General features: G+C 34.0%; 207 protein-coding genes, 2 tRNA genes, 6 rRNA genes, 2 other RNA genes and 3 pseudogenes (2 of these 220 cut by a window edge). 154 read left to right on the top strand and 66 right to left on the bottom strand.

The features are described from left to right. Positions 1 to 854: the 5' portion of a Na/Pi cotransporter family protein gene (locus CAV_RS07775; protein WP_094325954.1), read on the bottom strand. Its footprint begins 928 nt before the window's first position; 854 of the gene's 1,782 nt are visible here — the first part of the coding sequence; it begins with the start codon at positions 852 to 854; its stop codon lies off the left edge, out of view. 56 nt (positions 855 to 910) lie between these two features. Between CAV_RS07775 and ffs the strand changes: the two genes are divergently transcribed. Beyond that, positions 911 to 1,008, top strand: an RNA gene (gene ffs, locus CAV_RS07770) — signal recognition particle sRNA small type. 106 nt (positions 1,009 to 1,114) lie between these two features. Here the strand turns inward: ffs and CAV_RS07765 are convergent. From CAV_RS07765 to CAV_RS07755, 3 genes are all read right to left on the bottom strand, one after another. Beyond that, positions 1,115 to 1,324, bottom strand: coding sequence for a hypothetical protein (locus CAV_RS07765; protein WP_094325953.1), 210 nt, complete (start codon positions 1,322 to 1,324; stop codon positions 1,115 to 1,117). Between the two features lie 200 nt (positions 1,325 to 1,524). Continuing rightward, positions 1,525 to 2,121: a C39 family peptidase gene (locus CAV_RS07760; RefSeq protein WP_094325952.1), complete on the bottom strand. Its 597-nt coding sequence runs from the start codon at positions 2,119 to 2,121 to the stop codon at positions 1,525 to 1,527. Next, complete coding sequence (locus tag CAV_RS07755) at positions 2,106 to 2,963, bottom strand: hypothetical protein (RefSeq protein ID WP_094325951.1); 858 nt, start codon at positions 2,961 to 2,963, stop codon at positions 2,106 to 2,108. Before CAV_RS07755 ends, CAV_RS07760 begins: the two co-directional genes overlap by 16 nt. A gap of 115 nt (positions 2,964 to 3,078) precedes the next feature. Between CAV_RS07755 and CAV_RS07750 the strand changes: the two genes are divergently transcribed. The 7 genes from CAV_RS07750 (at position 3,079) to CAV_RS07720 (ending at position 10,552) form a co-directional block, all read left to right on the top strand. Next, a complete protein-coding gene (locus tag CAV_RS07750; protein WP_094325950.1) occupies positions 3,079 to 3,669 on the top strand; it encodes a hypothetical protein in 591 nt (196 codons plus the stop codon). A 1-nt stretch (position 3,670) separates the two neighbouring features. Beyond that, positions 3,671 to 4,657, top strand: coding sequence for a Cj0814 family flagellar-dependent secreted protein (locus CAV_RS07745; protein ID WP_094325949.1), 987 nt, complete (start codon positions 3,671 to 3,673; stop codon positions 4,655 to 4,657). A gap of 98 nt (positions 4,658 to 4,755) precedes the next feature. Continuing rightward, positions 4,756 to 5,859 carry a Cj0814 family flagellar-dependent secreted protein gene (locus tag CAV_RS07740; RefSeq protein ID WP_094325948.1) on the top strand — a complete coding sequence of 368 codons (1,104 nt, stop codon included), beginning with the start codon at positions 4,756 to 4,758 and terminating at the stop codon, positions 5,857 to 5,859. Between the two features lie 49 nt (positions 5,860 to 5,908). After that, on the top strand, positions 5,909 to 6,901 hold the full coding sequence (locus CAV_RS07735) for a Cj0814 family flagellar-dependent secreted protein (protein WP_094325947.1): 993 nt from the start codon (positions 5,909 to 5,911) through the stop codon (positions 6,899 to 6,901). A 99-nt stretch (positions 6,902 to 7,000) separates the two neighbouring features. After that, complete coding sequence (locus CAV_RS07730) at positions 7,001 to 8,227, top strand: Cj0814 family flagellar-dependent secreted protein (protein WP_094325946.1); 1,227 nt, start codon at positions 7,001 to 7,003, stop codon at positions 8,225 to 8,227. Positions 8,228 to 8,489: 262 nt separating this feature from the next. After that, the gene (locus CAV_RS07725) at positions 8,490 to 9,182 is read left to right on the top strand and encodes a hypothetical protein (RefSeq protein WP_094324812.1); all 693 of its coding nucleotides are present in this window, start codon (positions 8,490 to 8,492) and stop codon (positions 9,180 to 9,182) included. 71 nt (positions 9,183 to 9,253) lie between these two features. After that, positions 9,254 to 10,552: a Cj0814 family flagellar-dependent secreted protein gene (locus tag CAV_RS07720; protein ID WP_094752852.1), complete on the top strand. Its 1,299-nt coding sequence runs from the start codon at positions 9,254 to 9,256 to the stop codon at positions 10,550 to 10,552. 180 nt (positions 10,553 to 10,732) lie between these two features. Here CAV_RS07720 and CAV_RS07715 read toward each other — a convergent pair whose 3' ends face one another. From CAV_RS07715 to ruvB, 5 genes are read right to left on the bottom strand one after another with little or no spacing between them, the layout of a single operon-like run. Beyond that, positions 10,733 to 11,932, bottom strand: coding sequence for a serine/threonine protein phosphatase (locus CAV_RS07715; RefSeq protein WP_094325988.1), 1,200 nt, complete (start codon positions 11,930 to 11,932; stop codon positions 10,733 to 10,735). A gap of 17 nt (positions 11,933 to 11,949) precedes the next feature. Beyond that, positions 11,950 to 13,179, bottom strand: coding sequence for a glucose-6-phosphate isomerase (locus CAV_RS07710; RefSeq protein WP_094325943.1), 1,230 nt, complete (start codon positions 13,177 to 13,179; stop codon positions 11,950 to 11,952). Next, on the bottom strand, positions 13,173 to 13,997 hold the full coding sequence (gene galU / locus CAV_RS07705; protein WP_094325942.1) for a UTP--glucose-1-phosphate uridylyltransferase GalU: 825 nt from the start codon (positions 13,995 to 13,997) through the stop codon (positions 13,173 to 13,175). Before galU ends, CAV_RS07710 begins: the two co-directional genes overlap by 7 nt. Before the next feature lie 45 nt (positions 13,998 to 14,042). Further along, complete coding sequence (locus CAV_RS07700) at positions 14,043 to 14,945, bottom strand: DMT family transporter (protein WP_094325941.1); 903 nt, start codon at positions 14,943 to 14,945, stop codon at positions 14,043 to 14,045. An 8-nt stretch (positions 14,946 to 14,953) separates the two neighbouring features. After that, positions 14,954 to 15,958: a Holliday junction branch migration DNA helicase RuvB gene (gene ruvB, locus CAV_RS07695; RefSeq protein ID WP_094325940.1), complete on the bottom strand. Its 1,005-nt coding sequence runs from the start codon at positions 15,956 to 15,958 to the stop codon at positions 14,954 to 14,956. Positions 15,959 to 16,110: 152 nt separating this feature from the next. Here ruvB and CAV_RS07690 point away from each other — a divergent pair, with 152 nt between their 5' ends. The 6 genes from CAV_RS07690 to CAV_RS07665 all read left to right on the top strand — a co-directional run bounded on the left by CAV_RS07690 (position 16,111) and on the right by CAV_RS07665 (position 20,211). Continuing rightward, on the top strand, positions 16,111 to 16,515 hold the full coding sequence (locus CAV_RS07690; protein WP_094325939.1) for a histidine phosphotransferase: 405 nt from the start codon (positions 16,111 to 16,113) through the stop codon (positions 16,513 to 16,515). Between the two features lies 1 nt (position 16,516). After that, positions 16,517 to 16,875: a transfer-messenger RNA gene (gene ssrA, locus CAV_RS07685) on the top strand. After that, positions 16,831 to 18,273 carry a S6 family peptidase gene (locus CAV_RS07680; protein WP_157676358.1) on the top strand — a complete coding sequence of 481 codons (1,443 nt, stop codon included), beginning with the start codon at positions 16,831 to 16,833 and terminating at the stop codon, positions 18,271 to 18,273. The genes ssrA and CAV_RS07680 overlap by 45 nt, the downstream gene beginning before the upstream one ends. 65 nt (positions 18,274 to 18,338) lie before the next feature. Further along, complete coding sequence (locus CAV_RS07675) at positions 18,339 to 18,887, top strand: hypothetical protein (protein WP_094325938.1); 549 nt, start codon at positions 18,339 to 18,341, stop codon at positions 18,885 to 18,887. Between the two features lie 9 nt (positions 18,888 to 18,896). Next, positions 18,897 to 19,937 (top strand): autotransporter outer membrane beta-barrel domain-containing protein, encoded by a 1,041-nt coding sequence (locus CAV_RS07670; protein WP_094325937.1) that lies wholly within the window; start codon positions 18,897 to 18,899, stop codon positions 19,935 to 19,937. A gap of 67 nt (positions 19,938 to 20,004) precedes the next feature. Continuing rightward, a complete protein-coding gene (locus tag CAV_RS07665) occupies positions 20,005 to 20,211 on the top strand; it encodes an autotransporter outer membrane beta-barrel domain-containing protein (protein ID WP_094325936.1) in 207 nt (68 codons plus the stop codon). Here the strand turns inward: CAV_RS07665 and CAV_RS07660 are convergent. Next, on the bottom strand, positions 20,194 to 20,748 hold the full coding sequence (locus CAV_RS07660; RefSeq protein WP_094325935.1) for a cytochrome b family protein: 555 nt from the start codon (positions 20,746 to 20,748) through the stop codon (positions 20,194 to 20,196). The genes CAV_RS07665 and CAV_RS07660 overlap by 18 nt on opposite strands. Next, on the bottom strand, positions 20,745 to 21,638 hold the full coding sequence (msrP, locus tag CAV_RS07655) for a protein-methionine-sulfoxide reductase catalytic subunit MsrP (protein ID WP_094325934.1): 894 nt from the start codon (positions 21,636 to 21,638) through the stop codon (positions 20,745 to 20,747). The genes CAV_RS07660 and msrP overlap by 4 nt, the downstream gene beginning before the upstream one ends. A gap of 106 nt (positions 21,639 to 21,744) precedes the next feature. Here msrP and topA point away from each other — a divergent pair, with 106 nt between their 5' ends. The 6 genes from topA (at position 21,745) to pyrF (ending at position 27,171) form a co-directional block, all read left to right on the top strand. Beyond that, positions 21,745 to 23,829 carry a type I DNA topoisomerase gene (topA, locus tag CAV_RS07650; protein ID WP_094325933.1) on the top strand — a complete coding sequence of 695 codons (2,085 nt, stop codon included), beginning with the start codon at positions 21,745 to 21,747 and terminating at the stop codon, positions 23,827 to 23,829. A gap of 3 nt (positions 23,830 to 23,832) precedes the next feature. Next, a complete protein-coding gene (locus tag CAV_RS07645; RefSeq protein WP_094325932.1) occupies positions 23,833 to 24,747 on the top strand; it encodes a DMT family transporter in 915 nt (304 codons plus the stop codon). Beyond that, on the top strand, positions 24,744 to 25,556 hold the full coding sequence (gene kdsA / locus CAV_RS07640) for a 3-deoxy-8-phosphooctulonate synthase (RefSeq protein WP_094325931.1): 813 nt from the start codon (positions 24,744 to 24,746) through the stop codon (positions 25,554 to 25,556). The genes CAV_RS07645 and kdsA overlap by 4 nt, the downstream gene beginning before the upstream one ends. A 3-nt stretch (positions 25,557 to 25,559) precedes the next feature. Beyond that, on the top strand, positions 25,560 to 26,024 hold the full coding sequence (gene ribH, locus CAV_RS07635; protein WP_094325930.1) for a 6,7-dimethyl-8-ribityllumazine synthase: 465 nt from the start codon (positions 25,560 to 25,562) through the stop codon (positions 26,022 to 26,024). After that, positions 26,024 to 26,410: a transcription antitermination factor NusB gene (gene nusB, locus CAV_RS07630; RefSeq protein WP_094325929.1), complete on the top strand. Its 387-nt coding sequence runs from the start codon at positions 26,024 to 26,026 to the stop codon at positions 26,408 to 26,410. The genes ribH and nusB overlap by 1 nt, the downstream gene beginning before the upstream one ends. Positions 26,411 to 26,481: 71 nt before the next feature. Further along, complete coding sequence (gene pyrF, locus CAV_RS07625; protein ID WP_094325928.1) at positions 26,482 to 27,171, top strand: orotidine-5'-phosphate decarboxylase; 690 nt, start codon at positions 26,482 to 26,484, stop codon at positions 27,169 to 27,171. On the opposite strand, the gene CAV_RS07620 is transcribed toward pyrF, so the two are convergent. Next, on the bottom strand, positions 27,159 to 28,052 hold the full coding sequence (locus CAV_RS07620) for a hypothetical protein (RefSeq protein WP_094325927.1): 894 nt from the start codon (positions 28,050 to 28,052) through the stop codon (positions 27,159 to 27,161). The genes pyrF and CAV_RS07620 overlap by 13 nt on opposite strands. 153 nt (positions 28,053 to 28,205) lie before the next feature. Between CAV_RS07620 and CAV_RS07615 the strand changes: the two genes are divergently transcribed. From CAV_RS07615 to CAV_RS07560, 12 genes are all read left to right on the top strand, one after another. Continuing rightward, on the top strand, positions 28,206 to 29,405 hold the full coding sequence (locus CAV_RS07615; RefSeq protein ID WP_094325926.1) for a hypothetical protein: 1,200 nt from the start codon (positions 28,206 to 28,208) through the stop codon (positions 29,403 to 29,405). After that, positions 29,405 to 30,151 (top strand): pilus assembly FimT family protein, encoded by a 747-nt coding sequence (locus CAV_RS07610; RefSeq protein ID WP_094325925.1) that lies wholly within the window; start codon positions 29,405 to 29,407, stop codon positions 30,149 to 30,151. Before CAV_RS07615 ends, CAV_RS07610 begins: the two co-directional genes overlap by 1 nt. 98 nt (positions 30,152 to 30,249) lie before the next feature. Next, positions 30,250 to 31,716, top strand: coding sequence for a cytochrome-c oxidase, cbb3-type subunit I (ccoN, locus tag CAV_RS07605; RefSeq protein ID WP_094325924.1), 1,467 nt, complete (start codon positions 30,250 to 30,252; stop codon positions 31,714 to 31,716). 9 nt (positions 31,717 to 31,725) lie between these two features. Next, positions 31,726 to 32,391: a cytochrome-c oxidase, cbb3-type subunit II gene (gene ccoO / locus CAV_RS07600; protein WP_094325923.1), complete on the top strand. Its 666-nt coding sequence runs from the start codon at positions 31,726 to 31,728 to the stop codon at positions 32,389 to 32,391. Between the two features lie 4 nt (positions 32,392 to 32,395). After that, entirely contained in the window at positions 32,396 to 32,617 is a 222-nt protein-coding gene (locus tag CAV_RS07595; RefSeq protein ID WP_094325922.1) for a cytochrome c oxidase, cbb3-type, CcoQ subunit, read from the top strand. Between the two features lie 10 nt (positions 32,618 to 32,627). Then, positions 32,628 to 33,506 (top strand): cbb3-type cytochrome c oxidase N-terminal domain-containing protein, encoded by an 879-nt coding sequence (locus CAV_RS07590; protein ID WP_094325921.1) that lies wholly within the window; start codon positions 32,628 to 32,630, stop codon positions 33,504 to 33,506. Continuing rightward, positions 33,506 to 33,724, top strand: a complete 219-nt coding sequence (locus CAV_RS07585; protein ID WP_094325920.1) for a DUF4006 family protein — start codon at positions 33,506 to 33,508, stop codon at positions 33,722 to 33,724. The genes CAV_RS07590 and CAV_RS07585 overlap by 1 nt, the downstream gene beginning before the upstream one ends. Beyond that, complete coding sequence (locus tag CAV_RS09135; RefSeq protein WP_094325919.1) at positions 33,721 to 33,822, top strand: hypothetical protein; 102 nt, start codon at positions 33,721 to 33,723, stop codon at positions 33,820 to 33,822. The genes CAV_RS07585 and CAV_RS09135 overlap by 4 nt, the downstream gene beginning before the upstream one ends. Further along, positions 33,819 to 34,415, top strand: coding sequence for a hypothetical protein (locus CAV_RS07575; protein ID WP_094325918.1), 597 nt, complete (start codon positions 33,819 to 33,821; stop codon positions 34,413 to 34,415). Before CAV_RS09135 ends, CAV_RS07575 begins: the two co-directional genes overlap by 4 nt. Next, complete coding sequence (locus tag CAV_RS07570) at positions 34,408 to 34,941, top strand: FixH family protein (protein ID WP_094325917.1); 534 nt, start codon at positions 34,408 to 34,410, stop codon at positions 34,939 to 34,941. The genes CAV_RS07575 and CAV_RS07570 overlap by 8 nt, the downstream gene beginning before the upstream one ends. Further along, positions 34,938 to 37,364 (top strand): PD-(D/E)XK nuclease family protein, encoded by a 2,427-nt coding sequence (locus CAV_RS07565; protein WP_094325916.1) that lies wholly within the window; start codon positions 34,938 to 34,940, stop codon positions 37,362 to 37,364. The genes CAV_RS07570 and CAV_RS07565 overlap by 4 nt, the downstream gene beginning before the upstream one ends. Then, the gene (locus CAV_RS07560; RefSeq protein WP_094325915.1) at positions 37,361 to 40,099 is read left to right on the top strand and encodes a RecB-like helicase; all 2,739 of its coding nucleotides are present in this window, start codon (positions 37,361 to 37,363) and stop codon (positions 40,097 to 40,099) included. Before CAV_RS07565 ends, CAV_RS07560 begins: the two co-directional genes overlap by 4 nt. Positions 40,100 to 40,117: 18 nt before the next feature. Here CAV_RS07560 and rpsI read toward each other — a convergent pair whose 3' ends face one another. Further along, positions 40,118 to 40,516 (bottom strand): 30S ribosomal protein S9, encoded by a 399-nt coding sequence (rpsI, locus tag CAV_RS07555; protein ID WP_094325914.1) that lies wholly within the window; start codon positions 40,514 to 40,516, stop codon positions 40,118 to 40,120. A 2-nt stretch (positions 40,517 to 40,518) separates the two neighbouring features. Further along, complete coding sequence (gene rplM / locus CAV_RS07550; protein ID WP_094325913.1) at positions 40,519 to 40,941, bottom strand: 50S ribosomal protein L13; 423 nt, start codon at positions 40,939 to 40,941, stop codon at positions 40,519 to 40,521. Between the two features lie 289 nt (positions 40,942 to 41,230). Here rplM and glmM point away from each other — a divergent pair, with 289 nt between their 5' ends. The 6 genes from glmM to CAV_RS07520 all read left to right on the top strand — a co-directional run bounded on the left by glmM (position 41,231) and on the right by CAV_RS07520 (position 45,623). Beyond that, entirely contained in the window at positions 41,231 to 42,568 is a 1,338-nt protein-coding gene (glmM, locus tag CAV_RS07545) for a phosphoglucosamine mutase (RefSeq protein ID WP_094325912.1), read from the top strand. After that, entirely contained in the window at positions 42,561 to 43,040 is a 480-nt protein-coding gene (gene lspA / locus CAV_RS07540; protein WP_094325911.1) for a signal peptidase II, read from the top strand. The genes glmM and lspA overlap by 8 nt, the downstream gene beginning before the upstream one ends. Further along, positions 43,024 to 43,470 (top strand): protoporphyrinogen oxidase HemJ, encoded by a 447-nt coding sequence (hemJ, locus tag CAV_RS07535; RefSeq protein WP_094325910.1) that lies wholly within the window; start codon positions 43,024 to 43,026, stop codon positions 43,468 to 43,470. Before lspA ends, hemJ begins: the two co-directional genes overlap by 17 nt. Positions 43,471 to 43,631: 161 nt before the next feature. Next, positions 43,632 to 44,177, top strand: coding sequence for an intracellular survival protein CiaI (ciaI, locus tag CAV_RS07530; protein ID WP_094325909.1), 546 nt, complete (start codon positions 43,632 to 43,634; stop codon positions 44,175 to 44,177). Between the two features lie 46 nt (positions 44,178 to 44,223). Continuing rightward, complete coding sequence (gene dut, locus CAV_RS07525; RefSeq protein WP_094325908.1) at positions 44,224 to 44,910, top strand: dUTPase; 687 nt, start codon at positions 44,224 to 44,226, stop codon at positions 44,908 to 44,910. Then, complete coding sequence (locus CAV_RS07520; protein WP_094325907.1) at positions 44,907 to 45,623, top strand: EI24 domain-containing protein; 717 nt, start codon at positions 44,907 to 44,909, stop codon at positions 45,621 to 45,623. The genes dut and CAV_RS07520 overlap by 4 nt, the downstream gene beginning before the upstream one ends. Here CAV_RS07520 and tilS read toward each other — a convergent pair. Beyond that, entirely contained in the window at positions 45,603 to 46,571 is a 969-nt protein-coding gene (tilS, locus tag CAV_RS07515) for a tRNA lysidine(34) synthetase TilS (protein ID WP_094325906.1), read from the bottom strand. The two genes, CAV_RS07520 and tilS, sit on opposite strands and share 21 nt — an antisense overlap. Further along, positions 46,568 to 47,881, bottom strand: a complete 1,314-nt coding sequence (rimO, locus tag CAV_RS07510; RefSeq protein WP_094325905.1) for a 30S ribosomal protein S12 methylthiotransferase RimO — start codon at positions 47,879 to 47,881, stop codon at positions 46,568 to 46,570. The genes tilS and rimO overlap by 4 nt, the downstream gene beginning before the upstream one ends. 119 nt (positions 47,882 to 48,000) lie before the next feature. Between rimO and CAV_RS09040 the strand changes: the two genes are divergently transcribed. From CAV_RS09040 to kcuS, 8 genes are all read left to right on the top strand, one after another. Next, a complete protein-coding gene (locus CAV_RS09040; RefSeq protein ID WP_186821783.1) occupies positions 48,001 to 49,695 on the top strand; it encodes a hypothetical protein in 1,695 nt (564 codons plus the stop codon). Beyond that, the gene (gene cysD, locus CAV_RS07500) at positions 49,695 to 50,600 is read left to right on the top strand and encodes a sulfate adenylyltransferase subunit CysD (RefSeq protein WP_094325904.1); all 906 of its coding nucleotides are present in this window, start codon (positions 49,695 to 49,697) and stop codon (positions 50,598 to 50,600) included. The genes CAV_RS09040 and cysD overlap by 1 nt, the downstream gene beginning before the upstream one ends. After that, complete coding sequence (gene cysN, locus CAV_RS07495) at positions 50,600 to 52,021, top strand: sulfate adenylyltransferase subunit CysN (RefSeq protein ID WP_094325903.1); 1,422 nt, start codon at positions 50,600 to 50,602, stop codon at positions 52,019 to 52,021. Before cysD ends, cysN begins: the two co-directional genes overlap by 1 nt. Beyond that, entirely contained in the window at positions 52,000 to 53,739 is a 1,740-nt protein-coding gene (locus CAV_RS07490; RefSeq protein ID WP_245807405.1) for an SLC13 family permease, read from the top strand. The genes cysN and CAV_RS07490 overlap by 22 nt, the downstream gene beginning before the upstream one ends. A gap of 8 nt (positions 53,740 to 53,747) precedes the next feature. Next, positions 53,748 to 54,335 (top strand): adenylyl-sulfate kinase, encoded by a 588-nt coding sequence (gene cysC / locus CAV_RS07485; protein WP_094325902.1) that lies wholly within the window; start codon positions 53,748 to 53,750, stop codon positions 54,333 to 54,335. Next, positions 54,328 to 55,071, top strand: a complete 744-nt coding sequence (gene cysQ / locus CAV_RS07480) for a 3'(2'),5'-bisphosphate nucleotidase CysQ (RefSeq protein ID WP_094325901.1) — start codon at positions 54,328 to 54,330, stop codon at positions 55,069 to 55,071. The genes cysC and cysQ overlap by 8 nt, the downstream gene beginning before the upstream one ends. Before the next feature lie 154 nt (positions 55,072 to 55,225). Then, a complete protein-coding gene (locus CAV_RS07475; RefSeq protein WP_094325900.1) occupies positions 55,226 to 57,385 on the top strand; it encodes a carbon starvation CstA family protein in 2,160 nt (719 codons plus the stop codon). Between the two features lie 12 nt (positions 57,386 to 57,397). Further along, a complete protein-coding gene (kcuS, locus tag CAV_RS07470; RefSeq protein ID WP_094325899.1) occupies positions 57,398 to 57,658 on the top strand; it encodes a KCU-star family selenoprotein in 261 nt (86 codons plus the stop codon). Here kcuS and truD read toward each other — a convergent pair. Both truD and CAV_RS07460 read right to left on the bottom strand, forming a co-directional pair. Continuing rightward, positions 57,642 to 58,760 (bottom strand): tRNA pseudouridine(13) synthase TruD, encoded by a 1,119-nt coding sequence (truD, locus tag CAV_RS07465; RefSeq protein WP_094325985.1) that lies wholly within the window; start codon positions 58,758 to 58,760, stop codon positions 57,642 to 57,644. The two genes, kcuS and truD, sit on opposite strands and share 17 nt — an antisense overlap. Then, positions 58,729 to 59,550, bottom strand: a complete 822-nt coding sequence (locus tag CAV_RS07460; RefSeq protein ID WP_094325898.1) for a thiamine-phosphate kinase — start codon at positions 59,548 to 59,550, stop codon at positions 58,729 to 58,731. The genes truD and CAV_RS07460 overlap by 32 nt, the downstream gene beginning before the upstream one ends. A gap of 134 nt (positions 59,551 to 59,684) precedes the next feature. Between CAV_RS07460 and CAV_RS07455 the strand changes: the two genes are divergently transcribed. The 3 genes from CAV_RS07455 (at position 59,685) to CAV_RS07445 (ending at position 63,883) form a co-directional block, all read left to right on the top strand. Then, complete coding sequence (locus tag CAV_RS07455; protein ID WP_094325897.1) at positions 59,685 to 61,793, top strand: methyl-accepting chemotaxis protein; 2,109 nt, start codon at positions 59,685 to 59,687, stop codon at positions 61,791 to 61,793. A 329-nt stretch (positions 61,794 to 62,122) separates the two neighbouring features. Further along, entirely contained in the window at positions 62,123 to 63,115 is a 993-nt protein-coding gene (locus tag CAV_RS07450) for an isopenicillin N synthase family dioxygenase (RefSeq protein ID WP_094325896.1), read from the top strand. Between the two features lie 9 nt (positions 63,116 to 63,124). Further along, entirely contained in the window at positions 63,125 to 63,883 is a 759-nt protein-coding gene (locus tag CAV_RS07445) for a MetQ/NlpA family ABC transporter substrate-binding protein (protein ID WP_094325895.1), read from the top strand. Positions 63,884 to 64,024: 141 nt separating this feature from the next. Here CAV_RS07445 and CAV_RS07440 read toward each other — a convergent pair whose 3' ends face one another. The 5 genes from CAV_RS07440 to CAV_RS07420 form a co-directional block, all read right to left on the bottom strand. Continuing rightward, the gene (locus CAV_RS07440) at positions 64,025 to 66,394 is read right to left on the bottom strand and encodes an autotransporter outer membrane beta-barrel domain-containing protein (protein ID WP_157676356.1); all 2,370 of its coding nucleotides are present in this window, start codon (positions 66,392 to 66,394) and stop codon (positions 64,025 to 64,027) included. 786 nt (positions 66,395 to 67,180) lie between these two features. Continuing rightward, entirely contained in the window at positions 67,181 to 68,176 is a 996-nt protein-coding gene (gene pyrC, locus CAV_RS07435) for a dihydroorotase (protein WP_094325893.1), read from the bottom strand. Beyond that, positions 68,166 to 68,420 (bottom strand): helix-turn-helix domain-containing protein, encoded by a 255-nt coding sequence (locus CAV_RS07430; protein ID WP_094325892.1) that lies wholly within the window; start codon positions 68,418 to 68,420, stop codon positions 68,166 to 68,168. The genes pyrC and CAV_RS07430 overlap by 11 nt, the downstream gene beginning before the upstream one ends. Further along, a complete protein-coding gene (locus CAV_RS07425) occupies positions 68,417 to 68,770 on the bottom strand; it encodes a diacylglycerol kinase (protein WP_094325891.1) in 354 nt (117 codons plus the stop codon). The genes CAV_RS07430 and CAV_RS07425 overlap by 4 nt, the downstream gene beginning before the upstream one ends. Beyond that, complete coding sequence (locus tag CAV_RS07420) at positions 68,767 to 70,311, bottom strand: phosphoethanolamine transferase (RefSeq protein WP_094325890.1); 1,545 nt, start codon at positions 70,309 to 70,311, stop codon at positions 68,767 to 68,769. Before CAV_RS07420 ends, CAV_RS07425 begins: the two co-directional genes overlap by 4 nt. A 96-nt stretch (positions 70,312 to 70,407) precedes the next feature. On the opposite strand from CAV_RS07420, the gene CAV_RS07415 reads away from it, so the two are divergent. The 4 genes from CAV_RS07415 to CAV_RS07400 all read left to right on the top strand — a co-directional run bounded on the left by CAV_RS07415 (position 70,408) and on the right by CAV_RS07400 (position 74,207). Then, positions 70,408 to 71,166, top strand: coding sequence for an exodeoxyribonuclease III (locus CAV_RS07415; protein ID WP_094325889.1), 759 nt, complete (start codon positions 70,408 to 70,410; stop codon positions 71,164 to 71,166). Between the two features lie 108 nt (positions 71,167 to 71,274). Beyond that, positions 71,275 to 71,442, top strand: a complete 168-nt coding sequence (dba, locus tag CAV_RS07410; RefSeq protein ID WP_094325888.1) for a disulfide bond formation protein Dba — start codon at positions 71,275 to 71,277, stop codon at positions 71,440 to 71,442. A 10-nt stretch (positions 71,443 to 71,452) separates the two neighbouring features. Further along, the gene (gene dsbI, locus CAV_RS07405) at positions 71,453 to 72,970 is read left to right on the top strand and encodes a disulfide bond formation protein DsbI (RefSeq protein ID WP_094325887.1); all 1,518 of its coding nucleotides are present in this window, start codon (positions 71,453 to 71,455) and stop codon (positions 72,968 to 72,970) included. A 67-nt stretch (positions 72,971 to 73,037) separates the two neighbouring features. Further along, positions 73,038 to 74,207, top strand: coding sequence for a putative transporter (locus CAV_RS07400; protein ID WP_094325886.1), 1,170 nt, complete (start codon positions 73,038 to 73,040; stop codon positions 74,205 to 74,207). On the opposite strand, the gene pbpC is transcribed toward CAV_RS07400, so the two are convergent. Further along, positions 74,208 to 76,430 carry a penicillin-binding protein 1C gene (pbpC, locus tag CAV_RS07395; protein ID WP_094325885.1) on the bottom strand — a complete coding sequence of 741 codons (2,223 nt, stop codon included), beginning with the start codon at positions 76,428 to 76,430 and terminating at the stop codon, positions 74,208 to 74,210. Next, positions 76,420 to 81,795, bottom strand: coding sequence for an alpha-2-macroglobulin family protein (locus CAV_RS07390; RefSeq protein ID WP_094325884.1), 5,376 nt, complete (start codon positions 81,793 to 81,795; stop codon positions 76,420 to 76,422). The genes pbpC and CAV_RS07390 overlap by 11 nt, the downstream gene beginning before the upstream one ends. A 116-nt stretch (positions 81,796 to 81,911) precedes the next feature. Between CAV_RS07390 and CAV_RS07385 the strand changes: the two genes are divergently transcribed. Then, a complete protein-coding gene (locus tag CAV_RS07385) occupies positions 81,912 to 82,265 on the top strand; it encodes a hypothetical protein (RefSeq protein WP_094325883.1) in 354 nt (117 codons plus the stop codon). 24 nt (positions 82,266 to 82,289) lie between these two features. On the opposite strand, the gene CAV_RS07380 is transcribed toward CAV_RS07385, so the two are convergent. Both CAV_RS07380 and CAV_RS07375 read right to left on the bottom strand, forming a co-directional pair. Further along, entirely contained in the window at positions 82,290 to 84,059 is a 1,770-nt protein-coding gene (locus CAV_RS07380; RefSeq protein WP_094325882.1) for a mechanosensitive ion channel family protein, read from the bottom strand. Positions 84,060 to 84,070: 11 nt separating this feature from the next. Then, positions 84,071 to 84,694, bottom strand: a complete 624-nt coding sequence (locus CAV_RS07375) for a carbonic anhydrase (protein WP_094325881.1) — start codon at positions 84,692 to 84,694, stop codon at positions 84,071 to 84,073. A gap of 114 nt (positions 84,695 to 84,808) precedes the next feature. Between CAV_RS07375 and CAV_RS07370 the strand changes: the two genes are divergently transcribed. The 14 genes and pseudogenes from CAV_RS07370 to CAV_RS09350 form a co-directional block, all read left to right on the top strand. Then, the gene (locus CAV_RS07370; RefSeq protein WP_094325880.1) at positions 84,809 to 85,498 is read left to right on the top strand and encodes a Bax inhibitor-1/YccA family protein; all 690 of its coding nucleotides are present in this window, start codon (positions 84,809 to 84,811) and stop codon (positions 85,496 to 85,498) included. A gap of 117 nt (positions 85,499 to 85,615) precedes the next feature. Continuing rightward, positions 85,616 to 85,984, top strand: a complete 369-nt coding sequence (gene secG / locus CAV_RS07365) for a preprotein translocase subunit SecG (protein WP_094325879.1) — start codon at positions 85,616 to 85,618, stop codon at positions 85,982 to 85,984. 9 nt (positions 85,985 to 85,993) lie between these two features. Then, complete coding sequence (gene frr, locus CAV_RS07360; protein ID WP_094325878.1) at positions 85,994 to 86,551, top strand: ribosome recycling factor; 558 nt, start codon at positions 85,994 to 85,996, stop codon at positions 86,549 to 86,551. Next, entirely contained in the window at positions 86,548 to 87,156 is a 609-nt protein-coding gene (gene pyrE, locus CAV_RS07355) for an orotate phosphoribosyltransferase (RefSeq protein ID WP_094325877.1), read from the top strand. The genes frr and pyrE overlap by 4 nt, the downstream gene beginning before the upstream one ends. After that, positions 87,156 to 87,575 carry an RDD family protein gene (locus CAV_RS07350; RefSeq protein WP_094325876.1) on the top strand — a complete coding sequence of 140 codons (420 nt, stop codon included), beginning with the start codon at positions 87,156 to 87,158 and terminating at the stop codon, positions 87,573 to 87,575. Before pyrE ends, CAV_RS07350 begins: the two co-directional genes overlap by 1 nt. 11 nt (positions 87,576 to 87,586) lie before the next feature. Further along, positions 87,587 to 88,609 (top strand): ribonucleotide-diphosphate reductase subunit beta, encoded by a 1,023-nt coding sequence (locus tag CAV_RS07345; protein WP_094325875.1) that lies wholly within the window; start codon positions 87,587 to 87,589, stop codon positions 88,607 to 88,609. Next, positions 88,599 to 89,984 (top strand): nicotinate phosphoribosyltransferase, encoded by a 1,386-nt coding sequence (locus tag CAV_RS07340; RefSeq protein ID WP_094325874.1) that lies wholly within the window; start codon positions 88,599 to 88,601, stop codon positions 89,982 to 89,984. Before CAV_RS07345 ends, CAV_RS07340 begins: the two co-directional genes overlap by 11 nt. Then, complete coding sequence (locus tag CAV_RS07335) at positions 89,981 to 90,610, top strand: protein-L-isoaspartate(D-aspartate) O-methyltransferase (RefSeq protein ID WP_094325873.1); 630 nt, start codon at positions 89,981 to 89,983, stop codon at positions 90,608 to 90,610. Before CAV_RS07340 ends, CAV_RS07335 begins: the two co-directional genes overlap by 4 nt. Positions 90,611 to 91,409: 799 nt before the next feature. Continuing rightward, positions 91,410 to 92,922: ribosomal RNA gene (locus tag CAV_RS07330) — 16S ribosomal RNA — on the top strand. 126 nt (positions 92,923 to 93,048) lie between these two features. Beyond that, positions 93,049 to 93,124 (top strand) — tRNA-Ala (locus CAV_RS07325). A 4-nt stretch (positions 93,125 to 93,128) separates the two neighbouring features. Next, a tRNA-Ile gene (locus CAV_RS07320) sits at positions 93,129 to 93,205 on the top strand. 1,023 nt (positions 93,206 to 94,228) lie between these two features. Continuing rightward, positions 94,229 to 97,276 (top strand): 23S ribosomal RNA (locus CAV_RS07315). Between the two features lie 349 nt (positions 97,277 to 97,625). Then, positions 97,626 to 97,742, top strand: a 5S ribosomal RNA gene (rrf, locus tag CAV_RS07310). Together the 16S, 23S and 5S rRNA genes with 2 tRNA genes alongside form the textbook arrangement of a ribosomal RNA operon. Positions 97,743 to 98,980: 1,238 nt before the next feature. Beyond that, positions 98,981 to 100,201 (top strand): annotated as a pseudogene (locus tag CAV_RS09350) (hypothetical protein); the annotation flags it as partial. On the opposite strand, the gene CAV_RS07300 reads toward CAV_RS09350, so the two are convergent. From CAV_RS07300 to CAV_RS07290, 3 genes are read right to left on the bottom strand one after another with little or no spacing between them, the layout of a single operon-like run. Beyond that, positions 100,198 to 100,896, bottom strand: coding sequence for a hypothetical protein (locus tag CAV_RS07300; protein ID WP_094325871.1), 699 nt, complete (start codon positions 100,894 to 100,896; stop codon positions 100,198 to 100,200). The pseudogene CAV_RS09350 and the gene CAV_RS07300 sit on opposite strands and share 4 nt — an antisense overlap. After that, on the bottom strand, positions 100,893 to 101,282 hold the full coding sequence (locus CAV_RS07295) for a hypothetical protein (protein ID WP_094325870.1): 390 nt from the start codon (positions 101,280 to 101,282) through the stop codon (positions 100,893 to 100,895). Before CAV_RS07295 ends, CAV_RS07300 begins: the two co-directional genes overlap by 4 nt. A 43-nt stretch (positions 101,283 to 101,325) precedes the next feature. Continuing rightward, positions 101,326 to 101,964 (bottom strand): ATP-grasp domain-containing protein, encoded by a 639-nt coding sequence (locus CAV_RS07290; RefSeq protein ID WP_169711644.1) that lies wholly within the window; start codon positions 101,962 to 101,964, stop codon positions 101,326 to 101,328. A gap of 365 nt (positions 101,965 to 102,329) precedes the next feature. Here CAV_RS07290 and CAV_RS07285 point away from each other — a divergent pair, with 365 nt between their 5' ends. The 29 genes and pseudogenes from CAV_RS07285 (at position 102,330) to CAV_RS07145 (ending at position 138,998) form a co-directional block, all read left to right on the top strand. Further along, complete coding sequence (locus tag CAV_RS07285; protein ID WP_094325869.1) at positions 102,330 to 102,686, top strand: hypothetical protein; 357 nt, start codon at positions 102,330 to 102,332, stop codon at positions 102,684 to 102,686. A 71-nt stretch (positions 102,687 to 102,757) separates the two neighbouring features. Further along, complete coding sequence (locus tag CAV_RS07280) at positions 102,758 to 104,239, top strand: saccharopine dehydrogenase family protein (protein ID WP_094325868.1); 1,482 nt, start codon at positions 102,758 to 102,760, stop codon at positions 104,237 to 104,239. Between the two features lie 30 nt (positions 104,240 to 104,269). Next, complete coding sequence (locus tag CAV_RS07275) at positions 104,270 to 105,883, top strand: GmrSD restriction endonuclease domain-containing protein (protein ID WP_094325867.1); 1,614 nt, start codon at positions 104,270 to 104,272, stop codon at positions 105,881 to 105,883. Between the two features lie 547 nt (positions 105,884 to 106,430). Further along, positions 106,431 to 109,067 (top strand): site-specific DNA-methyltransferase, encoded by a 2,637-nt coding sequence (locus CAV_RS07265; protein ID WP_094325866.1) that lies wholly within the window; start codon positions 106,431 to 106,433, stop codon positions 109,065 to 109,067. 1 nt (position 109,068) lies between these two features. Continuing rightward, complete coding sequence (locus CAV_RS07260) at positions 109,069 to 110,475, top strand: AAA family ATPase (RefSeq protein WP_094325865.1); 1,407 nt, start codon at positions 109,069 to 109,071, stop codon at positions 110,473 to 110,475. Further along, complete coding sequence (locus tag CAV_RS07255) at positions 110,465 to 111,040, top strand: hypothetical protein (protein WP_094325864.1); 576 nt, start codon at positions 110,465 to 110,467, stop codon at positions 111,038 to 111,040. Before CAV_RS07260 ends, CAV_RS07255 begins: the two co-directional genes overlap by 11 nt. After that, a complete protein-coding gene (locus CAV_RS07250; protein WP_094325863.1) occupies positions 111,040 to 112,035 on the top strand; it encodes a virulence RhuM family protein in 996 nt (331 codons plus the stop codon). The genes CAV_RS07255 and CAV_RS07250 overlap by 1 nt, the downstream gene beginning before the upstream one ends. Next, positions 112,035 to 114,923 carry a DEAD/DEAH box helicase family protein gene (locus CAV_RS07245; RefSeq protein WP_094325862.1) on the top strand — a complete coding sequence of 963 codons (2,889 nt, stop codon included), beginning with the start codon at positions 112,035 to 112,037 and terminating at the stop codon, positions 114,921 to 114,923. The genes CAV_RS07250 and CAV_RS07245 overlap by 1 nt, the downstream gene beginning before the upstream one ends. A 331-nt stretch (positions 114,924 to 115,254) precedes the next feature. Continuing rightward, positions 115,255 to 117,168: an N-6 DNA methylase gene (locus CAV_RS07240; protein WP_094325861.1), complete on the top strand. Its 1,914-nt coding sequence runs from the start codon at positions 115,255 to 115,257 to the stop codon at positions 117,166 to 117,168. After that, entirely contained in the window at positions 117,165 to 118,457 is a 1,293-nt protein-coding gene (locus CAV_RS07235; RefSeq protein WP_094325860.1) for a restriction endonuclease subunit S, read from the top strand. Before CAV_RS07240 ends, CAV_RS07235 begins: the two co-directional genes overlap by 4 nt. Before the next feature lie 11 nt (positions 118,458 to 118,468). After that, positions 118,469 to 119,518, top strand: a complete 1,050-nt coding sequence (locus tag CAV_RS07230) for a DUF4917 family protein (protein WP_094325859.1) — start codon at positions 118,469 to 118,471, stop codon at positions 119,516 to 119,518. Then, entirely contained in the window at positions 119,515 to 122,445 is a 2,931-nt protein-coding gene (locus tag CAV_RS07225) for a type I restriction endonuclease subunit R (protein WP_094325858.1), read from the top strand. Before CAV_RS07230 ends, CAV_RS07225 begins: the two co-directional genes overlap by 4 nt. Positions 122,446 to 123,574: 1,129 nt before the next feature. Next, on the top strand, positions 123,575 to 123,793 hold the full coding sequence (locus CAV_RS07215) for a hypothetical protein (protein WP_148131232.1): 219 nt from the start codon (positions 123,575 to 123,577) through the stop codon (positions 123,791 to 123,793). Positions 123,794 to 124,214: 421 nt separating this feature from the next. Further along, positions 124,215 to 124,550, top strand: coding sequence for a restriction endonuclease (locus CAV_RS09130; RefSeq protein WP_245807404.1), 336 nt, complete (start codon positions 124,215 to 124,217; stop codon positions 124,548 to 124,550). A 39-nt stretch (positions 124,551 to 124,589) separates the two neighbouring features. Then, complete coding sequence (locus CAV_RS09125; protein WP_245807403.1) at positions 124,590 to 124,757, top strand: hypothetical protein; 168 nt, start codon at positions 124,590 to 124,592, stop codon at positions 124,755 to 124,757. An 83-nt stretch (positions 124,758 to 124,840) separates the two neighbouring features. Continuing rightward, positions 124,841 to 125,587 carry a hypothetical protein gene (locus tag CAV_RS07200; protein ID WP_094325854.1) on the top strand — a complete coding sequence of 249 codons (747 nt, stop codon included), beginning with the start codon at positions 124,841 to 124,843 and terminating at the stop codon, positions 125,585 to 125,587. 37 nt (positions 125,588 to 125,624) lie between these two features. Then, complete coding sequence (locus tag CAV_RS07195; protein WP_094325853.1) at positions 125,625 to 129,602, top strand: Eco57I restriction-modification methylase domain-containing protein; 3,978 nt, start codon at positions 125,625 to 125,627, stop codon at positions 129,600 to 129,602. A 453-nt stretch (positions 129,603 to 130,055) separates the two neighbouring features. After that, on the top strand, positions 130,056 to 130,814 hold the full coding sequence (locus CAV_RS07190; RefSeq protein ID WP_094325852.1) for an RICIN domain-containing protein: 759 nt from the start codon (positions 130,056 to 130,058) through the stop codon (positions 130,812 to 130,814). A 9-nt stretch (positions 130,815 to 130,823) separates the two neighbouring features. Beyond that, on the top strand, positions 130,824 to 131,684 hold the full coding sequence (locus CAV_RS07185) for a cytolethal distending toxin subunit B family protein (RefSeq protein ID WP_094325851.1): 861 nt from the start codon (positions 130,824 to 130,826) through the stop codon (positions 131,682 to 131,684). Between the two features lie 13 nt (positions 131,685 to 131,697). Continuing rightward, the gene (locus tag CAV_RS07180; protein WP_157676354.1) at positions 131,698 to 132,273 is read left to right on the top strand and encodes an RICIN domain-containing protein; all 576 of its coding nucleotides are present in this window, start codon (positions 131,698 to 131,700) and stop codon (positions 132,271 to 132,273) included. 23 nt (positions 132,274 to 132,296) lie between these two features. Beyond that, positions 132,297 to 132,479, top strand: a complete 183-nt coding sequence (locus tag CAV_RS09120; protein ID WP_245807402.1) for a hypothetical protein — start codon at positions 132,297 to 132,299, stop codon at positions 132,477 to 132,479. Positions 132,480 to 132,485: 6 nt separating this feature from the next. Further along, positions 132,486 to 132,720: pseudogene (locus CAV_RS09345) on the top strand (type I restriction enzyme HsdR N-terminal domain-containing protein); the annotation flags it as partial. After that, entirely contained in the window at positions 132,697 to 134,388 is a 1,692-nt protein-coding gene (locus tag CAV_RS07175; protein WP_425426153.1) for an HsdM family class I SAM-dependent methyltransferase, read from the top strand. The pseudogene CAV_RS09345 and the gene CAV_RS07175, both read left to right, overlap by 24 nt. Before the next feature lie 186 nt (positions 134,389 to 134,574). Next, positions 134,575 to 134,820, top strand: coding sequence for a hypothetical protein (locus CAV_RS07170; protein WP_094752850.1), 246 nt, complete (start codon positions 134,575 to 134,577; stop codon positions 134,818 to 134,820). A 15-nt stretch (positions 134,821 to 134,835) separates the two neighbouring features. Beyond that, a complete protein-coding gene (locus tag CAV_RS07165; protein WP_094752849.1) occupies positions 134,836 to 135,351 on the top strand; it encodes a hypothetical protein in 516 nt (171 codons plus the stop codon). A 286-nt stretch (positions 135,352 to 135,637) separates the two neighbouring features. After that, the gene (locus CAV_RS07160; RefSeq protein WP_094325848.1) at positions 135,638 to 135,943 is read left to right on the top strand and encodes a hypothetical protein; all 306 of its coding nucleotides are present in this window, start codon (positions 135,638 to 135,640) and stop codon (positions 135,941 to 135,943) included. Further along, a complete protein-coding gene (locus CAV_RS07155) occupies positions 135,933 to 136,985 on the top strand; it encodes a restriction endonuclease subunit S domain-containing protein (protein WP_094325847.1) in 1,053 nt (350 codons plus the stop codon). Before CAV_RS07160 ends, CAV_RS07155 begins: the two co-directional genes overlap by 11 nt. A 29-nt stretch (positions 136,986 to 137,014) precedes the next feature. Further along, complete coding sequence (locus CAV_RS07150) at positions 137,015 to 137,227, top strand: restriction endonuclease subunit S domain-containing protein (protein ID WP_094325846.1); 213 nt, start codon at positions 137,015 to 137,017, stop codon at positions 137,225 to 137,227. 526 nt (positions 137,228 to 137,753) lie between these two features. Then, positions 137,754 to 138,998 carry a glycosyltransferase family 2 protein gene (locus CAV_RS07145; RefSeq protein WP_094325845.1) on the top strand — a complete coding sequence of 415 codons (1,245 nt, stop codon included), beginning with the start codon at positions 137,754 to 137,756 and terminating at the stop codon, positions 138,996 to 138,998. A 224-nt stretch (positions 138,999 to 139,222) separates the two neighbouring features. On the opposite strand, the gene CAV_RS07140 is transcribed toward CAV_RS07145, so the two are convergent. The 3 genes from CAV_RS07140 to moaC are packed head-to-tail and all read right to left on the bottom strand — an operon-like array spanning position 139,223 to position 141,065. After that, positions 139,223 to 140,341 (bottom strand): hypothetical protein, encoded by a 1,119-nt coding sequence (locus tag CAV_RS07140; protein WP_094325844.1) that lies wholly within the window; start codon positions 140,339 to 140,341, stop codon positions 139,223 to 139,225. A 9-nt stretch (positions 140,342 to 140,350) separates the two neighbouring features. Next, positions 140,351 to 140,623 (bottom strand): HP0495 family protein, encoded by a 273-nt coding sequence (locus CAV_RS07135; RefSeq protein ID WP_245807400.1) that lies wholly within the window; start codon positions 140,621 to 140,623, stop codon positions 140,351 to 140,353. Further along, complete coding sequence (gene moaC, locus CAV_RS07130) at positions 140,592 to 141,065, bottom strand: cyclic pyranopterin monophosphate synthase MoaC (RefSeq protein ID WP_094325842.1); 474 nt, start codon at positions 141,063 to 141,065, stop codon at positions 140,592 to 140,594. Before moaC ends, CAV_RS07135 begins: the two co-directional genes overlap by 32 nt. Positions 141,066 to 141,148: 83 nt before the next feature. Between moaC and CAV_RS08915 the strand changes: the two genes are divergently transcribed. Both CAV_RS08915 and CAV_RS07125 read left to right on the top strand, forming a co-directional pair. Further along, positions 141,149 to 141,304, top strand: coding sequence for a highly acidic protein (locus CAV_RS08915; protein WP_148131231.1), 156 nt, complete (start codon positions 141,149 to 141,151; stop codon positions 141,302 to 141,304). 3 nt (positions 141,305 to 141,307) lie between these two features. Beyond that, the gene (locus CAV_RS07125; protein WP_094325841.1) at positions 141,308 to 142,606 is read left to right on the top strand and encodes an MFS transporter; all 1,299 of its coding nucleotides are present in this window, start codon (positions 141,308 to 141,310) and stop codon (positions 142,604 to 142,606) included. Here the strand turns inward: CAV_RS07125 and CAV_RS07120 are convergent. Genes CAV_RS07120 through CAV_RS07100 form a run of 5 tightly spaced genes read right to left on the bottom strand, consistent with a single transcriptional unit; the run spans position 142,568 to position 145,856 of the window. Beyond that, positions 142,568 to 143,395 carry a metal ABC transporter permease gene (locus CAV_RS07120; RefSeq protein ID WP_094325840.1) on the bottom strand — a complete coding sequence of 276 codons (828 nt, stop codon included), beginning with the start codon at positions 143,393 to 143,395 and terminating at the stop codon, positions 142,568 to 142,570. The genes CAV_RS07125 and CAV_RS07120 overlap by 39 nt on opposite strands. Further along, positions 143,388 to 144,137, bottom strand: a complete 750-nt coding sequence (locus tag CAV_RS07115) for a metal ABC transporter ATP-binding protein (protein ID WP_094325839.1) — start codon at positions 144,135 to 144,137, stop codon at positions 143,388 to 143,390. Before CAV_RS07115 ends, CAV_RS07120 begins: the two co-directional genes overlap by 8 nt. 2 nt (positions 144,138 to 144,139) lie before the next feature. Beyond that, positions 144,140 to 144,988 (bottom strand): metal ABC transporter solute-binding protein, Zn/Mn family, encoded by an 849-nt coding sequence (locus tag CAV_RS07110; RefSeq protein ID WP_094325838.1) that lies wholly within the window; start codon positions 144,986 to 144,988, stop codon positions 144,140 to 144,142. Further along, positions 144,985 to 145,239 carry a CopG family transcriptional regulator gene (locus tag CAV_RS07105; RefSeq protein ID WP_094325837.1) on the bottom strand — a complete coding sequence of 85 codons (255 nt, stop codon included), beginning with the start codon at positions 145,237 to 145,239 and terminating at the stop codon, positions 144,985 to 144,987. The genes CAV_RS07110 and CAV_RS07105 overlap by 4 nt, the downstream gene beginning before the upstream one ends. Positions 145,240 to 145,256: 17 nt before the next feature. Then, the gene (locus CAV_RS07100; RefSeq protein ID WP_094325836.1) at positions 145,257 to 145,856 is read right to left on the bottom strand and encodes a bacteriohemerythrin; all 600 of its coding nucleotides are present in this window, start codon (positions 145,854 to 145,856) and stop codon (positions 145,257 to 145,259) included. A 130-nt stretch (positions 145,857 to 145,986) separates the two neighbouring features. On the opposite strand from CAV_RS07100, the gene dccR reads away from it, so the two are divergent. Both dccR and CAV_RS07090 read left to right on the top strand, forming a co-directional pair. Next, complete coding sequence (dccR, locus tag CAV_RS07095; protein ID WP_094325835.1) at positions 145,987 to 146,658, top strand: two-component system response regulator DccR; 672 nt, start codon at positions 145,987 to 145,989, stop codon at positions 146,656 to 146,658. Beyond that, the gene (locus CAV_RS07090; protein WP_094325834.1) at positions 146,645 to 147,859 is read left to right on the top strand and encodes a sensor histidine kinase; all 1,215 of its coding nucleotides are present in this window, start codon (positions 146,645 to 146,647) and stop codon (positions 147,857 to 147,859) included. Before dccR ends, CAV_RS07090 begins: the two co-directional genes overlap by 14 nt. A 3-nt stretch (positions 147,860 to 147,862) precedes the next feature. Here CAV_RS07090 and CAV_RS07085 read toward each other — a convergent pair whose 3' ends face one another. The 4 genes from CAV_RS07085 to CAV_RS07070 all read right to left on the bottom strand — a co-directional run bounded on the left by CAV_RS07085 (position 147,863) and on the right by CAV_RS07070 (position 154,312). Further along, positions 147,863 to 149,359: an efflux transporter outer membrane subunit gene (locus CAV_RS07085; RefSeq protein WP_094325833.1), complete on the bottom strand. Its 1,497-nt coding sequence runs from the start codon at positions 149,357 to 149,359 to the stop codon at positions 147,863 to 147,865. Continuing rightward, complete coding sequence (locus CAV_RS07080; protein ID WP_094325832.1) at positions 149,343 to 152,474, bottom strand: efflux RND transporter permease subunit; 3,132 nt, start codon at positions 152,472 to 152,474, stop codon at positions 149,343 to 149,345. The genes CAV_RS07085 and CAV_RS07080 overlap by 17 nt, the downstream gene beginning before the upstream one ends. Then, positions 152,474 to 153,580 (bottom strand): efflux RND transporter periplasmic adaptor subunit, encoded by a 1,107-nt coding sequence (locus CAV_RS07075; RefSeq protein ID WP_094325831.1) that lies wholly within the window; start codon positions 153,578 to 153,580, stop codon positions 152,474 to 152,476. The genes CAV_RS07080 and CAV_RS07075 overlap by 1 nt, the downstream gene beginning before the upstream one ends. Before the next feature lie 90 nt (positions 153,581 to 153,670). Continuing rightward, positions 153,671 to 154,312: a TetR/AcrR family transcriptional regulator gene (locus tag CAV_RS07070; RefSeq protein ID WP_094752848.1), complete on the bottom strand. Its 642-nt coding sequence runs from the start codon at positions 154,310 to 154,312 to the stop codon at positions 153,671 to 153,673. Between the two features lie 64 nt (positions 154,313 to 154,376). On the opposite strand from CAV_RS07070, the gene CAV_RS07065 reads away from it, so the two are divergent. The 3 genes and pseudogenes from CAV_RS07065 (at position 154,377) to CAV_RS09335 (ending at position 157,232) form a co-directional block, all read left to right on the top strand. Beyond that, positions 154,377 to 155,072, top strand: coding sequence for a winged helix-turn-helix domain-containing protein (locus tag CAV_RS07065; protein WP_169711643.1), 696 nt, complete (start codon positions 154,377 to 154,379; stop codon positions 155,070 to 155,072). A 165-nt stretch (positions 155,073 to 155,237) separates the two neighbouring features. Next, positions 155,238 to 156,005, top strand: a pseudogene (locus tag CAV_RS09340) (cache domain-containing protein); the annotation flags it as partial. Between the two features lie 93 nt (positions 156,006 to 156,098). Further along, positions 156,099 to 157,232, top strand: coding sequence for a methyl-accepting chemotaxis protein (locus tag CAV_RS09335; RefSeq protein ID WP_390089122.1), 1,134 nt, complete (start codon positions 156,099 to 156,101; stop codon positions 157,230 to 157,232). A gap of 22 nt (positions 157,233 to 157,254) precedes the next feature. On the opposite strand, the gene CAV_RS07055 is transcribed toward CAV_RS09335, so the two are convergent. From CAV_RS07055 to ccoG, 10 genes are all read right to left on the bottom strand, one after another. Then, complete coding sequence (locus CAV_RS07055; RefSeq protein ID WP_157676350.1) at positions 157,255 to 157,854, bottom strand: outer membrane beta-barrel protein; 600 nt, start codon at positions 157,852 to 157,854, stop codon at positions 157,255 to 157,257. A gap of 88 nt (positions 157,855 to 157,942) precedes the next feature. Continuing rightward, positions 157,943 to 158,290 carry a hypothetical protein gene (locus tag CAV_RS07050; RefSeq protein ID WP_094325827.1) on the bottom strand — a complete coding sequence of 116 codons (348 nt, stop codon included), beginning with the start codon at positions 158,288 to 158,290 and terminating at the stop codon, positions 157,943 to 157,945. A 3-nt stretch (positions 158,291 to 158,293) separates the two neighbouring features. Beyond that, positions 158,294 to 159,652, bottom strand: a complete 1,359-nt coding sequence (locus tag CAV_RS07045; RefSeq protein ID WP_094325826.1) for a cytochrome P450 — start codon at positions 159,650 to 159,652, stop codon at positions 158,294 to 158,296. A 9-nt stretch (positions 159,653 to 159,661) separates the two neighbouring features. Further along, positions 159,662 to 160,750 (bottom strand): hypothetical protein, encoded by a 1,089-nt coding sequence (locus CAV_RS07040; RefSeq protein WP_094325825.1) that lies wholly within the window; start codon positions 160,748 to 160,750, stop codon positions 159,662 to 159,664. A 53-nt stretch (positions 160,751 to 160,803) separates the two neighbouring features. After that, a complete protein-coding gene (kpsS, locus tag CAV_RS07035; protein WP_094325824.1) occupies positions 160,804 to 161,985 on the bottom strand; it encodes a capsule polysaccharide modification protein KpsS in 1,182 nt (393 codons plus the stop codon). Beyond that, entirely contained in the window at positions 161,976 to 164,027 is a 2,052-nt protein-coding gene (locus CAV_RS07030; protein ID WP_094325823.1) for a capsular polysaccharide biosynthesis protein, read from the bottom strand. The genes kpsS and CAV_RS07030 overlap by 10 nt, the downstream gene beginning before the upstream one ends. A gap of 27 nt (positions 164,028 to 164,054) precedes the next feature. Further along, positions 164,055 to 164,585, bottom strand: coding sequence for a MotE family protein (locus tag CAV_RS07025; RefSeq protein ID WP_094325822.1), 531 nt, complete (start codon positions 164,583 to 164,585; stop codon positions 164,055 to 164,057). Beyond that, positions 164,578 to 165,006: a flagellar export protein FliJ gene (locus CAV_RS07020; protein WP_094325821.1), complete on the bottom strand. Its 429-nt coding sequence runs from the start codon at positions 165,004 to 165,006 to the stop codon at positions 164,578 to 164,580. Before CAV_RS07020 ends, CAV_RS07025 begins: the two co-directional genes overlap by 8 nt. Continuing rightward, positions 165,003 to 166,250 carry an adenylosuccinate synthase gene (locus tag CAV_RS07015; RefSeq protein WP_094325820.1) on the bottom strand — a complete coding sequence of 416 codons (1,248 nt, stop codon included), beginning with the start codon at positions 166,248 to 166,250 and terminating at the stop codon, positions 165,003 to 165,005. Before CAV_RS07015 ends, CAV_RS07020 begins: the two co-directional genes overlap by 4 nt. 8 nt (positions 166,251 to 166,258) lie before the next feature. Continuing rightward, positions 166,259 to 167,635, bottom strand: coding sequence for a cytochrome c oxidase accessory protein CcoG (gene ccoG / locus CAV_RS07010; protein WP_094325819.1), 1,377 nt, complete (start codon positions 167,633 to 167,635; stop codon positions 166,259 to 166,261). Positions 167,636 to 167,749: 114 nt separating this feature from the next. Between ccoG and rpsU the strand changes: the two genes are divergently transcribed. From rpsU to CAV_RS06980, 6 genes are all read left to right on the top strand, one after another. After that, positions 167,750 to 167,962 (top strand): 30S ribosomal protein S21, encoded by a 213-nt coding sequence (gene rpsU / locus CAV_RS07005; RefSeq protein ID WP_094325983.1) that lies wholly within the window; start codon positions 167,750 to 167,752, stop codon positions 167,960 to 167,962. A 255-nt stretch (positions 167,963 to 168,217) separates the two neighbouring features. Then, complete coding sequence (locus tag CAV_RS07000) at positions 168,218 to 168,481, top strand: hypothetical protein (protein ID WP_094325818.1); 264 nt, start codon at positions 168,218 to 168,220, stop codon at positions 168,479 to 168,481. Next, positions 168,456 to 168,848 (top strand): hypothetical protein, encoded by a 393-nt coding sequence (locus tag CAV_RS06995; RefSeq protein WP_094752847.1) that lies wholly within the window; start codon positions 168,456 to 168,458, stop codon positions 168,846 to 168,848. Before CAV_RS07000 ends, CAV_RS06995 begins: the two co-directional genes overlap by 26 nt. Before the next feature lie 119 nt (positions 168,849 to 168,967). Then, positions 168,968 to 169,597 (top strand): hypothetical protein, encoded by a 630-nt coding sequence (locus CAV_RS06990; protein ID WP_094752846.1) that lies wholly within the window; start codon positions 168,968 to 168,970, stop codon positions 169,595 to 169,597. Beyond that, complete coding sequence (locus CAV_RS06985; protein WP_157676346.1) at positions 169,563 to 170,468, top strand: autotransporter outer membrane beta-barrel domain-containing protein; 906 nt, start codon at positions 169,563 to 169,565, stop codon at positions 170,466 to 170,468. The genes CAV_RS06990 and CAV_RS06985 overlap by 35 nt, the downstream gene beginning before the upstream one ends. Positions 170,469 to 171,231: 763 nt before the next feature. Continuing rightward, entirely contained in the window at positions 171,232 to 171,549 is a 318-nt protein-coding gene (locus CAV_RS06980) for a TRL-like family protein (RefSeq protein ID WP_094325796.1), read from the top strand. Between the two features lie 77 nt (positions 171,550 to 171,626). Here the strand turns inward: CAV_RS06980 and CAV_RS06975 are convergent, their stop codons facing one another. The 6 genes from CAV_RS06975 to CAV_RS06950 form a co-directional block, all read right to left on the bottom strand. Then, positions 171,627 to 172,772 carry a Cj0814 family flagellar-dependent secreted protein gene (locus CAV_RS06975; RefSeq protein ID WP_094325795.1) on the bottom strand — a complete coding sequence of 382 codons (1,146 nt, stop codon included), beginning with the start codon at positions 172,770 to 172,772 and terminating at the stop codon, positions 171,627 to 171,629. Positions 172,773 to 172,823: 51 nt separating this feature from the next. Beyond that, complete coding sequence (ilvC, locus tag CAV_RS06970; protein WP_094325794.1) at positions 172,824 to 173,819, bottom strand: ketol-acid reductoisomerase; 996 nt, start codon at positions 173,817 to 173,819, stop codon at positions 172,824 to 172,826. Between the two features lie 50 nt (positions 173,820 to 173,869). Continuing rightward, complete coding sequence (gene ilvN, locus CAV_RS06965) at positions 173,870 to 174,370, bottom strand: acetolactate synthase small subunit (protein ID WP_094325793.1); 501 nt, start codon at positions 174,368 to 174,370, stop codon at positions 173,870 to 173,872. 9 nt (positions 174,371 to 174,379) lie between these two features. Continuing rightward, complete coding sequence (gene ilvB, locus CAV_RS06960) at positions 174,380 to 176,053, bottom strand: biosynthetic-type acetolactate synthase large subunit (RefSeq protein ID WP_094325792.1); 1,674 nt, start codon at positions 176,051 to 176,053, stop codon at positions 174,380 to 174,382. A gap of 255 nt (positions 176,054 to 176,308) precedes the next feature. Then, positions 176,309 to 177,490 (bottom strand): replication-associated recombination protein A, encoded by a 1,182-nt coding sequence (locus CAV_RS06955; protein WP_094325791.1) that lies wholly within the window; start codon positions 177,488 to 177,490, stop codon positions 176,309 to 176,311. Between the two features lie 4 nt (positions 177,491 to 177,494). Next, the gene (locus CAV_RS06950) at positions 177,495 to 178,931 is read right to left on the bottom strand and encodes a DUF945 family protein (RefSeq protein WP_094325790.1); all 1,437 of its coding nucleotides are present in this window, start codon (positions 178,929 to 178,931) and stop codon (positions 177,495 to 177,497) included. 69 nt (positions 178,932 to 179,000) lie between these two features. On the opposite strand from CAV_RS06950, the gene CAV_RS06945 reads away from it, so the two are divergent. Further along, entirely contained in the window at positions 179,001 to 179,558 is a 558-nt protein-coding gene (locus tag CAV_RS06945; RefSeq protein ID WP_094325789.1) for a ribonuclease HII, read from the top strand. Here the strand turns inward: CAV_RS06945 and murI are convergent. The 5 genes from murI to CAV_RS08910 all read right to left on the bottom strand — a co-directional run bounded on the left by murI (position 179,555) and on the right by CAV_RS08910 (position 183,399). Beyond that, a complete protein-coding gene (gene murI, locus CAV_RS06940) occupies positions 179,555 to 180,298 on the bottom strand; it encodes a glutamate racemase (RefSeq protein ID WP_094325788.1) in 744 nt (247 codons plus the stop codon). The genes CAV_RS06945 and murI overlap by 4 nt on opposite strands. Then, positions 180,295 to 180,768 (bottom strand): C40 family peptidase, encoded by a 474-nt coding sequence (locus tag CAV_RS06935; RefSeq protein WP_390089019.1) that lies wholly within the window; start codon positions 180,766 to 180,768, stop codon positions 180,295 to 180,297. The genes murI and CAV_RS06935 overlap by 4 nt, the downstream gene beginning before the upstream one ends. Beyond that, positions 180,768 to 181,922, bottom strand: a complete 1,155-nt coding sequence (gene nhaA / locus CAV_RS06930) for a Na+/H+ antiporter NhaA (RefSeq protein ID WP_094325786.1) — start codon at positions 181,920 to 181,922, stop codon at positions 180,768 to 180,770. Before nhaA (CAV_RS06930) ends, CAV_RS06935 begins: the two co-directional genes overlap by 1 nt. Next, positions 181,919 to 183,097: a Na+/H+ antiporter NhaA gene (gene nhaA, locus CAV_RS06925; RefSeq protein WP_094325817.1), complete on the bottom strand. Its 1,179-nt coding sequence runs from the start codon at positions 183,095 to 183,097 to the stop codon at positions 181,919 to 181,921. Before nhaA (CAV_RS06925) ends, nhaA (CAV_RS06930) begins: the two co-directional genes overlap by 4 nt. A gap of 125 nt (positions 183,098 to 183,222) precedes the next feature. Then, positions 183,223 to 183,399 carry a putative motility protein gene (locus CAV_RS08910; protein WP_148131229.1) on the bottom strand — a complete coding sequence of 59 codons (177 nt, stop codon included), beginning with the start codon at positions 183,397 to 183,399 and terminating at the stop codon, positions 183,223 to 183,225. Positions 183,400 to 183,673: 274 nt separating this feature from the next. On the opposite strand from CAV_RS08910, the gene CAV_RS06920 reads away from it, so the two are divergent. The 40 genes from CAV_RS06920 to CAV_RS06730 all read left to right on the top strand — a co-directional run bounded on the left by CAV_RS06920 (position 183,674) and on the right by CAV_RS06730 (position 225,032). Continuing rightward, positions 183,674 to 184,807: an MFS transporter gene (locus tag CAV_RS06920; protein ID WP_094325785.1), complete on the top strand. Its 1,134-nt coding sequence runs from the start codon at positions 183,674 to 183,676 to the stop codon at positions 184,805 to 184,807. A 68-nt stretch (positions 184,808 to 184,875) separates the two neighbouring features. After that, complete coding sequence (locus tag CAV_RS06915; RefSeq protein ID WP_094325784.1) at positions 184,876 to 185,712, top strand: HpcH/HpaI aldolase/citrate lyase family protein; 837 nt, start codon at positions 184,876 to 184,878, stop codon at positions 185,710 to 185,712. A gap of 112 nt (positions 185,713 to 185,824) precedes the next feature. Next, positions 185,825 to 187,444, top strand: a complete 1,620-nt coding sequence (locus CAV_RS06910) for a phytoene desaturase family protein (protein WP_157676344.1) — start codon at positions 185,825 to 185,827, stop codon at positions 187,442 to 187,444. 84 nt (positions 187,445 to 187,528) lie between these two features. Further along, on the top strand, positions 187,529 to 187,651 hold the full coding sequence (locus tag CAV_RS09210) for a hypothetical protein (RefSeq protein WP_261787039.1): 123 nt from the start codon (positions 187,529 to 187,531) through the stop codon (positions 187,649 to 187,651). A 252-nt stretch (positions 187,652 to 187,903) separates the two neighbouring features. Continuing rightward, positions 187,904 to 188,509, top strand: coding sequence for a hypothetical protein (locus CAV_RS06905; protein ID WP_169711642.1), 606 nt, complete (start codon positions 187,904 to 187,906; stop codon positions 188,507 to 188,509). Between the two features lie 549 nt (positions 188,510 to 189,058). Next, positions 189,059 to 190,105: an extracellular solute-binding protein gene (locus CAV_RS06900; protein ID WP_094325782.1), complete on the top strand. Its 1,047-nt coding sequence runs from the start codon at positions 189,059 to 189,061 to the stop codon at positions 190,103 to 190,105. A gap of 107 nt (positions 190,106 to 190,212) precedes the next feature. Beyond that, entirely contained in the window at positions 190,213 to 191,070 is an 858-nt protein-coding gene (locus CAV_RS06895; protein ID WP_094325781.1) for an ABC transporter permease, read from the top strand. After that, positions 191,051 to 191,827: an ABC transporter permease gene (locus CAV_RS06890; protein WP_094325780.1), complete on the top strand. Its 777-nt coding sequence runs from the start codon at positions 191,051 to 191,053 to the stop codon at positions 191,825 to 191,827. The genes CAV_RS06895 and CAV_RS06890 overlap by 20 nt, the downstream gene beginning before the upstream one ends. Next, positions 191,827 to 192,819: an ABC transporter ATP-binding protein gene (locus CAV_RS06885; protein ID WP_094325779.1), complete on the top strand. Its 993-nt coding sequence runs from the start codon at positions 191,827 to 191,829 to the stop codon at positions 192,817 to 192,819. The genes CAV_RS06890 and CAV_RS06885 overlap by 1 nt, the downstream gene beginning before the upstream one ends. Next, complete coding sequence (locus CAV_RS06880) at positions 192,813 to 193,454, top strand: HAD family hydrolase (protein WP_094325778.1); 642 nt, start codon at positions 192,813 to 192,815, stop codon at positions 193,452 to 193,454. The genes CAV_RS06885 and CAV_RS06880 overlap by 7 nt, the downstream gene beginning before the upstream one ends. A 964-nt stretch (positions 193,455 to 194,418) precedes the next feature. Next, positions 194,419 to 195,931, top strand: a 16S ribosomal RNA gene (locus CAV_RS06875). Between the two features lie 1,018 nt (positions 195,932 to 196,949). Continuing rightward, positions 196,950 to 199,997: ribosomal RNA gene (locus CAV_RS06870) — 23S ribosomal RNA — on the top strand. A gap of 349 nt (positions 199,998 to 200,346) precedes the next feature. After that, positions 200,347 to 200,463: ribosomal RNA gene (rrf, locus tag CAV_RS06865) — 5S ribosomal RNA — on the top strand. A gap of 594 nt (positions 200,464 to 201,057) precedes the next feature. After that, positions 201,058 to 202,149 carry a Cj0814 family flagellar-dependent secreted protein gene (locus CAV_RS06860; protein ID WP_094325777.1) on the top strand — a complete coding sequence of 364 codons (1,092 nt, stop codon included), beginning with the start codon at positions 201,058 to 201,060 and terminating at the stop codon, positions 202,147 to 202,149. 233 nt (positions 202,150 to 202,382) lie between these two features. Continuing rightward, positions 202,383 to 203,351: a Cj0814 family flagellar-dependent secreted protein gene (locus CAV_RS06855; protein WP_094325776.1), complete on the top strand. Its 969-nt coding sequence runs from the start codon at positions 202,383 to 202,385 to the stop codon at positions 203,349 to 203,351. 296 nt (positions 203,352 to 203,647) lie between these two features. Next, entirely contained in the window at positions 203,648 to 204,226 is a 579-nt protein-coding gene (locus tag CAV_RS06850) for a cytochrome c3 family protein (protein ID WP_169711641.1), read from the top strand. Position 204,227: 1 nt separating this feature from the next. Further along, a complete protein-coding gene (locus tag CAV_RS06845; protein WP_094325775.1) occupies positions 204,228 to 206,750 on the top strand; it encodes a molybdopterin guanine dinucleotide-containing S/N-oxide reductase in 2,523 nt (840 codons plus the stop codon). Positions 206,751 to 206,846: 96 nt separating this feature from the next. After that, positions 206,847 to 207,770: a methionyl-tRNA formyltransferase gene (gene fmt, locus CAV_RS06840; protein ID WP_245807399.1), complete on the top strand. Its 924-nt coding sequence runs from the start codon at positions 206,847 to 206,849 to the stop codon at positions 207,768 to 207,770. Next, positions 207,724 to 208,377 (top strand): biotin--[acetyl-CoA-carboxylase] ligase, encoded by a 654-nt coding sequence (locus CAV_RS06835; RefSeq protein WP_094325774.1) that lies wholly within the window; start codon positions 207,724 to 207,726, stop codon positions 208,375 to 208,377. Before fmt ends, CAV_RS06835 begins: the two co-directional genes overlap by 47 nt. Next, positions 208,374 to 209,156: a ParA family protein gene (locus tag CAV_RS06830; protein ID WP_094325773.1), complete on the top strand. Its 783-nt coding sequence runs from the start codon at positions 208,374 to 208,376 to the stop codon at positions 209,154 to 209,156. Before CAV_RS06835 ends, CAV_RS06830 begins: the two co-directional genes overlap by 4 nt. Positions 209,157 to 209,164: 8 nt before the next feature. Beyond that, positions 209,165 to 210,028 carry a ParB/RepB/Spo0J family partition protein gene (locus tag CAV_RS06825; protein WP_390088993.1) on the top strand — a complete coding sequence of 288 codons (864 nt, stop codon included), beginning with the start codon at positions 209,165 to 209,167 and terminating at the stop codon, positions 210,026 to 210,028. Positions 210,029 to 210,096: 68 nt separating this feature from the next. Continuing rightward, positions 210,097 to 210,522 (top strand): F0F1 ATP synthase subunit B family protein, encoded by a 426-nt coding sequence (locus CAV_RS06820; RefSeq protein WP_094325772.1) that lies wholly within the window; start codon positions 210,097 to 210,099, stop codon positions 210,520 to 210,522. 9 nt (positions 210,523 to 210,531) lie between these two features. Continuing rightward, positions 210,532 to 211,035 (top strand): F0F1 ATP synthase subunit B, encoded by a 504-nt coding sequence (locus tag CAV_RS06815; protein ID WP_094325771.1) that lies wholly within the window; start codon positions 210,532 to 210,534, stop codon positions 211,033 to 211,035. Continuing rightward, complete coding sequence (locus CAV_RS06810; protein WP_094325770.1) at positions 211,035 to 211,556, top strand: F0F1 ATP synthase subunit delta; 522 nt, start codon at positions 211,035 to 211,037, stop codon at positions 211,554 to 211,556. The genes CAV_RS06815 and CAV_RS06810 overlap by 1 nt, the downstream gene beginning before the upstream one ends. A gap of 11 nt (positions 211,557 to 211,567) precedes the next feature. Beyond that, entirely contained in the window at positions 211,568 to 213,073 is a 1,506-nt protein-coding gene (atpA, locus tag CAV_RS06805) for a F0F1 ATP synthase subunit alpha (RefSeq protein ID WP_094325769.1), read from the top strand. A gap of 9 nt (positions 213,074 to 213,082) precedes the next feature. After that, complete coding sequence (gene atpG, locus CAV_RS06800; protein ID WP_094325768.1) at positions 213,083 to 213,964, top strand: ATP synthase F1 subunit gamma; 882 nt, start codon at positions 213,083 to 213,085, stop codon at positions 213,962 to 213,964. A gap of 15 nt (positions 213,965 to 213,979) precedes the next feature. Beyond that, positions 213,980 to 215,377 (top strand): F0F1 ATP synthase subunit beta, encoded by a 1,398-nt coding sequence (gene atpD / locus CAV_RS06795; RefSeq protein ID WP_094325767.1) that lies wholly within the window; start codon positions 213,980 to 213,982, stop codon positions 215,375 to 215,377. Between the two features lie 3 nt (positions 215,378 to 215,380). Continuing rightward, complete coding sequence (atpC, locus tag CAV_RS06790) at positions 215,381 to 215,773, top strand: ATP synthase F1 subunit epsilon (protein WP_094325766.1); 393 nt, start codon at positions 215,381 to 215,383, stop codon at positions 215,771 to 215,773. Positions 215,774 to 215,775: 2 nt separating this feature from the next. Further along, positions 215,776 to 216,327 (top strand): MotA/TolQ/ExbB proton channel family protein, encoded by a 552-nt coding sequence (locus CAV_RS06785; protein WP_094325813.1) that lies wholly within the window; start codon positions 215,776 to 215,778, stop codon positions 216,325 to 216,327. Between the two features lie 3 nt (positions 216,328 to 216,330). Continuing rightward, positions 216,331 to 216,717 carry an ExbD/TolR family protein gene (locus CAV_RS06780; protein ID WP_094325765.1) on the top strand — a complete coding sequence of 129 codons (387 nt, stop codon included), beginning with the start codon at positions 216,331 to 216,333 and terminating at the stop codon, positions 216,715 to 216,717. Positions 216,718 to 216,719: 2 nt separating this feature from the next. After that, on the top strand, positions 216,720 to 217,490 hold the full coding sequence (locus tag CAV_RS06775) for a TonB C-terminal domain-containing protein (RefSeq protein WP_094325764.1): 771 nt from the start codon (positions 216,720 to 216,722) through the stop codon (positions 217,488 to 217,490). Further along, a complete protein-coding gene (gene tolB / locus CAV_RS06770) occupies positions 217,491 to 218,696 on the top strand; it encodes a Tol-Pal system protein TolB (RefSeq protein WP_094325763.1) in 1,206 nt (401 codons plus the stop codon). A gap of 69 nt (positions 218,697 to 218,765) precedes the next feature. Continuing rightward, on the top strand, positions 218,766 to 219,251 hold the full coding sequence (locus tag CAV_RS06765; RefSeq protein WP_094325762.1) for an OmpA family protein: 486 nt from the start codon (positions 218,766 to 218,768) through the stop codon (positions 219,249 to 219,251). Between the two features lie 8 nt (positions 219,252 to 219,259). Then, complete coding sequence (locus CAV_RS06760) at positions 219,260 to 220,132, top strand: tetratricopeptide repeat protein (protein WP_094325761.1); 873 nt, start codon at positions 219,260 to 219,262, stop codon at positions 220,130 to 220,132. Positions 220,133 to 220,145: 13 nt separating this feature from the next. Beyond that, complete coding sequence (locus tag CAV_RS06755; protein ID WP_094325760.1) at positions 220,146 to 220,700, top strand: FKBP-type peptidyl-prolyl cis-trans isomerase; 555 nt, start codon at positions 220,146 to 220,148, stop codon at positions 220,698 to 220,700. Continuing rightward, positions 220,700 to 221,623: an ACP S-malonyltransferase gene (gene fabD / locus CAV_RS06750; RefSeq protein ID WP_094325759.1), complete on the top strand. Its 924-nt coding sequence runs from the start codon at positions 220,700 to 220,702 to the stop codon at positions 221,621 to 221,623. The genes CAV_RS06755 and fabD overlap by 1 nt, the downstream gene beginning before the upstream one ends. After that, positions 221,620 to 222,306, top strand: coding sequence for a 5'-methylthioadenosine/adenosylhomocysteine nucleosidase (locus CAV_RS06745; protein ID WP_094325758.1), 687 nt, complete (start codon positions 221,620 to 221,622; stop codon positions 222,304 to 222,306). The genes fabD and CAV_RS06745 overlap by 4 nt, the downstream gene beginning before the upstream one ends. Then, complete coding sequence (locus tag CAV_RS06740; RefSeq protein WP_094325757.1) at positions 222,303 to 223,055, top strand: PP-loop family protein; 753 nt, start codon at positions 222,303 to 222,305, stop codon at positions 223,053 to 223,055. Before CAV_RS06745 ends, CAV_RS06740 begins: the two co-directional genes overlap by 4 nt. Continuing rightward, the gene (locus CAV_RS06735) at positions 223,055 to 223,594 is read left to right on the top strand and encodes a cysteine hydrolase family protein (RefSeq protein ID WP_094325756.1); all 540 of its coding nucleotides are present in this window, start codon (positions 223,055 to 223,057) and stop codon (positions 223,592 to 223,594) included. The genes CAV_RS06740 and CAV_RS06735 overlap by 1 nt, the downstream gene beginning before the upstream one ends. 82 nt (positions 223,595 to 223,676) lie before the next feature. Further along, a complete protein-coding gene (locus CAV_RS06730) occupies positions 223,677 to 225,032 on the top strand; it encodes a hemolysin family protein (protein ID WP_390088979.1) in 1,356 nt (451 codons plus the stop codon). Here CAV_RS06730 and CAV_RS06725 read toward each other — a convergent pair whose 3' ends face one another. Both CAV_RS06725 and CAV_RS06720 read right to left on the bottom strand, forming a co-directional pair. Beyond that, the gene (locus CAV_RS06725; protein WP_094325755.1) at positions 225,033 to 225,239 is read right to left on the bottom strand and encodes a cbb3-type cytochrome oxidase assembly protein; all 207 of its coding nucleotides are present in this window, start codon (positions 225,237 to 225,239) and stop codon (positions 225,033 to 225,035) included. Positions 225,240 to 225,278: 39 nt separating this feature from the next. Next, positions 225,279 to 227,636, bottom strand: a complete 2,358-nt coding sequence (locus CAV_RS06720) for a heavy metal translocating P-type ATPase (protein WP_094325754.1) — start codon at positions 227,634 to 227,636, stop codon at positions 225,279 to 225,281. Between the two features lie 110 nt (positions 227,637 to 227,746). Here CAV_RS06720 and CAV_RS06715 point away from each other — a divergent pair, with 110 nt between their 5' ends. The 3 genes from CAV_RS06715 to rfaE1 are packed head-to-tail and all read left to right on the top strand — an operon-like array spanning position 227,747 to position 230,584. Next, complete coding sequence (locus CAV_RS06715) at positions 227,747 to 228,265, top strand: D-glycero-alpha-D-manno-heptose-1,7-bisphosphate 7-phosphatase (protein ID WP_094325753.1); 519 nt, start codon at positions 227,747 to 227,749, stop codon at positions 228,263 to 228,265. After that, positions 228,262 to 229,212, top strand: coding sequence for an ADP-glyceromanno-heptose 6-epimerase (gene rfaD / locus CAV_RS06710; protein ID WP_094325752.1), 951 nt, complete (start codon positions 228,262 to 228,264; stop codon positions 229,210 to 229,212). The genes CAV_RS06715 and rfaD overlap by 4 nt, the downstream gene beginning before the upstream one ends. Continuing rightward, positions 229,205 to 230,584: a D-glycero-beta-D-manno-heptose-7-phosphate kinase gene (gene rfaE1, locus CAV_RS06705; RefSeq protein ID WP_094325751.1), complete on the top strand. Its 1,380-nt coding sequence runs from the start codon at positions 229,205 to 229,207 to the stop codon at positions 230,582 to 230,584. Before rfaD ends, rfaE1 begins: the two co-directional genes overlap by 8 nt. A gap of 4 nt (positions 230,585 to 230,588) precedes the next feature. Here rfaE1 and CAV_RS06700 read toward each other — a convergent pair whose 3' ends face one another. Continuing rightward, positions 230,589 to 230,686, bottom strand: the 3' portion of a protein-coding gene (locus CAV_RS06700; protein ID WP_094325750.1) for a capsular polysaccharide synthesis protein. Its footprint extends 877 nt past the window's final position; the window shows 98 of its 975 coding nt (coding positions 878–975); its start codon lies beyond the right edge, outside the window — the gene reads right to left on this strand; it ends in the stop codon at positions 230,589 to 230,591.

Here is a 230,686-nt window from a genome sequence, read left to right as displayed (position 1 = left end):
GAAAGCAAGGCCGCTATTACATTAAAAAGCACATGTGTAACGGTTATTTTTTTACCCTCTGCGTTTGAGCCGATAGAACCAATCACAGTCATAATAGTACTACCCACATTTGCACCTATTGCCAAAGCAACAGCGTTTTCATAAGAGACCTGCCCCACGCTTAAAGCAGTTATAGCCAAGGTTAGCGTAGCGTGAGAAGACTGCGTAAGAGCCGTTATGCCCATGCCTATAAAGACATAAACAATAAGCCCTAAAAAGCCCTGCATTTGGTATTTGCTTATATCTACGCTATCTTTGAAATTTTCAAAACCCTCTTTCATGTAAGAAATTCCAAGAAACAAAAAGCCAAGCGAAAGCACGAAAAGCCCTATATGCTTTTTGGTTTTATCCTTGTTGAAATAAAGTATCACTCCAAAGATGATAAGAGGCATGGCATAAAGTGAAATTTCGCTTTTAAGCCCGAAATACCCCACTATCCAAGCAGAAAAAGCAGTGGATAAATTCACGCCGTATATCATAGCAACGCCTGCAGAAAGGCTTATTAAAGAAGCGCTTAAAAAAGATATGGCTATGACTGATACTAGTCCGCTTGATTGCACTATGGTGCTTAAGGTAAAGCCAAATAAAAACGCCTTGTAGTTTTTGTTTGCAACCTTGTTTAAAATTTTGTCTAAAATTCCGCCAGAAAGCACCTTAAAGGCATCTTGAAGCAAAATCATTGCAAATAAAAATATACAAATACCCGCACAAAGCGTTAAAAAGCTATGATAAGTTAGCAAGATAAGCATTAAAAACATAAAGATTGCTAAGGATGAGAGCGTTTTTGCACTGCGAAGGATTTTATTTTTTTGCATTTTTTTCCCTTGATTTAATGAAACATTAGAAAAATTTGTTATTATTACTTCGCCCTTTTTCAGACCTGTGCAATGGTTTTTTAAGACATCGCTTCAGGGTGGGAACACAGCAGAGCACCTTAACTTTCCGTGTGCCACAGCAAATCTGAGAGAGGGTTTAACTCCTTTTAGTATAACCAAAATACATTAAATTTAAGTTTGTTTGAGTTGAAATGATAGTGATTTGTGGGGTAAATTTAAGTGGGACTAAGCCCACTTTTTTAGTTAAGAAGCTTGTTTAGCCCTTCAGCAGCTTTTTGTTTAGCAGCATCTTTGGCTTGTTTTTCAGCATCTTTAGCTATTTCTTTTGAGCTTTTGCCAGATAAAGCACCAGCAGCAGCGTTAGCGCCTATTTTTTTTGCAGAATCAACTGCTAGAGCAAAAGAAGAGCTTAAAGCTACAAATAAAGCAACGCTTAAAAATTTTTTCATTGTGTCTCCTTTGATTGAAATGTAAAAATAATTTTAACAGTAATTTATAAATAATATGCAAAAAAAAAAAAAAACGAATTTTCATTTTAAAAAATTTGCCTTTGAGACTAAATTTTCAAGTGATATCAAAGTTTGTAAAAAAGCTATTTTTATACACATCATTTTTGATTTCTTTGTGCTAAAAAGTTTTTATTGTAGATTTAATAAATCTTAAAAGTCTTAAATTCAAAGCTTAAATTCTTGCTCAAATTTAACCTATAATCCTTTTTCTCTTTCTTAGGCTTTATTAAAAGAGCGAAGCCTCCTTTATTATCTTTATCCCAAAGTCTTAAAAATTCTCTTTTAGAGCTTATATACTCTCCATGGCTAGGGTCTAAAACCTCTAAAAAATCCCCCTTATAATTTATAATAAGCACAAAATGAGGAAATCTAGGATCGTCTTCTATCTTTACAATCATTGGTATATTTATAAGCTTATCTAAATTTTCTTTGTTGATTTTGTAAGACTTATTTTCATATCCTAGTTTTGAAAGCACGGTTTCTAAATCAGCAAAACTTACCATATCAGTCTGAAGCTCTTGTTCGCTCATAAGCTTTAAGACATCAAATTCGCTTAAATTTTCATCATCTATTAAATTTATCATAGTAGCTAAAGATGAAGCCCCACAAGATTGCTCGTAGTTTTGTCTTATCACCCTTTCATTTTTAAGCTCCTGATAAGATTTTACTACAAATTCAGCCTTTAAGCACAATGGTGCAAAAATAAAAAGTAAAAATATTCTTAGAATTTTTTCCATATACTAAGTCCAAAGATACTATCAGGAGCAGCTGAACTTCCTCCAAAATTTGCATTTAAAGCTATGGCTGTATCACTATCTATACTATAAGTAGAGCCTAAACTAAGCGTTGGTATGGATCTTAGCTCTGAATTTTGGTAGCCATTTATCTTTTGCATAGTTTGAAACCTCTGTTCAGCTCCTAAATCAAGGCTTATCTTTGGACTTAATATGATAGATAAATCCCCGCCAAAATATATACTATGCCCGTATTCTACCTCTAGCAAATCAAATTTTCTAGGTGCATTGTAGCCAAAGCCGGTGTATAAGCTAAATACTACCGGATCGCTATATGATCTTACACTTAGCTGAATGCTTTGAGATTTTATGTAAAAATTCTTTGTTTGATTTATCACCTTTTCTCTTTGCACCACAGCACTTTGAAAACTTATTTGTGGCACAAAATCATAAAAGCTATCTCCTGTATATATAAAACCAAGCCATAAAGAATCAAAGCCTATCCTTTCTTTAGCTTCAAATTCATTTGTGAAAAAATTTGTGTATTCGCGTCTAGCATAACTTCCACTTGCTGATATTAAAATATCAAATTTAGGGTGTAAGGTGTATATAAAGCTTTGACTTAAAAAACCTTGCTTAGTATCATTCCATATAGTAGGATCACCTCCTACTGTGATATTTGGGTAAAGATAGTATGAGTTTTCATTTCCTGTGCTAAGTAAAGAAAAACTTGTGATACTTCTAAGCCCAATTTGCTTTTTAAAAAGACTATCTATACTTAGCTCATCGCTTGCAAAAAGCTTTAAACTTAGAAAAAGAAAGAAAAAGAGTGAAATTTTTTTCAAAAAATTTTTCCTTTTTTACACAAGATGTAAATTTAACTTACAAATTCTATCAAAAAATTTTTAAATACTATGTTATAATTCATATATAAATTAAATTTCTCAAAAGGAGTTAAAAATGTTTAAAAAATTGTTTGTTGCCTTTGGTGCATTAGTTTGTATTAGCACTTTATCCTTTGCTACTGATTTGCTAGCAGAACTTACTAATGGTAAGCTAAGCGATAATTCACCCGGTGTAAAGGTATTAAGTTTAGATGAGAAAAAACAAGTTAAAGGTGGGTATGTGGTTCAGGCTGTAAGCTTTCAAAATTATTCAAATTCTTATTTATCAGTAAAAGAATACGCTGTTGTAGCTTTATTTGGAGCTGGTGAACTTGATGGTGGCATATGTGCCTTGGGAAAAACAAGCTGCTATATAGACAATGCAACAAAAACACACTCTATAGTAAGCAAAGATAGATTTAAAGAATTTTCAAGAGAGGCCAAATGGCAACAAAATGAAACCTTGAGTTTTTCTGTAACTAGGACTATAAGTTTTGCAAATCCTTTTGCTATACCACAAATAAGCTATAAAACATCGGCTTATGTCGTAGGCATAAACTCGCTAGGACAAGTTTATAAATTAAGAAATGCTAACGCTTATAGCTCTATGATAAGAGATATGAAAGGAGCTTATGAAAAAGATTTAAAAAATTTGATGGGTTTTTAGTTTGATAGATACAGTTAAACTACATTTTAACAGCTCACAAAAATCTTATGAAGCTTCTTTAAGAGAGGAAAATTTATCCTACAAAAACAAGGCTGTAAAAAGCCTTGAAAGCTTTTCTGTGGATAAAGACGGCTTTTTGGGCGAGGATTTTAATAAACTTGCAAATATACCAAAAGATATAAAAATTCATTATAACACCGCTCTAAGTGTAGCTGAAGCTGGGCTTAAAAGGTTTAATATAATAGCACCTGTTTTTAGCTCGATCGATGTGGCTAAAAGCTTTGGAAATGCTTATAATGTTTTATCTCAAGTGCTTGATAAGCTGGGTATGAGTGAGCTTAGAAGTTTTAGCGAAGAAGAAATTGCTAAATTTCCAGAAGCTATAAGCTTTAATGAAAATTCTTTAGAGCTCGATTCTTTGTATGATTTTAAAGAATATTCATCTAAGCAAGTAAATGTTAAGCAAAATTTTATAATAGCTTCTATGTTTATAAGTCCAAATTCATCAGCAGAACAAATAAGACCTTATGATAGAAATATCTTAAATTCTAAGCTAGAGCAGATGAATTTTAACTTTGATAGAGGCTATAGCATATATCAAAAAGATGGAAATATAAATATAGCCGGTGTTTTAACAGCCTTTTTGCACTCTCATTCACAGAGCTTTTTAGAGGGCGAAACGACTATATGGGGAAAGATTATGGGTTTTGGTGATGAAAGCTTAGAGCAAAGAGAAAGTCTGTATAAAACAGCCTCACAGCCCTTTTTAAACCCTGCCATTTTAAAGCCAAACATAATGAGCTTAAGCGATGAAAAAGAATTTTTAAATGAAATTTCAAGGCTGAAACAAGAAAACTCAAAAGATGATATAAGAGATAATAAAAAACTTAAATCCATACAAGAATTTTTCGATGAGGAATTTAAAAAGATGAGAAAGCAGATAGAAGAAAATGCAAAAAGGTGGCATGAGCTTGATTTAAGAGTTTAGAATTTATTTTTTACAACACAAAACACAATTTAAAAAAAGCAAATTCTTTAAAGTTTTATCTAAATTTGGCGATTTACAAGGGGTAAAAAGGATAAATTATGATTAAGAACTTAAGTATTGCTTCTTTATCTCATAATCAAACATTACAACACCTAAATGAGCTTGGAAAAACGCTTCAAAAATTAAGCTCATCTAACGAAAGCTTAGATGAGCTAGTTAAAGACAAAAGCCAAGCTGTAAGTGAAATTCTAGGATATGGTGTAGATAGTGAAGGCTTTTTTACAAGTGATTTTAATGAAGCGGCAGGACTTCCTAAGGATTATAGGATAGAGTATAAATCTGTTGAAAGTATAATAAAAACTTACGAGCAGAGCGGGCTGTTTCTAAGTATAGACATAGCAAAGAGTATGCAAAATGCTTATAAGGTTTTTTCTGCTTTAGTAGATGATAAAAATGTTAATTATTTTACAAAAAACGATATTGCTAATCTTCCTTTGGCTTTTACTTACGACAAAACTACTTTTAATATAAACAAATTGCATTATAATCAAAATGAGTATGATGAAGCATTGAATCTTGAAACTAATCTTAAAATTTATCAAAATCCTACTTACACGTCCTTGTTGTTTTCATCGCCTGAAACAAATTTAAACTACAAGAACAATATCGTTTCAAAAGCTGAAGTTTTTATGGCTTTTCTTGAAGATAAATCTTTCTTGATAGAAGGAGAAGTTAGCATATTAGGAAAACTTAATGGCTATGATAAAAATATGAACTTAGATGATATAGAAAATTTAAATAACTTTGTTTTTAAAGAAAACTCTGGCTTTATATTAAAAGGTGGTGGGGATAGTATAGACGATTTGTTAAAAAAGAGTCTGGAATTTTATGATTTATTAAAAAAACACACAAATATAGATGAGTTTAAAAAAGCAACTGAAATTTGGTTAAAAGAAAATACTTTGGAGCAAAACCATACACAACCTAAAAAAACACAAAATACCGACTCAACCTCCAAAAAACCAAACCCCTTCACCCCCATACAAGCTGAAAGCAAAAGTGAAACTTTTACTTACGATGATATAGCTAAGAATTTCTTTTTAACTTTTTTAGAAAATGAAAGAAAAAAGGGGACTGATGTATTAGAATTATTACAGAATTTATTTAAGGTAGATAAGAGTAAGATAGATTTTAAAGTGTGAAAAGATTGTAAAATATGCTCTAAAGGTATAAGAAAGTTAAGGATATTTTATGTATATAAAAAATGTAGCAAATCAACATAATAATTATTATATATCTAATAAAATAAATACAAAAAGTTATGCTATAAACAATACAAACGAAGTATTAGGTTATAAGGTTGATAAAGAAGGATATTTTACAGCTGAATTTAACAAGGCTGCAAATATTCCTACTGATATAAAAATTCACTCAAATAGTCTTAAAAACTTTGTTTCGGAATTAACACATCCATTCCCATTTAAAAGCTATGAAAGTATAGATATAGCAAAGACAGTTGGTAATGCCTACAAGGTATTTTCACAAATTTTAAATTCAAGTGAGCTTTTATCTAGTAAGGAAACTTTTAGCAAGGATGATTTAAAGCATTTGCCAAGCCATTTTATCTTAAATTCTCAGGGCAAACTTACAAAAACATTTAGCTATGAAGAAGCCTTGCAAAGAGTAGAAGAAAAAGTTGGATTTAAAGATGATCTAAGTGCTACAGATATGATATATCCTACTTTTTATGAGGCTTTAGATGATGAGATTTTGCCCATTGATAAGTCTTTGCTAAGCACGAATAATTGGCTATGGCATAAAGATAAGGGTATAGATTTTGATAAATATATAAACGATGACGGCTCCGTATCAAAGGCGGGATTACTTATGTCTTTTTTAGCTAGAAATTATGCTTATAATGACTTAGTTGTTGGCGAAACCACCATTTATGGTAAAATTAGAGGACTTGATAAAGATGTCAATCCTGATGACTTGCAAAAACTTTCAAATAAAATTTTAGGTTTAGAGGGCTTTCCTTTTGATGATGAGATTATGAATAAAACGAGTCTAAAGGAGTTTTCTAATGATTTGCTTAAATGGAGAAAAGAAAACTTAGACGATATAGATGAAGCATTTAAATATTCTAAAGAAATTACCGAGCTTTTATTTAAAAGCGTAGATGAAGTCTTAGAAAAAAGCAAACAAAATGCAAAAAGGTGGCATGAGCTTGATTTAATGGTTTAGAATTTATTTTTTTACAACACAAAACACAATTTAAAAAAAGCAAATTCTTTAAAGTTTTATCTAAATTTGGCGATTTACAAGGGGTAAGAAGGATAAACTATGATTAAGAACTTAAGTATTGCTTCTTTATCTCATAATCAAACATTACAGCACCTAAATGAGCTTGGAAAAACGCTTCAAAAATTAAGCTCATCTAACGAAAGCTTAGATGAGCTAGTCAAAGACAAAAGCCAAGCTGTAAGTGAAATTCTAGGATATGGTGTAGATAGTGAGGGCTTTTTTACAGCTGATTTTAATGAGGCGGCAGCAATTCCAAAAGACTTTAAAATTTATGCAAAGGATATAGAAAATTTGCTAGATAGTTTTTCTAGCTCTGATTTAAAGGCTTTTAGCTCTGTTGATATAACAAAAAGCCTTAAAAATATCTATAATCTTTTCACTCAAATAGCTCCTAAAAATAATTTTACTTTTTATACAAAAGATGACTTAGCCTCCTTTCCAGCAGCTTTTATATACGATGAAACAAATTTAAATTTCATAAAGGGCTACGATTTTAAAGAATGGCAGGGTATGGGGGATTATATAGCAGAAAAAGGCACAAAACTTGTTATCCTAAATGAAACAAGCAAAAATGATATATTATTTAGCCATACAACTTTAGATCTTAGTGCTTACACAAACAAAAAGGGCGATATATCAAAGGCAGGAGTATTTATAGCTCTTGCTTATAAACTTATAAATTCTCCTTTTGTAGAGGGTGAAACTACCACGCTTGGCAAAATTAACGGACTTGACAAAGATATAAGCAAAAAAGACTTAGAGGGTTTTTCTAACTTTATGAATGCAAACAAGATAAATTTCAACTCTAGCACAAGCTCTTACAGCAGCGGCATAGATATAATAGGCTTAAGCCTAAATTTAGCCCTAAGCAAAGAGCATAATCTAAGCTCACAAAAAGACGCAGCTAAGTTCTTGCAAAGATATAAAGAGCTTTTAAACTCAAATCTTAGCTTAGATGAATTTAAAGATGAGTATGTGAAATTTAAAAAAGAGTATGAAGACTTTTTACAAAACTTTTCAAAAGAGCTTAAAGAAAAAGAACTGTCTAAAATTCCTAATGATGATGTAAATGAAAACAAAAACGATAAACCCTCCTTCTCCCCCATACAAGCTGAAAGTAAAAATGAAACTTATACTTATGATGATATAGCTAAGAATTTCTTTTTATCTTTTTTAGAAAATGAAAGAAAAAAAGGAAATGATGTATTAGAATTATTGCAGAATTTATTTAGGGTGGATAAAGGCAAAGTTGATTTAAAGGCTTAGTGAATATAAGTAAAAAAATAAATTTAAAGGTTTGAAATTTAAAATTCTTTTTTTACACAAGAAAGCAACTTTTTCTTTATAAAATAATGCTTATATTAATTTTTATTAAACTTTATGTTAGAATTTATCTTTTTAGAAGTTAAAACAGGTGCATGCGTAAACCCTTTAGCTACAAAAATTTTCAATACAGCTAAAGATTTTGTTTCAAATCAGGTTTACAATGGCAGATATAATCAAATAAGATAAGTTCAGGGAATTAAAAATGTTTATAAACACTTCGCTAAATTCTAGTACATATACCCAAACAAATAAAAGCTCAAATTCCAGCGTTGACAACAACGAATTGTTTATGGAGCTTGTAGAACTTAATAAAAATAACAATATAGAGGCTGATTTTGACTTTATGAGTTTAGGCAAGGTTAGCGAAGATGAGCTTTTCAAGGCCATTGATACTATAAAATCAAAAATGGATGAAGTGATAAGAAATGTAAAAAAAGAGGGCAAAGGTGAGTTAGCTGCCAAACTCACCCATATAAGAGTAGAGTGGTATCAAGTAGGTTTAAATGCTTTTAATGATACTTTAAAAGAGCTTGAGCACTCTAGCGAAAGCTTAAATTCAAAGGATAAAAATATTATAGCAAAATCTGCTGATGATATATCCAACAATCTTTCATTGTCAAGTATGCTTTTAAATGGCTTAGTGGGTATAACACGAAATTTTTTTCAAATTGCCGGAATTTCTGACGAAAGTATAAAAAGCGAAATAGATAAGATTAAAAAATACGCCTTTGATTCTGAAGTAACACTTGATAATGGCAAGACTGTAAAATTCGAAAACGGCAACAATATAAAAATCGAAAATGAACAAATCAATCTATACAACAGCTCAAGATATATGGATATATTTAAGGAGCGAAAAAATTCTTTGCTAGAGGATTTACTAAAGCTTAGATAATAAAGGCTAAATTTCCTAAATCTTTTTTAAATTTTGACGATTTTTGTCATAAATTTAAACAAAGGCAAACTGTGCTTAATGCTATCTCTAATAACTTAAATTCATACAATACAAATTTAGATAACAAAAACATTCGAAATTTAAATTTAGATACAACTTTACCTTTGAACGCAAATTTAGACCAAACTTTAGTCAAAGATAAAAGCGAAGCAGTGAGTGAAATTTTAGGATATGGTGTAGATAGTGAAGGCTTTTTTACAAGTGATTTTAATGAAGCGGCTGGACTTCCAAAAGACTTTAAAATTTATGCAGAGGATGCTTTGGCATTTAAAAAGGAAGAGGAGCTAAATAAGGCTGATTATTTACTTTCTTTTTATAAGGAACTGGACTTTGCAAAAAGTATAGGCAATGCTTATAAGGTCTTTTCACAACTTATGCAAGATAAAACAAGTTTTTCAAATGAATACTTAAAAAATTTCACTTATGCTTATAGTGTTGATAAAAATTTAAACATTACAAAAAGATATAGCAAAGATGAATATATATCTCTAGTTGATAAAAACTCAACAGATGGTGTTTATCTTAGCTTTTCAACCGTAGAGATGAACCCACTAAAATTTAATGATATAAACGAAGATAGTATATTTAATAAACTTATGGCAAAGTTAGATAAAAATGTATATAAAGATAAGGAGGGTAATATAAGCAAAGGAGGACTTTTAACAGCTTTTATGAACTCAAATTCTTTTTATCTTTACGCAGAGGGTAAAAGTAATATACAGGGCAAATTTTTTGGATATGATGAAAATATAAGCAAAAAAGAAATAAAAGATTTTGCAAATTTTATGCAAGCAAATAAATTACAAAGCATTTCATCTATAAACGAAGCTTGGGATGGGCATTTTATGGTAGATGATTTTAGCTTAGCCCTTTACATCAAATCCTCCCAAACTCACAACCTAGGCTCTGATATAACAAAGCTAGCTCAAAGTCTAAGAGATGAATACAAAGACTTAGTAAATTCAAATATAAGCTTAGATGAATTTAAAGAAAAATATCTTGATTTTAAACAAAGACACGATGCTTTTGTAGCTCTTTACAAAGAAGCTATGAATGGAGCTAAGATAAATATAGATAAAGATAGTAATGGAAATTTAAATATAAAAATTCAAAAAAATTTAAATGATGAGAAAAAACCATTTACCCCCATACAAGCTGAAAGTAAAAGTGAAACTTTTACTTATGATGATATAGCTAAAAACTTCTTTTTAACTTTTTTAGAGAATGAAAGAAAAAAAGGAAATGATGTATTAGAATTATTGCAGAATTTATTTAGGGTGGATAAAGGCAAAGTTGATTTAAAGGCTTGAAAAAGTTATAAAATTTAAGAAAATAAAAGATAGTGCAATATTTTTGAAATTTTATATTTAAAGATTTCTTTTTTACGCACAATGCAAAATCTTTTGTAAGGCAATTTTATGCGACCTAAGTTTATTAGGACATCTTAGACTTTTTAGCTACTAGGAAATTTAAGTTTAAATTTCTTTATTTTACTTTCTATAAACCTCATTTTTGAATTCCTTGCACTCAAAGCCTTTTTTGCTAAGGCTTACTACGCGTAAAAATTGACCCGCATCAACCTTTCCTTCGCACAAAAAAGCCCTAGAGGCAATTTGTGTAGGCAGTTTTTGTCTATTTCTATGCCCAAAAATTTGATAAACATAGGGTGGGGTATTAGCACAAAACATATCGGCAATTTCTTTGCTATCATCATAAGTTCCAACCCCGTTTATCATTTCGTATGAGGGTATGAAGCTTACATGACTTAAATCCCTAGGCAAGGAATTTATGCCGCCGTGAGAGCAAAAGACTATTTTGCCATTATACTCATATAAAAAACACTCCTTAAAGTATGGATATAGCTGTTTTGCGTCCTTTTGAGTGATATTTTCTTTTTTAAAGTCTTTAACTGTGTTTTCGTTGAATTCTTTAGAGCTAGCTTGCTCTTTATTCGCCCATTTTATAAGATGTCTTTCGTGGTTTCCCTCAAGCAAGATTACATTTTTAAATTCCTTTATCTTTAAAAGCCATTTTATAACCTTGCCATTTTCTATGCCCCTGTCTATATAATCTCCTAAAAAGATGTAAAATTCATCATTTTTGATTTTATTAATGGCCTTTTTAAGCACGGAAAAACAACCTTGTATATCTCCTATGTGATGTATCTTTTTATAGGCATTTAAGTCCTTTACCTTGTAAAGACAGCTTTGAAAATCTTGAGGCTTTATAAGCTTGTATTTTTTAGAAATTTTTTCCTTATTTAAGGCGTAATTTATAGCCTCAAGTATGTGTTCTGGTATGAAAATTCCGCTTTTTTGAGCCTCATTTAAATTAGCTTGCTTGCACTCTTGCAAACTTAAATTATTAAAATCTACAATGAAAAGCTCGTATCGGTATTTTTGTGCTAAATCTTTGTATTCTTTAAGCAAGGAATTATTTGCATTTGGGGCGTTTACCACTATAAAATGCCCCTTAGTCATTCTTAGTTCTATAAATTTAAATAAGCTTTCTAAAATTTCACTAGCATTGCTATAATCAAGGCTTTTAAAGCCATTTATTAAGCTCTTATAACCACCAGCTAAAAATCTTAGCTCCTCAAGGTCTATGGTGTATTTTAAAAGATTATTTTGCTTTAGCCATTCTTTTTGTTGATTAAAATAATTTCCTCTTAATACACATAAAATTCTCAAAGCAAGACCCTGAGCCACTATATAGAAAGAAGCTTTTTAAGCATAAGTTTTCCTGTCTCAACGCCCGGTTGATTGTAAGCATTTATTCCAAGCATTATGCCACAAGCTGAGGTTAAAAGCTCGTAATAATACATCAAATACCCGCAGTGCCAAGCGTCAAAGCTATCAAGCTCTATCAAATCAACGCTTAAATTTTCAGAGATTAAAGCTTGCATTGTGGCGTCGCACTGAGTATTTAAGAGCTTTTGTAATTCTATATTATTTGCAAAATCGCATTCTTTAAGTTGAGAAAAGCTAATGTTTGGGATAAGTGGCGAATTTTTGGCTTTTAAAACTTTTAAAAATGTTACAGTCTTATCCTTAGGTCCGTCCATTATGAGCTGTAAGAAGCTGTGCTGGTCTCTTGCGCCTATTAATGCTATAGGTGTTAAGCCTATCCTTTTATAGCCTTGTTTTTTGCCCAAACTTTCGGCAATTAGCTGCACATACCATTCGTTAAAACCCCTAAATTCATTAGCATAAGAAAAAAGAACATTAATATTAGCGTTTTTGTGGGTGCAGTAGTGATAGGCCTTTTGTAAAATTTCATCTTTTTTGTGCGTGAAAAAGTCCTCATAACAAGCTTTCGCACCCTCTAGCAGTGCTTTTGTATCGTAACCACAAAAAGACAGCGGAACTATGCCAACAGCTGATAAGATAGAAAAGCGACCGCCGACATTTGCGGGGATGTAAAACCTGCTTATATTAAGCTCTTGGCCGAGTTTATCAAGCTTTGAATTTTCATCTGTTATAAAAATGAAATATTTATGTAAATTTGAGTTGTCAATCCCAAAATACGCAATAACTAGCTTAAAAAGCGATACAACCTCTATTGTCGTGCCGCTTTTGCTAGTTACTATGAACATACTCTCCTCTAAATTTAGAGTTTTAATTATTTTATTAAAAGTGTGCGAAGAGGTGTTATCTATAATGAAAAGCCTTTTATCCTCATCCTTGTCCTCATCTACTAAAAAGTCCTTTAAGGCCTTTACGCCACAGCTAGAACCACCCATGCCAAGTAAGACAAAATTTTTGATATGCTTTTTATCTTTTATAAATTCTTTGCTTTGTGAAATAAGCTCAAAGCTGCTATCCATGACATTGTAGTATCCAATTTCCCCGCTTGTTTTCTCGTCACTTATACGGTTTGCGTAAGACTGTATTGTGCTTAGCTCAGTTTTTTTGAAAAATAAGGTATTTTTTAGCATAGTTCTTTCTTGTAAAAATAATTTGTAGCTTCAACAAAACCCTCAACAGAACCACAGTCAAATCTTTTTCCCTTAAATTTATAAGCTAAAACCATGTTATTTGTAGCTTGCGAAAGTAGGGCGTCAGTTAGCTGAACCTCTCCGTTCTTTCCACTTTGCGTATTTTCTAAAATTCCAAAAATATCAGGCGTGAGTATGTAGCGACCTATTATGGCCAAATTGCTTGGTGCTTCATCAGGATTTGGTTTTTCTATCATTGAATTTACCATTACTAAATCATCTTCAACAAAATTTCCAGCTATAACGCCGTAATTTGATATGTGTTCTTTATCAACCTCCATTACGGCCACGACTGTGCAGCGGTATTTTTCATAAATTTTTACCATTTGAGACATTATACCTATACCTTCTTCGTTTACGCACAAATCATCAGCTAAGATAACTCCAAAACTCTCATCCCCAACCAAGGGTTTAGCCTTTAAAACAGCGTCTCCTAGGCCTTTCATCTCATTTTGTCTTGTATATGTAAAGATACATCTTTGCATGAGTTTTCTTATATCATTTAGCAAATATTCCTTTTTACTACCCGAAATTTGATGTTCTAGCTCGTAAGATATGTCGAAATAATCCTCTAAAGCTCTTTTTCCGCGTCCTGTTATAAAGCCCATATTTTGCATGCCAGCTTCTAAGGCCTCATCAACGCCATAGTGTATCAAGGGTTTTGTTAGTATTGGTAGCATTTCCTTTGGCAAGGCTTTTGTTGCGGGTAAAAATCTCGTGCCATAACCAGCAGCGGGAAATATACAAGTTTGAAGCATTAGCAATCCTTAAAATTTTTGCTAGAGATTATAGCAAAATATGTATTATTTTTCTTTTTTCTTATAGATATTTATAAAATAAATCGCAAACAATGCAAGTGCTGTGCCAAAAACCGTGCTAAAAGATGGACGTTCATTTAACATAAAAAAGCTCATCAGTAAAGCACAAGGAGGCACTAAAAGCTGAAAGGCATTTGTCTTTACAACTCCTAGAATTTTGATGCCATAGTAATAAATTCCAGTGCCTATGCCAGTTGATAAAAAGGCTACTAAAAACATAAAGGCAAAAAATTTAAAATCAGCCTCAAGTATGAAAAATACCCCGTCAAAAAAGATTAAAGGCAAAGCAAAGATAAAGCTAAATAAAGACACATAAAAATTTAGCAAAAGTGGGTGGGATTTTATATTTTTACTAAACATGGAAAGAAAAACCCAGGTAAGTGCAGCTAGCAAGAAAAAGATATTTGCCTTGCTAAAAAGCTCAGTAAAATTTGCTAAATTTAGCAAAAAAGCACCAGATAAAATCCCCAGAAAAAGTCCAAAAATTTGGTTTTTAGGAGGCTTTTTTATTATGATTTTTCTTTTTCTAGCTTCTTTATATCTTAAAAACTGCATTAGTATAAAAGAAAGTATTGGTATGCTAGTGGTTACTAAAACCCCTCCTAAGCCAGCAAGTCCAAATTCAAGTCCTGCAAAGTGAAATAATGAATAAATGGCATTACAAAGCCCGGTAAGCATAACAAAAAAAATTGATTTTTTGTCGATTTTAAAACTAAGTCTTAGCACAAGCACTATAAACAAGGCACTTATTGATACAAAAAATAATCTCCAAAAAGAAATTATATAAGGCGGAGCGTATTCTACTAAAATTTTAGAACTAGGCCAAGATGTGCCCCACAAAAACATGGCAAAAAACATCAGAGGTAGTAAAATTTTTTTATTGCTCATTTTTTATTTCAATCAAAAAGCCCCTTATCATAGGCTTTATTTAGTGCCTTATAGCTTTTAAAACTCGCTACGCGTCCTTTTGCTGTACGTTCTATGTAACCATTTGCTAATAAATAAGGCTCTATCACATCCTCAACCGTATTTTCATCCTCGCTTAAAGCCGCTGCTATATTTGCAAGTCCGAGGGGTCGATTTTTCGCTGAGGTTAAAAGCTCAAGGTATTTTATGTCCATATTATCAAAGCCAAGTTCATTTACTCCTAGTGAATTTAGGGCTTCATTCGCTCTAGCCTTGCTTATAAAATCCTCATTATTTACATCGGCAAAATCCCTTACTCGTCTAAGCAGCCTTAGAGCTATTCTTGGCGTGCTTCTGCTGCGTTTGGCTATTTCTAAAGAGGCTTCTTTGTCGCAGTTTTTTTGAAGCTTTTTGGCTGCTTCTTGTATGATTAGAGCTAATTCATCATTGCTGTAAAATTCAAGGCGAAATTGCATGCCAAATCTATCGCGTAAAGGATTGCTAAGCATGCCTGAGCGGGTTGTGGCTCCTATTAAGGTAAATTTTGGTAAGTCAATTTTAACAGTTTGTGCGCCTGCTCCACTTCCTATAATGATGTCAAGTCTAAAATCCTCCATAGCAGGATAAAGCACTTCCTCTATGGCAGGACTTAGCCTATGAATTTCATCGATAAAAAGCACATCACCTTCGTTTAAATTTGTTAAAATCGCCGCTAAATCCCCGCTTTTTTCTATCATAGGTGCGGCCGTTGTTTTTATATTTGCACCCATTTCGTAAGAGATTATATTTGCAAGTGTTGTTTTGCCAAGCCCAGCAGGCCCGCTAAAAAGTATATGGTCTAGGCATTCTTTTCTTTTTTGTGCCGCGGCTATAAAAACCTTTAAATTCTTTTTTATGTTTTCTTGCCCTATGTAGCCGTCGAAATTTGAGGGTCTTAAGGAAAGTTCATATTTGTCTTCAAAGGAGTATTTTTCTATCTCTACTATTCTATCCATTATCTAAATTGCTCCAAATAAAAGCAAATTCTAGCTAAGTTTAGCTAAAAATAAGATTTATTATTTCTTTTGCTAAGGCCTTTGGCTTTATTTTTGTATTTTAAGAAAAATTTGTTAAAATTTAGGTTTTTTATATCAAAGAAAGTGAATAAATGGGACTTTTAGCACAGTTAGAACTTGAATACGAAAGTGATGATGTAGAAAAATTTTTGCATTTTTTTAGGATTATGGCTGATTCTCTTGAGCCTCTTATTATAAAGCTTGAAAGCAAGGCTTATAAAACAGCTTTAAAAGAGATACAAAGCTTAGCACACAACACAGCTTGGGCGGCTAGGAGATTAAAACTTGATGAGATAACTGATTTTTGCGTATTTTGCGAGGATATTATGCAGCAAGCCTTAAGATTTGATGGTCCTGCTAGTGCTGAGTTTATAGATTGGCTCTTGCTTTTAAGTGAGCAATGCGAAAATTACTGCAAGTCTTACGAGCAAGACGCTGAAAATTTAGCTTTTTTTAATCCTTTACTTGTTAAACTACCTAGCAAACTTTCAAATTAATGGGAGCGACTTGGCTTCGACAGGAGTAGGGAGTTTTAGGTTGCATATCGCTTTAGACATAGCGTTAAAAGTCTGTTTAAAATTAAACGCAAACAATACAAAATTCGCTCCTGCTTACGCTAAAGCTGCGTGAGTTCAGTTGAGCCCTGCCTTAAGCCATACTATCTAGCTTAAGAAGCGGGTAATCTTGATAGTGTAGTCTTAAAAGCTGACGATTTTTAAGATGAAGCTTTAGTCTTAGCTAGGGCAAAAGTTTTGGAAGATGAGCTTGTCTTAGTGAAATTTTCATCTTTGCTAAGTATGTAGACGCCTTTAATGCTTTATTTTTGGACAGGGGTTCGATCCCCCTCGCTTCCACCATTATTTTTTATTTTAGCTACTTTTTATCTTTATGCTTCTGCTGTAGATCCAAAATTTTCTTATCAATACTATCTTGATTTTGCCCTAAACAGAGGAAGTTTTAGCCCAAATGCTACAAATTTAAGTATAAAGGCTAAGGATGTAAGCTATGATATAAGCTTTAATGCTCCTATGATAGATTTTTCAGCTACAAATTTAACAGGATATTCAACAACAGCCACTTGGAAAGGCGAATTTACTAATATTGGCTTAGGGTATGCCCTAAGTGCTGCTCATATGTTTTCAGCCACTGATACTAATCTAGCAAAAAATGGCTCTGCACTTGAATTTGGCGGGATTGTAAGTATAATAGTAGATTATAAAGATCCCTACACTACAAGTGTGCCCGGTGATTTCGCCGTTTTAAAGATGGATAAATTTAATCTTAATATAGAGGCTAAGCTAAGCCCAAATTTAAATTTTGTTTCTATTAACAATCTTAATGGCTTAAATCTTTACGATAAATACACCTTTAACGAAGCTGAGGCTAGAAAGCTTAGCGATTCTTCTCGTTATACCTTTTTTGTGCATGAGGGAGCTGGAGTGCAAATGCTAGGACATCTCACGCAAGGAGCTGATAAGATAGCTAGTAATGATCTTTATCATACCGGCGGTTTAGTGTATTTTAGTGACTTTGATAACAATCCCTTTGCCTTGAGATTTGAAAACTATGATTGGCAGGATAATTTTAATAGATTTGCTTTTAGCTCCTCTGCTGCACCCGGCGATTCGGGCTCTGCTCTTTATGTCTATGATAACTTAGATAAAGAGTGGTATATGATAGGAGTGCTTAGCTCTAGCGACTGTGCTGGTAATGATAATAATCTTTGCTCCATAGATGTTTATAGTGTTGTTAATAATGCTCTTGTAAATGAATTTAAAGATGATAAAACTATAAAACTTGGCGCTGGAAGCTATGTTTTTAACACAAAGCTTTTAAACTCAAATATGCAAGATATGGGTGCGATTACTATAAATGATAATCTGGCCGGTTCTTTGTATTGGGAAAGTGTTTTTAATAAAGCTAAATTTAATGATAGACTTGCTGCTATGAAAGATAGCAAGGATATATATTTTAGCCAGCTTGGTGAATTAAGCTTAGAGAAAAATATAGACTTAGGAGCAGGAGGACTTATCTTTGCTGATAATGTAAATTGGCACATTGAGAGCAATGATTTTTGGCTTGTTCACGCTGGTATTTATACGGGCTTAAATTCTCTTGTTGTTTATGATGTTAAGACCTTGGATAATGATTTTTTGCACAAAGTTGGTGAGGGTAGATTGATAATCACTAGTTCAAGTCCTAATTCTGGGCTAAGAGTGGGTGCTGGGGCTGTGGATTTAGAAAGCGATTTTTAAGCTTTAAAGACAGGCTTCTTAGCTTTCAAGGACATCCGGTATTACACGCTTATGTCGATGAAAACATGAAGCTAAAATTAGACTCTATGGGCATAGGAGAGGGTGTTTTTACAAGTCCTACGACTTTTACTCAAGCAGATTGGGAAGATAGAGTTTTTAAGCTAAAAGAACTAAGCTTAGAAAATGCTTCTTTTATGGGGCAATTAAGCTCTATAAATTCTAGTATAGTCTTAGGTAGCAAAGAGCTTTATATAGATAAAAAAGACGGAGAAAATGTTAGCACAAAAATTTCAAGTGGCAATAACTCAGCACTTGGAAATCCAAGCTACACGGCAGGTAATACTATGCGTTTTGAGCAAGACTTACTTAAGGGGCAAAGTCTTAATACAGGAGTAAAATTCATAGGAAAGCTAGAACTTTATAATTCAAAGGCTAGTATTGATAATGTAGATATGCAAGCAGATATAAAAGCACATAGTGGCACAAATGATATTAGCGTTTTAAATTCTAATATTAAAGGAAATATTGAAAATCTTTCTAGCCTAAATTTAAGGCTTTCTAATACAACTTTTTACGGAGATATTAAAAACACAAACGAGCTAGAGCTAAGCTAAAACACTTATATAAATGGCTCTATACTCACAAAGACACTAAAAGCTACAGATAGTATATTTACGCTAGATATAGACATAGCACAGCAAAGCACTCAAAGTATAAGTTCTACTCAAAACAGCGAGGGTAAAAATAACACTCTTAGATTAAATTTCACAAGCTTTGCAAATGAAAACTTGCAAAGCTTAGTCTTAGCCTCCTTAAAAGATCCTAGTATGCAAATAAATGAGGATTTTTTTAAGGTAGAAAAGATAAGTGCTGGTTTTAGCCAGTATCTGCCAAATTTAATCTTTGAAAGAAAGGATGATGAGGCGCAGTGGAGTTTAGAAAAGACAAATAATTCGCAGTCTTATTTTAATCAAGCTCCAAATACTGAGACTATAAACAAAAGCAATGCCCTTTTTAATCAGGTGCTTTTATCTTATGTGATAGAGTGGAATAATCTGCAAAAACGTATGGGAGAGTTAAGAGAAAATCCAAATTCAGTAGGAGCTTGGATGAGAAGCTTTGGAGGAGGAAACAGCGATAGCATTTACAAGGGTAATTTTTTTGAACTTCAGCTAGGCAGTGATTACCGCTTTGAATTTGCTTATGGGGATTTGTATCTAGGCACTATGCTTAATTATACGCAAAATGATATAAAGGGAGATGGGCTTAAGGCTAATAGCAAGGGTTATGGGCTGGGTGCTTATGCGTCTTTATTATTTGCTAATGAGGCTTACTTAGATACCGTGCTTCGTTATGTGTATAAAAAACATAGTGTAAATGCGAGTTTTATTCCAAGCATTGCTTTTCAAAATAGCCTTTTAAATGATAGCAGCGGTGCCAATACCTTTATTCTTAGCATAGAAGCTGGGCACAGACTTTATTTGCAAAGCTTTTTTAACTATGACTTTTTAAAAGATTTTTATGTAGAACCTCAGCTTGAGCTTATAGCTGGACATTTACAAGGTATGCAGTGGCAAAATGAGACAGTTTCTTTAGAGCTTTTAAGCTCAAATACCTTAAGCATAAAACCTGCCTTATTTTTCGGAAAAAAGATTTTTCCTTAAAGATAGAACAACACATAGCCTAAATGATAGCCTCTCCTTAAGACTTGGTTTTGCACAAAATTTTGACTTGCTTAGATATGGAGATAGAATTTTAAGTGATCAAAGCTCATCTACAAGATACAAAGGACTTAGAGATAAAAGACTTTCTGTAAGTCTTGGCACAGATTATATCTTAAATGATAATTTCCGCCTTGCGCTAGAATTTGAAAGAAGCTTTTTTGGGTATTTAAATATAGACTACAAGGCAAATGCTAATCTAAGATTTTCTTTTTAAAACTCTTGCATATCTTAAAATGATAAATAAAAGTGCTAAAAATATGAAAAAATAATGAGAAAGCTCAGGCACTTTCGGGCTTAAAAAATAATGCAAAGAAACTAAAAAAAGCAAGACATAGCCAAATTTAAGGCTAAATTTTAGCCTTTTAAAAAAGGAAAATGAAGCTAAAAACATAAAAAACATCAAAACAAAGCTTAAAAAGCCTGAAAATTCTATACCGTAAGAAAAAATAGAGGAAAAAAGCTTTTCAAAGCTTAGGTGTTTAGAAAAGATAAAATAAGCTAAAAAATGAAGCAAAGCCCATATAAAGGCAAAAATTCCAAACAATCTTGGCAGTTTTTTGCATTTTTTAAACTTAAAAAGTGCAAAAAATAAGGACAAAAAACAAAAGCCTAAGGCAAAAATGCCGGTATAAAAATAAAGTTCAGCCAAGACATCAAAATAATAATTCTTATAAAGCATAAAAGCACTATAAACAAAGCTTAAGAGCAAGAGCATATAAGCTAAAAAAACAAGCCTTTTGCTACTTATCAAAAATACTTCCTTAAATCCATACCCTCATAAAGATGTGCAACCTCTTTTTCATATCCATTAAAAAGCTCAGTTTTGCGGGTGAAAAACTCTCCTATCACTCTTTCTTCTGCTTGAGACCATCTAGGATGGCTTACCTGTGGATTTACATTTGAGTAAAAGCCGTATTCTTTAGGATTATAAAGCTCCCAAGTAGTTTTTGGTTGCTCTTTTGTAAATTCTATCTTAACTATAGACTTTATACTCTTAAAGCCGTATTTCCAAGGCACTACCAACCTTATAGGAGCACCATTTGTTGCACCTAAGGGCTTTTTATACATACCCACAGCTAGTATAGTGAGTGGATGCATAGCCTCATCAAGCCTTAAAGCCTCAACATAAGGATAGTCTAGCACAGGAAAATTTGAAGCTTGATCAGCAAATCTACTCTTATCAAAAAGTGTGGTAAATTTTATATATTTAGCCTCAGGTAAAACATCTAAGCTTTCTATCAAAGCCCTTAACTCAAAGCCTATCCAAGGTATAACCATAGACCAAGCCTCAACGCAGCGAAGCCTATAAATTCTTTCCTCAAGCTTAAATTTTAAAAAATCATCCATATTAAGAGTTTTTTCCTCTTTTACAAGTCCTTTTATTTCAACCTTCCAATCCCTTGTGTGAAAGCTCTTTGCAAGCTCAACCGCAGCCCTTTTATTCGTAGAAAATTCATAAAAATTTATATAAGTTGTGGCTGCTTCTTCTGGGCTTATTTTTAGCTCATTTTTATTATCATCTGCTATGAAATTTAAAGCTTCTAGCTTAGTATTTATAAGGCTTGTTGCTAGTAAAGAACCAGCACCTAATTTTATAAATTCCCTTCTTTTTTCAAAAAGTTTTTCAGGCGTTATTTTCATCCTCTCATCCTTTCTTTTTATAATTTTACATAATTATAGTAATTTATTAATGTTATATTAATCTTTTATATATAAGAATTCATCTTTAAATAATAAAGAGGCCTTTATGAAAAATTTAATAATAGTAGAATCTCCAGCAAAAGCAAGAACTATAGCCACTTTTTTGGGTAAAGATTATGAGGTAATAGCCTCAAAAGGACATATTAGAGATTTACCAAAGTCTAGTTTTGGCATAAAGATAGAAGATGATAATTTTGTTCCACAATACACAGTCTCAAAAGAACATAAAGATATAGTAAAAACCATAAAAGAAAAGGCAAAAAAAGCAGATAAGATTTACCTAGCAACAGATGAAGATAGAGAGGGAGAAGCCATAGCTTATCACATAGCAAAAGCTATAGATAAAGATGAAAAAACATTGCCTAGGATAGTATTTCACGAGATTACAAAAGAGGCTATTTTAAACGCTCTTAACAATCCTAGAAAACTAGACATAAATTCAGTAAATGCTCAACAAACAAGGAGATTGTTAGATAGGATAGTGGGCTATAAATTAAGCCCTTTGTTGTCTTTAAAAATTCGTAAAGGGCTTAGTGCAGGTAGGGTGCAAAGTGCTGCTTTAAAGATAATCGTTGATAGAGAAAGAGAAATAAAAGCTTTTGTTCCTTTTGAATATTTTAGTATAGATATGGTTTTTAAGAAAGATTTAGAAGCTGAACTTGTTGAGTATGAGGGCAAAAAGATAGAAAAAATGAGTATTACAAATAAAGATAGAGCAAAAGTAATAGAAAAAAATTGTAAGAATTCCTCGTATAAAGTTGATAAAATAGAAGAAAAAGAAAAAAACAACCCTCCTCCTCCGCCTTTTATGACTTCTACCTTACAACAAAGTGCAAGCACAAATTTTGGCTTTTCACCTAAGAAAACTATGATGATAGCACAAAGATTATATGAGGGAGTAAAGACAAATAAAGGTATAATGGGCGTTATAACTTATATGAGAACAGACAGTTTAAATTTAGCAAAAGAAGCAGTGCTTAAAGCTAGAAAATTTATAGAAAAAGAATTTGGCAAAGAATACTTACCAAGCAAAGCAAATGTATATACCAGCAAATCAAAAGGAGCACAAGAGGCACACGAGGCTATAAGAGTTAGTGATTTGTCCTTTACTCCTGAATTAGCACAAAAATTTTTAGATAAAGATGAATTAAAACTTTACACACTTATATACAACCGTTTTTTAGCTTGTCAAATGAATCCTGCAAAAACTTCTACGCAAAATGTATTTGTTAAAAGCAAAGACGCTGTTTTTAAGCTAAGTGGCAAAAGAGTTGTTTTTGACGGGTATTATAAGGTTTATGGCGATAAAGATAAGGATAAAATTTTACCAAAATTAGAAAAGAATCAAAGTTTAGAAATTCAAAAGCTAGAGCTAAATTCTCATTTTACAGAGCCACCTCCTAGGTATTCAGAAGCAGCACTTGTAAAAAAACTTGAAAGTTTGGGTATAGGCAGACCCAGCACCTATGCACCTACTATATCTATACTCACAGCAAGAGATTATGTAAAACTAGAAAAAAAACAGCTTGTGCCTACGGAGATAGCTTTTACAGTAACTCAAATGCTAGAGCAAAATTTTAGCGATATAGTAGATAGTGATTTTACTTCAAAGCTTGAAAATACCCTTGATGAGATAGCTGAAGACAAGGCTTCTTGGCAAGATGTTTTAAAGGACTTTTACTACCCTTTCACAAGAAAGATAGATGAGGGTAAGCAAAAGATAAAAAGCTTAAAAACCTTTACAAAGCTAGATGAAAAATGCCCTCAGTGTGGAGGCGAACTTGCTATAAGAACTGGTAGATACGGAGAATTTATAGCTTGTCTTTCCTTTCCAAAATGCAGATACATAAGAAATATAGAAAAAAAAGATGAAAACAAAGAAAGCAAAAAGACAAATGGCATAGGACTAACTTGTCCTAAATGCAAAAAAGGCGAAGTGGTGGAGAGATTTTCAAAAAGGGGTAAATTTTATGCTTGCTCTACTTATCCTAACTGCGATTTCATAAGCTCTTATAAGCCAAGCGATGAAAACTGCCCTGAATGCGGACATTTTTTGCACATAAAAGAGCTTAAAAAAGGCACTTTTTTAGAGTGTGCTTCTTGCAAATTTAAAAAAGAGCTTGATACTTAGCTTATGTTAAAGCTTATAAAACATAATCTTGGCATTTATTTTATGCTAATAGCCTGTGTTTATTTTGCCTTAACGGGTGCTTGTGCTAAGCTTTTAAGTCAGGATTTGCCATCTATAGAGATTGTTTTTTTTAGAAATTTAGTTGGAACGGTATTTGTCTTATATCTTATATCAAAACTCAAGGTAAAAAAAGAAGGCGGACACTTAGGTTTGCTTATTTTTAGAGGTGTTGCAGGGACTATCTCTCTTTATGCTTTTTTTTACAATGTTTCTAATATAGAATTAGGAACAGCTTTTGCCTTTCAAAAAACAGCTCCTATTTTTGTAGCCTTAATAGCCTTTTTTCTCTTTAAAGAAAGTATAGGTTTTTTTGGAAGCCTTGGAATTTTACTTGCCTTTTGCGGTGTGCTTTTAATATCTCATCCTTGGGTTGATGATGATTTTCATACCGGTGTAGATATGACAAATACCTTAATAGGAGTTTTCTCAGGCCTCACAGCAGCCATGGCCCTAACTTCAGTTAGACAACTTAGAAGGTATTATGCAACAGAGATAATAGCCTCTTCTTTCATAATCATAGGAGCTATTTTGCCTTTGTTTTCTATGCTGATAGGCTCTTTTTATTCTGTAAAATATCTTGATTTTATGATAGCGCCCTTTGTTATGCCAAGTGGCTTTAAAACTTGGGCTTTGATACTTCTTATGGGTATTTTTGGAATTTTATACCAAATTTATGTTACAAAAGCTTACGGTATAGCTAAAAAGGCAGGGATAGTGGCTGGGATAAGTTATTTTGATGTTTTATTTTCCTTGGCTTTAGGTTTATTGCTTGGCGATGATTTACCGAGTGCTATGGTTTTTATGGGTATAATAGGGGTTATATTTGGAGGACTTATTTTGATAAAGGCTAAGAAATGAAAAAGATGATTTTGATTGCTGGACCTTGCGTTATAGAAAGCAAAGAATTAGTGTTTAAAGTTGCAAATGAGCTTAAAGAATTTAATGAAGATGAGAGGATAGATTTTTATTTTAAGTCTAGTTTTGATAAAGCAAATCGCACAAGCATAGACAGTTTTAGGGGACCTGGACTTGAAAAGGGTCTTGAAATTTTAGAAGCTGTTAAAAAAGAATTTTCTATGAAAATTTTAACAGATATACACGAAAGCTATCAAGCTGATCCTGTAGCAAAAGTGGCTGATGTCTTACAAATTCCAGCTTTTTTGTGTAGGCAAACTGATTTACTTGTAGCGGCTGCAAAAACTAAAGCTAAGGTAAATATCAAAAAAGGGCAGTTTTTAAATCCAGCTGATATAAAATATAGTGTAAAAAAAGTTTTACAAACAAGAGGAGAAGAAAAAGAGGGCTTTGAAGTAGCACAAAAAAATGGAGTTTTTGTGGCAGAAAGAGGTTCTAGTTTTGGATACGGAAATTTAGTCGTTGATATGAGGTCTTTGCTTATAATGCGTGAATTTGCCCCTGTTATATTTGATGCTACTCATAGTGTGCAAATGCCCGGAGCTATGGGGGGCAAAAGTGGAGGCAAAAGCGAATTTATAGAGCCTTTGGCAAGGGCAGCAGCAGCAGTTGGCGTAGATGGTTTTTTCTTTGAAACGCATACAAATCCTTGTGAAGCTCTTTGCGATGGTGCTAATATGCTAAATACTTCTAAGCTTAAAAACTGTGTTGAAACACTTTTAAAGCTTAGTGAAATTTCAAATAAAGGATAGTATATGAAGTTAATAGAAGCAAAATTACAGTTAAAAGGCGATGAGAAGGTAGCCATAATAAATGCTAGATTTAATCATTTTATAACACAAAATTTAGTGGAAGGTGCAAAAGACGCTTTCATTAGACACGGGGGAAATGATGATAATTTAAGTCTTATAATGGTCCCAGGTGCTTTTGAGATACCTTTTGCTTTGAAAAAGGCTATTTTAAGTAAAAAATTTGATGCCATTTGTTGTCTTGGTGCTGTTATCAGAGGTGCTACTCCACATTTTGACTTTGTGAGTGCTGAAACTACAAAAGGTATAGCTTCTGTGTCTTTAAACAATGAAGTGCCTGTTAGTTTTGGTATTTTAACCACAGATAGCATAGAACAAGCCATAGAAAGAGCTGGCTCAAAGTCTGGCAACAAGGGCTTTGAAGCTATGATGACACTTATAGAAATGCTAAATTTATCAAAAGAGCTTTAATGGCAACGCGTCATCAGGTAAGACAAGCTGTAGTGTCCTTGCTTTACGCTAAGGAATTTAGCGGAGAAAATAAGGACTTTTTAAAGGATTTTTTAAAAGAAAAAAAGATAAAAAATGAGCAAGAGAGATTTACCATAAGTCTTTATGAGGGAATTTTATCAAATTTAAAAAACCTTGATGAAAATGTGGCTAAATTCTTAAAAGAAGATAGTCTTTGTGAGATAGATAAGGCTATACTTAGACTTGGAGCTTATGAGCTTTTATACACTGATACGCAAAGTGCTGTTGTAATAAATGAGGCGGTGGAGCTTGCAAAAGAGCTATCTTACGAAAATTCAGCTAAATTTATAAATGCTATACTAGATAGTCTTAGTAAAAGTGAGTGATGTTGTGAGAAATATAAATGAATTTTTTGTGTCACTTCACAAAGTAAGAGCTCTTGATTTAAAGGTTTAAAATGAAACTTTGCGTGGCTTTTGATTTGGCGTCTAAGGATGAGTGCATAAGATTAGTAAAAGAGCTAAAAGGGCTTGATTTGTGGGTGAAAATAGGGCTTCGTTCTTATCTTAGGGACGGCTTTTTGCTTATAGAGGAGCTAAAAAAGATAGCTGAGTTTAAAATTTTTCTTGATTTAAAGCTTTATGATATACCAAATACCATGGCCGATGCTTGTGAGGAATTAGCAAAACTTGATGTTGATATGATAAATATACACGCAAGTGCTGGGGCTTTAGCTATGCAAAGTATTATGAAAAGATTGCAAGGCTTTAAAAAAAGACCACTTATTTTAGCTGTTTCTGCCCTAACTAGCTTTGATGAAAAGGGCTTTTACGAGCTTTATAAACAAAGCTTAAGGGAGGCGGTTTTAAATTTCGCCAAGCTTTCTTACGAAAATTCACTTGATGGCATGGTTTGCTCTGTCTTTGAAAGCTTGCTTATCAAAGAGCATACAAGCTATGATTTTTTAACTCTGTGTCCGGGCATTCGTGGCTTAAATGATGATAAGAACGATCAAGCAAGAACTGCGACAGTAAGAGAAGCCAAAGAGGCAAGGGCTGATTTTATAGTTGTTGGAAGACCTATATATAAGAGTCTTAATCCCAGACTTAGCTGCGAGCAAATTTTAGAACAAATTCACTCTAAGTAGCTGTATTCTTTAATTAAACTATCTTTAAATATTTCTATGTTGAAAACAACTCCTTTTTGCTCTAATTCTTGCATAAGAGCTATAACCTTTTGCATATTTTCATTACTTACTATACCGTTGTAGTCAAAAAGCACATCCACTATATGAAATATATAAGCATTTTTTATAGTAGTTTGTGGTGCTTTGTGTGGGGTTTTTAGGTATTTTATACCGTCTAGCAAGATAGGGTCTGATTCGTATTTTTGTAAGATAAATTCTAAAAATTCTATATGGTCGCAACCTAAAAATTCCTTTTCAACCAAGCCTATGTCTTTGAAATTCCTTTCCTCAATCTTGGCAAAAAATTTATCTTGTAAATTATTTAAAATGATAATTTGTGAAAGTATTATAAGTCCCAATCTAAGAGACATCAAAGGAGGTATTAGGGTATGATTTCTTTTATCTTCTTTAAGAAGCCAAGACGAGACGAAATTTAATTGTCTTTGTAAAGATTCCATAAATAACTCTCCATTTAAACCATAAGGAGAAACATCACAAACACATTTGATTCCATTTTGCTTTCTATTTCCCCACTCATCTCTTAATAAAATATCAAATTTAAAGTGATTGCTTATAAAATCAGATATGAGGATATTTTTCACATTTATTGAGCCCACGAGGGCTAAAATTCTATCCAAGGAACTTTGTCTGTCCATATTGTAAAGAGGAGAGCTGATAACATCAAGCAACACTTGTTTGTCTTTTTCATTCTTTTCTAAAAGCTCTTTCATCTCCTGATTTGTCATATACACGCCATTTTGTTTATAGTGTTCATTGAATTTTATAACAGTGTCTGGCATGGGAGGCAGTGTTTCAATAGCTTGTAAAACAAAATCTTTCATATAATAAAACCTTTTTAAGAATAATTTTTATGAAATAATATTATAAAAAAAAAAAAAAACGAATTTTAACAAAGATAAAAAAGATAAAAAAATTCATTTTCTACACATTATTATACATTATGATATTTAAGTTTGCAACTGTTAGAATAACTTATGAAAAATACTTTGAATTTAAACATAGCTCCAGCTGTCTTTGTGCTACTGTTGGTTGATTTAGCCGCCCTTTCTTACGGTGCTAGCACCTTGAGCATAAGTGCAAATGAGGCTAGGGTGTATTTTTTTGATAAAAATTTGCTTCATTACACCTTGCAAGCCTCTGCTTATCTTTTTGGCGAGAATGATTTTGCTATAAGAATTCCATTTTTATTTTTTCACTTTTGCTCTTGTTTGCTTCTTTTTGCCTTGGCTTTAAAGCTTACCAAAACAGCTTTTGATGCTTTTTTATCTTTGCTTTTATTTATCTTGCTGCCAGGCACAGTTGCTTCTGCTTTATTAGCAAATGAAGCTTCTTATGTGATTTTTTTATCCTTGTGTATTTTGTGCGCGTATGAGTATGATAAGAAGCTTTTATTTTATGTTTTGTTACTTTTGTCTGTTTTTGTGGATAAATCTTTTTATATCTTATTTTTAGCCTTGTTTTTTTACTCTTTGTATAAAAAAGACGCCTTGCTTTTGTGTGTAACTTTCATACTGATTGTAAGCTCTTTATACATGTACGGTTTTATAGATACAAGCGGCAGACCGCAGGGGTATTTTTTGGATACTTTGGGGATTTTTGCGGCCTGTTTTTCGCCCTTAGTTTTTGTGTATTTTTTTTATGTGATCTATCGTCTAAGTCTTAAAGGCAACAAGCCTTTGCTTTGGTTTATTATGTCTGTTACCTTTATCTTTTGCTCTTTGTTGTCTATAAGGCAAAAGATTTATTTGGATGATTTTTTACCTTTTTGTGTTATTTGTACTCCTTTGCTAATAAGCACCTTGATGAGTTCTTACAGGGTTAGGCTTCCTAAATTTAGACTAAAATACGATATACTTATACAGTGTTCTTTGATTTTTCTTGTTTTGTTTTATCTTTTAATCATCTTTAACACTTCCTTGTATATGTATATCAAAAATCCTAGCAAACACTTTGCCAATGATTATCATATAGCTAAGGAATTAGCAAGCGAGCTTAAAAAACACAAAATTTATGCCATAAATACAAAGGATTCTTCTATGCAACTAAGGCTTAGATTTTACGGCATTTCAAATAGCTCCACCTTGTATCTACAAAAAAGCAAGGCTAAAAATTCAGATATAGAGCTTTCGTTAGGAGCTTTAAAGCAGTATTACAAGATACAAAGAAAAACTTGATGAAAAGGGCTTTTTCTTTATTAGAACTTATCTTTGTGCTTTTGATACTGTCTTTAATCTTTGCTATAGCTAAATTTTACCCTCAAGATGATACTAGAATTTTCCTAGCCGCAGAGCAAATTTTAAACGACTTAAGCTATACTAGGCACCTAGCTCTTATGCAAGATTCTTTTAGAGGTGCAAATTTAGCACTAGCAACTAAAGATGAGTGGTTTAAGTCTAGGTGGCAGCTGTATTTTATCCGTTCAAAATCAGCTACAAACAACGAGCAAACTTACACAATTTTTCTTGATAAAAACGGAGACGGTAACGCAAATATAGGCAAGATTAATGTAGACTTAGATAGAGAAATCGCAATCGATGTGCTAAATCCCAAAAAGCTTATGAATTCAGGTCAAAGTGGAGTGATAAGCTCAAGCGATGAAAGAGCAAGCAAAAGATTTAATATCCAAAGCACCTACGGCGTTGAAAACATCAAATTTCTAGGTGCTTGTTCCTCTTATACTAGGGTGATATTTGATGAATACTCAAGGCTTTATTCTCCTTTAAGAACGGCCAAATCAAGGTTTGATAAGCTTTTATTTCATAAAAACGAACCTTGTGTTATAAAGCTTTCAAATTCAAGGCAAAGTGTTTGCATACTTGTAGATACGCTAAGTGGATATGCTTATATGCCCGAATTTAGCGACAAAGTTACGCAGCTTATAAATTTTGGCTCAAGAAGCTCAAATTGCTCTGAACTGTAAGCTATTAACTATGTATTTACAAAGTTCGTAAATTTAAGAAAAAATAAAAGAAATTAATCTTAAAATAGTACATTTATTTTCAAAAATAAGGAGAAGCAATGCACCCATATAATGCATTAAACTATGATTATACGGTTGCTAGGTATTTTATGTTTTCTACCATTATCTTTGGTATAGTGGGTATGGCAATAGGCACATTGATAGCCTTTCAAATGGCATATCCTGATTTAAACTACTTAGCTGGTGAGTATGGCACATTTTCTAGGCTTAGACCGCTTCACACCTCTGGCGTGATTTTTGGTTTTATGCTCTCTGGTATTTGGGCTACTTGGTATTACATAGGACAAAGAGTTCTTAAGGTAAGTATGGCCGAGTCTCGTTTTTTGATGTTTGTTGGAAAACTTCACTTCTGGCTTTATATGATACTTATGGTAATAGCCGTTATAACACTTTTTGCTGGTGTTTCAACCTCCAAAGAATATGCAGAGCTTGAGTGGCCTCTTGATATTTTGGTGGTTTTAGTTTGGGTATTATGGGGTGTTAGTATCTTTGGTCTTATAGGCATTAGACGCGAAAAAACTCTATATATTTCTATGTGGTATTTTATAGCTACATTTTTGGGCGTTGCTATGCTATATCTGTTTAATAATATGGCTGTTCCTACCAGGTTTGTTACCGGTATGGGTGATTGGTGGCACAGCGTTTCTATGTATGCTGGCACAAATGACGCCTTAGTTCAATGGTGGTACGGACACAACGCTGTTGCCTTCGTATTTACTGTTGCAATCATTGCTCAAATTTATTATTTCTTACCAAAAGAAAGCGGTCAGCCTATCTTTTCTTACAAGCTTTCTTTGTTTTCGTTTTGGGGTTTAATGTTTGTTTATCTTTGGGCTGGCGGACACCACCTTATTTACTCGACTGTGCCTGATTGGATGCAAACTATGGGTTCTGTCTTTTCCGTGGTTCTTATCTTGCCTTCTTGGGGTTCTGCTATAAATATACTTCTTACTATGAAAGGTGAGTGGGAACAAGTAAGAGAAAGTCCGTTAATCAAATTTATGATACTTGCTTCAACTTTTTATATGTTTTCAACCTTAGAAGGTCCAATTCTTTCTATTAAATCAGTAAATGCTCTAGCTCACTTTACAGACTGGATACCAGGACACGTTCATGATGGTACTCTTGGTTGGGTTGGCTTTATGACTATGGCTGCACTTTATCATATGACACCTAGAGTGTTTAAAAGAGAGCTTTATAGTAAGTCTTTGATGGAAGCGCAGTTTTGGATACAAACTACAGGTATAGTTCTTTACTTCTCATCTATGTGGATAGCTGGTATAACTCAAGGTATGATGTGGAGAGCTACAGATGAGTACGGTAACTTACTATACAGCTTTATAGATACTGTTGATGCTATTATTCCTTATTATTGGATAAGAGCCATTGGTGGTTTATTGTATCTAATAGGCTTTTTCATGTTTACTTACAACATCTATAAATCAATCGTTGCTGGTAAAAAGCTTGATAAAGAGCCTAGCAATGCTTCGCCTATGGCAGTTTAAGGAGAGAAAATGTTTACTTGGTTAGAAAAAAATCCATTCTTTTTTGCTGTAGTAGTATTTGTAGTGATTGCATACGCTGGTGTGATAGAGGTTTTACCTGATTTTGCTAACAACGCAAGACCTATTGAGAGTAAAAAACCTTACACAGTATTGCAACTTGCTGGACGTCATGTGTACATACAAGAAAGCTGTAATGCCTGTCATTCACAGCTTATCCGTCCTTTTAAGTCTGAAACTGACAGATATGGTATGTATTCTGTAAATGGCGAATTTGCTTACGATAGACCATTTCTTTGGGGTTCAAAAAGAACAGGCCCTGATTTAGCTAGGGTAGGAAACTATAAAACAGCTGATTGGCACGAAAATCATATGTGGGACCCAACCTCAGTTGTTCCTACTTCCATAATGCCTGCATACAAGCATATGTTTAGCAAAAATGCTGATATAGAAACAGCTTATGCAGAAGCTTTAACTGTGAAAAAAGTTTTCAATGTGCCTTATGATGTTGAGGGACAAACTAAGCTTGGTTCTTGGGAAGAAGCTCAAGCTAGCGTAAAAGCTGAGGCTGAAGCAATTATTTCTAAAATGAAAAATGAGGAAGTAAAAGCTGCTTTTGAAAGAGGCGAGATCAAAGAAATAGTTGCTTTGATAGCTTATTTAGAAAGTTTGAAGTAGCAAAATGGAAGGTATCGCTAAATTCTTAGGCTCTATAAGCAAGGAGGAGTGGGCTGTATTTCAAGGATACGGCTTTTTTTTCCTTGTGCTTTTTTTAGTGATAGTTCTTTATGCTTATTGGTTTCATCTTTATAGACGTGAAAAAAGAGGCGAGAGAAATTATGAAAAATACGCTGATTTGGCCCTAAAAGATGATATTAATGACACAGTGTTAGAAAAGAAATAAGGAGAAGCTAATGCAATGGCTAAATTTGGAAGATAATGTAAATCTTTTATCTCTAATTGGTGCTATTCTAATCATACTTATTACCTTGGTTGTGGTAGGTAGAATGTTTAAGCAAATGAAAGAGAAAAAGATGCAAGCTGAGCTTGCGGATCATGATTGGGACGGAATTAAAGAGTATAAAAATCCTCTACCGGTAGCTTGGGCTGTTATATTTTTTATATTAATAATTTGGGCGATTTGGTATTTCTTGTGGGGATATCCTTTGAATTCTTATTCTCAAATAGGAGAATATAACAAAGAAGTTACAACTCACAATATGAAATTCCAAGAGAAATTTCAAAATTTATCACAAGAAGATAAAGTTAAAATGGGACAAAATTTGTTCTTGGTTCAGTGCTCAACTTGTCACGGCATAACAGCTGATGGTATAAACAATAAAGCCCAAAATTTAAATGTTTGGGGCAGCGAAGAGGCATTGATTGATGTTATTACAAATGGTTCAAAAGGTATGAATTATCTTATGGGCGAAATGCTAGGTGCTGCTGATAACGGCATAGCACAAGAGGATATCCCAGCTATAGCTGCTTATGTAGCAAAGGAGCTTTCAGCTATTAAGAAAACTAAAAATGAACATTTAGTAGCTAGAGGCAAAGAAGCTTTCGCTGTTTGTGTGACTTGTCATGGAGAAGATGGCACAGGTAAGATAGATGGACAGGTTGTTGCACCGGATTTAACTACTTATGGTTCATCTAGTTTTGTTGTTGAAGTTTTAAATAGAGGTAAGTCAGGTAGCATAGGCATTATGCCGGCCTTTAACAATGGCTTATTAAATGATATTCAAAAACAAGCTGTTGGAGAATATGTAATATCTCTTTCAAGGGGTGAGTAATGGAAAATACAAATAGATGTGTATTCTCCTTATCAGGAGTTACAGGTATGCTTATAGCCACTGTTTTGCTTTTGGCTATATTAGTAGGTCTTACTATTTGGGGGCTTAAGGCTCAGCAAGATGTTATGCAAAAGCCATACACCTTAGAAAATGCTCAAGGTATAAAAGAATTTGGTTCTTCAAGAAATGAGCATGTGATTATAAAGGATGCAAAATGAGCAAGGCTTTAGAATATCTTATATTAGCAGGTTTGATTGTTTCAGCCTTAGTTTGTGCTTGGTCTGTTCTTACAGTAAATCACTTAACCATAGGATGAGTTTAAGTACTGCAAAAGGTGGTTTTCTAGCCACCTTTATTTTTTTATCTTTTTTTACCTTCTCTAAGGCTGCCGTTATTTTTAACGAAAATGAAATTTTAAACCCTATGGTAGTATCTAAGATAAATGATATGGGTAAAGAACTTTATGATAAGAGCGGAATTTATGTGGCTTTGGCTGTAGGCGATTCTAGCAGTTTTGAGGATTTGTTAAAATTTGAAAACAACTTAACAAAGCCTTATGTTTTATTGCTTTTATCAAAAAGTTCTCACAAGGTTGATATACTTGCGAGCAAGGAAAGTTTGGCTTTTTTTAATAAAGATAAGGTCTTAAGTCCTTATTCTGCCGAGGGTTCTATATTGCCTATTTTAGCCTCTAACAAAGGCAAGGATATATATAATGCCTCGATGCTAAATGGATACTCTGATATAGTTGAGCAAATTGCTGATTATTTTAATATAAAACTTGAAAGCTCCATAGGCAATGCGAATCGCAACACCTTAAATTTGCTTAGAATTTTAATATACGGTTTCATTTGTTTTGCTATATTTTTCTATTTTCAAAGAAAAATAAGAAGGAAGAAAAATGTCTAAGAAAAAAACATTTTGGCCGTATGGAATTGTACTTTCAATCTTTGCTATAGTTTGTGCCTGTGTGGCTACTATAATTTTTTCTAGTTTTTATCCTGTTTATGAGGATGAGTTTTATTTTGATAAGTATCAAAATGTAAAGTATGATTATGAGGGTATAGAAAAAAAACAAGCAAATTTTAACAAAAATTTCGAGGTTAGCCTTGATAGTATAAAAGATACTAAAAAAGACGAAAGAGGCAGAATTTTTTATATCTTAGATAAGAATTTGCTTTTCACTATAAAGCCTAAATTATGCGATGAGTGCGAGTTTGCAAAAGATTTTTCTTTGGCAAATTTTTCAAGCTCTTTATTGCTTACTAGACCTCACACCAGCAAGGATAATCAACACTTGGAACTAGAGCTTATAGATAACAACAAACTAGGTGCTACTCTTGGAAATTTAAGCCAGGGTAGGTGGCAGCTCAAGCTTAAACTTCAAGCAGATGATGAGAATATAGGTTTTTTCACATTTGATTTTGTTATATGAGAAAACTTTTAGTCTTTCCTAGCACTAGAAAATTAAGGCAATATTATTCAGCCTCAACAGATACTATTTTCACTGATAAGGCCATTTCGGTTGAGGACTTTTTTGAGCTTGTGCTTGTATCTAGCATGCAAAGAAAGGCAAGTGCTTACGAAAGCTTGATTTTAATGCACAAGGCCTGCCAGCAAACACACAAAAGTAAAGATTTGCACATAGCTGAAAATTTCTTTGCCTTTTTAAAAAATAAAGAATACCTTTTTTCTTTTTTCAAAGAATTAAGCCTTGAAAAAAAGCAAATTTCTGATATTGCGTGCAGGGATTATTATGCTTTGTATGATGAGCATTTGCAAATTTTAGATGAGCTTTTAAAGAATTATTTAGAGCTTTTAAAAGAAAACAACTTGTATGATGATATATCCTTGGCGCTTACTTATGAGATAAATTATGATTATTTTAAGGACTATGATGAGCTTCATTTTGAGCTAGCAGGCTTTTTATCAGCTTTTGAACTTGATGTTTTGCTTGAACTGTCAAAGCACATCGAGCTTGTTCTCATCTTTCACACTAGCAAATTTAATATCTCATACATGAAATCTCTTCCATGTTTTCAAAATTTAGACATAAAAAAAGATAAAAAATACAAATTTAGCCTTAGCAAAAAAGAAATTTTGCAAGAAGAGGATTTTGTAAAATCAAGCAGTGTAATATCTTACAAGAGCTTTGAGCTTAGAAGCTTGCAAGCAGCCTTTGTCTTTGATGAACTAAGTAAATTTATAAAAGAGGGCATAGAACCTAAAGATATAGTTATTATCACTCCTGATGAAAGTTTTTGCGATATTTTAATGCTTTATGATTACAACAAGATGTTAAATTATGCAAACGGAACAAGCATAAAACACAGTTTATTTTATAAAAAACTTAAGGCCATTTTTGAGGCCGCTAGTAGCGATTTTAACTTTGTAAAAAAAGAGGATTTTTTAACTCAAAATTTGTCTGATGTGTGCGAACACGAGGCGTATTTTGAGGCTAAAGATATGGTCTTTGACCTTCAAAATTCTACTTTAAGATACCTAAAAATAGATGATTTTTTAGAATTTAAACAGAAATTAGAACTTAGCTTTGATTATGATTATTTTGAAAAGCTGATACAAAGCTTTCTTAAAGAGCAAAGCAGCGAGCTTATTTCTTTAGTGGAGCTTGAGCTGAAATTTGTGTATTTGTTACGAAATCAAGGCTTAAGCTTAAGAGAGCTTATGGAGCTTTTTTTGGCAAACATATCTTCTTTGAAGCTTTCTTTGCCAGATTTTTCTCAAGTTACTGTTATGGGTTTGCTAGAAAGCAGAACGCTTGATTTTGAAGCTGTGATAGTTGTTGATTTTAACGATGATTTAATACCAAAAAGAACTGTAAATGAACTGTTTTTAAATAACGAAATAAGAAGCAAATCGGGTCTAATATCTTATGATAGACGGGAGAATTTGCAAAGATTTTATTATGAAAGCTTATTTAAAAAAGCTAAGAAAATTTCTATATCGTTTTTGGAAAATGAAGAAAAGATAAGAAGTAGATTTTTAGATGAGCTTGATTTTAATTTACAAAGCCTAGATGATAAATACCACATACAAGCGTATTTTGGCGCCCTAAAAATAAAAGATTATAAAGAAACAAAGATAAATTTAGAACCTATCAAAGCGCCTAAATTAAAGCATAATATCTTTGAAAAGGAGCTATCTTTTAGCAGGCTCGCCTCGTTTTTAGAATGCAAAAGAACTTATTATTATGAATATATATTAAAAATTCCAAAGCCTAGAGCTTTGTTTTTTAGCGAGGATAAAAGCATATATGGAACTTTCATACACGAGTGCTTTAAGCAATATTACAGTGAGCATAAAAACACCTTTAATGAGCTAGAATTTATACAGCTTTTAGAAAGCAATCAAGATAAAAGCTTTTTATGTCCGCTTGAGCTAGAGCTTTTTAAAAACAAGCTTCACAAATTCGCACAAAACGAACAAAGGCATTTTAACGAAGGTTTTAACGTAAAATACATAGAAAAAGAGCTTAAAAAAGAACTTGTTTTAAGGCATAAAGATAAGGATTTTAAGATCAAGCTTACAGGACGCATTGATAGGATAGATGAGGCTAGTGATTGTGAGCTTATACTTGATTATAAAAGCGGGGATATTCCTAAAGATTCTTATCAATTGGCCTTTTATCAAGCTTTGTATAAGGAGGATGCTAAGGCTTGTTATTATGATTTAAAAGATAGTATGAGCTTTGTAAGAGAGGCAAAAACAAAGTCCGTGGATGATTTGCGTGAGCTATTTAAAGGATTAGTGGATGAAATGCAAGATGAAATTGTGTTTGAAAACTCACGCAACGGATGCTGCCCTTACAAAAGCATATATGAAAAGAATTTAAAATGAAATTTGAGCCTTTTTTAGCATTAGAAGCTAGTGCTGGTTCTGGTAAGACTTTCGCCTTGTCCTTGCGTTTTGTGGCTTTGATTTTAATGGGTGCAAAAATAGATGAAATTTTAGCCATTACCTTTACTAAAAAAGCTGCAAATGAGATGAAAAAAAGGATTATAGAAAATTTTTTAAATTTCGATAAAACAGGCTATGAAGCACAAAAACAAGAGCTTTGCACCTTGCTCGCTAAAGATGAAAAAGAGCTTGTGAGCGTAAGAGATAATTTAAAAGAGGAGTTTTTAAGAAAGTCCTTAAGGATACAAACCTTTGATAGCTTTTTTTCTCAGCTCATTCGTTCCTTTGCTTTAAATTTGGGCTTTATGAGTGATTTTGAAATACTTGAACGAGACAGCGACATTGTTGCTTTATTTATCAAATCTTTAAGCAAGAAAGAGTTAAAAGAATTAGCTAACTTCATAATAAGCACAAACGAGAGCAAAAGATCTTTTTTTGATAATCTAAATTTTTTGTATGAAAATTCCTGCAAGATAGAAGTAGATGAAAATTTAAGCGTTAAAAATAAGCTTGACATACAAAAGGCATACGAGGAGTTCAAAGCCTACGCTTTAAGCCTTAGCACTAACGCAAACTACAAGAAAAATTTTGACTATGAAAGCATAGAGGATAATTTAAAGGAATTTTGTAAAAAGCCTGTAATTTGTGATTTGTCTAAGAAATATTTTGAAAATATCAAGGAGGATGAAAATTTTATAAGATTAAGAGCTAATCTTATAAAAGAAATCAACAACTACGCGCTGCATCTTTACAAGCTAAAAATGAAAAGCTTAAATTCTTTCTTAAAGCTTTATGAGGAGCTTTCAACCAAGCTAAGCAAGAAAAATAACTCTCTTAGCTTTAATCAAATCAACAAAAAAACCTATGAGCTGATACAAGGGAACGATAAAGATTTGGTTTATTTTAGGCTTGATGGGCGAATTTCTCATCTTTTAATCGATGAATTTCAAGATACAAATGTCTTGCAATACAAAATTTTAAAGCCTTTGATTGCCGAGCTTGTCTCGGGTAAGGGTGTGAAAGAATTTAGAAGCTTTTTTTATGTTGGCGATAAAAAGCAAAGCATTTATAAATTTAGAAATACCCAAAAAGAGCTTTTTGATGTCTTGCAAAGCGATTTTAAGCAGATAAAAAGACAAATTCTAGATACAAATTATAGGAGCAAAGAAGAGCTTGTAAGCTTTGTTAATGAGGTCTTTAAGCCGCAGTACGAAGCCTTATCTCAGCTTTATCATCCTCAAAAGGCGATTTTGCAAGGACAAGCTTTTGTAAGAATTTTAGACATCGATGAGGATAAAGAGAATTTAAAAGAAAATGTTTTTAATAGCTTGTATGAGCAAATTTTATTTTTAAAAGAGCATAAAGCAAAACTAAGCGATATATGTATCTTATGTTGGAAAAATAGCGACGCAGATGATATCGTGGCCTTTTTAAAAGACAAAAAGATAGAAGCCTTTACGCAAAGTAGTATAGAACTTGTTAATAAAGCGCAAGTTTTTGCCTTGCTAGCCTTTGCTAAATACTGTATCTTTGGAGATGAGTTTTATGCGCAGCAGCTAAGGGCGCTAAATTTCAGCAACTTCACTCGCTTAAAGCTTGATTTTTCTAAAAGCACTATGCAAACGGCGCTTTATTTGGCTAAGGAATTAAGGCTTGATTTAAGCGATACGGCCTTAATACAGTTCATAGAATACGCCTTTACAAAGGAAAATTTCTTAGAGCTGATTTTTAAACCCTGCAATCTTACTATAAAAACAGAGCAAAATTACGGCATAAATGTTATGACTGTTCATAAATCAAAGGGGCTTGAATTTAAGCACCTCATCGTGCTTGATGGCCTAAGCAAGACGCAAAGAGAAAATGTCTTTTTAGAATACGATGTTAAAAACGGCTTTGAGCTTGAATTTGCCTCGGATTTAAGGTCTTATACAAAAGAGGAAAGATACATGAGTTTCATGCAAAGGCACAACGAGCTTGTAAGATACGATGAGCTAAATAAACTTTATGTGGCCTTTACTAGAGCTTGCGATTCCCTTATAATCATACAAAGAAAAAATGCCCCAAAAGAAGCTTCCAAATTTGCCATGCTAAATTTAAGTGCTTGCGATAGAGGCAAGATGGAGTTAGGCTTAGAAAACGAAAGCAACCTTAAGTTTAATGATAAGCTAAAAACGCAGCTAGATGACTTTGTAAGCATACAAAGGCAAGAATACAACAAAATCAATATACAAAATACCGATGAAACTTATTTTGGCACGGCCTTGCATTATGCGCTTGAGCATATGAGTTTTTGTGAGGATAATTTTGCCACCGTTTATAAAAGATTAAAAAACAAATTTTTTCATATTTTAGATGAGGAAGCTTTGGAAGAAATTAAGGCTAGGTGCCTAGCTTTAAGGGCTGATGAGAATTTTAAAAAGCTTATAGCTTCAAAAAGACTTCTTAGGGAGCAAAAATTTGTCTTTAATCAAGCTTTAAAACAAATCGATCTTTTAGCTTTAGGTGATGACGAGGCTTTTATCTTTGATTATAAAAGTTCCAAAAATAACGAGGACTTGCACATCAAGCAGGTTGCAGAATACAAAGAGGCAATCTCATCCTTGCTTAAGGGTAAAAAAATAAGGGCTTTTATAGTGTATTGCTTTAAAGATAGGCCTCTCATACAAGAATTGTAATCTTGTATGAGAAATATATTAACGTTTAGAGAATTGCGGGCTTCTTCTAGCTTTTCTTTTTCCGTATTTTTTACGCTCTACAACTCTGCTATCTCTTGTTAGCAAGCCTTGAGGTTTTAACACAGCCCTAAATTCGCTATCCATAGAAGCTAAAGCCTTTGAAATTCCGTGTCTTAAAGCTTCAGCCTGAGCGCTATATCCGCCTCCCAAGGTTTTTGCTTTAATATCCATAAGTCTTTCTTGCTTTGTTACAAGTAAGGGCTGAACCACCTTTAGCTTTATGGCTTCATGACCGCCAAGCCAAGTATTTAAGTCCATATCATTTACTGTGATTTTTCCAGAACCAGCTTTTAGCCACACCTTTGCTACGGCTGTCTTTCTTTTTCCTGTTGCGTAAATTGTTGTTACCTTAGCCATATTTATCCTTTTCTAGCTATTTGAGCTGTATGAGGGTGTTCGCTACCCGCATAAACTTTTAATTTTTTTAACATAGCTTTGCCAAGAGTGGTTTTAGGAAGCATACCTCTTAGGGCTAGTTTGTATAGTTTTGTTGGATTTTTGCTTAATAAATCGCCAAATTTCTCGCTTTTGGTGCTGCCAAAATATCCAGAATGCCTGTGATAAAGCTTATCCTCAGCCTTGTTAGCTCCGGTAAAAGTTGCCTTTGAAGCGTTTATTATGATTACATAATCACCGCAGTCCACATTTGGAGTATAGTAAGCTTTGTTCTTGCCTCTTAGGATAATGGCTGCTTGGGTTAATAGTCTACCAAAGCACTTTCCTTCGGCGTCTAAAACCACCCATTCCCTTTTTATCTCACTTGGCTTCATTACCTTTGTCATGTTTATTCCTTAGTGCCAATTTTTCAAAAGGGATATTATATGTATAATTTATTAATTATAGCTTAATTTAAGTGATTATTAAGCAAAATAAGAAAAATTTTGTCAGGTTTTTAGCCTCTTATTTTAGACACTGTTCATAAAAGCAAACTTAAATTTAGCAAGAAAAGCTAAAAATTTAAGGATGATTAAAGCATAATTTTAAGTCTAAGAGCTAGAAATTTATAATCCTCATAAATTATTTGTTTTTCTTACTTTGTTAAAATCGCTCTAAAATTATTAAGGATTTTTTATGAAGCTATTTGGAACTGATGGTGTTAGAGGCAAGGCTGGAGAGTTTTTGGACTCGTTTTTAGCTATGCGTCTTGCTATGGCTGCTGGAATTTACTTTAAAGATAAAGCTATAACAAATAATATCTTAGTTGGAAAAGACACAAGAAGAAGTGGCTATATGATAGAAAATGCCATAGTTTCAGGGCTAACCTCCATAGGTTATAATGTAGTGCAAATAGGTCCTATGCCAACTCCTGCCATAGCTTTTTTGACTGAGGATATGCGTTGCGATGCTGGTATAATGATTTCAGCCTCTCATAATCCCTACTATGATAATGGCATAAAATTCTTTGATATGCACGGAAACAAGCTAAATGAGGACATAGAAAGAAAGATAGAAGAAATTTATTACAATGATAAACTCATAGAAAGCTCTAAGCTAAATTCAGCACAAATAGGACAGGCAAAAAGAATTGACGATGTTATAGGCAGATACATAGTCTCTATAAAAAACTCCTTTCCAAAGGACTTAACACTAAAGTCTTTAAGAGTGGTTTTGGATGTGGCAAATGGTGCGGCTTATAAGGTGGCTCCAACCGTGTTTAAAGAACTTGGTGCAGAGGTAATTGTGCTAAATGACAAGCCAAACGGACTTAATATAAATGATAATTGCGGTGCCTTACACCCCTTAAATTTAGCGGCTGAGGTTAAGAAATTTAGGGCTGATGTTGGCTTTGCTCTTGATGGAGATGCTGATAGGCTTGTTGTTGTTGATGAAAAGGGCGAGGTAGCAAATGGAGACTCTTTACTTGGAGTTTTAGCCCTATATCTAAAAGAACAAGGTAGGCTAAATTCAGCTGTGGTGGCTACTGTGATGAGTAACGGTGCTTTAAGAGAATTTTTAGAAAAAAATGGTATTTCGCTTCAAACTTGCGGTGTTGGAGATAAATATGTGCTTGAAAAGCTAAAAGAAGTAGGCGGAAATTTTGGAGGAGAGCAAAGCGGACACATCATCTTTTCAGATTACGCAAAAACAGGAGATGGGCTAATAGCTGCACTTCAGTTTTCAGCCCTAATGCTTACAAAGAAAAAATCAGCTTCTAGCATACTTTCACAAATAAGGCCTTATCCGCAAATTTTAAAAAACCTAAAGATTACTCAAAAAAAGGACTTAAGCAAGATAAAGGGCTTAAAAGAGCTTGAAGAAGCACTTAAGCAAAAAGGCATTGGCTTTTTATTTAGGTATTCTGGCACTGAAAATTTGATAAGATTATTGCTTGAAGCAAAGGATAAAAAGCTCATAGAAAAAGAGATGAAAGCGGTTGTAGAGTTTTTTGAGAAAAATTTAAATGTTTAAAATTTTAAGTAAAAAACAAACTATAGTATTTTTTATAGCCTTTGTGGCCGTTTTTACCTTGGATCAATTTGTCAAGTATCTAAGCTTAAGTGGTATGAGGTATAATGGCTCTTTTATGTCCTTGGTGCTTGTATATAACGACGGCGTGGCTTTTTCTATGTTTGCCTTTTTAAAAGAGTATCTAAAATACATACATCTAGCACTTTTGTTAGCCTTGATTGCTTATCTTTTGTGGCAAAAAAGCTTTTTTAAAGAACATTTTTTAGCCTTTGCTATGCTGATTTCAGCGGGTTTTTCAAATTTGCTTGATAGGTTTTTGCATATCGGGGTCGTGGATATGTTTTTTTGGCACAAATGGTTTGAATTTGCTGTCTTTAATGTAGCTGATGTGATGATAAATATCAGCGTGGCTCTCATTTTGATAAAAGAATTTTTTTTTAAGAAAAAGGATAAAAATGCAAATCTTACTTGAAAACTACATTTGGCTTAAATGGCTTCATTATTTAGCTTTTATCTCTTGGATGGCTGGGCTTTTTTACCTGCCTCGCCTCTTTGTTTATCATAGTGAGAATTTAGAAAATAAAGGCTTTGTTGAAGTTGTAAAGGTGCAAGAAAGAAAGCTTTTTTACTATATACAAAATCCTGCCATGATAGTTACTGTGCTAACAGGCCTTTTAATGCTTCTTGCAAATAGTGCATTATTAAGCACTGGAGGTTATATGCACGCAAAGCTTTCTTTTGCTTTTTTACTGCTTGTTTTTCATTTTAGCACACTTAGCTTTGTAAAAGCCTTTCAAAATGATACTTGTAAAAGAGGCTCTAAATTCTTTAGAATTTATAATGAAATTCCAACCCTGCTTTTAATAGCTATCATTACTATGATGATACTTAAGCCTTTTTAAGCCCTTTTGTCAAGGGTCTTTGAAGTTTTTGCAAATTTTTGCTTTAAATTCTTGTATAAATTTTGGCATTTTAACAAGTTAAGATTTTGTAAATTCAAGCTAGCAAAGTATAAAATTTTTGTGCTTTTTGCCGATATGCTTTTAAAATTTAAAGGATTTAAATGCAAGTTGATGTTTCTAAAAATCAAGGTTTTGCCTTTTCATACACTACAAGTAGCGGGAAAAATCTTTCCTTTGCCATGTTTGACAAGCAAGAAGCCTCCCTTTCAAAGAACGATAATAGCACCTCTTTAAGCCTAACAAGAGAGTACGGCTACTCCTTTTCTTACAGCGGTTCAAAGCTAACACAAGAGGATTTGGCCGAGATTAAAAACGCTATGCAGGATGTAAGCCCTATCATAGATGAGTTTTTGCAAAATTCTAAGGTTGGGGATATGAACCCTAAAGAGATGATAAGCTCTGCTATGAAAATTGCAAATTTATTGCCTAACTCAAGCAGCGAAGATGTAAATAACGCCACTCTTGATTCTTTAGCAAACAAATTTAATGAACTCTTAAATAAAAACAAAAGCGATATCCCAGAGCAAAATGCTAACATGTTAAAAGATTCTAAAGACCTGTTCGATGAGGTTATTAAGAATATGAAAGAAAAATTGCAAGAATTGCAAAATAAACAAAATTCAAATTCTTTAGGATTTTACGCTTAATATTTTACAAAGCTTTTGCTATAATCTTTGAAAAAAAGGTTGTGCGATGGATAATGTAGAAATGATAAGCAAAATGCTGTCTTTACAGCAAAGCTTAAATGACGAAACAAACGGCATTGGCTGGGAGGGCGGCTACACTAAAGAAGGAAAATTGATAAGCTTTAGAAGGTGCATTTACATGGAGTGTGCCGAGCTTATTGATTCTTTTGCTTGGAAGCATTGGAAAAATATCTCAAGCCCTACAAATTGGGATAATGTTCGCATAGAGCTTGTGGACATTTGGCATTTTATACTGTCTTTGATCTTGGAAGAATACAAAGAAAAGCAAGAAAGTAAGGAACAAATCGCTGTTGAAATTTGCTCGGCTAGTGTTTTTAAGGATTTTTGCAAGGAAAGAAATACCCCAAACGAAAGTGATATTTACGCTATTTTAAACGACATAGAGCTCATCATACACAAGTGCAGCGGCTTTAGCTTTAACATGGGCGAGCTGCTTGCTGCGTATTTTACGCTTTCTATCAAGTGTGCCCTAAATTTAGAAAGCTTGTATAAAACCTACATAGGCAAGAATGTGCTTAATAAATTTAGACAAGACCATGGCTACAAGGAAGGAACTTATAAGAAAATTTGGAACGGCGTAGAAGACAATGAAGTTTTAAACGAACTTTTAGGCCAAGAGCTTGATTTTGACAAGCTTTACGAGCTTTTAGAACAAAGGTATGCAAAACTATGAGTATATTAAGACTTTCCTTGGGAGATTTTTTTTCAAAACAGTGCTTAAAGCTTAATCTCATCCCTTTTGCCGTAAGCTTTATAGCCTTTGTTTTGATGTCCGTTTTTTTGTATGAGTTTTTGTTTGATTATTTTATATCCTTTGTATCTACTTCGAGCTTTTCTTTTATATCTTGGCTTTATTCTTTTGCCTTCATACAAATTTTAAGCGATATTTTAAGTTTTTTTCTAGCTCTTTTTGTGATAACAATACTATCGCTTTTCTTAGCCCTCTTGCTCACGGCCTTTTTAAGTCCTTTTATAGTCTCTTTTGTAAATTCAAAGCATTATCAATACGAGTCAAAAGAAGCTGTGTCAAATTTCAAGGTCATAGGCATTTTTCTTTTTGTGTTTTTAAAATTTTTTCTAGCCTTAATACTTTGCTTGTTCTTTATCTTTGTGCCATTTTTAAATATGCTTTTGCTGCACATAGCCTTTTACTATCTTTTTCACAAAAGCTTGATTTTAGATGTATCAAGCATAGTTTTAGACAAGCAGAATTTCCTTGCTTTTTATTCACAAACTAAGCCTTTGGAGTTTAAATTTAGTACTTTGTGTTTTTATATACTCTCTTTGGTGCCATTTTTTGGGCTTTTTTTGCAAAGTTTTTTTGTGATTTTTCTAGCTCATCTTTTGTATCAAAGAATTTTAGGCCTAGAGTGTAAAAAGGGCTAAAAACTCGTCTATTTTGATTTGTTTGTTATAAAGATAAGCCCTTAAGAGAGGCGGAATTTTAGCCTTTCTAAATTCCTCCCTTGCAGTTTTTGGCATTTTCTCACTTTTTTCATACTTAAATAATAAGGCTTTGTTTTTAAAATAGCAAAGCCCCAAATCTTTGCTTATAACGCAGTCCCCCTTTAAAGCTTCCTTTCTTTGCTTAGTGCTTAAGACAAAGCCAAGTTTTTTCGCGCATTTTGCTATGAAATTTTCTCTTATATCGCAGATATAAATTCCGCAAAACTCCTTTTCATCCGCCTTGAAAAACTCCAAATCCTTTTCTATGTATGAAAAGCTTTTTTTTACTCCGCTTTCAAATTCTTGCACAAAGGAATTCGAGTATTTTTTTCTTATATAGTTTCTAAAATACCTCTCATCATCATTGCTTTCATCGTGAAAAAATTTAAGCTCATTTTCCTTTAAAAAGCCTAAAATTTCGCGTTTTGAAGTAAAAAGCAAGGGTCTTAAAATTTTATATCCTTGCATTTGCTTACAGTCTTTAAAATCATACAGCTCAAGCACTCCAGCACCCCTTGAAAACTGCATCAAAAACCATTCTAATCTATCATTTAAATTATGTGCTAGTAATAAATTATCATACTTATGCTTTTTGCAAAGCTCATCAAAGAATTTGTAGCGAAAATCTCTCGCATTTTTTTCGAAATTCGAGGTAAAAATCGGTGCCTTTGTGCTATAAAATTTTTTATTAAACTTAAGTGCTAATTTCCTAGCACAGTCCTCTTCCTCGTCGCTACTAGCCCTGACGCCGTAGTTTATCAAGGCTAAATCAAAATTTATCTCATGTTTTAGCAAGATGAAAAATAAAGCGCAAGAATCGCTACCATAAGAAAAGGCCAATAAATTCTTTTCTTTTTTTAAGCTTAATATCAGCTTTTCATTTATCATAGCTTCCTAATGGCCTTTGCAAGTAGCTTTTTGTCTAAAACTTGAGTGATTTGAAGCTCATATAAATCACCCATTTTAAGGGCTCCGCAAAGACTTTCATTTATGAGAATTTCACCGTCAATGTCTCTATCCCACCTTATATCTTTTGCCCCGTAAAAAAACTCGCCCTCGCTAGAACTGCCCAGGCAGTAAGCTTGAAGCACTTTGCCAAGCTCCTTTTCAAAGCTTTTGTTTATGCTTTCATCTACTAATTTTTCTATGATTTTCATTCTTTTGTTTATGAGTTTAAACGGCACTTGCTTCATGGAAAATGCGGCCGTGTCTTCTTCTTTTGAGTATGCAAAAATGCTAATTCTGTCAAATTCAAAGCTTTTTATAAAGTCGCAAAGCTCAGCAAAGTCCTCATCGCTTTCCTCAGGATGTCCAACTATAAAAGCAGTTCTTAAAAAGCAGTTTTTGGCATTTTTCATCAAAGTTAGCTTTTCTAAAAGGCTCTTTTTAGGGGTGTTTCGCCTCATTATTTTAAGCATTTTATCGCTTATATGTTGCAAAGGCATATCAAAATAATTTACAAAAACCCTTGAGCTTATAATTTTTTCTATTAGCCTAGTGCTAAGCGAGCTTGGATACAGGTACAAAATTCTAGCACTTTTAACGCCCTCTATCTTTTCTATCTCATCTATTAAAAGGCAAAGCCCGTCTTTAACCCCCATGTCAAGCATATACGAGCTGCTATCTTGCGCTATGAAAGAAAAGTCCTTAAAGCCTTGTTTAACAAGGTTTTGTACCTCTGTGCTTATGCTTTGTAGGCTTCGTGATTTTAATTTGCCCTTAAATGAAGGTATGGCACAAAAGGCACAGCTTTGATTACAGCCTTCTGAAATTTTTATAAAGGCGTGGAAATTTGAGCCTGTTATCACTCTTTTTGAGTTCTCACCTTGAAGATAGGTTGAGCTTGAGAAAAGTGAGGATTTTTTAAGTATCATTTCATCTATCTTTTCGTAATCCGCCACACCTGTGAAGATATCGACCTCAGGCAGTTCTTTCATAAGCTCGTCTTTATACCTTTGCATCAAGCAACCGCTTACAACCAAAAGCGAGTTTTGCTTTCTTAAAGAATGAAGCTCTAGTATGGAGCTTATGCTTTCTTCTTTAGCGCTATTTATGAAGCCACAGGTATTTACGATTAAAACATCTGCTTGCTCTGCCTCATCGCAAAGTTCATACTCGCTTAATCTTCCTAGCATTATTTCACTATCTACTAGATTTTTATTACAACCAAGTGATTTTAAGTAAAGTTTTTTAGACATTTTTATCCTAATTCAATTTGTTTTTTTTTTTTTTGATATACTTAATTTTTTATTGTAGCAAAAAGGATTAAATTGCTTTTAAATACTTACCATTTCAAAATTCTAAATAAAGGAAGATGATGACAGCCTATGTACACCTTGGCACAGGAAAAACTGGCACTACTAGCTTACAATGGTTTATGGCTAAGAATTATGAAGTTTTAAAAAACAAAGGTTTTGTTTATAGTAGGGTTAGCTTATCACTGGCTAGGCATGGTTATCTCAATCGCATAGTTAGATTGTATTTAGAAGGTAAAACAGAGGATAAATTTGTAAAAGATACTATTAAAAATTTAAAAGAAGAGCTTAAGCAAAATACTAACAAAGACTTTATTTTTTCTTCTGAGGATATTCTTTGGTGGCATAAGGATGTGGATAAAGCAGCTCTTGCTTTGAAAGACTTTTTCACTGAAGTGGGATTTGATGATATAAGGATAATTCTTTATATACGCTCTCAAGAGGATTTGCTTCTTTCTTTGTGTTCTCAGGAGACTAAAAATGCTGACCCAACTTACAATGCGAAGGAAAGCAAACCAGAAAATAGTCCTAGATTTCAAATGTATGAATATAAGGCTTTAGCTAAAGCTTTTATGAATACCTTTGGCAAGGAAAATCTCATACTAAGGCTTTTTGATAAAAATGAATTTTATCAAGGTGATTTAATAAAAGATTTTTTACATATATTTAACTTAGACTTGGATGAAAGTTTTGTGCTTATCCCAAACAAAAATGAGAGTCTTGATTTGATAGGTTTTGAGCTCTTAGAAAGTATAAATACACATTTCAAATGCTTTACTTGGGAGCATAATGGTAGGAATAGTTTTATACCTAATTATTTAGCGATGGAGACATTTCTATCCAAAGACCCCTCCCTTAAATTTATGCCTAAAAAAGAAATATATGAAAGCTATATAACATACTTTGAAGAAAGTAATGAATGGGTGAGGAAGGAATTCTTTCCTCATAAAGATAGACTCTTTCCTAAAAAAGACCTATCAAAATATAAAGAAAACTATGAATTAAAAGAAATGAAGCCTGAGTATTGGGATATGATAGCATCTTTCATAGTTGATTTTGCCAAGGATAGAAAAAATATCATAGATAATAAAGATAAAAAGATACAAGAGCTAAATACTCAAGTTTCAAATTTAAATTTAAATGTCTCAAACTTACAAAACGAAAATTCCTCTTTAAAACAAATTCTATCCTCTCAAGAACACAAAGCAAAAACACTAAAACTTTCTTTCTTAGAAGAAAAGGTAAAAAGAAAAGTTCTTAAAAATACACTTTTGGAAAAAAATTTAGGCTTTACTCATGAGGATATATTGCAAAGTAAAATTCTAAATCAAAAAGTAAAAGATTTAGAAAATCTTTTATCAAACATTCAAAGCCCTCAAGCAAATATCTACACAAGTGCAAAACTTAGAGTGCAAAATCATCTAGCCTACAAACTTGGACAAGCCCTAATCTTAAATTCAAAATCTCTAAAAGGCTATATAAGAATGCCTTATGTTTTATCTTATATAAAAGAAAAGCATAAACTTGAACAAAAAGCTTATAATGAAAAAATTTTAAAAAATCCTTCTTTAAAATTACCTTCTTTGGATACTTACCCAGACTATGCAGCTGCCTTAAAAGAAAAGGAATGCCTTACATATAAACTTGGCGAAGCCTTGATAGAGGCTAATAAACGGGGGGGGGGGGTTGCATACCTAGCCTTTTTCAAAAAGGCACGCAAGCTTAAAAAAGACTTCCTAGCAAACAAGGCTAAGTGATGATTTCTAAGCTTAGCCATCTTCAAAGACTTGAAAGCGAATCGATATTTATCATAAGAGAGGTTTTGGCCGAATTTGAAAAACCAGCCTTGCTTTACAGCATAGGCAAGGATTCTTCAGTTTTACTTCATCTTTTACAAAAAGCCTTTTACCCAGCCAAGCCACCGCTACCTTTGGTTCATGTTGATACAAAGTGGAAATTCAAAGAAATGATAGAATTCAGAGACAAAAGAGCCAAAGAACTCGGCATGCAGCTTATAATATACTCTAATCCTCTCATAGAGCAAGAAAACATTTCCCCTTTCACGCACGGTTCTTCCATGCATACTGATATAGCAAAAACTAAGGCTTTAAAGCAAATGCTTGATTTGTATAAATTTGACGCCGTGTTCGGCGGTGCTAGAAGGGATGAGGAAAAGTCTAGGGCAAAGGAGAGGATTTTTTCATTTAGAGATGAATTTCATACTTGGCAGCCTAAAAATCAGCGTCCAGAATTGTGGAATATCTATAACGCCAGACACAAAAAAGGAGAATCTATAAGGGTTTTTCCGCTTAGCAATTGGACAGAGCTTGATATATGGCAGTACATATACTTAGAAAACATCCCAATTCCTAGCCTTTATTTTGCAAAGAAACGCCCGGTAGTAGAGTATATGGGGGCTAAAATTTTAGTAGATGATGAAAGAATGCCAAAGGATTTGGCCAAAAATGCAAAAGAAGAGCTTGTGAGGTTTAGAACCCTGGGTTGTTATCCTTTAACAGGGGCTATAAACTCAGATGCAAAAGATGTGCTAGACATTATAAAAGAATTAGTGCTTTCAAAGACAAGCGAAAGACAAGGCAGACTAATAGATAGCGACGAAAAAGATAGCATGGAAAAGAAAAAGCAAGAGGGGTATTTTTAATGCAAGATATAAAGGCGTATTTATCCTCGCATATGCAAAAAGAACTTTGCAGGTTTATAACTTGCGGTAGTGTTGATGACGGCAAATCAACCCTTATGGGAAGGCTTTTGTATGATAGCAAGGTTGTTTTTAGTGATATGTTAAGCACCTTGGAGCAAGAAAGCAAGAAATTTGGCACAAGAGGCGAGGAGCTTGATTTTGCACTTTTAGTAGATGGGCTTTCTAGCGAGAGAGAGCAAGGCATAACTATAGATGTTGCTTATAGATTTTTTACCAGCGAAAAAAGAAAATTCATAATGGCAGACACCCCAGGCCACGAGCAATACACTAGAAATATGGCAACAGGAGCTAGCACAGCTGACATAGCCATCATCTTAATAGACGCTAGAAAGGGAGTTTTGCCTCAAACTAAAAGGCATTCTTATATAGTTTCCTTGCTAGGAATTAAGCATTTTATAATAGCTGTGAATAAAATGGATTTAATTGCTTACGATGAGCTTAAGTTTAAGCAAATTCAAAATTCTTACGAGCAATTTTTGCCAAGCCTTAAAAAAGACATCAATACTTATTTCTTGCCTCTTTGTGCTTTAAGTGGCGAAAATGTACTTCAAAGAAGTTCTAATATGCTTTGGTATAGCGGCAAAACCTTGCTTGAGCTTTTAGACAGTATAGAGCTTGATTATGATAAAGAGCCTAAATTTAGCCTTGCAGTGCAGTATATAAACCGCCCACACCTAAATTTCCGTGCCTTTTGCGGAGAAGTTGCTAGCGGAGTGGTAAAGCTTGGCGATGATGTGCGTATCTTGCCTCAAAACAAAAGTTCTAAGATAAGCAAAATCATCACAAGCGATATAAAAGAGCTTAAAACCTTAAGTTTTGATGAGAAGCCTGAAGGTATGCAAGAAGCTTGTGTTAAATCCCAAGTTTCTTTGTGCTTAGAAGATGAGATAGATATTTCAAGAGGCGATGTGATATGCCATAAAGATTACGATATTAAGATTAGCAATAGTTTTAAGGCCATGTTGATTTATATGAGTGAGCAAAGATTTTGCGTAAATGATAAGCATGAGTATATTATAAAAAGGGCGAATTTAAGCACCAATGCTTGCATAGAAAATATAGAATATAAAAAGGATATTAATAAGTTTGAAGATGTAAAAAGCGAGTTTTTAGAGCTAAATGACATAGCACTTTGCAGCATAAAGGTTCAAAAAATTCTGCCACTTTTAACTTACGAGGAGAATAAAACCTTAGGTTCTTTTATACTCATAGATAGATACAGCAATGAAACTGTAGCTGCTGGCATGATATGTGAAATTTCAGCACAAAGTAAGGAGACAAGAACTTATAGTGAGGCAGAAAAAGAACTTAACGCCTTCATAAGAAAGCATTATCCAGAATGGGAGGCAAAAAAGATATGAGCATGATGAAACTTGTCGTGGCCGCAAGCTTAATATTGCTGCTTGTCTTGCTTATACAAAATAAGATTAGAGCGGGGGTTTTGTTTGCTTCCTTGGCTGTTTTTTACTATCTTTTAGGGTATTTGGACTATACAAGTTTTGTTAGTTCCTATACGAATGATTCTTTGATTTCCTTGGTGCTTTTGCTGCTTGTTTCCATAGCTGTTGAAAGAACTATTTTTATACAAGCAGTATCTAAATTTATCATAGGCAAAAATTATCTTTTTTCGCTTTTAAGATTAGGCATTTTAAGCTCTTTTATTTCAGCCTTTTTAAACAACACAGCCGTTGTGGCTTCTTTCATGGGCGTGGTTAAGAACAACAAATTCCAAGCCCCTTCAAAGCTGCTTATACCGCTATCTTATTTTGCCGTGGTTGGAGGCACTCTTACTTTGATTGGAACTTCTACAAATTTGATAGTAAATTCCTTTGTCATACAAAATTCCTTGCCGCCTTTAAAGATGTTTGATTTCTTGCCTGTTGGGCTTTTACTAACTATCTCTATGATAATTACTTTGATGCTTTTTCATAAACTTTTACCGCAATACAAAGAGCAAAAGCAAGATATAAAAGAGCATTTAATCGTTTTAAAGGTTTTAAATACAAGCTATTTAATAGGCAAAACAGTTCTACAAAGCAAGCTTAGAAATTTGGAATTTTTGTTTTTGGTGCAGATTAACAGGGCGGGTTCTAGCATAGTTCCCGTTTCGCATAATGAAATCATACAAGCTAATGACGAGCTTGTGTTTAGCGGCGATATTTCTCATATAAATAGCTTAAAGCAATTTGACGGCCTAGAAGTCTTTAAGGATTACAAACAAAGTCTTACAAGCTTGGTGGATGTTGTTATAACTCCAACTTCAAGTCTCATAGGCAAAAAGGTAAAAGAGGCAAATTTTAGGGCTAAATTTGATGCGGCCATACTTTCTTTGCAAAGGGGCGATAGTTTTATAAAAAAGATAGGGGAGGAGCACTTGCAAGCTGGAGATAGGCTTGTTTTGGCAACGGGTAAAGATTTTGTTAGCAGAGAAAATTTAGCTAAGAATTTTTACTTGCTTTCAAATATCAAGCAAAGCAATAAGTTAGATAACAAACAAAGTTTTATAGTAATATCAGCCTTTTTGCTAAGCATAATTTCATCTGCATTAAATTTGATATCTTTCACTAAGGTGTTGCTGCTATGTCTTGGCTTTTTCTTGCTTTTTAACTTTGTTAAATTAGATGAGATAAAAAGACGTTTTCCATTTGAAATTTTCATAGTGGTTGGCTCATCTTTGGCTATAACAAAGGTTTTGGTTGATAGTTCCTTGGCTAAGGATTTAGCAGATTTGATTATAGGGGTGTTTGGAACTTATGGGGTTTATGGAAGCTTTGTTGGGGTGTATTTGCTTACTTTGATTTTAACGGAATTTATCACAAATAACGCAGCCGCAGCTCTTGCCTTTCCTATAGCCTTTGCTACTTCACAAGCCTTAGGAGTAAGCCCCTTGCCATTTATCTTTGCTGTAGCTTATGCAGCTAGTGCTGGCTTTATGATACCGCATTCTTATCAGACGCACTTAATGGTAAATTCACTTTGTCCTTATAAGATTAGCGATTTTTTAAAGATAGGCTTTTTCGTATCTATAGTTTATAGCGCCGTTGTGTTGCTAGCACTTCCTGTATTTTTCAAATTTTAAGGCAATCAATGAATCTTACTTGGCATAACACAGCTTTAACTAAGCAAAAACGAGCTAGCATAAAGGGGCAAAAAGCCTGTGTGCTGTGGTTTACAGGACTTAGCGCAAGCGGCAAATCAACCTTAGCAAATGCTGTGGAATTAAGGCTTTTTGAGCTAAACCGTCATACATATTTGCTAGATGGTGATAATTTGCGTCATGGTTTGAATAAGGACTTATCCTTTGATGAGCACTCAAGAACTGAAAACATCAGGCGTCTTGCAGAACTTTGCAAGCTTTTTGTAGATAGCGGTTTGATAGTCTTAAGTGCTTTTATATCGCCTTTTAAAAAAGATAGAGATATGGCCAGGGCTTTATTTGATGAGGGTGAGTTTATAGAAATTTTTGTGGATACTCCCTTAGAGCTTTGCGAACAAAGAGATCCAAAAGGACTTTATAAAAAGGCTAGAAATAAAGAAATAGACAATTTCACAGGCATAAGTAGCCCTTATGAAAGACCGCAAAATCCGCAAATTCACATCGCAGATAGCGATATTAACAAAAATGTTGAAAAAATCATAACTTATCTTAAGAAAGGCGCTTTTATAAATGCTTAAAAATATTGATATAAACGAGATAAAAAACATAGCTTTAAAGGCTGGTAAGGCCATAATGCAAGTTTATGAGAGGGATTTTGAAATTTATGAAAAAGAGGATAAGTCTCCTTTAAGTGAGGCTGATATATTGTCAAATACTATAATATGCGATTCTTTGGCTAAATTTAATCTTCCCATACTTTCTGAAGAAAATAGCATAATAAGCTTTGAAGAGCGTAAAAATTGGGAATATTTTTTCTTAGTTGATCCTCTTGATGGCACAAAGGAATTTATCAAAAGGAACGGAGAATTCACAGTCAATATAGCCTTGATACACAAGCAAAGCCCTGTTTTAGGAGTTGTTTATGCGCCTGCTTTAAATTTGATGTATAGTGCTAAAAAAGGAGAGGGTGCTTTTAAAAATGATGAGTTGTTGCCACTTGCCCTAAACAAAGATACATACAAAATAGTGGCTAGCAAATCCCACATGAGTGATGAGACTAAGGACTTTATCGATAAACTTGAGGTGGACAAGAAAAAAGAGCTTATATCCATGGGTTCATCCTTAAAACTTTGCCTAGTAGCAAGCGCTGAAGCCGATATTTACCCTCGTCTTGCGCCAACTATGGAGTGGGATACAGCAGCAGCTGATGCTATAGTAAGGGAGGCTAAAAAGATGAGCTATGATTTTTACAGCAAAAAACCCCTACTTTATAATAAAGAGAATTTAAAAAACCCTTATTTTGTAGTTTATTGATAATATTTTTCTATTTTGCAATTTTTGTCTTAAAAGCTCTTAAAAAATGCAAAATAGAAACAAAATTTTATGTTTTTTTGAATTTGTTTTTCTTTTTCTTTTAATCTTAAATATAAATTTATTACAATAAAGCAATTAGCTTCAAGGAGTTTGTATGAATAAAATTTTAGCTCAGGTTTTTTGGGTGCTAGTGGCGATTTTAGCTGCTTGGTATTTTGGTGTTTTAGCCTTAAATCAAGGAGAAAGCATAAATGCCACTTGGATAGTCATAGCCTCCGTGTGTATTTATATGATAGGCTATAGATTTTATAGTAAATTTATAGCCCAAAAAGTTTTTGAACTAGATGATAGCAGGGCTACTCCAGCTGTGGTAAATAATGACGGCAAGGACTTCGTGCCTACAAATAAGATAGTATTATTTGGACACCATTTTGCAGCAATTGCTGGAGCGGGACCTTTGGTTGGGCCTATTTTAGCTGCTCAAATGGGTTATTTACCTAGTATGATTTGGCTTTTGGTTGGTGTTGTTTTAGCCGGAGCTGTGCATGATTTTACCGTGCTTTTTATCTCTGTTAGAAGAAATGGAAAATCCTTAGGCGAGATGATAAAGGATGAAATGGGTAAGATCACAGGTGGCTTTGCTATGATAGGCATTTTGTTTATTATGTTTATCATAGTTGCCATTTTGGCTATGGTTGTCGTAAATGCCTTGGCTGAATCAGCTTGGGGACTTTTTACCATAGCTATGACCATACCTATAGCCATTTTTATGGGAATTTATATGAGGTTTTTAAGACCGGGCAGGGTAGGCGAGGCTAGCATTATAGGCTTTATCCTGCTTTTACTAGCCCTTTGGTACGGACACGCCATAGCAGATCCGGCTCATCCTTGGCATAATGTCTTTTTGTTAGATAGAAAAACTCTAGCTCTAATAGTCATAGCTTATGGTTTTATAGCCTCGGTTTTACCGGTGTGGTTTTTGCTTGCTCCAAGGGATTATCTAAGCACTTTTCTTAAAATCGGCGTTATAGTTATAATGGCTGCTGGGATTTTATGGATAAATCCAGAGCTTTATATGCCAAAGGTTACTTCTTTAATTGACGGCACAGGACCTGTTTTTGCGGGTTCTATCTTTCCATTTTTATTTATAACTATAGCTTGCGGTGCTGTTTCTGGCTTTCACGCCTTAATATCATCAGGAACAAGTCCAAAAATGCTTGAAAGAGAAAGCCATGCAAGGGCTGTTGGATACGGCTCTATGCTTATGGAAAGCTTGGTTGGTATAATGGCCTTAATCGCTGCTTGCATCTTAGAGCCGGGGCTTTATTTTGCTATAAATTCTCCACTTGCTACACTTGATCCAGCTGCAGCTAGTGCGAGCACAGCAAATTTAGCCACTATCGAGGCAAATTTAAAGCAAATTTTACAAACTGCTGGTTTTGCTCTTGATTCCACTGCCTTAAATACAGATTACGCAGCCTTGATACCAAAGGTAGCTAGTGATATAGGCGAAAGCACTATCATATCAAGAACCGGTGGTGCGCCTACCTTTGCACTTGGTTTAACCTATATCTTACATCAAATAGCTGGCGGTCCTGAGGCTATGGCTTTTTGGTATCATTTTGCCATACTTTTTGAGGCTTTATTTATCTTAACTGCTGTTGATGCAGGAACTAGAACGGGTAGATTTATGATACAAGACATATTAGGCAATGTCTTTAAGCCTATGGCTGATACTAAAAATTATTTTTACGGCATAGTTGCTTCCTTTATCTGCGTTTGTGGTTGGGGATACTTGCTTTATCAAGGAGTTATAGATCCAGCCGGTGGAATTTACACTCTTTGGCCTTTATTTGGTGCTGCAAATCAAATGTTAGCAGGGATTGCTCTTTTACTTGGCACGGTTGTATTATTTAAAATGGGCAAGATGAAATACGCTTGGGTGACCATACTTCCAGCATTTTGGATACTTTTAACCACGCTTTATGCTTCTTTTCAAAAACTCTTACCTGCAAATGGCGAAAGGGTACATGATGCGGTAAGCCACGTTGCAACAGCTCAAATTTGGTTGCAAAAAAAAGAAGAAGCTATACTAGCAAATAATGAAGCTTTGATTAATAAGGCAAACACCATCATACATAACAACATCCTTGATGCTGTGCTTTGCGGCTTTTTTATGATAGTTGTTTTTGTGGTGCTTTTTGAGACCATTAAAATTTGCTATCTAACAGCTGTTGGTAAAAATGAAAGCTTTCCTTTAAAAGAAGAGCCTAGAAAAGAGATGAAAGACTATGAGGGTGCTTTAAGCCAGTAGAAAGGACAAGCGATGTCAAAAGCTTTGGTAAAAAGGGCAAATACCCTGCCCGTTTTAGTGCAAAGAAAAGAAGAAAGCCTTTTTGATAAGTTAAAAAGGCTTTATCAAAGAAGTGATAGATTTTTACATCTTTTAGTTGGTATGCCAAGCTATGATAAGTATGTAGAACATATGAAGACAAAGCATCCTGAAAGAGAAATTCTAAGCCAAAAGGACTTTTTCAAAGAAGCCCTTGAGGCTAGGTATAATGGCGGTGTTAATCGCTGTTGCTAGTGTGTAAAAGCTCCTCTAAGATGGTGGTTGCATAAGAGCCCTTTTGTAGGAAAAACTCTAGACTTACTTGAGCTTTTTCCTCGTCATATTTGAATTTAGCCTCTTCTAAATAAGACCATAAAAATCTCCTTGAGCCATTTAAAGCAGGATTAAAAAGATAAAAATTTTTAAAAATTTCATCTTCTAAGCATAGGGCAAAATCTTTTGCTTTCATAGCTCTTTCTCCAAGTAAAAGTCCTGTTACGCTTATATCTTTTTGCTCAAATCTTTCACTTTCTTTAGCCACATCCTCGCAAAAGAAGTTTTTGCCAAAGGGATAATGACAAAGCACATCGCCTCTTAAAAGCTTAAAAAAATGCTCTTGTGCATAAATTTCATCAATATCTTTTTTGTCTAGCGTGTATATACTAGCAAATTCTTTTTTGCTAAATTTTTTTGCAAAATGCGACAACTCAAGCCTTTTGCTAAGATAGGCATTAAAAAGTATGCTTTGAAAGGATGAAAGCAAAAAATCCCTCATTTTTTTATCTCTTAGCTTTTTTTTGCCTTGCAAAATTTCAAGCCCTTGTTTGTAATTATCATTAAATTTGCCAAATCTTTGATAAGCAAAATAATTCGCAAAACCTTGCTTACAAAGCAAAGCAAAGGCTTGTTCTAGCTTAAGAGCATTGATTTTATTTACTTTTTTTAGCCTTATAAAAAAGGAATTTCCTTTTAAATGTCCTATTTTTAGCTTATTATCGTGATAGAAGATGTCTAAAATTTTAAGTTTTTCGTGAGAAAAATTTTTTAATTTTTCCTCGAATTTTCTCGCTAAAGAAAGGTATTGAAAAGTAAGTCCTTGCTTGTCTTTAAGTCCTGCATAACCAAAATCCTTTATTTTTGCTCCGCTAAACTCACTTAAAATTTTAAGTGCTTCTTTCGTGCTTAAGTCTTTTTTACAGATGTGAAGTATTAAGTGCTCTCCCTTGCCGCTAAACTCATACAAGGCTCTTTCTCTTACCACGAAATCAGAGCTGTTTTTACTAAAATGAGCCTCTATTTTTTCGTGGCTTAGGCTTAAAATTTTTTTAAAAGTGATGTTCTCGTCCATAGAATTTATACCTACCTCGTATTGTTTTTGCAAAGATATTTATCTTTATTCTGTGTTTTTTTGCTAAATTTTGAATTCTTTTTTTGTTTTTGCCTGAAAAAGCAAATAAAATTTCATACTCCTCCCCGCTTATAAGCTCGTTTTTACTCATCTTTTTAAGCCATTTTATATTTAGCTTGTTTAAATTTAGCATTCTTGCTAAGTCTTTATTAAGCCCGTCTGATATATCCATAGCTACGCAAATTTCTTTGCTAGCTTCGTAAAAAAAATTAGCTCTTAAAATAGGCCTTACAAAGCGATGATTTTTATGAAGCTTAAAGCCATTTTGTAAGGATTTTAAGCCCTTTAAGCTATCTCCTAACTTGCCTGTAAAGGCTAAAAACATATCTTTTTTCAAGCCTTTTCTAAAGATAGCCCTGCCATTTAGCTTTGAAAGTAAAGTTATGCTAATAGCTATTTTATCAGAGCTTATTGTGTCTCCGCCTATGATTTGTATCTTAAATTCTTTTGCTGTTTTTAAAAGAGCATTTTGTAAAGATTTTATCTCATCAAGGCTTAAATTTTTAGGTAAAGAAAGTCCTATGAGTGCAAATTTAGGCCTTGCATTCATCACAATAGCATCTGAAATATTTACTAACATTGCCTTTGTGGCGATTTGTTCCAAGCTTAGCCATTTTCTTTTAAAATGCACATCCTCAAAAAACAAATCCTTTGAAAAACACCAATCATTTATGATGGCACCGTCATCGCCGTTAAAGTTATTATTAAAAGCAGAGATTATAAAAGCTTCTTTATCCATATCTTTTTCTTAGAATTTAAATATTTTTTAAACAATAATATTTCTATAAGTATTATTTTAATACAATCTACCAATTTTTTTCACAAAAATTTGTTTATTTAGATTTCCACATTATTAACAAAGAAAGGTGAGGTATGTTTTCGAGATTAAGTATTGGCACAAAGCTGATGTTTTCTGTTGGTTTGACTGTTGTCATAGGTCTTTGTATCTTGGTGGTGGTAATTACTACTAATCTAAGTTCTAGCATGGTTAAAAAGGCCGAGATGATAATTGAGGAGCAAACTTTTGCTTATGCTAACTACGCTAAGGGCTTTTTTGATGAGCTAATATCTGTTGTAAATAATAGTGCAAATGTTTTAGAGAGTGTGTTCGCTTCAAGCAATATAAACGACATATCACTTCAAAGGCTTTCTAATGTGATTTCCTCGGTGGCTGACTCTGGTTATCATATTTCTTATTCTTTTTTCTATATTTTAAATCCTCCTTCGCATTTTAAGCAAAATCCTTTATTTCAGACAAGCAATGGTAAAACCATAATTTTGTTTGAAAATCAAAGCATTAACACAAAAGGAGGCATAGCAGCCGTAAAAAGCACAGATGAAATTTCATCTCTTGATTCTGTTGTAAAAGTGATAGAAAATGCCAGCAAAGCAAATTCTAGTCAAATCTCAATATCTAAGCCTATGCGAATGACTATGAACAACAAAACCTTCGTGGGCAGCTCCGTTGCCTCTGCTGTTTATGGAGAAAATAATGAGCTAATAGGCGTTATCGGCGCTATTTTGGACTTTGCCATTATAGATGAGGTGTTATCAGATCCCAGTACCTTTAATTTTGAAAACGAAGCGAGAGCTTTCTTGTATCAAGATGGAACAGTAGGACTTCACCTAAACAAAGACTTGCAGCTAAGCAAGCTACAAGATAGGATAGATAAAGATAAAAACAAAGAAGCACTTTTGGCTATGGCTGAGAATGAAACAGGGGTGCATGATTATACAACCTCAGGCGGCATTGATTCTTACCTAAGCATACATAGCTTTGGGCTTGAAAATAACAGCTCTAGGTGGATGATGCTAGTCTCAGCTCCTAAGAGCGCCGTTTTAGCCGAGCTTCATTCTTTGCAAAAGATAATCATAGCACTTTCGCTTGTTGTTTTACTTGCTATCTTGCTCATAGTTTATTTCTTTGTTAGAAAAACTGTCTCAGGGCGTCTCCCAACCATAGTGTTAGCCCTCGAAAGATTATTCAAATACATAAACCACGAAGTAAATAACATAGAACCTATAAAGATAAGAGCTAAAGATGAGTTGGGTAAAATTGGCTTAATGATAAATGAGAATGCTAAAAACACTCAAAGAGCCTTAGAAAAAGATTCAAATTTAGTAAAAGAAGCCCTTGATGTAATTAATCACACAAGAGGAGGACACGCAACTAGAAGAATTACCTTACAAGGATCAAATCCTCAACTAAATTCATTAAAGGATTCAGTAAATCAACTCTTAGATTTATTATCAACAGCAATAGGAAATGACTTACCAGAATTAAACAGAGTGTTTGATAGCTTTGTAAAGCTTGATTTCTCAACTGAGGTAAAAGAAGCTAAGGGTAGAGTTGAAATAGTAACAAATACCTTAGGTGAAGAAATAAGAAAAATGCTAAAAACCTCAGCCTCCTATGCAAACAAACTCTCAACCAGAGCAGATGAATTAAAAGAATCTATGCAAAAACTAACAGATGGTTCAAAAGCTCAAGCAAACTCACTTGAACAAAGTGCAGCTGCAGTAGAAGAAATAAGCTCATCCATGCAAAACATCTCAGGTAAAACAGAAGATGTTGCAAGACAAGCTGATGATATAAAATCAATAGTAGAAGTTATAAAAGATATAGCAGATCAAACAAATCTACTTGCCCTTAATGCAGCCATAGAAGCTGCACGTGCAGGAGAACATGGACGTGGCTTTGCTGTTGTTGCTGATGAAGTAAGACAACTTGCAGAAAGAACAGGTAAATCCTTAAGTGAAATAGAAGCTAATATAAATTTATTAGTGCAATCAGTAAATGAAGTAAGTGAATCTATAAGAGAACAAACAGCAGGTGTTACTCAAATAAATGAAAGCATAGCTGAACTTGAAAGTGTAACTAGAGAAAATGTATCTGTAGCTAATGATACAAACTCAATAACAGAAGAAGTTAATACCATAGCCTCTGATATATTAACTGATGTTAATAAGAAGAGGTTTTGAAAATATAAAGGAGGGTGAAGGCCTTCCTTTTAGCTACTTTTCGTAACACAAAATAATATTTTTAACAAATTCACAACGATTTTAAGTTTAAATTTAAAAGATACTCTCTAAATTTACAAGAAATAAAAAAGAAAGGACAAATATGAAGCTGATGTGCCAGATGTGTAGTATCTAGTGCGTCCTTTGGCTTAAGACATTACTTTCCAAAGGTCCAAAAGAGGTGGATAAGGAAGTGTGATGTTAAAAGCAAATTTTCTTATACAAAGTCTTTCTTAACAAAATTCAAAAACTTTCTTATCCTTAAAATTTATAATTTTTAAGGAGAAACGATGACTTTACCTATACTTTACTTGGATGATTTTGAAAAAAATCAAGAACAATTTTTAAAGGACTTAAGAAACATAGTCTCTACTATCGGCTTTTTTTATCTTAAAAACCACGGCATAGATGAAAAACTTAGTAAAAAGCTTTTCACCCTAAGCAAAGACTTTTTCGCCCTTTCAAGCAAGCAAAAAGAAGAAATTTCTATGATACATTCGCCACAATTTAGGGGCTATTCTAGCGAGGGAGGAGAATACACCGCCGGAGCCAAAGACTACAGGGAACAAATCGACATAGGCACGGAAAGAGAAGCTTTAAAATGGGATTTAAGCTCGCCTTTGTGGCAAAGACTTGAGGGGCCAAATTTATGGCCTAAACAGGTGCCAGAGCTAAAAGACACCTTTTTAAAATGGCATGAGCAAACGCAAAATGCTTGTCTAAAACTTTTAAGAGCCTTTGCAAAAGCCTTAAATTTAGATGATGCCGACGCTTTTTCAAAGCTTTATGGCAGGAATTCTTACGAGCATTGTAAATTACTTCGCTACCCAGCACAAAGTGGTGAGAGTAATCAAGGCGTAGGCTCTCACAAAGACGGAGGACTTATAACCTTTGTCTTGCAAGAAGAACAATCGGGACTACAAGCCTTGATAAATGGTAAATGGCTTGATGTGCCGCCGTTAAAGGGCAGCGTGGTGGTAAATATCGGCGAGTTTTTGGAGCTTGCCACAAATGGCTACTTAAAAGCCACCATTCACAGGGTAAATTTAAGTCCAAAAGAAAGATTTTCTATAGCTTATTTTTTAGGAGTGCAGCTTGATAAGGATATACCTATCTTTGATATAGGAGAACTAGCAAAAGAAAGCAGTGGCGTTGATACTGACCCTAAAAACCCTCTGCTAAGAAATGTGGCACAAAATTATTTTAAAAGAATGATTCGCTCGCACCCTGATGTGGCCAAAGCTCATCATAGTGATTTGATAGAAAAATTTAGTTTTGCTTAAGGAGAAAAAATGAGAAAAATATTATTGCTAAGTACGCTTTTACTATCTTTTAGTTTTGCAAACACTCTAAAAGTGGGAGCTTCTATAACTCCTCATGCTGAAATTTTGCATTTTGTGAAAGACAAGCTTAAAAGCGAGGGCATTGATTTGCAAATTTTTGAGATAAGCGATGATGTGATAAATAACGCAAAAGTTGATAGTGGCGAACTTGACGCGAACTATTTTCAGCACGAGCCTTTTTTGCTTGAATTTAACAAGGCAAAAGGCACCAAGCTAGTAAAGGTAGCTTCCATACATATAGAACCTATGGGGGTTTATTCAAGCAAGCACAAGAGCTTCGAGCCTAATGACAGGGCTATCATCTCTATACCAAACGATCCTACAAATGAAAGCAGAGCCCTAAGAATAGTAGAAAGTGCAGGGCTTATAAAGCTGAATGATAAGGAGTTTGTAACTCCGCTTGACATAGTGCAAAATCCTAAAAATCTCAAATTTATAGAGCTTAAGGACGCACAACTGCCAAGGAGTTTGAGCGATGTGGATTACTCGCTTATAAATAGCAATTTCGCCTTACAGGCAGGGCTTTCGCCGGCTACAAATTCGCTTTATACTGAAAATAAATACAGCAATTACGCAAACATAGTAGCGGTAAAAAAAGGCAAGGAAAATGATACTAAAGTATTAGCCCTTATAAAAGCTTTGCAAAGTGATGATGTAAAAGAATTTTTAAAGGAAAAATACAAAGGCGCGGTGATACCGGCATTTTAAAATAAATCAGCCTAGTCCTAAATTTAGAACTAGGCTATCAAAAAACCAAAAAGCCCAACCAAAAGCTAGACCAAACAAAGAATTTATCAAAGACCTTTAGTCTTTGATTTATATTAAGCCCTTAAAACTAAAGTAGAAGTGTTAAAACTCCCACCTAATCCCAACTTGTCCACTTATAAAAGAATCAGCATTATCATATACTCTTTTTGATATAAGACTTTTAGCAGCTAAGGACAAGTTTAAAGCTAAACCATCATTATTAAGATCAACCTTACCTCCTGCTAGTATTTGAGCATAGGTTCTATTCTTATTAACTTCTTTAGTATCTATAGTAATGACATTATTAGACCCAGCCACAACTACATTATAAAAAGAAGCATCATTACTTGCAAAATGTTCTATCTTAGGTCCTATGAAAAAGAAAGAATTTTCATTAAAATATTGTTTTAAACCTATACCTAGATCAAATGATATTGCAGAAGCTGCATAAGATTTATGCTCTAAAGAAAAATCAGACCTTGTATTATAAGCTGGAGTATAAGTATTATAATAATTAACTCCTATAAAATGCTTTATAGATGTTCCTCCATTATCAGCTAAATCAACTACCTTACCTACAGAAGCTGATATTGTATAATAGTTTCTTGTAAAAGATGAAGAAGTATCATATGAACCTAGCATATAATTTTGCTTAGCAGGATTAAAACCAAAATTTGCTTTTAAATCAAGTTCCATATTATTAGCAAAGTTTTTATTATAATATAGTCCTAATTGATATGATTTTCCCTCTTCATTTATAATACTATCTTTTAAATTTACATCTGCATATGTTAGATAAAGTCCTAGTAAGCTATCATCAGATATTCTTTTATCAAATCCTAAACTTCCTCCTAATACAGAAGCAGAATTACTATTAAGTATATTCTTACCACCAAAGAAATTTGCCCATAAACCATTATCTGTATTATTTATAAAAGTAGCATATGTTCTTCCTGCTTCATCATATGCCATATTACCCATCTTTTCTTCATCACTTTTATAAGGATTTTTAAGATAAACCATTCTTGCATTTATAGCTGCTTCATTGGTTAGATTTATTATTTGTTGTTGAGATGAGATTGCTGAGTTTGAATTTGCTATGCTTTTTGCTGATTTATTAATACTACTTGCTACTTCTGCTTTGTGGGATGGGGAGTTTAGCATTTCAAAGATTACATAGTTTTTTAGTCCTGAATTTGCTATGTTTTTATCTATAAGATTAGTGCTTAGCTCAAGTATTTGTTCATCTTTTATAAAAAGGGAGTTGTATTCTTTTAGGGCTTGTTGTTTGGCTTCACTCATAGTGCTTGAGGAATTTGAATTTAAAACACTGTCTGTAGTTGAATTCAAACTTGAATTTGTATTACTCGCATTGCCACTTAAAGAACTTGAATTCACTTGTGAATTTGAGTTTGTATTGGCTTGGCTATCTTGGGTATCTGTTGCATCAGCATTTAAAAACTTATCCAAAGCTTCTATTTGGGTGTTTATGTCGGCTATTGCCTTTTCATACTCAGATTTTATGTTGGCATCATTACTTATATTGTTTAAATTCTCTAATTCTGCTAATAAAGAATTTTGCAAGTAATTTCTCTTAGAGCTTAAAAACTCATCCATATTCCTAGCTTTCTCACTTAAATCACCATTTATAAAGACATAAGAAGGAGAATTTTCATTTCTTTCATAGCTTACTGTGTAGTCTAACAAGGGCTTTAAATTTATAGTGCTTTGAAAGCTTTCCAAATTTATATCCTTATTACTTAAAATTTGTTGATAAGGAAGATGTAAAAAAGCAGTTGCTTCATTGTTTAAACTCATAAAGTCATCAGAAAAGCCTTTATTTGCCTGTAAAGCTATGAAATTATTTAATTTTACATTTTTTATATCAGTAATGCTATTAGAAAAAAATATACGAAAATTACCCGGTGTTGTTTGGTTAAGATACTTATTAACTCTTGCAATCTCTCCATTTACTATAAAATTTGAATGAGTTCTTGAGCCATCATTTTCAAAATTTACAATAATGGGTATAGAATTTGGATTATTGCCATTAAGTATCAAATCCCCACTTATATAAACAGAGCCTTCTTTGCCTAAGGAAAATCTTGCAAGATGATTATTTTCTAAGAAATCATCAGCTATGCTTGATTCTTGGTATCCAGGCTCTTGGTGCAGAAAATCCACATACTTCGCATCCAAAATACTTTGTGTTCTTATTTGAAAGTCTATGTTGCCTATTCTAAGGTAATCTGATGTATAAAGACGAGGATTGTAAACTGTTCTTTTATACCCGCTGTAAGAGGAGATGCCTTCATAAATGGCTATGGCTTCATTTCTTATCTTTTTTAAATCAACTAGAAAAATAGTCTTTTCGTTTGCAGGGATATTAAAATAAAAAGGCAGAGAAAAATCCATATCCAGACCTTCAGCTATAATCACATCTAAACGAGGACTAGGATATTCAGGTATCATTTCTAAGACGTTTTTTCCTGATCATATATTAAATTATCCGGTAATGAGTAATCACCTGGTCTTACTGTTATGTAATCTGCATAAATATTAGAATACAAAATAGCACAAGCTACAAATGAAAATGTAGTGTTTTTAACAATATTTTTTATAAACATAAATATCTCCTTAAAATTTATCTAAAATAAAAATAAAATTTGATTTAAAAATACAAGACTAGATAAAAACCAAAGGCAACTATATACAAAAAAAACGAAAAATGCCTTTAAAATACCAAGATAAAGGACTTTAAAAGCATTTTAAGCCAAATTTTTGGTAAATCAATGGCAAATGAAGCCAAAAATTCTTTAAAATTCTTTGGAATTTTTTCAAAATTTTAAAAGAGACTGTATAGAAAAGTAACAAAATTTCTAGATAAATTTTTATCTTTCTAAGAAAATTTGATTTAAGCTACTTGTAACAAGATTTTAATTATGATTATTTTAATGTTTAAGGCGACTAACTTGAGGCTTTAGCCGAAAGGAGGTTGTGATGGTAGAGATTATCGCGTTTACGATAGTTTTGACCGCATTAGTCTTAGCTCTTAAAAGCTAAACTAATGCTAATATTTTAAACAATCTGTTTTAATTATAGATTCGTCCTGCTTAGTCCTTGCTTAAACAGATAAATAAATTTTTTAAAGCCTCAATTGTGTAGGACGGATTGAGGCTTGGTATCTTTTTAAGTGCTTTAGTTGTGTATTTGCTTATAGATATAAGAGATGCTCTTGTAGATAATAAAAACTAGCATTTAAAGGCTAGTTTTAAACTCTAAAATTTCATTAGCCTTAAAGGGCACTACATCGCCATACTTGCTAGGAATTTGCCATTTTTCTTTTTTAAGACTTATAATCTTGTCTTTTTCAAAGCTTAGCTTGTGAATTTTAACAGCATTATCACTTATGAATTTTTGCAAATTTTCTTCGTTTGAGTGCTTAGTAAAAAGCTCACAAAGCAAAGGCAGGGCAAGTGGTGCTGAAAATACCCCTGCCGCACAGCCGCAGCACTCTTTCTCGCTTAGAGGATGGGGCGCACTATCGCTTCCAAACATTACCTTTTCGTGTCCTGCAAAGGCTAATTCGCACAAGGCTTCCTTATCTTCGTATCTTTTTGCTATGGGTTTGCAAAAAAGATGTGGATTTAACTTCCCTCCTAAAACATCATCAAGAGTTAAGATTAAGTGATGAAGCGTTATGGTGGCGTATAAATTCTCATACTCTTTTAAAAGCTGACATAATCTTTTTGTGGTGATATGCTCCATAACTATCTTTAAATTTGGAAAATTCTTAGCCAAATTCTCATAAATTTTTGCAAAATTTGCTTCTCTATCCATAACGAAATCATTTGTTTCACCGTGTATTAAAAGCGGAATTTCAAGCTCACTCATCGCTTGTAAAGTGCCTTTTAAGCTACTTATATCAAAATTTGCTATGCCAGAGCTTGAATTTGTAGTAACTCCAGCAGGATAAAGCTTTATAGCAAAGATATGCTCTTTTGCCTCTTTTAAAAAATCATACTCATAATTTTGATAAAAAAGCGTCATTAAAGGACTAAAGTCCTCTGTACCACAAGCACTGATAATTCTTTGCTTATACTCTTTTAAGGACTTTATGTCACAAAGTGGGGGGATTAAATTTGGCATTATAACAGCTGCCTTAAAATCCTTAGCAGAAAAGGGTGCAACAAGTTTAAGCATAGCATTATCTCTTAAGTGTAAGTGCATATCCAAAGGGTTTTTAAGCCTCATTTTTATCTCCTAGCAAAAGTTCGTAAAAGCCATTTTTATGCTTTTTTAAAATTTTATTTTCTTCTAAGAATTTAAAAGCGTTTATTACGGTTGGTTTGCTTAAATTTAAGTCCTCGCAAAGGCTGTCTATCTTAGCGAAAATGAAATTATTCTCATCGGCTATTTTACATAAAAACTTAAAAAGTTTAAACCTTTTCTTGCCAAAAATTTTTTCACAAAGCCTTTCTACTTTCTCATCTTTCATAACAATCCTAAAAGCACAAAAAACCAAGAAAAAAGCGCAAGTAAGACAGAAAAAAACACAGCCGCACTAGCGCAGTCCTTAGCTATCTTAGCCTTTGTTTTAAACTCCTCAGTTACTAAATCCACACAGCTTTCTATGGCTGAATTTAAGGCTTCTACTATGAGGATTAAAAACAAAACAAAGGCTAAAAATAAATGCTCAAGCAAACTTAGGGGCAAAAAGAAATTTAGAATTAAAGCAGGTATGATGACTAAAAGCTCAAGCCTAAAAGCCATCTCGTATCTAAGCATAGCTAAAATGCCCTCAAGTGCGTATCTAGCGTTGTTAAAAAATGAGTATTTTGGCTTCAAGGTTTATCCTTTCTTAAAAAATCATACTCTTTTTCATAAAGTGCAGAGCTTATGGAAAAATATCCCAAAAGAGTGCTAAAGATATTATCGTGCGAAAGCTCTAAAAATTCGCTTTTTTTAGCAGTTTGTAGCAAGGTTTCATTAGAGCTATAAAAAAGCATAGGAACCTTAGTTTGCGTATCCGGCGCCATAAAATACGGCATAGAATGCAAGTAAATTCCATTTTCACCTAAACTTTCTCCATGGTCTGACACATAAAGCAAGGATACTTCATAGTCTTTTTGACTTTTTAAACGCTCAATAAGTTCTTTTAGTATGAAATCCGTGTAAAGTATGGTGTTATCGTAAGTGTTTATAAGCTCATCACTAGTGCATTTAGAAAGCTCGTTTGTATCACAAGTTGGCTTAAATTTCTTAAATTCATCAGGATATCTTTTGTAGTAAGCAGGTCCGTGCGAGCCCTGCAGGTGCAAAATGATGATATTTTGCTTATCTAAATTCTTTAAAGCGGTGTTAAAATCATCCAACAAAGCTTCATCATAATCAAAACTCCTCATAAAGACATTTTGTTTATCCAGCCTATCGCAAACGCCCTGACAGCCGCCAGAGTTATTAGAAATCCAAGTGATTTTAAGCCCTGTTTTTTCAAAAATGTCTAAAAGATTTTCAGCATACTCAAAGCTTTGATAATCTTTTCTTTTTGACTTAGAAAACATGCAAGGTAAGGATATGGCAGTTGCGGTGCCGCAAGATGAAACAGAGTTAAAATACACCAAGCCATTTATCTGCTTTGTGTAAAAATTTGTATCATTTTTTTTATATCCGCTAAGAGAGAAATTCGCTGCTCTAGCGGTTTCGCCCAAGACTAGAACGAGTATTTTTTTACTTGTATTATCCTCTTTAAAGGCGTCATTAGATATGATTTCAAGCTCTTTTTTGGTACGAAGTTCAAGTTGATAGCATCTCATAAGAGCGTAAATTTGATAAAAAGGCGCGTTATACATCTTTAGATAGCTATGCACCCTAAAAAATGGCACATAGGTTTTGCTAAAAGGCATGAAAAAGCATAAAAATAACACAAAGGCAAGCCCTATGCTAGAAAGCCTGATGAAAATATGTTTTTTAAAACTAGGATAGACAATTTCTAGCTTAAAGATGAGATAAGATAAAAACAAGGCCAAAAGTATAAACAAAAAAGCCTTTAAGCTTAAAAGGTCTAGCACCTCTTTTTTGTCTGTATTCATGGCGTTTTTTATCATGGTAGGGTCTATTAAAACCCCGTAAAAATGCAAAAAATAAAAAGAAATAAGACTAGTTATAAGAAAAAGTATGAGAAAAAATTTAAGCACATATCTAAAAAACAAGATAGCCAAGATGATGTAAGCTAAGCAAAAATAAGACAAAAATAAAAAAACCGTTAGTAAAAATTTATCTTGCGAAAAATTCTCATAAGCTATAAAAAAAGCCTTGAAATTTATAAGGCTTATCGCAAGGGTGCTAAGAAGTGTCAAGCTTAGCCAAGAAATTTTTAGTTTAAACATAAATTTTCCTTAAAAAAGTTTAAATTATAAAGTTTAAAGATTAATCAAAAATTATGTTAAGATAAGCATTTGACTTAAAGTATAGTAAGGATTTAAATGAAATTTATATCTTGGAATGTAAATGGACTTAGAGCCATTTGCGATAAAAATGCACTTGAGTGGTTAAGGGATGAAAAGGCTGATTTTGTAGGCTTTCAAGAGGTTAAGGCTAGTGAGGATAAATTCCCAAAGGATATTTATAATCTTGGCTTTGAGCATATAAACTACAACTGCGCTAAAAGAGCAGGGTATTCTGGCGTGATGAGCTTGAGTAATTTTAAAAGCGAGGTTTTTAAGTGCGAATTTGCTCCTGATGATGAGGGCAGGGTTTTAGAACATAGATTTAAAAATATAGCTCTTTTTAATATTTATTTTCCAAATGGTCAGCAAAATGAGCAAAGACTGCAATACAAGATGAAATTTTATGAGGATTTTTTACTCTATCTTAAAAAGCTTCAAAAAGAAGGTCTTGAAGTGATAATTTGTGGGGATGTAAATACCGCACATAAAGAAATAGACCTAACACACCCAAAGGCAAATGCAAAGACATCAGGCTTTTTGCCTATAGAAAGAGCTTGGATAGATAGCCTTTTAGAAAATGGCTTTTTAGATACTTTTAGAATGATAAATGGCGATGTGAAAGAAAAATACTCGTGGTGGTCGTATAGGGCTAGAGCTAGGGAAAAGAATGTGGGCTGGAGGATTGATTATTTTTTTATATCAAAGGGGCTTGAGAGTAAGTTAAAAGACGCCTTTATAAGAACTGATATTTTTGGCTCAGACCACGCACCTGTTGGCATAGAGCTTGATATTTAGTTGGCCTTTTAGATGATTTATTTTTAAAAAAAGTTATTATATTTAATTTTTTTGCTTCATTTTTTAAAATTTGCACTATAATTTCTTTTTATTTTTTAAGGAGATTGTATGGAGTTTTTAGAACTTATTTTGGTTTTAATCGCCCTCATCTTAATCATAAAAAAGCCAGAAAAGGAAAATTTGGCCTTTGCTTTGGTTATGATTTCGTGGGCGATGATGGTTTTTTTGTACGTTGGGCACAAAAGCTCAGGACTTTTAAGTGCTATGAATTTATAAAGGTGACGATATGAAAGAACTTTGCAAAGTTAAAAATTTTTATTTTTTACTGTCTTTAGCCGCGTTTTTAATCATACTTTTACCTGTTGGCATAGCTAATATAGTCTTTGGTTATATGATGGGTGATAGCCCTTGCTATCTTTGCTGGGGACAAAGAGAGGCTATGATTTTCATAGGTGTTGTAGCCTTTTTTATAGTGAGGTATGGTTTTAAGGGAAAATACATAGCCGCTTTATTGCTCATTAGTGCTGTTGGCTTGTATCAGTCTTTTTTACACTACGGAGCACACGCACATAGGGATTTAGACCAAGGTTTTTCACTGCAGGTTTTTGGAATTCACACATATTTTTGGGCTGAGGTGGTGTTTTGGTTTGTTATTATATTTTTAGGAATTTTATTTCTTTTAGTGCCTAAATTTAGCGATTTTGACAAGGAAATGAACGGCAAAAAATACAGAGATTTTAGCAAAACTGGCTTTATCTTTGTTATCATAAGCAGCATTATAGTAGCTTCTAACGCCTTTCAAGCCTTTGTTAGCACAGGCGTACCTCCATACATAGGACAAGGAGATCCTGTTAGATTTAGCCTAAACCCTAAATATGTGATTTGGAGCACAAATGGCTGGAAAGGCAATTGGCAAAACATTTCATTCTTAGGCAATAGGGATGTGAAAGCTCCTGATTACGCTTTTGCACCGGCTAGTGAGAAGCTTGGCATTAAATTTGACAATGACTCAAACAACTCGCCTTTTGCTAGCATAGACCAAAAATTAAACATCATAAGCGAGAAAAAGCTAGAATTTGACAAAGCTATCAATACTATTGCTTACATAAATAACGAATTTGTGGCTTCTTCTAAGTGGTCTGTGTATTTTTTAAATGATGATTTTTCTGTGAAAAGCGATTTTGAGCTAGACCCTTATTTTTCGGCCACGATAGACCCTATCATAGGCATAATACCTTACCTACAAGATAAATTTATGCTAATGGGTTCAAACAAGAGCTATCTAAGATTTGCTAAAAATGAAAATGCAGATGAAGTCTTGCAGTATGCTGATTTTATCAAGGGTGCTGATAAATTTGAGGGACAAGGCGATAAGCTTGGTAGAGGAAGACTAGATACTGTTCGTGCTAAACTTAATCACACAGCAAGCATGACAAGCGATGATAAATATTTTTATCTAGCAACCGTGCCAAATAACAAAAATGCTAAGAAATTTGTTATTTCTAAATTTTTACTAAGCGATAGAGTTTTGTCTGCTGAATTTACACCAAAGGCGAATTTAAAAGAAGGCAGCACCTTAGGAGAGCTTTATATAACATCTATGACTTATAAAGACGGCTTAATTTACGCCCTTAGCAAAAATCACAATGTTATAGCTGTAATCGACCCTAACAAAGAAGAAGTTGTAAAAACAATCTCTTATCCTGATAGTATAAAAAATGCTAGAAGTATCTTTTTTAAAGATAATGTCTTGCACATAATGTCTTATCAAGATTCACAAAACATACTTTACACCTTAAAGTAAAAGCCTTCATTACGAAGGCTTTATTTAAAGTTCTTTGTTACAATAAGTCCTTTTATAAAGGACTTAGATGTTTAAATCATTTTATTTAAGTAAAAAATTCGCCCTTTATGCTTATTTAGGTTTAGCTTTTTTGCTCGCCTTGCTTTACATTCAAACAAGTTTAAGTGTTTCTATTAATGAGTGGTATAAAGATTTTTACGATGTTTTGCAAGCTCCCAAAAAAGAAGTTTCCGAGGCTGAATTTAAACAAGCCTTGATAGATAATAACAACACAGCCATAGCGCAAAAAAAGCTAGATGAGGCTAATTTTATAAACAAATTCTCCTTATTTTTTTACCAAAGTTTGCTTGAAGTTTTTTTTGACTCCAGAGATATAAGCTCTCATGGCACGTACGGCATAAGTGTTTTTTATTCTCTTGTGTGGGTATTTTTGGGCATTGCTATACCTTATGTTTTCATTGCTACCGTTGGCATTTACTTTGCTAGTCTTTACACTTTTAAGTGGCGTGAGGCGATGACCTTTGAGTATCTTAGGCTATGGAAGTTAAAGGATGATAACATAGAAGGAAGCTCGCAAAGAATTCAAGAGGATTGTTATAATTTTTCTAAGATAGTTCAAAAATTAGGCCTTGAATTTGTAAAAGCACTCATGATACTAATGGCTTTTATTCCTATACTTTACACTCTTAGCGAGCCTATTTCAAGGGCTTTATTTGAAAAGCTTGGCGATGAGAGCTTTTTTGCCTTTTTAAAGCATGTGGATGGCTTTTTGGTATATGTAGCCTTTTTCATCTCTCTTGGTGGGCTTGCTATATCTTGGTTTGTGGGCATTAAACTGCCAGGCCTTGAGTACAATAATCAAAAGGCGGAGGCTGCTTTTAGAAAAGAGCTTGTTTTTGCTGAAGACGATAGGAAAAATTACGCTAGCAAAGAGAGTATGCTTGAGTTATTTACAGGCCTTAAGCTTAATTACCGTAGGTTGTTTTTACACTATGGTTATTTTAATATCTGGCTTATTTTGTTTGAACAAAGCTTGGTTATAGTGCCATTTTTGATAGTAGCGCCGTCTTTGTTTGCCGGTATTATAGGGCTTGGCATAGTTATACAAATGAATAATGCCTTTGACCAGGTTAGAACCTCTTTTAGTGTTTTTATCACAAATTGGACAACTATCACAGAGCTTAGAAGCATACATAAAAGACTTAAGGAATTTGAGCAAAATATAGCTTATAAGTGATTATCTTGCAACGGTGAAAGTTCTTAAATCACTTTCTCCTTGCTGATTTACAACATAAAGCTTGTAAGTTCCTGGATTTAAATCAAGCTCAAGTTCGTTTTTATAGCCCTCATAAATCAAATTTTCATTTAAATAATAATAAAGCTTGTCATTTTTTACATTGGCTATCTTTACCACAAGACCTTTTTTCTGATTTAAATCCCTTGCTAGGATTAAATTTAAATTATGCGTAGGGTATAAAATTTCAAGTGATTTAAAAGCTTTTACAGACATTCTTTCTTGCTTTAAAAACGACACGGCATTTAGCGGCAAATCAAGCCTTAAAACAGCTTGTGCGTCTTTGAAGTTGCTATGCAAAGAAGTTATTTTTTCTCCCTCATACTCATAAAAGGTCTTTAAAAATGGCGAAGTTCTTAGCACCTTAGCTTGTTTTGGATATAAATCCTTTATGTAAGCTCCCTTGTTGTCGTACCTGTAGCCTGTTAGAAAGTCAAGTTTTATGAGTTTTAAATCATCCGGTTTTTTGAAGGCTAAATTTGTATTATCTAACAAAGACAAAAGCTCAAAAAACAAATCCCCAGCTATGCTCACTCCGTACAAATTCGCATTAGCCTCGCCGCTAAAATTTCCAACCCAAACCCCAAGCGTGTAATTAACACTTGTCCCTATCGCCCAAGCGTCTTTTCTTCCATAGCTTGTCCCTGTTTTCCAAGATATGATTTTGTTGTTTTTGTTGTACTGTTCTAGACCTACTCTTTGAAGATTGTTTAGTGCTTCTAAGGTAAGATAGGCTGAGCCTTGAGAGAAAATTTGCCTTTTTTGCGGGCTTTGTTCTTGTTCTTTGTATGAAATTTCACCAAGCATTCCGTAATTTCCAAGTGCTAAATAAAGCTTAGTAAGCTCTTCTAGGCTAAATTCTTTCGTTCCTAAGATAAAAGACAAGCCGTATTTATCATAATCCTCATCCTCAAAGTTCAAAAAATCTTTCATTTTGAAAAAAAATTTATCGTATCCATAGTCTTTTAGCAAGGCCACAAAAGGCACATTTAAAGAGCGTCTTAAGCTTTCCTTTGCACTTACTAGGCCGTAGTGTTTTTTGTTCGCATTTTGGGGATTGAAATTTGAAAAAAATGTAGGCACATCAAGCAATATCGACTTTGGAGCTATCAAGCCATCATCTATAGCTAAGGCATACAAGAAAGGTTTTAGGGTAGAACCAGCGCTTCTTTTGGCCACAACCCCGTTTATCTGCCCTAAATGCGTATCGTAAAAATCCTGAGAACCAACATAAGCTAAAGCCTTGGAAGTTTTTGTATCAAGCAACAAAATGGCCAAATTTTGTATGCCTAGTTGTTTAAGATAAATAGAATACTCCTTTGCCTTTCTTTCAAATCTTTCTTGCACGGACTTATCTATGCTGGATATGAGTTCTTTTTGCTTAGAATTTAGAAGTTCTTGTGCTAGATGAGGTGCTAAATTTCGTCTTGGCTTAAATTTTGGCAAGGGTTCTAGCAGGGAAAGTTTGTAAATATCCTCTTGCATGTAGCCTTTTAAAAAGAGTTTTTTTAGCAAGGCATTTCTTTTTAAAAGCAATTTATCATCATTTTTTTCTAAGCTTATAAGGCCGGGCGAGTTAGGAAGCACTGCTAAAACAGCGGCCTCGCTCCAAGACAAATCCTTAGGATTTTTATCAAAATAAAATCTAATCGCCGAAGCAAAGCCCACTAAATTCCCGCCATAAGGCGCATTATTTAGATAAAGCTTTAAAATTTCATCCTTTGTGAGCTTTGTTTCAAGGGCAAGGCTTTGTATGATTTCTTTAACTTTATTAAGATAGGTTCTTTGATTATCCGAGCCAAGTTTTACTACTTGCATGGAAATGGTGCTAGCACCGCTTCTTTTATCTGTTAGGATATTGTTTTTCAAAGCTCTTAAAATTGCTAAAAAATCCACCCCAAAATGAGAGTAAAAATTCTTATCCTCATACTCAATAACTGCGGTTTTAAGCCTGCTTGGTATATCATCGCTTCTTATGTGCCACTGCTCATCATCATTTATAAAAGCGCTTAAAATTTCTTTATTTTTATCGTATAAAACCTTGCTATATCTGCTATTAAAGGTTTGTAAGAGTTCTTTTTCATCAAAGCTAAAAAATACAAAAACTAGAAATAAAAAAAGTAAAAGCCCTATAAAAATAGAGCTTTTAAGAATTTTACCTTTCATGAACTGTTATGGTTCTGGCTTTTTCAAAGGCTTGGAAATTATTATCATACATAGCTTCGGCGTAAGTTCCAGGCATAATAAATTTACCCGGCGTAACGACATTTAACCTAGCTCTTAAATACAAGGTTTTGCCCTTTTTTAAGCTCATAAACCACATAATCTTATCATCTCTAGTATCCACAAAATCAAGCTCAGGCGTATTTTGCACCGTGCTTATTAATTTATTATCCTTGTCTAAAAGATTGCTAGATACTTCAAAGCCGCTAGGCAAAAGCTGAGTTAGAGCCACATTTTCTAAATAAGAAACAGGAGCATTATCCTTTAATCTTATAGCCGTTTCCATGTATATGCTATCAGAGCTTTTAAAAGTATCCTCCGTATACAAGGCAGCCTCGTTAAAATGCCCATTGCTTAGCTCTACAGTATTTGCATTATAAAATTTGCTTGAAAGTTCTATGTATTGATTAGCCGTGCCGGAGTTATCCGCAAGGGGTTTTGCTTCCTTTAAAAAGCCCTCTGCGATAAAGTCTACAAAGAGTTCTTTTTTGCTTTCGATAACAGCCTTGCCCTTGTTAAATTCAAAGCTTTGCTCATCATTTTGATTAAGTCTGATATTTTTGCCGTCTAAATTTAAAGTAGCGTCCATAAAATTTTCACTAGCGCTTTCTTTGATGTTTAAAGACTGGGCAAAAGCATATAAAGCATAGCCCATGCTTTGAGTTGAAAGGTAGTTATTTGAGCTTAGCTGCGTTGTTAAGTCTTTTAGCAAATTTGCATCATTTTTACCATAGATTTGATTGTAAGCTACTGCTATTATGGCCTTATCCCTTGTGCTTGAGCCGTAAGTGTAGCTATAAAATGTGCTATTTGGTGTTGTCGAGGTTTGAGAAGCTATTTTTAAAGCACTTTCATCAATTCCGGCTAGTTTGTAAGCAGCCGCTAAAAGCCATTTAGATTCATTACTAAGTTCGCTTAATCTTTCATAAAGCATATTCATAGCACTTATATTTGGCTCTTTTGCAAGGGCTAATAAATAAAGCGAATAAGCCTTTAAATTTAGCGTGTAGGCTGACTGCGTGCCTGAGCTTACGAAGGATTTTTGATACTCTATCCACCTTTTTAGCATAGAATCAGGCACATAATACCCAGCCTCCTTTGCTAAAAGCAAGAACATGCCCGCGTAGTTGCTGCCATAAGCGTTTGATTTGTTTCCGCCAGGCCAATACGAAAAGCCGCCATCTGCTGTTTGAAATTTAGCAAACCTACTCACAGCTGCGTTTATGTTGTTAATAGCCGTTTGCTTGTCGGCTTTTTTGCTAAATCTATCAAGGTAAAGTTGAGGTAAAACCGCCGAGGTTGTTTGTTCTATGCAACCGTAAGGGTATTGCAAGAGGTATTTAAGCCTGTGTTCTATATTTATTATAGGTCTTGGAGATACCTTGATATGAGCTCTTACGCTATTTTTTATAAAGGTGTCAGGGATTATAAATTCTTGCTTAGAATTATTTGCATTAAGCAAAACGCTCTCTCTTTCATATGTGAAAGCACTTAAAGGCTTGATGTCAATTTGCACAGTGTTTTTGTAAGTGTAAGAATTTGCCCTAAGTTCAAATTCTATCTCCTCGACGCCTATTAGCTCATCACTTACCTTTGCGTTAAATACTATATCCTTTGACTTAAAGTGCTCAAAATCAACCTTTATGCTATCTTCTTTAAATTTAATTAGCTTATTTTTACTACGCACTGTCAAGGTAGCACTTTTAACATTATCCTCGGTTTTAAACACCTGGGTTAAGAGCTTAAATTCATCTCCTAATCTCAAGGCTCTTGGCAAGGTTTCAAGCATTACAACAGGCGCGCTAACTGTTATGTTTTTAGAAGCAGAGCCAAGGGACTGTTTAGACGAAGCAATTGCCATAATCCTAACAGAACCCATGTATGATGGCATTGTAAATTTAAGCTGAGCATAGCCCTTATCATCGCTTTTTACAGGTGTTTGAAACAGCACAACAGGCTTAAATCTTTGTGCTTCTTCGTCTCTATTTTTATCCACTCTAAGTTCTTTGTCGCCTCCCGTGCTTAGCACAGTTCTAGCATTTTCATCAAGCTTAGCTATAATTTTGTCGTAAGTATCAAAAATTTTCAGCTTAAAGCCGGTTTTTGCGTAAAAATACCCCCAAATATCCGGGGTTTTAAAATCAGTCAAAGAAAGTAAACCCTCATCCACAATGGCTACAGTGTAAGTAAAGGGCTTTTTATCACTGCTTTGTAGTTCAACTTCAAATTTATCATTTGGTCTTATTTTATCCGGTGCTTTGATGTTTAAGTTTAATTTTGTGCTATCATCTTTTACAGATATAGGCACGACACCAAAAAGTTTTAAGGCTCTATCGTTGTTTAGCGTTTCGTAATTTTGTATCAAATTTACACTTACATAGATATTTGGCACATAGCTTTTGTCTATTTTTACTTCAAGTTTTGTTGAATTATCTGTCGTTTTTACAGCATATCTTTGCAAAATATCCTTGTCATTGCTTATGCTAACTAGGGCTATGGCATCTTTTACGCTTTCAAATTCAACCACGGCAGTATCGCCTATGTTGTATTCTTTCTTATCGCTTTTAATCTTTAAAGAGCTGATTATATCAGCTTTGTTAGGCTCGCCAAATGAGCTTACATAAAAATGCTGCATTGTTCTTACATAAGGTTCGTTTTTATCCTTGATAAGCACATACATATCCCCATAATACCCTGAGGTATCAAAAGAAAAGCTTGTTGGCTTATCTTGCGATTTTAACTTGCCTTTATGCACAAGTTTGGAAGTTGTTGCTCTTTTAGAGGATTTTAAAAAGCTATCAAATCTATCATAATCCCACCACCAAGAGTAATCGACCTGATAAATTTCATATTCTAAATCTTTGTTTTTCACTAAATTTTCGTTTAAATCACTAACCACAACATCAAATCTCAATTTACTTCCGGACTGTGCGTATGAGTTTTCAAGCTTTTTAACACCTATAAAATGCTTTGTTTTATTTATGTCAAGCTTGCTTACAGCCTTTGTGCTTTTTCCTCCGCTTTCAAAAACTTCTGTATTTATCACGGCTTCAACCAACAAACCATTGGCGTTAAGCACTCTAGAAGGCATATTAAAAGAGCCCTTGTATAATCCATTTTCATCTAAGTTAGCATTTTGATTATCATAGTTTGCGTATAAAAGATTTGCAAGGTCTTCAAAGATGTAATTGGTGTATTTTGAATTTACAAAGGGCTTGTGTTCGTATCTTATGTTTGTTTTGACTTTCAAATTCGCACTAGGCGCACCAAATAAATAGCTTGAGTTTATATCGTAAAACACCTTGTTTTCATCTGCTATGGCACTTAAATTCACCTTAAGACGGTTTGGCTCTACTGTTTGAACCAAGATGTCTTCATAAAAGCTATTATTAGCTATTTTTAGCTGTGCTTTGTAAATGCCTGTTAGAGCGTTTGTATCAAGGCTTATTTTATGATAAAACATCCCATCGCTACTAGGATTTAAAAGAGCTTTATCTAAAATTTTACTGCCTTTTGGGTCGTGTATGCTTAGTTCTATCGGGTGCTCTACGAAATTATCATCATTTTTTGCCACGACGGTAAAATGCACATCATCGCCCGGCCTATAAACTCCTCTATCTGTGTATATGAAGGCCTTTGTTGAGCCTGGGTTTTGCACGCCAGCTACATCAAAGCCGTCTAAACTTACGGGATTGCTAAGCTTTAAGATTGTTGCTTGCTTAGTATCGCTTGCTATGAGCAGCATAGCTTCCTCGCTATTTATCTTATCGAAGACAAGCTCGCCGTCGCTGTTTGTTGTGCCGCTTGTAACAACTTTGTTGTATCTATCTATGAGTTCTACTTTGATGTTTGAAAGAGGATTTGAGCTTGTGAAATCCCTAGCATTTACATAAATTTTATCATTTATGTTTTCGGCTATTAAGGCTATGTTAGAAAAGATTAGGTTTTTAGAAATTTTGCCCTTGCCGTATAAAAATCTGTCTTTGTGATATTCCTCATCAAAACTATACTCAATGCCGTCCTCAAGTGCTTGCAAGGTAACTGTAAATACCCCTGTTAAGTCTTTTAAGCCATCAAGTTGTATTTCGCTGCTTACCCATTTATTTTTATCAAGCACCACATCAAATTCTTTGCTCAAAACCTCTTTTGCAACATACTCAAATCCGTCATTGCTGTAATAACTATCCCTTTGTGTCGTAAGAGCCACACTTGAATCCGCGTCAGAATCCATGCCATTTTCGAAATTTTTATATCTTAGATACTCACTTAGGTTGTTCACTTGAATTTGATGTACGGTTAGTTTTATCTTGCTTAAATTTCTAGTTTTAATGCCTATTTTTTTATTTGCGCTAAGCGGTAAAAATACACCTCTTGAGGCAAAAGAAAGCCCAGGTTCAAGGTCTTTAAAATCCACATCAAATACCAGAGTTTTTTCAAGCTTTGCATTATTTTTTGCCTTAAAGCCTTGCATAATTTGCACTTTATAAGTGCTGCTTGTGTCGAAATTTCCATTAAGTTTTAAAGTATTGCCAAACACAGAAGCTGTGTATGAAAGGTTAGGACTTATACTTACAAAGTCTTTTAAATTTTGCTTATCGTCAAGTTCTTGTGAGAATTCTATATTTATCAATCTTTCATCGGTTTTAATAGCAGTGCTTACAAGCTTATCGTCCTCAGCCTTTTTTAGGGCTAAATTGTAAGAAAAAGTTTCATCTTTTTTAAGCCCCATTTTTCTAGCGTCAAGCTCTAAATCAAATTTAAGCATATCTACATCTTTGATATCCTCAGTTTCTATGAAAATTCCACTTGCATATTCTTTCACTGCAAAGTTTGTGCTTTTATCGTTAATTTTTACCTCAATTGCGTCCTCATTTACAGCCACAAACTGCGGGCTTTTTATGAAATACATCCTAACTCTTTTGGAATTTGCATCCTCGCCCTCAACCACTTTTATATAATCTTGCCTAAGGTCTAGATAAGGGGTTTTAAAATTTAGCCTAACATTTTTATTGGCTATTTTTAAATTTGCATTTATATCAGCATTTGCTTTAAAAGGATAAGAAAATAGTAGTTTATTTCCCTCATATGTGACATTTAAATCAACATTTTTACCATCTATATTTGCTTTAATTTGTGGAGTTTTATCCTCTTGCTTTAAGAAATTTTCACTAAATTCAATGAAAACTTTTTCATCGGCTTTGTATATACCACTAGTTTTTGCCCTCACTCCTTGTTCTTGTTCGCTACCGCAAGATAAAAAGAAAAATGTAAGAAAGCTTAGCAAAAGAATTTTGAAGCAGTATTTCATAAGAAAATCCTTTAAATAAAGTAATTTTTTGATTATATCAAAAAAATAAAGACAAATTCACATTTGCTTCACTTCTTTATCCTATAATTTCCCAAACTCAAAAATAAGGAGAAATTATGAAAAAATTAGGCGTTATTTTAGGACTTTGTTCTTTGGTTTCTTTGGCTTCTGCAGACAGCATTTTGCAAGGTTCTATCATAGAGGTAAAGGATGCTAGCAAGAGTATAGTTATAGATACTATCTATCAAGGTCCGGTTGAGGTTAAGGTTTTACCAAGCACTAGAATAGAGCTTGATGACTGCGGTTTTTTTGGCATGGATAATATCTTTGAAGATGGAGATTTTGGAGATTTAAAGATTGGCAGACACGCAGAAGTTGATGGTTATTACCCAACAAATGTTCAAGTTCAAAACACAGGCATGCCAATTGCTAGAAAAATAGAAGTAAAATGCTATAAACAAGCTTATTAATCTTAGGTGAAAACCTAAGATTTTTTAAGCCTTGTTATTTTCAAGATACACGCTAAGACTTGGATAGGCAAAGCTTAGATTATTTTTCTCAACTATACGCATTAAATCAAGCATTATTGTTTGCCTGGCCTCAAAAAAGCCCCTTTTATCTGTATTTTTTATGAAAAAATCAAGCTCTATATCAATAGAACTATCTTTAAATGCGCTCAAAGCCACATAACAAGCGTTTTTATAGCCTTCAAGATCATTTACTGAAACCAAATTTTGCTTGTATTTTAAACGGTAATCCCCGTATTTCACCGCGTCATCATCTGCTTGTGCCACCAAAGGGCTGTTTAACAAATACTCTCTTATATCTTTTACGCAGTGTTCAAGCTGGTCTGCCTTAGCTTCGTAGGTTAGTCCCAAAGACATTTTAAGACGTCTTCCTATTTTTCTTCTGCTCCAATTGCTTATGTTTGAGCTCATAACTGTAGAATTTGGCAAAAATACTAAACAGTTATCAAAGGTTCTAATTGTTGTTTTTCTAAGCCCTGTTTCAACAACAGTTCCTTGTATATTGCCAATTTCTACCCAATCTCCTTGATTAAAACTATCATCAAAAGACAGTAGCAAAGAAGCGAAAAAATTTGCTATCACATCCTTTGCTGCTAGGGCGACTGCAAGCCCTCCTATCCCAAGCGAAGCGATTATGGCTGAGACATTAAAACCAAGCCTTGCTAAGATAAAAAGTGTTGAAATTATAATGATGATAAAATATATTATTTTGATGATGAGATTAACAACTTCTTTTTTTCCGCTTTTTTTGGCCAATTTTGCTAAAAGTATTATCCCATAGCTATCTAACAAGCCTAAGATTAGATAAGTAAATAAAATGGCGTAAAGTATGTAAAAGGCGTTTGTAAGAGAAAGATCAACAGGCGTTGGATAGTAAATCACTGACACGCAAATGCTAAGTGCATAAGCAAAAAGTATCAATCTTATGGCCTTTTTGTTTTTCTTAACAAAAATATCTCTAAGCTCATCTTGTTTTGCTTGTTTGGCTGTGCTTGATAGTAAAATTTCTACCAAAATCTTATAAATCAACATAGGTATGATGTTTTTTAAGAGGTCAAAAAATAGCAGTATCGCTATGCACAAAACTATCTTGCCAACATTTATGTATTTTACTGTGAAAAATGAATTTATATAGTTGATTATATCATCTAGTCTTAGTGTGGAAAAGATGAAATTTCCTTGCAAAGAATAAGCATTTTGCTTTAAAAAATTTAAAATTTCATCATAGGCCTTGATTTTTACATCTATCTTATCTTGCATATCCTTGTTTAAATTTTCATCGATTTTTGTATCAATTTTTAACATATTTTCATCAAGCAAGTTTTTTATATCTTGTGAATTTGCATTGCCTTGAAATAATGTTTTTAACGATAACAAAGAGTCGTAAAATACAAGATCAAGTTCAGCATTCATCATCTTAAAATGCAAATTTGCCTTTTCTCCATCTTTTGCCTCATTTATCCTTTGAGTTAAAATATCTTTTTCGGCTTTGAATACAAGGCTTATGTTGTTTTCTTGTGATGATATTAATCTTGGTAGATTATTTAAAATTTTTTCCTTTAGCTCTGTAAGTTCTTTTTTCTCATTAGCAAAACGAGATGAATTTCCGTCGCTTTTTATGTTTAAATCATTAAGTTTGTTTTCATAGTGTAAGAAATCCTCCACAGTGTTTAAAAGCTCATCTTTGCAAAAAAGCAAGCTTGCAAAAGTAAAAAATAAAAGAAATATTTTTTTCATCCAGCCTTCCTTTAAGTGTTTATCAAGACGAAATTTTTTTCATCAAAATTATACTCATAAATTTCACCCGTTTCTATTATATAGTACCAAGCATGAAGCTCCAAAGTCTTATTTAAAAAGCCTTCCTCAACTCCGGGGTATGAAAGTAAATTTTGCAAGGAATTTAAGACATTCATCTTTTCAGTAAGCCAAGCGCGCATGGCAAAATCATTTTTAGCTATGCTTAGCTCAGAAATTTCACTCTTTATATTATTTAAGATACTCAACCAATTTTTTATATTTGTATTATTTTGTGTTTCATCATAAAGTGCCTCACAGCCACCGCAGTTGCTATGTCCGCACACTATGATGTTTTTTACTTTAAGAGACTGTATGGCGTATTCTATAGCCGAGGTTGTGGCTAGATAATCAGTTCCTACTCTATAAGGCGGTATTATATTGGCTATATTTCTTACCACAAAAAGCTCGCCCGGACCTGTGTTTGTGATTAAATTTGGCAAAACTCTAGAATCAGAACAACCTATAAAAAGTGTATGCGGATTTTGCCTATCTTTAAGAGACTTGAAAAGTTCTTTATGCTCTTTGAAATTTTCTTGCATAAATTTCATCGCACCTTTTTTGATTATACTTTGCATTAAATACCTTTTTTAAATATTTATCTAAGTATATCTAAAAATTTGTTTTTAGGATTTAGTTTGTATTTAACTTTTTAAGATACAGTTTGTAAATTTAAAATAACGGAGGAAAATATGAGTCTTTACAATAGAGATTACGCTAAAGATCAAGAACGTTACGGCTCAAAAAGTGCCATAAGTCTTTTTATAAAACAAACCTATCAACTTTTTGCAGCCTCGCTTTTAGCAGGAACGGCCGGAGCTTATGTTGGTATAAGTGCCCTTGTGCCTTATATAAGAGGTATAGTCCCTGTTTTAGTACTTTTTGGTATAACACTTGTGCTTTTATTTGCCCTTTTGGCCAAAAAGAAAGAAGCCCCATTAAATTTAGTTTTACTTTTTGCCTTTACTTTTTGTACCGGTTTGGCTTTAACCCCACTTTTAAGTTCTGTTTTAGCTATGCCAGCAGGTGCTGAGATAGTAGCTCAAGCCTTTGCATTAACAACTGTTGCTTTTGCTGGCTTAAGTATCTTTGCTATGAACACAAAAAGAGATTTTACAACTATGGGAAAAATGCTTTTCATAGTGCTTATAGTGCTTATCTGTGCTTCGCTTTTTAATCTTTTCTTTCAAAGCCCTATTTTTCAACTAGCTATCGCTAGCGTTGGAGCTATTTTGTTTTCTTTTTACATACTTTATGATACTCAAAATATCATAAGAGGAAACTATGAAACCCCTATCGAAGGTGCGGTAGCTCTTTATTTAGATTTTTATAATCTTTTCACATCCTTACTTCAAATTCTGGGCCTTACAAGCAGAGAATGAAATGAAGGCTCTAAATTTAGAGCCTTTTAAAATAAAATTTTATATTTTTACTTTTTTCAATTTTCTATCAACTTTTTTAAGCTAAAATTGCCCTTTAAATCTCTTTAAGGAAATTTGATGATTACGCTTTTTATAGTATTTCAGTGTATTTTAGTATGTGCGATTTGTGTAGCTGTTTTGCTACAAAAAAGCTCAAGTATAGGTCTTGGTGCTTACAGTGGCAGCAATGAGAGTTTATTTGGCGCAAAGGGGCCTGCTGGATTTTTAGCTAAGGCTACATTTTTCTTAGGTTTATTGTTGATTTGCAACACAGTTACCCTAAGTTATTTATATAATAAAAACCAAAACGCAGATTCTGTCGTAAACAAAGCCTCCTCTTTGATACCAAGTTTAGAACAAAATACCACTAACACATCAGCGCCGCTTGCTCCAGCAGCACCTACACTTCCTACTGTGCCAAGTGCAGAGGAAAATTCCACAAAGTAAAGGATAAAAATGTTAGTTGAAATTTATGATAAGCAAAAAGCACAAAATGAAAAATCCTTACAAAGTCTTAAAAAAGATTTCTCCACTTTAAGAACGGGTAGGGTGAATATTAGCATTTTAGATAACATAACTGTTGATTATTACGGCAACCCAACACCGCTTAATCAAGTAGCAACAATCCTAAATACCGACGCATCCACCATAAGCATAAGTCCTTGGGAAAAAAACATGCTAAAAAACATAGAAACAGCCATAAGTGCCGCAAACATAGGTGTTAATCCAAACAATGATGGCGAGGCTGTGAAGTTGTTTTTCCCTCCTATGACTACAGAGCAAAGACAAGAAAATGTAAAGCAAGCTAAGGCCATGGCGGAAAAAGCTAAGGTTGCCATTAGGAATATAAGAAAAGACGCAAATGATGCGATAAAAAAGTTAGAAAAAGATAAGACTGTTTCAGAGGATGAGGCTAAAAAAGCTTACGATGAGGTGCAAAAAATCACAGATTCTTATATAACCAAAATAGACGATAGTTTGAAAACAAAAGAAAGCGAATTGTTAAAATTATGAATGTAGAAGAAATTTACAAATCCTGCTCAGCCTTCTTACAAGGACATTTTTTATTAAGTTCTAAAAAGCACTCAGGTTTTTACTTGCAAAGTGCTAAGGTCTTAGAAGAGCCTAAAAGAGCCGCTATGCTTTGTGAAAACTTAGCAAAGATAATAAAAGAGCACGGCATTAAGGCTGATAAAATTTGCTCTCCTGCTTTAGGTGGATTGTTAGCTGGATATGAGTTGGCAAGGGCTTTGGAGCTACCTTTTATATTTACAGAAAGAGTTGATTTAAAGATGTGTTTAAGAAGGGGCTTTGAAGTTAAAAAGGGCGAAAAGATAATAATATGCGAAGACATCATTACAACCGGCGGTTCAGCCCTTGAAAGTGCTGAGGTTGTGCGTGCTTTGGATGCTGAAGTGGTCGCTTTTGCAGCGTTGGCAAATCGCGGTTTTTGCGCCATTACAAATTTAAATACCACAGCAAAAGAAAACGCTAAGCTACCTTCAGACATACCTTGTTTTGCCTTAGCAAATTTTGACTTTGAAATTTATGATGAAGCAGAATGTCCATTTTGCAAACAAGGTTCTAAGGCCATAAAGCCCGGTTCGCGTGGAAATTAATGAAACAAAAAGCAAGAATAGCAACTAGAATGCAAAGGTTTAAAGCCTTTGTTATAGATGTTTTTTTGATTTATGTGCCTATTCTTTATATATCTTATTTCGTGCTAGGTTCAAAAGAGGCTTTTTTACAAAATCAATTAGTGATTTTTATTTGTTGTCTTTCTTTTGGAGTTTTACAGGCCGTATTTTTGGCATTAAAGGCACAAAGTCCCGGTTTAAAAGCTTACAATCTTTATTTAATAGACAAAAACACAGGCACTAAGGTAGGTTTTTTTAGGATACTATACAGATATGTTTTATTTATAGTATCTTTAGGAGTTCTTTTTGGGCTCATTAGCACATTTTTTAGAAAAGACGGCTTGATGATACATGATTTGTTAAGTTCATCTTACATAGTTGCTAAAATTACAGATAAATGAGGAGATAAAAGATGAAAAGAAAGAGAATTTATAACCCAAGCTCAGATGAAAGTATAGGCGATAGAAGGGTTTTTAACGGCAATCCGCATGGAATTTTAAATTTCACAAAGGCAAAATACACCTGGGCTTTAAAGCTTTGGGATTTAATGGAAGCAAATACTTGGTTTCCAAAAGAAGTTGATACTACTAAGGATGTTTTGGATTATAAGACAAATTTAACAGCTGCTGAAAAAAGAATGTATGATTTGGTGTGGTCTCAGCTTATTTCAATGGATAGTTTTCAAACAAACAACCTAGCAGACAATATAAACCCCTACATAACAGCCCCAGAAATTAATGCTGTTTTAACAAGGCAGGCTTACGAGGAAGCAAATCATTCAAAATCCTATGCCGTAATGGTTGAAGCCATATGCGACAATACTGATTTAATCTATGAAATGGAAAAGCACGATGAAACCTTAAGAGAAAAGAATGATTTTATATCAGGAATTTATGAGGAATTAGCCGGAGAAGTGGATGATAACAAGCTTTTGCTCGCTATGGTTGCTAATCAAATTCTAGAGGGTATTTATTTTTACAGCGGCTTTACAGCAATTTATGCACTCGCAAGAGCTGGCAAAATGCTTGGCTCAGCTCAAATGATAAGATTTATACAAAGAGATGAGATAACGCATTTATTGCTTTTTCAAAATATGATAAATTCTACCAGAAACGAAAGACCAGATTTGTTTAATGATACCAATGTCAACAAAATTTATGACATGTTTACCAAGGCTGGAGAGCTTGAAATAAAATGGGGCAAATACATCACCCAAAATCAAATCATGGGTTTTACGGATGACATTATAGAAGAATACATACATTACCTGGTTGACCAAAGGCTAGTTGCTATCAATCTAAATCGAATTTACAACGCAAAACACCCTATAAAATGGGTAGATGATTTTTCTAAATTTAACGACCAAAGAAGCAATTTCTTTGAAAGCAAGGTTACAAATTATTCAAAAGGTAGTATAAGTTTTGATGATTTTTAAGAACCTTTCTTTGCTCTGCGACTTTTACGAATTTACCATGAGCAATGGTTATTTGGAAAATGGTTTAGATGAGCAGATATCTTATTTTGATGTTTTTTTCAGAAAGGTTCCAGATGATGGAGGTTTTGTTGTAGCTTCGGGTTTAAACTCCATTATAAACTACATACAAAATTTAAAATTTAGCAAAAGCGATATATCTTATCTTCGAAAAACAAAGCTTTTTGATGAGAACTTTTTAACTTACCTTGCGAATTTTAAATTTCAAGGCGATATATATAGCGTTAGAGAGGGCGAGATAGTATTTGCTAATGAGCCACTTTTAACAGTGAGAGCAAAGGTATCTCAAGCCCAGCTTCTTGAAACATTCATTTCACTAAGTCTTAATCACCAAAGTCTAATAGCTACAAAGGCAAATAGGATAGCTCGTGCAGCACAAGGTAGAGCGGTTTTAGAATTTGGTGCAAGAAGAGCTCAGGGCATTGATGCTGCTTTAAGTGGTGCTAGAGCTGCTTTTATAGGCGGTGCTAGTGCTAGTTCTTGCACTCTTGCTTGCAAGCTTTATAAAATTCCTATCTCAGGCACTATGGCACACTCTTGGGTACAGATGTTTGAGAGTGAAGAAGAGGCCTTTAGAAAATACTGCGAGCTTTATCCACAAAAGGCTATTTTGCTTATAGATACTTACAATGTCTTACAAAGCGGGCTTGTGAATGCTATTAAAATTTTTAAAGAAAAAAGAGATAGTTTAAAAGAATTTGGCGTGAGAATAGACTCGGGAAATTTGTGCGAGCTATCAAAAAAAGTTAGAAAAATTTTGGATGATGAGGGTTTGAAAGATTGCAAAATCATAGCTAGCGGGGCATTAGATGAGTATGAAATTCAAAAGCTTATAAAAAACGGTGCTAAGATTGATGCTTTTGGAGTAGGAGAAAGGCTTATAACAGCTAAAAGCTCACCGGTTTTAGGCTGCGTTTATAAACTTGTTGCAAGCGAGGGTAAAAACGGCATTAAGCCTGCAATCAAAATAAGTGAAAATACCGAGAAAATCAACAATCCGCATTTTAAAAAATTATTTAGAATTTATGATAAAAAAACCAAACAAGCGCTATACGACAAGCTTTATTTAGCAGATGAGCCTATAGAAAAAAGCAATGATTTGCTATATGAGAATTTGCATATACAAGTTTTTAAAGATGGCGAGCTTGTTTATAAATGCCCTAACACGCAACAAAGCAAAGAATACATGCTAAGACAAAGTGCTAAATTTGATAAAGAAATTTTAGCGCTAAACAAGCCAAAAATTTACGAGGTTTTATTATCTGAAAAACTAGAAAAGCTTAAAAATTCTCTACTTAAAACAAAAGGTGTGTTATGAATTTCATAGAAGAGAAAAGATTAAAAATGATGGCAGATGAAATAGCTGCTAATACTCCAATTAATGAAGCTTTGCACAAGGCATTTTGCAGCATTCCTAGAGAAATTTTTTCGCCACTAAAGGCTCATGCTTACAGCCTAAATGCTATGCCCATGCTTTCAAAGCAATGGATAAGCTCGCCATTGACTGTGGCTAAGATGACCATGGCGCTTAAATTTGAAGGTGCTGATTCTGTGCTTGAGATAGGCTGTGGAAGTGGTTATCAAGCAGCCGTTTTAAGCAAGGTTATAAGAAGGGTTTTTAGCATAGAAAGGATAGAAAAACTTGTGGATGAGGCAAGTGAAATTTTCAAGCAGCTAAGTTTGCATAATATTTTCGTAATGCATGCTGATGGGCAGCTTGGTTGGGAAAAATACGCACCTTTTGATAGAATTTTATTTTCAGCTTATCTTGAAAAAGAGCCAAAAGAGCTTTTCTCGCAGCTAAATGACGGTGGAATTTTAGTAGCTCCTATACTAAAAGATAAAAAACAGTTTATAGTGAGGTTTAGCAAGCAAGACAATTTCATCAAAAAAGAAGTGCTTGATGAATGCTTATTTGTCCCTGTGCTTGACGGAAAAGAATAAAATTCTTTTCAAATCTTCATAATGTTTTGTTTGGGTAGGTCTTTCTAATCTCCCAACCTATTCTACCTAAATTCAATACCCCACAACGAAATACATTTTTATACTTTTCCACATATTATTATGTGTTTATTTTTTATCACATTTTTTTAAAATTCTCATGTTGTTGATTATCATATACTATCATATTTTTTCATTTTTTTCACAATTGATTATCATATAACTACATGTTTATTGTACCTCTAATCATGCTATTTCCATATGTTTTGATACATTCTCACATGCTTTTTTTATCACATTATTTCAAAATTCTCACATATCTCACATATTTGATTATATTTGATTATATTTGATTATATTTGATTATATTTGATTATATTTGATTATATTTGATTATATTTGATTATATTTGATTATATTTGATTATATTTTTATCTCCCTTTAAGCTTAGTTATATATAATTTCATTTCCTTTTTTTATTTTTTAAACCCTAAAGCCTTTTATAGTGCTTTCATGAGAGTTCTAAAAAACAAAGAAAGTTTAAAATCAAACAAAGCTTTTATATAGACTTGTTTATAATTTAATTTAAATTCTAGTCTAAATAATCTAGCTCATTGATTTTATTTTTGTTCTTTAATTTATCATTGTTTTATTTATTTATACTTCGTCAATCTTTGAAATCTAAATAAGTGATCGATTGAGCCAGAACAAGCATAAGTGTATTAACTTATGTTTTTATTTAAAACTTTTTCTTTGAAATGAAAAAGATTAAACTTATCCATATTTACTGAAAAGTAAATATCTTATGGAGAGTTTGATCCTGGCTCAGAGTGAACGTTGGCGGCGTGCTTAACACATGCAAGTCGAACGATGAAGCCTTTAGCTTGCTAGAGGTGGATTAGTGGCGCACGGGTGAGTAAGGTATAGTTAATCTGCCTTGCACTGGGGGACAACATTTAGAAATGAGTGCTAATACCCCATACTCCACTATAACACAAGTTATAGTGGGAAAGTTTTTCGGTGCAAGATGAGACTATATAGTATCAGCTAGTTGGTAAGGTAAAGGCTTACCAAGGCTATGACGCTTAACTGGTCTGAGAGGATGATCAGTCACATTGGAACTGAGACACGGTCCAAACTCCTACGGGAGGCAGCAGTGGGGAATATTGCGCAATGGGCGAAAGCCTGACGCAGCAACGCCGCGTGGAGGATGACACTTTTCGGAGCGTAAACTCCTTTTCTTAGGGAAGAATTCTGACGGTACCTAAGGAATAAGCACCGGCTAACTCCGTGCCAGCAGCCGCGGTAATACGGAGGGTGCAAACGTTACTCGGAATCACTGGGCGTAAAGGGCGCGTAGGCGGATTATCAAGTCTCTTGTGAAATCTAATGGCTCAACCATTAAACTGCTTGGGAAACTGATAGTCTAGAGTAAGGGAGAGGCAGATGGAATTGGTGGTGTAGGGGTAAAATCCGTAGATATCACCAAGAATACCCATTGCGAAGGCGATCTGCTGGAACTTAACTGACGCTAAGGCGCGAAAGCGTGGGGAGCAAACAGGATTAGATACCCTGGTAGTCCACGCCCTAAACGATGTATGCTAGTTGTTGGGGTGCTAGTCATCTCAGTAATGCAGCTAACGCATTAAGCATACCGCCTGGGGAGTACGGTCGCAAGATTAAAACTCAAAGGAATAGACGGGGACCCGCACAAGCGGTGGAGCATGTGGTTTAATTCGAGGATACGCGAAGAACCTTACCTGGGCTTGATATCCAACTAATTCTTTAGAGATAAAGAAGTGCTAGCTTGCTAGAAAGTTGAGACAGGTGCTGCACGGCTGTCGTCAGCTCGTGTCGTGAGATGTTGGGTTAAGTCCCGCAACGAGCGCAACCCTCGTCCTTAGTTGCTAACAGCTCGGCTGAGCACTCTAAGGAGACTGCCTTCGTAAGGAGGAGGAAGGTGGGGACGATGTCAAGTCATCATGGCCCTTATGCCCAGGGCGACACACGTGCTACAATGGCATATACAATGAGACGCAATACCGTGAGGTGGAGCAAATCTATAAAATATGTCCCAGTTCGGATTGTTCTCTGCAACTCGAGAGCATGAAGCCGGAATCGCTAGTAATCGCAAATCAGCCATGTTGCGGTGAATACGTTCCCGGGTCTTGTACTCACCGCCCGTCAAACCATGGGAGTTGATTTCACTCGAAGAGGGGATGCTAAACTGGCTACTCTCCACAGTGGAATCAGCGACTGGGGTTAAGTCGTAACAAGGTAACCGTAGGAGAACCTGCGGTTGGATCACCTCCTTTCTAGAGTACATAAGTAATAAGTCTCACAACTATTACTTAAGCTCAATCATCCTTGTTTAGATTTTAAAGCTTGAATGAAGATATAGATAAAACGATGAGAGGTTTTTTGATTGGTCTCGGTTATGAGGGGAATTAGCTCAGCTGGGAGAGCGCCTGCTTTGCACGCAGGAGGTCAGCGGTTCGATCCCGCTATTCTCCACCATTTAGGTCCTATAGCTCAGCTGGTTAGAGTGCACCCCTGATAAGGGTGAGGTCACAAGTTCAAGTCTTGTTAGGACCACCATAAAATTTTAACACTAACAACTTTTTTATGATGTTTCAGATGTTTTATGTTAAATCGATGTCTTAAATATAAATTTTAAATGAAAATTTTCATCATTAAATAAGCGCAATTATTATCTATCCAATTTATTCCAACTTTTTTATCTTTTAAAATTTGAATATATAAAAATTATTTGAAAGCTTACTATCTAAGTATTTTGTAGATTATACTTTTTTCAAACATATGTAATACAATTGGCAATACATATCTTGCAGCTATATTATATTTATATATATTGATAAATTTTTATCCTCATCTAAATAAAAACATATAAAAAATTTGATTTAAAAATAACGAGATTTTTGTCTACCTCTTTCTCGCACCGCCCAAAAAGCCCCCCCCCCAACCCTTCCAACCTCAAACCCCAAACCAAATAAAAAACCAAAAAACCAAAAAACTTAAAAACTTAATTATTAAATTTAACTATTTTTAAGTTTAGTTTCGTATAATTTCAACTTTCACTTTGCATATTCATGTGAGTTTTACTCCTTACTTATGTTTTAGTGTTGTTCTTTTATTTATTATTGTTAAGAGTCACAAGCAAGTTTTATAAAAACAATTTTACTGAACTTGTTAAAGCGAGTTTAAATTTTAATTCTCATACTTTTATTATGACTTTTTTATGTTTTTATATTGCATATATAAACTAATATAGCTAGTAGTAATTTAAGTATATAAATAAATCTAGCATTCACAAGCTAGACTTTCCGTCTTGATTTAAGATTTTACTCATACTATAAACTTTAACAAGGAAGTGATGCGTTTTAGAATAAAGGTAGAAGTTAAATTAAATTTAACTTTTATGCACTAATCTTAAATTAAGAAGTAATACAAGCTTTTATTTTTTAATCTAGTTTATAAATTTAAGCTTTTATATAGTCCTTACCCTTTTATTTAGTCTATTAGCTTAGGCTAGGACGGGCTAGGCCTTTAGTATTGCTTCTTAGTCAAGGCTTTGCCTTGACGTTAAAGAAGATTAGAAATAGGTAAGCTACTAAGAGCGAATGGTGGATGCCTTGGGTAGTAAAGGCGATGAAGGACGTACTAGATTGCGATAAGCTAGGGGGAGCTGTCAAGGAGCTTTGATCCCTAGATTTCCGAATGGGGCAACCCAGTGTATAGAGATATACACTACCATTTATGGAGCGAACGTAGGGAATTGAAACATCTTAGTACCTACAGGAAAAGAAATCAATAGAGATTGCGTTAGTAGTGGCGAGCGAACGCGCAAGAGGGCAAACCCAGTGCTTGCACTGGGGGTTGTAGGACTGCAATATGCACTAAGTAAATCTAGCAGAACATTCTGGAAAGTATAGCCACAGAGGGTGATAGTCCCGTATGCGAAAGATGAACTTTAGCTAGCAGTATCCTGAGTAGGGCGGAACACGTGAAATTCTGTCTGAAGCCGGGTCGACCACGATCCAACCCTAAATACTAATACTACACCGATAGTGCACAAGTACCGTGAGGGAAAGGTGAAAAGAACGGCGGTGAGCCGAGTGAAATAGAACCTGAAACCATTTGCTTACAATCATTCAGAGCCCTATGTAGCAATACAGGGTGATGGACTGCCTTTTGCATAATGAGCCTGCGAGTTGTGGTGTCTGGCAAGGTTAAGCACACGCGAAGCCGTAGCGAAAGCGAGTCTTAATAGGGCTATTAAGTCAGATGCTGCAGACCCGAAACGAAGTGATCTATCCATGAGCAAGTTGAAGCTAGTGTAAGAACTAGTGGAGGACTGAACCCATAGGCGTTGAAAAGCCCCGGGATGACTTGTGGATAGGGGTGAAAGGCCAATCAAACTTCGTGATAGCTGGTTCTCTCCGAAATATATTTAGGTATAGCGTTGTGAAGTAACTAAAGGGGGTAGAGCACTGAATGGGCTAGGGCATACACCAATGTACCAAACCCTATCAAACTCCGAATACCTTTAGTGGTATCACAGCAGTCAGGCGGCGAGTGATAAAATCCGTCGTCAAGAGGGAAACAACCCAGACTACCAGCTAAGGTCCCTAAATCTTACTTAAGTGGAAAACGATGTGAACTTACTCAAACAACCAGGAGGTTGGCTTAGAAGCAGCCATCCTTTAAAGAAAGCGTAATAGCTCACTGGTCTAGTGAGTTTGCGCGGAAAATATAACGGGGCTAAAGTAAGTACCGAAGCTGTAGGCTTGCACACAACTTAGATTATTTAAGTTTAGAATATTAAAAACTAAGTTATATTTTTACTGATTTTTATGAAGTCAAAGATATGAGTAAAACTTAGTAAAATCAGTAAAAATATTCTTAGGATAAACTTATAGATAGTTTAAGTTGTGTGTAAGCGGTAGGAGAGCGTTCTATTTGCGTCGAAGGTATACCGGTAAGGAGTGCTGGAGTAAATAGAAGTGAGCATGCAGGCATGAGTAGCGATAATTAATGTGAGAATCATTAACGCCGTAAACCCAAGGTTTCCTACGCGATGCTCGTCATCGTAGGGTTAGTCGGGACCTAAGACAAGTCAGAAATGGGTAGTTGATGGAAAGCTGGTTAATATTCCAGCACCAACAGCAGTGTGCGATGGAAGGACGCTTAGAGCTAAAGGGAGCTAGCGGATGGAAGTGCTAGTTCAAAGATGTGGGAGGTCATATAGGCAAATCCGTATGGCAATACTCTGAGGTCGATGAGAATTTTGAAGTCTTCGGATGGATAGAAATTCCCTTGATGCTGTCGAGCCAAGAAAAGTTTCTAAGTTTAGCTGCTGTTGCCCGTACCGTAAACCGACACAGGTGGGTGGGATGAGTATTCTAAGGCGCGTGGAAGAACTCTCTTTAAGGAACTCTGCAAAATAGCACCGTATCTTCGGTATAAGGTGTGGTTCGCCTTGTATTAGGATTTACTCCGAAAGCAAGGAAACTTACAACAAAGAGTCCCTCCCGACTGTTTACCAAAAACACAGCACTCTGCTAACTCGCAAGAGGATGTATAGGGTGTGACGCCTGCCCGGTGCTCGAAGGTTAATTGATGGGGTTAGCATTAGCGAAGCTCTTGATCGAAGCCCGAGTAAACGGCGGCCGTAACTATAACGGTCCTAAGGTAGCGAAATTCCTTGTCGGTTAAATACCGACCTGCATGAATGGCGTAACGAGATGGGAGCTGTCTCAAAGAGGGATCCAGTGAAATTGTAGTGGAGGTGAAAATTCCTCCTACCCGCGGCAAGACGGAAAGACCCCGTGGACCTTTACTACAGCTTGACACTGCTATTTGGATAAGAATGTGCAGGATAGGTGGGAGGCTTTGAGTATATGACGCCAGTTGTATATGAGCCATTGTTGAGATACCACTCTTTCTTATTTGGGTAGCTAACCAGCTTGAGTTATCCTCAAGTGGGACAATGTCTGGTGGGTAGTTTGACTGGGGCGGTCGCCTCCCAAATAATAACGGAGGCTTACAAAGGTTGGCTCAGAACGGTTGGAAATCGTTCGTAGAGTATAAAGGTATAAGCCAGCTTAACTGCAAGACATACAAGTCAAGCAGAGACGAAAGTCGGTCTTAGTGATCCGGTGGTTCTGTGTGGAAGGGCCATCGCTCAAAGGATAAAAGGTACCCCGGGGATAACAGGCTGATCTCCCCCAAGAGCTCACATCGACGGGGAGGTTTGGCACCTCGATGTCGGCTCATCGCATCCTGGGGCTGGAGCATGTCCCAAGGGTATGGCTGTTCGCCATTTAAAGCGGTACGCGAGCTGGGTTCAGAACGTCGTGAGACAGTTCGGTCCCTATCTGCCGTGGGCGTAAGAAGATTGAAGAGATTTGACCCTAGTACGAGAGGACCGGGTTGAACAAACCACTGGTGTAGCTGTTGTTCTGCCAAGAGCATCGCAGCGTAGCTAAGTTTGGAAAGGATAAACGCTGAAAGCATCTAAGCGTGAAGCCAACTCTAAGATGAATCTTCTCTAAGTTCTGTGCAAGACTAGCACTTTGATAGGCTGGGTGTGTAATAGATGAAAGTCTTTTAGCTGACCAGTACTAATAGAACGTTTGGCTTATCTTATTAAGCATCACTTCCTTGCTAAGGTTTATATAGTTGGAAATGTTTTTAAAACTTGCTCTTAACATTGTTTTTTAAGTGTTTTTATACTTAGGAAAGATTGTTAAATTTAAGGTGAGATAGATTAAGGTTTAAAAGATAAATAATTAAAAGCTTTAAGTGCTTTAAATTTTAAGCTTAATTATCAAAGAAATTAAATCTTTAAACTAAGATATGAGAATAAAAGCTAAAGTAAAATAAAGATTTATCCTAAATTAAAAAGCTTTTATAAACTTAAGAGCTACTTTTATTCTTAAAGCTTAAGATATTATCTTAGTTTTTTAAATAGCCTTAAAAACATTTAAATAACAATGTCCGTGATTATACAGATGTGGAAACGCCTTGCTCCATCCCGAACCAAGAAGCTAAGCACATCGTGGGTGATGATACTACGCCTTACTGGCAGGGGGAAAGTAGCTCATTGCGGACTTGTTATTCTTATTCTATTCTGTTTTTGTTTCTTTAATCTTGGGTTTTTTTTTGAGTTTTTTCTTTCTTTGTTTCTTTTTTATATCTTTTTTTGACTTTTTATCTTTTATCTCTTTTTTATTGTTTTTTCTTGAGTTTCTTATCTATTGTATTTGATTTGGCTTTTTGCTGTTTATATTTATTAGCTATGTTCTTTTTATCAGTGTTTTATTTTTATTTTTCCCTTCTTTTTTATTGTTTTACTTTGTGTTTGGTCTTATTTATATTTATAAATTTTGCTATAATTATTTTATATCAAAGTTATTGGGTTTATATATGGAGGATATTATATCAAAAGAAAATATAAAAAAGATTTTTGGACTTGATGGACAAAATATTGACAATGATATTAAAATTTGTATAAAGTCAGATAAAAAAGTAGTGAAAATTTACCCTGTTCGCAAGGATAAATGTAGCATAGACATAGATATTAACACACTAGGCGAAGAAAAAATAAGATTAATTTCTGATGATAAATTTAAGGATTATACATTTGAATTTATCTCTTTAATTTTTTGTAATTTTAATCTTGCTTCTTATATTGAAAATAAGATTATTTTGAACTGTATTAGTTTTGAATTCATAAATTGTGATTTTGAAAAAGAGGTTAAATTTGCAAATTTAAGCATTTCATCTTTGATATTTAAAAAATGCAATTTTAACAATATTGTAGATTTTCACAATTTTACTATAAAAGAAAAAGTATCTTTTATTGGTGTAAGACCTAAACGAGAAGATTTCTTAAATAATATATGCTTATGTAAAAAATATGACGAAAAACTTTATATTTTAAATAAAGATAATCATAAAAATTCAGACAATTCTTTAAAAATATTTGTAGATAATGATTTAAAACTTAATTTTGAATGTGATTTTACTGATAAAATTCCTAAATTTTCTTTTAGAGATGCTGATGTTCTTAAATTAGAATTTGCTAGAGATTTTTGCAAAGATATAAAGCTTAGTTTTAAGTCTATAGTTATTAAAGGGGGATTAGTATTCAAAGATGAAACTTTTAATGATATAGAATTTAATACTTGCACTTTTAAAGAGTCTGTGTATTTTACATATTGCAAGTTTAAAGAAAAAACTACATTTTGTGCTTGTGTATTTGAAAAGTTAGCTTCTTTTTATAATTCTACTTTCGAAAAAGTGCCAAATTTTTCTGCCTCTTATTTTAACGAACCAAAAGCTGTAAATTTGATAAATGTAAATGTGGATAAAATAAGCTTTGAGTCTATAGAAAAATATGTGGAAAATAATTATAAAAAAGATAAATTAAAATGTATAAAAAATATAAGAGATTCTTTTAAAACCATCAAAGATGTTCTAATAAGTCAAAATAATACCCTAGATGCACAAGAATGGCATAAGCTAGAGCTTTATGCAAAAGAAAAAGAGTTTGAAATAAACTTAAACTTTAAAAAAAATCAAGCAAGCACTGATATTTTTGACAATATTTTAATTTGGTTTAATTGTATTTTGTTAAATATATATAGAAACACTAGCAATCATCATACCAATTTTTTAAAAATTTTTCATTTTACTATAGGAGCAGTATCTCTATATGCCACTTTTTGTTATTTGATTTACAATTTTTTTGAACAATTGCATACATTTTTATTATACATACTAACTAAAGATTTTTTCGGTTTGAAAGTAGTATATTATATATTATTCGCTTTTATAATACTATGTACTATTATGATGCTTTTGTATCAAAATAAAAATAACATATTTACTTCCTCTTTGTCATTTGTAGTGGTATATATTTGTTTGTATTTTTTTTACGATATTTTGCCATATTGTCTCATATCATTAAATTTTAGAGAACTTTTCTTTTTTGTCTCAGTTTATATTTTAAGCATGTTTTTATATTATATTATATTTTTGTATTTTCAGCCTCCTTCATTAAATTTTATTTTTAAATTATTTTTGTATTTTCAGCATCCTTTATTAAATGTTATTTTTAAATTATTTTTGTATTTAACATTTTTATTTGTTTTAATTTCAACACCTCAACTTTTAAACCCATTTGTAGGCATATTTTCATCAGACAAACTTTATGAAAGTAAATTTGAAAAGTCTTTAAATGAACTAAATTCAAGCTCTGTTTCAAAAATACTTGATATTATGCAGGAAAATTTTGAAAATAAAAACTCTGATTTGAATATGACTTTTACTGAGCTAAATTCGGCTAAAGATTATATAAAGGCTAATAAAAATATTATCATAGAGGTAAATTTAACTAAAGCTAAAAACATTATGCCAAATTATGAAAATATTGTAAAAAGTGCAATGCAAGATGAGCTTGTGCAAAATGTCATAAAATCAACTAGTATTTTATATGCGATTATACTTTTACTTTGCATATTTTCCCTGCAAAAAACAGCTCGTAAAAATTCCATAGTGCCAAGTTAATATTTTTTAAGTAAAAGCAAGGATATAAAACTAGCAAATATAAAGGGCAAGATATAGCTTAAATAAAGCTTATCATAACTTATATAAAGAGCTAGTATGATGATGAAAAATGAGCTTGAATTTGCTAAAGATACTAGCTTTGAGACGGCTAAAGGGCTATATCTTTTAGCTAAAATGCTTCTTATTTGTATGCGACTTGCATTAAAAAACAAGCCTAAAATGAAAACGGCTACAATTTTAAACACAAGCCCATCAAAATTCCATATAAAGATGGCTAAGATAAGTACTAAGACATTAAGCTTATATCTTAAAAAAATCTTGTTTAAAAAAGCCTGTGAAATGATAAAAGATGAAAGTATCATAGCAAGTCCCATAAAAGCATCAAACAAGGCTACATCGCTTAAGCTTCCTTTTTGTGAGACAACTTGCACAGGTAGCATAAAGTTAAACGCTGCCAAGGTAGGCCAAATCAAGAAAAAACTTAACTCAAGCCCTGAAAATTTAAATTTTTCAACACTTTGTCCTTCTTCTTTCTTTTCTTCTTCAAAACTACTTTTCATAGATATAAAAAAGCTAACAAAGGCACAAAGGGCAAAAAGTATGGCACAAAGAAGTATGATAAGTCTTGCATTCTCTTTAAATAAAAAAGCAGCCAGTATCGGTCCTAGCATCAAAGAAGCTTGATTTGCACTCATTGAAAGTGAGCTAAATTTTTTATAGAATTTTCATCGTATTTTTTAGCTAAACTAGCAAACCAAGCTTCCCAGCTTGATTCCATTATAAAAAAGAAAAACCAAAGTATGGTATTAAAGATGAGTATATAAAACTCGCTTAAGCTAAAATGAAGAGCAAAAGAGAGCAAAGAAGCAAAGAAAAGAGCGTAAGCACTTAGCCTATCAGCAGGAATCCTTGAGTCTTTATATATAAATGGCACTAAAATAGCCGGTAAAAAGGTAAGTGCGGTAAGTATAGCTAGGCTTGAAAATGTGCTTTTATCCACCACTAAAAGCCAGTTTATAGCAAGTATTAAAGCTCCACAAGCTAGGCGGTAAAGTGCAGAAAGGATTATATAAACTATCATCACTCTACTTCAAAAAGCTCATCACTTAAAGCCTTGCTTAAGCTTATAGGCAGGAAGCTTTTTCTTTAAAAAGTTCTTTAAAGACAAATTCTACCACACCCTCTCTCGCACTCCAGTCTTTGGCTACCTTGCTTTCATCTCCAAGCTTAGCTGTGATTTTTATGCTGCTTAGCTCTTTTGGTATATTTTTAAGCTCATTTATCTTTTTTATCTTTCCTTCTCTTGCTTTTAGAAAGGCTATAGCACAGCTTCGCTTTGCACTTGGCATTGTAAAATCTTTAAGATCTTTTCCAAGATAAGATGAGATGTGCAAGAAGTAAGGATTTACATCAAAGGCATTTTCTATCTGATCCATTATACCATCTCCGCCTGTCCTTGCACCTACTTCTATGATATAAGCCTTATCATCTTTTATCTTTATCTCAACATGGGCTATTCCTAAATCATAAGGCTTTATAACAAGAGGCAAACCTACTTTTGATATAGCCTCATCAAGTTCTTTTTCATATGAAAGCAAAAAGCTTTTTGCTACAGGCAAAGAAGCCTTTTTAAAGCATTCTTTCATCTTATGTTTATTTCTTGACTTTTCAACACTTTCTAAAGATAAGGAGGGCAAGTTAAAATGCAAATTTATCCTAGTAGCGCTTTCTAAGCTCCAGTCATTTAAAGGAATGGCTCCCATAAAATTACCCTTATCTTGCCTTTGTTCTATAAGTTTTATAAGAGTTTTATAATCCTTCTCATCACAAGCAAATTCTTTATCAAAAAGCGATTTTTTTCAAATAAGGCATTTTTATTTGCTATGAAAATCTCGCCTGCAAAAGCCTTTCTTGCACCAGCTAATGATCTTTCTCTAAGGTATTGATTTTGCCCCTAAAAGCAGGATAAAGTCTTTCATTTTTTCTCCTTTTTAAGCCCAAACGCACATTATTATAGCATTACAATCTTTATTAAGCCTTTTTCTATATAATCATAGGTTGTAGTAAGAAATTAAGAGTATTTTTATGTTAAGAAAATATCAAAATTCTTAAGATTAGGTAGGTAGATATGCCAAGCTCAAGCGAATTTAAAGACTTTGTGTTGGACTGCTTAGAAGCAAGCAGCCAGCTTTATAAATTTAGCTCAAGGAAAATGTTTGGCGAGTACTGTATCTATATACAACCTATCAACGAGCCTTTTAGTATGCCAAAGCCACTTTTTCTTATCTGCGATGATACGCTTTTTATCAAACAATATAAAGAACTAGAGGATATGCTGAAATTTGCTTCTAAGGCTCCTCCTTATGATGGGGCAAAGGAATGGTATGTGGTTGATGTTGATTCTAGCACGCTTTTGCAAGAGCTTGTAGAAACTATTGCTCCACTTCTGCCCGAAGTAAAGCCCAAAAAAAGACCTAAGAAATAAATAGTTTGTTTTCAAGAAAACACACTGTGATATAATAGCGACCTAATTTATATCACATCTTGGAGATTTTTATGGCTTGTGTTTTGCAAATCGGTGCAGGTGGTGTTGGCGGTGTGGTAGCACATAAAATGGCTATGAATAAAGAGGTTTTTTCTCGCATTATCTTAGCTTCACGTAATATCAAAAAGTGTCAAGCGATAGCAGATTCTATCCGTTCTAAGGGCTTAGGTGAGATTGAGGTGGATTCTGTGGATGCAGATAAGGTTGAAGAAATCGTTGCTTTGATACAAAAGTATAAGCCCTTTTTGGTGGTGAATGTAGCTTTGCCTTATCAGGATTTAAGCATTATGCAGGCGTGCTTACAGACCAAAACGCATTATCTTGATACCGCAAACTACGAGCATCCAGACTCAGCGCACTTTGAGTATAAAGAGCAGTGGGCTTACGATACACGCTATAAACAAGCAGGGATTTTTGCCCTACTTGGCAGTGGCTTTGATCCGGGAGTTACGAATGTCTTTTGTGCTTACGTGCAAAAACATTATTTTGATGAGATACATACTATCGATATTTTGGATTGTAATGCAGGGGATCACGGCTATGCCTTTGCTACGAATTTTAATCCAGAGATTAATTTGAGAGAAGTTAGTTCTAAGGCAAGATTTTGGACAAAAGATGATAAGTTGGCATTAAATCAAGACTTAAAAAAGGACGCCATTTACCGCAAATTTGAGCGAGAGGAAAAGCATTTTAAACTAGAATCCAACACGCAGGATTTAAAAAATGAAAGCTATTTTGGAGGAGAATGGAAAGATATAGCACCTCTTGCACTTATGAAGGAGTGGGAATACCCAGAAGTAGGCGTGAAAAATAGCTATCTTTTATATCACGAGGAGCTAGAATCTCTTATAAGAAATATCAAGGGCTTAAAGCGAATTCGCTTTTTTATGACCTTTGGCGAGAGTTATTTAACGCATATGAAATGCCTTGAAAATGTCGGGCTTTTACGCGTTGATGAGGTGGAGCATAATGGACAAAAAATCGTGCCTATTCAGGTGCTAAAGACACTTTTACCAGACCCAGCTTCCTTAGCGCCCCGCACCAAAGGACAAACACACATCGGCTGCTATATAAAGGGCGTAAAAGATGGCAAAGAAAGAACCATTTATATTTATAATATTTGCGAACACGAGGCTTGCTATAAAGAGGTAAATGCGCAAGGCGTGAGCTATACCACAGGAGTGCCAGCGATGATAGGAGCAAAGCTTATATGCGAGGGTAAGTGGGGCGTAGGAAGCAATTCGTCTCTTACGCAAGATACTAGAATTGCAGAATCTAACTATACACAAGAGCGACTTGCCTTAAATGCTGATATGCCAAAAGGTGGAGAATTTCAAGGTATAGATTCTGATAATGGAAGTGGTGTGTGGAATATGGAGCAAAACGACCCCGACCCCTTTATGCAAGAGCTAAACAAACAAGGTTTGCCTTATGTCGTGCTTGAAATAGATTCTAATGGAGATTCTAAAGTGCTAGAGGACGGGAGAAAGTAAAAAAATATATTTTGATTACAAGGAGATATTATGCAACAACCAAAACCCATTAGTAGAAGATATGATGATATCATAAGAAATATTGAAAATGGCATCTATCAGATTCCAAAATTTCAAAGAGATTTTGTTTGGGATAAGAATAAAAGTGCAAAATTGATTGAAAGCTTACTTAAAGGTTATCCTGTTGGAAGCTTTATTTTGTGGAAAACTAAAGAGCGATTAAAATCGCTTAAAAAGCTCGGTGGAGAAATTTTAAAAGAGATTGAAGAAGGTGATTTTGTTTATTATATACTTGATGGACAACAAAGAATTACTTCCCTATACTTGGCCATTAAAGGATTAAAAATAGATAAAAATGACTACAAAGAAATATTTATAGATTTAGATAAGAATGTAGAAAATGACGATGATGTTTGCGTGTGTGATAAACCGCAAAAGCATATTAGTTTTTATGATTTGATGAATAGGGATATTTTGGAAATTAGCGATGAATTTGGCAGAGATATTGCTAATCAAGCTAATGAGCTAAGGAAACGAATAGAAAACTATGAATTTTCTACCATAGAGATTGAAAACCAGTCTTTAGATAAGATAGCTGATATTTTTACAAGAATCAACACAAGTGGTAAAGAGCTTACGCTTTTTGAAATTGTGAATGCAAAGATATATACTGAAGCAACAAAAGAGCAAGAGGGTTTTGACTTAGAAGAAAAATTTGATATTCTTATTAAAGACTTGGAACGCAGTGGATATGAGTCTATCGCAGAAAATAAAAATATTATTTTGCAACTTATGGCATTGATTCTAAAAAAGAGTGCAAAAAGAGAGGCAATTTTGTCAATAGATAAACATAGCTTTATAGAAAAATGGGATCGTGTTGTAGAATGTCTAAAACATGCCATTGAAAAGATTCAAGATTCTTTAAAGATCCCTTCTTCAAAGCTTTTACCATATTATGCTCTTATTATTCCTTTTGCATATTTTTATTATATTAACGATAAAAAACCGCCAACAAAAAAGCAACTCGAGAATCTACACATATATTTTTTTAGGGCAGCCTTTGGAGAAAGGTTTTCTTCTAGCACAGAATCAAAGCTTAATGAAGATATAAAACTTGTAGAAAAAATTTGCAAAAATGAAAAGATAGATTTCACAAAAGAGATTAATTGTGATGAATCTAAGAAACATTATGAAGAGAGGCTTAAAAGTGGATTTTCAACCTCTAGTGCTTGGTATAAGGCAGCATTATGCATTCTTGCTTATAAAGAGCCCAAAAAATTTAATGACAACTCATCTGTGAGACTTGATAATTCTTGGCTAAATATTGCAAGTTCCAAAAACTATCATCACTTTTTTCCAAAGGCATATTTGAAAAAGTTGAATAAATATGATGAAGATGAGATAAATTGCTTGGCTAATATTACTTTGGTTGATGACTATATTAACAAAAGAGTCATAAAAGACAAAGCTCCAAGCATTTATATAAAAGATTTTCTTAAAGATAATCCAGAGTTAGAACAGAGCTTAAAAACGCATTATATCGACTTAAAAGACTTTGGTATATTAGATGATGATTACGATAAATTTTTAAATAAACGTGCTAGTGTATTGGCTGATGAGATTTTAAAGAGAATTAAATCATAATTTTAAACTGAAAGAATACGCAGATAAAACAAAGGTGTTTGCAAATCCCCTACCATTTATACATTCCTGGGGCGATTGTGCAGCGTATTTAGAAAAAAACCAAAAAATATTTGCTAAAAAGAATGTAAGGCGGGTTTTCATAAGCAGCTGTGAAAATCTTGACTATGGTGTAAAGAAATTTTTAGAGGAAAATGATGTGGAATACAAAATCATCACTTATATACTATAATTGCTACATTTAATGAGTATAAAAATAAATAGCAAATTTATCCTATGTTATAATATTTAATTAATTCTAATGGAGATTCCAAAGTGCTAGAGGACGGGAGAAAGTGAAATGAGATTCTAAACTTTACATAGCAAAGTTTGCAATGACTATATGAAGACTCTTTAGAGATTCTAGAATCCTTAGATATTTCGCTACGCTCAATATGACGTATTTACAGAATCTAGAATCTAGCAAAAAAGCACAAAAAAAGCTAAAAAATGTAAAAATTGCATAGGCAAAAACAAATAATATAAGCAAAACTATTAAGGAAGCAAGGATATGGACTACAAACAAGCCTTTTTATCACAGCTAGAAAATAGCTATCTTGGTGTGCAGATACAAGATTCAAAAGATTTATTTTCGCAAGATTCGGACTCACAATATTCAGGTTCAAAGGAAGCCCTCAAAAAGAGTGGCTTTATCAATTTATTGCAAATGAAATCAAAGTATTTTCAGCATATCAAAACCCTCTTAGAAAAAGAGGAGCTAAATCACAATATCTACACCAAGCTCTATAATTTCTTTTCAAGCTATCTCAACGAGACAGGCACGCCCTTTTTCTACGATACACCGATGCATAAAAACATCTATGCCAAAGTCTATACCAACTCAAAAGACACAAGCCTTTTTTATAAAACCCAAAATCTCTACTATGTGAAATCCGACACGCTTTATCACGATGCAGAGATTACAAGCCAAGATTCCAAATATACTTTCATCTTTGACACAAGCCATTTTATCCCAAATGCCGATAATGCTAAAAACAAGGCTATTTTTAAATTTGCAATAGAGGAAAATATAAGAATCTATGTACTAAACGATAAAGAAAGCCTAAAAGAGCTTTCTAATGTTTTTAAACAAAATAGCAGTGATTTAAGTGATGAATTTATCAAATCCCTAAAAGATAAGAAAATACAGCTACAAGAAGAAGAAATAAAAAAGATTCTAAGCTCTTATAAAAGGCAAAATGAAATAGACTTCTTTATCCATAAAAACGCAAGAGCCTTTTTACAAGAGCAGTTTAATCTATGGCTATGTAACTATGTGCTAGATGATATTACGCAGTGGCGACAAGAGAAAATTGAAGAGTTAAATACTCTTAAAAAAGTAGCCTTTAGCATTATTGATTACATAGCAGATTTTGAAGATGAGCTAAAAGCTATTTGGTGTAAGCCAAAGTTTGCTAAGAAAGTGGAGTATATCTTTAGCCTTGATATTATCTACAATCACGCTAGAGATTCAGAGCAAATACTAGAATCTATCTTTCAAGACACAGGCTTTAAACAGCAAATCAAAGAATGGCAGGAGCTAAAGCTAGTAGATGAACATTTTGAAATCAAAAATATTAGTGATGAAAAATACAAATTTCTACCCCTTGATACCAAGCATTTTAGTAAAACGACAAAATACAAGATTCTAAGCACATTTGAGGATATAGAATCTATCCTAAATGGAGAACTGATAAAAGCTGATAATTTCCAAGCTCTCAATACCTTGCTGCCAAAGTATCAAAACAAGGTAGATTTAATCTACATCGACCCGCCATATAATGCCCCAGCAAGTGAGATTATTTATAAAAACAATTTTAAGGATTCTACTTGGCTTTCTATGATGGCAAATCGTTTGGAATTAGCAAAGGAATTTTTAAGTGAACGGGGCTTAATTAATATAGCTATTGATGATATAGAGTTATTTAATTTGGGTTGCTTGTGTGATGAGGTTTTCGGTGTCGATAACCACATTTTAACTAATAGCGTATTATGCAATCCGCAAGGTAGAGTTGCTAATAATATTTCAAAAACATCAGAATATAATCTCTTGTATTGTAAGAGTGATAATACAAGCTTTAATATTGAGATTCCAAAAATTAACAAGCAAAAAAATGACACCGCATTGATAAGAACAGGAACAAATTCAAGGAGAGAAGAAAGACCATTTCGCTACTTTCCAATACTTGAAAAAGATAATAAATTATTTATGATTACAGATGAGGAATATAAACAAATCTATAATAAGAACACAAAAAAATTTAATGATGATTTTATAGAACAATTGGAAATTAAATATAAACAACAAGGTTTTAATTTTATTCTCCCAAAGAGTAGAACACACGAGCTGTTAGTATGGCAAAGAGAATTTAATAGAGTAAAACAGGAGTTGCATAGTTATATATTTAAGAGTGGCAAAATATATACGCCTTATTTAGAAAAAGCCAAGCCAACAACATTGTGGACAGATAATTTATTTTCAAATCCAGAATATGGAACAGAATTGTTAAAAAATATTTTAAACATTGATGTATCACAAAATACACCAAAAAGTATTTATGTGGTGCAACAATTTTTAGAAATGACAAGTCAAGATTCTACTATCTTGGATTTTTTTGGTGGGAGTGGCACAACCGCTCATGCTGTGCTAGAGCTAAATAGAGAGGGAAGTAAGCGTAAATTTGTGCTTGTAGAAATGGGAGAGCATTTTTATAATGTGATTATCCCCCGCATTAAAAAAGTAGCCTTTAGTAGTGAATGGAAAAATGGGGAGTTAAAAAATGCTAAACAAGTAAATCCCATATCTATTGCTTTTAGATATTATGAGTTAGAATCTTATGAGGAAAGTTTAAGTAACTGCGAGTATGTGCTAGATAAAGATTCAATCATTGACTACCGCAAATCAAGAAAACTCATAAAAGGACTAAAAAAAGCCGAGGCGATAAACTTAGATATGAGCGGGTATAGAGAAAATTTTGATATACTGCATACTATGGCAAATGTTTTAGGGCTAAAGATACAAAGACTCTTTTTAGATTCTAAAGGCATAGAATGCGTAGAATTTGACAATGGCGATATAGTATCTAGTGATAGCGTGGATTTATGCAAATACCCAAAGCTAACAAATCTCATTTGGTGGGAGAGGTAAAATGAAAATTCAACTAAAAAATATAGGAATGCTTGATGAAGCTGAATTTGAAATAGGCGATATTACTTTAATTTGCGGTGAAAATAATACTGGAAAAACTTATGCAACTTATAGTTTATATGGTTATTTGGATTTTATGAGATTGGCTAGAGAAGGATTGTTTATTAGAAGAAGAAAGCTTTTTGATACTGACAAACTAGAAGAAGAGAATATTAAAAATAAACGAGAAAGAAAATTAACATATGTCGATATTAAAGATAAACTAGAAAACCATATAAGCAACAAAACGAGATTATATCGTGATCGTATACTTGTAAAAATTTTAGCTGGGAAAAATGAGGATTTTGAAAATGCGGATTTTAAAGCAACTATTCAAATATCTTTAGAAAGCGTGAAAAAGTCTATAAAACAATACCTAGAAGATTTGAATTTAAGTCAAAAACGTAGGATAAAGGTTAAGCATATAGTATACGATGATGGTATTGGTTTTTTTGATTTAAATGAACTTAAATTTGATGAATATTTGATTATATTTCTTGATTCTTTATTAAGTTATATTTTTATAAAAAATTTTATTTTAAGTGTTGAAAGAACAGGGGCTTCTATTTTTCAAGATGAATTAGATTTTATTAAAATAGCAAAATTAGAAGCTATGCAAAAAATGCTAAAAGAAGAAGATGTTGATTTATTTGAGTTTCAAAAAAAATTAGAAGAAAAAAATCAGCTTTATCCAAAACCCGTAAGAGACAATATAAATTTTATAAGAGATATACAACAAAAAACAAAATTAGAAAGTATGTTTAAGAAAGACAAAGAAAGATATAAAAATATCCTGAATTTATTGGGAAATATTGTGGGTGGAAAGTATAAAGCTACAGATTATGGTATTTTATTTCAGCCAAAAGGTAGTAAAAAATTTTTCAATATTGAAGTAGCTTCAAGTTCAGCTAGATCTTTATTGATGTTATATTTTTATATTTTACATCAAGCACAACAAGGCGATATTTTGATGATAGATGAGCCAGAGCTTAACTTGCATCCTAAAAATCAGATTCTGCTGGCAAGACTTTTTGCATTACTAGCAAATGCGGGGATTAAAATTTTTATCACCACTCATAGTGATTATATTGTGAGAGAATTGAGTAATTGTATCATGCTTAGCAATCTAACAGACCAAGCAATACAAAAGCTTAAAAATAGGGGTTATTGCAAAGAATATAAATTAAATAGCGACAAGATTAAGGCATATGTAGCAAAAAATATTCAAGGAAAAAATACTTTAGAAAAAGTGAATATAACACAGAAGCAAGGTATTTTTATGGAAACCTTTGATGAAGCCATTGAATGGCAGAATGAAAATCAAGGCTTGATTTTTGAAAAAATGTATAGGAAACAAGATGACAAATAAGGAGCTACAAAATTTTAAAAATTGTTTGCATGGTAGTCTGAAAGCTATGCAAAAAGGTATACATCTTGTTGTTAAAGAACAAGAAGAAGAAAGTGTAATACAGGAAATCACTTTCAAGTTTGCCCAAAGAGATAACGTTTTAATTATTCAACAGGACATTAAGAATTGTCCTCCAATCACAAATTTATTTGGTAACAATGAAAATAGAATAGAATCTTGTGATTTTATTGTACTCTTAACAAAAAATAGAGATTTAAAAATATTTTTTTGTGAAATAAAATCTAGCAACACTAGGGAAACTAGAGAAAAGGCTAAACGACAAATAGAAAGCTCTAAAATATTTTTTGAATATCTTTATAAAAGTTATTTGCATAAATACAGTAAAAATATTGATTTTAATACAGCCATAGAAAATGCAAAAAGTCTTATTCTTTATCCGGCTTCTATGTCACAAAAAAGACCTACATATTCATCAGAGGATAACCTAATTCAATGTAAAATAGAAGTAGATGATAATGGAAAATGTGATATAGATGGATATGAGTTTTTTGGAAGTAATCAATAATGCAAAATAACCTAATCCTCTACACCACGCAAGATAAAAAAATTAAAGTTGAGTTATATGAGTTTGGCGAGAGTGTGTATCTCACACAGGATTTAATCGCAAAGCTTTTTGACACCTCAAAGCAAAATGTAAGTTTGCATATCGCAAATATTCTTAAAGAAGGTGAATTGAATGCAGATTCAGTTGTCAAGGAATACTTGACAACTGCTAAAGATAACAAACGATATAAAGTAAAATTTTATTCTTTAGAGATGATTTTAGCCATTGGCTTTAGAGTGCGAAGCAAAAGGGGTGTGCAGTTTAGAATCTGGGCTAATGAACACTTAAAGAGCTATCTACAAAAAGGCTTTATCATCGATAGCGATAGGCTTAAAAATCCAAATGGCAGAACGGATTATTTTGATGAGCTATTAGAGCAAATACGAGATATACGAGCTAGTGAGAAAAGGTTTTATCAAAAGATAAGAGATTTATTTGCTTTGTGTGTAGATTATGATTCTAGTGATAAGGCTACGCAGATGTTTTTTGCAAATACGCAAAACAAGCTTTTATATGCCATTACCAAACAAACTGCGGCTGAAATAATCTGCAAAAGAGCCGATCCTAATGAGCCAAATATGGGGCTTACTTCTTGGAAAGGGACTAAGGTGCGAAAGGGCGATATTATCATCGCTAAAAACTATCTTTCTAAAGATGAGTTAGATAATTTAAATAGGCTTGTCAATGTCTTTTTGGAATCAGCAGAGCTTAGAGTAAGAGACAATAAAACTTTGACTATGGATTTTTGGAAAGAAAATGTAGATAGTCTGCTTACCTTTCAAGGCAAGGATATATTAAAGGGCAATGGTAGCATTTCCAATGAAAAAATGGAGCAAGTCGTAAGGCAAAGATATGAAATCTTTGATAAAAAGAGAAAAGAAGAAACAAGAATCAAAGCTGATTTAGAAGATGAAAAAATGCTAGAAAAAACCTACAAGGCTCTAAAGGATAGATAATGCCAAAGCACACAAGCATAAAAAAACATTTGCTTTTAAGTGAAATATGCAACAACAAAAGAGTGCAATATAAAGAAAGCTATGAAAACTATGATTTAAAAAGCTTTAGTGCGGATATTTCCTTGCAAGATTATCAAATAGCAAGTTTGCAAAATGCCCTTATAGCCTTAGACTTATATATGTGCTATAAAGATTCTGATTATATAAAAACTAGAGGCGAAAAGCTTTATAGAATCTATAAAGAGCAATACAAAGATTGTAAGCTAGAAAAAGAGGAGATTAACCGTGCGTCCTTTTGGATGGCGACAGGCAGTGGCAAAAGCATAGTGATGATAAAGCTACTCTCACTCTTGGGTAAGGCAGTGAGAGAGAAAAAGATTCCAAATAAGCCCATAATGCTACTTGCTCCAAATGATACGATTTTAGCACAATTTAAAGACAATGTAGCAAAATACAATAATCACAATACAGATTTCATCACCCTCAAAGAGCTTAGAGAATATGAGAGTGCAACACAGGGTGGTTTGTTTGGAGAGACTACTGTTTTTATCGCAAGGAGCGATTTGCTAGATTGTGCACAAAATGTGGGCAAAGATAAAAGTGCCAAAAGACTTGATTATAAAAATTACTGCAATAATGATGGCTGGTATATCTTGCTAGATGAAGCCCATAGAGGAGATAGCAAAGAATCTATTAGAAAATACTATATCAATGAGATAGCTTGCGGGGATAAGCTTAGGGAGTATGAGGGCTACTCTTATAATGGCTACTCTAAGGGCTTTATTTTTAATTTTTCAGCGACTTTTAGCGATGAGCTAGATTTTTTTACTTGTGCTTTTAATTATAATTTAGAAAAATTTAATAATGATGGATATGGCAAAAATATCGCTGTGCTAGATTCTCATCTCAAATCTTTTAGTAAAGAGAGTGATGAGAGTGAACGGATAATACGAATCATCGAGGGCTTTATACTTTTTAGTGCTATCAAACAAAGTAAAAAGGAGTTATTGCGTAAGGCTAGGGACTTTGGTATCTCAAATATACAATACCATAATCCCCTAATCATCGCCGTATCCGATAAGGTCAATACCCAAGATGCTGGGATAAAGCTGTATTTTAAAGCGATATTACAGATTCTAAAAGAAGATAAAGATATACAAGAGATAGCCAAAAATCTGTATGAAAAACTAAAAAATCAAGAGCTGTATTTTGCAAAAGATGTCTTAAGCGATGAGTTTTTAGAATATGTGAAAAATACAGATTCTAAAAATGTGAGGGAAAATATCTTTTATGCGAGTGAGCCCTCAAACTTAGAATGTTTTAGGGCAAATGAAAAAGAGTTAGCTTTTAAAAGTAAGAATGCCAATGAGCCTTTTATGCTGCTTAATATTGCAGAGGCTAAAAAATGGGAGAAAGAGCATTTATTAGAGCTTGGGGTAGAGAGCTTTAAGGATTTGCAAAAGAGTTATTTTAAACATATCAATGAGGGCGATTCAAGCATTAACATTATGCTTGGAAGCAAAGTCTTTAGCGAAGGGTGGGATAGCAACCGCGTGAATCTTATCTATTTTATCAACATTGGCAGCAAAAATGCGAAAAAATATGTTTTGCAAACTATCGGTAGAGGTGTTAGAATCGAGCCTTTTACTAATGTGCGAAAGAGAATGCGATATTGTGATATACACGAGTATAGCACAAAGCAGATTCTAAGCCCTCTTGCTTGTGGGCTAGAGACTTTGTTTATCTTAGCGAGCGATAATGAGGCTATTAAATATATTTTAGAAGAGATTGAAAGCTTCATCACTCAATATCCACTAAAAGGCTTTAAAAAGACAAATACTCTAAGCCCTCTTCCTGCTCCAAAGTATAAAAATACAGAATCTAAAGAGAGAAGATATAAAATTGCTAAAAAGGAAGAAGAGGGCTTGAGGGCATACATACAAAGCTTTGATGAAGATGTCTTAACTCTTAGCAAATGCGTGATACATAAAGAATGTAGCTATGACACGTTAAAGGAAATTAAAGATTTTTTAGACGATAAAAGCGAGAGAATTATCCAATACGGGGATTTTCAAGAATTTGATAAAAATAAGACTTTTAGCCATATTCATAGAATCTTAAATGCTAGAAACAAAGAGCTTAAAGAATTTGTAGATTTAAGCGATGAAATCAATCATTATCAAAGCTTTAAAACCACTTTGGGAGAAAGTTTCGCAAATGAGATAAATGGGATTATAAAAACTATTTTAAACGCAAAAAGTGAAACACAGCTAAAGGTGGAGTTTGAAAGCGGAAAAATAAGCCTAGATGAATATACACAAAGCATAAAGAACAATACAGATAGCATTACCATTAATTCTTACACAATCAGTGCAAAACTAAGAGAGCATTATTATAATCCGCTTATTATTTATAGTAAAAACGATAGAGATTCTAAGATAAATTTTGCAATAAATGAGGAGAGTGAAAGGGAATTTTTACAAGATTTAGAGGAATTTTTACAAAGAGATTCTAAAGGGCTTATGAAATACGAATGGTGTTTTTCTAAGCTTGTAGAAAATATCGATACTCTGTATATCCCATATTTTGATAGCGAGGCACAAAGCGAAAGAAAGTTTTATCCAGATTTCATATTTTGGTTTAAAAGTAAAGAAAATGGAGAATATAAAATTCTTTTCATAGACCCAAAGGGGCTTAAAATAGAGGCAAATCCAAGAGATAAAATAAAAGGCTTTGAGGATATATTTAAAGACAAGAAGTTTTTATATCGAGGCAAAAAGATTCAAACCTATCTTTTTTATTATAATAAAAATGTGGGGGAATTTATAGGCTTTGAAAAATACAAAAAGAGTAGCGTAAAAGAAGTTATTAATGAGATAGTGGGTTAATTTAACTTTTCAAATGCAAAAATAAAGAAAATATACGGGTTGCAAATCTTATCCATTTAAGAATCTTACCATTTATTATGTATATTCTTGTGGCGATTACATGGCGTATTGAGAAAAAAATCAAGAGATGTTAGCCAAAAAGAACGCAAGAATAATCTTTATAACAAGCTGCGAGAATCTAGATTATGGCGTAGAGAAATTTTTGTAAAAAATACATGGAGTATAGGGGTTGTGCCAATTTACTAGAATTTATCAGCTAATTTAAGGTAAGATTTACACTAGATTTGGGATTAAAAGCAATTTCTACAAGACAAATTTTTAAGGGATTTCTATGGAAATAAAAAATTTTCAGCCTATTATTAATTTTATTTGGAGTGTGGCAGATGATTTGCTACGTGATGTGTATGTCAAGGGCAAATACCGCGATGTGATTTTGCCTATGACTATTCTAAGACGCATTGATATAATCTTAGAGCCTACAAAAGAGCGAGTGCTACAAACCTACAATACCTACAAAGGCAAAATAGAGAATCTAGAACCTTTATTATGTGGTAAGCAAGGAAGCAAAATGAAGTTTTACAACTATTCAAATTTCACTCTTGAGACACTACTCAATGACCCTGCAAACATCAGAATAAACTTTGAAAATTACCTAGATAGTTTCAGTGAAAACATAAAAGACATCATCGCAAAATTTAAATTTAAAAATCAACTTGATACTCTTGATGAGGCAAATATACTTTATGGTGTGATTGAACGTTTTTGCTCCTCTAAAATAAACCTCTCCATTAATCCCGTTTTAGATGATAAGGGTAATATAATCCATAAAGGCTTAAGCAATCTTGGTATGGGCTATGTCTTTGAAGAGCTAATCCGCAAGTTTAATGAGGAAAATAATGAAGAGGCAGGAGAACACTTCACCCCCAGAGAGATTATCGAGCTTATGACGCATCTTGTATTTTTACCTGTGAAAGAGAGGCTAAAAGAGGGAATCTATACTATCTATGATAATGCCTGTGGAAGCGGCGGTATGCTAACAGAATCTAAAGACTTCATCACAGACCCGCAAGGGCTTATAAAGTCAAAAGCAAGCATTCATCTCTATGGACAAGAAATAAACCCGGAAACTTATGCGATATGTAAAGCCGATATGCTAATAAAGGGCGAAAATCCAGACAATATCAAATACGGCTCAACATTAAGTGATGATAAGCTTGGGAATCTAAAATTTGACTTTATGCTAACAAATCCGCCTTATGGTAAATCTTGGGAAAAGGATCAAAAAGATTTAGGTATAGATAAGAAAAAGGATTGCCAAGACTTACGATTCCAAGTAGGTATCACAAGCAAAAGCGATGGACAAATGATGTTTTTGCTTAATATGCTAAGCAAGATGAAACTAGTAACTAAAGACACTCCGCTTGGCTCTCGCATCGCAAGCGTGCATAATGGTTCATCACTTTTTAACTCCGATAGCGGTATGGTAGCTATAAGAAAGCACATCATAGAAAATGACTATCTTGAGGCCATAGTAGCACTGCCTACAAATATGTTTTACAACACAGGCATTCCTACTTTTATATGGATTATCACAAATAATAAGCCAGAATCTAAAAGAGGCAAAGTCCAGCTTATCAACGCTACAAATGATAAATATTTTTCTAAGATGAAAAAGTCCTTAGGGCAAAAGCAAAATGAGATGACACAAGAGCATATAAGAAAAATCACAGATTTATTCTTGAATTTTAGTGAAAATGAGGATTGCAAAGTGTTAGATAATAGCGACTTTGGTTATACAAAAATCCTCATAGAAAAGCCAAAAAGCATAGAATCTTTACAAGATGATGAGAAGTTTAACGCCCTAAAAGATAAAGATAAAATTTTAGAAAAACTCAAAGAGTTAGAATCTAAGCCAAAAGATTTCAAAGATAGGGCGGAATTTTTTGCTTATCTTGGCGTGAAGCTTAAGAGAGCTGAGGAAAATCTTTTACTAGATTCTGATAAGACAAACAACACAGAGAAAATCCCCCTAAAAGTAGATATACAAAGCTACTATGAGAGTGAAGTAAAGCCCTATGTAAATAACTCTTGGATAGCGTGGGAGAGTGCAAGTGTGGGCTATGAAATACTTTTTAATAAATACTTCTACACCTACACACCACCAAGAAGCCTAAGTGAAATAGATAGCGAGCTAAAAGAGCTAGAAAAAGAAGTGCAGAACCTTCTAAGTGAGATAATGCGATGAGAGCTTACAAAGATAGTGGTATAGAGTGGCTTGGGGAGATTCCGGAGCATTGGGAGGTGGTGAAAATTAAGCATATTGCTGAAATTATTACAGGAAAAACACCCACTTTGGATTCTGAATGGGGCGATAATATGTTTTTTATTACACCAACCGATTGTGATTTAGATAAAAAATATGTTTCATCATCACTTAGGAAATTATCGCAAAATGGGATAAAAAATTTTGATTCACTTGTAATTCCCAAAAACTCTATTTTAGTAACTTGCATAGCCTCTATTGGAAAAGTAGCGATTAATCTTGAAGAGGTTATTACTAATCAACAAATCAATTCAGTGATTCCCAATGCCGATTTGGTATTACCAGATTTTATTTTTTATCAACTATTAGCAACAATGCCCTTTGCAGAAAGATATTTTTGCGGATATAGCATTTTACCAATTCTTAACAAGAGCGAATTTTCAAATATTAAAATCCCACTGCCACCCATGGAGGAGCAAAAAGCGATTGCGGATTTTTTGGATTCTAAATGTAAGCTCATAGAAACTTTTATAGAGAAAAAGCAAAAACTCATCACCCTTTTGAATGAGAAAAAACAGGCCCTCATCAATGAATGCGTTACTAAAGGACTTGATAAAAATGTAAATTTCAAAGATAGTGGCATAGAGCATTTAGGAGCAATCCCAACACATTGGGAAGTAAGACGACTTGCAACTTTTGGAAAGTTCTCTAAGGGTGGTAATATCTCGCGTCAAGATTTGGTAGAGAATGGAGAACAAGCTCTTCTTTATGGGGATATTTATATGAACTATGAAATTAGCACAAGCTTTTTAGATTCTAAAATATCTGAAAATACTTCACCTAGTGCAACCCCAATATATCGTGGAGATATTCTTTTTGCTGGTTCTGGTGAAACCAAAGAGGATATAGGTAAAAATATCGTATATTTAGGGGAAGATAAAGCATTTGCTGGTGGCGATGTTATTATTTTTAGGCAAAAAGAAAATAATGCCTTATTTTTATCCTATGCACTAAATACCAAGTATGCTAAGTTTTATAAAGGCATTGAATCTAAGGGGGAAATTATAGTTCATATCTATGCTTCAAATTTAAAAGATATTAAAATCCCACTTCCACCCCTACAAGAGCAAAAACAAATCGCAGAATTTTTAGATTCTGAAATTTCTAAAATAGATAGTATAATAGGAAAGATTAAAAAGCAAATAGAGCTAATAAAAGAATACAAATCCACACTTATAAACCAAGCTGTGTGTGGTAGGATAAATCTATGAAAAGGAGAAAAATGAATAACAAATTATTAACTTATGATGAAGTTTTGCAGCAAATAGATCAAAAAAGACATCTTCTTTTGGGAAATGGTTTTAGTATGGCTTACGATAGGAATCGTTTCTCTTTTACAAGTTTATTGCAAAGCGCTATTGATAAGCAAATTATAAAAGAAAATTCAGAAATCCACCAAATATTTCAAGATAACAATACTAGTGATTTTGAACAAGTTGTTAAAACTTTAGAAAATACTTCTAAAGTTATAGAAATTTATACACAGGATGAAAAACTATGTAAGCAATTATTAGAAGATTCTAAAAAATTAAAGCAATTTTTAGTAGATATTGTTACAAATAACCACCCAGAAAAAATAACAGAAATTTCTGATGATAAATTTAATTCAACTATAAATTTTATAAAAGATTATGACAATATATATTCACTCAATTATGACCTATTGCTGTATTGGTCTATGGAAAAATTAAGAGAAAAAATAGAAAATAAACAAATTCAAGATGGCATAAAGGGATTTACTGATGGTTTTTGTAATAGTGATGATGGAAATTATGTAGTGTTTAATAATAATTCTCATAGGAATACTTGTTTGTATTTACACGGAGCATTACATATTTTTGATAGTGGTAATGAAATAATCAAAAAGACATATTCAAGAACGGGCATACCCTTAAAAGAACAAATTGGAGAAGAGCTAAATAATAATAGGTATCCAGTTTTTGTATCAGAGGGGACATCAGAGCAGAAAAAAACTAAAATTCTTCATAATGCTTATTTAAATCATTGTTATAAAAGTCTATGTGCTATAGGTGGAGATTTGGTTATTTTTGGGACAACATTGAAATCAAATGATGAACACATACAAGATGCTATTTTGAAAAGTAAAATTAAAAATATATATTTTGGGGTGTCTGATTTAGGCAAAGGAAAACAGGAGTTATCAGATTTTGTTGAAAAAAATAAAAAATTAGATAATCAAAAACAAATCTCATTTTATGATTATAAAAGTGTAAAAATTTGGACAGAAAATAATCAAGGAAATGCCAAGTGAGCAATTATAAAGAAAAAGACTTAGAAAGCTTCATAGAATCCTATCTACTAGAACACAACGGCTATATAAAAAGAGTAAGTCAAAACTATGATAAAGATTTATGCTTTGATAAAGAATTGCTTATAAGCTTTTTAGAATCTACACAAAGTAAAGAATTAGATGAACTTAAAAAGCGATTAGGGGAGGGCTATAAGATTGAGATTCTAAAGCACATTGCTTCTAAAATCAGTAAAGAGGGTATTGTAAAAGCCTTGCAAAAAGGAATAGAATTGCGAGGCATAAAACTTAGCCTTGCATATAGAAAGCCAAGTAATGCACTAAATAGCACAAGCATAGAAAATTATAATAAAAATACACTCTCAATCATTCGCCAACTTTATTATAGTAAGGAAAATCAAAATTCTATTGATATGGTGATTTTCTTAAATGGTGTGCCACTTGTAAGCATCGAGCTTAAAAACCAACTCACAGGGCAAAATGTTTATAATGCGATAGAACAGTATAAAAAAGATAGAGACCCAAAAGAGAGGCTTTTGAGAAATTGTATTGTGCATTTTGCGCTAGATTGTGATTTAGTCTATATGAGTACAAAACTAGAGAGGGACAAAACAAGATTTTTGCCCTTTAATCGTGGGCTAAATAATGGTAGTGGGGCAATAGGCTTACAAAGTGGTGCAGGAAATCCACCTAGCGATACTATCAAAACCGCCTATCTTTGGGAAAGGATACTCAAAAAAGACACTTTGCTTAGCCTCATCTTTGATTTTGTAAAGGTTCTAAAAGATTGCATTATTTTTCCGCGTTATCATCAATTTGATGTAGTAGAAAAGCTTTTAGAAGACGCAAAGGCTAATGGTGTGGGAAGACGCTATTTGATAGAGCATAGTGCAGGAAGTGGCAAGAGTAATTCTATCTCGTGGCTTGCCCATAATCTTGCAAGTTTGCATGACAATGATTCAAAACTTATCTTTGATAGCGTGATTGTTATTACAGATAGAAAGGTGCTAGATTCTCAAATCAGAGATAATGTTAAAGGTTTTGAGGGAATTAGCGGAGTAGTAGAGGCTATCACGCAAGGAAGCAGACAGCTAAAGAACGCACTAGAAGAAGGCAAGAAAATCATCATCACAACTATTCAAAAATTTCCTTATATCTTAGATGAAATCACTAGCTTAAAAAGCAAGACCTTTGCTATCATCATAGATGAAGCACACTCTAGCCAAAGTGGCACAAATGCTCAAAAAATGAGCGAGGCTATCAGAGATAAAAGCCTTGATGAAGAGGAAGAAGCAAGAGAAGAAAGCCTAGATGAAAAAATAATAGAGATTATAAAAAATAAAAAATTGCAGAAAAATGCTTCATACTTTGCCTTTACTGCTACACCTAAGCCAAAAACGCTAGAAATGTTTGGAATGCCTTGTAAAGTAAATGGGGAAGTCAAATTTATCCCCTTTCATTTGTATTCTATGAAACAAGCTATTGAGGAGGGATTTATCCTTGATGTCTTAAGGGGCTACACAACTTATAAGAGTTATTATAAAATTCTTTCCTCTATCAAAGATGATGATCCACGCTATGATAAAAAGAAAGCTAATGCCAAGCTAAAAGCCTATGTGGAAAATCATAAAGATTCCATTGCTAAAAAAGCCGAAATTATGATTGAGCATTTTTTTACCCATAGTTATAAAAAAATAGGGGCTAAGGCAAAGGCTATGGTGGTAACCAAAAGTAGAAAGAGTGCTATTGATTATTACTTTGCTTTTAGAAAATATTTAAAAGATTATTATCCACAATTTGAAGCCCTTGTAGCATTTTCTGGTGAATTACATCTTGATGGTGAAACTTATAGTGAAAGTGCTTTAAATGGATTTAGTGAAGGTGTATTAAAAGAGGAATTTAAAAAAGATAAGTATAAGTTTTTAATCGTGGCACAGAAGTACCAAACTGGATTTGATGAGCCACTTTTGCATACGATGTATGTGGATAAAAAACTAAGTGGAGTAAATGCGGTGCAAACTCTATCACGTCTAAATAGAATCTGTAAAGACAAAGAGGATACTTGTGTGCTAGATTTTGTAAATTCACACGAGGAAATAGCCGAGTCTTTTAGCGCATTTTATAAGCAAACTTATCTAGGGCAAGGAAGTGATCCTGAAAAGATTTTTGAACTTAAAAGTAATCTTTTAGAATATGAAATTTATACGCAAGATGAGGTAGAAGTCTTTGTAGAATCTATTTTAAAAGAGGAAAAAGAAAATATTATCCACGCACAGCTAGATAGAATGGTGGAACGATTTAATAAACAAAATGAAGATATAAAAGCAGAATTTTACAGCAAGATAAAAAATTATTTAAATAACTATGCGTTTTTAGCACAGATTTTACCTTATGAAGATGTAAATTTAGAAAAACACTATATCTTACTTAAAAAGCTTATAGCAAAGATTGCTCCCCCGAGGTCAGAGGATTTAGCAAAAGGGATTTTAGATAATGTAAGCTTTGATAGCTACCGTGTACAACTTATAAAAAGTGAAGATATAAAACTAAATGGCGATGGCGAGCTTATGCCTTCAAGTGCTGATGGTTCTAGCAAGATACAAGGAGCGGAATTGCAAGAGCTTTCAGAAATTATCAAAGAATTTAATGAAAAATATGGCAATGTAGAATGGAATGAGGGGGATAAAATAGTAAGGACATTGCAAAATATCAAAGAGGATGTACTAAAAGATGAAAAATTTGTTAAATCCTCTAAACATTCTGATAGGCAAAATTTACGCATAGAATTTGAAGCACTTTTACAAGAAAAAATGCAAGAAATTATAGACGTAAATTTTGACTTTTATAAGCATTTTACTGATGATGCAGCACTTAAGCAAAGAATAACGCAAAAAATGTTTGATATTGTGCTTAATGAAATATATGAGTAATTGTGTAAAAGATTTTTGCAATACATGAGTGTATTTTTCATAAAAAATCTTAGAGCATTCTTTGCTTTATGGGCTATTCAAAGGATTTTTATGAATAGATTTTGTAAGTTAGCAGTTATGTTAATTATGCTACAGCCCTTTGTTTTTGCAGATTCTACGCGACAAGAAAAACTTAGAGGACAAACTATGAAAATTATGAAAGAGTGGTATTTTGTCAGAAATTTTTGACCTATTTATATAGCGATGGAAAAAAGATTTTTGGGATATTGAGGGAAGCAAAGAAGCACATTGTTGATAAAAAAGGCGATATTTCTTTATAATCAATTTGCCTATGCCTTTCTTTGTAGAATCTACAAGTGGTATTGATAAAAACCAAAAGAGTGTTTGAACATGATAGTATCCTTATACAAGATTCTCAAAGCCGTTTGTGATGAGACTTGATACAAAAGAGGGTTTTTGCCTCGAGTGTGTATGGCAGAGCTTTGTGAGAGTGAGTTTGGCACAGACTATGAGAGGAAGCTAAAAAGCTTTTTTCCCAAAGTAAGCCCGAGTAGCTAGAAGTCGTAGGCAATACGAGGAAAGATAAGTTTGGGGAGCTAACTTGCGTTAATGCACAGAGGGCATACGATAGTTATAGCATACATACAAGAATAAAATAAAAAGTGTCTTAATGTCTATGTACTCTTTGATAAAGAGGCGTTTTAGATTGTGTCAGCTTTTAGAGATAAACCCGGTGTAGTCAATGTCGATGGATTTCGCAATGAATCTGGCAGCGATTTTCGATGCGAATGAAAACCGTTCACAGCTTTATACTTACGATACTTTTGATTTTAATGTGCCTATCTCTTACTCATGCGGAGTTTGGATATCAAGCTGATTTTTTGCAAGAAAATGCAGGACTTGCATTTGAGGGCAGCCTTTCATGGTTTTTGGCTTTAGTGTGTTGTGGTATAAAAGTAGTATTAAGTAATACAAAAGATTCTGATAATCGATAAAATTGGTAATATACGATATCGATGTGATAATTCGATTGTTTGAATATTGAATTAGATATAATGAAGAAATGAAAAGATTTTTTGAGTATTTTTTAGCTAAATGGCTATTTTTGGTAACAGTATTTCTATTATATATGCCTGCATTTGCCTATGATATGAGACAAAACACAAATGATATGGCATATCATTTTTCTAGTCGTAATGATGTTTTCTTGTTGCCCTATGCAAAAGAATCGCTTGACCAATACCAAGAGAGAAACAAATATGTGCATACTATCGCCAATAACTCTCCTAGCAACAATCGCGGTAGCCATTCTAATTGGACACTTTATAGAAACTATGAGGGAGGCTGAGAAGAAGCAGGAACAATAGATAGAATGATAACAGTGTTTTTAAAAGGGGGTGCCGCTGCCTTTTTGATATTTTTAGTCATATTGAATAAGACAAGAAATTGGTTTCTAGGCATTATTGGTTTTATAGTCCTTATTGGCACTTTTTTCTTTTTTGCACCAGATACCGATTATGGGTATTTAATGGCATTTCTAGGGTTTTTGGTGGGAGGTATCTTGGTATGGAGATTTAACCGATAGTCTAAGGCTTATAAATATTGTATTGTTAAAAGGCAAGATTTCAGAGGATAATGTACAGCATGTATTGTAGTTTTGCTATAATTTTGTGCCTTAACACTCAAGATATAATTACAATCAAGCTTGAAAACATAGAAGTTTATAATCATAAAAAAATGAAATTAGTCTCAATGTAAGGGAAATCTCAATGGAATTTTTGCTTTTTTGTTTATTTTTCGCTGCTTTATTGCCTTTACTTTTATTTCGTAAGAAGTCTAGGTGCAGTGATTATGAGGATTACAGAGATTCTGATACCACTTCACACACTACCACGCAAAGCAAGATTCAAGCCAACACACATAATACATTTTCTTTAAAAAATAAAGAAAAAGGCGATAAATATGAGCTACAGATTCTAAGACATTATAAAAAACAAGGCTATAAGGTCTATCCACAAGGATTTATAAAAGGAAGGGCTGATGGTGGTATTGATTTGGTAGCATATAAGGGGAGTGAGGCACTTTTGATTCAATGTAAAAATTAGGAGTACAAACAGGTAAAGCAGGAGCATTTACGAATCTTTATGGGCGATTGTGCAGCGTATTTAGAAAAAAACCAAAAAATATTTGCTAAAAAGAATGTAAGGCGGGTTTTCATAACAAGCTGTGAGAATCTTGACTATGGCGTAAAGAAGTTTTTAGAGGAAAATGATGTGGAGTATAAGATTGTGGCTTACAGAAAAGATGTATAAGAATATCATTTCTTAATGATTTAGGACTTTCAGCTACCATACGCTTTAAAATAAATACTAAAGCTACGATGAGGAAATAATAAATGAGTAGAGACTTAAAATATGATGAGTTTTTCTTTAGGCGTGAAAATCGCATAGTAAGTATTATGGATATAAATAACAACTACTTATACTATCAAAATGAAATGTTTTGTCCAGATTGTCATAGGGCTGAACTATCATTTGTAAATAACACAAATAAGACTCCCCATTTGCGCACAAAACAAAATTCCACACACACTCAAGGCTGCCCCCATAACTACAATGTAGCTTCTAATAAAACAATAATCAAATGTTTTACAAATCTAACTAGTGAGCAAATAGAAAATAAGCTTAATTCTATGATGCGCTATCTTTGCGTAGCACAACACACAAGAAATGAAAATACCTCAAGCAATAATGTAGAGCATAATCCAATGCTCATAAAAACACAAAAATCACAAGAAACAAAGGAAATACAAGCGATAAAAAGAAAAAGCTTTAATATAGCTATCAACGAAAAAGATTTGGCTTGTATTTGTGTTTTCTACGGAAAAGTTAAGCTAAGTGTTGAGGAGATAATTCAAGATAAAAAACACTATGCTTTCTTGAAAATTTTTGCCAAAAATAAACAAAAGTTCAATATTTATATCCCCAAACATTTTATACCAAAAGACATAGAAACAGATACAGAGTATAATTTTGTAGCTATAGGGACTATTAAAAATATTTCTGAGTTTTTAAAGATAGAGCTACTTTTAGGGCAAAAATACGACGATAAATCAATTAGCATAAAATATCAAAAATGTTAAAATACTATCAGATATTTTAACGCTCTAAGGAATCCCAATGCCACACGCTTTTCACTTTTTAAGCAATAATCTTTTCACCAGCTACACATTAGAAGTTGATTTCCCACAAATTTATGACTTTGAGGGCAATAAAGACCAAGCTAAAAAAGCTCTAGATTCCATAAAAGCTATATATAATAAAGAAAAATTTATAAGCCAAAATGAACACCAGTTTGAAGATGATTTTATTAGCGAAGTATTAGAGATTCTAGGTTGGAGCTTTATAAGACAAGAGGAGAAAATCATTCAAGGTAAGCTAGAAAAGCCAGATTTTTTGCTTTTCACAAATCAAGATTCTAAAAATACCTATTTGCAAATCCCAAAAGAGCAACGCACGGCAAATAACGAGCATTTTAGTGTCATCGCAGAATCTAAAGCCTACAAAGTAGAAATAGATAATAAAAAAATCAAAGACAATCCACACTTTCAGATTTTACGCTATCTCTCAAATCTCAAAAAAGATTATGGAATCTTGACCAATGGACGCATTTGGCGTTTTTATGATAATTCTAAGCTAAGTGCCACCAAAATCTTTTATGAGATAGATTTAGAGGCAATTTTAGCAATGGATAATCCTCACGATGAAAGCACTTTAGAATCTAGCCGCCAAGCAGAGTCAAAAAGCCACATTTTATCCCAGCTACAAGCCTTCAACTACTTCTACCATATTTTCCACGCAAAGAATTTCACGCAAGATTCTAAAGACACAAGCACCATATCCCACATCTTAGAGAAAAACGCCCAGTCCAAAACCAACATAGAAGACGATTTGCAATCTCTTATCTATGGTATCAATGGCAGAGATTCACTCTTTGAGAAAATTGGTGCTTGTATCTATGCGGCTAATGCAGAATCTAGCCTTGAGCAAGTCTATGAAAATGCCTTGTATTTCATCTTTCGCCTCCTTTTTATCGCCTATTTTGAAGATAAATTCGATGACGTGTTAGAAAAACACTCTTGTTTTAAGCAACGCATAAGCCTCTATGCCCTCCTTAATGAGATAAAATATGACGAGGTAAAGCAGTCAGGAGTTAGCCCAAAACACAAAAGCTACATAGGCATAGCAAGACTAGAAGAAATTTTTAGAATCTACAATGAGGGAAACCCAAACTATGATATGCCGCTCTTTAATGGCGGATTATTTGATAGCACTAAGACAGCTCTTTTAGCTACACCAAAGATTTTTAGTGATACGGATTTAATAGAGATTTTAGAAACACTTTTCTACTACACAGATTCTCTAAACACATACAAAAGAGACTATCGCACACTAAGCGTAGCACATCTAGGCACGATTTATGAAGGGCTACTCTCTTACTTTTTTGACAAGGCAGATGAGGATATTTTCTACCTAGTCTATGCGCCCAAAATACGAGGTAAGGCAAAGGGCAAAGCAAAATCCCAAGACATCATAGAGGGCTATTTCGATAGCTATGATTATGAAAAAATCGCAAAAACTCATACCATACATAGAATCCAAAACTACAAAAAAGGACAAATCTATCTCAAAAATACAAGTAATTCACGCAAAAGCACCGCAAGCTTTTACACACCAGAATCTATCACAAAATTCCTGTGCCAAGAAGCACTACAAGAGTCCATCAAAACTACACTCAATGATAAGAATATCTTACGCTTTAAAATCCTAGATAATGCCTGTGGCAGTGGGCATTTCCTCATAGAAAGTCTCAATGCTATTACCAAAATAGTCTTAGAAAGCTTTGATTCTTTCCCAAGTTTCAAAACCTTATATGAGAGGGAAAAAGACAACATCACACAAAATATCACAGAGTATATTAAAGATTACCAAATCGATGAGAGTGATATTATAAAAAGGCTCTTGCTTAAACGCGTGATTTTTGGGGTCGATGTCAATCCCTTTAGCATAGAGCTTAGTAAGCTTTCTTTGTGGATAGATAGCTTTATCTTTGGCACGCCTCTAAGTTTCCTAGAGCATCATATCAAATGTGGTAATGCCCTAATTGGCACAAGCATTGCAGACTTTAAGCAAAACACTTTGGCAAAAAGCAAAGGTCTTTTCTTGCAGGATTTAGATTCAAAATTTAATGCTCTACAAGAAGTTTTCTACAAGCTAGATTCTATAAAAGATAGCACAGAAATAGATATAAAAGAAAGTAAAAGACTTTATCAAGATGAGATTCTACCCACACTAACCAAACTCAATCTATATTTAAATTACCAAAATGCTAAACATTTTATAAAAGACCCACAAGAAAGACAATCCCTCCTAGCCTTGCAACAAGCAGGTTTGGAGAGCCTAGAACAAGATAAAAAAGCAAAAGATCTTATAGAATCCTATGCTAAAACATATCGCTTTTTTAACTACGAAATAGAATTTCCAGAGATAGTAAGCGATGGTGTTTTTATAGGCTTTGACATTATCATAGGCAATCCGCCGTGGGATAAAACGAAATTTAGCGATTCTGATTTTTTCCCGCAGTTTATAAGCAACTACCGCACACTAAGTAATTCCAAAAAAGAGGAAATCAAAACAAATCTCCTTGACAAGCCCTATATCAAAGCACAATACGAGAGAGAAAAAACCTTTATACAAAGTGTCAATGACTACTACAAAGAGAGCTACCCGCTAAATAGTGGCAGCGGTGATGGCAATCTCTTTCGATTCTTTGTTGAAAAGAACTTACATTTACTAGCCAAAAATGCCACATTAAACTATGTCCTCCCAAGTGCGCTAATGCTAGAAGAGGGTAGCTTGTCCCTGCGTAAAGAAATCTTAGAAAACAAAAGGCTCAACTTTTTTTATAGTTTTGAAAATCGTGAGAAAATTTTTGATATAGATTCACGCTACAAATTTGCCCTTATGCAGGTGCAAAACACACAAGCAGATTCCACACATAAAATCAAAACAATGTTTTATAAAACAAACATAGATTCTGTGTATGACACAAACAATATCATAGAAACTAGCCTTGAAGAGATAGCTACCCTAAGCCCTAGTCAGCTTGCCTTGCAAGAAGTGCGTGATAAAAAAGACTTAGAAATTCTAGCCAAATGCTATGCTAGTTTTAAGCCGCTTAGCCTAGAATGGCTAGATTTTCGTAACGAATTGCATATGACAGCGGATAAAGATTTATTTATAGAATCTTTTTCCGATGATCTTTTGCCTCTTTATGAAGGTAAGATGATACATCAGTTTAACGCAGAGTTTAGCGAACCTACCTACTTTTTAGATTCTACAAGCTTTGATAAGCGACTAAGAAGCAAGGAAATCCACCGCTTAAAGCAAGACTTGGGACTAAATAGCAAGGAATACGAGAGACTATTAGAATCTATGCTAGAGGGCAAAGAATCTAAAATGACAAAAGAAGAGCTAGAAGATTCTATTATCCGCTATGATAGGGAGTTTTTTAGACTGGGCTTTAGAGGTATAGCTAGTGATACTAATGAACGCACTTTGATATTTTCACTTTTACCAAAAAATGTAGGATTTGGACATAGCATGTTTGCAAATATCCCTAAACGATGCATTATAGATTCTCATGGCGCTATTGCTATACAGAGTGTGAGCCACAAAAGACTTTTATTTGCTTTAGGGATTTTCAACTCTTTAGTGGTGGATTATATCGCTAGAGGTATGGTGCAAATCAATGTGAGTAAGACTTACCTAGAGCGAATCCCTCTGCCACAGCCAAGCGATGAAGAATTAGAATCTAAGCAAGACTATGCCTATATCTATAAAAATGCCTTGATACTACAGCTCTATCACGACAAAGCGGGGGATTTTGAGGATTTGCAAAAAGAGTTTGGTATAGATAAAGGGCAGATTCCAAGCACACAAAAAGCCTATGACACCTTGAGGGCAAAGCTTGATATACATATCGCTAAGCTCTATGGACTAAGTAAAGAGGAGTTTTGTGCCATGCTAGAATCTTTTAAAGTCTTGAATGACAAACAGCCCCACTACATCGCTTTACTTAAAAGCTTATGGGAGTGAAAATAACAAGACATAAAAACATTGCTAGGAATACCACAAAAAAGAATTTTGTTACTATGAAAATAAAACGACTTATCCTACCATTTATACATTCTTGGGGCGATTGTGCAACGTATTTAGAGAAAAGCAAAAAATATTTGCTAAAAAGAATGTAAGGCGAGTTTTCATAAGCAGCTGGTGAGAATCTTGATTATGGCGTGAAGTAATTTAATACTCCTGCCGCCACTTGAGATTTAACAACAAATCGTAGAAAATATAGAATCTAAGCAAAAAATCATAGAAGAAAATAAAAGTAAGATTAAAGATTTACAAACAAATATAGATAAAGAATCCCAAGATCTCATTCTTGCCTAGCAATAAGCTTTCTTCTAAAACAAAAAAAACACGATAATACATATATCATAAAAAAACTTATGTTAAAATTTATAAAACTTCCGATTTAAAGGATTATTTATGCGTTTTTATCATTATATCTTAGTGCTTATGCTTATAAGCACACTTACAGCTTGTTCAAAGCACAAAACTTCGCATACACAGTCTAACACAAACGCTAATGTAAGCAAGATAGAGTTTGGCATAGGCGATAAGCCTACTTTGCCTATTAAGAATTACAATGACAATTCCAGTGATGTCAAGCTTGTAAGCGGTGCGGCTGTGTCTAAAAAACTTATTAGAGATTTTCTTGCCTCAACTGCGTCTAAAGATTCAAATAGCATTAATCAAATACAAAGACTTGATACATCAGATTCCGTAACGCTTATGAGTGCAGGAGGAGGGGTTTTAACAGTTTGGGCTACTAATGTTGGGAATTGGGTTTGGGGTTATGCTCCACGCGATAGTTTAAATTTAGGCAATGCCCGTCAATGGAAAATTCTAAGTAGGGCAAATGGTAAAGTAAGTTTTGTGAATTTACAGACTAATACTTGTCTAAGCGCTTATAAAAACGGCGTTATTCATATGCCTTGTGATAGCAATAATCCCGCACAAATTTGGAATCTAAATACCTTTGCTAATCGCGCCACTCAAATTCAAAATGAGGCTAGCAATACCTGCTTACAAACACCGCTCATTAGGCAAACTAGAGCACTTAGTATCTTTTTAATGCCTTGTGCTAGTGCAGGTAAGGCATTAAAAGCTGATGCAAACATCGAACAGCAGTGGTATATCACCGCACCTCTTATAAGAACTACACCTATTTTTTTTATAAATTAGGAGAAAGCTATGTTTAATATATTTTTGAAGCGATATTATAAGCCTTTGCGTCTTTATGGTATTATATTTTTGATTGTAATAAGTCCTTTATTTGCTAATATAGAGGATTTTAAAATAGGCACTTGGAATTTGCAAGGTTCATCAGCAAGTACTGAAAGCAAATGGAATGTAAGTATTCGTCAGCTTATCACAGGCATTAATGCGGTTAATATTCTTATGGTACAAGAAGCTGGAAGTATTCCTCGTTCGGCTCGTCCAACGGGTAGGGTTGTGCAACCCGGCGGCACACCGGTGGAGGAATTTGTTTGGGAGCTTGGCACTTCATCAAGACCTAGAGCTGTGTTTATCTACTATGCACCCATTGATGTAGGTGCAAGACGCGTGAATTTAGCTATTGTATCCGATAGACAGGCTGATGAGGTGTTTGTGGTGCGACAAGATAGGGTTGCTACAGATGTTTCACGCCCAGCACTTGGCATACGCATAGGTAATGATGTATTTTTCTCGCTTCACGCATTAGCAAATGGCGGTGGCGACGCAAGTGCGTTGGTAACTGCCATACACGATAATTTTATTGGAATGCCAAACATAAATTGGCTTATTGCAGGTGATTTTAATAGAGAACCAGCGAGTTTGCTTAGCGGGCTTGATACTCGCGTAACAAATAATATACGCATCGTATCTCCAAACACAGCCACTCATTTTAGTGCTAGTGGTTCAAACAGAGTACTAGATTATGCTATTGTTGGAAATACCCAACCACAAGGTGCTGCTGCTGTTTTGCCAAGCATAAGTGCGATTTTAATGGCAGCAAGTGTTCGCTCATATCTTAGCTCAGATCATTTTCCTGTGCGTTTTAGCAAGTTTTAGTTAAGGAGTTATGATGAATTTTAATTTTAAAATTTTATTGATTTGTATGATAACGGGATTTAGCCTTTTCGTATCGCAACTAAAGGCTATTGATACGCAAGATTTGCCAAATTTCACACCCTCATTTTCTCTTCGCAGTGCTTTTAATGGAGTAGCTTTAACTGTTGATAGAAATCAAATTAATTGGGATTTGCTTGAAATTACAGATGAAAAGCAAATTGAAATTTTGTCTAAGAATGATCCTTTCGCTTCATTTAATTTAGGCTATGTGCAGTTTGTAAGCTTAGATGATAAGGATAAGTGTATGGCTATTAATGAAAACGGGAATTTTGTGCTTAAATCTTGCAAGGAGGATTTAGATAAGGATGAGCGAGAGAGTGTATTTTCTTTTATCCCGACATCAACATCAGCAGTGCAAATTCGCTCTATGGTGCTTAATGCAAATGAGTGTATAAGTGTCGTTGATACCCCAAGCGGCAGTATTTTTGGGCTTAAGCCTTGCTCTGTGCAATCTCTTACCTTCATTGATTTGCGTAATCTTTTGTTGATTTTGCCACCTTTTGAGGCTTCTACCCTCATTAATCCATAGATATTTTGATTAAAAAGGACGATATGAAACTCCAAGAAATATTTAAAGATAGCGATTATAGTTTAAATTTGTTTGATGAGAATGCTATCAAGAAGCTAGAATCTAAAATTATTACTAAAGATTCTAAAGGTGGGCTTGTGTATTATATCCCATGCCTTATTCGCGATAAAGATATAAAACTTACTCCAGAGGAGGTAGTGCGCTAACTCTACATTGATAAACTCATTAATGAATATGGATATGCAAAAAATAGAATTCAAGTAGAATACGCTGTGCATTTTGGACGTGAAAAAAAGAGCAGACATTGTCATTATGAATAAAATCCAAACCACTGCTGTGTATATCATCATAGAAGTTAAAAAGCCAAAGTTAAAAGATGGCAAAGAGCAGTTAAAGAGCTATTGTAACGCCACAGGAGCGACTATGGCAGTGTGGAGTAATGGCTTACAGACAAGCTATTTTCATAGAAAGGATCCAAATTATTTTGAAGAAATCCCAGATATCCCTACAAGCGATAAAACCCTTAAAGATATCTTACAAGAGAAATTTACCTTTGATGATTTAATGGCAATAGATGTTTTAAAAACACAAAAGCGAAGTTTAAAAAATATTATTAAAGATATGGAAGATGAGGTATTGGCAAATGCTGGGGTTGATGTTTTTGAAGAGTGCTTTAAGCTTATATTTATAAAGCTTTATGATGAGCTAGAGGGAGCAAGAGATAAGGATAAGAATTTAGAGTTTAAAAACTACGGAGAATCTGATTCAGAGCTTAAAAATAAAATCGAAAAGCTATTTACTAAGGCAAAGGAGAAATGGGAAGGTGTATTTAGTGCCGATGAGAAAATCCGCCTTAGCCCCTCGCATCTAAGCGCATGTGTAGCTTCACTCTATAAGGTTAAGTTTTTTAACTCCAACCTAGAAGTGATTGATGATGCCTTTGAGTATTTGGTAAATAAATCTGCTAAGGGCGAGAAGGGTCAGTATTTCACACCCCGCTATGTGATAGATATGTGTGTGAAGATGCTAAATCCAAAAGAAAATGAAAGTATGATAGATACTGCTAGCGGGAGCTGTGGCTTTCCTATACATACTTGCTTTTATGTGTGGAAAAATATTTATAGGCAAAAGGGCATAGAAGCAAGCCATCTTTTTACCGCAGAAAAGAAAATCCCAGAATGTGAAGATTATGTAAAAGAAAAGGTTTTTGGTATTGATTTTGATGAAAAGAGCGTGAGAGTGTCTAAAATGTTAAATTTAATTGCAGGCGATGGGCATACAAATGTGCTGTATCTTAATTCCATTGATTATGAGCGGTGGGAGGATTGGCTCAAAGATGAGAGTTGGATTGATGTGTATAATGATGGCTTTAAAAGGCTTAAAAAATTGCGTGCTACAAAGAATGAAAATAGGGACTTTAGTTTTGATATACTCATGGCAAATCCACCCTTTGCAGGAGATATAAAAGAAAGCAGAATCTTAAATCGCTATGAGCTTGGCAAAAATGCTAGTGGCAAGGTGCAAAATAAAGTCGGTAGGGATATTCTTTTTATCGAACGCAACCTTGATATGTTAAAGCCCGGTGGGCGTATGGCTATAGTTTTGCCACAGGGTAGGTTTAATAACTCAAGCGATAAATATATAAGAGAATTTATCGCTGATAAAGCTAGAATCTTAGCTGTTGTTGGACTACATCAAAATGTCTTTAAGCCTCACACAGGCACGAAAACTTCGGTTTTATTTTTGCAAAAATGGGGCGGTGATGATGGCAAGGGTGGGGAGCTTTGCCCTAAAAAAGAGGATTACAATATATTTTTTGCTACCCAAATGCTACCTAGCAAGGATAATTCAGGCGAGAAAATCTACTACACGCTAGAAAATGCTTTGCTTTTAGATTCTCACGAGCATTTAGTTGTAAAGCACGATTTGTTTAATCCACACTTAGAAGGCGATGAACCACTAAGGCAAAAGAATGAAAGTAATGAGGAATTTCAAGCAAGAATGCAAGAGTATGAGATGAGATGTGAAAAATACAAAACTATCCAAAGTGATGGTATCGCCGAAGCCTTTATAGACTTTGCTAAGGCGGAGGGTTTGAGTTTTTGGAGGGAGTGAAAAATATTTAAAATTTTTATAAAGCTTTTTGTGAAATTATATGAAATAAGCTATGTAATGTGTAAAAGTAAGAAATTTAGAGTAGCCTCTCACAAGAGTACCCCGCAACTTTCGGCAGGTTAGCCCTCTAAATTGTATGTTATTGTAGTATAATTATCGTTAATTAAAAATAAAAAGGGCGAAAAAATGTCTTTTTCTTTACAAGAAAGTGAATATGCAAAAATCAGAGATTTATTTATGGATTGTCCTGATTTATTGACAAGAGATTTTCAAAGACGTATTAAACAAAGCATTAAAGTTCTGCATTTTGCTTACTTATGGGGAGCTTGTAAGGAAGCTAAAATTATTTTACAAAAAGATTCACAAGCCACAAATGCTAATCTTTTTACCTTGATTATGAAGCTTTATACAAAAAGACGAAAAGCTCATTAAGCAAATTTTTTACTTTTGCATTGTTTTGAAAATGCCTTGCGTAGTACTTTGGCAGTGTGCATTGCTAATTTATACAACACAAGCTGTGATGATTGGTTTATAACACAAAAGGCAAATATACAACAAAAAGCAGGTTTAAAATTCATTTTTAAAATGCTTCAGAAAAGAAAAAATAATTTCAAAAAACTGCAAAATACTTGGGAAGTTTTTGATTGTTTGTATCTTGTGGATTTGGAAGATATTATTAGCTTTCATTGGAGCGAATTAAGTCATATCTTTAAAGATAGCAAACAATATAAGAATCAAGAACTGCCAAGTTATGGTACTAAAGAACATTTGATAACAAAACTTAGTCAGATTCGTAAAGCAAGGAATGAAATATTTCATAACAAGCCTACAAAAATTAAATTTAAAAAAGATTTAGAAATTATACTTTTGCGATTAGGTTATAATTTAGAGGACGCCATACAAATTGGCGAAATTTCAAGTGCTATAAGCTTGCAATATAAGTATAAAAACAAGGATTTTTAATCCAAGCAAGATACAATTTTCTAAACGATATCTTAGCAAGTTTTCATAAGGATTTGATGTATTATGCACAGAGGCAGAAGTGGCAGAAAATGACCCGCCTTGAAAGGACTGAAAGTATATCAAAGATTCTATTTTTTGTAAAGACAATGAATGAGGAAATTAAAAACTAACGAAAGATTGGAGACAATTGCCCCCTTGAAAGCACGAGTACTATATCAAATATTTTGTAAATTTTGTATAATTATACAGTCTTTTTTGTTACATAAAGAAGATTAAGGAAAATCCTATGACAAACAAAGCCCTGCAAGACAAATACCCGCATTTAGAAGTCTCTAGCTTAAAACTTAGCGAGCCAAAAAAGGATAATGAAAAAAATAGATTGGATGCCGAATTTTTTAGCAAGAGCTTTATAAACGCTTATTCAAAAGTTAAATCGATGAATCATATATTTTTAAAAGACTGCATAGAGGTTTTAACAGATTATCATTCAAATGGCAGCTATGAGGCATTGAACGAGAATGTAAAAATACAAGATGAAAAAGATTATGCATATATGATTAGAAGTACAGATTTAGAAAAAAATGGATTTTGAAAATGATGTAAAATATATATCTAAACACGCTTATAATTTTTTGACAAAAACTAAAATTTTCGGTGGAGAGGTATTAATCAACAAAATTGGTAGCCCAGGTGCTACCTATATAGTGCCAAATTTAAATATTCCTATTAGTTTGGGTATGAATTTATTTATGATAACAACCAACGAAAAAATATTAAGAAATATATTTTTATATATATATTTAAACACAAAATTAGGCAAGTTGGTAATTTCAAGAAAAATTAATGGAGCAGTTCCTCAAACTATTGATAAAGAAGCTATTAGAACTTTACCAATCCCCATTTTTCCAATGCCTTTTCAGCTAGAGATAGAAAAGCTTGTAAAAGATTCTAATACAGCCTTAGAATCTAGCAAGGCTTTGTATAAGGAAGCTGAAAATTTGCTCTATGAATCTTTAGGGATAGATTCTAAAAATTTAGATTGCCACGACTTGCAGGGCAAGTCTTGTGATGACAGAGGGGAGTCGTCATTGCGATGGAGTGAAACGACCGAAGCAATCTATCCCTTGCGTCATTGTGAATGCAGTGAAGAGTCTGTTGCGAATGCAAACGATCCACATTTGCAAATCCACACACAAGCAAACTACACCATAGCCACCTTTAAAGAATCTTTCCTGCAAACAGGACGACTTGATGCAGAATACTATCAAGCAAAATATGAGAAAAACGAAGCCTTGATAAAAAATTATAAAAATGGTTTTGTGAGACTTAAGGACTTAATAGTTGCACAATCTAGCGGATTTGCCTTTAATAGCGATGAATATGTGCAAGATTCTAACTTAGCTTTGATTAGGATCAATAATATCAAAAATGCAAATTTAGATATGAGTAATGCGGTATTTTTAAGAGATGAGACACAAAATCTTAGCCCAAAAGATAAGGTAAAAAGAGGTGATATACTTATATCAATGTCTGGTAGCATAGGCTTATCCTGTCTTGTGCGAGAAGATATTAATGCTATGATAAATCAAAGGATTTGTAAGATTTCAATCAATGGTTTTCTAAGGATGTTTTAGTTTTATTCTTAAACTCTGTATGTGCTAGATTGCAATTTGATAGGATAGGCACAGGCGGGGTTCAAACAAACATTTCTAGTAACGATATACAAAGCCTCCTAATCCCCTTGCTAGATTCTACAAGCCAAGAAAGGATAGAAAACAAGATCAGACAAAGCTTTGCGCTAAGGGCTAAAAGCAAGAAGCTTTTAAGAATCGCAAAGCAAAGGGTAGAAGAGGCGATAGTTTCTAAAAAAATTTAAGATTTGCTTGCTTTGCAAGGCTTCTTGTTAGAAAATAATGCGAAATAGATTAGAAGCATGTGTAATATAACATTTTGAAAAACTAAACCATAGTGGCGATAAGAAATTTGATCTTAATGCCAAAAATTTGTGACAGAGGATATATCTTACTCAGATGATGATAAAATAAAGGATATATTCATGGCTTATAAACTTTATCCTTTTATCAGCTAAATTTTAGCTAGTATATTTTTATGAGGCATATAGTTTTTATAAAAAAGCAATGCTAGGAGTAAAGGGTAGTATTTTTCTTTAAGAAATGGAGGGCTTTTGGAGGTTATGAAACAAAACGCAATAAAAAAGAAAATGGGGTTTTGCTTAATAATAATATTTATAAAGAGTATCTGAAATTTATTTAAAGAAATTATTTTTTTCAAAAAATTCTTCTTCAAACAAAATTAAAATTCTAGTAAAATTTCACAAAATGTATTTTCTAAATGTATTTACAAATCTTAGCTAAGATAAGAGTTAAAAACTAGGGAAAAATATGAAAATTTCTATCTTAATCCCAATCTATAATGTAGAAAAGTATCTAAGGCAGTGCTTAGATTCTATTTTAAATCAAAAAGATATAAAAGATGTAGCTTTAGATATAGTCTTAGTAGATGATGGCAGCACTGATAAAAGCCTTGATATAGCCATAGAATATGCCAAAAAAGATGAAAGGATCTTTGTTTTAAGCAAGAAAAATGCAGGACTATCAACTGCTAGAAATGCAGCAATTGAGCTTATGAAAGGCACTAAATTAAGAGCTTATTTAGAAAATGAAATTAAAGAAAATGATTTTTCAATCAAATCTTACAAAAACACTCATAGCTTTGATAAAACAGACATAAAAAAGATAAGCAAAGAAGATATTGATAAAAATTTCATTAAACTAGATGAAAGAGTATATAAAACAGAGCTTAGCGATATAAATGACTTAATATTGCAAGATTTGCCAGATGATGTTTATGTACATTTTTTAGATTCTGATGATTATTTAGATGAAAGCTGTATAAGCACTTGTAAAAGATATATACAAGAAAAAGATTTAAATTTATATTTACACAATCTAAGCTCTGTTGATGAAAATTCTAAGCTTATAAAGGAAAAAATTTATCTTGCTTTAAATTTAAAATTAGGTTTTTATGACAATGGTCTTGATTTCTTGCAAAGCAATAAACTTCATGATTTTTACTTTGCTTATCAAGGTGCTTTTAGGGCATCTTTGTTAAATTTATATAAGTTAAGATTTATAAGGCATATATATCATGAAGACCACGACTTTGCTATTATATTATTTTCCTTAAGTCAAAGACTTTTTGTAGATGATAAGGTTTTGCTTTATTATAGAAGCAGGAGCGGTTCTATAATCTCATCTATGCAAGATGATAGCTACCCTAAGAATTTGCCCTTTTACCTAGAGCCTTTAAAAGAGAGCTTTAAAAGCTATAAGGAGCTTAGGAGGTATTATAAGGCTTATGGTATGCTTAGAGCATTTAAGGAAATATACAAGCTAAGAAATGTTTTCAAAAAGGGCTTTTACAAAAAAATGTATTATTATTACTTGCATCAATTTATCTTAAATTATCAATATTTTTTCGATAAAATCGAATCAGAAGAAAAAGAAAAAAATATAAAATTACTTAAAGGCATAGAAGTAAAAAACATAAATCATCTTTATTTAAAATTTAAGCTAATAGAGCTTTATAGACATCCAAAACTTTTGTTTAAAAAGAAAAAAGACTGATTGTTTTTCTTTGACTTTTGGTTTGCGATGTAGAAAATTGTATAGCCTCTTGTTTGCATTCTATCTTAGAGCAAAGTTTTGTAGATGATAAGGGCATAGATATAATTAAAGACCATGAAAAAAAGATATGAAAGCGCAAGCGTGATTGAAAATGAAAATTGGATACCCTTGCTGCTAGAAAGCTTCAAGATTGCCTAGAAGCTTTTATCTTTCTAAGCTTAAAGCTACTTCTTAAGCAAATTCTTAGCCTTTTGCCATAAATTTTTACCCAGCTTCTTGGCTTCGCTAGTGTTTAGTTCTTTGTATTTTTGTGAATTTAGAATTTCAAGGCTATTAAGCTCTTTTTTGAAAGAGGCTATTTTGCTTTGTGCTATCTTATTAAAATCATCTATTTTAGGGTTTTTTCTAAGCTCATTTAACATTAAAGTAAGCTGCTCTTTGCTTTCATTTGCTAGTCTTTTAAGCTTAGCAAACAAAGTATCTAGCTCGTTGTCTAGCAAATTTTGTATGATATCTTTTGCTGGGTTATCAAGTCTTTTGCATTCCATTCTTAGCATGTTTATAAAGTCATTTTCTATATCTATTAATTCTTTTTCTTTTAGGCTTAAATCCTCCTCAAGCTTGCAATACGCAAAACTTTGCTTGAATTTTTCCAAGCCAAGTATAATGCCATCTCTTACACCCTTAATAGCCCCAAAGCACAGCTCTTTAGCGAAAATTTTACTCTCGTTTGCAAGCTCAAATGCGCAAGTTAGGATTATCTGAGCGGATTTTAATATACGCTCTTTTTTATAATCTGTCTCATTTAAGGTGCTGTATAAAAGGTGTTTGGTGATTTCATTTGCCATAAATTCGATGTCTTGTCCATTTTCAAGCGTTGTTATAAAGGCACTTTCTGCGGTTTCTTTTAAAATTTCAAGTGCTTCTATCTCAAACAAAAAGGCGTCATTTATGCTATTTTCAAGCTCATTTTTAAAGCTCGAAGCTTCAAGCATGGTTTTTATATCATAAAAGGACCTGCTAATTTCATTTTTAAGTATGTTTTTTTGTTGATTTATCTTGGCCTTTAAAAGCTCTGATTCCCCTATGTATTGATATAATTTATCCTCCTCAGCCTTTATACTAAGCTTCATAAAAACCCTTATAAGCCTTGTAAGATTTTCATTATCAAACAGACCAATCTTTTTAAGTACAGATAAAAAATTCAGTAAAATTTCATTATCTAGTTGCCTGTTTTGTTTGCGTTTTTGAAGTAGATTAAAAGCCAAATCCTCTAGTATATCCTTAGCTTTTTCCTTATTTTCTAGCAGTAGTTTTTCAAATAAAATTAAAGTATTTTCCATAACAAGTCCTTATATAACAAAGTCACACAATTTTTTAAATTCATCAAAAAGCCTTAATCTATCATCCTTATCAATAACTGTGATTGTGGCAAGATAGCTTACATATTTGCCATTTTTACTAGAATTTGTTTGTGTAAGCTTAAATTCTCTTTGCTTTAGCACCTTTTTTACAAGCACAGATACATCAACATCTTTTTTTACTATGAGCTTATAATCCCAAGAAATAGGGTAGTTGATAATTGGCTCTTGCTTAATTTCGTTTAAATTTAGCACTCTTGCCACCTTCCTTGCTTTGTAAAACAATATCACTAATTCTCATAGTCTTATCAATAGCCTTTAGCATGTCATAGATTGTTAAAAGTCCTACGCTAACGCCGGTTAAAGCCTCCATTTCAACTCCCGTTTTACCCTCGCAAGATACTTCAACAGTGAGGCAAAATGAGCACTCTGCTTCGTTTTCATCTATGTGTGTTTGCACCTTAGATATCAACAAAGGATGGCACATCGGTATTAGCTCGCTTGTTTTTTTTGAGGCCATAATGGCAGCTATTACAGCGGTTTGCAGCACAGGACCCTTTTTTGCGCTGTTGTTTTTAACAGCTAAAAAAGCCTCTTTGCTTACGAAAATTTTGCCGCTTGCACTAGCCTTTCTTTTGCTTATGTTTTTTTCGCTCACATCTACCATTTTTGGGTGTTTGTTCTCATCTATATGTGTAAGTTCCATCATAAGCCTTTAAAAATTTAAAAAATTATAGCAAAATGAGTAAAATTTAAGTTAAAATTCGCATTATTTATAAAGGAGGCTTTATGGAATACGATGATAACGAAGATATCTTAGATAACGATGATATGTTGTATGATGAAAGCGATGAATATACTTATAATGAAAAGACAAATTACAATTACGACGAGGACGATTATTCTTACGAGGATGAGGACGATGAGAATAGTTATGAAATGTAGTTTATGAGCAATAAAACGCTTAAAAAAAAGGAGTTTAAAATTCTTGCCCTCTCTTCGCTTGGAGGCACCCTTGAATTTTATGATTTCATCATCTTTGTATTTTTTGCAAGCATTATATCGCAGCACTTTTTCCCGCCAAGTTTAGATGAGACTTGGAAAATGATAAATACTTATGGAATTTTTGCTGCCGGTTATCTTGCCAGACCGCTTGGTGGCATAGTTATGGCGCATTTTGGCGATAAATTTGGACGCAAAAATGTCTTTATGTTAAGCATCTTGCTTATGGTAATTCCTACATTTGCCCTAGCTTTTGTGCCTAGTTTCGAGCATATATCTTATTTTGCTCCTTTATTCTTGCTTTTGGTTCGTATAGCACAAGGCGTGGCTGTTGGTGGGGAGTTGCCTGGAGCCTGGGTTTTCATACAAGAACACGCACCCAAAAATCGCAAGAATTTATACATCTCTCTTTTAACAGCCTCTGTTACGGCTGGAATTTTGCTCGGTGCTCTTGTGTATTTGCTAATTTACACTGTGTTTAGCGAGGAGCAGGTGAAAGAATGGGCTTGGCGTGTGGCTTTTGGTATAGGCGGGGTCTTTGGCATTATCTCTGTGTATCTTAGGAGATTTTTAGAAGAAACCCCTGTGTTTTTGCAGATGAAAAACGACAAAGCCTTGCTTTCTTTTCCTTTAAAGGAGATTTTTAAGCTTAAAAATTCGATTTTATCTATAAGTGTTTCTATGCTAAGTACTTGGGTGCTTACTGTGTGCATACTAATCTTTATCTTGCAAATACCAAATTTCACTACTCCTGTGCTTGCTTTTTCTCCTTTTGAAAAGACTTATTTTCAAATTCTAGGACTTTTTTGCCTTATAAGTTCTATTATACTTATAGGCTTTTTAAGCGACAAATTTAAGCCTCATAAGGTTTGCATAGTCTTTTCTTTGGGTTTTGGGCTAAGTAGCTTTTTGTTTGTAACTAATTTTTACGCTAAGGATGTTAATCTTGAGCTTATCTTGCTTTACTATAGCTTAGCTTGTTTTTGTGCTGGCATTATGGCTTGTTGTCCTATATTTATGAGTGATGTTTTTGAGGCTAAATTTCGTTTTAGCGGAATTTCTTTTTCTTATAATATAGCTTATGCCTTAGCAGGAGGCTTCACTCCACAGCTTGCCGCATTTTTACACAGCGTATCTTTTGAAAACAGAGGCGAGTTCATATCCTCATCCTTGGCCTTTTATACGGTTTTAGTATCTTGTGTGAGTTTAATAGCCGCTTTGCTTATGAGAAAAATTTATAAGTGATTTTAAAAGTAGTGAGATGAAAAATCCAAGACAGGCTACGGCTATTATGCTTGCGCTGCTGCTTAGGTTAAGATAGTAGCTTATAAAAATACCGCTAAGGCAAAATACAAAAGAAAGAATAAAGGCTAAGAAAATCGTAGCAGCAAGGCTTTTGGTGAATTTTTCAGCTATAAAAGATGGTATGCTAAGCAGGGCAATGATTAAGATAAGCCCAACGCAACTCATGCAAAGCACTATGCAAAGTGATATTAAGCATAGCAAGGTGTAATAAAATAAGTTTGTATTTACGCCCTTTAAATTTGCAAATTCTATATCAAAGCTTATGGCGATTAACTGCCTATAAAATAGGCTTACAAAGAGTATAAACAAAATATCAGCAAAAATTAAGGCATAGATGTCATTAAAGCTTATAGTTAGTATAGAGCCGAACAAATAGGCAAATAAATCGTTTTGATAAGAGGGGCTAAGGTCTATTAAGATAAGTCCTAAAGCCATGCCAAAGGTCCAAATTACAGCCACGAAATTATCGCTTCTGTGAGGGTATTTTAAAGACAAATAAGCAAGCACTAAGGCCAAAATGATAGTAAAAGAAACTGTTGATAAAAATACCGGCAAGGAAAAGTAAAAGGCTAAGCCAATGCCCCCAAAAGCACCATGCGTGATACCGCCAGCCATTGGTAAGAGTTTATTTGCCATGGCCAAAGAACCCATTATAGCACAGGCTATGCTTATAAAAAACGAAGCTAACAAGGCATTTTGAAAGAAAGAATAAGTAAGTATCTCAGGCATGCAATACTTTTCTTTCGCAGCTAGCACAAACATCAAAGCTAAGCTCCACATCGCAAAAATGACTATGATGGCTTTGTAGGTGTTGTAGTAGTCTTGATTTTTCTTTATTGTCGTTGTTGTGCAAGATTAGTTCTTTGTTTAAATAAGCTATTTTGTTTGCATAGGCCAAAACTATGTTAATATCATGGCAAATACTTATTATGCCTATGCCTTCTTTGTGCAGCTTGGCTAGTATGTTGAAAATGTCAATGGCTCCTTTTGAGTCTAAATTTGCACTTGGCTCATCTAGTATCAAAAGTTTGCACTTAGACACCAAAGCCCTTGCTATGTAAGCTCTTTGCCTTTCTCCCCCGCTTAGCTCGTTAAGCGTTCTTTTAAAAAGCTCTTTAATGCCCACTTGTTCTAGTGCTTGCAAGGCTTTTTCTTGATTTTCTTTTTTGTTTATAAAGAATTTTTTATCTAACAAGCCCATTAAAACAAGGTCTATCACCCTTATGCGAAAATTATCACTTGCACTTGTGTTTTGAGGCACATAGCCGATTTGATTTCTTTCTAAAGCCAGATATTTTAAATTTTTGTTTTTGATTAGTTTTAAAATGATTTTTGCTAGCGTGCTTTTGCCGCCACCATTAGGCCCTATGATAGCTAGAAAATCATCGCTATCATAGCTTAAATTTATGTTCTTTAAGACTATATTTTTTGCATAGCTGTGGTTTAAATTTACGAGTTCAAAAAGCTTCATTTTTATTCTTTTAAGCTAAGTGCCAATTTATCACTAGCTTTTAAAAGCTCGTTTTTCCAATCCCTTGATAAATGTTCTATCGTTTCAAGCCTAGCGTTGCATTGTTTGGCCACTGTATTAGCAGCTTTTTTGCTAAAGCCATCTTGAATAAAGATAATTTTTATATTTTCTTTTTTTGCAAGGTCTATTAAATTTTGCAAGTCCTTTGCGCGCGGTTCTTGAGAGTTGATTTGCACCGGAATTTGCACAAGATTATATCTTTTTGCAAAATAAGACCAAGAAGGATGATAGACTATAAATTTGTTATTTTTTATCCCGCTTAGCTTGGCCTTTATGTCTGAGTCAAGCTCGTCTAATTCTTTGTGAAAATCTTTTAAATTTCTTAGATAAAAATCCTTGTTTTCTGGGTATTTTTTTACAAGAGCATTTGTTATATTACTAGCTTGTGTTTTAACTAAAATTGGGTCAAGCCATATATGCGTGTCAAATTCTTCATGTTTGTGATTGTGGTGAGAGTGTGCCTCGTGTTCTTGATGCAAAAGCTTTATATTGTCTTGTGTTCTTACTATGATTAGGGTTTTTAAGGTGTTTTGAAATTTCTCAAGCATGATTTTTTCAAAAGAAAAGCCTATGGTAAAGTATATATCGCTTTTTTCTAGTTTTTTAATGGTTTGAGGTTTTATCTCATAGTTATGTTCGTCGCTTTTTTCCGGAATTAAGATATTTATATCAACCGTATCTTTGGCTATTTGCTCTACAAAATAAGCTTGCGGCGGTATGCTAACTGTAACAGTTGGCTTAGCAAAAGCTAGGCTTAAGGCAAAGAGCAAGCTTAAGGCGATTTGTTTCATTGCTTAAGCTGCTTTATGACATCGTCTAGCTTTTTATCTGCCTTTTTATAATTTCCACTTTTTAACTCCTCTAAAGCGTCTATGGCAAAAGAAAAGTCGTCTTTTTCATTGTTTGCTATGTATAATTGCAAAGCTTCTATGATTATGCTAGTTTTGGTTCTTTCCGTATTTTTACTTAAAGTATCTAGGCTTTGTTTGAGTTCTGCTGGTATCTTAAAGGAACAAGACACTGATTTAACTTGTTTTTTCATCGCTTCTCTCCTTAAATTTATACTATTTGATGTAATTTTATAGGCTTTTTACAAACCTTACAGTTGAAGGTATTTTTGCCCGACTTAATCTTTTTATGTATATTGTAAGGAACATCGTGCAGCTTGCCCTCGCACTCGCAAGAGTAAAGATAGGTTTGAGCTTTGTTGTTCTGCGCTTCCTCCTCTTCTACTTCAAAAGTAACTTCGCTGCCATCATCAGTAGCTAACAACGAGCGTCTGTAATTAGCCACTTTCATATCTTCAAACAATATATGTTCCAAAAGCCAATTTTTAGCAACCACATAAAGTTTTTCTTTTAAATCATTGGTTGATTTTATGTCTTGTATAAGTTCTATCATAGTTTGTATGATATCTTTATGTATATTTTTATGGGCTGGCAAGTCGGGATATCCAATGCTGGCCATATATTTTTCCTCATCATAAAAATGCTCTTTCATATAAGAGAAAAAATCAGCAAGCAAATTCTTTACTTCGGCTTTAGAAACAGCTCTATCAGAAATTCTTTCCACATGTGCGGCCATTTCAAACAATTTCTTGTGTTGCTCATCTATCTTAGCATTGTAAACACTGAAGTTGTCTTCCCATTTAGGTAGCATTTTAACTCCTAGCTCTATGTTTATTTAAAGAAAGTTTCAAATTATAACACAAAAAGATAATTTCTTTACAAATTTACTTCACGAGAACTTAACAAAGATTTGTTAAAATTTAAAAAAAATGGGGTGTTTTATGTCGGCTAAAATTTTGTTATTAGAAGATGATTTAAGCTTAAGTGAGATAGTAGAGGAATACTTAAGCGATGAGGGTTATGATGTTACATTAGTATCAGACGCGCAAGAGGCTTTGAATTTTGCTTATGAGAAGCATTTTGATTTGTGGATTTTTGATGTTAAGGTTCCTTTGGGTGATGGTTTTTCTTTGTTAAAAGAACTAAGAGAAGCTGGCAAGGATACACCTGCTATATTTTTAACATCCTTAAACACATCTATGGACTTTAAAGAGGGTTTTGATTGCGGTTGTGATGATTATATAAAAAAGCCTTTTGAGCTTGTGGAGCTTTCAATTCGCATAGAAAATTTATTGAAACGTTCTTTTGCACATAAAAATGAAGTTTATGAGGATTTAGGCGGTGGTTTTAAATTTTTCTTAAAATCTCAACTTTTATATAAAGACAACACTCTACATCCACTTCCTTCAAAAGAGATAAAGCTGTTGGCCTTGCTTTTACAAAATAAGAATAATTTTGTAAGCGTAGATAGAATTTATGAGGAAATTTGGGATTATGACGAGGAGCCAAGTGAGCTTAGTTTAAGGGTTTATGTTAAGAATTTACGCAAAATTCTTGGTAAGGATGTGATTGTAAATCAAAGGGGAAAAGGTTACTGTTATGTCAGAGGCTAAGTGGGTTAGCAGGAGAATTTTGTTTGTTTATCTTACTACAACCGGAATTTTTTTATTAGTTTTTTTTAATATTTGGTATGAGAAATTATACAACGAACTTGTAAGGCTTAAGACATCAAATCTTGCAGATATCCACAGAACAATAGTTTTAAGCATTGTAAATTCAAAATATACCCCTGTAAATGAAGCTTGCGATAATCTTCATAAATTATCAGGTTTTAGATTTGCAGTCATGGACGGCAAAAAAATTATATGCTCGTCTTTAAGCTTTGAAATAGATGAAAATTTTGACTCAAGTCACAGCAGAAAGGGAATTTACAAGGATAGAGCCTTTTTTCTAGCACCCATGGATGCGTCTAGGTATTATTTAAGCAAGAATGAACGAGATTTCGAGTATAACCGCATAGAAGATGGCCATTTAAGAACCTTTATAGAAGGCGACATTGTTAGCTATGAACTCACAAATATCAGACTTTGGGTCTTTTTTCTAGGATTTTTATTGTTTTTACTTATAGGTTTTATATCTTATTTGTTAATTAAAATTTCCTTAAAGCCCCTAGAAAGCAAGATAAGCATGTTAAATTCTTTCATCAAGGATTTTACGCACGAAATCAACACTCCCTTAAGCGTGATACTACTTAGCATAGAAAGGCTAGAACAGCAGTTAAAAGATGTGGATATGCTTAAATTTAATAGAATGAAACTAGCGGTCAAAACCTTATCGCAAACTTATTCTGATTTGATTTTTTATACCTTTCCTGATTCTGTTTCCAATGAGCCAGCACAGATAAATTTAAAAGCTATGATAGAGGAGAGGCTGGAGTATTTTAAGCTGTTTTTTGAGCAAAAAAATATCACTGTGCAAAGCGATTTGGATGAAAAAAGTTTTATTTTTGCTAGCAAAAGCAAGATTGATAAGCTTTTTGATAATTTGCTTAGCAATGCCATTAAATACAACAAAAAAGGCGGTTTCATAGAGATAAAATTAAAAGAAAATACGCTAAGTGTCAAAGATAGCGGTTGCGGAATGAAAGAAGAGGATATAAAAAAAATTTTTGATAGATACACAAGGTTTAACAAAGACCAAGGCGGCTTTGGCATAGGCCTAAATTTGGTAAAAACTATATGTAAGGAATACAATATAAATATACAGTGTATATCTGAGCTGAACAAAGGAAGCGAGTTTAAACTAAGCTGGTGAGGCTTAGTTTCTAAAACTCATATCAAGATTTGTAGCGTCTTGTTGCATGGAGGCTTCTTGGTTGTTTGCTTTATCAAATCCACCGCCAAATGCTTTTATAACATCCACAACAGAGCTAAGTAAATTATAAACAGAGCTTTCATAGCTTAGCTTGGCACTAAGGTAGTTTTGTCTAGCACTAAGCAAGTCATTTAATGAGGAGATACCATTATCATATCTTAACTGCTCTAGCTCATAAATTTTTTCTTGAGACTGCAAAAGTTGAGCGTAGTTTTTTTCGTTGTTAAAAGCACTTTCTCTATTTACCAACGCAGTTCTTACCTCACCTAGAGCGTTTTTAAGTATGCTTTCATAGTTTAAATACGCCTCGTCTTTAGCTAGCTTTGCTAAATTTACATTGTATCTTATTTCACCCCAACGAAGTATAGGCAGTACCGCATTAGCTCCAGCACTCCAATTAAAGCTTTGAGTATCTAGTACATTATTTAGCTGCGGGCTACCAAAACCTAACAAGCCTGTTAAAGAAATGCTCGGCAAATAAGCCGTTCTAGCAACTCCTATTAGGTAGTTTTGTTGCTCTAGTCTTCTTAAAGCAGCGTTAATGTCAGGCCTTTGAAGTAGAATTTTACTGCTTATGCCTTGTGGAAGCTCGATTTTAAAATGTTCTATGTCTGTTTTTGATGAGGTAGCGTATAAAATGTCATTTAAATTTGATGAAACTAAAATCATCAAAGCCTTGTCATTATTATCTTTTTGAGCCTTCGCTGTTTCAAGCTGAGCCTTCGCTGTTTCAAGCTGAGCCTTGTAGCTATATAGCTCGTATTCTCCGATTGCTCCGACCTTAAACTGCTCATCCCTTAATTCATAAGCCTTGGTGTAGTCTGCGACTGTTTGTTCTAAAATTTGCACTTGGCTGTTTAAATTTATAGCATTAAAATACATCTTTACGACATTTGATACAAGGGTTAATTTTGAGCTTTGAAAATCATAAATCGAAGCTTCATAAGCTTTGGATGAGGCAAAGTAACCATCCCTGTATTTACCCCACAAATCAAGCTCATAGCTTAAATTTAAACCCATATTTAAATTTGTTGAGGTCTGTCTTCGGCCAGAAATTGAGCTATTTGCTCCATCACTAGCCCTTGTAACGCCCATTTGTCCATCAAGGTCTGGGAATAAATCGCTTCTATCTATACCAAGAGTTTGAGCGGCCTGCTCAAATCTCACAAAGGCAAGTCTTAAATCAGTATTATTCTTTAAAGCCTTATCAACAAGGGCGTTTAAGTCTTGGTCATTAAATACCTTCCACCACTGCTCATCAAATTTAACCGATTCGGTATTGTCAAAGGTATCACAGTCTAGCCCGCCTTGTTCTATACATTTACTTACATTTATATTGTTGTTAAATCTAACATCTGGTTCCTTGAATTCTGGCTTTAAAGAGCAAGATACAAAGAAAAATGCTAGTGCTAGACTTGAAATTTTATTGAACGGTAACATTGTGTTTTCCTCTCTTTTTATCTAGCCATTCATTAAAGCTTTCTAATAGGTAGAAAAATAAAGGCACGAAAAATAATGCTATTGTCGAAGCAGCAATCATTCCGCCTATTACACCTGTGCTTAGCGAGTGTCTGCTTGCCGCACCTGCTCCACTTGCAAAAAACAGCGGTGCAACACCCAAGCAAAATGCCAAGGAAGTCATACAAATAGGCCTGAAGCGAAGTTTTGCAGCTTCGATTGAGGCGTCAAATATACTTTTGCCTTTCTTTAAGTGCTCTTCCATGGCAAATTCAACTATCAAAATAGCATTTTTCGCAGCCAAGCCTATTAATAAAAGTAAGCCCGTTTGAAAATACACATCAAGCGCCAAACCTCTTGCCCACATTAAGAATAAAGAGCCAAACACAGCAAAAGGAACAGCTGTTACAACAGCTAAAGGCATTAGCCATCTTTCATACTGTGCAGCTAGGATTAAGAAAACAAATATTAAGCCCAGCACAAAGGAAACAGAACCCGCACTTGTATTTGTTACTTCCTGATAAGCAGAACCCGACCAAGCCATGGTGTAATCATCGCCTAAAGTTTGTTTAACAACTTCTTGTATAGCCTGTATAGCTTGTCCTGAGGTGTATCCCGGAGCTGGCGAGCCTTGAACTAGGGCTGCAGGGAAGAGGTTAAATCTCTTAACATCATCTGGTCCTATGCTTCTTTTAAGCGTTAAAACAGAGCTTAGAGATATCATATTTCCATCGCTTGAGCGAACATATAATTTTTTAAGCGCTTCTTGTGTATTTCTAAAATCCCCTAAGGCTCTTACATTTACTTGGAAATTTTTACCAAGTATGTTAAAGTCGTTTATGTAGTACGAACCTATGGTAGATGATATTGTGGTAAAGACATCTTGCAAGCTTAGGTTGTAATACTTTATCTTATCTCTATCTACTTCTAGCTTAAACAAAGGAAAGGTTGTATCCAGCGTGGTTCTTACCTGTCTTAAATCCTTGCGTGCGTTTGCAGCCATCACAACTTTATTAACATCTTCTTGAATTTGCTCGTAGCTTTTTCCGCTTCTGTTTTGCAAGAACATATCAAAGCCACCGGTAAGCCCAAGCCCTTGTATAGGAGGCGGGGTTAAAAAGAATGTTTGTGCGTTTTGATTTAAAAAATATTTAGCATTTAATTGCTGTGCAAATTCAGCTGAGCTTATATCTCTTTCGCTGAAATCCTTTACATTTATAAAGTGAACTCCAGCATTTTCTTTCAAAGATGAAGTGAAAAGGTCAAAACCTATCATAGACATGTAGTTTTTAACCGGAGGCATAGCTACTAAATCACTAGATAGCTTATCCATGTATTCCACAGTTCTATGTAAAGATGAGGCAGGAGGTAAATTTGTAATAGCCATAACAAAGCTTTGATCCTCAGCAGGAACCAAAGAACCCGGCATAATCTTAAAAAAGCCCCAAATAATACCCAAGAAAACAACAAAAACAGCTAAAAAGCTTTTAGGTCTTTTTAAAACAAAGCTAACGCCTTTCGTAAAAATTACTGTGCTGTAGTCAAAAAAGTCATTAAATTTTTGTACGATTTTAAAAGGCTTTTCTTGCGTTCTTTTTAAAAAGATTGCTGATAGTGCAGGCGTCAAAGTAAGAGCAACAAAGCCAGATATTGCAACTGAGACTGCAAGGGTTAGTGCAAATTGCTTTTGAATTTGCCCCATAAAGCCACTTGTAAATGAAGCTGGTATAAACACAGCACACAAAACAAGAACGATAGAAATAACAGGCGAGGTCATTTCTTTCATACCCTCTATGGCCGCGTCTTTAACGGAGATATTTTTATCCTCGTGTATAATTCTATCTATATTTTCAACAACTATAATAGCGTCATCAACAACTATACCAATGGCAAGTATAAGAGCAAAAAGGGTTAGCAAATTTATACTAAAGCCAAGTATATAAAGCCCTATGAAAGTTCCTAGCAAAGATACCGGTACAGCTATTAAAGGAATGATAGTTGAGCGGAAGTTTTTTAAGAACATATACATAACCAAGGCAACCAAAACCAAAGCTTCTATAAAGGTCTTTGCAACCTCGTTTATGGAGTTTTTAACAAAGGTGGTGGTATCGTAAGGCATGTTCCATTCTAAGCCTTGAGGAAAAGACTGTGCTAGCTCATTCATCCTGGCTTTTAATGCCTCGGCAACCTCTAAGGCATTAGCACCGGACTGTAAATTTACCATTATAGGCACAGCGTCGTTCCCGTCAATTCTACCTTGAGATACATATTGCTGAGAGCCTATTTCAACTGTGGCTATATCTTTAACTCTTAAAAAAGATTTATCATCATTTACCCTAAGGATGACATTTTCAAATTCTTGTGGGGTTTTAAGTCTTCCTTGCACATTTATAGAATACACATAAGGGGATTTAAGCTCAACCGGCTCTTCACCGATTTTACCCGTTGCGTACTGTGCGTTTTGCTCATTTATGGCTGCTATTACCTCTGCTGCTGTGATTTGGTATTTATTAAGCAAGTCAGGATTAAGCCAAATTCTCATGGAGTAATTTTTATTTCCAATAGCCGTCGCATCACCAACGCCAGGAATTCTTTTTATATCATCTAAGACATTTAATAAGGCATAATTGTAAATTTCAGTAGCATCCATTGAGCCGTCTTTTGATGATAGGGTTATAGCACCTAAAGAATCAGACGAGGCTTTTCTAACTGTAACTCCAAGTCTTCTCACTCCCTCTGGTAATTTAGCCGTTGCTGCTGAAATTCTATTATTTACATTTATGGTGTTTAAGTCAGGGTCTGAACCTATGTCAAAATACACAGTCATTCTCATCGTACCAGCTGATGAGGCTGTTGTTTCAAGATAAATCATATTTTCAACACCGTTTATAGCGTCCTCTATAGGTATGGCAACAGTATCAGCTATGGTCTTTGCGTCAGCACCCGTGTAGGTGGCACTAACGCTAACTGTTGGCGGTGTTAATGAGGGGTACTGTTCTATCGGTAGTGAAAATACAGCTATGGTTCCAGCCAAAGATATGATTATAGATACAACCGAAGCAAAAACCGGTCTATTTATAAAAAAAGCCGAAAACATTATTTGCTCCCAACCTCTTGCACATCAGAGCCCGGTTTTATCTTTTTAAAATTATCTAAAACTATTTTATCGCCTTCTTTTAAACCCTTATCAATCACTGCAAAATCATTAGTTTGATAGGCTATATTTACATTGGTTTTTGCGATTTTGCCATTAACAACTGTGTAAACATACGCACTTCTTGTATCTTGCAAGATAGCTGTTTGCGGAACTTGAAAGCCGTTTTTTTGCACAAAACCGCTAGATGTTATGGTTGTGAAAATTCCCGGTAAAAGCTTTGTATCGTTGTTATCAAATACCGCTCTAGCCTTAACGCTTCCGCTTTTTTCATCAATAACTGAATCAACGAAGTATAATCTTCCTTGTATGGCTTCATTATTTACATTTATGCTAACATCTGCATTGTTTATTTCCCAATTTCCGTCTGCAAGATTTCTATTAAACCTTAGCTTTTCTACATCTGATATGAAAAAATCAGCGTAGATAGGATTTAAATTTGTAAGTCTTACTAAATTTGTGGAGCTAGCATTTACATAGTCTCCTACATTTATCAAAGCATCCCCTAAGATACCTTCAAAAGGCGCTCTTATGCTTGTGTAATCTAAATCAAGCCTTGCATTTTGAAGCTGCGCTTTGGCACTTTCTAAATTTGCTTTAGCACTGTTGTAATTAGCAAGAGAGGTATCATAATCTCTTTGAGATATAGCTTGTTTTTGTATTAAAACCTGGTTTCTTGAGTGCTCTTTTCTAGCATTTTCAAGGTTAGCCTCTGCTACTAGTACGGAAGCCTTTGCTATATCAAATGCCGCTTGATATTTATCAGGTTCGATTTTAAATAAAATTTGGTCTTTTTGAACCTTATCTCCGGCCTTGAAAAATTGCTGAACGATTTGTCCGCTAACCTTTGCTTTGATGATTACATCCTTATCACTGGTTAAATTTGCTGGGTAAGAAAAGCTAAGCGGTATATCAACAGCTTTAGCCGACATAACAGTAACCGGCATAGGCGGCATCTTAGTTTGTTGTGGTGGCTGCGAGCAAGCAACAAACAAGGTAGCCAAGAAAGAACATAGGCTAAGCACCTTTAAATTTAAGTATTTATTCATAAAAAATTCCTTTTTCATATTTAAAAATGTAATAATAATTACATAAAATTATAAGTTTAAAATTATAATTTGTATGAGGTTAATATACGGTTAATATCTCGTTTTAGTAAAAAAGTCTACTATAAACCTAGCTAAATTGTCTTGTTCTTCCTTGCTCATAATCCTTTCCTCTCTTAAAGTAATCCTATAAAGACACTGAATTCTAATAGTATCTAAAAACATATGGGCTAATAAATTTGCATTTTTTACCGCAAAATCAGCGTCAAAGCGTTTAAAGGCTTCTTGTATGAGTTCTATTGTGTAGTCATTTTCAAATTCTTTAAGCATTTTTAATATATTGCTATTTGGGCTGTAAATTCTAGAATGCACTATTTTAATAAGTCCTATACTTTCTTTATCGTTTAGCGTTTTTATCATATAAGTTGCGATGTTTAGTAAAAAATCATAGACATTATCGTATTTTTGATTGGCTATTTTCTTGATATTTTGCATATCTTTTTCTATCCTATCTTTTACTAGCTCCATAAACAAATTTTCTTTACTTTGGTACGCGGCATAAATGCTAGATAAAGAGCCCCCGCTGAGCTTTACTATGTCTTTTAAATTCGTAGCTTCATAGCCCTTTTCAAGAAACATATTTAAGGCTACTTGTTTTATCTTTGCTTGTCTTTGCAAGGTCTTTTCTGAAAGCTTTTCCATAGTATCTATCTCCCGTCTTGTGAATTTTAGCAAATTTTTTATCTTTTCCTTTAGCTATTTTGCATTTTTTTAATCTTTTATGATAAGGTATGAGCATTTGAAAATAGGTTTTGCAATGCTAACAGTAGAAAAGATAGAAAAATATATAAGTAAAGATAGAAAGCTAAGAGCCGCTAAGGTCTTTGAGATAATTGATTTTTACAAGCTTGATTTGGACTTTTTTTTAGATTTTATTTGCAAGCATTCAATCAAAATCACCGAGCCAAAGATAGCAGCAAGAGAAAAAAATAAACTCTTAAATGAGCTTGAAAGCCTAAAGGATGATAACTCAAAGATAACTTGCAAGCAAGCAGCTCAATTAAGCAAAAAGTACGGCTTTAAAGAACTTGGCACGGCTTTGAAACAATACAATATCAAATTTAGATACAGCAAAGAAAAAAGAACAGACAAGGCCTTTTTTGTGAGAACAAAGACTTGGATAGAAAATGAGGACGGCGAGCTACTTTTTGGCAAGGGTCAAATAGAGATTTTAAAATTCGTAGAAGAAGAAGGCAGTATCTTAAAGGCAGCCAAAAGAATGGGAATTTCTTACAAAAAAGCTTGGCTTCATCTACAAAGCTTACAAGATAGCACAAAAGAGGTTTTGATATTTACAAAGCAGGGCAGAAGCAAAGACTCAGGCACAAAACTTAGCCCAAAAGCACTAGAGCTTATGGGTAAATATGTAAGATTACAAAAAGAAGTAAATGAGTATGCGAACAAAAAATTCAAAGAATTCTTCATAGACTGTTAAGAAAAGTAAATATTTCTTAAACAATTTGTTTATTTCAGTAACATATTTTACATTTTTCGTTTTTTTTTTTTTTGTAAGCGCGAAAAAATTTGTATAATTTTCTTAGTAGCATAATATTTTGTTTGAGATTCATAAAGACTGTTATCAAAATTTTAGGAGGACTTTATGAGAAGTGTTGTAGCCAAGAAAATTTCTATTTTCGTGTTTGTTTTGTTGGTGGCAGGCAGTTTTTTACAGGGTTTAATCTCCATTTACATAGCCGAGGAAAATGCTGTAAAAAATTTCATATTTTCCAAGCAAAATGTTGCTAGGAATGCTTTACTGTTCGTTGATTCTTATTTTGACGATAGAATGGATTTTTTGCTTAAGTTAGGAAAGCAAATCGAGCTTAGCTCTGATTTAAGCAGCGAAAATGTCTCCAAAATTTTAGAAAACAGCTTTGTCTTGTCTAAATTTAGCAATCTATACATCACTTATGAAGCAGACGGACTTTTTATTTATGTTAATGAAGAGTCAAAGGGCAGGGCAGCTTACAGAACACCGCAAAAGGATAATTACGACGGGCGAACTAGAAGCTGGTATGAAAGCGCTAAAAAGCTTAATGCCGTAAATTTGAGCGAAACTTATGTTGATTATCTAACAGGGCTTTTGGCAATTACTGTCTCTGTGCCTGTGACGGTGGATGGCAAGATTGTTGCAGTTTTAGCAGCTGATGTAACTTTGAGTGACTTGAGCAAACAATTTAGCTCTGTAAATACCTCAAAAGATACTTACACTTTCTTAGCAGATAAAAACAATCACATCTTTTTTCACAGCGCAAGAAATGATATATTAAATAGCGATGATACATATCTTTCAAATTTGATTGCTAATCTCTCAAGAGAGGCTGTAAAGGCTAATTACAATGTAACTCAGGGTATTGATTATGACTTTGATGGTAAAGAACTTTCCGCGGTTTGTATAGAATCTAAAAAAGGCATTTTGCTTTGTAATTCTACGAATAAAAACATTTACAAGCAAGCTTTGATGGACTCTATAATCTCTCAGCTGATATTATCTGCATCTTATGTGCTTATAGTTATGCTTGTTTTGAATTTCTTGTTAGGGTTTTATCTAAACAGATTAAATATCTTAGAAAAAGGGCTTGTGGCTTTCTTTGACTTTGTAAATAACAAAACCTCGTCTTGCTCTACCATAAACATAAAGTCAAAAATCAAAGATGAATTTACTAAAATGGCTGATGTTTTAAACAAAAATATCTTACAAAGTAGGGACAAGCTTTTATCTGATGAGGAATTTGTAAGAGAAGTAATAGGCGCTACTGAACAAATTCATAGTGGAAATTTAAAAGTAAAGCTTGATAAAACGCCTAGCAATCCTAAGCTCGTGCTTTTAAAAGAAAATTTAGACAGATGCTTTGTGAATTTGCAAGAAAAGATAGGCTCTGATTTGAATGAAATTCAAAGGGTTCTTGAGAGTTTTAAAATTTTTGATTTTAGAGCAATTCTTTCTAATAATGACGGAGAGATTGAAAAGATGATAAATTCAATGGGCTCTGAAATAAGAAAGCTTTTAAAAGGTAGCCTAGAAGTGGCACAAAGTCTTACAAGAGAATCAGAGGGCTTAAAAGCACTTATGAATCAGCTAATACAAGAAAGCAAAACCCAAGCTTCATCCTTGCATAGCTCAGCCTCAGCCGTCAATCAAATAAATTCGGCAATGCAAGGAGTTAGCGAAGTTACAACGCAAACAAGCTTAAAGTCCAAGGACATAACAGACATAGTAAAGGTTATAAAAGATATAGCTGAGCAGATAAATTTGCTAGCACTGAACGCAGCCATTGAAGCGGCAAGGGCTGGAGAATACGGACGCGGCTTTGCGGTGGTTGCTGATGAGGTTAGAAATTTGGCAGAAAAAACAGAAAAATCTCTTAGTGATATAGAAGCAAATGTAAGCATGCTAACTCAAAGCATAAATGATATGAGCTCATCTATACAAGAACAAGCTCAAGGACTAGCTCAAATAAGCACAAACATAGATGAGCTTGAAGCTGTTATGAATAATAGCTTAGATTTGGCGAAAAAGACTGATGAGTTGGCCTTAAAGGTTGATGATATTTCTCATAAAATGACAGCTGATATATCTAATAGAAAATTCTAAGCCTACTCAGGCTTAGAAGCTTTTAAAATCTGTAGTTTAGACCTATGCTAAATAAATGCATGTCATCTGGTTGAATTTTTCTTGTATTGTTTGCAAACATCTTTTCTGGTAAGGAAGAATCGAAGTATTTGTATTTGCCCTCAAGTTCTAAATAGCTTAGCACTTTATAGGTCCAGCCAAGTTCGCCGCCCCAACCAAAGGCGTTTTCATTGCCATACTCGCCGCTTGTTTGTGCGAAAACCTCTCCTAAAGATAAGCCTGCAAAAATGCTAAAATCCTGTGTTAGATAGTAATTTACATCGGCATTTATGGTAAGCAAATTTGCCCTAAAATCTTTTGTTATATTGCCAGAGCCGCCGTATCCTGAGTATGTGTAGTCTATGTAAGGTCTAAAAGAAATTGCCTGGCTGTAAAACCACTCATAACCAGCCTTTATGCCTAGGTTGTAGCCATTTATATTTTTATCATTATCAGCGCCTTCAACCAAGCCGCCAAAAAGCATTCTCTCATCACTTATAGTTCCCAAAGAATACCCAACGCTAGCACCAGCAAAAAAACCATTCTCATTTGCAAGGGCTACAGCACAACTTAAACTTAATACTAAAACTGTCTTTTTTAACATCATCTCTCCTTGTATTTGAAATTTCAAGTATTATAGTGCTTTATTATTTTCTTTTGTCAAACAAGATAATAAAATAGCTTGAATTTGCTTATTTGCCTATGCTTTGCTTATCAAGCCCTTTTTGTAGCATTAAATCAACTATGGGTTGTTCTCTTTTATTTGCTCTTTTGCAATGATCTTTTTGAAAAAAATCCGTAATTTTTATGACAAATTTAGCCCATTTTTTATCTCTTTGCCTCCAAGCGTGAGACGAGACACTCTCCCAAGCGTAGCCATTAAAGACAGTTGCATTTACAAAATGATCCATCGCTCTAACGCCCTGTCTTACCCTGGCAACGCTTATAAAAAGCCCCACAAAGACTATAAACAAATACCCAAATATAAATAAAGGCACAACAGCACAAAGTAAAATAGTCCCAGCTAATTTTTCTTTCATATCTTATCTTCTTATAAATTTAATGCTCATGCCATTTGCGGAACGAACAGTTAGCCGTCCTACCACATCCGGAGTGAAATTTTCTTTTAACTGTAATTTGTATTTTTTTAAAATAGAAGCTAAAATTATCATAGCTTCTTGCATGGCAAAGCCTTGGCCTATGCAAATTCTTTCGCCCATGCCAAAGGGCATGTAAGCATCTTTGTTTATCTGCTCGTCAAATCTTTGTGGCTTAAATTCGTGCGGGTCTTGCCACAATTTGCTATGTCTGTGTATTAGCCAAGGTGCTACGACAACGCCTGAGCCTGCTTTGATTTCTTTGTCTCTTATTTTGGTATCTTTCTTTGCCGTTCTAGGAAAAAAGCCAACCGGAGGATATAGTCTTAGGGCTTCTTTAAAGATATTATTTAAGACTTTAAAAGCTTTAACATGAGCTATGCTAAGCTCTTCTCCTTTGGTAATTTGCATAATTTCATCATAAGCTTTTTCTTGCCAACTAGGCTCAACACATAAGCAGTAAAGCGTCCAAGTGAGCGAAGAAGCTGTTGTCTCGTGTCCTGCTAAAAATAGCATTGATACTTGGTCTAAAATTTCTTTAAATGAAAAAGGCTCGTTTGTATCCGCGTCTATCACCCTTAGTAAAGAGGCTAGTATATCTTGTCTGTAATCAGCCTTGCCCTCTCTTTGCTCATCATATCTTGGCTTAATGATTTGTGCGAGATTGTCTCTTATACAAGCACCAGCCTTCATACGCTTGTTTTCTCCCAAAAGCTTTGAAAGCCATTTAGGAAAGCAAAACATCTCTCGTATGCCTGTGCGTATGGTTTCTTCTTGCATTATGCTAAAAGCCTTTAAAATTTCTTTGCCCTTTTCTTCATCAAGCTTAGCACTCATGATAGTTCTAAATATCACATCCGCCGTTACAAAAGTCATCTCCTCATCTGCGTCGATAAAATCTTTGTCTTTTTTCTCAAGCCTGATTAAAAGGTCATTAGCCGCGTCTTTCATCAGCTCAAAAACCTTGTTTATCCTTGTCATTTCAAAGCTAGGCATTAAAAGTTCTCTTTGTTTTTTCCAAACATCTCCATTTGTTGTAAAAATGCTTACGCCTAAAAGCGGCTCTAAAAGCCTGTGCAATAATTCTGACTTTGGAAATTCCTTAACCTCATCAACCATAATCCTTTTTACTTCTCTTACATCATTTACCACATATAAATCAAAGCCAGGCATTTTCACCCTACCGCTTTGCATAGAATAGCTCTTTTCATACAAGCCATCTAGCCAAGAACGTCTTTTTAGCAAAAAGGTCATAAGCGTTGAAGCTTTAGTCTTTTTAGGCTTTGGGTGAAAGGGGCAAGCCATCGCAACTCCTTATATTTTCTCTTCTAATTTTTTTTTATCCACTATGAAGTTAAAAAAGTCATAAATTCCATCTTTTTTTCTCACAGCTTCTAGATACAAAAAATGAACTCTGTAAAGGTTTTTTCTAATCTTTCTATACTCCTCTTTTTCATAAAGCTTGTAAAAGGCTGCCGAGAGGAAGTGAATTTTTAAATTTATTTTTTTTACATTGGCAAGTTTTAAGAAATTTAGTTTATAAAAACACGCACCGTCAATCTTTGAGGTAAAATCAAGCCAGAACAAGCTCTTGCTAGCAATAAATTCCAACTGCTCTCTAAAGTTTTGGGCATCTTTGTGCAGGCTTAGCAAGGGTATGCACTCGCCTAGTGATAGGATTTTTAATTTATCTAAATTTAACTCATCTTTTGCTTGTAAAATTTTATATAGCACAGGGATTAAAAGCATGGTGCCAACACTATGAGCGCACAAGATAAGTTCAAAGTCTTGATTTTGCCTTAACTGTTTTATTATTCTTTGTGCAAACTCATCACATCTTTGCTCAATATTTTCAATCTTGCCCTTAGAAAGCAGTGCCGCAAACACGCAAATTCTTAGTATCCACAAAGAAGCCGTTGCCTTGCCTATTTTAATTACAAGTTTGTTGCCAAAATAGATGAAAATCAAGCTTAAAACTAGGGCTAGATAAATGTTTGAGATAAAGATAAAAAAAAGATATGCAAGAAAAAATACCAAAAAATACGAAAAAGCTATGTAAAGAAAGGGGTAAAGCCCAGCTATAAAAGCCCCTTTGTTTAGCTTAAAAAATTGTATAAATAATAAATTTAGAAAATAAAACCTTGCAAACAAGCACATATCTTTCATAATGCCAATAAAACCTTCGTGCCAATTTTGCCTTACTATATCATTCCACAACAAAACATTATAAGTGGTTTGGCAGTCTTGTGCAAGTATCTGCCAAGAATTGTGAGAGTTTTTGCTTAGCTTGTACTGTGTTTTATGAAGATTGTTGTAAATATTTAAATTTTTTTTAAATATAGAATAATAATGTCTAGCGGTTCTAGGATCGTAACCAGCTAGATAAAACACAGACCTTTGCATAGAAATCCTTAAAAATAATCCTTAATTATAGTCTTATTTGGATTAATAAAGGTTTAAAGCTTGTTTTTATAGAAATTTGAGTTGATTTGGTTGTTGATGAGCAAATAAGCTCTTAAATTTGCGTACATTCTGTAATTTGGCTTGTAAGAGTGTGCTTGCCTCCAAAACAAATCAAGGGATTTTTGATAAGTAATGCCATCTATGTTGTAAAACGCTTCTCCGCATACTTTTAAAGGGCAGTTGTGATACAAGGCAGACAGTCCAACTGTCGAGTTTATGACTACGCAGCCTAAGGCATTGCTTAAAACTGTTGGCAGGTGAGAATCATGCACATAAATAACCCTGTCGCTTATATTGTATTGCTTGCTAAGGCTTTCTATAAGCTTTGCGTAGTTTTTGTATCCTCTATCCATGGGATGATGTTTAAATATTAAATAATGCTTGCTTCTAGCGTTGTTTGCAAAGGATGCGATGGTTTTTCTTATGAAAACTTCCACACTTTTGTATTTGTAATGCCTTGAAACCTGCGTATCATTATAGACTTGTAAAATGGCTATAAAGTATGAATTTTTAAGGTCTTTTTGTATTTTTTTATTTATATTTTTTTCGCTGAATTTATAAAGAATTTTTCTAAACAAAGAACGAATCCAAGGCAAAAGCTCTAAAGGACTTAATGAGCGGTGGTGCAAGGAGTTGTTATGAAACGCGGATAATAAAAATGCAAAAAACCAATACAAAAAAGCATAAAAGGCCATATACTTAAAGGCTCCCTTGATGTTTTTGTGCTCATCTTTTACTATAAAATCTTTACCTAGGTAAAAGCTTTTTTCTCTAGGGATGGGCGAATTTGCATTTACTCCGTTTTTTTCCAAGGTTATAAAACTCGGCCTTAAATACCCTTCCTCAAAGATGAACACATCTATTTTTAGCCTCTTAGCTATTTTTATAGCTATTCTGTGCACTGGCCTGCAGTCATTAAACAAAACTACGGCTTGAATTTTATTTTGCACACAAAAATCTTTGAAAAAATATCTAAAGTGGTTGAAATTTCCCTTGTAAGTTGTGGCATTAAAAGGGTAGAAAAATCTATCTCCTCCGTTAAAATTTATCTTAAAAACATTTGCATTTTCTTTTTTCATCAAAGAGGCTAAGCGTCTAAAATAAGGACCTATAGGACTTTGCAACAATAAGACATTTTTGTTTTTAAAATTTTTTACATGCTGTTTTAGTTCCATAGCCCACTCTTTGCAAGTTTTTCATAGCCTCGCCTTGCCTTTCTTAAGGCGAAATTTCTTAGCGTATTTGCATAAGCAAAGCACTTATCGTTAAGATACCTATCTCTAAGCTCTAGCATTGAGGAAAAAGCACTTTCAAATTCGCACAAATGCTTGGTTTTTGCATTGATATATCTTGGATAGATTAGCAAAACCCCGGCCACTAGCTCATCTAAGCTTAGCTTTCTTGTTCTTCTATCGCATTGTAGCATATCTGTTGTAAGCCCCCAGCCCGCATAAAACGGCATGCCATATGCAAAGACCTTTTTTTCTCTTAACAATGCCTCAAAGCCAACTGTAGAACTTATAGTATGCACTTCGCTAGCAAGCTCTAAGCAGCTGTGAATGCTTGCTTCTTTAATGATTTCATCGCAGTACTTAAGTATAAGTTTTTCATCTTTTAGCCCTTGTCTATTGCCGCTTAAAACATCTGGGTGAATTTTATAAAGTATGTAGGCATTTGGCTCTTTTTCTCTTAAAATTTTTATAAGCTCTAAATATTTTATTTCGCAAGATGAAAGCAGCACAGAGGCATCATCTTCAACCTGTGCAGGCACTAATATAACTTTTTTACCCTTTGTTTTATCCTTGCTAAATTCGTAATATTTGGCTTCGTTGTATTTGGAAAATTTGTGCTCTACTACATTTTTTCTAGCTTCTTTGGCTCTTTGTAAAAGTTCTTTGCTAAATTCGTGCTTTTGCAAGATATCCTCTAAATCACTAGGCCTTGTAGAATCCATATATAGTCCCTTGCTATCCACAACCAAAGAATACGCCCTTGTTAAATCAGAGCCCAAAAACACAGAACGCACAAAGCCATCTTCTACCCTGTGAATTTTCACATCTTTATCAAGATATTTTTTTATTTCCTCATCTTTTATCAAGGCACCCCAAACGAGAATTTTATCGTTTTTGTCTATTTTAAATTTTTTAAGATCCTCAACTTTGGATACAAAGACTATTTTATTTGACTTGGCTTTGAAAAAATCCCTCACAAAAGACCTTTTCCAAAGGGTAAAATTTACGAAAAATAAGGTATTTGAGTTGAAATTTTCTATGTTTTTGTATTTGTGCAAGGTTTTTATAGTGTCAAAAATATCACTTTTTTTGTCGGCGTAAGGATTGTAATAGCTAGCATAAAGCAGATAAAAGGCTGCGAAAAGCTCTTCTACGCTTCTTTTTTTCACTCTCCTATCACATTTTAGCATATCCGTTGTAAGCCCCCAGCCCGCGTAAAATGGCATACCATAACAAACGCAGTCCACCCCCATAATCAAGGCCTCAAAGCCCATAGTGGAAGTTTTTGTATAAACCTTGTGAAAATACTTTAAAAGCTCTATGGGGTTAAAATTTTCACTTAAAATTCCCACATCACTTGGAAGTTTTTTAATGTCAAAGTCAAGTTCTTTTTTGCCGCTTAGCACATCTGGATGAATTTTTACATACACCTTGGCATTATTTTCCTCTTTAGCCTTTTGTATCATATCTAGAGTGTTAAACTGCAGTGCTTGGCCGTATTTTAAGGAGTAATCATTATTTGCCTGAGTGATGATTAACACCCTTTTTTCATCATCTTTAAACAAATTCTTGGGAACTTTTTTGTTGTTATTATATTTGCTAATTTTATAAGTTTTGATTAACTTTATCGCTTGCCTAGCCCTTTTTAAGATATCCTCATCAAATTCATATGTGTTTAGTATGTACTCAAGCTTGCTAGCTTTTGTGCTATCGTAGTAAATTCCAATATCATCGCTTACAATGCTAAAGGTTTCTAAGCTTTCAAAGCCTAAATTTAAAGACCTTAGCAAGCCATCTTCTAAAAGCAAAAATTTAGCACCGTGTTTTTTCGCCAATTCCACGGCCTTACATCCTGATTTCTTGCGTCCCCAACCAAGAAAAATATCATCACTTGTGATGTTTTTAAAAGCTGTGTAAAATTCTGCCTCGTAAAAGTTTTTAACAGTTTTAATTAATCTCCTAGAGCTAGTATAAAATTTCCCCATACGAAATTATAACCAAAAAAAACGAATTCAATTACTTGCATTTTTTTCTACAGTAATGTTGCTATCAAGATTTTTTATCACTAAGGTGAGCTCTGAAGCCTTTTGTGGTTGCATTTTTGAAAGAATTCCAGAAATTTTTCTAGGCTCTAAAGAAAGCATAATTTTGCTCGCCTCCTCACTATCCATTTGCGAAAGAACATCGGCTATGGCACTGTCTTTCATAGAGGAGTAAATTTCTGTTATTCTGCCCTGAGTTTTATCCTCTATGGCCTTTAAATTTTCCTCGCTTTTTTTAAGGATTGCGTCGTTTTCTCGTTTTGTTTGCTCTATCTTTTGTAAGGTGGCATTTAACTCGGCTTCTTTTTGTAACAAAGCTTGCATTTTTTCTTTTTGCAAGGCTTCAAACGAGGCTTTGTAAGCTTCTAAGGCTTGTCTTGCCTCATCAAATTCCCTTGTTTGCAGCTCAAGTTCTTGTTTTCTGCTTTCTAAAAGCCTTTCTTCCTGTGCTGAAAGGTAGATAAATGCTAGAAAAAAAATCGCAATACTTTTTTTAATCATTTGTTTTCTCTCCGTAAAAATGCCTGCTAATGGCTATTTCGTCTATGAATTTTTCCTCTTCTTTTTTTAGTTTTTTTTGAAGCTCTTTAAGCTCTTCGCTTTCTAGGTATTTGATTTTTTCATACTCTAAATTTGCCTTTTTGTAAAGCATTTGATAGTGCGCCACTTCTTTTTTGCTTAATTCTACTCTTTGTTTTTTTTCCTCTTTAAAAACCCTTGCCACATCCAAAAATTCCAAGCTCTGCCTTAAATTTTGCACAGAGCCAGAACTTGGCAGTTTGATTTCCTCGTACTGTTTTAATGCTAGTTCAAGTTCTAGCTCGCTTTGTCTTTGCCTGTTTCTAGCCTTGCTTAAGGTGCTTTCTGCCTTGTCTAAGGCTTGTTTTTTTACCTTTAAAACAGAGCTGTATTTTGTTTTCATAAGATTATAATATCTTCCCTTTCAGCAGAGGTTGATATATACTTTATCTTAGTTTTTGTAAGTTCCTCTATGCGGGCTATGTAGTTTTTAGCATTTTTAGGCAAGCTATCAAAGTCCCTTATGCCCGCACTTTTATCCCAGCCTTCAAGTTCTTCGTATATCGGCTTAGCGTTTTCTAAATCATTTGGAAGATAAGTAATCACTTCTCCATTATACTCGTAAGCCTTGCAAATTTTTACCTTTTCAAAGCCATCGAGCACATCAAGCTTCATCAAGGCTAGATAATCAAGCCCATTTAAGCTAGCAGCGTATCTAACAGCCACAGCGTCAAAATGCCCGCACCTTCTAGCTCTGCCCGTGCTGGTGCCTATTTCATTGCCTATCTTAGCTATCTTTTCTCCTACCTCGCTTAAATCCTCGCTAGGAAAGGCACCATTGCCAACCCTTGTGGTATAGGCCTTTGCTATGCCTATAACCTTGCCGCACTGTTTAGGGCTCAAACCAAGTCCATTTAATGCCCCGCAGCTTGTGGTGCTAGAGCTAGTAACATAAGGATAAGTTCCGTGGTCTATATCCAGCATGGAGCCTTGTGCGCCCTCTATCAAAATCTTTTTACCCTCATTTAAAGCCTTGTAAAGCATTAAATTTGTGTCTGTTATAAAGGCTTCAAAAAAGTCTTTGTAAGATTTTAGCTCCTCTAAAAGCTCATTTTCATTTGGTTTTTTTATATCAAAAGCCTTAAAAATATCCTCATACATGGCAAAGTCAGCTAATATATCAGCACAAAGTTTTTGCGGATTTAAAAGCTCAAAAACTCTATGTCCTGTGCGCAAAACCTTATCAGCATAGCATGGTCCTATGCCTCTGCCGGTGGTTCCTATGGCTTTTTTACCACGCATTTTTTCTCTAGCTAAATCCATAAGGGAGTGGTGTTTTAAATTTAAATGTGCTTTTTGGCTTATGAAAAGCTTGTTTTTCAAGTCTCCAAAAGGCTTCATCTCCTCTTTTAAGGCTTCTAGCGATAAGACTACCCCGTCTCCTATGATGTTTGTGCAATTTTCGTGCAAAACTCCTGAGGGTATTAGGTGAAGTGCGTATCTTTTGCCATTTGTCCATATGGTGTGCCCTGCGTTGTGTCCGCCAGCAGACCTGCACACAAAATCATAATCCTTGCACAGCTTATCTACTATCTTGCCCTTGCCCTCATCACCCCATTGAATTCCTATGATAATATCAGCACCCACTTTTGCTCCTATTTTAATGCTTCTTGTAAGATTGTTTGTTTAGGATATACAAAGATACTTTCTCTAAAAATTTGTATATTTTCCTTATCATCAACGGCAAATGCCTTTACAGTCATAGGAAATACTGTATCTTTCGTATCATCTTTTATAAGCTCTTTATGTGCTTTGATGACAACGATTTGCTTAGACTGTTCTTTAGGTTTTAGGGTAAAAGGCTTGCTAGGTCTTAGAATTTCAAGCTTTTCGCCACTATCTCTTAAGGTAGCTTCAAAATAATACTCATGCGGCTTGTCATCGGTGTTTTGAAACAAAAAGATGTAGGAATTACTAACTTCTAAAGAATTATCACTTAGCTTTTGTATATGATAAAGTTCTGTGCTTCTATTTATGTTTAATAACATATTTTCCTTTTTCGTTGTCATTAGCATAAGTGCTACGAAAACTATGCCAAGCACCACAAGATAAGCCACTGTTCTAAATCTAAAATATTTTACCTTATTGCCCGTTTGGATGGCTTGAGAGCTAGTCCACTGTATCAAGCTTGGGCGGTCAAACCTCTTTTGCACCACAGAGCAAGCGTCTGCACATTCTAAGCAGTTTATGCAGTCAAGCTGCATGCCTTGTCTTATGTCTATGTGTGTAGGGCAGACCGTAACACAGGCTTCACAGCCTATACACTCGCCTTGAGGAGGTTTTTTGTGTAATTTCGTTTTACCATCGTATATAACACCACCTCTTTTTTCATCGTATATCACCTGAACTGTGTCGTGGTCGAACATAACTGATTGTATCCTAGCATAAGGACAGACATAAACGCAGAATTTCTCTTGTATATAAACCACATCAAAGGTTAAAAACAAGGACGCGCAAAATAAAATTCCAAGTAAAAGTAAGTGATTTGCCGGGTCTTGTATATAAGCAAAAAAGTCCTCAGGCGGCACAAAATACCAAAGCAAGTTGCTTGTAACTACCAAAGAAAGTATGTAAAAAAGCAAGATAGCAAGTAGTTTTTTAGCCAAATTTCCGGGATATTCTTTTTGTTTATCATGTATATTTTTACGAATTTTTAGCAGTTTTGTTTGTATAAAGTCTCTATAAATCACCCTAAATATCGTTTGAGGACAGGCCCAGGCACACCAAATTCTACCGGCTAGGGTTGTAACAAAAAATATAGTTAAAAAAAGTCCTATCAAAATAAAGGGCATTAAAAAAAGCTCTTGAGTGCTAAAGGATACGAAAAGTAAATCAAGTTTTTTATGGTCAAAACTAAGCAAGAAAAAATGATTTCCATTAATGCGAATAAATGGCATAACAAGAGCGATAATAGCTATCAAAGCATAAACAGTATATCTTTGTTTGGTGAAATTTGTAATCTTAGCTTGCATTGTAAATCTCCTCTTTTTCAATTATAACACAGAAAAAAATACTTTTCTTAAATTCTAGCTTATTTTTTTGCTATAATTTCGCTTTTAACTTTTTAATGAAAGGTGGTGAGGGTAGTGCCAGGAGTTAAGGTACATCCTAACGAGTCTTTTGACGAGGCTTATAGAAAGTTTAAAAAGCAAGTGGATAGAAATCTCATAGTTACTGAGGTAAGGGCTAGGAGATTTTTTGAGCCTATGACTGAAATTCGCAAGAAGCAAAAAATTTCAGCTCGTAAAAAAATGCTTAAAAAGCTCTATATGCTAAGACGTTACGAATCAAGACTCTAATCAAAGCCCTTTTTTAGGGCTTTGATCTTTATCTAGCCAAGAATTTTCCTCAAAAAATGTATTAAAGCTACATAAAAGAGTATAATTTTAAAAATTTTTCAAATTTTTCACTTTTTTATTGACGTCATTAATCGTTTTTTTTGTTATATAATCTTTTCCGCATTTTTAACTTAAATTTAAAGGTTTTGCTGTGAAAAGGGCTCTTTTTTACTCTCCTTTTTAGCTTCTTTTGTCTTTGCTTTGAAAAGTGAATGGGTGGGTGAGATAGAGGATAGCCCTGTAAATTTAAATGACGGAGAAAGTAAAACTGTTATACTAAAAAGAGACCCTAGTAAAGATGGCAATGTCTTTGGTGGAAGCTACCCATTGTATTTCTACTATTTTACTTCATCTGGCTCTTCAACACTTACACTTCAAAAAGATCCAAGCCTTAAAGATATGAGCTACTATTATAGAAAGTCTTATCACAGTAAATCCAGGCTCTCATTTGATTATGGATTTAAACAGCATAGAGGGTAAGGGTTTGTTTAAACTATATAATTCGGGAGGTATAATTGTAAGTGGCTCAACCGTGGATATCAATAATGTAAATACTTTTATTGTAGATGTTGGATCTGGAAGAAGCGTGACGGTTGAAGATGGAGGTACTTTAAATATAAATAATGTAGATAGCTTAATAAATGTATCAAGCACTAGTGATTCAGCTTCTATATACAACAATAATTCCACCATTTATATAGATGCCGATGTTTATAATTATAATAAAGATACTACACAGGGTGCAGGATATTTGCTTCAAACAGGCGAAAACGCTAAAACAACTATAGGGGTTCTTTTTATAATGCTGGTTTTAAGAGTGATAATGGAGGTAGAGAGTACGCTTTAGTAGAGATAAACGGCGGAACTTTTACTGTAACTGGAAATTTTTATAATGGCAAGAATGATCCTTCCTCTTCTTCTAATGACTATCGCGGTATTGGAAATTTAAAAGCCTATAATGGAGCTGTGATAACAGTAGAGGGAGATTTCATAAGCGATGCACAAGGAGATAGCTTTAGCACTTCGACAAGCTATCGCTCAACCGTTGATTTAAATGACGCAAATTTAGTGGTAAAAGGCAAATTTGACGCTTATAGAAGTGATATCTTTCTAACAAATTCGGCTAAAATTTACACTACCGATTTTACTTTAAATAATACTGCTACTATGAATTTCGTAGGAGGAGATTTAGGCTTTGGTTATATAAATGCTTCATCTTCTGCTAATTTTAATGGCGTAACTAACTTTCAACTCATAGGGGCAATTGCTAAAAATGATAATATGTCTTATCTTTTTCTAGAAAGTAAGGATGTTAGTGGCAATATAAAAGAAGGTTCTGTAACTGTATATGATAATTATGGAAATCCTCTTTCTGATTCTGGCTACACCACAAACATAGTTAAGGTGGGAGATAAATACTTCTTAGTCTTTGGCGAAGCAAATAATGAGGGGAATGAAAATTACCCTAATGCAAATGCTCAGCCTCCCGGAGGACACTTAGCCGGTTATAAAAATGGAATTCAACCGGACGGCGATACTGAAGGAGGAGACAATCAAGGTGGTGGCGAAACCACTCCACCAAGCTCTGAGCTCTGACCCTATCTACAATGCTATTTATGAAGCCTTAGATGGCTCTCTTATAGAAAATGATAATGTTATAAGAACTGCTGCTAGTACTGTTGAAAAACAAATTGAGACTATGCAAGATGAAAGAAAAACATATCAAGGGAATTTAATATATCATAATATGTTAGGTAGAATTGCTCATCTTAGTAGTAGAAATAATAATATTGCTTTTAATAGAAATACTAATAATTATGCACTTTCTAAAAGAAATAATAATTATGCACTTAATAACAACAAAAACAATAACTATACTAACAACAATAACAACAATAGCTATTATACTTCTAATACAATAGACACAAAATATAACAATAAGAACTTCAGCTTCAACACCAAAGATAGCTTTGCTTCTTTAGTATCTGATTATACTCCTTATTATTTAAACTACAATCAAGATGAAAGTAATAATGTCTATATCTCTGCCTTAGCAGGATATAGTAATTATAAAAATAGTTCAGGCTCTGAATTTGGAGTAAGCTTTGGTTATGATAAAGAAATAGAAGATGATTTCTTTGGAGGTTTTTATGCTTCTATAAGTAATTCATACATTCAAACTGAAGGTATGAATTTAGATGGTTTTAACTATAGTTTAGGTTTATACTCAAGAGTTTATATGCCACTTTCACTTGAGCTTGATGTATTAGGATACTATGCAAATAATCATAATAAATACGATAGAATTTTTGCTGGTTTAAGCTCTATTTATCAAGGAGATTATAAAAGACATAATATAGGAGCACAAGCTAGACTTGGATATAGATTTGAATTTAAAAATGAACATAGTTTAAAACCTTATCTTGGTATATTAGGAAGCTATTATAATATGCCTGAGTATAAATAAAATGGCTTACTACCTATAAGCAGAAGCACAAATACTTTTACAAGCTTATATGGTGTTTTATAGGTATAGAATATAAAAAAGAAATAAATACAGGAAGCTTTTTTATATCTTTAGAAGGAGTTAATGGAAAAGCTGTCTTTGGAGATAAGAACTATGAAATGAGCATAGGACAAGAAAAAATATCTTATGAAAATGAAAAAGAATTATTTGCAAATATCTTTGCAGGTGCATCTTTTTCTATGTCTAAAGACTTTGATATAAGTGCTTAATTTATGTCTTAAGCCTATGAGGGTGGCTTTATAAATGTGAATGGGAGTCTTGGGTTTAGGTTGGCGTTTTAAGCTTGAGTTTATTAAAGTATATTTTTTGAAGTTCAAAATTTAGAAAGTTATGAAGTTGAAGTTATGAATTTATACTTACACAAGCCCAAATTCAGTAGGTTTGAATTTAGGCTTGCTGGGCTTGTTAAAAATCTAATTATCTTACAATTACAGTTATTTTAAGAAATCTTATGCTTTTGTTTTGATAGTCTTTATTAAAATTTTTGATAATTTTTAAGCAAGATTGCAGATATTTTAAAAATATTTAATATTGGTAAATTTTATGTTTATAAAGTATTAAGATTTTATTTAATTTTGATAAAGAATTTCATCTTTTTTGAAATTTACTTGACTTTGTTTTTTTTTTTTTTTTGTACAATCTGCTAGTTTAAATCTATGATTTAAACAGGAATTTCCCCAAATTCAACCCAAAAGGTTCTCTTATGAAGAAAATTTTAGTTTTAAGTTCTATAGCTGTGGCATCTGCTTTATTTACGGCTTGTGCTGCTGTTGGCGTTGCACCTGTAACAGGTGTTTTATATACCGATACTTCTTCTCCAGTTGCAGTTGGTTCTGGTACTGGTTCAAAAGAAGGAAGAGCAACTTGTACTAGTATATTAGGCTGGATAGCAACAGGTGATTGTTCTGTCAAAGCTGCTGCAAGTGCTGGCGGTGTAGGTCAAATCAAGTCTGTTGACTATAAAACAAAAAGCATACTTGGTATATACGCAGAAGTTACAACTATAGTAAGAGGTAACTAATTTTTGGGCTTGCAAAAGCCCAAATTTACTTTCTTTATTTCTTTAAAAAATCTTTAAATTTTAGTTTTTTGTGAAGTTTATTGCATTACGCCGATGTAGGATTTTATTATATTGCTAAATGCTGCTTGTTTTTGCCTGGCTTGTATGAATTTTTCATTTAAAGTTTTTACATCATTGCTTATTTGTTCTAAATTATCTTGTTTTTCTGAAAAAAAGGTGTTTAGCTTTTGAAATTCCTTATTTAAGGACTCTGTGTAAAGTGAAAATATAGAGCTTGAGTTCACAAATTCTTTGATATTTACGCCTCTTTGATAGCCTATGTATTGTTGATACAAGGTATCTAGCTTATCTTTGCTTGTGTTTTGTTTATTAACCCCATTTACATAAAGATATAAATCAAAGCTCATATTTTGCGAGTTTTGCTCCAAGATGTAGCTTTTAAAAGAATCTTCGTTGTTTAGTAGTTTTTGTAAATTTTTATGTGCGTTTAGGCTTAGTTTCACGGGCTCTATAAAAAAATTATTATCATTTGCCTCTTTTAAGTCCTTGTGTATGAAATTCATCAAAAGCCCAGACTTTGAAATATCGCCGTTTTCGTTCATATAAGGCTTTAAAAGCTCATTTGTTGAGTTGTTATTTATCGCCTCATCAAAGGCAAAATCTGTTATTTTAATGCCCAAATTTAAGGGCGTGAAGGTATTGTTTAGCTTTTTTGCTTCTTTGATTTCATCGCTTGTATTGTAAATTCGTATAAGCTCGCCGTCAAGCTCGCCGTTTTTTGTGCTAAAGCCTTGATTTAGCTTTGAAATTTCAATCCTTGAAAGCATGGCATTATCATTTGTTTGAAATTCGCTTTCTATGCTTTTTAGGCTATTGTAGTATTTATTAACCACCGAGGCTATGTCTATCTTGGCTGGATTTAGCTCAGGATCTTGCCTTAACAACTCCTTTGCTATGCTTTGCACGCTTTTGATGTGTATGTCATAATCAAAAGGAAGAGAGGCAAACATATTAAAATCTTTTTCAAAAAAGCCTTGCTCGTTTGTTCTAAAGCCGTATTCGCTGGCGTAAGATTGCGAGTTTTGTATTATGTAGGTTTTGTTTATATCGCTATTAAATTCTGTATTATTTTCTTCGAAAGTTTTGCTTTTTACAGAGGATAAAGCTGTACTTAGCAGTGAAGAACTAGCGGTACTATTCGCATAAGAATTGCTGATATTCATTAAAAAACCTTCCTAATATTGCTAGGAAGGTTAAAGCAAAGTTCATTCCAATTATTTTTTAATCCAGCTCATCATATCTCTAAGAGAGGCACCGACTTTTTCAAGCTGATGTTCGCTTTCAACTCTTTTTCTGGTGTTAAATTTAACTCTTTTTCCGGCGTTAAATTCAGCGGTAAACTCACCCGCAAAAGTACCATCTTGTATGTCTTTTAAAACCTCTTTCATGGCCTTTCTAGTATCTTCTGTTATGATTTTTTTGCCTGTTCTATAATCCCCGTACTCTGCGGTATTTGAGATAGATGAGCGCATGGCAGCAAAGCCTCCAGCATAAATCAAATCAACTATAAGCTTCATTTCATGTATGCACTCAAAATACGCCATTTCAGGTTCATATCCAGCCTCAACCAAGGTTTCAAAGCCAACTTTCATAAGCTCAGTTACACCTCCGCATAAAACAGCTTGTTCGCCGAATAAATCAGTTTCTGTTTCGTCCTTAAAGGTGGTTTCTAAAATTCCAGCTCTTCCAGCTCCTATGGCACTTGCGTAAGCTAGAGCTATGTCTTTTGCCTTGCCGCTATAATCTTGATACAAGGCTATTAAGCTTGGAACGCCTTTTGAGGCCAAATACTCGCTTCTTACAGTGTGGCCAGGACCTTTTGGAGCTATCATAACTACATCTGTGTTTGGCTTAGGTTTGATTAGGCCATAGTGTATATTAAAGCCGTGAGCAAAGGCTAGGGTGGCACCGTCTTTTAAATTTGGAGCTATTTGGGTATTGTAAATATCAGCGGCTAATTCATCAGGCACTAAAATCATCACCAAATCAGCCTTTTTGCTAGCCTCATCAACGCTTAAAACCTCAAGTCCTGCTTCTTTAGCCTTTGCAACGCTAGAGCTATCAGACCTTAAGCCAATTACCACCTTTATGCCGCTATCTTTTAAATTTAAAGCATGAGCATGTCCTTGAGAGCCATAGCCTATAATAGCAACCGTTTTATCCTTAAGTAAGCTTAAATCGCAGTCCTTGTCGTAGTATTTTTTAATCATCGTTTCCTCCTTAATGTTTTATGATTTTATCAAAATAAACTGTGAATTTTTTATAAATTACAGTGAAAATTCACAACACCTCTTTCCATGGCTGTAATGCCGGTTCTAGTTTGTTCTAAAATTTCAAATTCTTGCATTTTTTCTAAATATTCATCTATGATTTCTGGAGATGCGACTAATTCTAGTATCAAGCTATCGTCTGAGATGTCTATCATCTTGGCATTGTATAAGTCGGCTAAAAGACATATTTTTTTTCTATCGCAAGATTTGATGTAAAGCTTTAAAAGCAACAAGTCCTTTAATATCATATTTGTTTCATCGGGCAAGTGTATGCAGTGTACTTCCACAAGCTTTGAGCTTTGCTTGATAACTTGAGTTATGATTTCTTCCTTTGCGTCTACTACTATGCTTATGCGTGAAACATTTTCTATACAAGTTTCGCTAACTGTGAGGCTTGAGATATTAAAGCCTCTTTGTGCAAATAGTAGGGTAATTCTTGCTAAAACGCCCGGATTATTATCTACAAATAAAACTATTACCTTTTTTTTCATCGCAAATCCTTATTTTACTATTATATTATCTACGCTACCGCCAGCTGGTATCATAGGTAAAACTCTCTCGTCTTTGTCTATTACGCATTCTATCCAGGTAGGCACGGTTTTTTCTTTTAAAGCCTCTTTTAAAGCCTCTTTAAATTCCTGCAAGCTCTTGCAAGAAAAGGCCTTAGCGTAAAATCCCTTGGCGACTTTCACATAGTCCATTTTTTTATTCATATCTGTGCTTGAGTATCTTTTCTCATAAAATTCACCTTGCCACTGCCTTACCATGCCTAAGGTGTTGTTGTTAAGTATAATGCTAATTATTGGCAGCTTGTGCTCAACAGCAGTTGCAACCTCGTTTAAATTCATGTAAAAAGAGCCATCGCCTGTTATGTGTATAACATCTTTTTGCGGTTTTGCAAATTTAGCCCCAATCGCAGCCCCGTAAGCAAAGCCCATAGTGCCAAGCCCTCCGCTTGTTAAAAAGCTTCTAGGGTATTTGTGTTTGCAAAATTGCACAGCCCACATTTGGTGTTGTCCAACATCAGTTACGCAGATTGCTTCCGAGTTTGTAGCTTCGTTGATGGCCTCCATAATGTTTTTAGGTATGAACTCGGTAGGATTATAATACTCATCTTGCCTTTTTTTCTCTTCGTCTTTAAGCTTTTGTATGTATTCTAGCCATTCCTTGCTTTGTGCTTTTGCGTCGCTACTTAAAAAGGCCTTTAAAATTTCATCTAAATCCCCTATAAGCTCGTAATCAACCTTTACATTTTTATTTATCTCGCTTAAGTCTATATCTATATGAATTTTTGTAGCCTTTGCGCCAAATTTGTTTGTATTAAGCGCAACTCTATCGCTAAATCTAGTACCAATAGCTATAATCAGCTCGGCCTCGTTTATAACGGTATTTGAAGTAACTGTGCCGTGCATTCCAACCAAACCTACATTTAAAGGTTCATCATAGGCTATATTTCCAGCCGCCATTATGGTATGAACGCAAGGAATTTGGGTTTTTACAAGAAAATCTTTCAAAACTTGCGTGTAGTCCTTTGTTCCGCCGCCAAAATACACTAAAGGCTTTTTTGAATTTTTTATAAGCTGAACCACCTCTTGTATGTTTTTTTGCAAGACATTGTCTAGTTTGTATTTCGCAGGCTCTTTTTTTGTCTTTCTTGCAAATTCGGTAATATCGGCCGATACATCCTTTGGTATGTCGATTAGCACAGGGCCTTTTCTGCCTTTATTAGCTATTTCAAAAGCTTTTCTAACCGTGTATGCTAGGTCTTTTACATCCATTACCATAAAATTATGCTTTGTGATTGGCATGGTGATTCCAGCTATATACACCTCTTGAAAGCTATCTTTGCCTATTAAACTCTTAGGAACATTGCCTGTAATTGCCACCAATGGAACGCTATCCATATAAGCTGTTGCAAGGGCTGTTACTAAATTTGTAGCGCCAGGACCACTTGTTGCTATCACAACTCCGGTTTTTCCGCTAGCTCTTGCATAACCGTCTGCTGCGTGAGCCGCACCGCATTCATCAACAGGCATTATGTGTTTTATTTTATCTTGGTATTTATAAAGCGCATCATAAATATTTAAAACCGCACCGCCAGGATACCCAAAAACAAGATCAACTCCTTGTTCTATCAAAACTTCCATAAGTATTTCAGAACCATTTAATTTCATAATAAATCCTTAAAAAATAAATAAAAATAAAAAATTTGAAAAATAAAAAAGATTAAAAGTTAAATGACAGGTATCAGCAGGACTAGGGTAGAAGAAGTGTTTTTAGTTAATTTTTGTGTTTTTCTTTTAAAAGCCGAGGGTTTGTAAGTTCTCATTGCATTCTCCTTTGTTAGTCTTTGTAGAATTCTAACTAATTTTTTCTAAATTTGTAAGTAAATGAGGCGATAAATAATTAGATATTACGAAATGTTACAGTTAAGCCTTATCTTTATAATTTTTAACTATCTCAAAGAGCCTTTTTTCATCCCCTTTTTGCGTACTTTCATAAAATTTCACATCTTTGCTTAAATATCTCTGCCTTACAAAGCCGCCAAAATCGTGAGGATAAAGATAATTTTTCTTATCTTCGTGCTTGTTTTTAAGATAGTTTGGTATTTCTAAGGCCTTGTTGTTTTTAACATAATCAAGAGCCTTGTTAATGGCCTTGTAGCTTGAGTTGGACTTCACGGCACTTGCTAGATAAACGCAGCACTGTGCTAAGATAATCCTAGCCTCAGGATAGCCTATGTTTTTTACAGCAAGCAGGGTGTTAGTGGCGACTGTTAGGGCATTTGTGTCGGCATTTCCAATATCTTCACTAGCAAAAATTAGCATTCTTCTTGCTATAAAATCAGCATTTTCATGAGCTTCAATCATCCTTGCAAGATAATAAAGAGCCGCATCAACATCGCTGCCTCTTAAGCTTTTTATAAAGGCTGAGATTAGGTCGTAGTGGCTGTCTTTGTTGTTTAGGTTTTGGCTTGTTTTTGCTTTTACCTTGTTTATATTTTCGGTTTTTAAATTCTTTTCATCAAAGACAAGGGCAAATTCTACCAAATTTAATAAGGCTCTAACATCGCCAGCACTAAGCCTTATGGCTAATTTTTTAGCCTCATCTTCTATCTTTATATCAAGTTCTTTGGCAAGTCTTAGTAAAAGTGTTTCTAAGTCCTTATCCTGCAAGGCTTTAAATTCAAAAAGCATACTTCTGCTTCTAATGCCAGAGCTTAGGACAAAGTACGGATTTTCCGTGCTAGCACCTATTAAAATGCAGTTTAAACTCTCCATTGGAAGCAAAAGCAAATCCTGCTGAGTCCTTGATAATCTGTGAATTTCATCTATGAAAATTAGTGGTTTATAAAGGCTTTGTTTGTATCTTTGGACTATATTTCTTAGCTCTTCCATTTTGAAAGACGCGGCATCAAATTCAAAAAAATCTAGCGAAAATTCCTTTGCTACAATCCTTGCAAAGCTCGTTTTTCCCGAACCAGAGGGGCCAAAAAATATACTGTGTGGAAGTTTTTGTAATTCTATAAATTTTTGAAATGTTTGTACAAGTTCATCTTGCCCTAAAAGTTCAGATAGTTTTTGTGGTCTAAATTTTAGGGCTAGGTTCATTATTTTAGTTTGTGGAATTTGGATTTTTTACTTCGCCGTCAAAAATTCCTTCCTCATCACTTAAATTTTCATCTCCAAGAATATTTATTTCGCTCTCTCTCTCACGTAAATTCTCATCTTCAAAAATATCTGTTTCGCTCTTAACCTCATTGTTAAAGCCGTAAGGAATGTTTTTAAAGGCTTGCGAGATATTATTTTCATTTAATTTGGCTGTGATGTTATTTTTATCGCTATCATCATAAATAAAATCAAGAACATATTTTCCATCTTTTTGAACAAACATAGAATCAAATCCAAGCAAGGCAAACATCAAGTGAATTTCGCCAAGTTTTTTATCGCTTATGACGCTAGCATTTGCTTTGGTTGCGTCTTTAGTAAAGCTAGCCTGTGCCTTTGCACTTACATTTGCATCGTTGATTGTGATTGAAAAATCATTAAGCTCTATCTTAGGCGAGGTGCTTGCAAACAAGTCAAAATAAAACTCTCCTGAGCTTTGCGACGAACTTATGGTATTAAACCATTTTGATGAAATATTGTTTGTGTTTAAGTCAAATTTTACATTTTTTACATTCATGCCTGCGTTTGCAATTTCTGCTATAGAAAATTTAAAAGGCATATTAAAGCTTTCTTCATTGTTTTTTTCTATTTGCGTTTCTAAAGTTAATTTATTTATATCAACACCTTGAAAGCTAAGTTTTTCAAGCGAAAAAACTCCCTTTGATTCAAAAAAGCCCTTGCCTAGCACATAAGCATCGTGGTGCTGTGCTATGTTGATAGCTTGCTTAAAATTTTCTACATAGTTTAATTTTTGTATGTCAATTTTATCTCTTTTTGAGCCTGCTATAAATTTGTCAGAATTAAGCTCTAAGGCACCGAATTTTAGTTCATTAGATGAAAAATCTTTTAGCACAAGATAGGTGTTTTGACTAAGCAAGCTTTCCTTTCCCATTTTTACATCCATATCAGCTAATTTTAGGGTTAAATCTCCCTTTATCTGTGCACTTAAAGATAAATCAAAATAAGCAGATACAGGGTATTTAATACTTGCTAAATCTCCTTTAGATTTTTCATCATAGCTAGGATTTGCTAGCAAAATTTCTATGTTGTTTTTTGCAAAGACGTTGTTTTTGGTATTTAATACAAGATTTATACCATCGATGTTCTCTAGTGTTTTTAAAAATCTTATTACTTCATAGCTTTGTTCATTTTCATCTGTAGAATCTAAGATATTATTTCCGTTGATTTTTACTAAAAATTCAGCCTTTGAGTTAAATAATCCCTTTGTGATGTTGCTATCAAGGATAGTGTAATATGGGTGCTTGTAGGCTACGAGTTTTTCATAGGCCTTTTGGCTAGCCTCTGACATAAAATAAACCTGCGCGAAATACGCAAGCAAAAGAACAACTATAGTAACGGACGCTAAAATCGAAGTTTTTTTCATTACTTTCCTTTAAATTTTTATTTTATTATAACAGAGTAAAATAAATATTTTTCGTGCGAGGATTTCTTTATGAGTGATTTAAATTTAGTAGGCATTGATGAGGCCGGCAGAGGTGCTTTAGCAGGAAGCTTGAGCATAGCGGCTTGTAAGTTAAATTTGCACATAAAGGGCTTAAATGATTCTAAAAAGCTAACAGTTAAGGCAAGAGAGGAGCTTTTTGCCAAGATTAAGGAAAACTCGCAGTATCTAATCATACATATAAGCTGCGAGGATATAGATAGATTAGGGCTTAGTCTGTGTTTTAAAAAAGCTTTAAGCATCATAAAAAGTCATTTCAACAAAGCCAATCTTTTGTTTGATGGTAATACAAATTTCGGCATCAGCGATATAAAAACAATGATAAAGGCTGATGAAAAAATTCCAACAGTAAGTGCAGCTAGTATATTGGCTAAGGTTAGTAGGGATGAGTTTATGAAAAGCTTGCCGCATGAGTTTGAGAAATACCACTTCGCAAAACATAAGGGCTACGCAAGCAAGCTTCATTTAGAAATGATTAAAAAATACGGTCTTAGCAAAATTCACAGGAAAAGCTTTAAATTAAAGGCTTTGGAGCCTACTTTATTTTAGGAAAGCCAAATTTTAGCAGTGTTTTTTAAGGATTGTACATCGCTGCTTGCGTAAAAGCTTAGTTTTGCTTCTTTGTTTATGCTTTTCATATCGAAATTTTCTTTTAGTTGTCTTACTATGGCGTTGCCTGAGTGGATTAGTTTGCAATCTTTGCCAAAATATTCTTGCAAGGCATCGCTAAGTAGAGGAAAATGAGTGCAACCAAGTATCACAGCTTGCGGGCTTTTTTTAAGCTCTTTGAAATAATACTCAAATAAAGAATCAACAATCCTACCCTCAAAAATTCCCTCCTCAACAATAGGCACAAAAAGCCCTGTGGCAAGGGAATTGATGTTTTTAAAGCCTTCATCTTGCAATCTTTTTTGATACTGTTTAGAATTTATCGTTGCCTTTGTTGCTAGGACTAAAATTTCACTATCTTTATTATCTAGGGCGTATTTTGTAGCACTAACGCCCGCATCAATCACGCCAAGCACGGGAAAATCAACCCTTGTTCTTAGCTCGTCTAAGGCGTAAGCACTTACTGTATTACAAGCTATGATTAGCATATCAAGCTTAAAAGGAGAAAAAAAGTTTAAAGCCTGTATGGAAAATTTGATGATAGTATCCTTATCTTTTACGCCGTAAGGCACGCGCGCTGTGTCTCCGTAGTAGATTATATTTTCAAACAATTGTTCTTTTAGTATGGACTTTAACACGCTAAGTCCGCCAACGCCGCTGTCAAAAATTCCTACATTCATCTTAGATACCGTCTAGCCCCTAAATACTTACTACCCCAATACCTAGTATTTAAGCTAACTTCTTTTACCCCACCTCTTGTAGATAGGTGTATAAATTTGCCATTTCTAGTATAAATTCCAACATGAAGGCCGCTTGGACCTCTGCCTGTTCTAAAAAATAGCAAATCTCCGGTTCTTAAATTTCTTCTTGAAACTGTTTGTCCGCTTTGCATTTGCAATCTTGTAGTTCTAGGAATTTTAACAGCAAAATTATTTAAAAACACAGTTTGCGTAAAGCCTGAGCAGTCAGCACCTCTAGGGCTAGTTCCGCCTAGTTTATAAGGAGTTTTGCTCCACTGTTTTTGTACGGAATATAGCTTAGAAACTAAATTTTTATTGTAAGCAGAGCTGCCTTGGTAATAATAGCTACCGTGAGAGCTACAAGCAACAAAAAATAAGGAAAAGAAAACAATAAAAAGGCAAATTCTAATCATTTATTAGCAAAAAACCTTAAAAACACATAGCCAAATACACCAGAACAAAGAGAGGCCAGCAAAATAGCAAAATTATCAGCATAGTTAAAGGTGTCGCTTACTTTATACGCTAGGCCGTCGATAAATAAGCTCATGGTAAAGCCAATACCTGTTAGTATGCAAATTCCATAAAGTTGTTTGAAATTTGAATTTTCAGGAAGTTTTGATAATCTTAGCTTCACGCTTATGTAAGAAAATATAAATACTCCAACTTGCTTGCCCACAAAAAGCCCTAAAAAGATACCTATGCTTACTCCGCTAAAAATATCGCTAAATTTCAATTTTGAAAAATCCACCCCAGCATTTGCAAAGGCAAAGATAGGTAGTATTACAAAATTTATCCATAATCTAAGCCCCTCAAGTATTTCATCCAAAAAGTGCGCCCCGTTTTTCTTATAAAGAGGTATGAAAAATGCGGTTATAAGTCCTGCTAAGGTAGCGTGAACACCGCTTTGTAAGACTGTTAGCCAAAGCAAAACAGAGCAGATAAGGTAAAATGATTTTCTAGTTATGCCAAATAAATTTAGTAAAAGCAGAGCAAACACTATCACGCCAGCACCTATTAAGGCTAGGTAGTGTAAGTCGCTCGTGTAAAAAATGGCTATGATTAATATAGCTCCCACATCATCAAAGATAGCTAGAGATAATAAGAAAATTTTTAAAGAGCTAGGAATTCTTTTTCCTAAAAGTAGCAAAATCGCTAAGGCAAAAGCCGTGTCCGTAGCTGTTGGTATAGCCCAGCCTCTAAGCACATATTCGTTATTGAAATTTATAGCAACAAAGATAAGTGCAGGCACGATTATACCACCTATAGCGGCAAATAAAGGCAGGATAATCTTCCTAGGATTTTTAAATTCTCCCTCGCAAAATTCTTTTTTAAGCTCAAGGCCTATGGCAAAGAAAAATATTGATATCAGGCCGTCATTTATCCAAAGCAAAAGAGGCTTGGAAAAAATAAAGCTATCTATATGAAAGCCCATAGGCAAGTATATGAATTCTCTATAAGCTGCACTGTGGGAATTATTTGCAACTATCAGTGCTAGTATAGTAGATATGATAAGTAATATACCTCCAAAAGACTCATCTTTTATTATGCTTAAAATTTTGTTCAATTCTTTTCCTTGCTTGTAAGTTTTAAATAGACATAAGCAAGAATTGCAGAGCTAAAGCTTGCAAGCAGTATTGCTAACTTATCTGCCTGTGCATAGGCTCCTAAATTATCAGCGTAAGCAAGGGTGTCTATAAATAAACTCATGGTAAAACCAATGCCTGTTAGTATGCAAATTCCATAAAACTGCACATACGAAGCGTCCTTAGGAAAACTTGCTAGCTTAAGCTTTACACTGATAAATGAAAACAAAAACACGCCCAGCTGTTTTCCTAAAAATAAGCCCAAGAAAATTCCAAGACTAACAGATGATAACAAGTATGAAAGATCTAGACCCTTTAAGTCCACCCCAGCATTTGCAAAGGCAAAAAGAGGCAGTATCAAATACATCACCCAAGGATTTAAATCATTATATATTTTTTTGGCAAAACTTTCATTATTTTTCGTATCTATTGGTATGAAAATAGCTGCTATCACACCGGATAATGTCGCATGAACCCCGCTTTCAAGCATGGCCACCCAAAGTATAAAGCCTATGATGCAGTAAAAAGGCAGTTTTGAAACATGATAATAATTTAGCAAGAACAACAAAGCTACGCACAACACGCAAACCAATATAGCAAATAATGACAATTCGCTTGTGTAAAAAAGGGCTATGATTACTATAGCTCCAAAATCATCAAAGATAGCAAGACTTAGTAAAAAAAGCTTTAAGCTTGTTGGAATTCCTTTTATAAGCATTAGAATTCCAACGGCAAAAGCTATATCAGTGGCTGTTGGTATAGCCCAGCCTTGCATGGCAAAACTATCGTGTGAGTTGATAGAAGTAAAGATAAGAGCTGGAAAAATCATACCGCCAAGCGCGCCAAATATAGGCAAAGAGACTGATTTTATGTCTCTTAATTGTCCTCTTAAAATTTCATACTTTAACTCAAGTCCTATGCAAAAGAAAAAAATAGCTATAAGGCCGTCATTTATCCAATGAACTAGGCTTTTTGACACTGTTGCACTGTGTTCGTTCGCGCCGCTTACATTTATGCCTATTTCTAGGTGTAAGAAATTTTCATATATTGCGCTTAAAAATGGGGTGTTTTGACAAAGCAGAGCAAGGGCTGTAAATATTATCAATAAAACACCTGGAAAGGATTCATTTTTTACTAATCTTGTGATAAATTGCATTATTTTTTCCAAAAACTTCGTTATTTTTAATTCTATCAAAAATAAAGCTAAAAAGAGCTTATAAATGATAAAAAAATATCACGCAGTTACAAATGAGATAAAATAGGGGTTTAAAACCCCTAAACTTAGGCATAAATGTCGAGTGCAGAAGAGCCCGAGCTAGCTTGAACCTCGCCAGAGCTTAGAGCGTCTATAGACTCCATAAGCTGTAAAGCAGAATCTTGAGCTGCGTTAATGGCCTTGCCTAAGGTACTAACACTCACAGCTGACATTAAAGAAGCATTTGACATACTTACATCCATCGATGACTCCTTTTGTTTTATTAATGTCAAGACATAAATCGACACTTTTTTTAAAATTTTAACATTCTTTCTTAATTAACAATTAAATTTATATAAAATTTTGTCAAGCTACTTAAATTAGAAATGAAATTTAAAAATTTCGCAAATTTCACAGTTTAAAAACTATAGTGAGTAATATCAAGACTTTTTTACTTAAATTATATTTTTCAAAGCCAAATTCTTAAGAAGCTTGATTTAAAAAGGGTATAATTTTTAAAATTTGTTTGGATAAGTCATGTTTTTTCTAAAAAGCCTTATAATATTTACAGCCATTTTAACCCTAGCACTTTTATATGCTCCTCAGCCTATATCTCCAAATTTAGCTACTTATTTTTCTGTGTCCTTGCACGAAATTTCTTGGGTGGTTAGCATATCTTTGATACCGCTTGCGGTTGCGCCCTTGTTGTATGGTTATTTGCTGGAGAAATTTTCTTTAAAAAAGATACTTATTTTTTCTTTATTTGCTTGCGGCATTTTTCAAATCATCGCAAATTTAAGCTCAAATTTTTACTTTTTCTTAAGCTTTAGATTTTTACTATCCTTGTGCATTCCTGCCATACTTACTGCGCTTTTAACCCTTTTAACTCGCATAGATGAGAAAAATACCCAAAAAAATGTGGCTATTTATGTTGGAGCTACCACCTTTGGAGGCTTTTTAGGTAGGGTTTTGGGCTCGTATTTAAGCGACCTTTTTTCTTGGCATTTTGCCTTAAATTTCTTTGCTATTTTTATGCTTTTGTCTGCTTTTTTGTTCTTATTTTTTAAAGACCTTAGCTCGGGTTCTTTACAAATTTCTTTAAGAGACTTTGTGCCTTTTTTCAAAGAGGCCAAATTTTTGGTTCTTTTTGTCTGTGTTTTTGTGATGTTTTTTTCCTTTCAGTCCGTGCTTTCTTTTTTACCTTTTCATCTTAAAGATATTTTTACAAATATCACTCAAACACAAATAGGGCTTGTGTATCTTGGCTTTTTAACCGGAATTTTTAGCTCTTTGTTTATAGGGCAGACGATTAAGTTTTTTAAAACGAGGTTTAATACCGCTATTTTTGGACTATGTGTCTTTATACTTGGCGTTTTTTGTATGCTCAGTACTTCTTATGAGCTTTATTTTGTGGCCATGTTTGTGTTTTGTAGTGGTATGTTTATATGCCACTGTATCTTTTCAGCCTTGTTAAATTTAAGTACATCTCAAAAAGGTCTAGCAAATGGTCTTTATCTAACATTTTACTACAGTGGAGGAGCTTTTGGTTCTGTACTACCAAGCCTTTATTATTCTAGTTTGGGTTGGAAATTTCTTTGTATATTTACTGCCTTGCTTTTATTTTTTTCTATGATGGTTTTGCTTAGGTATAAGGAGTTTTATAGGTATTAGTATTTGTTTGCATTTCTTTGTATATTTTGCTATAGTTTGTGAATTTTATTACTTGCAAAGGATATAAAATGTCTTTAAATGAATACCCAAGGGCAAAAAGCCTTCTTTTTGTATCTGCTATAAAAAAAGATGATTTTACAAAGACCTTTGAAAGTGAGGCTGACGCTGTTATCTTTGATATAGAGGATTCTGTGCCAAGCGATAGAAAGGCTGAGGCTAGGAAAAATATCTTAGACTTTCGCTCAAAAAATCCTGATAAAAAATTTTTTGTTAGGATAAATGATGCCTTAAGTCCTTCTTTTAAGGATGATATGAGCTTTATAAAAGAGCTTGGTTTGGATTGTTTAAATGCTCTTATGCTTGCTAGAACTGAAAGAAAAGAAGATATTTTAGCTGTGCTTGATTCTTTGGGCGAGGTTTCCTTGCTCTTGCTTATAGAAAGTGCATTAGGAGTGCAAAATTTAAGCATAACAGCAGCACAGCCTTGCGTAAGACAGCTTACCTTTGGAGCCTTTGACTTTAGCTTAGATCTTGGTTTAAGAGATGGAAAAGGTAGGGATTTTATACTAAACTATGTAAGGACTCAGTTAGCCTTAGAAAGTAGGGTAAATAAGCTCTTGCCTCCTATAAATAGAGTTTTTCCTAATGCAAGGGATGAAAGCTTAGTAAAGGAAAATATGGAACTAGCTTATTCTATGGGTTTTTCAGGCTCACTAACTTACTATCCAAACCAAGTAGATATAATAAATTCGGTCTTTGCCCAAGGAGATAGACAGATAAAATGGGCTAAAGAGGTGCTTAGACTGGCTGAAATTCACAAAGGAGATAACTTTTCTTTTGAGGGAAATGTTATAGATTTACCTGCCATTAAAAAGGCACAGGGTATTTTAGCAAATAGATATTAAGCTCTTGATATAGCTTGTGATTTATTCTAAAATTTTCTCTTTTTGAGCAAAAAGGGAAAATTTTGTAAAATCAATCTTATTTTAAATTTATTTTTGAAAAATGGACTTAAGTATGGAAAATAAATACGATGTTGTGATAATAGGCTCTGGACTTGGGGGCTTAAGTTGTGGTGCTACTTTAGCTAAGGCTGGGAAAAAGGTGCTTGTGCTTGAGCAACACGAGCTAGTAGGAGGCTGTGCTACTTGCTTTAAAAGAAAGGGTATGCTAGTAGATGCAGGACTGCACGAAATGGATCTTGGCAGTGAAAAAACAGATATGAAACACATCATTTTTAAAAAACTTGAGCTTTTAGAAAAAATCACCCTTGTGCCCTTGCCTAGTGCTTGGAGCATAAAGGTTTTAGATTCTAAAAGCCTTGAAAGTGAGAATTTTTTAATACCACACAAAGATACAAAAAAAGCCTTGATAGAGTATTTTCCTAAGGATGAAAAAGATATAAAAAGCTATTTTAAAAAGATAAATTTTCAAGCTAAACTAAACTACAAATTTCCCTTTGATATGAGTTTTTTTGAATTTTTCTTCGCACCCTTTCATACGCTTTTTTTTCTTGTTTTAAGTGCGATTAGACAAAGAAAAGTTGGCACTATGCTCAATGCTCTTATAAAAAATCCCAAGCTTAAAAAAATTTTAAATATCAATCTAGCCTACTATCATTACGATAGCTTTAAATTTAACTGGAACTATCACTCAGTAGCACAGACAAACTACTATAATCAAGGAGTATATATAAAAGGTGGCTCACAAAGTCTTTCAGATGCCCTAGCAAGTATCATCAAAGAAAATAATGGCGATGTAAAAACAAGAGCTGATGTAAAAGAAATTTTACTTGATAAAAATAAGGCTGTAGGAGTGCTTTATAAGGACTTAAAAGATAAGAACTTAAAAAAGATCTTAGCTAAAAATGTAGTAGCAAACTGCGATCCTAGGATAGTTTATGAAGAGCTTTTAAAGACTAATACTAAGTTGCAAGTTAAAAAGAATTTTGAGGCAAAAACATCCTTGCTATCTGTTTATATGATCTTTGATACAAATTTAAGTCAAAAATTTAAAAGTATGGATTATTCCACCTTTTGTGTGGATAAAGAGTATTTTGACAAGCCCTTTGATCAAAATAGCGAGGATATGTTAGCCTTAGATATAGAAAAAAGAAATTTTGTCTTCGTAAACTACTCAAAAATAGACAGCGGCTTAAGCGATAGAGATGATAGGTATCTTGGAGTTATCACAACTATAAGTAGCTATGAAGAATGGGACAATCTTGATGAAAATGAATATAAGGCAAAAAAAGAAAGGGTAAAAAAGGCACTTGAAAAAAGACTGGATGAGTTTTTTCCCTCCATTATGTCTTATTGTATACACTCAGAACTTGCCACACCAAAGACCATACAAAGATACACAAGGACTAAAAAGGGTGTGCCTTATGGCTGGGATCAAAATTTAGAAGGCTTTTTTGCTAGAACTGCTTTTAAATCAAAGGCTGTGAAAAACCTTTACTTTGCCTCTGCCTTTACTTTTGTGGGCGGGGGCTTTACAGGAGCCTTGCTCTCAGGCTATAGGACTGCTAGAAAAATGCTAGATCCTTATTTTTACCCAAGAAGACTTAGCTTATGTGTGCTTTTTGGCACAGCAGCTAGTATGCTTATAATAAATGCTTTAAAATTCTTTTTTTAAACTAAGTTTCATTACTTAAGTAAGCTTTTTACTCCCTAAAATCTTTAAGATACTTGACAAGCGGGGGGGGGGGGGGGATTGGCTATGCACAATGTGCGAGGAGGCATTTATGCAAGTGAAGAAGAGCGACAAAGATATGAAAATCGCTATGTATATGATTCAGATACATACAACAAAGATTTAAACTATAGACAGATAAATAAATAACAACAAGCCCTAAAAGAACAAGGCAAACTTTATGATTACTATGAAGTGAGCAAAAAGAAAAGATAAAACTAGAAAAACAATTAGAAATTGATGATGAAGCATTCAAAGAAAGATATAAGCAAAGTAAGGAAAACATTGATAGGCAAGTTGATGAAAGCTATTATACAAGCACAAAACCCTACAAAAAAGCCCTAGTAAGTGGGGCACAAGATGCAGTAAAGATGGCTATGTATTCAGCTAATAGGTGTGATTTTGCACGATTTTGTTAAGGGTATGATTATAGAGCTTAAAATTTTATTTAAAGAATTTGGAAATGAAAGTTTAAAAGATATTTTTAAACGTTTTAGAGATAGGCTGCATACAATTTGGAAAAATCTAAAAGTCAAGTACAAAGACATTCTTGTTGGTTTGATTGAAGCTGGGATAGTGGCATTTTTTTCTAATCTCATTGTATTTTTGATAAAGAAGATATTTACTATGAAGCAGCAAAGGTGCTTGGGTGAGAGCGTAGGAGATGCCATTGCACTTTCTATCACTGCCGCAGCTGGTGCGGTGCTAAGTACTATAGCGATTTATTATATGGATAAATTTAGAAATGGCGATAAAGTCGGCAAACTTCATATGCAACTTGCCACACAAAGTGGAGTATGTGTGCAGTATAAGACAGCACAAAGTTATTTTGTGCTTTATGATGCGCATTGTTTTGTGGCACAAGAATATAAACGCACTATGCAAAGTCTGCAAGATGAAAAAGTAAAATATGAACAAAGACAAAAAGTTCTAAATGAGGAGCTAGATGGACTAGAAAGATTAACAAAGCAGGCTAAAGAACTTATATGTGGCATAAAAGGAGAATAATATGTCAAACACACAAATCGTAGAATACAAGCAACTCGAGCAATCCCTAGGACAAAAAATCTTTAGCTAGCAAGAACTAAAAAGCTTAAACAGGGAGGGGCTAGATAGATATACTGAAAATTTTGCTCGTTCTCTTGTAGAAAAAATTACAAAGTTACAAAAAAATATTGATGAAGCAAAAGATCTTACAAGAAGGGCTGAAAATAGCGATACTAAATCAGACTGGAACAATATTTTAACTTTTGGTCTATCTGGCAAAAGTTCAACTGATAAGGCTCACGATAGAATTGTTATCCTAGCACAGGCTCAAGAACAGCAAAAACAAAGCACTACTAGAGATGAATACCCTTATCCAAGAAAGTATAAAATTTGCCTGCCTTTTTTTGCTTTTGCTAACCGTTTGGATATATTATTTTGCCTTGCCAGAGTCTCTTAGCTACATAGTCCTTTTAATATATTTTACAAATTTATAAACAAAATCAAACAAAATGTTTCCAAAATGTTTTTAAACCTTAGTAAATTTTCATAAAAATTTTTTAAGGAGTTTTTATGGGTAAAATATTTAACTTAGCAGCTCTTGCTGTCTTTTGCCTTAGCTTAAATGCAAAAGAAATTGATAGCACTTTAATCAAGGCAGCACAAAAAGAAGGTAGGGTAAATTCCCTAGCTATGCCTGATACTTGGGCAAATTGGAAGGATACTTGGGCTGATCTTAAAAGGCTTTATGGCTTAGAACACAGCGATACAGATATGAGCTCAGCTCAAGAAATAGCTAAATTTAAGGCTGAAAAGAAAAACGCTAGTGCAGATATAGGAGATATTGGAATTTCCTTTGCTGATATTGCGGTAAAACAAGGAGTTACCCAGCCTTTTAAGACAAGTTATTGGGATGAAATTCCTACTTGGGCTAAGGATAAGGATGGACACTATGTACTAGCTTACACAGGAACTATAGCCTTTATAGTAAATAAAGAAGTGATTAAGGATATACCTAAAACTTGGCAGGATTTGCTTAAGGGAGATTATAAGATAACAGTAGGAGATGTAAGCGTAGCAGCTCAAGCTGTAAATGCTGTATTGGCCGCAAATTTTGCACTTGGAGGAGATGAGAAGGATTTAAGCCCTGCCTTAAACTTTTTTAACACACTTGCAAAGCAAGGAAGGCTTATAAATAATGATGTAAGTGTTGCAAATTTAGAAAAAGGTGAGCTTGAAGTGGGGCTTGTTTGGGATTTTAATGGACTTGGATATAGAGATAAGGTTGGAAAAAACCGCTACGAGGTTTTAATACCAGCAGATGGCTCTGTGACATCAGGCTATACAACCATAATCAACAAATACGCCAAGCACCCAAACGCAGCAAAACTAACAAGGGAATTTATACTTTCTGATAAGGGGCAAATAAATTTAGCCAAGGGTTATGCAAGACCTATAAGGATAGACTTTTTAGACTTGCCAAAAGAGGTAAAAGATAAGCTTTTGCCAAATGAACAATACAAAAACGCAAAAACTATAAAGGATTTTAAGGCTTGGGAAAAGACAGCTAAGACTTTGCCGCAACTTTGGCAGGAAAAAGTTATAGTTGATATGAGATAGATGATGAGAAAAAAACTTATCTTTATCTTGCTTGATGGCTTAACTTATGAAATTTTAGGCTTAAAGCACAGCAAAAAGATGAATTTAGGACTTTTAAAGGATAAAAGATGAAAGCTAAAATTCTTGCCCTGCTTTGCATAAGTCCTTTTTTTATAGTATTTTTTCTTTTTATGATAGCACCTTTAATTTATATCATCATAAATGCCTTTTATGTAGAGGAGCTACAAAGCTACTCACTAGCAAATTTTATAAGCATTTTTGAGTCAAAATTTTATATGCAAAGTCTTATAAACTCCATACAGCTTTCCTTTTTTTCAAGCATAATAGCTCTTTTTGTGGGCTTACTTACAGCTTACTCCGTGCAAGCCTTAAGCCCTTCTAAGCTGAGTGCATTTTTACTATCGCTAAATACTATGATAAGTAATTTTTCAGGCGTTCCTCTAGCCTTTGCCTTTATCATAGTGCTTGGCACTAATGGCGTTTTTTCTGTATTTTTAAAAAGTATTGGTATAGAGCCTTTTGTAACTATTTATTCTAATTTTGGCATAAACATAGTTTATATATATTTTCAACTTCCACTTGCCATACTACTTTTATATCCAGCCTTAAAAGTGCTTGAAAATTCACAAGCTAATGCTTGTAAGATGCTAGGAGGCTCATTTTTATTATACTTTGTAAAGATAGCTCTACCCTTGCTAGCTCCTGCACTTTTAGGCGTTTTTGTGATACTTTTTGCAAATGCCCTTGGTGCCTATGCTACTATCTATGCACTTAGCTCTGGTAATTATAATGTAGCGCCGGTTAGGATTGGCGCTTTAATAGCAGGAGATATTACGCTTAATCCCTATCTAGCCTCTGCCTTAAGCTTAATCTTAGTTGTGCTAATGCTCTTTGTTGTGGCTATATCAAATTTACTCTCTAAAAGATATAATTTTAAGGATTTTAATGAAAGAAAAGTTAAGTAAGAGTGCCAAATTTTATCATTATACTATTTTAAGCCTTGTGTTTTTATTCTTAGCCCTGCCTATACTAGCTACCTTTTTATACTCTCTTTCCTCATCTTGGTCTGTGAGTGTATTGCCAGATAGCCTTACACTTAAGTGGTATAAGATGCTTTTTTATGATGAGAGATTTATATACTCTTTGCTTCGCTCACTTTATGTATGCTTAGCTTCTTTGTTTCTTTCTTTTGCTTTGATTTTTCCTTTGGTGCTAGTTTCTAACTTATATCTAAAAAGATTAAAGCCTTTTATAAATTTCTTAGTTCTTATGCCCTTTGCTGTGCCTCCTATCGTAACTTGTGTGGGGCTTTTAGAGCTTTATTCTGCTTCTTTAGGTGCTTACATACTTATCTTTGCTTATTTTACCATAGCCTTACCCTTTATATACAGAGCCTTAGAAAATGCTATATCTGGTATAAATTTAGATGAGCTAATCGCCTCAAATGCTATCTTAGGAGGCTCTTTGCTTGGAGCTATTTTTAAGCTAATAATTCCTAGTCTTAGAAAAGGACTTTTAGTGGCTTTTTTCCTGTCTTTTTCTTTTTTGATAGGCGAATTTTTATATGCAAATATCTTAGTTGGCGGTGCTTATGAGACCTTACAGGTTTATCTTTATACTATTAAAAATCAAAGCGGACATTACTCAAGTGCCTTAGTTATGGTGTATTTTTCACTTATTTTCATAGCTACTTTTTTAGCATCTTTATTAAAGGATAAATAATGCCCTTTTTAAAAATAAAAAATTTCAAAAAATACTATGGGGATAAAATGATCTTTGAGGATATAAATTTTACTCTTTCAAAAGGAGAATTTCTAAGTCTTTTAGGTCCTAGCGGTTGCGGTAAATCCACGCTTTTAAGGTGTATAGCAGGACTTAGTGAGCCAAATTTTGGTAAGATAATCCTAGATGATAAAGATATAAGCAAACTAGCTCCTCAAAAAAGAAATATCGGTATGGTTTTTCAAAACTATGCCTTGTTTGAAAATTTAACCGTCTTTGAAAATGTAGCCTTTGGACTTAGGATAAAAAAAGAGAGCAAAAAAGACATAGAAAAAAGGGTTAAAAAAATGCTAAAGCTTGTGGAGCTTGAGGATTTTGCTAAGGCTTATCCTCACAGGCTAAGCGGAGGACAAATGCAAAGGGTGGCACTGGCTAGATCTCTTATTACCAAGCCTAAGCTACTCTTGCTTGATGAGCCTTTATCAGCTCTTGATGCAAAGATAAGAAAGCATTTAAGAGTGCAGATAAAAAAGATAAGCAAGGAGCTAAACTTAAGCACGATTTTTGTAACTCATGATCAAGAAGAAGCCTTGGAATTAAGTGATAAAATCATCCTAATGAATGAGGGTAAGATAGTGCAAAACTCAAAGGCAAACGAGCTTTACTTAGAGCCTAAAAATCACTTTGTAGCCTCTTTTATAGGATCTTATAATATACTTACTGTGAAGGATTTAGCTAAACTTGGTTTAAAACATCCCTTTACAAAAGACATCGCCATAAGACCTGAAAGCATAGAGCTAAGCAAGGAAGGGCTAAAAGCTGTGATAAAGGAAAAATCCTTGCTTGGAAATGTGATAAGATATAAGCTTAGTGTAAAAGATATTGAGCTTAAGCTTGATACCTTGAATTTTAGTTCTTATAGCGGCTTTAAAGAAGGGGATGAGGTTAATATAAAATTAAATTTAAATCTTGCAAAGGAGCTTTCTTGCTAGTTTTATTTGATCTTGATGATACCTTGATAAATGGCGATTGTGCTAAGCTTTGGATAAACTTTTGTGTAGAAAAAAAGATTTTAAACGAAGCTGCCCTTGAAAAAAACGAGGCTTTTAAAGAGCAGTATAAAAATAATAGCCTTGATATGAGTGAATTTATGCACTTTTTCTTAGAAAGCGTTAAGGATAAAAGCTTAAAAGAAGTTAATTTTCTTGTAGCTGAGTTTATAAAAAAGGATATAAAGCCCTTTAAAGAGGCTTTAGAGCTTGTGAAATCTTACAAAGATGAAAGAAAAATCATAATTTCTGCAAGTGCTGATTTTTTAGTAAAAAAGATAGCCAAGATCTTTGATATAGATGAGGTTATAGCTATAAATTGTGAGCTTATAGCTGATAAATTTAGCGGAAAAACTAAGGGCGTATATAGCTTTAAAGATGGCAAGGTGCTAAGACTTAAGCAGTATTTAGGCAAGGACTATGAAAGCTTGATAAAAAAATCTATCTTTTATAGTGATTCTATAAATGACTTGCCACTTTTAGAATCTGTTAAAAAGCCTGTAGTTTGCAACGGCGATGAAAAACTTTTGCAAATAGCTAGGCAAAGAGGATATGAAATTCTAAATTTCAAAGCTTAGAAGTTTTTTTTGCACGAAATTTGCAAGGTTTAAATTTGTTCTTGCTTGGAGCAAAAACTGCTGAGATATATCTATTATATTTACATTCCATTGCTTTTTATGAAATTTTATAGTTAGGTTTGAAAAAAAGAGTTTGCGTTATATTGTTATAAAATTATGTGTCTCCAACCCCAAAACCACTGCGCCTAAATTCATACAACTCTTTATTTAAGTAAAATTTTTAATTTCTTAACTCATTTATCTAAATTTAACACCCCACAACGAAATACATTTTTATACTTTTCCACATATTATTATGTGTTTATTTTTTATCACATTTTTTTAAAATTCTCATGTTGTTGATTATCATATACTATCATATTTTTTCATTTTTTTCACAATTGATTATCATATAACTACATGTTTATTGTACCTCTAATCATGCTATTTCCATATGTTTTGATACATTCTCACATGCTTTTTTTATCACATTATTTCAAAATTCTCACATATCTCACATATTTGATTATATTTGATTATATTTGATTATATTTGATTATATTTGATTATATTTGATTATATTTGATTATATTTGATTATATTTGATTATATTTTTATCTCCCTTTAAGCTTAGTTATATATAATTTCATTTCCTTTTTTTATTTTTTAAACCCTAAAGCCTTTTATAGTGCTTTCATGAGAGTTCTAAAAAACAAAGAAAGTTTAAAATCAAACAAAGCTTTTATATAGACTTGTTTATAATTTAATTTAAATTCTAGTCTAAATAATCTAGCTCATTGATTTTATTTTTGTTCTTTAATTTATCATTGTTTTATTTATTTATACTTCGTCAATCTTTGAAATCTAAATAAGTGATCGATTGAGCCAGAACAAGCATAAGTGTATTAACTTATGTTTTTATTTAAAACTTTTTCTTTGAAATGAAAAAGATTAAACTTATCCATATTTACTGAAAAGTAAATATCTTATGGAGAGTTTGATCCTGGCTCAGAGTGAACGTTGGCGGCGTGCTTAACACATGCAAGTCGAACGATGAAGCCTTTAGCTTGCTAGAGGTGGATTAGTGGCGCACGGGTGAGTAAGGTATAGTTAATCTGCCTTGCACTGGGGGACAACATTTAGAAATGAGTGCTAATACCCCATACTCCACTATAACACAAGTTATAGTGGGAAAGTTTTTCGGTGCAAGATGAGACTATATAGTATCAGCTAGTTGGTAAGGTAAAGGCTTACCAAGGCTATGACGCTTAACTGGTCTGAGAGGATGATCAGTCACATTGGAACTGAGACACGGTCCAAACTCCTACGGGAGGCAGCAGTGGGGAATATTGCGCAATGGGCGAAAGCCTGACGCAGCAACGCCGCGTGGAGGATGACACTTTTCGGAGCGTAAACTCCTTTTCTTAGGGAAGAATTCTGACGGTACCTAAGGAATAAGCACCGGCTAACTCCGTGCCAGCAGCCGCGGTAATACGGAGGGTGCAAACGTTACTCGGAATCACTGGGCGTAAAGGGCGCGTAGGCGGATTATCAAGTCTCTTGTGAAATCTAATGGCTCAACCATTAAACTGCTTGGGAAACTGATAGTCTAGAGTAAGGGAGAGGCAGATGGAATTGGTGGTGTAGGGGTAAAATCCGTAGATATCACCAAGAATACCCATTGCGAAGGCGATCTGCTGGAACTTAACTGACGCTAAGGCGCGAAAGCGTGGGGAGCAAACAGGATTAGATACCCTGGTAGTCCACGCCCTAAACGATGTATGCTAGTTGTTGGGGTGCTAGTCATCTCAGTAATGCAGCTAACGCATTAAGCATACCGCCTGGGGAGTACGGTCGCAAGATTAAAACTCAAAGGAATAGACGGGGACCCGCACAAGCGGTGGAGCATGTGGTTTAATTCGAGGATACGCGAAGAACCTTACCTGGGCTTGATATCCAACTAATTCTTTAGAGATAAAGAAGTGCTAGCTTGCTAGAAAGTTGAGACAGGTGCTGCACGGCTGTCGTCAGCTCGTGTCGTGAGATGTTGGGTTAAGTCCCGCAACGAGCGCAACCCTCGTCCTTAGTTGCTAACAGCTCGGCTGAGCACTCTAAGGAGACTGCCTTCGTAAGGAGGAGGAAGGTGGGGACGATGTCAAGTCATCATGGCCCTTATGCCCAGGGCGACACACGTGCTACAATGGCATATACAATGAGACGCAATACCGTGAGGTGGAGCAAATCTATAAAATATGTCCCAGTTCGGATTGTTCTCTGCAACTCGAGAGCATGAAGCCGGAATCGCTAGTAATCGCAAATCAGCCATGTTGCGGTGAATACGTTCCCGGGTCTTGTACTCACCGCCCGTCAAACCATGGGAGTTGATTTCACTCGAAGAGGGGATGCTAAACTGGCTACTCTCCACAGTGGAATCAGCGACTGGGGTTAAGTCGTAACAAGGTAACCGTAGGAGAACCTGCGGTTGGATCACCTCCTTTCTAGAGTACATAAGTAATAAGTCTCACAACTATTACTTAAGCTCAATCATCCTTGTTTAGATTTTAAAGCTTGAATGAAGATATAGATAAAACGATGAGAGGTTTTTTGATTTTTAAATTATTGATTTGAATTTCTCTTGCAAAAATCAAACGGTAGTTTTTTAAAATTCAGTTTTTCATCTCTTTATTTTATTTTTTAGAACTTTAAGTGCCATTCTTGCATTGTCTATACATATAAATTTTTCTTTATAAAATTCACAAGTTGTTACTCATTTTTCTATGTCCAAATTTAACTGCTAGATTGCTCATTCATTGCTTAATTTGCCCCCTCCCTCAACATTTTCTTTACAATCTCAATAATCCTTCCCCCCCCCCCCCAACCCTTCCAACCTCAAACCCCAAACCAAATAAAAAACCAAAAAACCAAAAAACTTAAAAACTTAATTATTAAATTTAACTATTTTTAAGTTTAGTTTCGTATAATTTCAACTTTCACTTTGCATATTCATGTGAGTTTTACTCCTTACTTATGTTTTAGTGTTGTTCTTTTATTTATTATTGTTAAGAGTCACAAGCAAGTTTTATAAAAACAATTTTACTGAACTTGTTAAAGCGAGTTTAAATTTTAATTCTCATACTTTTATTATGACTTTTTTATGTTTTTATATTGCATATATAAACTAATATAGCTAGTAGTAATTTAAGTATATAAATAAATCTAGCATTCACAAGCTAGACTTTCCGTCTTGATTTAAGATTTTACTCATACTATAAACTTTAACAAGGAAGTGATGCGTTTTAGAATAAAGGTAGAAGTTAAATTAAATTTAACTTTTATGCACTAATCTTAAATTAAGAAGTAATACAAGCTTTTATTTTTTAATCTAGTTTATAAATTTAAGCTTTTATATAGTCCTTACCCTTTTATTTAGTCTATTAGCTTAGGCTAGGACGGGCTAGGCCTTTAGTATTGCTTCTTAGTCAAGGCTTTGCCTTGACGTTAAAGAAGATTAGAAATAGGTAAGCTACTAAGAGCGAATGGTGGATGCCTTGGGTAGTAAAGGCGATGAAGGACGTACTAGATTGCGATAAGCTAGGGGGAGCTGTCAAGGAGCTTTGATCCCTAGATTTCCGAATGGGGCAACCCAGTGTATAGAGATATACACTACCATTTATGGAGCGAACGTAGGGAATTGAAACATCTTAGTACCTACAGGAAAAGAAATCAATAGAGATTGCGTTAGTAGTGGCGAGCGAACGCGCAAGAGGGCAAACCCAGTGCTTGCACTGGGGGTTGTAGGACTGCAATATGCACTAAGTAAATCTAGCAGAACATTCTGGAAAGTATAGCCACAGAGGGTGATAGTCCCGTATGCGAAAGATGAACTTTAGCTAGCAGTATCCTGAGTAGGGCGGAACACGTGAAATTCTGTCTGAAGCCGGGTCGACCACGATCCAACCCTAAATACTAATACTACACCGATAGTGCACAAGTACCGTGAGGGAAAGGTGAAAAGAACGGCGGTGAGCCGAGTGAAATAGAACCTGAAACCATTTGCTTACAATCATTCAGAGCCCTATGTAGCAATACAGGGTGATGGACTGCCTTTTGCATAATGAGCCTGCGAGTTGTGGTGTCTGGCAAGGTTAAGCACACGCGAAGCCGTAGCGAAAGCGAGTCTTAATAGGGCTATTAAGTCAGATGCTGCAGACCCGAAACGAAGTGATCTATCCATGAGCAAGTTGAAGCTAGTGTAAGAACTAGTGGAGGACTGAACCCATAGGCGTTGAAAAGCCCCGGGATGACTTGTGGATAGGGGTGAAAGGCCAATCAAACTTCGTGATAGCTGGTTCTCTCCGAAATATATTTAGGTATAGCGTTGTGAAGTAACTAAAGGGGGTAGAGCACTGAATGGGCTAGGGCATACACCAATGTACCAAACCCTATCAAACTCCGAATACCTTTAGTGGTATCACAGCAGTCAGGCGGCGAGTGATAAAATCCGTCGTCAAGAGGGAAACAACCCAGACTACCAGCTAAGGTCCCTAAATCTTACTTAAGTGGAAAACGATGTGAACTTACTCAAACAACCAGGAGGTTGGCTTAGAAGCAGCCATCCTTTAAAGAAAGCGTAATAGCTCACTGGTCTAGTGAGTTTGCGCGGAAAATATAACGGGGCTAAAGTAAGTACCGAAGCTGTAGGCTTGCACACAACTTAGATTATTTAAGTTTAGAATATTAAAAACTAAGTTATATTTTTACTGATTTTTATGAAGTCAAAGATATGAGTAAAACTTAGTAAAATCAGTAAAAATATTCTTAGGATAAACTTATAGATAGTTTAAGTTGTGTGTAAGCGGTAGGAGAGCGTTCTATTTGCGTCGAAGGTATACCGGTAAGGAGTGCTGGAGTAAATAGAAGTGAGCATGCAGGCATGAGTAGCGATAATTAATGTGAGAATCATTAACGCCGTAAACCCAAGGTTTCCTACGCGATGCTCGTCATCGTAGGGTTAGTCGGGACCTAAGACAAGTCAGAAATGGGTAGTTGATGGAAAGCTGGTTAATATTCCAGCACCAACAGCAGTGTGCGATGGAAGGACGCTTAGAGCTAAAGGGAGCTAGCGGATGGAAGTGCTAGTTCAAAGATGTGGGAGGTCATATAGGCAAATCCGTATGGCAATACTCTGAGGTCGATGAGAATTTTGAAGTCTTCGGATGGATAGAAATTCCCTTGATGCTGTCGAGCCAAGAAAAGTTTCTAAGTTTAGCTGCTGTTGCCCGTACCGTAAACCGACACAGGTGGGTGGGATGAGTATTCTAAGGCGCGTGGAAGAACTCTCTTTAAGGAACTCTGCAAAATAGCACCGTATCTTCGGTATAAGGTGTGGTTCGCCTTGTATTAGGATTTACTCCGAAAGCAAGGAAACTTACAACAAAGAGTCCCTCCCGACTGTTTACCAAAAACACAGCACTCTGCTAACTCGCAAGAGGATGTATAGGGTGTGACGCCTGCCCGGTGCTCGAAGGTTAATTGATGGGGTTAGCATTAGCGAAGCTCTTGATCGAAGCCCGAGTAAACGGCGGCCGTAACTATAACGGTCCTAAGGTAGCGAAATTCCTTGTCGGTTAAATACCGACCTGCATGAATGGCGTAACGAGATGGGAGCTGTCTCAAAGAGGGATCCAGTGAAATTGTAGTGGAGGTGAAAATTCCTCCTACCCGCGGCAAGACGGAAAGACCCCGTGGACCTTTACTACAGCTTGACACTGCTATTTGGATAAGAATGTGCAGGATAGGTGGGAGGCTTTGAGTATATGACGCCAGTTGTATATGAGCCATTGTTGAGATACCACTCTTTCTTATTTGGGTAGCTAACCAGCTTGAGTTATCCTCAAGTGGGACAATGTCTGGTGGGTAGTTTGACTGGGGCGGTCGCCTCCCAAATAATAACGGAGGCTTACAAAGGTTGGCTCAGAACGGTTGGAAATCGTTCGTAGAGTATAAAGGTATAAGCCAGCTTAACTGCAAGACATACAAGTCAAGCAGAGACGAAAGTCGGTCTTAGTGATCCGGTGGTTCTGTGTGGAAGGGCCATCGCTCAAAGGATAAAAGGTACCCCGGGGATAACAGGCTGATCTCCCCCAAGAGCTCACATCGACGGGGAGGTTTGGCACCTCGATGTCGGCTCATCGCATCCTGGGGCTGGAGCATGTCCCAAGGGTATGGCTGTTCGCCATTTAAAGCGGTACGCGAGCTGGGTTCAGAACGTCGTGAGACAGTTCGGTCCCTATCTGCCGTGGGCGTAAGAAGATTGAAGAGATTTGACCCTAGTACGAGAGGACCGGGTTGAACAAACCACTGGTGTAGCTGTTGTTCTGCCAAGAGCATCGCAGCGTAGCTAAGTTTGGAAAGGATAAACGCTGAAAGCATCTAAGCGTGAAGCCAACTCTAAGATGAATCTTCTCTAAGTTCTGTGCAAGACTAGCACTTTGATAGGCTGGGTGTGTAATAGATGAAAGTCTTTTAGCTGACCAGTACTAATAGAACGTTTGGCTTATCTTATTAAGCATCACTTCCTTGCTAAGGTTTATATAGTTGGAAATGTTTTTAAAACTTGCTCTTAACATTGTTTTTTAAGTGTTTTTATACTTAGGAAAGATTGTTAAATTTAAGGTGAGATAGATTAAGGTTTAAAAGATAAATAATTAAAAGCTTTAAGTGCTTTAAATTTTAAGCTTAATTATCAAAGAAATTAAATCTTTAAACTAAGATATGAGAATAAAAGCTAAAGTAAAATAAAGATTTATCCTAAATTAAAAAGCTTTTATAAACTTAAGAGCTACTTTTATTCTTAAAGCTTAAGATATTATCTTAGTTTTTTAAATAGCCTTAAAAACATTTAAATAACAATGTCCGTGATTATACAGATGTGGAAACGCCTTGCTCCATCCCGAACCAAGAAGCTAAGCACATCGTGGGTGATGATACTACGCCTTACTGGCAGGGGGAAAGTAGCTCATTGCGGACTTGTTTATATATACTTTAACTGCTTTTATTATTTTTTTTATCTTTCTTTTTTGGCTTTGTATTAGTTTTTATTCTTTGTCTTGGTTTTAGTTTTTGCTTGGCTTTTTATCGGCTTTTGCTTTGTTTTTTTTCTTTGCTTAATTTTATAGCCTTTTAATTGCTTTGTTTGTGGCTTTATTGTTTTTCTTGAGTTTTTTCTAAATAGGGTTTTGTTTCTTTGTTTTTTATTTATATAAGTTGTTGAAATTTTATTGTCTTTTATTTTTTATTTGTTATAGATTTTATTTAATTTTTTCTTTACTTTTTATTTATATTTGTTTTTGCTTGATTGTGAAGTTTGTTTATGGTTTGATTGATTGGATTGCGGGTTTGTGGTTTTAACTTTGATTTTACTTCCATTTTTTGGCTTGCCTTGTAGTTTTTGTGATTTTAGAATATCGTATTTGTTGATGTAGATACGGTTTTTCTTATTAATTATATTCTATTGAGCATTTTTATAAACATGAATTTAAAACTAAACTTTTTTCTAAATTTGACGATAAGCTTCACAGTTCATGAAAATAAATTTTTAAAAAAGAATAAATAAGGCTTTTTAATGTTCATATCTAACAACTTAAATTTATACAGTCAAAATTTAGAAAATATTAAAAATCAAAATTTATCTTTAAACAAAAATTTAAATCAAAATTTAGTCAAAGACAAAAGCCAAGCTGTAAGTGAAATTTTAGGCTATGGTGTAGATAGTGAAGGCTTTTTTACAAGTGATTTTAATGAAAAAACAGGATTACCAAAAGATTATAAAATTTATGCAAAGGATATAGAAAATTTAGTAAATTCTTACAAAAATAAAGATATTTTTACAAGCATAGACATAGCAAAGAGTATGCAAAATGCTTACAAGGTATTTTCTGCTTTAAAGCTTGGTAACAAAGATTTTATGAGCAATGAGGACTTAAAATCTTTAGCTATCGGATATGAACTTGATATAAAAAATTTAACTGTGATAAAAACTTATGAAAAGTATGATGAATTTAACTCAAAGATAATGAGTTCAAATGCAAATTTGCTAGGACATTTACCAAGTTCTTTGCATTTTACCTTTTCTAACTTTGAAGTAAAACAAAATTTAGATATAAATCAGCTTTTACAAGGATTAAGCAAAGAAGCTTATTTAAAAGATGATAAGCTAAGCAAAAGCGGTCTTTTTGTAAGCTTTTTTAAAAATTCTCCCCACAGGGTTATGATAGAAGGTAAAGCTACTGTGCTTGGTATGAGTGCTGGTTTTGGTAGAATAGAAAGTGCCTTAGCTATAGAGCTTAATGAAATTCTAACAAGTGGAAATTTAGATGATTTTAAAACTATCTTAAGTCTTATGTCAAAGCACGATGATATAACAGAATTCAAAAAAGAAATGCTAGAATTACAAATTCCACTTAATAAAAACCCTCAAACAGATAATTTAAACAATAAAAATAATTCAGACAATTATAACCCAACTCCTAAAGATAAAAAGCCCTTCACCCCCATACAAGCTGAAAGTAAAAGTGAAACTTTTACTTATGATGATATAGCTAAAAACTTCTTTTTATCTTTTTTAGAAAATGAAAGAAAAAAGGGGACTGATGTGTTAGAATTATTAGAAAAGTTATTTAAAGTAGATAAGAGTAAGATAGATTTTAAAGTGTGATATATTAAAAAAGTTTAAATTTAAAAATAATCTTAGATAAAAAGTTAAATTAATTAAAATTTTAAATTTTAAGATAAATAATAAATTTATATAAAGATTAAATTAAAAATTTAACTTTACTTTCTTACACAAGATATAAATTTAAACACTAAATTTCATAAAGCTATTTTCAAATTTGACGATTTGTTTTACTGTATAAAATTAAGAAATATATTAATCTTCTTGGGAGTAAAATGAATATATCTTTTTTGTCTAATAATTTTAATACAAATAATAATATTAACTATAAAGTTTTAAAAAATAATCAAGCAAGTGTGTACAAAAACCAAAACGAAGTCTTAGGCTATGAAATAGATAAAGAGGGATATTTTACAAGCGAGTTTAACAAGGCTGCAAATATCCCAGCTGATATAAAAATTCACTCAAGCACTATGCAAAGTTTGGTTGATTTTTGGGCAAATAAAAATACTAGCTCTATGATTAAGGTGTTCGAAAATATAGACATAGCAAAGACTGTTGGCAATGCTTATAAAATTTTATCTCAGCTCATAGATAAGGATACTCTAGATTCAAAAGCAAATTTTACCTTAGATGAGATAAAAAATTTGCCTCAAGGATATGAGTTTAATCGCCAAAGTTTAAAAATAGATAAGATAATAGATAAAGACTATGAAAATTTAAGTTTATCTTTTGATTATAACAACAACAATGACATAAAAACAAGCCCTTTGTTTTTTAGTGTAGATGATATATTTAACAATAATAATAAAAAAGATGGTTATGATTCTTTTTTCGATACCACTGCTGATAAATATACAAATACTGATGGCTCTATCACTAAAGGAGGACTTTTAGTAGCTATAATAAACGCAAATATGTATACAATAGAGGGCGAAACTACTAGATGGGGTAAAATAACAGGCTTTGATAAGTCTATGAGTTTGCAAGAGGTAAGAAGTGCTTGGAATGATGGTAATGTATTAAAATTTGATCCAAATAATCCCGTGATAGTGCAAGGAGCTGGGATAGTCGATAAAGATGCAAATAGAAGCAAAGATTCAGAATATAAATATACAGATCCACTCACACAGATGTTCGAGGATATGCAAAAAGCTCATAAAGAATTATTAGAAAGACTTGAGGCAAAAAGAAGGGAAGATGCTTTAATACAAGCAAGAAAAAGACTTGATTTTAGGGCTTGAAGTAAATTTACTTACATCTTGGCAAAAAATTTATCGAAATCTTAAAGCTTTCAAATTTTGTCTCAGGCTATATCTACTAAAATTTGCAAACAAAATTATTTCTAAATCAAACTTCTTTATATGAAATTCACATCTAAGCTTTTTTAAAATACACAAATTTAAAATTATATCAATAAAGAATAATATAAAATATCCATTTATACAAAATTTATTTCATAGTATTGCTTTATTTAAGAATAATATTATTTTAAATTCGCAAAAATACTAAAGATTTAATTTATTACAGGCGGTGAATTATGAAAAAAATTCTGTTATTTTCTGTGCTGATGCTAAGTTTATCTTTAGCCAATACAAACAAATACACAGATAAGGTTGTATCTCTTTATCTCAACAAAGATGATACTAAGGTTCAAGGTAGGTTGCTTCCTACAAATCCTTTTCAAGTTGTAAGAACAGAGGGCAACAAGGTCTTGCTAAGGATTAGCGGCTATGTAAACCCTGCGGCTCCGTCGGTTTTGTATTTCAACAACAGCCAAAGGATTATAGTTGCAGCCTTTTCAAAGAATGCTCCTTTGAAATTTAAAAGCAAAGCTGCAGGAACGGCTACTAGGTGGGGCAGAGCAACTATTGAAGTTTGGGCTGATAAGCAAGATTTTGCGAGCTCAGATAAAGAAATGCTAAGCAGAGCAAGAAGCTTATACGCAGATAATTGCGGAATTTGTCACACGGTTCATAAAGAAAATGAATTTACAGCAAATCAATGGCCAGCGCAGTTTCGCTCTATGGCTGATAGAACCGGCATAGCAAAAGAGGACAGATGGCTTGTCATAGAATATTTGCAAAAAAATGCAAGAGATTTTAAGAAAGGAAAATAATATGTCTTTAGATAGAAGAAAATTTTTAAAAATCGGTGCTGGTTTAAGTTTCCTACCTTTAGTTCCAAGTCTTGTTTCTGGTAAAACAGTTCAAGCTTCAAGTATAAATTCTGGCTTAGTTAGAAATGGAACAGTAATTACTGCAGCACACTGGGGAATTTTAAAACTAACTATTAAAGATGGCAAAATCACAAAAAGTGAGCCTTGGGAAAAAATCACAAACAATGACAACCCTTTGCAGCATTACACAGCAGACATGGTCTATAAATCCCGCGTTAAATATCCTTATGTTAGAAAGAGCTATCTAGCAAATCCAAACAACCCAAAACCTGAGTTAAGAGGCAAGGAAGAATTTGTTAGAGTAAGTTACGACCAGGCTATAAAGCTTATAGCTAGAGAGCTTAAAAAAACTAGGGATAGTAAAGGAGTTCAAGCGATTTTTGGCGGAAGCTATGGTTGGTACTCATCTGGTAGGGTTCATAACACTAGGGTTTTATTACACAGATTTTTAAATGTTACAGGAGGCTTTGTTGGGGTTTCAGGAGATTACTCAACTGGTGCTTCACAGGTTATAATGCCTTATGTAATGGGTTCTTTAGAAGTTTATGAGCAACAAACATCTTGGGAAAGTATATTAAAAAATTCAAAAATAGTAGTTATTTGGGGTTCTGACCCGCTTTCAACTCTAAGAATTGCTTGGGGTGTAAATGATCAAAGAGGGCTTCAGTATTTTGATAAGCTAAGAGATAGTGATATTAAGGTGATTTGTATAGACCCGGTTAGAACTCAGACTTGCAAATACTTAAAGGCTGAATTGATAAGCCCTAGACCAAATACAGATGTTGCTATGATGCTTGGAATGGCCTCTCACCTAATATCTGTAAATAAAGTCAATTATGAATTTTTAGACACTTATACGGTTGGTTTTGCGAAATTTAAAGATTATCTTGATGGCAAGAGTGATGGTGTGAAAAAAGATACAGCTTGGGCTAGTAAAATTTGCGGACTAGATGAAAAAGTAATCAAAAGTCTAGCAGAGCAGTTTTATGACAATCCTACCATGATAATGAGCGGTTGGGGTATGCAAAGAGCACATCACGGAGAGCAACCGCACTGGATGATTGCCACTCTTAGCGCTATGTTAGGACAAATAGGCACGCCAGGAGGAGGCTTTGGCCTTAGTTATCACTACTCAAATGGCGGTGTTCCAACCTGCAAAGGCGGTGTTTTAGGTGGAATTACAGCAGGTTCTGTTGGAATTTGGAAAAATGGTAAATTTGTTGGTATGCCAAAGGCAAATCAAGCTTCAGGCGGTCCTGCTTGGCTACAGCAAGGTACATCATACACCTTTCCTTTAGCAAGAATAGCTGATGTTTTGCAAAATCCTGGCAAAACTATAAAGCATAATGGTAAAACTGTAAAATATCCAAAAATAGACTTTATCTATTGGGCTGGTGGCAATCCTATAGTTCATCATCAAAATACAAATAATTTCGTAAAAGCTTGGAGAAAACCGCGAACAGTTGTTGTAAATGAGATTTATTGGACGCCTACTGCAAAAATGGCCGATATAGTTATGCCTGCTACTTCATCTTATGAAAGAGATGATATCGCTATGACAGGGGATTATTCTAATATGCATATAACTCCTATGAAGCAAGCTGTCTTGCCAGAGGGCGAAAGCAGAGATGATTACACGATTTTTGCTGATTTGTGTAAAGTTTATGGCCAAAAAGTTTATGATGCATACACAGATGGCGGCAAAACCCCTATGCAGTTGATTAAAGAATACTACGATAGTGCTTATAAGCAAACTCAAGCTTATGGTGCTGAATTTGCCACTCCTATGCCTGTATTTGAGGAATTTTGGGCTAAGAATGAGCCTATTAAATTTGATGAAACCATGGAAAGTATAGAGTGGGTAAGACATGCTGAATTTATAGAAGACCCTATTTTAAATGCTTTAGGAACTGAATCAGGCCTTATTGAAATTTATTCTAAAAGCATAGAAAAATACAAATACAAAGACTGCAAGCCACATCCTGCTTGGTTTGAACCAGCTGAGTATTTGGGTAATGCAACACCTGAAGCGCCTTTTCACTTGCTTACAAATCACCCGGCCAATAGGCTTCACTCTCAGCTTTGCCATACATCACTTAGAGATGAGTACGCAGTAAATGGCAGAGAGCCTATTTTAATCAACAAAGCTGACGCTAAGAAATTAGGCATTAAAGATGGCGATGTTGTGAGGGTCTTTAATAAAAGAGGTCAGGTTTTAGCTGGTGCTGTGGTTAGCAATGATATTATGCCGGGCGTTGTGAGATTATGCGAGGGTGCTTGGTATGACCCTGATGATAACGGTCTTTGCAAGTATGGAAGTGCAAACTGTCTAACCTTAGACTTACCAACCTCAGAATTAGCAAATGGCAATATCTCTCACACAGGACTTGTGAATATAGAAAAATTCACAGGAGAGCTCCCGGAAGTTACCGCATTTTCTGCTCCTAAGGGTGCTGAAAATTAACAAAAAAAAGAAAGCTCTTTAAGAGCTTTCTTTTTATCTAAGCTTTATTTTCTTTTCGTTATCATTTGGCTTTCAAATTTTTCTTTAGGTTATTTTATGGGTGTTAAAAATTCTATCGTTTTTATGGGAACTCCAGCTTATGCTGCCAAAATTTTATCAAGCTTAATAGAAGAGAATTTTAATATTTTAGCAGTTTTTACTCAAAGCGATAAGGCGGTTGGACGCAAACAAATCATTAGCCCAAGTGCTGTAAAACTTATAGCTCTTGAGCATAATCTAAAGGTATTTACCCCATCAAATTTAAAAGATGCTGAAGTTATAGACACTATAAAGGCTTTAAAGCCAGATTTTATAGTTGTTGCTGCTTATGGAAAAATTTTACCTAAAGAAATACTTAATATATGTCCTTGCATCAATCTTCACACATCTTTGCTGCCAAAATACCGCGGTGCAAGTCCTATACAAAGTGCTATATTAAACGCAGATAAAATTAGCGGTGTTTGCACTATGCTTATGGATGAAGGGCTTGATAGCGGGGATGTATTAGAAAGCATTGAGCTTGAAATAAAAGATAAAAGAGCGGATGAAGTTTTTGATATGTTTAGTTTAAAGGCCTCAAGTCTTTGTATTAGCACCTTAAAAAATTTCGCAAAAATTGCTCCTAAAAAACAAGATGAAAGTAAGGCTACATTTTGTAAAAAAATCAGCAAAAGTGATGGACTCATAAATTTAGACGAGGCTAGGGCTGTGTATCAAAAATTTTTAGCCTTTTATCCTTGGCCTGGAATTTTTTTAGATACCGGACTTAAATTTATAGATATAAGCTTGCTGGATGAAAGCAGCGTAAATGACAAGGCTAAGATTTTGGAAATAAGAGGCGAGGATGTGGTTTTATCTTGCAAAAAAGGAACTTTGTTGATACATAAATTGCAAGAACCTGGCAAAAAAATTTGCACCGCAAAGCAGTATTTAAATGGAAAAAGGCTTAAAAGTGGAGATTATTTGTATCCAAAGCGTTGATTCAACTCATACCTTTATGTGCGATAAAATTCGCAGCAAAGAGATAGATAAGGAGCTTGCTATTTACGCTCTTAATCAAAACAATGGTGTAGGCAGCAGGGATAATGAGTGGCAGAGCAAGCCGGGCAATCTACATCTTAATTTTTGCTTAAAGCAAAGTTCTTTGGTTGCTGATTTGCCCTTAAATTCCATAAGTATTTATTTTGGCTTTTTAATGAAGTCTGTTTTGAATAAAAATGGCTCTAAGGTTTGGCTTAAATGGCCAAATGATATTTATCTTGATGATAAAAAAGTGGGTGGCTTGATAAGTGCAAAGATTGATGATTTTATTGTGGTTGGTATTGGATTAAACCTAAAATACGCCCCGCCTTATGCAACCGTGCTTGACATAGATATTGGTTTAGAGGACTTAATACAAGAGTATTTAAAAGAAATTGAAAAAAAAATTTCGTGGAAGCTGATTTTTAGAAATTATATAGTAGAATTTGAAAAATCAAGAGCTTATAAGGTACATCTTCATGGGAGGGAATACTCTTTACAAGAGGCTTCTTTGTATGAAGATGGTTCTATTTTACTTGAAAACAAAAGGATGTATAATTTAAGATGAGTGAAGTAATAGCTATAGCCAATCAAAAGGGCGGTGTCGGGAAAACTACAACAGCTATAAATTTAGCAGCGTCTTTAGCCGTAGCCGAGAAAAAGGTATTATTGATAGATGTTGACCCACAAGCCAATGCAACTACCGGACTGGGCTTTAATAGAAATAATTATGAATATAATATGTATCATGTATTCACAGGCAAAAAGAAATTTGCTGATATTATCTTAAAAACCGAACTTTTAAAATTGCACCTAGCGCCGTCAAATATAGGCTTAGTAGGTGTAGAGCAAGAGCTTGCTAAGGATGAAACGGTTGAACTTAAGACTGTGCTTAGAAATAGATTGCAAGAGATAATTACTGATTATGATTATATAATCATAGACACTCCGCCAGCCCTAGGCAGCATAACTGTAAATGCTTTTGCAGCTAGCGATGGTGTTATAATACCGGTTCAGTGCGAGTATTACGCATTAGAAGGCGTTGCCATGGTTTTAAATACCATAAAGATAGTTAAAAAAACCATTAATCCAAAACTAAAGGTTAAGGGCTTTTTACCTACTATGTATAGTGCTACCAATAATATATCTAAGGTTACTTTTGAGGATTTGAAACAAAATTTCAAGGAGCATTTGTTTGTAAATACTGACGCAAATGAAGATTTTATAATAGTTCCTAGAAATGTAAAACTAGCTGAAAGTCCAAGCTTTGGCAAACCTATCTTGCTTTACGACATCAAGTCGCCAGGTTCTATAGCTTATAGGAATTTAGCTTCCGCACTTATGTAGGGATAGTTATGGCAAAGAGAATGGTATTAGGCAGAGGATTAAGCAGTATTTTAGGTGATGTTGATGAGGCTTACGGTAAAGAATTAGGCTTTAGTACTAGCTCGGTTGAAGAGATTGATATAGATAAAATTCAGACAAATCCATATCAGCCACGCAAGCATTTTGACGATGAGTCCTTAAACGAATTAGCTGATTCTATAAAACACTACGGTTTAATACAACCTGTGGCCTTACTTAAAAAAGACAACCATTCTTATATTTTAGTAGCGGGAGAAAGGCGGTTTCGTGCTTGTCAAAATTTGGGAATGACTAGCATAAAAGCTTTTATTTTAAAAGAAAATGAAGATAAATTGAGAGAATTAGCCTTAATTGAAAATATACAAAGAGCAAATTTAAATCCCATAGAGCTAGCTCTATCTTATAAAAGCTTGATAGAAGAATACAAGATAACCCAAGAAGAGCTATCATCCATAATACACAAATCGCGAACCCAGATTACAAACACCCTGAGATTATTATCTTTAAGCAAGCAAACTCAGGATTTAATAGCCTCAAACAAGCTTTCACAAGGACATGCCAAGGTACTTGTAGGCCTTGATTTAAACGATGAAAAAAAGATAGTTGATACCATAATAGGTCAAAAATTGAGTGTTAGAGAAACTGAGAATTTGATTAGCAAATTTAAAAATAATTCCAAAAAAACAGATAAAAAATCAGATAAAGAGCTTGATTTGAATTTAGAAAATGAGCTTAATAAATTAAAAATATCCTTTGAAAAGTTAGGATTAAAGTGCTCTTTAAATAAAAATAAATTAAGCATTACTTTAAACGATGTGGAAAAAATTAAACAGTTGAGTAAAATATTGAACTAAAAATTTTGCTAATTTTCCATTTTTAGTTATAATTAAAAACTATTAAGAAATTGTAAAGGTAATTTATTATGTTTGATGATGTCCATTTGTCCACCATGCTTACTACTATTATTGTATTTTTACTAATGATTTTTGCTTTAAATTTGCTACTTTACAAACCACTTTTGAAATTTATGCAAGAAAGAGATGAGAGTATAAGAAGTGATGAGGAGAAAGTTAAGCAAGATTTCAAAGAAGTGTCTAATGTTGCCGAGGAACTAGATAAAATCAAACAAAATACTAGAGAAGAAATAGCTAGAATTAAACAAAAAGCTATAGAAAGTGCCAAGGCTGAAGCTGAAGCTGAGATGAGTAAAAAAAGAAAAGAGTTAGAGGATAAAATGCTTTTATTTTATAAAGAATTAGCCAAAGATAAAGAAAAGCTAGAAGGCGAACTCAAAGCTTTTGTGCCTGAGTGGAAAAATGCCTTGAATGCTAATATAAAAAATATATAGGATTATTTTATGAGAGTTTTATTATTTTTACTGTGTTTTTCATCTTTTGTCTTAGCTGCTCCAAGTGGCTCTGGCGAGTATGATATAGTTCCTAGAACTGTGAATTTTATAATTTTTGTTGCTATATTGTTCTATCTTTTAGCCAAGCCTGTTAAGTCTTTTTATCTAAACCGTATAGCAAGCATATCATCTAGATTAGAAGATATACAAAAAAAGGTTTTAGAAAGTAAGAACAAAAGATTAGAAGCTATCAAAAGTCTAGAAGATGCAAAAAAAGAATCAGTTAGCGCCATATCTTTAGCACACAAAGAGGCTGAAAATATAGCAAAAAAGATAAAAAGTGATGCAAAGAATGATATGTTGATTTTGGAAAAAGCATTTGATGAACAACAAGCTTACGAGTCTAGAAAAATGCAAAAAGATGTTATAGCCAAGGCTTTGTCTGAGATTTTTGATGAGAATTCTTTGAAGCAAGATGATATTGTAAATATAATACTTAAAAAGGTATCTTAATGAATGATGTGTTAGCTAAGAGGTATGCTAAAGCCATATTAAATAGAAAAGATTTTGACGATTTTTTTGAGTCTTTATCTGCTATAGATTTAGCTTTTTCCTCATCAAAATTTGTTGATGTTATAAATTCTTTTGACATAAAAAAAGAAGATAAGCTTTCTTTAATCTTGTCTTTTTTTGATAATCCAAAAGAGAGTATAGTTAATTTTTTGAAAATTTTATTGCATAATTCTAGATTAGCCCTAATCCCAGATATAGTCCTTGAATTAAAAAGACAAAAGGCTTTAAAAGAGCAAATTTATAGTGGGATTGTGTATTCTAAGGATTCTATAGAAGCTTCAAAGCTTAAAAAGCTTGAAGAGTCTCTGTCAAAGAAATTTGCTGTTAATATTAAGCTTGATAATAAGACAGCACAAGATAGCGGTGTTAAGATTAGCCTAGATGAGTTAGGATATGAAATATCCTTTTCTATGCAAACTTTTAAAACAAAAATAAGTGATTATATACTTAAAACAATTTAAGGAGAAATGGTATGAAAATTAAAGCTGACGAGATTAGCTCTATCATTAAGGAAAAAATTGAGAATTTTGATTTAAACCTTGAAATAGAAGAGACAGGAAGGATTATCTCCATAGCTGACGGTGTTGCTAAGGTTTATGGTCTTAAAAATGTTATGGCCGGGGAGATGGTTGAGTTTGAAAATGGCGACAAAGGTATGGCTCAAAATTTGGAAGAGTCTAGTGTAGGTATAGTTCTTTTAGGAAAAGGTGATGGTTTAAAAGAAGGAAGTTCGGTAAAAAGATTAAAAAAACTACTTAAAGTTCCGGTTGGAGAAGCCTTGATAGGACGCGTGGTAAATGCTTTGGGTGAGCCTATAGATTCTAAAGGTGGTATAGATGCTACTGAATTCCGCTTTGTAGAGGAAAAGGCCAAGGGTATTATGGCTAGGAAGAGCGTTCACGAGCCTTTACAAACGGGTATAAAGGCTATAGATGCTTTGGTTCCTATAGGTAGAGGTCAAAGAGAGCTCATAATAGGCGATAGACAAACCGGAAAAACAACAGTTGCCATAGATACTATAATCAATCAAAAAGGTCAAGGCGTTGTATGTATATATGTTGCCATAGGTCAAAAGCAAAGCACTGTTGCTCAGGTTGTTAAAAAACTAGAGGAACACGGTGCTATGGAATATACCATAGTTGTTAGTGCTGGCGCCTCAGATCCTTCCGCTTTGCAATACCTAGCTCCTTATGCTGGTGTTACCATGGGAGAATATTTTAGAGACAACGCAAAACATGCTTTAATAGTATATGATGACTTGTCAAAACACGCTGTTGCTTACAGAGAAATGTCTTTGATATTAAGAAGACCTCCAGGCCGTGAAGCATATCCGGGCGATGTTTTTTATCTTCACTCAAGATTGCTAGAAAGAGCTGCAAAGCTTAATGATGATTTAGGTGCAGGCTCTCTAACAGCCCTTCCTATCATAGAAACACAAGCTGGCGATGTTTCTGCATATATTCCTACAAATGTTATTTCTATTACAGATGGACAAATTTTCTTAGAAACAGATTTATTTAATTCCGGTGTAAGACCTGCTATAAATGTTGGTTTATCTGTATCTAGAGTTGGTGGTGCTGCACAAATTAAGGCTATAAAGCAAGTTTCTGGAACTTTAAGACTAGACCTTGCTCAGTATAGAGAATTGCAAGCTTTTCTTCAGTTTGCTAGCGATCTAGACGAATCTAGTAGAAAGCAGATAGAAAGAGGGCAAAGGCTTGTGGAAATTCTAAAACAAGCACCTTACTCCCCTCTTGCAGTTGAAAAGCAAGTTGTTTTAATATTTGCTGGAACTAGAGGATTTTTAGATGGTATAGAAGTATCTAAGATAGGCGAATTTGAAAGTGGACTTTATAGTTTTATAGAAGCAAAGTATCCTGATATTTTCGAAACCATTAGAAGTAAAAAAGCCTTAGATAAAGAATTGGAAGAAAAAATTCAAAAGGCTTTGAGTGAATATAGTTCAACTCATATATAAAGGCTTTTTATGGCTAGTTTAAAAGAAATAAAAAGAAAGATAAAGAGTACAAACAACACTCAAAAAACAACTAAAGCCATGAAGCTTGTTTCTTCAGCTAAGCTTAGAAAAGCTGAAGAAGCGGCTAAAAGATCTAGGCTTTATGCACAAAAAATAGTTGATGTGTTGTCTGAGATATCTTTATCTATAAATAAACTTGCAGCGATAGATAAACGTTTTTTATTTTTCAACAAAAGAGAAGTAAAGACTGTTGATATTATATTTATAACTGCTGATAAGGGACTTTGTGGTGGTTTTAATTTAAAAACTATCAAAGCGGTTACAGAATTAATGCAAGATTATGAGAAAAAAGGTATAAAGGTAAGACTTAGAGCTGTTGGTAAAAAGGGCATAGAATTTTTTAAATTTCAAGGAATTCCATTATTCAAAAGTTATTTACAGCTTAGTTCTAGTCCTACTTATGAAAAATCTTGTGAGCTTATCCAAGATGCTGTGCAAGACTATATAGATGGAAATTGTGATGAGGTGTATATAGTGTATCATGGGTACAAAAATATGATTACTCAAGAGCTTAAAGTAGAACACTTAATACCTGTCGAGCCTAGCAAAATTCAAGCTGAGGCACAGTCATCTTCAGCCTTAGATACCGAACCAGAAGATGATGCTTTGATTAACGAGCTTTTAAAGACTTATTTTGAGTATAATATGTATTTTGCTCTGATTAATTCTTTAGCGGCCGAACATAGTGCTAGAATGCAAGCTATGGATAATGCTAGTAAAAATGCGAAAGAAATGGTTAGAATGCTTGACTTAGCGTATAATAAAGCTAGACAAGCTTCTATTACTACCGAGCTTATAGAGATTATAAGCGGTGTTGAATCTATGAAATAAAAGGGAGTGTAATATATGCAAGGAATAATTTCTCAAGTTCTAGGTCCTGTTGTTGATGTGGATTTTGAAGGGTATCTGCCTAAAATTAATGAAGCTTTAGTTGTTAATTTCGAAGCTGAAGGTAGGAAAAATAAATTAGTTTTGGAAGTTGCTGCTCATATTGGAGACAATAGAGTAAGAACCATATCTATGGATATGACAGAGGGTTTGGTAAGAGGCATAAAGGTTGAGGCAACCGGTAGTCCTATATCTGTACCGGTTGGCGAAAAGGTTTTGGGTAGAATTTTCAATGTTACCGGGGACTTGATAGACGAGGGCGAAGAGGTTGATTTTGATAAAAGATGGATTATACACAGAGACCCTCCTCCTTTTGAAGAGCAAAGCACCAAGAGTGAAGTCTTTGAAACCGGTATAAAAGTTGTAGATTTATTAGCCCCTTATCAAAAAGGTGGAAAAGTAGGTTTGTTTGGCGGTGCTGGCGTTGGAAAAACAGTTATCATTATGGAATTAATACACAATGTCGCCTTTAAACATAGCGGTTATTCAGTCTTTGCTGGTGTTGGAGAAAGAACAAGAGAAGGTAATGACTTATATAACGAAATGAAGGAAAGTAAAGTATTAGATAAGGTTGCCTTGTGCTACGGCCAAATGAATGAACCACCGGGCGCTAGAAACCGTATAGCACTTACAGGTCTTACTATGGCTGAATATTTTAGAGATGAAATGGGTCTAGATGTTCTTATGTTTATAGATAATATTTTCAGATTCTCTCAATCAGGTTCCGAGATGTCAGCCCTTTTGGGAAGAATTCCATCAGCTGTTGGTTACCAACCTACGCTAGCTAGCGAAATGGGTCGTTTTCAAGAAAGAATTACATCTACAAAGAAAGGTTCTATAACCTCTGTTCAAGCTGTTTATGTTCCTGCAGATGACTTGACTGACCCTGCTCCGGCAACAGTTTTTGCGCACCTAGACGCTACGACAGTTTTAAATAGAGCAATTGCTGAAAAAGGAATTTACCCAGCTGTTGACCCTCTTGATTCTACTTCCAGAGTTCTAAGCCCTCATATTATAGGTGAAGAGCATTATAATGTAGCTAGAGGCGTTCAATCAGTACTTCAAAAATACAAAGACTTGCAAGATATCATTGCTATCTTGGGTATGGATGAATTGAGCGAAGAGGATAAAAGAACTGTTGAAAGAGCTAGAAAAATAGAGAAATTTTTATCTCAACCTTTCTTTGTCGCCGAAGTTTTTACAGGAAGTCCGGGTAAGTACATTAGCCTAGAAGATACTATAGCTGGATTTAAGGGCATTTTAGAAGGAAAATACGACCACTTGCCTGAAAACGCTTTTTATATGGTAGGAAATATAGAAGAAGCTATAGAAAAAGCTGAAAAATTAAAGGGATAATCCATGAGTTCTTTAGTTCATGTAGAGATTGTAACTCCTACAGGAATGATTTTTAAAGGCGATGTTAAGATGGTAGTTTTGCCGGGTAGCGAAGGCGAATTCGGTGTTTTGAAAGGACATGCTTCTTTGCTATCATCTTTGAAGGCTGGTATTATAGATATTGAAAAAGAAGATTCTAAGCATGAATTGATTGCCATTGATTCTGGATATGCTAAAGTGGATGAATTTAAGGTTGAAATTTTGGCTAAAGGAGCAGTTTCTATAAATGGCTCAGATGAAAGCGAGATAGCTCAACATTTAGAGCAAGCCAAAGAGCTTATCAGGTCTATGAGTTCTGATAATGTAGCCTTAGCTTCTACTTTTGCAAATATAGACAAAAGGTCAGGATTAAAGTAGTGATAGAATTCTCATCTATCTTACATTTTTTAAGAGAGTCAACCATTATTACGTATGTAGTTTTGTTCTGGCTTTCTTTGTATTTTTTATTGTCCCTTACCATTCTTTTTTCAAGACTTACATACATAACTGTTTGGACATCAAAAGAAAAAGATTCCTTAGAGGATTTGCTAACTAAGCAAAAAGATATTACTCAAACTGAGTCTATATTACGAAAATGTCAAGAACCAAGTAAAAACCACCTAGAAATTTATAAAAATTTAGCGGAGAAAAAAGCCACCGTTGGTCTTACTTGGCTTAGTATCATCGCTTCTACTTCCCCATTTATAGGTCTTTTTGGCACTGTTGTTTCTATATTAGAAACCTTTGGTGGCTTAGGTGGGCAAAATTCTTTAAGTATTATAGCACCTAAGATTAGTGAAGCATTGGTCGCTACAGGTTGTGGTATTTTTGTAGCTATTCCAGCTTACACCTTTCATTTGATAATAAAACGAAGAGCCTTTGAGCTTTTAAGTGTGATTGATAGCGAGATTAAAATTATAGCGAAGGCTTAAGCTATGTTTTTGGACGAAAAACCAGAGTTAAATATAACTCCTTTAGTGGACATTATGCTAGTTTTATTAGCCATCCTTATGGTAACTGCTCCTAGCATAGTTTATGATGAGAAAGTGAATTTGCCAACAGGTTCTCAAAAAAGCTCTAGCATAGCGACTGTCAAGAGTTTGCTTATAACTGTTAATGCTAAAAAAGAGGTTTTTGTAAATGATAAGAAATTTGATTTTATATCATTTGCGGATAATCTAGCCTTGCTTAAGAACCAATTTAAAACAGATGAGCCGGTTTTCATAAGGGCTGATAAGAATTTAAAATACGATGATGTTATGTTTGTTTTAAGAACTGTAAAAAATTTAGGTTTTAATAAGGCAGCATTGCAAACGGAGTAGGTGTGAAGGATTACGGCTTAGGTTATGTAAATTCGTTTTTATTAGCCTTGATATTTTATATCTTAATATTATCATCTATATTTTTACATTTTTCTATATATAAATCAAATGCCGTTAAATACACTGATATTAAAGATAGTTTTGTGGATGTTGATTTGGGTTCTTACGCAAATAAAATTTCTAAAACTAATCAAAACATACAAGAACAAGAGATTACGCAAGAAAACCAAACCCAAGGCAAAGAAACCACTAATAAAGAAGTTGAAACACAAGATGTTAAACAAGAGGCCAGCGATATAAATTCGCTTTTTGGAAATTTAAAAGATTTTCAAGAAGAAAAGACAAATAAAATACAGTCTTCAGAAAAATCAGTTAAAAATTCTACAAATAAACCCCAAGAACTTTCAAATCTTTTTAACAGCTTAAACGATAATTTGTTAAAAACAGAAGATGAAAAGGTTGGCGAGAGCAGCCAAAAACAAATGACCGGAATTTATGATGAATTTAGAGGAAAGGTAAGAAGAATTTTAGAGGAGAGGTGGAGACTGTACGAGGCTAGCGGAAATTTTGCAGTTTTGGTGAAGTATTACATAGATTCTGATGGTAAATTTGGCTATACATTAGTTGAAAAAAGTTATAATGAGGACTTTGATGCCAAGGTTTTAGAATTTTTAGGGAATTTAAGCGGCAAATTTATAGCTTATCCGCCTAGAAATCTTAAATTCGAAGGCTCAATGAATTTAAGCGATAAAGTTACTGTTGGGAGCGTGTAAATGGCTAAATTTCTTTTAGTTTTTGTATTTTTTATTTCTTTTGCTGTGGCTGATGATAATGTTATATCGGTTACAAACGAGAGTGTGAGCTTGCCAAAGATTATACTTAAGGATAGTTCTGAGCTTAGCGACAAAACACTTAAAAATAATTTTTACAATATTTTGTTAAACGACCTTAAAGTAAGCTCAAATTTTGAAGTGTTAACAAGTGGCGATGAAAAGGCCAATTATGTTTTTGAATATTTTCTTGCTAAAAGCGGAACTAACTTAAATTTGCGAGTTATTATTAGAGCCGATGGTAAAGAAAAGAGCAACAAAACTTATTCTTTATCAAGTCTTGAGCAGTATCCATTCTTAGCACATAAAGGCGTTAAGGATTCTGTAAAAGAATTGGGTCTAGCACCTGTTGAGTGGATGGATCATAAAATTTTGATTGCAAGAGCAAATGGAAGTAGAAAAAGTCAAATTATAATGGCAGATTACACTCTTACATATCAAAAAGTGATTGTTGGCGGAGGCTTAAATCTTTTTCCTAGATGGGCTAATAAAGAACAAAATGCCTTTTACTACACAGCTTATGACCACAATATCCCAACGCTTTATTTGTATGATTTAAACAAAAACAAAGCAAATAGAATTTTATCAAGTGGCGGTATGTTGGTTGCGTCCGATGTGAGCAGGGACGGAAGTAAAATTTTAGTTACTATGGCACCAAATGACCAGCCCGATGTGTATTTGTATGATTTGAATAAAAAAATGCTGCAAAAAATCACCAATTATTCAGGCGTTGATGTGAATGGAAATTTTATAGAAGATGAGAAAAAGATAGTGTTTGTTAGTGACCGCTTGGGCTATCCTAACATTTTCATACAAGGCATAGGGGCTTCAAGTGCCGAGCAGCTAGTTTTTCATGGCAGAAATAATACAGCTGTATCTACATACAAAAATTATTTAGTATATTCAAGCAGAGAGCCAGAGCAAAGAGGAGTATTTAACATATATCTTATGAGTACCAAGAGTGATTATATAAGACAGCTCACCGCTAATGGAAAAAACCTTTTTCCTAGATTTTCAAGTGATGGCGGAAGCATAGTGTATATAAAATACTTGGGTAGCGAAACGGCTTTGGGTGTTATTAGGGTAAATGCCAATAAAAGCTTTCATTTTCCACTCAAGGTTGGAAAAATTCAGTCGATTGATTGGTAATTTTATTTATTATTAATAATTTTTTAGATAAAATATAGGTTAAACATTACAAATTTTGAAAGGAAAGCAATGAAAAAACTTATTCTTGTTTCAGTTGCAATCTCTGCGTTAGTTCTAGCTGGTTGTGCTCCTAGAACATCTACTAAGGTTGATTCTTCATCTACAGCAGGCACTGCTGGCGGAGCTTCAGGCGGTAGTGATGTATTTGGTAGCTTATCAAGTGGCTTGGGTAAAATCTATTTTGATTTTGATAAATATGAAATCAGGTCAGATATGCAAGCTGTAGTTAGTGCCGGTGCAAACCTGCTTAAAGGACAAGCTACAAGTGCTAAGATAACTGTTGAGGGACACTGTGATGAGTGGGGAACTGATGAGTATAACCAAGCTTTAGGTTTAAGAAGAGCTAATTCTGTTAAGAGAGCTTTAACAACTCTTGGTATAGACTCTAAGCAAATAGCTGTTAAGAGCTTTGGAGAGTCAGCTCCAGTTTGTACAGACAAAACTCCAGAATGTGATGCTCAAAACAGACGTGCTGAAATTAAGGTTGGTTTATAGTACCATTTATGAAAAAATACTATCTAGTGGCTCTGTTATTTGGAGCCACCTTCGCTTATCCCGAAAGTTCTGCCTTTGACGCTGGCAATATAAACAACACTTCGACCTACGGTTTAACACAAAACGAACAAATTATCAAAAATAGACTTGATACTCTACAAAATGAGTATTTGCAAAATTCTTCTAAGATAAATTCGATTTCTGAAAGATTGGATGGATTACAAAGTACCTTAGAAGGTGTAAATTCTCAGTATGCTAAAACAAATTCAAGATTGATTTACATGGAAGATAAAGAGGCAAATTTAAGCCTAGAATTACAAACACTTAAAAAACAGGTAAATGATCTTAGAAAAAGTCAAGAAAATAATGCTAAAGAAATTAAAAAAAGTTTAGATGAGATAAGTAAAATTCTGCAGTTAAAAACAAGCGATATTAATATAACTATAGAAGATGACAATAGTAGCAAAGAGCTTCCTGTTAAGAAAGAAAAGGAAGTTAAAAAAGATGATGAATCTTGGAAGAAAAAGAGCAATGATAATATATTAAATTTAGCTATGAAGGATTTTAAAAGCAAGAAAACTTTAAATAAAGCCAAGGATAAATTTGAGTATTTACTCTCTAAAAATTACAAACCTGCTAGGTCAAATTTCTATCTAGGCGAGATTGAGTATAAGCAAAAAAAATACGCAAATGCCATATCTTACTACAAACAATCAGCATCTTTGTATAGCAAGGCAGATTATATGCCAACGCTGCTTTATCATACTGCCATAAGTCTTGATAAGGTAGGGGATACAAAGAGCGCAAATAGCTTTTATAAAGCTTTAAAGTCTAGCTATCCAAATAGCCCGGAAGCTAAGGCCTCACCAAATCGAAAATAAAGGAGAAAATATTATGGAAAAAAATACAGTTGTTTCTATGTTTTACGAATTAAAAGACGCAAATACAAACGAAGTTTTAGAATCAAATCTATACTCAGAGCCTATATCTTTTATCTTGGGCAAAGGACAAGTATTAGAAAGTTTAGAAGAGGAAATTTTAAAACTTGATGGTCCTTGCAACGCAGACTTTGTTATAAAAAAAGAAAAAGCACTTGGAGAATATGATGAAAGTGCAGTTCAAACTTTGCCAAAAGAACAGTTTGCAGGAATAGAACTCAAGGTAGGAATGGAGCTTTTTGGTGAAAGTGAAAACGGCGAAACTGTAAGAGTTACAGTAAAAGAAATAAAAGATGACACAGTAACTGTTGATTATAATCACGCCTATGCTGGCAAGGATTTATTGTTTTCTTTAAATATACTAGATGTAAGAGCTGCAACTGAGGATGAAATTTTAACAGGTATTGTTGCTGGTTCCAGAAGTTGTGGTTGTGGGCACAGCGATGGTGGTTGTTGCGGTGGCGGCGGTCACGGACATCATCATGGTCACCACGGTTGCGGTTGCCATTAATGAAAACTGTTTTTTTATTTCCTGGTCAGGGTTCTCAGTGCGTTGGCATGGGAAAAAGTTTTTATGAAAATTCAGTAAAAGCTAGAGACTTTTTAAACAATGCTAGTGATTTTTGCAAAATAGATTTTAAGCATTTGCTTTTTGAGGAAAATGATAAATTAAATTTAAGTGAATTTACTCAAGCAGCCGTTGTCTTAAATTCTTTAATGGCCATTTTAGCCTTGCAAGAACAAAGTCCTGAGATAAAAACTGAGTATGCATTGGGACATTCTTTGGGCGAGTTTTCAGCTTTGGCTGTGCAAGGTGCTTTAGAGTATTTATCCGCGGTAAGTTTGGTAAATCAACGCGGTAAATTTATGCAAGATGACTGCTCTAAGATAGAAGCTTCGATGATGGTTGTTCTTGGCCTTGAGGATAAACTTGTTGAAGATATTTGCAAAGATATGCAAGATGAAGGCAAAAAGGTATATGCTGCAAATTATAATTGTGACTCGCAAATAGTAGTTGCTGGTTTAAAAGATGATTTATTGTCTTGCGAGGCTGCGTTTAAGAAGGCTGGAGCAAAAAGAGCAATGCTTTTAAATATGAGTGTGGCAAGCCACTGCCCGCTTTTGCAAGATGCTTCGTTAAAACTTGGAGTGGAGCTTGATAAGCTTTTAAAGGATGAATTTAAAGCGGTTATTTCAAATGTAAATGCCAAACCTTACACCACTAAAGCACAAGCTCTAACCTTGCTAAAAGAGCAGCTGGTTAAGCCCGTGTTGTATAAGCAAAGTATCAAATTTATTGAGGATGAGGCGGATTGTTTTATAGAATTTGGTGCTGCTATACTTAAGGGGCTAAATAAAAAAATCACTCAAAAAGAAACTTACTCAATAGTGTCTATGAGTGATATAGACGAAGTTTTGAAGGCTTTAAAATGAGATTAGCTATTTTGGGCGCTATGCCAGAGGAGATAAGTCCTTTACTTGATGTTTTAAAAGATTATGAAAAAGTGGAGTATGCTAACAATACTTATTATATCTCATCTTATAAAAACCACGAGCTGATACTTGCGTATTCTAAGATAGGTAAGGTAAATTCAAGCCTTAGTGCGGCTGTTTTGATAGAGAAATTCAAAGCGCAAAAGCTTTTATTTACCGGCGTTGCTGGTGCTTTTAACCCAGAGCTTGAAATAGGGGACTTGCTTTATGCTACAAAGCTAGTTCAATACGACCTAGACATAACAGCCTTTGGTCATCCTTTAGGTTTTGTTCCGGGAAATGAAATTTTTATAAAAACAGATGAAGCTTTAAATGAAATAGCCTTGCAAAGTGCAAAAGATTTAAAAGTGGAGTTAAAATCCGGCATTATCGCTACCGGAGATGAATTTATTTGCGATGAAAAGAAAAAGGCTAGGATTAGAGAAATTTTCAATGCAGACGCTTGTGAAATGGAAGGAGCCTCGGTAGCCTTGGTTTGCGATGCTTTAAAAATTCCTTGCTTTATACTAAGGGCCATTAGCGATAAGGCTGGGGAAAAAGCTGAATTTGATTTTGATGAATTTGTGGTAAATTCGGCTAAAATTTCTGCAAATTTTATACTTAAAATGTGTGAAAAGATATGATAAATTTAAGCAAGAGATTGATTAGGCAAGTAGCGCAGGCAAACGCTAAGTATTCTTTGATACAAGATAAGGACAGGGTTCTTTTGGGACTTAGCGGAGGCAAAGATTCTCTAGCTTTAGCGCACTTGTTAAATAGAATGCAAAAACACGCCCCATTTTCTTTCGAGCTTAAGGCTGTTACCTTGAGTTATGGTATGGGAGAGGATTATACCAATCTTAGCAAGCACTGCAAGGAACACGGCATAGACCATGAGGTTATAGATTCAAACATATATGAAATTTCAGGCGATACCATACGAAAAAACTCAAGTTTTTGTAGTTATTTTTCACGTATGCGAAGGGGTGCTTTATACACTTATGCTTTAGAAAATGGCTTTAACAAGCTAGCCATAGCACACCATCTAGATGATGCTGCGGAAAGCTTTTTTATGAATTTTATACATAACGGTGCTTTAAGAACGCTAGCTCCTATTTATACTAGCAAAAGAGGGGTTGTTGTTATAAGACCTTTAATCTTTGTTAGGGAAAGACAGCTAATAGACAATGCCGTGTCAAATTCCTTGCAAGTTATAGGAAATGAATTTTGTCCTGGTATGAAGTTAAGCGAAAGAAATGTTAAATTCCCGCACGCAAGACAGGAAGCAAAAGAGCTTTTAGCAAGCATGGAAAAAGAAAATCCAAAGCTTTTTACCAGCTTAAAATCAGCCTTTGAAAACATACACAAGGACAGTTTTTTTAAAGCTGTGTGATGAAAAAAGCACTCGTTGTTGTTGATTATCAAAATGACTTTATAGATGGTAGCTTGGGCTTTGAAAAAGCTGCGTTAATAAAAGAAAATATTTTATCCTTGCTTAAAAATTTTAATGGCGATTTTTTATTTACCTTTGATACTCATTATGAGGATTACTTAGATACAAGGGAGGGTAAAAATTTGCCTATCTTGCATTGTCAAGATGAAAGCTTGGGACATAAGATGCCGTCTGATTTTGATATTTATTTAAAAAAGGCTAGAAAAATTTTTAAAAAGCAAAGTTTTGGCAGCTTAGAACTTGCAAATTTTATCAAAGAAGAGCAGTACAAAAGCATAGAATTTTGTGGTTTGGTTTCTCATATTTGCGTATTTAGCAATATCATCTTAGCCTTTAACGCCGCCTTAAATGCAGAAATTGTGTTACATCAAAATGCTTGTGCTAGCTTTGATGATGAGCTAGAAGAAGCAGCTTTTAAGATACTAAAAGCTTATGGGGTTAAAATTTTAAGCACTACTTTGACACCTACCGTAACATAAGCCATTTAATGAGATATATTTAAGTTAAATTTACTTAGTATTTGTTATAATGTGAAAATTTTTTGTTAAACAAGGAGATTTTTTGGACCCCAGTCAGAGTATTGTAGCAACTACAAATGTCGCGGTGAATTCTAGTTTGGACTTAACTTATTCTTCTTTTATGATTATCCTAGCTCTTGTTTTTGTCCTTTTAAATGGCTTTTTTGTTCTTTCTGAATTTAGCATTATCAAGGTTCGCAGGTCAAAACTTGAAGAATTCGTGAAAGAAAAAAGAGTAAATGCTAAAATGGCTCTTGAAGTTTCATCAAAGCTTGATACTTATTTAAGCGCTTGTCAGCTTGGTATAACACTGAGTTCCCTAGCACTTGGTTGGATAGGAGAACCAGCCATTGCCAAGGTGCTTGAGTATTGGTTATCTCCTCTTTCTTTGCCAGCAGCTTTAATCCACACCATAGCCTTTGTTATAGCCTTTACCTTAATCACACTTTTACACGTAGTAATTGGTGAGCTAGTGCCAAAAAGCGTGGCTATAGCGATAGCCGATAAGACCGTTTTAATCGTCGCAAGGCCTTTGCATATATTTTGGTTGCTTTTTTTGCCATTTATAAAAACCTTTGATTTTCTAGCTTCCATTTGTCTTAAGATGATAGGCATCAGGCCTGCTAGTGAAAGCGAGCTGGCACATTCTGAAGAAGAGATTAAAATTATAGCCTCGGAAAGCCAAAAGGGCGGCGTGTTGGATGAATTTGAAACCGAGCTTATAAGAAATGCTGTTGATTTTTCCGACACTGTTGCTAAGGAGGTTATGACGCCTAGAAAAGATATGATTTGTCTTAGCAAGTCTAAAAGCTATGAGGAAAATATGCAAGTAGTTTATGAGAGCAAGCATACTAGGTTTCCTTATATAGACGGTTCAAAAGATAATATTTTAGGCATTATTCATATAAGAGATGTGGTTCAAAATGAGCTTAGCAAGGACAAGAAAAAGACTTTGGATGATTTTATTAGACCTATATTTTTAGTGCCCGAGAATTTAAGTATCTCTAAAATCATACTCAGAATGAATCAAGAAAGAACCCACACCGCCTTGGTTATAGATGAATACGGTGGCACGGCCGGCATTATCACCATGGAAGATATTATGGAGGAAATTTTTGGCGATATAAAAGATGAGCATAGCCAAGATGAACCTTATAAAAAGCTTACAGATGATGTATATGAATTTAAAGGCCGTAGTGATATAGAAACTGTTGAGGAGTTGTTGCTCATTAAATATCCTGAGGATTTAGAACAAGTTACTATAGGTGGTTATGTTTTTAATCTTTTGGGTCGCTTGCCTGTGGTTGGCGATAGGATAGATGATGAACTTTGCTATTATGAAATTAAGGCTATGCAAGGAAATAGCGTGGAAAAGGTCAAGGTGGTAAAAAAGAAATAACTAAGAGCTCTTTTTTCTTTTTAAGAGCTCTTTTTTCTTTTCCTCCATTCTTATGGCTTCTTGCAAAGCCTCCTCGCTGTCGTTTAGGCTTGTGAATTTGTAATCATCGTCAAACTGTTTATTTTTTATCCCCCAAAGCAAGGATGTTAAAGCTATAAAAAATATAAATATCGACACGCCAAGCATTAGCATTATAACAGCATTCATTTTTATCCTTTTAATGTAAAACAAAACTATAGCAAAAATTTATTTATTTTTTATCCTTAAAGAATTTAAGATAACTACCAGGCTGCTAAAAGACATCGAAGCAGCGGCTATTAGGGGGTTTATCAAGCCCAAAAATGCAAGAGTAATGCTAAGTGCATTATAACACAGGGAAAAAGTTAAATTTTGTTTTATGATTTTGTATGTTTTTTTAGCTAGTTTAAGTGAGTTTTCTACGCTTTTTAAATCACTTTTAAGCAGCAAAACATCGCTATTTTCCATGGCTATATCAGAGCCATTTTTAAGAGAAAAGGACACAGTGGCCACCTTTAAAGCTAGTGCGTCATTTATACCGTCGCCCACAAAAAACACCTTTTCTTTTTGATTAAGCTCTTTTATAACATTCATCTTGTCTTGGGGCAAACAGTTTGCCTTAAATTCCCTTATATCAAGCTCCTTAGCTATCTTGGCGGCCGCTTTTTCATTATCGCCGGTTAGCATTAGAATTTTTATGTTTAAGGATTTTAAGTAAGATAAAAGCCTCTTTGCTCCCTCTTTTATGCTGCTTTGAAATTCAAAGATAGCTAGAATTTCGCCATTTTTAGCAAAGATAAAATGAGTATCTTTTATTTCATAAGAACAAGTTATGTTGTTTTCTTTAATAAAATACAAATTTCCGCCCAAAAAGCTGTCTTTCCCAAGCCTTGCCTTAATTCCTTTTGCTCTTAATTCCTTAACATCTTCGAATTTCATATCTATAAATTTTGCGTCTTTTTCTAGTAGAAACTGCCTTAAGGAATTGCTCAAAGGATGTTTTGAAAGGCTTATAAAGCTTAAAAGCTCGTTTAAATTTAATTTATCGTTAAGCTTTGATTTTGAAATTTTAAGATTGCTATCAGTAAGCACTCCCGTTTTGTCAAACACGCCCACGGTGCATTTTGATAACTCTTCTATGGAATTTGGGTTTTTAAACAAAATTTTCATTTTTAAAGCAGAAAATAAGGCGCTAAGTGTGCTAATAGGCGTTGCCAGAGCCAAGGCGCAAGGACAAGATATTATAAGCACAGATATAGCATTGATTAAAGACAACTCAAAGCCAGCTTCTTTGTAAAAAAACCAAAAACAGAAGCATAAAAATGCCAAAAAAAGCACTGTGCGTGAAAATTTTGTATTGATTTTTTCAACTAGAGCTTGAATTTTAGGCTTATTGTTTTGGGCTTCCTCTAGTAAAGACACGATTTGGCTTAGCTTAGAATCCTTATAAAGACTTGTTGTTTTATACACTACATGACCATCAATCACTGTGCAAGCTGAGTTTACAATGCTATCTTTTTTTAGTAAAAGCGCTTCATTCTCTCCGTTTAGGCTTGAAGTATCCACGCTTGCTTCACCTTCTACACAAAGTCCATCTATTAGAATTTTATCCCCAGCCCTGAGCCTTACAAGCTCTCCCACATTAACCGCATACACATCTTTTGGGACAAAATCCTTGCCATCATAAACAAAAATTTTAGAAAGCAAAAACTCATTTAAGCCGTCCATGGTATCGCTTGCGTATTTTTTGCTTAGCACCTCTAAGTATTTTCCTACAAAAACGAAGCAAATTATCATAGCAACGGAATCAAAATACACATTAGGAAACCTCGCAAACATCGCCCACAAGGAGTATGCGTAGGCTAAGCTAGCCCCGCTAATTACTAGAAAATCCATATTGATTTGCTTAAATTTCAAAGCAGTATAAGCACTTTTATAAAAGCTAGAACCGGTGTAAAAAAGCACAGGAGTACATAAGATAAACTCAGCAAAATTCAAGATATCTTTAATGTCGCTTTGCATGCCGCTAAAAAGCCCAGCGTATTTTGCTATTGCTATCCACATGATATTCATCACGCAAGCTATGGCTACTATGAGTTTTGCGTAAAATTCTCTCTTAAGTTCTGTGCTTTTTATCTCTTGTTTTAAAGGATCATATGCGCTAGCTTTATAGCCTATGCAAGATATTAGCTGTAAGATTTTATCTAGACTAATCAAGCTATCATCATACACAACCTTTGCTTTGTGCGTTGCTAAATTTACTGTTGCTTCTAAAACCCCAGCTTCTTCGTTTAAAATTTTCTCATTAAGCCAGATACAAGCAGAACAATGTATATTGCTTATGTAAAGATAAATTTCGCAAAAACCGTCCTCATTTTTTCTAACAAAATTATCATAATTTTTATTGTATTCTTCTGTGCTTACGGGTTCTAGTTCGGTGTTTGAGCGAAGTTTGTAAAAATCTTGCCAGCCTTTTGAGTGAAGCAGCTTATAAACAGCCTCACAGCCCTTACAGCAAAAGCTTCCAAAATCATTTTTTATCATCTTAGCTTCATCAAAATCTAAGTTACAGTGTTTGCATTTCATTTTTTTCTTTGTCTTGAATTTTTATTATTATAGCGAATTTGTGTGTTTGTCAATTCTTTATTTTAAGATAGCTTTGAAGCTTTTTATCTATTTTTTGTATAATTATATTTATGAAAGCAAAAGCATTATTTTTAGACAGAGACGGTGTTATAAATGTGGATAAAAAATATGTTCACAAGATAGAGGATTTTGAATTTTTTGATGAAATCTTTGAGCTTTGTGAGCTTTTTTTAAAAAAATCCTACCTAATTTTTGTGGTAACGAACCAATCAGGCATAGCAAGAGGGTATTACACTGAAAGCGATTTTCAAAAACTAACTTCTTTTATGTGTGCTGAGTTTTTAAAAAGGGGTATAAAGATAAGCAAGGTCTATCATTGCCCGCATTTACAAGGTTGTTCATGCAGAAAGCCAGAAGCAGGAATGCTTTTAAAGGCAAAGGCTGAATTTGATATAAATATGAGCGAATCTACAATGATAGGTGATAATCTAAGCGACATGCAAGCGGGAAAAAAGGCCGGGCTTAAGGACTTGTTTTTACTAAATGAAGATGAGAGCTTAAAAGATGATTTTTATAAAAAATTTGCTAATCTAGCACAGTTATTAGCGTATCTAAAGGGAAATAAATGAGAATTTTAATAAGCGGCGGGGCTGGTTTTATAGGCTCAAATTTGGCTTTGAGCTTGCAAGATGAACACGAAATTTTAATCATTGATAAAATGCAAGGTGCTGAGTATTTTGAGAATGGAAATTTAAAAAGTTTGGGGCATTTTAAGAATTTATTAGACTTTCATGGTTCTTTGTTTGTAGCTGATATTTGCGATGAAATTTTTTTAGAAAAGATAAAAGATTTTAAGCCAGATGTAATCTTTCACAAGGCCGCGATTTCTGACACCACAGTTTATAATCAAAATGAAGTTTTAAAAACAAATTTAAATAATTTTGAAGCCTTGATTAAGCTTTGCATAGACTTAAATATCAAGCTTATTTACGCTAGCTCGGCTTCAGTTTATGGAGATGCAAAAAGTCCTCAAACTGTTGATATAGATGAAAGGCCGAAAAATCCTTATGCTTTTTCAAAGCTTATGATGGATAGGCTTTGTCAAAGGTATGAAAAAGAGCTTCATATAGTCGGCCTTAGGTATTTTAATGTTTATGGAGAGGGCGAATTTTATAAGGGCAAGACAGCTTCTACAATCTTGCAATTTGCTTTGCAAATTTTGTCAAATAAGGCTCCTAGGCTTTTTGAGGGAAGCGATAAAATTTATAGAGACTTTGTGTATATTAAGGATGTTGTTAATGCAAATTTAATGGCACTTGATGCTAAGAGCGGGATTTATAATGTGGGAAGTGGCGTGGCTAGGAGCTTCCAAGATATAGCTGATATCTTGCAAAAAGAGCTTGAAACAAATTTTGCTTGCGAGTATTTTGCTAATCCTTACACGAAAAATTACCAATTCCACACCCAAGCCAAGCTGGATAAAAGCTTTGCGTATGAGCCTAAATTTAGCCTTGAAAGCGGCATAAGCTCTTATTTGCCACACATAAAGTTATTTGCAAAGGAAAATAATGCTTGATTTTTTAAGCTCTAAAAGGCCTAAAATTTTAGTTGTTGGCGATTTGATGATTGATAATTATATTTGGTGCGATTGCACTAAGGTAAGCCCTGAAGCACCGGTTTTGGTTATGAACACCAAAAAGCAAGATAAAAGATTGGGCGGTGCGGCAAATGTGTATGCGAATTTAGAAGCTCTTGGTGCTGATGTTCTGGCCTTAAGCGTGGTTGGAAACGACGAAAATGGGGCATTTTTAAAGAAAAGCTTAAAGGGCTTGATACTGCTTGAAGATGAGAAAAAAACATCTTTAAAGACTAGAATTTTGTCTCATTCTCAGCAAGTTTTGCGTATAGATGATGAGACTGTTTGTGATACGAAGCTAGAAGAAGAGCTTTTATTTGGCTTTAATAAAATGCTAAAAGAGCTTGACGCTATAGTTTTAAGTGATTATGGCAAGGGAGTTTTAACGCATAGAATTTGTGCTTGTATAATACAAAAGGCAAATGAGCGTGAAATTCCAGTCCTAGTTGACCCTAAGGGCGATGATTATAGCAAGTATAGCGGTGCTACCTTGCTTACTCCTAATAAAAAGGAAGCTATGCAAGCACTGAAATTTAACTCTTTAAATGAGGAGAATTTAGAAGAAGCCATAGTGGAGCTTAAGGATAGGTTTAAGCTTAAATTCTCTATGATTACCCTTTCTGAAGCCGGCATAGCTATATACGATGACAAGCTGCACATCATACCTGCTAAGGCTAGGGAGGTATTTGATGTAACTGGTGCTGGCGATAGCGTGATTTCTGTAATGGCATTTTGCATGGCTTTAAAGGTGCCGCTTTTAAAGGCTTGTGAAATAGCAAATAAAGCCGCAGCAGTTGTGGTAAGCAAGATAGGCTCGGCTACCGTTAGCTTTGATGAGATAAGAAAATTTGAGAAAAATGACTTTGAGGAAAAGATTAAAAGCAAAGAGGAAGTGCAAAACATACTTAAAGATAAAACAAATATAGTTTTTAGCAATGGTTGCTTTGACATCTTGCATTTTGGGCATATAAAATACCTGCAAAAGGCTAAAAATTTGGGCGATATTTTAGTTATCGGTCTTAATTCTGATGCTAGTGTTAAAAGGCTAAAAGGAGAACAAAGACCTATAAATTCGCAGTTTCACAGAGCCTCTATGCTGGCGTCTTTGTATTTTGTGGATTTTGTGGTGATTTTTGATGAGGATACTCCGTATGAGCTCATAAAGGCTTTAAAACCTGATATCTTGGTAAAAGGTGCTGATTATGTGTCCAAAGAAGTTGTTGGTGCTGATTTGGTAAAAAGGGTAGAGCTGATAAAATTTGAGGATGGCTTTAGCACCACAAGCATTATAGAAAGGATAAAGAGCGAGTAAGCTTTTATTGCTCAAGCACTATTTTATTTATCATAGAATTTTCTTTTATGTCTTTAAAATAAGTTAGCTTATGCACGAAACTTTTACTTTGTATTTCTTGCC

Source organism: Campylobacter avium LMG 24591 (assembly GCF_002238335.1).
Classification (GTDB): domain Bacteria; phylum Campylobacterota; class Campylobacteria; order Campylobacterales; family Campylobacteraceae; genus Campylobacter_D; species Campylobacter_D avium.
Note: the sequence above shows the minus strand (reverse complement) of the source record. Positions and strands in the feature narration are given on the sequence as shown.

What these genes read in the sequence shown, in the direction of transcription:
- CAV_RS06745 (WP_094325758.1), top strand. Translation starts at nt 221,620, where the DNA reads ATGAGATTAGCTATTTTGGGCGCTATGCCAGAGGAGATAAGTCCTTTA.
- CAV_RS07740 (WP_094325948.1), top strand. Translation starts at nt 4,756, where the DNA reads ATGATTAAGAACTTAAGTATTGCTTCTTTATCTCATAATCAAACATTA.
- rfaD (WP_094325752.1), top strand. Translation starts at nt 228,262, where the DNA reads ATGAGAATTTTAATAAGCGGCGGGGCTGGTTTTATAGGCTCAAATTTG.
- cysD (WP_094325904.1), top strand. Translation starts at nt 49,695, where the DNA reads ATGATTTCTAAGCTTAGCCATCTTCAAAGACTTGAAAGCGAATCGATA.
- CAV_RS09125 (WP_245807403.1), top strand. Translation starts at nt 124,590, where the DNA reads ATGGGCGATTGTGCAGCGTATTTAGAAAAAAACCAAAAAATATTTGCT.
- CAV_RS07030 (WP_094325823.1), bottom strand. Translation starts at nt 164,027, where the DNA reads ATGGGGAAATTTTATACTAGCTCTAGGAGATTAATTAAAACTGTTAAA.
- CAV_RS06810 (WP_094325770.1), top strand. Translation starts at nt 211,035, where the DNA reads ATGAATGATGTGTTAGCTAAGAGGTATGCTAAAGCCATATTAAATAGA.
- CAV_RS08915 (WP_148131231.1), top strand. Translation starts at nt 141,149, where the DNA reads ATGGAATACGATGATAACGAAGATATCTTAGATAACGATGATATGTTG.
- CAV_RS07735 (WP_094325947.1), top strand. Translation starts at nt 5,909, where the DNA reads ATGTATATAAAAAATGTAGCAAATCAACATAATAATTATTATATATCT.
- CAV_RS07180 (WP_157676354.1), top strand. Translation starts at nt 131,698, where the DNA reads ATGAATTTTAATTTTAAAATTTTATTGATTTGTATGATAACGGGATTT.
- CAV_RS06820 (WP_094325772.1), top strand. Translation starts at nt 210,097, where the DNA reads ATGTTTGATGATGTCCATTTGTCCACCATGCTTACTACTATTATTGTA.
- CAV_RS06945 (WP_094325789.1), top strand. Translation starts at nt 179,001, where the DNA reads ATGAGTGATTTAAATTTAGTAGGCATTGATGAGGCCGGCAGAGGTGCT.
- CAV_RS06860 (WP_094325777.1), top strand. Translation starts at nt 201,058, where the DNA reads ATGTTCATATCTAACAACTTAAATTTATACAGTCAAAATTTAGAAAAT.
- CAV_RS09335 (WP_390089122.1), top strand. Translation starts at nt 156,099, where the DNA reads ATGGACTCTATAATCTCTCAGCTGATATTATCTGCATCTTATGTGCTT.
- nhaA (WP_094325817.1), bottom strand. Translation starts at nt 183,097, where the DNA reads ATGCAATTTATCACAAGATTAGTAAAAAATGAATCCTTTCCAGGTGTT.
- CAV_RS07300 (WP_094325871.1), bottom strand. Translation starts at nt 100,896, where the DNA reads ATGAGTGCAAATCAAGCTTCTTTGATGCTAGGACCGATACTGGCTGCT.
- CAV_RS09210 (WP_261787039.1), top strand. Translation starts at nt 187,529, where the DNA reads ATGCACAATGTGCGAGGAGGCATTTATGCAAGTGAAGAAGAGCGACAA.
- CAV_RS06850 (WP_169711641.1), top strand. Translation starts at nt 203,648, where the DNA reads ATGAAAAAAATTCTGTTATTTTCTGTGCTGATGCTAAGTTTATCTTTA.
- CAV_RS07120 (WP_094325840.1), bottom strand. Translation starts at nt 143,395, where the DNA reads ATGCCTGAGATACTTACTTATTCTTTCTTTCAAAATGCCTTGTTAGCT.
- CAV_RS07045 (WP_094325826.1), bottom strand. Translation starts at nt 159,652, where the DNA reads ATGGCTTGCCCCTTTCACCCAAAGCCTAAAAAGACTAAAGCTTCAACG.
- CAV_RS07055 (WP_157676350.1), bottom strand. Translation starts at nt 157,854, where the DNA reads ATGTTAAAAAAGACAGTTTTAGTATTAAGTTTAAGTTGTGCTGTAGCC.
- dsbI (WP_094325887.1), top strand. Translation starts at nt 71,453, where the DNA reads ATGAAAGAACTTTGCAAAGTTAAAAATTTTTATTTTTTACTGTCTTTA.
- CAV_RS07350 (WP_094325876.1), top strand. Translation starts at nt 87,156, where the DNA reads ATGAAACAAAAAGCAAGAATAGCAACTAGAATGCAAAGGTTTAAAGCC.
- kcuS (WP_094325899.1), top strand. Translation starts at nt 57,398, where the DNA reads ATGTCAAAAGCTTTGGTAAAAAGGGCAAATACCCTGCCCGTTTTAGTG.
- tilS (WP_094325906.1), bottom strand. Translation starts at nt 46,571, where the DNA reads ATGATAAATGAAAAGCTGATATTAAGCTTAAAAAAAGAAAAGAATTTA.
- CAV_RS07250 (WP_094325863.1), top strand. Translation starts at nt 111,040, where the DNA reads ATGCAAAATAACCTAATCCTCTACACCACGCAAGATAAAAAAATTAAA.
- CAV_RS06855 (WP_094325776.1), top strand. Translation starts at nt 202,383, where the DNA reads ATGAATATATCTTTTTTGTCTAATAATTTTAATACAAATAATAATATT.
- CAV_RS06900 (WP_094325782.1), top strand. Translation starts at nt 189,059, where the DNA reads ATGGGTAAAATATTTAACTTAGCAGCTCTTGCTGTCTTTTGCCTTAGC.
- ilvB (WP_094325792.1), bottom strand. Translation starts at nt 176,053, where the DNA reads ATGAAATTAAATGGTTCTGAAATACTTATGGAAGTTTTGATAGAACAA.
- CAV_RS06890 (WP_094325780.1), top strand. Translation starts at nt 191,051, where the DNA reads ATGAAAGAAAAGTTAAGTAAGAGTGCCAAATTTTATCATTATACTATT.
- CAV_RS07105 (WP_094325837.1), bottom strand. Translation starts at nt 145,239, where the DNA reads ATGAAAAAACAAGTTAAATCAGTGTCTTGTTCCTTTAAGATACCAGCA.
- CAV_RS07255 (WP_094325864.1), top strand. Translation starts at nt 110,465, where the DNA reads ATGACAAATAAGGAGCTACAAAATTTTAAAAATTGTTTGCATGGTAGT.
- CAV_RS07295 (WP_094325870.1), bottom strand. Translation starts at nt 101,282, where the DNA reads ATGATAGTTTATATAATCCTTTCTGCACTTTACCGCCTAGCTTGTGGA.
- dut (WP_094325908.1), top strand. Translation starts at nt 44,224, where the DNA reads ATGGATAATGTAGAAATGATAAGCAAAATGCTGTCTTTACAGCAAAGC.
- CAV_RS07420 (WP_094325890.1), bottom strand. Translation starts at nt 70,311, where the DNA reads ATGTTTAAACTAAAAATTTCTTGGCTAAGCTTGACACTTCTTAGCACC.
- CAV_RS07620 (WP_094325927.1), bottom strand. Translation starts at nt 28,052, where the DNA reads ATGAAAGATTTTGTTTTACAAGCTATTGAAACACTGCCTCCCATGCCA.
- fmt (WP_245807399.1), top strand. Translation starts at nt 206,847, where the DNA reads ATGGGTGTTAAAAATTCTATCGTTTTTATGGGAACTCCAGCTTATGCT.
- CAV_RS07170 (WP_094752850.1), top strand. Translation starts at nt 134,575, where the DNA reads ATGTCTTTTTCTTTACAAGAAAGTGAATATGCAAAAATCAGAGATTTA.
- CAV_RS07585 (WP_094325920.1), top strand. Translation starts at nt 33,506, where the DNA reads ATGGAAAATACAAATAGATGTGTATTCTCCTTATCAGGAGTTACAGGT.
- galU (WP_094325942.1), bottom strand. Translation starts at nt 13,997, where the DNA reads ATGCTTCAAACTTGTATATTTCCCGCTGCTGGTTATGGCACGAGATTT.
- ilvN (WP_094325793.1), bottom strand. Translation starts at nt 174,370, where the DNA reads ATGAAAAAAAAGGTAATAGTTTTATTTGTAGATAATAATCCGGGCGTT.
- CAV_RS06845 (WP_094325775.1), top strand. Translation starts at nt 204,228, where the DNA reads ATGTCTTTAGATAGAAGAAAATTTTTAAAAATCGGTGCTGGTTTAAGT.
- CAV_RS07445 (WP_094325895.1), top strand. Translation starts at nt 63,125, where the DNA reads ATGAGAAAAATATTATTGCTAAGTACGCTTTTACTATCTTTTAGTTTT.
- CAV_RS07710 (WP_094325943.1), bottom strand. Translation starts at nt 13,179, where the DNA reads ATGCTAAAAAATACCTTATTTTTCAAAAAAACTGAGCTAAGCACAATA.
- CAV_RS07285 (WP_094325869.1), top strand. Translation starts at nt 102,330, where the DNA reads ATGCCAAGCTCAAGCGAATTTAAAGACTTTGTGTTGGACTGCTTAGAA.
- cysC (WP_094325902.1), top strand. Translation starts at nt 53,748, where the DNA reads ATGAATCTTACTTGGCATAACACAGCTTTAACTAAGCAAAAACGAGCT.
- CAV_RS07175 (WP_425426153.1), top strand. Translation starts at nt 132,697, where the DNA reads ATGGCAGTGTGGAGTAATGGCTTACAGACAAGCTATTTTCATAGAAAG.
- dccR (WP_094325835.1), top strand. Translation starts at nt 145,987, where the DNA reads ATGTCGGCTAAAATTTTGTTATTAGAAGATGATTTAAGCTTAAGTGAG.
- CAV_RS07730 (WP_094325946.1), top strand. Translation starts at nt 7,001, where the DNA reads ATGATTAAGAACTTAAGTATTGCTTCTTTATCTCATAATCAAACATTA.
- CAV_RS07440 (WP_157676356.1), bottom strand. Translation starts at nt 66,394, where the DNA reads ATGATACCTGAATATCCTAGTCCTCGTTTAGATGTGATTATAGCTGAA.
- frr (WP_094325878.1), top strand. Translation starts at nt 85,994, where the DNA reads ATGTTAGTTGAAATTTATGATAAGCAAAAAGCACAAAATGAAAAATCC.
- cysN (WP_094325903.1), top strand. Translation starts at nt 50,600, where the DNA reads ATGCAAGATATAAAGGCGTATTTATCCTCGCATATGCAAAAAGAACTT.
- CAV_RS07185 (WP_094325851.1), top strand. Translation starts at nt 130,824, where the DNA reads ATGTTTAATATATTTTTGAAGCGATATTATAAGCCTTTGCGTCTTTAT.
- ccoG (WP_094325819.1), bottom strand. Translation starts at nt 167,635, where the DNA reads ATGCAAGCTAAGATTACAAATTTCACCAAACAAAGATATACTGTTTAT.
- CAV_RS07520 (WP_094325907.1), top strand. Translation starts at nt 44,907, where the DNA reads ATGAGTATATTAAGACTTTCCTTGGGAGATTTTTTTTCAAAACAGTGC.
- pyrE (WP_094325877.1), top strand. Translation starts at nt 86,548, where the DNA reads ATGAATGTAGAAGAAATTTACAAATCCTGCTCAGCCTTCTTACAAGGA.
- CAV_RS07160 (WP_094325848.1), top strand. Translation starts at nt 135,638, where the DNA reads ATGACAAACAAAGCCCTGCAAGACAAATACCCGCATTTAGAAGTCTCT.
- CAV_RS07690 (WP_094325939.1), top strand. Translation starts at nt 16,111, where the DNA reads ATGGGACTTTTAGCACAGTTAGAACTTGAATACGAAAGTGATGATGTA.
- CAV_RS06915 (WP_094325784.1), top strand. Translation starts at nt 184,876, where the DNA reads ATGTCTTTAAATGAATACCCAAGGGCAAAAAGCCTTCTTTTTGTATCT.
- CAV_RS07560 (WP_094325915.1), top strand. Translation starts at nt 37,361, where the DNA reads ATGAAATTTGAGCCTTTTTTAGCATTAGAAGCTAGTGCTGGTTCTGGT.
- CAV_RS06735 (WP_094325756.1), top strand. Translation starts at nt 223,055, where the DNA reads ATGAAAAAAGCACTCGTTGTTGTTGATTATCAAAATGACTTTATAGAT.
- CAV_RS07615 (WP_094325926.1), top strand. Translation starts at nt 28,206, where the DNA reads ATGAAAAATACTTTGAATTTAAACATAGCTCCAGCTGTCTTTGTGCTA.
- CAV_RS07595 (WP_094325922.1), top strand. Translation starts at nt 32,396, where the DNA reads ATGGAAGGTATCGCTAAATTCTTAGGCTCTATAAGCAAGGAGGAGTGG.
- CAV_RS07570 (WP_094325917.1), top strand. Translation starts at nt 34,408, where the DNA reads ATGTCTAAGAAAAAAACATTTTGGCCGTATGGAATTGTACTTTCAATC.
- rfaE1 (WP_094325751.1), top strand. Translation starts at nt 229,205, where the DNA reads ATGCTTGATTTTTTAAGCTCTAAAAGGCCTAAAATTTTAGTTGTTGGC.
- CAV_RS09135 (WP_094325919.1), top strand. Translation starts at nt 33,721, where the DNA reads ATGAGCAAGGCTTTAGAATATCTTATATTAGCAGGTTTGATTGTTTCA.
- CAV_RS06920 (WP_094325785.1), top strand. Translation starts at nt 183,674, where the DNA reads ATGTTTTTTCTAAAAAGCCTTATAATATTTACAGCCATTTTAACCCTA.
- CAV_RS06975 (WP_094325795.1), bottom strand. Translation starts at nt 172,772, where the DNA reads ATGAATATCAGCAATTCTTATGCGAATAGTACCGCTAGTTCTTCACTG.
- CAV_RS07610 (WP_094325925.1), top strand. Translation starts at nt 29,405, where the DNA reads ATGAAAAGGGCTTTTTCTTTATTAGAACTTATCTTTGTGCTTTTGATA.
- CAV_RS07575 (WP_094325918.1), top strand. Translation starts at nt 33,819, where the DNA reads ATGAGTTTAAGTACTGCAAAAGGTGGTTTTCTAGCCACCTTTATTTTT.
- lspA (WP_094325911.1), top strand. Translation starts at nt 42,561, where the DNA reads ATGTTTAAAATTTTAAGTAAAAAACAAACTATAGTATTTTTTATAGCC.
- CAV_RS07450 (WP_094325896.1), top strand. Translation starts at nt 62,123, where the DNA reads ATGACTTTACCTATACTTTACTTGGATGATTTTGAAAAAAATCAAGAA.
- CAV_RS07345 (WP_094325875.1), top strand. Translation starts at nt 87,587, where the DNA reads ATGAAAAGAAAGAGAATTTATAACCCAAGCTCAGATGAAAGTATAGGC.
- moaC (WP_094325842.1), bottom strand. Translation starts at nt 141,065, where the DNA reads ATGGAACTTACACATATAGATGAGAACAAACACCCAAAAATGGTAGAT.
- CAV_RS07240 (WP_094325861.1), top strand. Translation starts at nt 115,255, where the DNA reads ATGGAAATAAAAAATTTTCAGCCTATTATTAATTTTATTTGGAGTGTG.
- CAV_RS07750 (WP_094325950.1), top strand. Translation starts at nt 3,079, where the DNA reads ATGTTTAAAAAATTGTTTGTTGCCTTTGGTGCATTAGTTTGTATTAGC.
- ccoN (WP_094325924.1), top strand. Translation starts at nt 30,250, where the DNA reads ATGCACCCATATAATGCATTAAACTATGATTATACGGTTGCTAGGTAT.
- CAV_RS07400 (WP_094325886.1), top strand. Translation starts at nt 73,038, where the DNA reads ATGTTTAAATCATTTTATTTAAGTAAAAAATTCGCCCTTTATGCTTAT.
- CAV_RS07215 (WP_148131232.1), top strand. Translation starts at nt 123,575, where the DNA reads ATGCCTGCATTTGCCTATGATATGAGACAAAACACAAATGATATGGCA.
- atpA (WP_094325769.1), top strand. Translation starts at nt 211,568, where the DNA reads ATGAAAATTAAAGCTGACGAGATTAGCTCTATCATTAAGGAAAAAATT.
- CAV_RS09040 (WP_186821783.1), top strand. Translation starts at nt 48,001, where the DNA reads ATGACAGCCTATGTACACCTTGGCACAGGAAAAACTGGCACTACTAGC.
- pyrC (WP_094325893.1), bottom strand. Translation starts at nt 68,176, where the DNA reads ATGAGGCTTAAAAACCCTTTGGATATGCACTTACACTTAAGAGATAAT.
- kdsA (WP_094325931.1), top strand. Translation starts at nt 24,744, where the DNA reads ATGAAAAAGATGATTTTGATTGCTGGACCTTGCGTTATAGAAAGCAAA.
- CAV_RS06760 (WP_094325761.1), top strand. Translation starts at nt 219,260, where the DNA reads ATGAAAAAATACTATCTAGTGGCTCTGTTATTTGGAGCCACCTTCGCT.
- CAV_RS07155 (WP_094325847.1), top strand. Translation starts at nt 135,933, where the DNA reads ATGGATTTTGAAAATGATGTAAAATATATATCTAAACACGCTTATAAT.
- CAV_RS07235 (WP_094325860.1), top strand. Translation starts at nt 117,165, where the DNA reads ATGAGAGCTTACAAAGATAGTGGTATAGAGTGGCTTGGGGAGATTCCG.
- CAV_RS07390 (WP_094325884.1), bottom strand. Translation starts at nt 81,795, where the DNA reads ATGAAATACTGCTTCAAAATTCTTTTGCTAAGCTTTCTTACATTTTTC.
- CAV_RS07680 (WP_157676358.1), top strand. Translation starts at nt 16,831, where the DNA reads ATGCTTTATTTTTGGACAGGGGTTCGATCCCCCTCGCTTCCACCATTA.
- CAV_RS07100 (WP_094325836.1), bottom strand. Translation starts at nt 145,856, where the DNA reads ATGCTACCTAAATGGGAAGACAACTTCAGTGTTTACAATGCTAAGATA.
- nusB (WP_094325929.1), top strand. Translation starts at nt 26,024, where the DNA reads ATGGCAACGCGTCATCAGGTAAGACAAGCTGTAGTGTCCTTGCTTTAC.
- ribH (WP_094325930.1), top strand. Translation starts at nt 25,560, where the DNA reads ATGAAGTTAATAGAAGCAAAATTACAGTTAAAAGGCGATGAGAAGGTA.
- CAV_RS06780 (WP_094325765.1), top strand. Translation starts at nt 216,331, where the DNA reads ATGTTTTTGGACGAAAAACCAGAGTTAAATATAACTCCTTTAGTGGAC.
- CAV_RS07145 (WP_094325845.1), top strand. Translation starts at nt 137,754, where the DNA reads ATGAAAATTTCTATCTTAATCCCAATCTATAATGTAGAAAAGTATCTA.
- CAV_RS06725 (WP_094325755.1), bottom strand. Translation starts at nt 225,239, where the DNA reads ATGAATGCTGTTATAATGCTAATGCTTGGCGTGTCGATATTTATATTT.
- atpD (WP_094325767.1), top strand. Translation starts at nt 213,980, where the DNA reads ATGCAAGGAATAATTTCTCAAGTTCTAGGTCCTGTTGTTGATGTGGAT.
- rpsI (WP_094325914.1), bottom strand. Translation starts at nt 40,516, where the DNA reads ATGGCTAAGGTAACAACAATTTACGCAACAGGAAAAAGAAAGACAGCC.
- CAV_RS07090 (WP_094325834.1), top strand. Translation starts at nt 146,645, where the DNA reads ATGTCAGAGGCTAAGTGGGTTAGCAGGAGAATTTTGTTTGTTTATCTT.
- CAV_RS07020 (WP_094325821.1), bottom strand. Translation starts at nt 165,006, where the DNA reads ATGAAAACAAAATACAGCTCTGTTTTAAAGGTAAAAAAACAAGCCTTA.
- CAV_RS09130 (WP_245807404.1), top strand. Translation starts at nt 124,215, where the DNA reads ATGGAATTTTTGCTTTTTTGTTTATTTTTCGCTGCTTTATTGCCTTTA.
- kpsS (WP_094325824.1), bottom strand. Translation starts at nt 161,985, where the DNA reads ATGGAACTAAAACAGCATGTAAAAAATTTTAAAAACAAAAATGTCTTA.
- CAV_RS07080 (WP_094325832.1), bottom strand. Translation starts at nt 152,474, where the DNA reads ATGTTTTCGGCTTTTTTTATAAATAGACCGGTTTTTGCTTCGGTTGTA.
- msrP (WP_094325934.1), bottom strand. Translation starts at nt 21,638, where the DNA reads ATGAAAATAACGCCTGAAAAACTTTTTGAAAAAAGAAGGGAATTTATA.
- ciaI (WP_094325909.1), top strand. Translation starts at nt 43,632, where the DNA reads ATGCAAGTTGATGTTTCTAAAAATCAAGGTTTTGCCTTTTCATACACT.
- CAV_RS07430 (WP_094325892.1), bottom strand. Translation starts at nt 68,420, where the DNA reads ATGAAAGATGAGAAAGTAGAAAGGCTTTGTGAAAAAATTTTTGGCAAG.
- CAV_RS06980 (WP_094325796.1), top strand. Translation starts at nt 171,232, where the DNA reads ATGAAGAAAATTTTAGTTTTAAGTTCTATAGCTGTGGCATCTGCTTTA.
- CAV_RS06995 (WP_094752847.1), top strand. Translation starts at nt 168,456, where the DNA reads ATGGATTTAAACAGCATAGAGGGTAAGGGTTTGTTTAAACTATATAAT.
- ruvB (WP_094325940.1), bottom strand. Translation starts at nt 15,958, where the DNA reads ATGGATAGAATAGTAGAGATAGAAAAATACTCCTTTGAAGACAAATAT.
- CAV_RS06765 (WP_094325762.1), top strand. Translation starts at nt 218,766, where the DNA reads ATGAAAAAACTTATTCTTGTTTCAGTTGCAATCTCTGCGTTAGTTCTA.
- CAV_RS07075 (WP_094325831.1), bottom strand. Translation starts at nt 153,580, where the DNA reads ATGAATAAATACTTAAATTTAAAGGTGCTTAGCCTATGTTCTTTCTTG.
- CAV_RS07260 (WP_094325865.1), top strand. Translation starts at nt 109,069, where the DNA reads ATGAAAATTCAACTAAAAAATATAGGAATGCTTGATGAAGCTGAATTT.
- CAV_RS06740 (WP_094325757.1), top strand. Translation starts at nt 222,303, where the DNA reads ATGATAAATTTAAGCAAGAGATTGATTAGGCAAGTAGCGCAGGCAAAC.
- CAV_RS07340 (WP_094325874.1), top strand. Translation starts at nt 88,599, where the DNA reads ATGATTTTTAAGAACCTTTCTTTGCTCTGCGACTTTTACGAATTTACC.
- pyrF (WP_094325928.1), top strand. Translation starts at nt 26,482, where the DNA reads ATGAAACTTTGCGTGGCTTTTGATTTGGCGTCTAAGGATGAGTGCATA.
- CAV_RS07700 (WP_094325941.1), bottom strand. Translation starts at nt 14,945, where the DNA reads ATGAGCAATAAAAAAATTTTACTACCTCTGATGTTTTTTGCCATGTTT.
- glmM (WP_094325912.1), top strand. Translation starts at nt 41,231, where the DNA reads ATGAAGCTATTTGGAACTGATGGTGTTAGAGGCAAGGCTGGAGAGTTT.
- CAV_RS07375 (WP_094325881.1), bottom strand. Translation starts at nt 84,694, where the DNA reads ATGCAAAGTATAATCAAAAAAGGTGCGATGAAATTTATGCAAGAAAAT.
- ilvC (WP_094325794.1), bottom strand. Translation starts at nt 173,819, where the DNA reads ATGATTAAAAAATACTACGACAAGGACTGCGATTTAAGCTTACTTAAG.
- CAV_RS07725 (WP_094324812.1), top strand. Translation starts at nt 8,490, where the DNA reads ATGTTTATAAACACTTCGCTAAATTCTAGTACATATACCCAAACAAAT.
- CAV_RS06835 (WP_094325774.1), top strand. Translation starts at nt 207,724, where the DNA reads ATGGAAAAAGGCTTAAAAGTGGAGATTATTTGTATCCAAAGCGTTGAT.
- CAV_RS07460 (WP_094325898.1), bottom strand. Translation starts at nt 59,550, where the DNA reads ATGGATAAAGAAGCTTTTATAATCTCTGCTTTTAATAATAACTTTAAC.
- rplM (WP_094325913.1), bottom strand. Translation starts at nt 40,941, where the DNA reads ATGACAAAGGTAATGAAGCCAAGTGAGATAAAAAGGGAATGGGTGGTT.
- CAV_RS07590 (WP_094325921.1), top strand. Translation starts at nt 32,628, where the DNA reads ATGCAATGGCTAAATTTGGAAGATAATGTAAATCTTTTATCTCTAATT.
- atpC (WP_094325766.1), top strand. Translation starts at nt 215,381, where the DNA reads ATGAGTTCTTTAGTTCATGTAGAGATTGTAACTCCTACAGGAATGATT.
- hemJ (WP_094325910.1), top strand. Translation starts at nt 43,024, where the DNA reads ATGCAAATCTTACTTGAAAACTACATTTGGCTTAAATGGCTTCATTAT.
- atpG (WP_094325768.1), top strand. Translation starts at nt 213,083, where the DNA reads ATGGCTAGTTTAAAAGAAATAAAAAGAAAGATAAAGAGTACAAACAAC.
- CAV_RS09120 (WP_245807402.1), top strand. Translation starts at nt 132,297, where the DNA reads ATGAAACTCCAAGAAATATTTAAAGATAGCGATTATAGTTTAAATTTG.
- CAV_RS07140 (WP_094325844.1), bottom strand. Translation starts at nt 140,341, where the DNA reads ATGGAAAATACTTTAATTTTATTTGAAAAACTACTGCTAGAAAATAAG.
- CAV_RS07275 (WP_094325867.1), top strand. Translation starts at nt 104,270, where the DNA reads ATGCAACAACCAAAACCCATTAGTAGAAGATATGATGATATCATAAGA.
- CAV_RS07050 (WP_094325827.1), bottom strand. Translation starts at nt 158,290, where the DNA reads ATGAAAGAAAAATTAGCTGGGACTATTTTACTTTGTGCTGTTGTGCCT.
- CAV_RS06825 (WP_390088993.1), top strand. Translation starts at nt 209,165, where the DNA reads ATGGCAAAGAGAATGGTATTAGGCAGAGGATTAAGCAGTATTTTAGGT.
- CAV_RS06955 (WP_094325791.1), bottom strand. Translation starts at nt 177,490, where the DNA reads ATGAACCTAGCCCTAAAATTTAGACCACAAAAACTATCTGAACTTTTA.
- CAV_RS07765 (WP_094325953.1), bottom strand. Translation starts at nt 1,324, where the DNA reads ATGAAAAAATTTTTAAGCGTTGCTTTATTTGTAGCTTTAAGCTCTTCT.
- CAV_RS07040 (WP_094325825.1), bottom strand. Translation starts at nt 160,750, where the DNA reads ATGCAAAGGTCTGTGTTTTATCTAGCTGGTTACGATCCTAGAACCGCT.
- CAV_RS07125 (WP_094325841.1), top strand. Translation starts at nt 141,308, where the DNA reads ATGAGCAATAAAACGCTTAAAAAAAAGGAGTTTAAAATTCTTGCCCTC.
- CAV_RS06715 (WP_094325753.1), top strand. Translation starts at nt 227,747, where the DNA reads ATGAAAGCAAAAGCATTATTTTTAGACAGAGACGGTGTTATAAATGTG.
- CAV_RS06910 (WP_157676344.1), top strand. Translation starts at nt 185,825, where the DNA reads ATGGAAAATAAATACGATGTTGTGATAATAGGCTCTGGACTTGGGGGC.
- CAV_RS07380 (WP_094325882.1), bottom strand. Translation starts at nt 84,059, where the DNA reads ATGAAAAAAATATTTCTTTTATTTTTTACTTTTGCAAGCTTGCTTTTT.
- CAV_RS07335 (WP_094325873.1), top strand. Translation starts at nt 89,981, where the DNA reads ATGAATTTCATAGAAGAGAAAAGATTAAAAATGATGGCAGATGAAATA.
- CAV_RS07565 (WP_094325916.1), top strand. Translation starts at nt 34,938, where the DNA reads ATGAGAAAACTTTTAGTCTTTCCTAGCACTAGAAAATTAAGGCAATAT.
- CAV_RS07245 (WP_094325862.1), top strand. Translation starts at nt 112,035, where the DNA reads ATGCCAAAGCACACAAGCATAAAAAAACATTTGCTTTTAAGTGAAATA.
- CAV_RS07415 (WP_094325889.1), top strand. Translation starts at nt 70,408, where the DNA reads ATGAAATTTATATCTTGGAATGTAAATGGACTTAGAGCCATTTGCGAT.
- cysQ (WP_094325901.1), top strand. Translation starts at nt 54,328, where the DNA reads ATGCTTAAAAATATTGATATAAACGAGATAAAAAACATAGCTTTAAAG.
- CAV_RS07370 (WP_094325880.1), top strand. Translation starts at nt 84,809, where the DNA reads ATGAGTCTTTACAATAGAGATTACGCTAAAGATCAAGAACGTTACGGC.
- CAV_RS07675 (WP_094325938.1), top strand. Translation starts at nt 18,339, where the DNA reads ATGAAGCTAAAATTAGACTCTATGGGCATAGGAGAGGGTGTTTTTACA.
- CAV_RS06720 (WP_094325754.1), bottom strand. Translation starts at nt 227,636, where the DNA reads ATGAAATGCAAACACTGTAACTTAGATTTTGATGAAGCTAAGATGATA.
- CAV_RS06815 (WP_094325771.1), top strand. Translation starts at nt 210,532, where the DNA reads ATGAGAGTTTTATTATTTTTACTGTGTTTTTCATCTTTTGTCTTAGCT.
- CAV_RS07190 (WP_094325852.1), top strand. Translation starts at nt 130,056, where the DNA reads ATGCGTTTTTATCATTATATCTTAGTGCTTATGCTTATAAGCACACTT.
- CAV_RS07110 (WP_094325838.1), bottom strand. Translation starts at nt 144,988, where the DNA reads ATGAAACAAATCGCCTTAAGCTTGCTCTTTGCCTTAAGCCTAGCTTTT.
- CAV_RS07280 (WP_094325868.1), top strand. Translation starts at nt 102,758, where the DNA reads ATGGCTTGTGTTTTGCAAATCGGTGCAGGTGGTGTTGGCGGTGTGGTA.
- CAV_RS07230 (WP_094325859.1), top strand. Translation starts at nt 118,469, where the DNA reads ATGAATAACAAATTATTAACTTATGATGAAGTTTTGCAGCAAATAGAT.
- CAV_RS07475 (WP_094325900.1), top strand. Translation starts at nt 55,226, where the DNA reads ATGAATAAAATTTTAGCTCAGGTTTTTTGGGTGCTAGTGGCGATTTTA.
- pbpC (WP_094325885.1), bottom strand. Translation starts at nt 76,430, where the DNA reads ATGAAAGGTAAAATTCTTAAAAGCTCTATTTTTATAGGGCTTTTACTT.
- CAV_RS06830 (WP_094325773.1), top strand. Translation starts at nt 208,374, where the DNA reads ATGAGTGAAGTAATAGCTATAGCCAATCAAAAGGGCGGTGTCGGGAAA.
- topA (WP_094325933.1), top strand. Translation starts at nt 21,745, where the DNA reads ATGAAAAATTTAATAATAGTAGAATCTCCAGCAAAAGCAAGAACTATA.
- CAV_RS06950 (WP_094325790.1), bottom strand. Translation starts at nt 178,931, where the DNA reads ATGAAAAAAACTTCGATTTTAGCGTCCGTTACTATAGTTGTTCTTTTG.
- fabD (WP_094325759.1), top strand. Translation starts at nt 220,700, where the DNA reads ATGAAAACTGTTTTTTTATTTCCTGGTCAGGGTTCTCAGTGCGTTGGC.
- CAV_RS07195 (WP_094325853.1), top strand. Translation starts at nt 125,625, where the DNA reads ATGCCACACGCTTTTCACTTTTTAAGCAATAATCTTTTCACCAGCTAC.
- CAV_RS06755 (WP_094325760.1), top strand. Translation starts at nt 220,146, where the DNA reads ATGGAAAAAAATACAGTTGTTTCTATGTTTTACGAATTAAAAGACGCA.
- CAV_RS07265 (WP_094325866.1), top strand. Translation starts at nt 106,431, where the DNA reads ATGGACTACAAACAAGCCTTTTTATCACAGCTAGAAAATAGCTATCTT.
- CAV_RS07645 (WP_094325932.1), top strand. Translation starts at nt 23,833, where the DNA reads ATGTTAAAGCTTATAAAACATAATCTTGGCATTTATTTTATGCTAATA.
- CAV_RS06895 (WP_094325781.1), top strand. Translation starts at nt 190,213, where the DNA reads ATGAAAGCTAAAATTCTTGCCCTGCTTTGCATAAGTCCTTTTTTTATA.
- rimO (WP_094325905.1), bottom strand. Translation starts at nt 47,881, where the DNA reads ATGTCTAAAAAACTTTACTTAAAATCACTTGGTTGTAATAAAAATCTA.
- CAV_RS07490 (WP_245807405.1), top strand. Translation starts at nt 52,000, where the DNA reads ATGGGAGGCAAAAAAGATATGAGCATGATGAAACTTGTCGTGGCCGCA.
- murI (WP_094325788.1), bottom strand. Translation starts at nt 180,298, where the DNA reads ATGAATGTAGGAATTTTTGACAGCGGCGTTGGCGGACTTAGCGTGTTA.
- CAV_RS06885 (WP_094325779.1), top strand. Translation starts at nt 191,827, where the DNA reads ATGCCCTTTTTAAAAATAAAAAATTTCAAAAAATACTATGGGGATAAA.
- CAV_RS07455 (WP_094325897.1), top strand. Translation starts at nt 59,685, where the DNA reads ATGTTTTCGAGATTAAGTATTGGCACAAAGCTGATGTTTTCTGTTGGT.
- CAV_RS07085 (WP_094325833.1), bottom strand. Translation starts at nt 149,359, where the DNA reads ATGTTACCGTTCAATAAAATTTCAAGTCTAGCACTAGCATTTTTCTTT.
- CAV_RS07760 (WP_094325952.1), bottom strand. Translation starts at nt 2,121, where the DNA reads ATGGAAAAAATTCTAAGAATATTTTTACTTTTTATTTTTGCACCATTG.
- CAV_RS07115 (WP_094325839.1), bottom strand. Translation starts at nt 144,137, where the DNA reads ATGAAGCTTTTTGAACTCGTAAATTTAAACCACAGCTATGCAAAAAAT.
- CAV_RS07290 (WP_169711644.1), bottom strand. Translation starts at nt 101,964, where the DNA reads ATGGGAGCCATTCCTTTAAATGACTGGAGCTTAGAAAGCGCTACTAGG.
- dba (WP_094325888.1), top strand. Translation starts at nt 71,275, where the DNA reads ATGGAGTTTTTAGAACTTATTTTGGTTTTAATCGCCCTCATCTTAATC.
- ccoO (WP_094325923.1), top strand. Translation starts at nt 31,726, where the DNA reads ATGTTTACTTGGTTAGAAAAAAATCCATTCTTTTTTGCTGTAGTAGTA.
- CAV_RS07385 (WP_094325883.1), top strand. Translation starts at nt 81,912, where the DNA reads ATGAAAAAATTAGGCGTTATTTTAGGACTTTGTTCTTTGGTTTCTTTG.
- CAV_RS07200 (WP_094325854.1), top strand. Translation starts at nt 124,841, where the DNA reads ATGAGTAGAGACTTAAAATATGATGAGTTTTTCTTTAGGCGTGAAAAT.
- CAV_RS08910 (WP_148131229.1), bottom strand. Translation starts at nt 183,399, where the DNA reads ATGGATGTAAGTATGTCAAATGCTTCTTTAATGTCAGCTGTGAGTGTT.
- CAV_RS07025 (WP_094325822.1), bottom strand. Translation starts at nt 164,585, where the DNA reads ATGATTAAAAAAAGTATTGCGATTTTTTTTCTAGCATTTATCTACCTT.
- tolB (WP_094325763.1), top strand. Translation starts at nt 217,491, where the DNA reads ATGGCTAAATTTCTTTTAGTTTTTGTATTTTTTATTTCTTTTGCTGTG.
- secG (WP_094325879.1), top strand. Translation starts at nt 85,616, where the DNA reads ATGATTACGCTTTTTATAGTATTTCAGTGTATTTTAGTATGTGCGATT.